175 protein-coding genes and 2 tRNA genes are annotated in these 205,363 nt (G+C 61.4%); 97 read left to right on the forward strand and 80 right to left on the reverse strand.

The window, feature by feature from the left end:
• Positions 1-719: 719 nt before the first annotated feature.
• On the forward strand, positions 720-3,386 hold the full coding sequence (locus ACQ4W7_RS17010; protein WP_436531938.1) for a TonB-dependent receptor domain-containing protein: 2,667 nt from the start codon (positions 720-722) through the stop codon (positions 3,384-3,386).
• A gap of 121 nt (positions 3,387-3,507) precedes the next feature.
• On the opposite strand, the gene ACQ4W7_RS17015 is transcribed toward ACQ4W7_RS17010, so the two are convergent.
• Positions 3,508-4,245 (reverse strand): 16S rRNA (uracil(1498)-N(3))-methyltransferase, encoded by a 738-nt coding sequence (locus ACQ4W7_RS17015; RefSeq protein WP_436531940.1) that lies wholly within the window; start codon positions 4,243-4,245, stop codon positions 3,508-3,510.
• A 187-nt stretch (positions 4,246-4,432) separates the two neighbouring features.
• Between ACQ4W7_RS17015 and tkt the strand changes: the two genes are divergently transcribed.
• Both tkt and gap read left to right on the forward strand, forming a co-directional pair.
• Positions 4,433-6,430, forward strand: coding sequence for a transketolase (gene tkt, locus ACQ4W7_RS17020; protein ID WP_436531942.1), 1,998 nt, complete (start codon positions 4,433-4,435; stop codon positions 6,428-6,430).
• A gap of 76 nt (positions 6,431-6,506) precedes the next feature.
• Complete coding sequence (gap, locus tag ACQ4W7_RS17025; RefSeq protein ID WP_426074300.1) at positions 6,507-7,517, forward strand: type I glyceraldehyde-3-phosphate dehydrogenase; 1,011 nt, start codon at positions 6,507-6,509, stop codon at positions 7,515-7,517.
• Positions 7,518-7,571: 54 nt separating this feature from the next.
• Here gap and ACQ4W7_RS17030 read toward each other — a convergent pair whose 3' ends face one another.
• The 3 genes from ACQ4W7_RS17030 to glnE form a co-directional block, all read right to left on the reverse strand.
• Positions 7,572-8,336 (reverse strand): YoaK family protein, encoded by a 765-nt coding sequence (locus ACQ4W7_RS17030; protein WP_426074301.1) that lies wholly within the window; start codon positions 8,334-8,336, stop codon positions 7,572-7,574.
• Positions 8,337-8,363: 27 nt separating this feature from the next.
• A complete protein-coding gene (locus ACQ4W7_RS17035) occupies positions 8,364-8,840 on the reverse strand; it encodes a cache domain-containing protein (protein ID WP_426074302.1) in 477 nt (158 codons plus the stop codon).
• 99 nt (positions 8,841-8,939) lie between these two features.
• Positions 8,940-11,696, reverse strand: a complete 2,757-nt coding sequence (gene glnE, locus ACQ4W7_RS17040; RefSeq protein WP_436531945.1) for a bifunctional [glutamate--ammonia ligase]-adenylyl-L-tyrosine phosphorylase/[glutamate--ammonia-ligase] adenylyltransferase — start codon at positions 11,694-11,696, stop codon at positions 8,940-8,942.
• A gap of 261 nt (positions 11,697-11,957) precedes the next feature.
• Here glnE and ACQ4W7_RS17045 point away from each other — a divergent pair, with 261 nt between their 5' ends.
• From ACQ4W7_RS17045 to aroG, 4 genes are all read left to right on the forward strand, one after another.
• Complete coding sequence (locus ACQ4W7_RS17045) at positions 11,958-16,127, forward strand: YhdP family protein (RefSeq protein WP_436531947.1); 4,170 nt, start codon at positions 11,958-11,960, stop codon at positions 16,125-16,127.
• A 46-nt stretch (positions 16,128-16,173) separates the two neighbouring features.
• Positions 16,174-16,971 carry a carbon-nitrogen hydrolase family protein gene (locus ACQ4W7_RS17050; protein ID WP_436531949.1) on the forward strand — a complete coding sequence of 266 codons (798 nt, stop codon included), beginning with the start codon at positions 16,174-16,176 and terminating at the stop codon, positions 16,969-16,971.
• 19 nt (positions 16,972-16,990) lie between these two features.
• Complete coding sequence (gene tldD / locus ACQ4W7_RS17055; RefSeq protein ID WP_436531951.1) at positions 16,991-18,451, forward strand: metalloprotease TldD; 1,461 nt, start codon at positions 16,991-16,993, stop codon at positions 18,449-18,451.
• A gap of 360 nt (positions 18,452-18,811) precedes the next feature.
• Positions 18,812-19,876 (forward strand): 3-deoxy-7-phosphoheptulonate synthase AroG, encoded by a 1,065-nt coding sequence (aroG, locus tag ACQ4W7_RS17060; protein WP_436532163.1) that lies wholly within the window; start codon positions 18,812-18,814, stop codon positions 19,874-19,876.
• An 85-nt stretch (positions 19,877-19,961) separates the two neighbouring features.
• On the opposite strand, the gene ACQ4W7_RS17065 is transcribed toward aroG, so the two are convergent.
• The 3 genes from ACQ4W7_RS17065 to ACQ4W7_RS17075 form a co-directional block, all read right to left on the reverse strand.
• Entirely contained in the window at positions 19,962-22,808 is a 2,847-nt protein-coding gene (locus ACQ4W7_RS17065; protein WP_436531953.1) for a TonB-dependent receptor, read from the reverse strand.
• Positions 22,809-23,165: 357 nt separating this feature from the next.
• On the reverse strand, positions 23,166-25,835 hold the full coding sequence (locus ACQ4W7_RS17070; protein ID WP_436531955.1) for a TonB-dependent receptor: 2,670 nt from the start codon (positions 25,833-25,835) through the stop codon (positions 23,166-23,168).
• Positions 25,836-26,194: 359 nt separating this feature from the next.
• Positions 26,195-28,981 carry a TonB-dependent receptor gene (locus ACQ4W7_RS17075; RefSeq protein ID WP_436531957.1) on the reverse strand — a complete coding sequence of 929 codons (2,787 nt, stop codon included), beginning with the start codon at positions 28,979-28,981 and terminating at the stop codon, positions 26,195-26,197.
• 621 nt (positions 28,982-29,602) lie between these two features.
• On the opposite strand from ACQ4W7_RS17075, the gene ACQ4W7_RS17080 reads away from it, so the two are divergent.
• From ACQ4W7_RS17080 to ACQ4W7_RS17180, 21 genes are all read left to right on the forward strand, one after another.
• On the forward strand, positions 29,603-31,444 hold the full coding sequence (locus tag ACQ4W7_RS17080) for an ABC transporter substrate-binding protein (RefSeq protein WP_426074309.1): 1,842 nt from the start codon (positions 29,603-29,605) through the stop codon (positions 31,442-31,444).
• A gap of 39 nt (positions 31,445-31,483) precedes the next feature.
• Positions 31,484-32,422: an ABC transporter permease gene (locus ACQ4W7_RS17085; protein ID WP_034782513.1), complete on the forward strand. Its 939-nt coding sequence runs from the start codon at positions 31,484-31,486 to the stop codon at positions 32,420-32,422.
• Between the two features lie 9 nt (positions 32,423-32,431).
• On the forward strand, positions 32,432-33,547 hold the full coding sequence (locus tag ACQ4W7_RS17090; RefSeq protein WP_436531960.1) for an ABC transporter permease: 1,116 nt from the start codon (positions 32,432-32,434) through the stop codon (positions 33,545-33,547).
• Between the two features lie 9 nt (positions 33,548-33,556).
• Positions 33,557-35,248 carry an ABC transporter ATP-binding protein gene (locus ACQ4W7_RS17095; protein ID WP_436531962.1) on the forward strand — a complete coding sequence of 564 codons (1,692 nt, stop codon included), beginning with the start codon at positions 33,557-33,559 and terminating at the stop codon, positions 35,246-35,248.
• Positions 35,249-35,275: 27 nt separating this feature from the next.
• Entirely contained in the window at positions 35,276-36,238 is a 963-nt protein-coding gene (locus ACQ4W7_RS17100) for a VTT domain-containing protein (protein ID WP_436531964.1), read from the forward strand.
• 390 nt (positions 36,239-36,628) lie between these two features.
• The gene (locus tag ACQ4W7_RS17105; RefSeq protein WP_426074313.1) at positions 36,629-37,648 is read left to right on the forward strand and encodes a glucokinase; all 1,020 of its coding nucleotides are present in this window, start codon (positions 36,629-36,631) and stop codon (positions 37,646-37,648) included.
• A gap of 400 nt (positions 37,649-38,048) precedes the next feature.
• Positions 38,049-38,837, forward strand: coding sequence for an SMC-Scp complex subunit ScpB (gene scpB, locus ACQ4W7_RS17110; protein WP_436531967.1), 789 nt, complete (start codon positions 38,049-38,051; stop codon positions 38,835-38,837).
• Entirely contained in the window at positions 38,830-40,956 is a 2,127-nt protein-coding gene (rluB, locus tag ACQ4W7_RS17115) for a 23S rRNA pseudouridine(2605) synthase RluB (RefSeq protein ID WP_436531969.1), read from the forward strand. The genes scpB and rluB overlap by 8 nt, the downstream gene beginning before the upstream one ends.
• A 341-nt stretch (positions 40,957-41,297) precedes the next feature.
• A complete protein-coding gene (rimP, locus tag ACQ4W7_RS17120; protein ID WP_426074316.1) occupies positions 41,298-41,786 on the forward strand; it encodes a ribosome maturation factor RimP in 489 nt (162 codons plus the stop codon).
• The gene (nusA, locus tag ACQ4W7_RS17125) at positions 41,783-43,348 is read left to right on the forward strand and encodes a transcription termination factor NusA (RefSeq protein WP_086144982.1); all 1,566 of its coding nucleotides are present in this window, start codon (positions 41,783-41,785) and stop codon (positions 43,346-43,348) included. The genes rimP and nusA overlap by 4 nt, the downstream gene beginning before the upstream one ends.
• A gap of 46 nt (positions 43,349-43,394) precedes the next feature.
• Entirely contained in the window at positions 43,395-46,253 is a 2,859-nt protein-coding gene (gene infB / locus ACQ4W7_RS17130; protein ID WP_426074317.1) for a translation initiation factor IF-2, read from the forward strand.
• Positions 46,254-46,369: 116 nt separating this feature from the next.
• On the forward strand, positions 46,370-46,792 hold the full coding sequence (gene rbfA, locus ACQ4W7_RS17135) for a 30S ribosome-binding factor RbfA (protein WP_034782531.1): 423 nt from the start codon (positions 46,370-46,372) through the stop codon (positions 46,790-46,792).
• 2 nt (positions 46,793-46,794) lie between these two features.
• Positions 46,795-47,730, forward strand: a complete 936-nt coding sequence (gene truB, locus ACQ4W7_RS17140) for a tRNA pseudouridine(55) synthase TruB (RefSeq protein WP_436531972.1) — start codon at positions 46,795-46,797, stop codon at positions 47,728-47,730.
• Positions 47,731-47,935: 205 nt separating this feature from the next.
• Positions 47,936-49,768 (forward strand): translational GTPase TypA, encoded by a 1,833-nt coding sequence (gene typA, locus ACQ4W7_RS17145; RefSeq protein ID WP_426074319.1) that lies wholly within the window; start codon positions 47,936-47,938, stop codon positions 49,766-49,768.
• A 167-nt stretch (positions 49,769-49,935) separates the two neighbouring features.
• On the forward strand, positions 49,936-50,886 hold the full coding sequence (gene dusA / locus ACQ4W7_RS17150) for a tRNA dihydrouridine(20/20a) synthase DusA (RefSeq protein WP_436532165.1): 951 nt from the start codon (positions 49,936-49,938) through the stop codon (positions 50,884-50,886).
• The gene (locus tag ACQ4W7_RS17155) at positions 50,886-51,350 is read left to right on the forward strand and encodes a hypothetical protein (RefSeq protein WP_436531974.1); all 465 of its coding nucleotides are present in this window, start codon (positions 50,886-50,888) and stop codon (positions 51,348-51,350) included. Before dusA ends, ACQ4W7_RS17155 begins: the two co-directional genes overlap by 1 nt.
• A gap of 518 nt (positions 51,351-51,868) precedes the next feature.
• Positions 51,869-53,629 carry a methyl-accepting chemotaxis protein gene (locus ACQ4W7_RS17160; protein ID WP_436531976.1) on the forward strand — a complete coding sequence of 587 codons (1,761 nt, stop codon included), beginning with the start codon at positions 51,869-51,871 and terminating at the stop codon, positions 53,627-53,629.
• A complete protein-coding gene (locus ACQ4W7_RS17165; RefSeq protein WP_436531978.1) occupies positions 53,626-53,976 on the forward strand; it encodes an energy transducer TonB in 351 nt (116 codons plus the stop codon). Before ACQ4W7_RS17160 ends, ACQ4W7_RS17165 begins: the two co-directional genes overlap by 4 nt.
• 33 nt (positions 53,977-54,009) lie before the next feature.
• Positions 54,010-54,357, forward strand: coding sequence for an energy transducer TonB (locus ACQ4W7_RS17170; protein ID WP_426074322.1), 348 nt, complete (start codon positions 54,010-54,012; stop codon positions 54,355-54,357).
• A gap of 168 nt (positions 54,358-54,525) precedes the next feature.
• On the forward strand, positions 54,526-55,098 hold the full coding sequence (locus ACQ4W7_RS17175) for a hypothetical protein (RefSeq protein WP_436531980.1): 573 nt from the start codon (positions 54,526-54,528) through the stop codon (positions 55,096-55,098).
• 160 nt (positions 55,099-55,258) lie between these two features.
• Positions 55,259-55,642, forward strand: a complete 384-nt coding sequence (locus ACQ4W7_RS17180) for a hypothetical protein (RefSeq protein ID WP_426074324.1) — start codon at positions 55,259-55,261, stop codon at positions 55,640-55,642.
• 101 nt (positions 55,643-55,743) lie between these two features.
• Here the strand turns inward: ACQ4W7_RS17180 and ACQ4W7_RS17185 are convergent, their stop codons facing one another.
• The 4 genes from ACQ4W7_RS17185 to ACQ4W7_RS17200 all read right to left on the reverse strand — a co-directional run bounded on the left by ACQ4W7_RS17185 (position 55,744) and on the right by ACQ4W7_RS17200 (position 59,825).
• Positions 55,744-55,959 carry a hypothetical protein gene (locus ACQ4W7_RS17185; protein WP_426074325.1) on the reverse strand — a complete coding sequence of 72 codons (216 nt, stop codon included), beginning with the start codon at positions 55,957-55,959 and terminating at the stop codon, positions 55,744-55,746.
• 38 nt (positions 55,960-55,997) lie between these two features.
• Positions 55,998-56,447, reverse strand: coding sequence for a hypothetical protein (locus ACQ4W7_RS17190; protein WP_426074326.1), 450 nt, complete (start codon positions 56,445-56,447; stop codon positions 55,998-56,000).
• A gap of 258 nt (positions 56,448-56,705) precedes the next feature.
• Entirely contained in the window at positions 56,706-57,365 is a 660-nt protein-coding gene (locus ACQ4W7_RS17195) for a DUF642 domain-containing protein (RefSeq protein ID WP_426074327.1), read from the reverse strand.
• A 339-nt stretch (positions 57,366-57,704) separates the two neighbouring features.
• Complete coding sequence (locus ACQ4W7_RS17200) at positions 57,705-59,825, reverse strand: TonB-dependent receptor family protein (RefSeq protein WP_436531983.1); 2,121 nt, start codon at positions 59,823-59,825, stop codon at positions 57,705-57,707.
• A gap of 286 nt (positions 59,826-60,111) precedes the next feature.
• Between ACQ4W7_RS17200 and ACQ4W7_RS17205 the strand changes: the two genes are divergently transcribed.
• Both ACQ4W7_RS17205 and ACQ4W7_RS17210 read left to right on the forward strand, forming a co-directional pair.
• Positions 60,112-60,558, forward strand: a complete 447-nt coding sequence (locus tag ACQ4W7_RS17205) for a response regulator (protein WP_426074329.1) — start codon at positions 60,112-60,114, stop codon at positions 60,556-60,558.
• Positions 60,559-60,936: 378 nt separating this feature from the next.
• Positions 60,937-61,413 carry a hypothetical protein gene (locus ACQ4W7_RS17210; RefSeq protein WP_426074330.1) on the forward strand — a complete coding sequence of 159 codons (477 nt, stop codon included), beginning with the start codon at positions 60,937-60,939 and terminating at the stop codon, positions 61,411-61,413.
• A 144-nt stretch (positions 61,414-61,557) separates the two neighbouring features.
• On the opposite strand, the gene ACQ4W7_RS17215 is transcribed toward ACQ4W7_RS17210, so the two are convergent.
• The 4 genes from ACQ4W7_RS17215 to ACQ4W7_RS17230 all read right to left on the reverse strand — a co-directional run bounded on the left by ACQ4W7_RS17215 (position 61,558) and on the right by ACQ4W7_RS17230 (position 64,938).
• Positions 61,558-61,633, reverse strand: a tRNA-His gene (locus ACQ4W7_RS17215).
• Positions 61,634-61,775: 142 nt separating this feature from the next.
• Positions 61,776-62,621, reverse strand: coding sequence for a glutamate racemase (murI, locus tag ACQ4W7_RS17220; RefSeq protein WP_436531986.1), 846 nt, complete (start codon positions 62,619-62,621; stop codon positions 61,776-61,778).
• A gap of 66 nt (positions 62,622-62,687) precedes the next feature.
• On the reverse strand, positions 62,688-64,229 hold the full coding sequence (locus tag ACQ4W7_RS17225) for a fumarate hydratase (RefSeq protein WP_426075130.1): 1,542 nt from the start codon (positions 64,227-64,229) through the stop codon (positions 62,688-62,690).
• Between the two features lie 97 nt (positions 64,230-64,326).
• Positions 64,327-64,938: a YqhA family protein gene (locus tag ACQ4W7_RS17230; RefSeq protein WP_426075129.1), complete on the reverse strand. Its 612-nt coding sequence runs from the start codon at positions 64,936-64,938 to the stop codon at positions 64,327-64,329.
• Between the two features lie 294 nt (positions 64,939-65,232).
• On the opposite strand from ACQ4W7_RS17230, the gene acs reads away from it, so the two are divergent.
• Both acs and ACQ4W7_RS17240 read left to right on the forward strand, forming a co-directional pair.
• Positions 65,233-67,239: an acetate--CoA ligase gene (gene acs, locus ACQ4W7_RS17235; RefSeq protein WP_436531988.1), complete on the forward strand. Its 2,007-nt coding sequence runs from the start codon at positions 65,233-65,235 to the stop codon at positions 67,237-67,239.
• A gap of 190 nt (positions 67,240-67,429) precedes the next feature.
• Positions 67,430-67,520 (forward strand) — tRNA-Ser (locus tag ACQ4W7_RS17240).
• Between the two features lie 439 nt (positions 67,521-67,959).
• Here the strand turns inward: ACQ4W7_RS17240 and ACQ4W7_RS17245 are convergent.
• Positions 67,960-68,379: an addiction module antidote protein gene (locus ACQ4W7_RS17245; RefSeq protein ID WP_436531990.1), complete on the reverse strand. Its 420-nt coding sequence runs from the start codon at positions 68,377-68,379 to the stop codon at positions 67,960-67,962.
• 31 nt (positions 68,380-68,410) lie between these two features.
• Complete coding sequence (locus tag ACQ4W7_RS17250; RefSeq protein ID WP_436531992.1) at positions 68,411-69,280, reverse strand: type II toxin-antitoxin system RelE/ParE family toxin; 870 nt, start codon at positions 69,278-69,280, stop codon at positions 68,411-68,413.
• Here ACQ4W7_RS17250 and ACQ4W7_RS17255 point away from each other — a divergent pair.
• A complete protein-coding gene (locus tag ACQ4W7_RS17255) occupies positions 69,279-69,713 on the forward strand; it encodes an STY0301 family protein (RefSeq protein WP_436531994.1) in 435 nt (144 codons plus the stop codon). The genes ACQ4W7_RS17250 and ACQ4W7_RS17255 overlap by 2 nt on opposite strands.
• Before the next feature lie 12 nt (positions 69,714-69,725).
• Here the strand turns inward: ACQ4W7_RS17255 and ACQ4W7_RS17260 are convergent, their stop codons facing one another.
• The 4 genes from ACQ4W7_RS17260 to ACQ4W7_RS17275 all read right to left on the reverse strand — a co-directional run bounded on the left by ACQ4W7_RS17260 (position 69,726) and on the right by ACQ4W7_RS17275 (position 73,736).
• The gene (locus ACQ4W7_RS17260; RefSeq protein ID WP_436531996.1) at positions 69,726-70,148 is read right to left on the reverse strand and encodes a type II toxin-antitoxin system HicB family antitoxin; all 423 of its coding nucleotides are present in this window, start codon (positions 70,146-70,148) and stop codon (positions 69,726-69,728) included.
• 52 nt (positions 70,149-70,200) lie between these two features.
• Positions 70,201-70,383: a type II toxin-antitoxin system HicA family toxin gene (locus ACQ4W7_RS17265; RefSeq protein ID WP_436531998.1), complete on the reverse strand. Its 183-nt coding sequence runs from the start codon at positions 70,381-70,383 to the stop codon at positions 70,201-70,203.
• Positions 70,384-70,521: 138 nt separating this feature from the next.
• Positions 70,522-72,102 (reverse strand): isocitrate lyase, encoded by a 1,581-nt coding sequence (locus tag ACQ4W7_RS17270; RefSeq protein ID WP_101484104.1) that lies wholly within the window; start codon positions 72,100-72,102, stop codon positions 70,522-70,524.
• A gap of 329 nt (positions 72,103-72,431) precedes the next feature.
• Complete coding sequence (locus tag ACQ4W7_RS17275) at positions 72,432-73,736, reverse strand: MFS transporter (protein ID WP_436532000.1); 1,305 nt, start codon at positions 73,734-73,736, stop codon at positions 72,432-72,434.
• Positions 73,737-73,899: 163 nt separating this feature from the next.
• Between ACQ4W7_RS17275 and ACQ4W7_RS17280 the strand changes: the two genes are divergently transcribed.
• Entirely contained in the window at positions 73,900-74,616 is a 717-nt protein-coding gene (locus ACQ4W7_RS17280) for an SDR family NAD(P)-dependent oxidoreductase (protein ID WP_436532002.1), read from the forward strand.
• Between the two features lie 14 nt (positions 74,617-74,630).
• On the opposite strand, the gene ACQ4W7_RS17285 is transcribed toward ACQ4W7_RS17280, so the two are convergent.
• The 3 genes from ACQ4W7_RS17285 to ACQ4W7_RS17295 all read right to left on the reverse strand — a co-directional run bounded on the left by ACQ4W7_RS17285 (position 74,631) and on the right by ACQ4W7_RS17295 (position 75,531).
• A complete protein-coding gene (locus tag ACQ4W7_RS17285; protein WP_436532004.1) occupies positions 74,631-74,777 on the reverse strand; it encodes a hypothetical protein in 147 nt (48 codons plus the stop codon).
• Positions 74,778-74,840: 63 nt separating this feature from the next.
• Complete coding sequence (locus ACQ4W7_RS17290; RefSeq protein ID WP_436532006.1) at positions 74,841-74,981, reverse strand: hypothetical protein; 141 nt, start codon at positions 74,979-74,981, stop codon at positions 74,841-74,843.
• Positions 74,982-75,009: 28 nt separating this feature from the next.
• Entirely contained in the window at positions 75,010-75,531 is a 522-nt protein-coding gene (locus tag ACQ4W7_RS17295) for a DUF1993 domain-containing protein (protein ID WP_436532008.1), read from the reverse strand.
• Between the two features lie 273 nt (positions 75,532-75,804).
• On the opposite strand from ACQ4W7_RS17295, the gene ACQ4W7_RS17300 reads away from it, so the two are divergent.
• The 9 genes from ACQ4W7_RS17300 (at position 75,805) to ACQ4W7_RS17340 (ending at position 84,594) form a co-directional block, all read left to right on the forward strand.
• Positions 75,805-76,272, forward strand: a complete 468-nt coding sequence (locus ACQ4W7_RS17300; RefSeq protein WP_436532010.1) for a hypothetical protein — start codon at positions 75,805-75,807, stop codon at positions 76,270-76,272.
• A gap of 35 nt (positions 76,273-76,307) precedes the next feature.
• Entirely contained in the window at positions 76,308-77,264 is a 957-nt protein-coding gene (locus ACQ4W7_RS17305) for a bifunctional helix-turn-helix transcriptional regulator/GNAT family N-acetyltransferase (RefSeq protein ID WP_426072573.1), read from the forward strand.
• A gap of 109 nt (positions 77,265-77,373) precedes the next feature.
• Positions 77,374-78,012: a TetR/AcrR family transcriptional regulator gene (locus ACQ4W7_RS17310; RefSeq protein WP_426072574.1), complete on the forward strand. Its 639-nt coding sequence runs from the start codon at positions 77,374-77,376 to the stop codon at positions 78,010-78,012.
• Positions 78,013-78,138: 126 nt separating this feature from the next.
• Entirely contained in the window at positions 78,139-78,948 is an 810-nt protein-coding gene (locus ACQ4W7_RS17315) for an alpha/beta fold hydrolase (RefSeq protein WP_436532012.1), read from the forward strand.
• 148 nt (positions 78,949-79,096) lie between these two features.
• Positions 79,097-81,301, forward strand: coding sequence for a TonB-dependent receptor (locus tag ACQ4W7_RS17320; RefSeq protein WP_436532014.1), 2,205 nt, complete (start codon positions 79,097-79,099; stop codon positions 81,299-81,301).
• Positions 81,302-81,385: 84 nt separating this feature from the next.
• Positions 81,386-82,381 (forward strand): extracellular catalytic domain type 1 short-chain-length polyhydroxyalkanoate depolymerase, encoded by a 996-nt coding sequence (locus ACQ4W7_RS17325; RefSeq protein ID WP_426072577.1) that lies wholly within the window; start codon positions 81,386-81,388, stop codon positions 82,379-82,381.
• A gap of 76 nt (positions 82,382-82,457) precedes the next feature.
• A complete protein-coding gene (locus tag ACQ4W7_RS17330; protein WP_436532016.1) occupies positions 82,458-83,321 on the forward strand; it encodes a hypothetical protein in 864 nt (287 codons plus the stop codon).
• Positions 83,322-83,455: 134 nt separating this feature from the next.
• On the forward strand, positions 83,456-84,115 hold the full coding sequence (locus ACQ4W7_RS17335; protein ID WP_426072582.1) for a hypothetical protein: 660 nt from the start codon (positions 83,456-83,458) through the stop codon (positions 84,113-84,115).
• 44 nt (positions 84,116-84,159) lie between these two features.
• Positions 84,160-84,594, forward strand: a complete 435-nt coding sequence (locus ACQ4W7_RS17340; protein ID WP_436532018.1) for a DUF695 domain-containing protein — start codon at positions 84,160-84,162, stop codon at positions 84,592-84,594.
• On the opposite strand, the gene bla is transcribed toward ACQ4W7_RS17340, so the two are convergent.
• Together bla and ACQ4W7_RS17350 are read right to left on the reverse strand one after the other, a co-directional pair.
• Entirely contained in the window at positions 84,595-85,488 is an 894-nt protein-coding gene (bla, locus tag ACQ4W7_RS17345) for a class A beta-lactamase (protein WP_436532020.1), read from the reverse strand.
• Positions 85,481-88,174 carry a hybrid sensor histidine kinase/response regulator gene (locus ACQ4W7_RS17350; protein ID WP_436532023.1) on the reverse strand — a complete coding sequence of 898 codons (2,694 nt, stop codon included), beginning with the start codon at positions 88,172-88,174 and terminating at the stop codon, positions 85,481-85,483. The genes bla and ACQ4W7_RS17350 overlap by 8 nt, the downstream gene beginning before the upstream one ends.
• Before the next feature lie 528 nt (positions 88,175-88,702).
• Between ACQ4W7_RS17350 and ACQ4W7_RS17355 the strand changes: the two genes are divergently transcribed.
• Positions 88,703-90,934: a TonB-dependent receptor gene (locus ACQ4W7_RS17355; RefSeq protein ID WP_436532025.1), complete on the forward strand. Its 2,232-nt coding sequence runs from the start codon at positions 88,703-88,705 to the stop codon at positions 90,932-90,934.
• A 76-nt stretch (positions 90,935-91,010) separates the two neighbouring features.
• Here the strand turns inward: ACQ4W7_RS17355 and gluQRS are convergent, their stop codons facing one another.
• The 9 genes from gluQRS to ACQ4W7_RS17400 form a co-directional block, all read right to left on the reverse strand.
• A complete protein-coding gene (gene gluQRS, locus ACQ4W7_RS17360) occupies positions 91,011-91,925 on the reverse strand; it encodes a tRNA glutamyl-Q(34) synthetase GluQRS (protein ID WP_436532027.1) in 915 nt (304 codons plus the stop codon).
• An 83-nt stretch (positions 91,926-92,008) separates the two neighbouring features.
• Positions 92,009-92,326 (reverse strand): hypothetical protein, encoded by a 318-nt coding sequence (locus tag ACQ4W7_RS17365; protein WP_436532029.1) that lies wholly within the window; start codon positions 92,324-92,326, stop codon positions 92,009-92,011.
• A gap of 196 nt (positions 92,327-92,522) precedes the next feature.
• Positions 92,523-92,774, reverse strand: a complete 252-nt coding sequence (locus ACQ4W7_RS17370; protein WP_436532031.1) for a hypothetical protein — start codon at positions 92,772-92,774, stop codon at positions 92,523-92,525.
• Positions 92,756-97,711 carry a glycohydrolase toxin TNT-related protein gene (locus ACQ4W7_RS17375; protein WP_436532033.1) on the reverse strand — a complete coding sequence of 1,652 codons (4,956 nt, stop codon included), beginning with the start codon at positions 97,709-97,711 and terminating at the stop codon, positions 92,756-92,758. The genes ACQ4W7_RS17370 and ACQ4W7_RS17375 overlap by 19 nt, the downstream gene beginning before the upstream one ends.
• Entirely contained in the window at positions 97,701-99,023 is a 1,323-nt protein-coding gene (locus tag ACQ4W7_RS17380; protein ID WP_436532035.1) for a DUF2169 family type VI secretion system accessory protein, read from the reverse strand. The genes ACQ4W7_RS17375 and ACQ4W7_RS17380 overlap by 11 nt, the downstream gene beginning before the upstream one ends.
• Positions 99,024-99,025: 2 nt before the next feature.
• Positions 99,026-101,182 carry a type VI secretion system Vgr family protein gene (locus ACQ4W7_RS17385; RefSeq protein ID WP_436532037.1) on the reverse strand — a complete coding sequence of 719 codons (2,157 nt, stop codon included), beginning with the start codon at positions 101,180-101,182 and terminating at the stop codon, positions 99,026-99,028.
• 77 nt (positions 101,183-101,259) lie between these two features.
• A complete protein-coding gene (gene tssG, locus ACQ4W7_RS17390) occupies positions 101,260-102,312 on the reverse strand; it encodes a type VI secretion system baseplate subunit TssG (protein ID WP_436532039.1) in 1,053 nt (350 codons plus the stop codon).
• On the reverse strand, positions 102,276-104,159 hold the full coding sequence (gene tssF / locus ACQ4W7_RS17395; protein ID WP_436532041.1) for a type VI secretion system baseplate subunit TssF: 1,884 nt from the start codon (positions 104,157-104,159) through the stop codon (positions 102,276-102,278). Before tssF ends, tssG begins: the two co-directional genes overlap by 37 nt.
• A gap of 78 nt (positions 104,160-104,237) precedes the next feature.
• Positions 104,238-105,101: an outer envelope protein gene (locus ACQ4W7_RS17400; RefSeq protein WP_436532043.1), complete on the reverse strand. Its 864-nt coding sequence runs from the start codon at positions 105,099-105,101 to the stop codon at positions 104,238-104,240.
• A gap of 403 nt (positions 105,102-105,504) precedes the next feature.
• Between ACQ4W7_RS17400 and ACQ4W7_RS17405 the strand changes: the two genes are divergently transcribed.
• The 6 genes from ACQ4W7_RS17405 (at position 105,505) to ACQ4W7_RS17430 (ending at position 112,870) form a co-directional block, all read left to right on the forward strand.
• Positions 105,505-107,019: an ABC transporter ATP-binding protein gene (locus ACQ4W7_RS17405; RefSeq protein WP_436532045.1), complete on the forward strand. Its 1,515-nt coding sequence runs from the start codon at positions 105,505-105,507 to the stop codon at positions 107,017-107,019.
• Positions 107,012-108,094 (forward strand): ABC transporter permease, encoded by a 1,083-nt coding sequence (locus ACQ4W7_RS17410; RefSeq protein WP_436532047.1) that lies wholly within the window; start codon positions 107,012-107,014, stop codon positions 108,092-108,094. Before ACQ4W7_RS17405 ends, ACQ4W7_RS17410 begins: the two co-directional genes overlap by 8 nt.
• Complete coding sequence (locus ACQ4W7_RS17415) at positions 108,087-109,016, forward strand: ABC transporter permease (protein ID WP_426072596.1); 930 nt, start codon at positions 108,087-108,089, stop codon at positions 109,014-109,016. The genes ACQ4W7_RS17410 and ACQ4W7_RS17415 overlap by 8 nt, the downstream gene beginning before the upstream one ends.
• A gap of 21 nt (positions 109,017-109,037) precedes the next feature.
• On the forward strand, positions 109,038-110,123 hold the full coding sequence (locus ACQ4W7_RS17420) for a BMP family ABC transporter substrate-binding protein (protein ID WP_436532049.1): 1,086 nt from the start codon (positions 109,038-109,040) through the stop codon (positions 110,121-110,123).
• 121 nt (positions 110,124-110,244) lie between these two features.
• Entirely contained in the window at positions 110,245-111,081 is an 837-nt protein-coding gene (locus tag ACQ4W7_RS17425; protein WP_426072598.1) for an HDOD domain-containing protein, read from the forward strand.
• A 136-nt stretch (positions 111,082-111,217) separates the two neighbouring features.
• Positions 111,218-112,870: a M28 family peptidase gene (locus ACQ4W7_RS17430; RefSeq protein WP_436532051.1), complete on the forward strand. Its 1,653-nt coding sequence runs from the start codon at positions 111,218-111,220 to the stop codon at positions 112,868-112,870.
• A 44-nt stretch (positions 112,871-112,914) separates the two neighbouring features.
• Here the strand turns inward: ACQ4W7_RS17430 and ACQ4W7_RS17435 are convergent, their stop codons facing one another.
• The 3 genes from ACQ4W7_RS17435 to ACQ4W7_RS17445 all read right to left on the reverse strand — a co-directional run bounded on the left by ACQ4W7_RS17435 (position 112,915) and on the right by ACQ4W7_RS17445 (position 115,808).
• Positions 112,915-114,129, reverse strand: a complete 1,215-nt coding sequence (locus ACQ4W7_RS17435; RefSeq protein WP_426072600.1) for an MFS transporter — start codon at positions 114,127-114,129, stop codon at positions 112,915-112,917.
• Positions 114,130-114,315: 186 nt separating this feature from the next.
• Complete coding sequence (locus tag ACQ4W7_RS17440) at positions 114,316-115,314, reverse strand: LLM class flavin-dependent oxidoreductase (protein WP_426072601.1); 999 nt, start codon at positions 115,312-115,314, stop codon at positions 114,316-114,318.
• Positions 115,315-115,511: 197 nt separating this feature from the next.
• Positions 115,512-115,808 carry a hypothetical protein gene (locus tag ACQ4W7_RS17445; protein ID WP_436532054.1) on the reverse strand — a complete coding sequence of 99 codons (297 nt, stop codon included), beginning with the start codon at positions 115,806-115,808 and terminating at the stop codon, positions 115,512-115,514.
• 343 nt (positions 115,809-116,151) lie between these two features.
• On the opposite strand from ACQ4W7_RS17445, the gene ACQ4W7_RS17450 reads away from it, so the two are divergent.
• The 3 genes from ACQ4W7_RS17450 to ACQ4W7_RS17460 all read left to right on the forward strand — a co-directional run bounded on the left by ACQ4W7_RS17450 (position 116,152) and on the right by ACQ4W7_RS17460 (position 118,081).
• A complete protein-coding gene (locus tag ACQ4W7_RS17450) occupies positions 116,152-116,301 on the forward strand; it encodes a hypothetical protein (protein ID WP_426072603.1) in 150 nt (49 codons plus the stop codon).
• 194 nt (positions 116,302-116,495) lie between these two features.
• Positions 116,496-117,623 (forward strand): M24 family metallopeptidase, encoded by a 1,128-nt coding sequence (locus ACQ4W7_RS17455; protein WP_436532056.1) that lies wholly within the window; start codon positions 116,496-116,498, stop codon positions 117,621-117,623.
• A gap of 179 nt (positions 117,624-117,802) precedes the next feature.
• Complete coding sequence (locus tag ACQ4W7_RS17460; protein WP_426072605.1) at positions 117,803-118,081, forward strand: hypothetical protein; 279 nt, start codon at positions 117,803-117,805, stop codon at positions 118,079-118,081.
• 18 nt (positions 118,082-118,099) lie between these two features.
• Here the strand turns inward: ACQ4W7_RS17460 and ACQ4W7_RS17465 are convergent, their stop codons facing one another.
• From ACQ4W7_RS17465 to ACQ4W7_RS17485, 5 genes are all read right to left on the reverse strand, one after another.
• Entirely contained in the window at positions 118,100-118,525 is a 426-nt protein-coding gene (locus ACQ4W7_RS17465; protein WP_436532058.1) for a VanZ family protein, read from the reverse strand.
• 547 nt (positions 118,526-119,072) lie between these two features.
• Positions 119,073-119,837 (reverse strand): SDR family NAD(P)-dependent oxidoreductase, encoded by a 765-nt coding sequence (locus ACQ4W7_RS17470; protein ID WP_426072607.1) that lies wholly within the window; start codon positions 119,835-119,837, stop codon positions 119,073-119,075.
• Between the two features lie 86 nt (positions 119,838-119,923).
• Positions 119,924-120,445 carry a TPM domain-containing protein gene (locus ACQ4W7_RS17475; protein ID WP_436532060.1) on the reverse strand — a complete coding sequence of 174 codons (522 nt, stop codon included), beginning with the start codon at positions 120,443-120,445 and terminating at the stop codon, positions 119,924-119,926.
• The gene (locus tag ACQ4W7_RS17480; RefSeq protein WP_426072609.1) at positions 120,445-121,263 is read right to left on the reverse strand and encodes a TPM domain-containing protein; all 819 of its coding nucleotides are present in this window, start codon (positions 121,261-121,263) and stop codon (positions 120,445-120,447) included. The genes ACQ4W7_RS17475 and ACQ4W7_RS17480 overlap by 1 nt, the downstream gene beginning before the upstream one ends.
• Before the next feature lies 1 nt (position 121,264).
• Positions 121,265-121,879, reverse strand: coding sequence for a LemA family protein (locus ACQ4W7_RS17485; RefSeq protein ID WP_426072610.1), 615 nt, complete (start codon positions 121,877-121,879; stop codon positions 121,265-121,267).
• 167 nt (positions 121,880-122,046) lie between these two features.
• On the opposite strand from ACQ4W7_RS17485, the gene pyrF reads away from it, so the two are divergent.
• Positions 122,047-122,880: an orotidine-5'-phosphate decarboxylase gene (pyrF, locus tag ACQ4W7_RS17490; RefSeq protein WP_436532063.1), complete on the forward strand. Its 834-nt coding sequence runs from the start codon at positions 122,047-122,049 to the stop codon at positions 122,878-122,880.
• Positions 122,881-123,048: 168 nt separating this feature from the next.
• Here the strand turns inward: pyrF and sbcB are convergent, their stop codons facing one another.
• A complete protein-coding gene (sbcB, locus tag ACQ4W7_RS17495; RefSeq protein ID WP_436532065.1) occupies positions 123,049-124,497 on the reverse strand; it encodes an exodeoxyribonuclease I in 1,449 nt (482 codons plus the stop codon).
• 146 nt (positions 124,498-124,643) lie between these two features.
• Here sbcB and ACQ4W7_RS17500 point away from each other — a divergent pair, with 146 nt between their 5' ends.
• Positions 124,644-125,273, forward strand: a complete 630-nt coding sequence (locus tag ACQ4W7_RS17500; RefSeq protein ID WP_436532067.1) for a DUF5610 domain-containing protein — start codon at positions 124,644-124,646, stop codon at positions 125,271-125,273.
• 1 nt (position 125,274) lies between these two features.
• Here ACQ4W7_RS17500 and ACQ4W7_RS17505 read toward each other — a convergent pair whose 3' ends face one another.
• The 5 genes from ACQ4W7_RS17505 to ACQ4W7_RS17525 form a co-directional block, all read right to left on the reverse strand.
• Entirely contained in the window at positions 125,275-126,240 is a 966-nt protein-coding gene (locus ACQ4W7_RS17505; RefSeq protein WP_436532167.1) for a GGDEF domain-containing protein, read from the reverse strand.
• Between the two features lie 262 nt (positions 126,241-126,502).
• Positions 126,503-126,880, reverse strand: coding sequence for an HPF/RaiA family ribosome-associated protein (locus tag ACQ4W7_RS17510; RefSeq protein ID WP_426072614.1), 378 nt, complete (start codon positions 126,878-126,880; stop codon positions 126,503-126,505).
• Between the two features lie 208 nt (positions 126,881-127,088).
• Positions 127,089-127,754: a DUF1345 domain-containing protein gene (locus ACQ4W7_RS17515; protein ID WP_436532069.1), complete on the reverse strand. Its 666-nt coding sequence runs from the start codon at positions 127,752-127,754 to the stop codon at positions 127,089-127,091.
• A 38-nt stretch (positions 127,755-127,792) separates the two neighbouring features.
• Positions 127,793-129,064, reverse strand: coding sequence for an MFS transporter (locus ACQ4W7_RS17520; protein ID WP_436532071.1), 1,272 nt, complete (start codon positions 129,062-129,064; stop codon positions 127,793-127,795).
• Positions 129,065-129,140: 76 nt separating this feature from the next.
• Positions 129,141-130,166 carry a CDP-6-deoxy-delta-3,4-glucoseen reductase gene (locus ACQ4W7_RS17525; protein ID WP_426072617.1) on the reverse strand — a complete coding sequence of 342 codons (1,026 nt, stop codon included), beginning with the start codon at positions 130,164-130,166 and terminating at the stop codon, positions 129,141-129,143.
• Positions 130,167-130,178: 12 nt separating this feature from the next.
• On the opposite strand from ACQ4W7_RS17525, the gene ACQ4W7_RS17530 reads away from it, so the two are divergent.
• The 4 genes from ACQ4W7_RS17530 to ACQ4W7_RS17545 all read left to right on the forward strand — a co-directional run bounded on the left by ACQ4W7_RS17530 (position 130,179) and on the right by ACQ4W7_RS17545 (position 132,397).
• A complete protein-coding gene (locus ACQ4W7_RS17530; protein WP_436532074.1) occupies positions 130,179-131,096 on the forward strand; it encodes an SDR family oxidoreductase in 918 nt (305 codons plus the stop codon).
• Positions 131,097-131,179: 83 nt separating this feature from the next.
• Positions 131,180-131,440: a hypothetical protein gene (locus ACQ4W7_RS17535; RefSeq protein ID WP_426072619.1), complete on the forward strand. Its 261-nt coding sequence runs from the start codon at positions 131,180-131,182 to the stop codon at positions 131,438-131,440.
• A gap of 206 nt (positions 131,441-131,646) precedes the next feature.
• Positions 131,647-131,916 carry a hypothetical protein gene (locus tag ACQ4W7_RS17540; RefSeq protein ID WP_436532076.1) on the forward strand — a complete coding sequence of 90 codons (270 nt, stop codon included), beginning with the start codon at positions 131,647-131,649 and terminating at the stop codon, positions 131,914-131,916.
• 241 nt (positions 131,917-132,157) lie between these two features.
• Positions 132,158-132,397 carry a hypothetical protein gene (locus tag ACQ4W7_RS17545; RefSeq protein ID WP_029496207.1) on the forward strand — a complete coding sequence of 80 codons (240 nt, stop codon included), beginning with the start codon at positions 132,158-132,160 and terminating at the stop codon, positions 132,395-132,397.
• Positions 132,398-132,484: 87 nt separating this feature from the next.
• Here ACQ4W7_RS17545 and ACQ4W7_RS17550 read toward each other — a convergent pair whose 3' ends face one another.
• The 3 genes from ACQ4W7_RS17550 to ACQ4W7_RS17560 all read right to left on the reverse strand — a co-directional run bounded on the left by ACQ4W7_RS17550 (position 132,485) and on the right by ACQ4W7_RS17560 (position 137,288).
• Positions 132,485-133,354: a glycine-rich domain-containing protein gene (locus ACQ4W7_RS17550; RefSeq protein ID WP_436532078.1), complete on the reverse strand. Its 870-nt coding sequence runs from the start codon at positions 133,352-133,354 to the stop codon at positions 132,485-132,487.
• An 87-nt stretch (positions 133,355-133,441) separates the two neighbouring features.
• Positions 133,442-135,304: a CHASE domain-containing protein gene (locus ACQ4W7_RS17555; protein WP_436532080.1), complete on the reverse strand. Its 1,863-nt coding sequence runs from the start codon at positions 135,302-135,304 to the stop codon at positions 133,442-133,444.
• 217 nt (positions 135,305-135,521) lie between these two features.
• Positions 135,522-137,288, reverse strand: coding sequence for a glutamine--tRNA ligase/YqeY domain fusion protein (locus ACQ4W7_RS17560; protein ID WP_426072623.1), 1,767 nt, complete (start codon positions 137,286-137,288; stop codon positions 135,522-135,524).
• A gap of 162 nt (positions 137,289-137,450) precedes the next feature.
• Here ACQ4W7_RS17560 and ACQ4W7_RS17565 point away from each other — a divergent pair, with 162 nt between their 5' ends.
• The 4 genes from ACQ4W7_RS17565 to ACQ4W7_RS17580 all read left to right on the forward strand — a co-directional run bounded on the left by ACQ4W7_RS17565 (position 137,451) and on the right by ACQ4W7_RS17580 (position 140,138).
• A complete protein-coding gene (locus ACQ4W7_RS17565) occupies positions 137,451-137,744 on the forward strand; it encodes a DnaJ domain-containing protein (protein WP_010395442.1) in 294 nt (97 codons plus the stop codon).
• A 208-nt stretch (positions 137,745-137,952) separates the two neighbouring features.
• A complete protein-coding gene (locus ACQ4W7_RS17570; RefSeq protein ID WP_426072624.1) occupies positions 137,953-138,465 on the forward strand; it encodes a hypothetical protein in 513 nt (170 codons plus the stop codon).
• Positions 138,455-139,246 (forward strand): hypothetical protein, encoded by a 792-nt coding sequence (locus tag ACQ4W7_RS17575; RefSeq protein WP_101484148.1) that lies wholly within the window; start codon positions 138,455-138,457, stop codon positions 139,244-139,246. Before ACQ4W7_RS17570 ends, ACQ4W7_RS17575 begins: the two co-directional genes overlap by 11 nt.
• Positions 139,247-139,265: 19 nt before the next feature.
• Entirely contained in the window at positions 139,266-140,138 is an 873-nt protein-coding gene (locus ACQ4W7_RS17580; RefSeq protein WP_436532083.1) for a hypothetical protein, read from the forward strand.
• 31 nt (positions 140,139-140,169) lie between these two features.
• Here the strand turns inward: ACQ4W7_RS17580 and ACQ4W7_RS17585 are convergent, their stop codons facing one another.
• Positions 140,170-141,057, reverse strand: coding sequence for a LysR family transcriptional regulator (locus ACQ4W7_RS17585; RefSeq protein ID WP_436532085.1), 888 nt, complete (start codon positions 141,055-141,057; stop codon positions 140,170-140,172).
• 119 nt (positions 141,058-141,176) lie between these two features.
• Between ACQ4W7_RS17585 and ACQ4W7_RS17590 the strand changes: the two genes are divergently transcribed.
• Complete coding sequence (locus ACQ4W7_RS17590; RefSeq protein ID WP_436532087.1) at positions 141,177-142,457, forward strand: MFS transporter; 1,281 nt, start codon at positions 141,177-141,179, stop codon at positions 142,455-142,457.
• A 4-nt stretch (positions 142,458-142,461) separates the two neighbouring features.
• On the opposite strand, the gene ACQ4W7_RS17595 is transcribed toward ACQ4W7_RS17590, so the two are convergent.
• Entirely contained in the window at positions 142,462-143,109 is a 648-nt protein-coding gene (locus ACQ4W7_RS17595; RefSeq protein WP_436532089.1) for a hypothetical protein, read from the reverse strand.
• A gap of 168 nt (positions 143,110-143,277) precedes the next feature.
• Between ACQ4W7_RS17595 and ACQ4W7_RS17600 the strand changes: the two genes are divergently transcribed.
• Positions 143,278-143,604 carry a hypothetical protein gene (locus ACQ4W7_RS17600; RefSeq protein WP_436532091.1) on the forward strand — a complete coding sequence of 109 codons (327 nt, stop codon included), beginning with the start codon at positions 143,278-143,280 and terminating at the stop codon, positions 143,602-143,604.
• 5 nt (positions 143,605-143,609) lie between these two features.
• Here the strand turns inward: ACQ4W7_RS17600 and ACQ4W7_RS17605 are convergent, their stop codons facing one another.
• On the reverse strand, positions 143,610-144,506 hold the full coding sequence (locus ACQ4W7_RS17605; protein ID WP_436532093.1) for a LytR/AlgR family response regulator transcription factor: 897 nt from the start codon (positions 144,504-144,506) through the stop codon (positions 143,610-143,612).
• Entirely contained in the window at positions 144,503-145,606 is a 1,104-nt protein-coding gene (locus ACQ4W7_RS17610; protein ID WP_436532095.1) for a sensor histidine kinase, read from the reverse strand. Before ACQ4W7_RS17610 ends, ACQ4W7_RS17605 begins: the two co-directional genes overlap by 4 nt.
• A gap of 199 nt (positions 145,607-145,805) precedes the next feature.
• Between ACQ4W7_RS17610 and ugpQ the strand changes: the two genes are divergently transcribed.
• The gene (gene ugpQ, locus ACQ4W7_RS17615) at positions 145,806-146,546 is read left to right on the forward strand and encodes a glycerophosphodiester phosphodiesterase (RefSeq protein ID WP_436532097.1); all 741 of its coding nucleotides are present in this window, start codon (positions 145,806-145,808) and stop codon (positions 146,544-146,546) included.
• Between the two features lie 147 nt (positions 146,547-146,693).
• Here ugpQ and ACQ4W7_RS17620 read toward each other — a convergent pair whose 3' ends face one another.
• Positions 146,694-148,745 (reverse strand): TonB-dependent receptor domain-containing protein, encoded by a 2,052-nt coding sequence (locus ACQ4W7_RS17620; RefSeq protein ID WP_426072633.1) that lies wholly within the window; start codon positions 148,743-148,745, stop codon positions 146,694-146,696.
• 159 nt (positions 148,746-148,904) lie between these two features.
• Here ACQ4W7_RS17620 and ACQ4W7_RS17625 point away from each other — a divergent pair, with 159 nt between their 5' ends.
• The 6 genes from ACQ4W7_RS17625 (at position 148,905) to ACQ4W7_RS17650 (ending at position 156,475) form a co-directional block, all read left to right on the forward strand.
• Positions 148,905-149,366 carry a Fur family transcriptional regulator gene (locus ACQ4W7_RS17625; protein WP_436532099.1) on the forward strand — a complete coding sequence of 154 codons (462 nt, stop codon included), beginning with the start codon at positions 148,905-148,907 and terminating at the stop codon, positions 149,364-149,366.
• Positions 149,367-149,485: 119 nt separating this feature from the next.
• Positions 149,486-152,104 carry an alanine--tRNA ligase gene (gene alaS, locus ACQ4W7_RS17630; protein ID WP_436532101.1) on the forward strand — a complete coding sequence of 873 codons (2,619 nt, stop codon included), beginning with the start codon at positions 149,486-149,488 and terminating at the stop codon, positions 152,102-152,104.
• A gap of 230 nt (positions 152,105-152,334) precedes the next feature.
• Positions 152,335-152,562, forward strand: a complete 228-nt coding sequence (locus ACQ4W7_RS17635) for a sulfurtransferase TusA family protein (protein WP_010395510.1) — start codon at positions 152,335-152,337, stop codon at positions 152,560-152,562.
• A 262-nt stretch (positions 152,563-152,824) separates the two neighbouring features.
• Positions 152,825-153,574: an electron transfer flavoprotein subunit beta/FixA family protein gene (locus tag ACQ4W7_RS17640; protein ID WP_099379460.1), complete on the forward strand. Its 750-nt coding sequence runs from the start codon at positions 152,825-152,827 to the stop codon at positions 153,572-153,574.
• 85 nt (positions 153,575-153,659) lie between these two features.
• Positions 153,660-154,592 carry an electron transfer flavoprotein subunit alpha/FixB family protein gene (locus tag ACQ4W7_RS17645; RefSeq protein WP_436532103.1) on the forward strand — a complete coding sequence of 311 codons (933 nt, stop codon included), beginning with the start codon at positions 153,660-153,662 and terminating at the stop codon, positions 154,590-154,592.
• Positions 154,593-154,684: 92 nt separating this feature from the next.
• On the forward strand, positions 154,685-156,475 hold the full coding sequence (locus ACQ4W7_RS17650; protein WP_436532105.1) for an acyl-CoA dehydrogenase: 1,791 nt from the start codon (positions 154,685-154,687) through the stop codon (positions 156,473-156,475).
• 191 nt (positions 156,476-156,666) lie between these two features.
• Here ACQ4W7_RS17650 and ACQ4W7_RS17655 read toward each other — a convergent pair whose 3' ends face one another.
• Together ACQ4W7_RS17655 and ACQ4W7_RS17660 are read right to left on the reverse strand one after the other, a co-directional pair.
• Positions 156,667-157,293: a glycine zipper 2TM domain-containing protein gene (locus ACQ4W7_RS17655; protein ID WP_436532107.1), complete on the reverse strand. Its 627-nt coding sequence runs from the start codon at positions 157,291-157,293 to the stop codon at positions 156,667-156,669.
• Positions 157,294-157,429: 136 nt separating this feature from the next.
• Positions 157,430-157,864 (reverse strand): NINE protein, encoded by a 435-nt coding sequence (locus ACQ4W7_RS17660; RefSeq protein ID WP_436532109.1) that lies wholly within the window; start codon positions 157,862-157,864, stop codon positions 157,430-157,432.
• A gap of 277 nt (positions 157,865-158,141) precedes the next feature.
• On the opposite strand from ACQ4W7_RS17660, the gene rpsP reads away from it, so the two are divergent.
• From rpsP to ACQ4W7_RS17705, 9 genes are all read left to right on the forward strand, one after another.
• On the forward strand, positions 158,142-158,393 hold the full coding sequence (rpsP, locus tag ACQ4W7_RS17665; RefSeq protein ID WP_010395524.1) for a 30S ribosomal protein S16: 252 nt from the start codon (positions 158,142-158,144) through the stop codon (positions 158,391-158,393).
• A 13-nt stretch (positions 158,394-158,406) separates the two neighbouring features.
• On the forward strand, positions 158,407-158,964 hold the full coding sequence (gene rimM / locus ACQ4W7_RS17670; RefSeq protein WP_426072640.1) for a ribosome maturation factor RimM: 558 nt from the start codon (positions 158,407-158,409) through the stop codon (positions 158,962-158,964).
• Between the two features lie 50 nt (positions 158,965-159,014).
• Positions 159,015-159,761, forward strand: a complete 747-nt coding sequence (trmD, locus tag ACQ4W7_RS17675) for a tRNA (guanosine(37)-N1)-methyltransferase TrmD (protein WP_035825412.1) — start codon at positions 159,015-159,017, stop codon at positions 159,759-159,761.
• A gap of 131 nt (positions 159,762-159,892) precedes the next feature.
• A complete protein-coding gene (gene rplS, locus ACQ4W7_RS17680) occupies positions 159,893-160,276 on the forward strand; it encodes a 50S ribosomal protein L19 (RefSeq protein ID WP_010395528.1) in 384 nt (127 codons plus the stop codon).
• A gap of 79 nt (positions 160,277-160,355) precedes the next feature.
• Positions 160,356-161,015 (forward strand): CoA pyrophosphatase, encoded by a 660-nt coding sequence (locus tag ACQ4W7_RS17685; protein ID WP_426072642.1) that lies wholly within the window; start codon positions 160,356-160,358, stop codon positions 161,013-161,015.
• Positions 161,016-161,112: 97 nt separating this feature from the next.
• On the forward strand, positions 161,113-162,072 hold the full coding sequence (locus ACQ4W7_RS17690; RefSeq protein WP_426072643.1) for a CobD/CbiB family protein: 960 nt from the start codon (positions 161,113-161,115) through the stop codon (positions 162,070-162,072).
• Between the two features lie 225 nt (positions 162,073-162,297).
• Complete coding sequence (locus tag ACQ4W7_RS17695; protein WP_029496213.1) at positions 162,298-162,633, forward strand: DUF3579 domain-containing protein; 336 nt, start codon at positions 162,298-162,300, stop codon at positions 162,631-162,633.
• Positions 162,634-162,820: 187 nt separating this feature from the next.
• A complete protein-coding gene (locus tag ACQ4W7_RS17700) occupies positions 162,821-163,657 on the forward strand; it encodes an AraC family transcriptional regulator (protein ID WP_436532113.1) in 837 nt (278 codons plus the stop codon).
• Positions 163,642-165,108, forward strand: coding sequence for a nitrilase-related carbon-nitrogen hydrolase (locus ACQ4W7_RS17705; protein WP_426072645.1), 1,467 nt, complete (start codon positions 163,642-163,644; stop codon positions 165,106-165,108). The genes ACQ4W7_RS17700 and ACQ4W7_RS17705 overlap by 16 nt, the downstream gene beginning before the upstream one ends.
• A 192-nt stretch (positions 165,109-165,300) precedes the next feature.
• Here ACQ4W7_RS17705 and ACQ4W7_RS17710 read toward each other — a convergent pair whose 3' ends face one another.
• Positions 165,301-166,041: a GntR family transcriptional regulator gene (locus ACQ4W7_RS17710; protein WP_426072646.1), complete on the reverse strand. Its 741-nt coding sequence runs from the start codon at positions 166,039-166,041 to the stop codon at positions 165,301-165,303.
• Between the two features lie 388 nt (positions 166,042-166,429).
• Here ACQ4W7_RS17710 and ACQ4W7_RS17715 point away from each other — a divergent pair, with 388 nt between their 5' ends.
• From ACQ4W7_RS17715 to ACQ4W7_RS17725, 3 genes are all read left to right on the forward strand, one after another.
• Entirely contained in the window at positions 166,430-169,105 is a 2,676-nt protein-coding gene (locus tag ACQ4W7_RS17715) for a TonB-dependent receptor (protein ID WP_426072647.1), read from the forward strand.
• 122 nt (positions 169,106-169,227) lie between these two features.
• A complete protein-coding gene (locus tag ACQ4W7_RS17720) occupies positions 169,228-170,541 on the forward strand; it encodes a glycoside hydrolase family 18 protein (RefSeq protein WP_436532116.1) in 1,314 nt (437 codons plus the stop codon).
• The gene (locus tag ACQ4W7_RS17725) at positions 170,538-171,650 is read left to right on the forward strand and encodes an acyltransferase family protein (RefSeq protein ID WP_426072649.1); all 1,113 of its coding nucleotides are present in this window, start codon (positions 170,538-170,540) and stop codon (positions 171,648-171,650) included. Before ACQ4W7_RS17720 ends, ACQ4W7_RS17725 begins: the two co-directional genes overlap by 4 nt.
• Positions 171,651-171,661: 11 nt before the next feature.
• On the opposite strand, the gene ACQ4W7_RS17730 is transcribed toward ACQ4W7_RS17725, so the two are convergent.
• The 11 genes from ACQ4W7_RS17730 to ACQ4W7_RS17780 all read right to left on the reverse strand — a co-directional run bounded on the left by ACQ4W7_RS17730 (position 171,662) and on the right by ACQ4W7_RS17780 (position 183,808).
• Positions 171,662-172,855, reverse strand: coding sequence for a hypothetical protein (locus ACQ4W7_RS17730; RefSeq protein WP_436532118.1), 1,194 nt, complete (start codon positions 172,853-172,855; stop codon positions 171,662-171,664).
• An 82-nt stretch (positions 172,856-172,937) separates the two neighbouring features.
• The gene (locus ACQ4W7_RS17735; protein ID WP_436532120.1) at positions 172,938-174,245 is read right to left on the reverse strand and encodes a tetratricopeptide repeat protein; all 1,308 of its coding nucleotides are present in this window, start codon (positions 174,243-174,245) and stop codon (positions 172,938-172,940) included.
• A 160-nt stretch (positions 174,246-174,405) separates the two neighbouring features.
• A complete protein-coding gene (locus ACQ4W7_RS17740; protein WP_436532122.1) occupies positions 174,406-175,575 on the reverse strand; it encodes an ABC transporter ATP-binding protein in 1,170 nt (389 codons plus the stop codon).
• Positions 175,576-175,589: 14 nt separating this feature from the next.
• Positions 175,590-176,948, reverse strand: a complete 1,359-nt coding sequence (locus tag ACQ4W7_RS17745) for an MFS transporter (protein WP_436532124.1) — start codon at positions 176,946-176,948, stop codon at positions 175,590-175,592.
• Positions 176,945-177,793 carry a carbohydrate ABC transporter permease gene (locus ACQ4W7_RS17750; protein WP_426072655.1) on the reverse strand — a complete coding sequence of 283 codons (849 nt, stop codon included), beginning with the start codon at positions 177,791-177,793 and terminating at the stop codon, positions 176,945-176,947. The genes ACQ4W7_RS17745 and ACQ4W7_RS17750 overlap by 4 nt, the downstream gene beginning before the upstream one ends.
• A gap of 13 nt (positions 177,794-177,806) precedes the next feature.
• The gene (locus ACQ4W7_RS17755; RefSeq protein ID WP_436532126.1) at positions 177,807-178,676 is read right to left on the reverse strand and encodes a carbohydrate ABC transporter permease; all 870 of its coding nucleotides are present in this window, start codon (positions 178,674-178,676) and stop codon (positions 177,807-177,809) included.
• Between the two features lie 7 nt (positions 178,677-178,683).
• On the reverse strand, positions 178,684-179,943 hold the full coding sequence (locus ACQ4W7_RS17760) for an ABC transporter substrate-binding protein (protein WP_436532128.1): 1,260 nt from the start codon (positions 179,941-179,943) through the stop codon (positions 178,684-178,686).
• Between the two features lie 143 nt (positions 179,944-180,086).
• A complete protein-coding gene (locus ACQ4W7_RS17765; RefSeq protein ID WP_102296295.1) occupies positions 180,087-181,100 on the reverse strand; it encodes an SIS domain-containing protein in 1,014 nt (337 codons plus the stop codon).
• Positions 181,090-182,202 carry an N-acetylglucosamine-6-phosphate deacetylase gene (gene nagA, locus ACQ4W7_RS17770; RefSeq protein WP_426072658.1) on the reverse strand — a complete coding sequence of 371 codons (1,113 nt, stop codon included), beginning with the start codon at positions 182,200-182,202 and terminating at the stop codon, positions 181,090-181,092. The genes ACQ4W7_RS17765 and nagA overlap by 11 nt, the downstream gene beginning before the upstream one ends.
• Entirely contained in the window at positions 182,199-182,933 is a 735-nt protein-coding gene (locus ACQ4W7_RS17775) for a GntR family transcriptional regulator (protein ID WP_426072659.1), read from the reverse strand. Before ACQ4W7_RS17775 ends, nagA begins: the two co-directional genes overlap by 4 nt.
• 2 nt (positions 182,934-182,935) lie before the next feature.
• Positions 182,936-183,808, reverse strand: coding sequence for a glucosamine kinase nucleotide-binding domain-containing protein (locus ACQ4W7_RS17780; RefSeq protein WP_436532131.1), 873 nt, complete (start codon positions 183,806-183,808; stop codon positions 182,936-182,938).
• A 344-nt stretch (positions 183,809-184,152) separates the two neighbouring features.
• Here ACQ4W7_RS17780 and ACQ4W7_RS17785 point away from each other — a divergent pair, with 344 nt between their 5' ends.
• Positions 184,153-184,440 carry a hypothetical protein gene (locus tag ACQ4W7_RS17785; protein ID WP_034759823.1) on the forward strand — a complete coding sequence of 96 codons (288 nt, stop codon included), beginning with the start codon at positions 184,153-184,155 and terminating at the stop codon, positions 184,438-184,440.
• 46 nt (positions 184,441-184,486) lie between these two features.
• Here ACQ4W7_RS17785 and ACQ4W7_RS17790 read toward each other — a convergent pair whose 3' ends face one another.
• The gene (locus ACQ4W7_RS17790; protein WP_436532133.1) at positions 184,487-184,765 is read right to left on the reverse strand and encodes a hypothetical protein; all 279 of its coding nucleotides are present in this window, start codon (positions 184,763-184,765) and stop codon (positions 184,487-184,489) included.
• A 414-nt stretch (positions 184,766-185,179) separates the two neighbouring features.
• On the opposite strand from ACQ4W7_RS17790, the gene ACQ4W7_RS17795 reads away from it, so the two are divergent.
• From ACQ4W7_RS17795 to bufB, 8 genes are all read left to right on the forward strand, one after another.
• Complete coding sequence (locus ACQ4W7_RS17795) at positions 185,180-185,704, forward strand: hypothetical protein (RefSeq protein ID WP_436532135.1); 525 nt, start codon at positions 185,180-185,182, stop codon at positions 185,702-185,704.
• Positions 185,705-185,755: 51 nt separating this feature from the next.
• Positions 185,756-187,405, forward strand: a complete 1,650-nt coding sequence (locus ACQ4W7_RS17800; RefSeq protein WP_436532137.1) for an ExeA family protein — start codon at positions 185,756-185,758, stop codon at positions 187,403-187,405.
• A 1-nt stretch (position 187,406) separates the two neighbouring features.
• Complete coding sequence (locus ACQ4W7_RS17805; RefSeq protein WP_436532139.1) at positions 187,407-188,105, forward strand: general secretion pathway protein GspB; 699 nt, start codon at positions 187,407-187,409, stop codon at positions 188,103-188,105.
• A 100-nt stretch (positions 188,106-188,205) separates the two neighbouring features.
• Positions 188,206-189,681, forward strand: a complete 1,476-nt coding sequence (locus ACQ4W7_RS17810) for an alkaline phosphatase family protein (protein ID WP_436532141.1) — start codon at positions 188,206-188,208, stop codon at positions 189,679-189,681.
• A 131-nt stretch (positions 189,682-189,812) separates the two neighbouring features.
• The gene (mobB, locus tag ACQ4W7_RS17815) at positions 189,813-190,337 is read left to right on the forward strand and encodes a molybdopterin-guanine dinucleotide biosynthesis protein B (protein WP_436532143.1); all 525 of its coding nucleotides are present in this window, start codon (positions 189,813-189,815) and stop codon (positions 190,335-190,337) included.
• Positions 190,338-190,394: 57 nt separating this feature from the next.
• A complete protein-coding gene (locus ACQ4W7_RS17820; RefSeq protein WP_131690122.1) occupies positions 190,395-190,595 on the forward strand; it encodes a YjfB family protein in 201 nt (66 codons plus the stop codon).
• A 256-nt stretch (positions 190,596-190,851) separates the two neighbouring features.
• A complete protein-coding gene (locus tag ACQ4W7_RS17825) occupies positions 190,852-191,154 on the forward strand; it encodes a BufA1 family periplasmic bufferin-type metallophore (protein ID WP_131690123.1) in 303 nt (100 codons plus the stop codon).
• A gap of 17 nt (positions 191,155-191,171) precedes the next feature.
• Positions 191,172-192,845, forward strand: coding sequence for an MNIO family bufferin maturase (bufB, locus tag ACQ4W7_RS17830; protein WP_436532145.1), 1,674 nt, complete (start codon positions 191,172-191,174; stop codon positions 192,843-192,845).
• A 4-nt stretch (positions 192,846-192,849) separates the two neighbouring features.
• Here bufB and ACQ4W7_RS17835 read toward each other — a convergent pair whose 3' ends face one another.
• The 3 genes from ACQ4W7_RS17835 to fumC form a co-directional block, all read right to left on the reverse strand.
• Entirely contained in the window at positions 192,850-193,134 is a 285-nt protein-coding gene (locus ACQ4W7_RS17835) for a hypothetical protein (RefSeq protein WP_426072668.1), read from the reverse strand.
• Positions 193,135-193,259: 125 nt separating this feature from the next.
• Positions 193,260-193,481 carry an RNA-binding S4 domain-containing protein gene (locus ACQ4W7_RS17840; protein ID WP_035825476.1) on the reverse strand — a complete coding sequence of 74 codons (222 nt, stop codon included), beginning with the start codon at positions 193,479-193,481 and terminating at the stop codon, positions 193,260-193,262.
• A 94-nt stretch (positions 193,482-193,575) separates the two neighbouring features.
• Positions 193,576-194,970 (reverse strand): class II fumarate hydratase, encoded by a 1,395-nt coding sequence (gene fumC / locus ACQ4W7_RS17845; RefSeq protein ID WP_426072669.1) that lies wholly within the window; start codon positions 194,968-194,970, stop codon positions 193,576-193,578.
• A 172-nt stretch (positions 194,971-195,142) separates the two neighbouring features.
• Between fumC and ACQ4W7_RS17850 the strand changes: the two genes are divergently transcribed.
• On the forward strand, positions 195,143-196,303 hold the full coding sequence (locus ACQ4W7_RS17850; RefSeq protein WP_436532148.1) for a type IV pilus assembly protein FimV: 1,161 nt from the start codon (positions 195,143-195,145) through the stop codon (positions 196,301-196,303).
• 80 nt (positions 196,304-196,383) lie between these two features.
• Here ACQ4W7_RS17850 and ACQ4W7_RS17855 read toward each other — a convergent pair whose 3' ends face one another.
• Positions 196,384-196,608 carry a hypothetical protein gene (locus ACQ4W7_RS17855; RefSeq protein ID WP_436532150.1) on the reverse strand — a complete coding sequence of 75 codons (225 nt, stop codon included), beginning with the start codon at positions 196,606-196,608 and terminating at the stop codon, positions 196,384-196,386.
• A gap of 114 nt (positions 196,609-196,722) precedes the next feature.
• Positions 196,723-197,019, reverse strand: coding sequence for a flagellar protein FliT (locus tag ACQ4W7_RS17860; RefSeq protein WP_495542745.1), 297 nt, complete (start codon positions 197,017-197,019; stop codon positions 196,723-196,725).
• 243 nt (positions 197,020-197,262) lie between these two features.
• Between ACQ4W7_RS17860 and ACQ4W7_RS17865 the strand changes: the two genes are divergently transcribed.
• The 3 genes from ACQ4W7_RS17865 (at position 197,263) to ACQ4W7_RS17875 (ending at position 200,435) form a co-directional block, all read left to right on the forward strand.
• Complete coding sequence (locus tag ACQ4W7_RS17865; protein WP_436532154.1) at positions 197,263-199,353, forward strand: M13 family metallopeptidase; 2,091 nt, start codon at positions 197,263-197,265, stop codon at positions 199,351-199,353.
• A gap of 69 nt (positions 199,354-199,422) precedes the next feature.
• Positions 199,423-200,067, forward strand: a complete 645-nt coding sequence (locus ACQ4W7_RS17870; protein ID WP_436532156.1) for a class I SAM-dependent methyltransferase — start codon at positions 199,423-199,425, stop codon at positions 200,065-200,067.
• Between the two features lie 182 nt (positions 200,068-200,249).
• Positions 200,250-200,435, forward strand: coding sequence for a CsbD family protein (locus ACQ4W7_RS17875; RefSeq protein ID WP_116743435.1), 186 nt, complete (start codon positions 200,250-200,252; stop codon positions 200,433-200,435).
• Positions 200,436-200,509: 74 nt separating this feature from the next.
• Here the strand turns inward: ACQ4W7_RS17875 and ACQ4W7_RS17880 are convergent, their stop codons facing one another.
• From ACQ4W7_RS17880 to ACQ4W7_RS17890, 3 genes are all read right to left on the reverse strand, one after another.
• Complete coding sequence (locus ACQ4W7_RS17880) at positions 200,510-202,717, reverse strand: S9 family peptidase (protein WP_436532158.1); 2,208 nt, start codon at positions 202,715-202,717, stop codon at positions 200,510-200,512.
• A 192-nt stretch (positions 202,718-202,909) separates the two neighbouring features.
• Positions 202,910-203,749, reverse strand: coding sequence for a PhzF family phenazine biosynthesis protein (locus tag ACQ4W7_RS17885; RefSeq protein ID WP_436532160.1), 840 nt, complete (start codon positions 203,747-203,749; stop codon positions 202,910-202,912).
• A 33-nt stretch (positions 203,750-203,782) separates the two neighbouring features.
• Positions 203,783-205,174 (reverse strand): MATE family efflux transporter, encoded by a 1,392-nt coding sequence (locus tag ACQ4W7_RS17890; protein WP_426072677.1) that lies wholly within the window; start codon positions 205,172-205,174, stop codon positions 203,783-203,785.
• Positions 205,175-205,363: the final 189 nt, after the last annotated feature.

The following is a 205,363-nucleotide window of genomic DNA, read 5'->3' on the forward strand; positions in this document are numbered from 1 at the left end:
CAGCTTTACTGCTTCTTCTCGAAGCTCTGGCGTGTATGTTGTTGAGCGTTTCATATGTTCTCCAGTTGGTGAAGTTTGCCAAACAAGAGTGTCCGAAAAAGTCAGGGTACCTCATTGATATTTGACGGCGAAACGGGTGAGTACAGTATTCCATTTCGATAGTTGCAGTGTTATCCAACAAAAATATTGACTTTATCAATTTGTTTGTCTTTTGTTAGTCTTGGTTGGAAAATTTTGATGCGTAAGGCGTTACCCAGGACAAGCGGTTTTTATGACGTTTTCATGGGAGAGATAGCCGTAGCCGCCATGCTGGAAAACGGTCGGGATGGCGGTGCCGCGCATGCCAGTGTTGCGACCCGGAGCAAGACAAATAGTTGAATAAAATAAAAACATTGCTCAATTTCAATGTAAAAAAACAACAGAAAAAGAGTATTTGACAGTTTTTTCTTCAATCCCTTCAAGATTCGACCATGTTAATTGACAATATTTTTCCTGTTACAGATACTTACTTGTGTCAAAATTTTGATACATAAAAGTGCCACATGAGCCACTGTGATCCAGTTGCTTGGTGTTCATTAAAAATTACAAGTTGAGATTGCTAATACATGATGCTGAGTAAACCAAAATTAAGCCCTATCAGTAAGGCGGTGTTTTTTGCTTTAAGCGCCATTGCTGCCTCCGCCCACGCACAAAACACCGCAGGTACCGCAGAGCCGGTCATGCAACGTGTTGAAGTGACTGGTTCGAACATCAAGCGCATGGATAGCGAAACCGCCTCGCCGGTGACCATAATGCGCCGTGATGAAATCAAGGCGACTGGCGCCAATACCGTGCGCCAGATTCTCGATACGCTGACCTCGTTCGACACGGGGGCGATCAAGGATGACGGCAACTCCACCAGCTTTGCGCGCGGTGCGTCCGGCGCATCGATGCGTGGCCTGGGCACCGGCGCCACCCTGGTGCTGGTCAATGGCCGCCGCGTTTCCAATTATCCGTTCGCCAATGGAGCCAAAGATACCTTTGTCAACCTCGATTCCATTCCGGCCGACGTGATCGACCGCGTCGAGGTACTCAAGGACGGCGCTTCCGCGATCTACGGTTCCGATGCCCTGGCTGGCGTGATCAACATCATCACCCGCAAGAGCTTCCAGGGCGTCAGCACCAGCGCCAACTATCAGCAGGGCATAGACCCGAATATCGGCAAGCAAACGACGGTTGGCCTGTTGGCCGGCTATGGCGATCTGGAAAAAGACAACTACAACGTTTTCTTCAACGTCGAAGGCTATAAGCGTGAAGGCTACAAGCTTAGCAAGGTGCTGCGCGAGTATCCTGAGTGGCACAAAAAATATGTTTCCACCGCCTTCGGCGATCCTAGCCTGACCTCGTTCCCGGGTAACCTTAACGAAAGCGGCCGCAAGGTGCGTCAAGCAGTCAAAGGCTGTGGCACTTTCAATGCTGCCGGCCTGTGCGTCAGCGATTTGAACGGCATTAACCCGGTGTCGGATGGCGCCGAACGCGTCAATCTGTACAGCGCATTGCACTTCAAGCTCAGCGACACCACGCGCGGTTTCGCTGAAGTGTCGTATTCGGAAACCCGCACCAATTACTCGCCACTGCCATTCGGTATGGCTGCCGGTTCGCCATGGACCTGGTTCGACGGTAATGTGAAGAAATCGCAAACCGTGCAGAAACCTAAATTGCCGGCTAATTCCGCCTACAATCCGTATAACTTCCCGGTTGGCCTCGACTATCGTTTCATGGACGCCAACATGGATTGGACTTCCCCAGCAAAAGCGACGCAGTACCGTGTCATGGCTGGCCTGGAAGGCACGATCGGCGCCTATGACTGGGAGGCTACCATCGGGCGTACCGGCGGTGAGGGCACCTTGCGCAACCGTGGCGCCCACCGTGACCGCCTGCCTGCCGCGATTGTCAGCGGCGAGTACAAGTTAGGTGGCGGCAACAGCGATGAGCTGCTGAACCGCATGTTCCCAGTCGCTGGTACCGATTCCCACCTGTCGACCAACTTCATCGACGCCAAGTTGAGCGGCGACCTGATGGCCTTGCCTGGCGGTCCATTGGCGTTTGCTTTTGGCGCTGAGTTGCGTCAAGAAAAGATGTACATCAAGTCGGTCGACGCTGTGATGAATGCCGAGATCATCAATACAGGTTCCCTGTGGATCGATGGTCAGCGCAACCTGAGCGCGGCATACCTGGAGCTGAACGCGCCCGTGTTGAAAGGCCTGGAATTGAACGGCGCGCTGCGTCTGGACAAGGCGCCAGGTTTCTCGGCCCACGTGTCGCCTAAACTTGCTGCGCGCTGGACGGTAACGCCGAAGCTGATGTTGCGCGGCACGATAGCCGGTGGATTCCGCGCTCCGAATATCCCGGAAACACTGGGTAAAGTGGGCGTGACCGGTTTTTACAACAGCATACTTGATCCAAAACGTTGCGATACTGCCACCGCGATGCGCGATATCCTGAAAAGAGGTAATGCCAACGACGTTTCCGATTCGTCTACCGCCTACAACTCGGGATGCCTGACATCGGTTCCGGTCATGATTTCGTCGAGCTCGACCTTGAAACCGGAAACCTCGCGCAGCCTGACGCTGGGCTTCGTGGCAGAACCGATCAAGAACATCAGCGTCGCAGTCGATTACTTCAAGATCGAACGCCGGGACGAGATCGCCACGCGCGACGTACCGTATGTGCTGGCCCGTGAAGATGTTGCTGGCTATGCTGAGAAACTGGCGCGCAATCCGATCAGCGACACCGATCGTCGTCTGGCAGCGCGTGCCAACGAACTGTCGCCAGGCGCGAACCTCGCCTGGGGTGCTGGCAGCATTCAATCGCTGTTCCTGGGCTATGAAAACTTCGGCAAGACCGATACCCAAGGTGTGGATATCGACGTGAACGGCCGCTTCTCCGCTGGCGAGTATGGTAGCGTGACGATGGGCCTGGCGACCACCGTAGCCCTGAAGCTGCGCTACTGGGACATCGATGCCAACCAATACCGTCCAAACACCGTCGGCTTGCGTGGCAACCCGCGTGTCGTGTCGGTATTTAGTACAGCATGGCGCAAAGGCCCTGTCACGGCTGGCGTGCGCGTCAACTACAAGTCGGGAACGACATTGAACAACGACGAGACGGATGAAGGCCGCTGGGGCGATGCTGGTTGCCGTGCTGCGTTGAAGACCGACGAGATGCCATGCCGCGTGGGTAGCGACGTGCGTACCGATCTGAACTTTGCATACACGGGCTTCAAAAACCTGCGTTTGCTGGCAAATATCAACAACGTCTTCGATCAGCAGCGTCCAATCAACGTGCGTGACGGTTATGTGCTGCGTCCACGTACCCTGAAACTGGGTGCCGAATACACGTTCTAATAAGAAAAGAAGGGCAGCGCGAGAATGGGCTGCCTGATGATCTGGTTCCGCCTACCTGGTATGCGGCACCTCTGGCGCAGGGCGGGTAACCGCCCTGCGCTTTTTTGTTGCTTTTTGCGTATTACATCCCGCCCCACAATGCCGCCAGCGTCGCCAGCGCCGTCAATCCCGCCGTTTCCGTGCGCAGAATGCGCGGCCCCATCGACAGCCCGATGGCGCCGGCGGCCAGGGCGGCTTTTTCTTCCGCTTCCGAAAACCCGCCTTCCGGCCCCACCATCACGGTGATCGCTTGCGGCGGCTGGTGGCGGGCCCAGTCGGCCAGCGACTGTTCCGCGCGTGGTGTCAAAATGATGCGCTTATTGTTGTCATTCGGAAAATCTTGCTGGCTGCTCCAGCGATTGAAGTCTTGCAATGGCGCCAGCTGGGCCAGGCGGTTGCGCCCGCATTGTTCCGAGGCGGACACGATGATGCCTTGCCAATGCGCAAGTTTTTTCTCGGCCCGCTCGCTGGACAAGCGCACCACGCAGCGCTGCGCCGCCAGCGGCACGATGCCGGCTGCACCAAGTTCGATGGCTTTTTCGATGATCCAGTCCATTTTGGACGCTTCCGGCAGCGCTTGCGCCAGGGTCACGGCATACGGCAGTTCCGCTTCGCGCGCCACGTGCGCCTGTATTTCAGCCGTCACGCTGCGCTTGGCGACCGCCACCAGGCTGGCCTGCACTTCGCCGCCTTCGCCATTGAATAGGGTGATGACGTCGCCCGGCGCCAGGCGCACGACCTGGATATGGTGGGCGACAGTCTCCGGCAGGGAGATGGTGGCGCCGGCGACGAGCGGCTGGGGGCAGAAAAAACGCGGCATGCAAATCCTCAACGGGGGGTAAGTGGGGTGGAAAGACGTCAAAGTATAGCCATTTGGCGGGCCAGTACGCCGCAATTCTAATTTGCAGCCCCCCAGTCTGGTAAAATAGTTGACTACAGAAAGCAGCCGGCTTCCCTGTCCGCGCTGTTGCAAACGAATCCCAAACTCGCGACTGACCCACACCATCATGACAACTACGCTCCCGACTACCAAAATGGCCAATGCGATCCGCGCACTGGCAATGGACGCTGTACAAAAGGCCAATTCCGGCCATCCAGGCATGCCGATGGGCATGGCCGAGATCGCAGTTGCCCTGTGGAGTGGTCACTATCGCCACAATCCAGCGAATCCAAAATGGCAGAACCGCGATCGTTTCCTGTTGTCGAACGGCCACGGCTCGATGTTGCACTACGCGCTGCTGCACCTGACGGGCTACGACCTGTCGATGGATGACATCAAGGCCTTCCGCCAGATGCATTCGAAAACCCCGGGCCACCCGGAAGTCGATGTCACTCCCGGCGTGGAAACGACCACCGGCCCGCTGGGCCAGGGTATCGCCAACGCCGTCGGCATGGCCCTGTCGGAGCAATTGCTGGCCGCTGAATTCAACAAGCCAGGTTACGACATCGTCGACCACTACACCTATGCTTTCCTGGGCGACGGTTGCTTGATGGAAGGTATTTCGCACGAAGTGTGCGCGCTGGCCGGCACCCTGGGCTTGAATAAACTGATCGCCCTGTACGATGACAATGGCATTTCCATCGACGGTAAAGTCGAAGGCTGGTTCACGGACGACACCCCGGCGCGCTTCGAAGCGTACGGCTGGAACGTCATCCGCGCCGTCGACGGCCATGACGTTGCCGCCGTGGCTGCCGCCATCGCCGCCGCCAAGACCGCATCGAAGCCAACCTTGATCTGCTGCAAGACCATCATCGGCAAGGGTTCGCCTAACCTGCAAGGCGGCGACAAGGTCCACGGCGCCGCGCTGGGCGACAAGGAAATCGCCGCCGTGCGCGAATACATCGGCTGGGATGCGGCACCGTTCGAAATGCCGGCCGACGTGTATGCTGCCTGGGATGCCAAGAAACAGGGCGCTCTGGTGGAAGCGGACTGGAATGAGCGATTTGCCGCCTACAGCCGCGAATTCCCGCAGCAAGCCGCAGAACTGACCCGCCGCATGCAGGGCGAGTTGCCACAGGCATTCGAAGCGGCCCTGAGCGCCGCCATCGCTTCCTGTGTGGAAAAGAAAGAAAACATCGCCACCCGCAAGGCTAGCCAGAACGCCATCCAGGCACTGGCCTCGTCCTTGCCTGAATTCCTCGGTGGCTCGGCCGACCTGACCGGTTCGAACCTGACCAACTGGAAAGAGTGCGTGGCCGTGCGTTCTGGCCAGCCTGGCAACCATATCAACTACGGCGTGCGCGAATTCGGCATGAGCGCCATCATGAACGGGATCACCCTGCACGGCGGCTACATCCCGTTCGGCGCCACGTTCCTCACGTTCTCCGACTACAGCCGCAATGCGCTGCGCATGGCTGCCCTGATGAAGCTGCGTTCGATCTTCGTGTTTACCCACGATTCGATTGGCCTGGGTGAAGACGGCCCGACGCACCAATCGGTCGAGCACGTCTCGTCGATGCGTTTGATCCCGAACCTGGACAACTGGCGTCCATGCGACACCGTCGAGTCGGCCGCTGCCTGGGGCGCCGCCGTGCGCCGCAAGGATGGTCCGTCGACCCTGATCTTCTCGCGCCAGAACTTGCCATATCAGGAACGTAGCGCCGAACAGATCGAGAACATCTACCGTGGCGGCTATGTGCTGAACGACGTGGCCGACGCCAAGGCGATCCTGATCGCCACCGGTTCCGAAGTGGAACTGGCCGTGGCCGCCGCCAGCGCGCTGGCCGCGGAAGGCATTAATGTGCGCGTGGTGTCGATGCCATCGACCGACGTGTATGACCGCCAGGACGCCGCCTACAAGGCCAGCGTGCTGACAAAAGGCGTGCCGCGCGTGGCCATCGAAGCGGGCGTGACCAGCTTTTGGTACAAATACGTGGGCCTGGAAGGCGCCGTGGTCGGTATCGACACGTTCGGCGAATCGGCGCCTGCCGGCGTGCTGTTCAAGCACTTCGGCTTCACGGTCGAGAACGTCGTGGCCAAGGTCAAGGCTGTCATCGCCGGCTAATATTGATTTTTAACAGCCCTGACGATGTGTTCGCCTGGGCTGTGCATGTACCTTCTTTTTTAATCAGGAGCAGAGTATGACGATCAAAGTTGCAATCAATGGCTACGGCCGCATCGGCCGTAATGTGTTGCGCGCTTTCTACGAAGGCGGCAAAAAACAGGATATCCAGATCGTTGCCATCAACGACCTGGGCGATGCCAAATCGAACGCCCACCTGACCCGCTACGACACCGCGCACGGCAAGTTCCCGGGCACGGTGACCGTCGAAGGCGACAACATGATCGTCAATGGCGATCCGATCCGCGTGTTTGCACAGCGCAACCCGGCTGAAATCCCATGGGGCGAGCTGGGCGTGGACGTCGTACTGGAATGCACGGGCTTCTTCACCACCAAAGAGAAAGCTTCGGCTCACTTGAAGGGTGGCGCGAAAAAAGTCATCATCTCGGCACCAGGTGGCAAGGACGTCGATGCGACCGTCGTGTTCGGCGTGAACCACTCGGTATTGAAATCGACCGATACCGTCATCTCGAACGCATCGTGCACCACCAACTGCCTGGCACCGCTGGTCAAGCCACTCAACGACGCCATCGGCATCGAAACGGGCCTGATGACCACCGTGCACGCCTACACCAATGACCAGGTGCTGTCCGACGTGATGCATGAAGACCTGCGCCGCGCCCGTTCGGCCACCATGAGCATGATCCCGACCAAGACGGGCGCTGCTGCCGCCGTTGGCCTGGTCCTGCCTGAGCTGAATGGCAAACTGGACGGCTTCGCCATCCGCGTGCCGACCATCAACGTGTCGCTGGTCGACCTGACCTTCATCGCCAAGCGCGACACCACCGTGGAAGAAGTCAACGCGCTGATGAAAGCCGCATCGGAAGGCGCCCTGGAAGGCATTCTGACGTACCAGACCGAACCGCTGGTGTCGATCGACTTCAACCATAACCCGGCTTCGTCGAACTTCGATTCCACCCTGACCAAGGTATCGGGCCGTTTGGTGAAAGTATCGTCGTGGTACGACAATGAGTGGGGTTTCTCGAACCGCATGCTCGACACTACTGTCGCACTGATGGGTGCCAAGTAATTGTTGACCGCATAAGAAAGAGCGCCCTTCGGGGCGTTTTTTTCGTCCGTATGATTAAAAACGGCGCCGGTAAAAGCGCCACAGCACGCGCAAGTCGCGCAGCACGGGCACGCCGGACAGCAGGGTCAGCACGCCGGCCAGGATGATGGTGGCGGCCGGAAAGCCGATGTGCTTGAAAGCCAGGGCGCCGCTGACGCCGCCGATGAAGAAGCAGCTGATCAGTAGGCTGTGCGTTCTCAGCTTGCCGCGGTTGACCTTGACCATCCGGTCCGGCAGGTGGCGCCGGTTGTAATACGCCATTTTGCCCAGTTCGATGCCGATATCGGTGGACAGGCCCGTCACGTGCGTGGTGCGGATGACGGCGCCCGAGATCTTGGTGATGATGGCGTTCTGCAAGCCCATGACAAAGCACAGCAGCAAGATGGTGACGGGGCCCAGCACGTCGGGCATGGCCGCCAGGTAGTTGCCCGTCAGGCCGAACAGCAATAACAGGGCCGCTTCCAGCAGCAGGCTGGCGGCAAACTGACTGTGCAGCCGGCGCCGCTTGCCCCAGTTCACCATAATGGCGGTCACGGCCGCGCCGCTGACAAAGGCCAGCCACGCGCCCAGCGCGGCCAGGGCCAGCGTGATATTGCCCAGCGCCAAGTCGTCCGCCATGCCCGAAACGATACCCGTCATGTGCGAGGTATAGCCGCCGATGGCGAGAAAACCGCCTGCATTCACGGCGCCTGCCACCAGCGCCAGCACACAGCCCAACTGCAGGTTGGCTTGTGTATCGCGTGCCGATCCGCTCAGGCGGGACAGGTAATGGAGCGGCATGCGGCTGCGGTTTCCTCTTGCCGTGGTTTATTTATAGATGCCGGAACCGACGATCATATTGTCGACCCGTTCGATGTAGCCGGACTTTTGCTCGACCACCTTGGTCAGCGGATTCGGCCACTTGAAGTCTACCCAGCCCCGTCCGGCTGGCGTGCTGGCTGTGGCGATCAGCGACTTGACGATGGCCTTGCCTTCATTGTCCTTCAGGTCTATCAAGTTCTTGCCGACCATCTTGGGATTGTTGCCGTGCGCCAGGGTGACGCCATTCATGTCGTACACATAAATGTACAGGTCGCGGTCATGGAAGCTGGTGTTGGCGGCATCGGCAATGGCGGCAAAGGCCTTTTCCTTGCCATCGGCCTTGATCATGGCCACGGCGCGCTTGGTCATGGCGATGGCTTCGTCTGCGCTGCCTTTGGGGGCGGCCCATGCCGCTGCCGGCATGGCGCAGATGATGAAACTGGCAACAAGGGCATTGATGCCCGTTTTTACACTAGTCTTCATACGCTGTCTCCTGGGATGATAGGCAATCCCGGCGCGGCCTGTTGTACGGCACTACTGGGAAGTGGAATTGCCTGTACGTATCATACGCCGCCGCCGGGCTTATGCAATCGTTGCGGGAAAGATCGTGTGCCACAGGCGCATCACATTCTGCGCATGCACGCGCACCCGTTCCGGTTCCACGCGGGCCAGGTCTTGCCCCTGCAGGCGCAACTGGTGCTGGAGCTTGCGCAGCGCGCGGTAGGCGTCGGCGACCAGGCCGGCCAACTGCGCGTCGATCAGCCCCAGTTCGCCGCACAGGCGCAGCAGGGCGATATTGCCCGAGTTGGCCGTCAGCTGCGGATACTGCGCAGCATGCTGCAGCACCAGGTATTGCACCATGAATTCGATGTCGATCATGCCGCCCGGATCTTGTTTCAAATCAAAGCTGCCGGGGCGGGGCGGATGCGCATCGAGCATCTTCTTGCGCATGGCCACCACTTCGCCCTTGAGCGGACCGTTTTCCGGCCGTTCCTTGCGCAAGATCGTGTCGCGGATGCGCTCAAAATGCTTGCCGATGGCGACGTCGCCGGCACAAAAGCGCGCGCGCGTGAGCGCCTGGTGTTCCCACACCCAGGCCGCGCTGCTCTGGTAGCGCTCGAACGCCTGCACGCTGGAGACCAGCATGCCCGAGGCGCCGTCGGGGCGCAGGGCGATGTCGATATCGAACAGGATGCCGGCCGAAGTGTGCGAGGTCATCCAGGTAATGAAGCGCTGCGCCAGCTTGGCGTACAGGCCGGGAGCGTCCTGGTCGTCGTCATCGAACAGGAAGATGACGTCCAGGTCGGAGACATAACCCAGTTCCTTGCCGCCCAGCTTGCCGTACGCGATGACGGCGAATTTCGGCACTTCGCGGTGGCGCGCCGGCAAGGTTTGCCAGACGGCTTGCACGGTGGCGGCAACGATGATGTCGGCCAGCTGCGACAGGTAATCGGCCAGTTTTTCCACGCTCAGGTCGCCTGCCAGGTCTTGTGCCAGACACTGGAACAGCTGTGCGTGGTGTGTTTCGCGCAGGATATCCATCTGTCGCTCCGTGTCGCCGGGCGCGTCGTCGAGCTGGCGCTGCAGGTCCAGCGCCAGCGCGGCCGGATCGGGCACCGTGTTGCGGATGCGCTCATCCAATAGTTCGTCGAGCAGGATCGGGTGTTGCGTGAGGAAAGTAGCGGCCCAGCCGCTGGCACACACCATGCGCACGACGCGCTCGAGCGTGTGCGGGTATTCCGTCAGCAGCGACAAATAGGCCGAGCGGCGCGCAATCGCTTCCAGGAAATCGAGCAGGCGGCCCAGGGTGGCCAACTGGCTGGCGTTACCGTTGGAAACGGAGCAATCGGTGATCAGGGGCAGGGCGGAATTGACGAGGGCGACGAGGCGCGTGCGGCTCGCCTCGGGCAAGGATTGCAGGCGCGGCGCCTGCCAGGTGGCCAGTAGGCGCCGTGCGCAGGCGGCAGGTTCATGGAAACCCAGGGCGGCAAAGCGCGCCTCGATGGCTTCCTGCTGGTCCGAGGCGGCGCAGTCGTTCGACGTTTGCGGGTCGATGCCCGTGTCGGCCGGTGGCGTGCCGCTGCTCTTGTCGCTGAACATCTCGTCAAATTGTCCTGCGACAAACACACGGTGCGCGTCCAGCTGGACCAGCAGGGTGGGCGTGTCGGGCAAGCCCATCATCTGCGCCACGGTCAGGCGGTCTGCCTCGTTGGCGGGCAGGGTGTGGGTTTGCGCATCGTCCAGGTATTGCAGCCGGTGTTCCAGGTTGCGCAGGAAAGTGTAGGAAGCAAGTAATTGTTCCACGATGGCCGGTTCCAATAACCGCTTGTCTGCCACCGTGCGCAGGGTGGCACGCGTGGAACGCTCGCGCAGCTCGGCGTCGCGCCCGCCGCGTATCAATTGAAACACTTGCGCCAAGAATTCGATTTCGCGGATGCCGCCCCGGCCCAGCTTGACGTTGTTGCTGCGGTCGGGGTGCAGCCGTTCTTGGCGGTTGACCTCGGCGCGGATCTGGCCGTGCATGGTGCGGATGGCATCGATGACGCCGAAATCGAGGTAGCGGCGGAAGACAAACGGGCGCACGATGGCGTCGAGCGAGGCGATGTCTTCCGGCTTGCCCGTCACGGCGCGCGCCTTGACCCAGGCATAACGCTCCCATTCGCGGCCCTGCACGATCAGGTATTGCTCCACCATGCCCAGGCTGGCGGCCAGCGGACCCGAGTTGCCGTTCGGGCGCAAGGCCATGTCCACGCGGAAAGTAAAACCGTCTTGCGTGATCTCGGCCAGGGCGGCGATTAGTTTCTTGCCCATGCGAATGAAAAACTCGTGATTGGACAGGCTGCGCTGGCCCGGCAGGGTGACTTGCGTGTCGCCATCTTCCGGGTAAACAAAGATCAGGTCGATATCCGACGAGACGTTCAGCTCGCCGCCGCCCTGCTTGCCCATCGCCAGCACCATCAAGGCCTGTTCCTGGCCCGACTCCTCGCCGACAGGCATGCCATGCAGTACCACCATCTCGGCCATGATGGCGTCCACATGCGTGCGGATGGCGAAATCGGCAAAGCCCGTCATGGCCGTGACGACTTCGTTCAAGTCGGCCTGGCCGCCAAGATCGCGCTCGATCAGGCCGCAGACGAGCAGGTTGCGCAGGCGGCGCATGGCCCGCTCGGGCGGCAGCGGCGGCGTGGCGGCGTTCGCTTGGTTGGCCAGCGCGGCGGCAAAATCGAGTCCGTCGAGCTGCGCGCGCACCAGTTGCGCTACCTGTACGGTGCGCTCGGGGGCTGCACCCAGCCAGCGCTGGTAGAAACGGGAGGCGGAGATCAAAGGCTGTGTGCTCATGGTGTCGGTAAGGCTCTCGTGGATGCTGCTTGCATGGTTCTTGTTTAACTTGGCTGTGAACGGCGGGGGATGCGGTAAAATTGTGCCGCTGGCGCGAATGCCGTCGGCAGTGTGTGCTCTTCCGGACGATGGTAAGGGAGGCTTTGCTCAGAAGCAAGCGCAAGGATGCAGGCGCGCACCACGAATGCAGACGATTTTTGCCATTATTTGACGCCGGGCCAGTTTATTAGCTTATTGATGCAAAAACCGCCAGAAGCAAGCGTGACAGAACATGTGCCATTGGCCCTGCGCTGGCAGCGGCTGCGTGCCGCCTATCGCATGGCCAACCTGGCCACCCATCACATGTTGGGTTTTACCATCAAACTGGTGCTGCTGGCGTATTTCGCCTTCGCCGTGCTGTTCTTATTTCTGCGCTACGCCATCTTGCCCAATATCGATTACTACAAGGGCGATATCGAGCGGGCGGCCAGCCGCGCGCTGGGCAACCCTGTCAGTATCGCGCGCATTTATGCCTCGTGGCATGGCGTGCGGCCGAATCTCTTCCTGGGCGACGTGAGCCTGCGCGACCAGGCGGGCCGCCAGGCGCTGAGCTTGCCGAGCGTCTCGGCCACCGTGTCGTGGTGGAGCGTGCTCGGTTCCGTGCGCTTCGACACCCTGGAAATCACGCGGCCCGACCTGGACGTGCGGCGCAGCAAGGATGGCAAACTGTATGTGGCCGGCGTGTTGATCGACAGCAGGCAAGGCAGCGATGGCAAGGGTGCCGACTGGCTGCTGTCGCAGCATGAGATCATCATTCGTGATGGCAAGGTGCGCTGGACGGATGAAGCGCGCGGCACACAAGAGCTGGCACTGGAAAAGGTCAACTTGCTGCTGCGCAACCGCTGGCGCAGCCACCGGCTGGGTTTGCAGGCTACGCCGCCCGCCAGCCTGGCCGCGCCCATCGATGTGCGCGCTCACTTCACGCACCCCCCTTTCAGCCAGCGCATCTCGGACGTGTCGATGTGGAAGGGCGAGTTGTACGCGGACTTGAAAAACGCCGACCTGGCCGCCTGGCGGCGCTACCTCGATTATCCGTTCGACTTGAGCCAGGGCAAGGGTGCCCTGCGCGCCTGGTTAAGCCTGGATCATGCACGCCTGGCCGGCTTCACGGCCGATGTGGGCTTGACGGAGGTGCAGGCGCAGCTGGGCGAGCATATCGCCCCGCTCGACTTGCTGTCGGTCAGCGGACGTATTTCTGCAAAGGAAGAGCTGTCGGCGCAGGTGCCGGACGGCAAGCCAACCTTTGGCGCGAATGGACACCAGGTGGAGTTGACGAATTTCGCGGTGGAAACACGCGATGGCCTCAGCCTGCCGCCCACGACCTTGTTCGAACGTTTTGTTGCCGCCACGAAGCGCAAGCCGGCGCGCAGGGAAATCAAGGCCAAGTCCCTCGATTTGCACACCCTGGCCGCGCTGGCCGATAAGTTGCCGCTGGGCGAGCAGCAGCGCCAGCGCCTCGACGCCCTGGCGCCGCGCGGGCGTTTGCAGGATTTTTCAGCGCAATGGGAAGGCGACATGGCCACGCCCGCCAGCTACCGCCTGCGCGGCAAGCTCATCGATCTGGGCCTGAATGCGCAGCCGGCGCGCCTGGCCGTGGCGAAGACGGCGACCAGTGCCGCGCAGGCAGCTGCGCCGGCCATTCCCGGCTTCGACCACCTAACCGGCAGCATCGACGCCAACGACAAGGGCGGCAGCATCGCTATCGATGCGCAAGACCTGGTGCTGCAGTTTCCCACGTACTTGAGCGAACCGGCCTTGCCGTTCGAGCAATTCGCCATGCAGGCGCGCTGGACCTTTGAAGCGGACAATATGCTGCAAGTCGGGTTAGACAAGCTCGACTTCAATCAGCAAGGCTTGCGCGTCGCCTTGCAAGGCACGCACCGCCTGCCGCTCGATGGCAAGAACCTGGGCCAGGTGGATTTGACGGGCACGATCGACAATTTCCAGATCAACACCATCGGCCGCTATCTGCCGCTGCAAACACCCGAGCATCTGCGTCACTGGCTGACGGGCGCGCTGGAAGGCGGCGTGGCGCGCGACGTCAGTCTGCGCCTGCGCGGCGAACTCGAACATTTCCCCTTCAAGGCCGATACGCCCGCCCAGCGCAATCGCGGCGACTTTCGCGTGGCCGGCAAGATCGAGAATGGCAGCCTGAATTACGCGCCCGGCGAATTTGCGGAAAACGGCCCGCTGGCGGGCAAGGCGCCCCGCTGGCCGCTGGCGGAAAAAATCAAGGGCAGTTTTGTCTTCGAGCGGGCGCGCATGGAAATTCGCGGCGACACGGCCACCACGGGCGGCGTGGCATTGACGAATGTCAAAGCCGTGATTCCCGACCTGAGCGTATTCGACACCTTGCTCGACATTGAAGGCAATGCGGCCGGCCCGATGCAGGAATTCCTCAAGTACGTGACGGCCAGCCCCGTGCTGGGCTGGATCGAGCATTTCACGGATGAAACGACGGCGACGGGCAACGCCAAGCTGGCATTGAAGCTGCACCTGCCGATCGAGCGCATGCTGGAGTCGACCGTGCAGGGCAGCTTGCAATTGGCGGGCAATGACGTGGTGCTGTTCCACGACATGCCGCCCGTGCTGGGCACGCAGGGCAAGATCGAGTTCAACGAGAAGGGCGTCAATCTGAATGGCTTGAATGGTAGCCTGCTGGGCGGGCCATTGGCCATCTCGGGCGGCACGCAGGCGGACAATTCCATTCAGGTGAAACTGGCCGGCAACATGACCATCGATGGCTTGCGCAAGACCTATCCGGCGCCCGTGATGCAGCGCCTGGCGAAACATTTGAATGGCGGCGCGCGCTATAGCGGCCTGATCACGGCGCGCGACCACCAGGTGGTGGTCAATGTCGAGTCGCCGCTGACGGGCCTGGGCCTGGATTTCCCCGCCCCCCTGAAAAAGCCGGCCGGCGACAGCTTGCCCGTAAAATTTACCCTGACGGGCAACGCGGCGAACGGCGCCGGCCTGCGCACGGACGATATCCGCATCGCGCTGGGTTCTGGTATCGCTGCCCGCTACCAGCGCCAAAAGCAGGGCAAGGACGCCTGGCGCCTGGTGCGCGGCGGCATCGGCGTGAACGTGCCGGCGCCGGAACCGGACAGCGGCATGATGCTCAACGTGAATATGAAAACGCTGGACGTGGATAGCTGGATCGCCGCCGGCAGCGAGATCGCCGGCAGCGCCACGGCCCCGGCCGATGCGGGCGGCAACGCCGACGATGCACCCGATATCGCGCATTATGTGGTGCCGGACATGATGGCGGCGCGCGCCAGTGAACTGATATTGGGTGAGCGCAAGCTGGAAAACGTGGTGGTGGGCGCCACGCATCAAAAGGATGTGTGGCAAGCCAATATTGACGCGAAACAAGTTTCGGGCTATGTGACGTGGCTGGAAACGCCATCCGGTCTGGGCAAGATGACGGCGCGCCTGTCGTCGCTGATCATTCCGGAGTCGGCCGCCAACGATGTGAAAAATTTGCTGGAAGGCAAAAACGGCGCCCAGTCGATTCCCTCGCTCGATATCATCGCCGAGCAATTTGAGCTGTTCAACAAGAAGATTGGCCGGCTGGAGTTGCAGGCCTATAACACCATGGCGGCGGGCGGGCGCGAGTGGCGCGTGGGCAAGCTGCAACTGTCGAATCCTGATGGCGCGCTGAGCGGCAATGGAAAATGGGTCATCAAGGATGGGCAAAGCACGACCAGCCTGCGTTTTGGCCTCGATATCGTCGATGCGGGAAAGTTGCTCGACCGCTTCGGCTTTGCCGACACGGTGCGTCGTGGCAAGGGGCGTCTGAGCGGCGACATCGCCTGGAATGGTTTGCCGTATTCGCTCGACATTCCCACCCTGTCGGGACAGATCGAGATGAACGTGGAAGCGGGACAGTTCCTCAAGCAGGATCCGGGCGCGGCCAAGCTGTTGGGCGTGCTCAGCCTGCAAGCCTTGCCGCGCTTGCTGAAACTCGATTTCCACGACGTGTTTTCCGAAGGCCTGGCCTTCGACGGCATCACGGCCAACGCCAGCATCAAGCGCGGCGTGGTGACCACCGACAACCTCAAGATGCACGGCGTGGCGGCCACCGTACTGATGGATGGCACGGCCGACATCGCCAATGAGACGACGAATTTGCACGTGGTGGTGATTCCGGAATTTAACCTGGGCACGGGGCCGCTCGTGTATGCGCTGGCCGTCAATCCCGTCATCGGCCTGGGCAGTTTCCTGGCGCAATTGTTCCTGCGTGCTCCCGTGATGAAGGCCCTCACTTACCACATGCAGATCGCCGGCCCATGGAAATCGCCCGTCGTAAGCAAGCTCAATGGTGGTAAATTGGAGCCTGTCGCCGTTCCCGCCGCTGCAGCGGCGGCGCAGGATGCTGTCGCTAAATAAATGCCGCACAGTAAGCTCGCAGTGCGCTTGAAGGGTTAGGTGAAGGATGCATACAGTCGCAGCAATACAAATGATTTCCTCGCCGTCCGTGCTAGACAACCTGGCCACGGCGCGGCGTTTGGTGGCGCAGGCCGCCGCCGGTGGCGCGCAGCTGGTGGTGCTGCCCGAATACTGGGCCATCATGGGCAAGCAGGAAACGGACAAGCTGGCCCATGCGGAACAGCCCGGCAGCGGACCGATCCAGGATGGCATGGCGCAGATGGCGCGCCAGCACGGTATTTGGCTGATCGGCGGCACCTTGCCCCTGATTTCCGGCGAGGAGGGCAAGGTCCTCAATACCACGCTGGTGTACGACCCGCAAGGCGAGCCGGCCGGCCGCTACGACAAGATCCACCTGTTCGGCTTTACGCGCGGCACCGAGTCCTACAACGAATCGCGCACCATCGTGCCCGGTGCGCAAGTGCGCGCGATCGAGACGCCGTTCGGCCGGGTCGGCCTGTCCATCTGCTACGACCTGCGCTTTCCCGAACTGTACCGCGCCATGGGCGATTGCGCGCTGATCGTCGTGCCGGCTGCGTTTACCCATACGACGGGCAGCGCCCACTGGGAAGTGCTGCTACGCGCGCGCGCCATCGAAAACCAGTGCTATGTGCTGGCCTCGGCGCAGGGCGGCTTGCATCCGAACGGCCGGCGTACCTGGGGCCACAGCATGCTGATCGACCCGTGGGGCGAAGTGAAAGCCGTGTTGCCCGAAGGCGAGGGCGTGGTGAGCGGCGAGATCGACCTGGTGTTTTTGGCTGGCGTGCGCGAGTCCTTGCCAGCGCTTGCGCACCGCACCATGTAAATTGAAAGAATAGAGAGCCATGATCCCATTTGAACCCAATCTGTCCAGCCTGGCCGTGGCGCGCGAACTTCTGCTCACGCCCTTCGGCCTGGACGAAGACAAGCTGCTGAAAGCCTTGGGCACGATGTTTACGCACAAGGTCGATTATGCCGACCTGTATTTCCAGTCGACCAAGAGCGAAGGCTGGAGCCTGGAAGAAGGCATCGTCAAGACGGGCAGCTTTTCCATCGACCAGGGCGTGGGCGTGCGCGCCGTGTCCGGTGACAAGACGGCCTTTGCATATTCCGACGAGATTTCCGAACGGTCCCTGCTGGAAGCGGCAGCGGCCACGCGCACCATCGCGCGCGCGGGGACCGGTAAAATCAAGATCGCGGGCCACATGCTGGCGCAGGGTGGACGCTCGCTGTACTTGCCCAACGACCCGCTCGCCTCGCTGGACGCCACGGCCAAGGTGCAACTGCTTGAGCGCGTGGAAAAGATGGCGCGGGCGAAAGATCCTCGCGTGGTGCAAGTGATGGCGGGCCTGGCCGGCGAGTACGACGTGGTGCTGGTGCTGCGCAGCGACGGCGTGCTGGCGGCCGACATCCGCCCGCTGGTGCGCGTCTCGCTCACCGTGATCGCGGAACAGCATGGCCGCCGCGAAACGGGCTCGGCCGGTGGCGGCGGGCGTTTCAGCTATGACTATTTCAGTGATGCCGTGCTGGAACAATACGCGGCAGACGCCGTCAATTCGGCCCTGGTGAACCTGGAAGCGCGCCCGGCGCCCGCCGGTCCCATGACCATCGTGCTGGGACCGGGCTGGCCCGGCATCCTGTTGCACGAGGCCATCGGCCATGGCCTGGAAGGCGATTTCAACCGCAAGGGCTCGTCCGCGTTTTCCGGGCGCATCGGCGAACGGGTGGCTGCCAAGGGCGTCACGGTGGTCGATGACGGCACGCTGGCTGGCCGGCGCGGCTCCCTGAATATCGATGACGAGGGCAACCCGACGCAGTGCACCACCCTGATCGAGGACGGCATCCTGAAGGGGTACATCCAGGACACCATGAATGCGCGCCTGATGAAGATGCCCGTGACGGGCAATGCGCGCCGTGAATCGTTCGCCCACCTGCCCATGCCGCGCATGACGAACACGTATATGCTGGGCGGCGACCGGGACCCGGGCGAAATCCTTGCTTCCGTCAAAAACGGTCTGTACGCCGTCAACTTCGGCGGCGGCCAGGTCGATATTACGAATGGCAAGTTCGTCTTCTCGGCCAGCGAAGCGTACATGATCGAAAACGGCAAGCTCAGCTACCCGGTCAAAGGGGCGACCCTGATCGGCAACGGCCCGGACGTGCTCAACCGCGTTTCCATGATCGGCAACGACATGCGCCTGGACTCGGGCGTGGGCGTGTGCGGCAAGGAGGGGCAAAGCGTGCCCGTGGGCGTAGGGCAGCCAACCTTGCGCCTGGACGGCATCACCGTCGGCGGCACCGCTTAGTTGCCGGCCACGGCGTTGCTAGCCAGCCGATGCGCATCGACAGCGCGCAACTTTTTATGCTTTTTTACGTATTTTGCAGTGCAAAATGGCGGCGACATGCGGCTTTGCCGACAAATAGGCTTGCCAACCCTTGCAATTTAGGTTTATAGTCGTTCATCACTTATGGATGACTCACATGTTCGCTCGCCACTTTTTTACCGCTTATTTTTACTTTAGCAATTCCAACCCAAAGGCGGTGGAGTAGCGGTCGGTTCACGTAGCAGCAAAAAACGAGATCCCAGCAAATTCTAAAAAACCGCCACTGATGGCGGTTTTTTTTTACCCAGATGTTTTACCCTTCCTTAAATTTTGGAGAAAATGATGCCCCGCACCGATGATTTGCGAATTCGCGAAATGAAGGAATTGACCCCGCCGTCCCACCTGATCCGCGAATTCGCCTGCTCGGAGCAAGCCGAACAGACCGCTGCCAGCGCCCGCATCGCCCTGCACCGTATCCTGCACGGCCAGGACGACCGCCTGATGGTGGTGATCGGGCCTTGCTCCATCCACGATACCAAGGCGGCCATGGAATATGCGCGCCTGCTGGTCAAGGAGCGCGCGCGTTTTGCCGGTGAACTGGAAATCGTCATGCGCGTCTACTTCGAGAAGCCGCGCACCACGGTCGGCTGGAAGGGCCTGATCAACGACCCGTACATGGACAACAGCTTCCGCATCAATGACGGCTTGCGCATGGCGCGCGAACTGTTGCGCAATATCAATGAGCTGGGCTTGCCGGCTGGCACCGAATTCCTCGACGTCATCAGCCCGCAATACATCGCCGACCTGATCAGCTGGGGCGCCATCGGCGCGCGTACCACGGAGTCGCAGGTGCACCGCGAACTGGCGTCGGGACTGTCCTGTCCGGTCGGCTTCAAGAATGGCACGGACGGCAATGTGAAAATCGCCGTGGAAGCCATCAAGGCTGCCTCGCAGCCGCACCATTTTCTCTCCGTCACGAAGGGCGGCCACTCGGCCATCGTCTCGACCAACGGCAATGAGGATTGCCATATCATCTTGCGTGGCGGAAAAACCCCGAACTATGATGCGGCCAGCGTGGACGACGCTTGCAAGGCCATCGCCGCGCAAGGCCTGGCGGCGCGCCTGATGATCGACGCTTCGCATGCGAACAGCTCGAAAAAACCGGAAAACCAGATCCCCGTGTGCGCCGACATCGCCAGCCAGGTGGCAGGCGGCGATGGCCGCATCGTTGGCGTGATGGTGGAGTCGCACCTAGTGGCGGGGCGCCAGGATTTGATCCCGGGCAAGGACTTGATCTATGGCCAATCCGTCACGGATGGCTGCATCGACTGGAGCGCCAGCGTGGCCGTGCTGGAAAACCTGGCCGCGGCCGTCAAGCTGCGCCGCCTGCAGGGTGACGCGGAATAAGGTGGCGCGCAGCATGAAAAAAAGCCCGGAAAGCTAAGCTTTCCGGGCTTTTTCAGTTTTTAGCTGGTATCAGTTGCGTATCAGCTTAGAACTTGTAGGAACCGCTCAGGTAGAACTGGCGGCCCAGGGCGCTCGAGTACGATGGGTTGTAGCCCACTTGATGCGAACCCGTGTTACGCAGGGTGAACGGCGGATTGCGGTCGAACAGGTTCAGGATGCCGCCCGTGATTTCCACGTTCTTCATCGGACGGTAAGCCGTCTGGAAGTCGAAGGTGGTGTAGCTTGGCACTTCCAGCTGGATGCCATAGCATTCGCCAGGGCTGCCGGCGACGATCACGGCGCAATCGTCGACCGTCTGTTCCTTGTCCGTGTAGCCATTGCGGTAGCTGGCGCTCAGCGTATGCGTGAACTTGGCCGTCTCATACGAGGTGGTGGCGCGGATGATGTTGCGGAAGCTGACCTTGTCGTTCGAACCGTAGCGATTCAGGCTGGTTTCCCATTGATCATCGGTGCCTGGCGTCGTGTAGCGCGAGCGCAGCAGGTAGGTACCCATCAGGCGGCTCGTCAGGCGGCCGTCCAGCAGCTTCATCTTGTGGGTGAAGTCGTAGTCGATACCGCGGTTTTCCACCTTGCCGATGTTAATCGGCAGCAGTTTGATGGCCAGTACGTCGAGGCCCGTCGAGCTGATGTGCTTGGTGGTGAACAGGTTGGCATACTTGGCCGGATTGTTGAAGATCAAGCCTTCCGAGACCGCCGTCACCTGGTCGCGGATTTCCACGTTCCACAGGTCGAACGACATCGACAGGCTGTCGATTGGCTCGAACACGGTACCGATACTCCATTGCTTCGACGTTTCCGGCTTCAGATCAGGATTACCGCCCTGGAAGGCTTCAAATTGCTGGCGTACAACGCCACTGCAGTAGCCGGCCAGCGGGTGGCCGCCCATGCCGTTCGCTGCCGTCAACGGGCATTGGTAGTTACCACCGGTGACGCCCCAGTCTTCCAGCGGGCCGGCGATTTCCTGCATGCTGGCGGCGCGGAAGCCGGTGCCGGCAGCGGCGCGGAACATCAGGCTCTTGGTCGCGGAATACTTGCCGCTGACCTTCCAGGTAGTGGCGTTTTCCTTCTTGCCTATCGTCTTGCCCGTCAACTTGTCATCGATGGCGCCGATCTGGTCATAACGTAGCGAGCCCGTCATTTCCAGTTTCTTCGAAATCGGCAGCATCAGCTCGGCGTATGCGCCCGCGTTGTCGCGTGCGTATTCGCTGTCGACTTGTTGATTGTCAAACAGGATTTGCGCCTGCTTGGCGACGTCTGCCTGTTGCATCTTGAACGAGGTGTTGCGGTAGTCGGCACCCACGCCCAGCATGGCGGTGCCGCCCGGCAGCGAGAACACAGGGCGCGAAGCGCGGCCGTCGATGCCCTTCATTTCTACCGTTTGCGTGTTGTAGGTGCCGCTGAAGCCCGTGCCCAGCAGTGCCTGGCGCATGGCGTCCGGCATGGCGCCCACAGGGTAGGCGAACGGGTCGATATTGCCGGCGTCGATCTGGGCGTTGAACTTGTCAGCCAGCGGGAAGCCGCTGACGTAGTCCTGCGTTTGCTTGTTTTTCGAATACGTCACGGCCGTGTTGATATCCCAGCCGAATGCATTGCCGTCGACACCAGCAACGATATGCGTGGCCTTGGTACCATAGTCGTAGGTGCGGTTGCCCATTTCGGACAGGCGGTATTTGGCGACACCGCTCACGGCATTGGCCAGTTGCGTCGGGGTCAACTGCGAGGCGAGGTACTTGCTGAACAGTGGCGAATTCGGGGAAATGGAGAAATCGGCCGGGTACGGCGCGATGCTGGCCTTGATGCTCGCCTCGGTGTAGGCGAAGTCATAGAAGCCCTGCCAGCCGGTCTTACCCAGCTTGACGGTGCCCGAGCTGAACAGCGAGTCGCGCTTCGATTCCGGATTGATTTCAATGGTCGACGGCGAGTCGAAATAGCAGTTGCCGTCGCCGTAGAAGTCCATATTGCTAGGCGCGCACTTGCCGCCATGGGCCAGCGCATACGGATTGGCCAGGTTGACGCTGTCGACAAACGGTTTTTTGGTTTCTGGATTGATCACCACATTACCGTTCGCATCGGTACGGTTGTAGTTGACGCTGGCATTGCCCGGTGCCGAGCGCGAGGAACCGTTGATGAATTGCAGCGCTTTGCCGGTCTTCGGATCGTTGAAATTGATGATGCCGCTTTTCGCGAAGCTGCGCTGCGATGCTTTCAGCGATTTTTGTTCGTCATGGCTGGCCGACACGAAGATGCTGTAGCCGTCTTCGTCGATGTCGCCGAAGCCCTTGCTGATCGAAATCGAGTTGCTGGCGCCGCCTTTTTCTTCAGGACGCGAGTACTTGGCATTGATTTCCAGCGGCGATGCGCCTTTTTTCAGGATGAAGTTGACCACGCCGGCGATGGCGTCGGCGCCATACAGTGCCGAGGCGCCGTCCGTCAGGACTTCCACGCGCTCGATGGCCGACAGGGGAATCGAGTTCAGGTCGATGGTGGTGCCGGAATTGGACGGCGCCACGCGGCGGCCGTTGAGCAGCACCAGTGTGTAGGCCGCACCGATATCGTGGATCGAGGCCGTGGTGACGCCGCCGCCGCCGCCGCCAACCGAATCGGCGGCCACGGAGAAGCCCTGCATCGCAGGAATTTGCTGGATGAAATCGGTCACCGTGGTGACGCCCGTTTTCTTGATGTCTTTCTGGTTGAATGACTGCACCGGCAGCGACGCTTCGGAAGCGATGCGCTTGATGCTCGAACCCGTGACTTCCACGCGTTGCATGGTGCCATCTGTTGTTTCTTGTGCATACGCGGCGTGCATGCTCAGGGCCATGCCGCCTGCAAACATCAGGCGCAGCGACCGCGATATTACATTTTCTATCATCATCTGAAATTCCTTGTTATTGTGATAAAGGCGGCAATTATTTTGAAATAACTTGTTGCTTACCAAAAATTTATTTGCCTTTTTGAAAATCCACCAATGAAAATTCTGTAAATTTTCACGGCCCCCATCAAAACATTCACGATTCAGATTGTCAATTTCGTGCGGACTTTTTGGATGAAATGCAACATTTTCCTGTTTTTTTCATAATCCTTCAGTAATAAAGTATCGTGAGCCCTTGTCAGATGTGCTCAGATGCGTAAAATAAAACGGCGCACAGCATCGCTGCTGGCGCCGTCTCTGGTGCTGCTGGCAAACGCTGGTTGACGCTGCCCTGTTCATCTCTGTTTCAGCCAATCTCCCTTAAAACGTATAGCTGCCACGCAAGTAGTAGGCGCGCCCGAGCGGGTCCGTGTAGCGCGGGTCATAGCCTTTCTGGAACAGGGTGCCCTGGTTCGAGAACGGCGGTTCCTTGTCCAGCAGGTTTTTCACGCCGGCCGTTAGCAGCAAGCCTTTCCACGCATAGCTGCCCGACACGCCAAGCAGGCTGTAGGACGGCACATCGTGGCGGTATTGCGGATCGACTTGGTTCTGGTCCGTGTAGCCGGACTTGAACGATTGCGATACGGTGGCGCCCCAGTTGCCCATGCGCCAGTTCAACGCCGCCGTATGTTTCCAGCGGAACACGGGATTGTTGTCCGCATAGCGGCCCACGTTGGCAATGAATTCGCCGCCGCGCTCGTTCTGGTAGTCATACTTGTGGGTCCAGGTGCCGTCCACCGACACGCTGAAATCGCCGTAGGCGCCGCGCCCCAGGCGGGCATTCAGGCTGACGTCGATGCCGTCGGTTTTCACTTCGCCGAGGTTGTCGTTCAGGTCGAGAATGGCGAAAGGCGAGCCGTCGGGATTGCGCAGGAACAAGGCCTTGTATTTTTCGTAGTTGCCGTAGATCGATTGCTCGGGCAGGGACGAAATCTTGTTCTTCAGGTGAATGTTCCAGTAATCGATGGCCACCGTCACTTCCTTGACGGGTTCGAGCACCAGGCCGAAAGCGAAGGTGGTGGATTTTTCTGGTTTCAGCTTTTCATTTCCGCCTTGCAGCTTGAATTGTTGCAAGTCGCAATCGCGCAGGGGGTTGGCGCCCGGCTGCGGCACGCCGCCCGGGCACAGGATGGGGTCGTCGTAGGAATCGTTGGTATCGTTCTTCGATGGCGGCGCATTCTTTTCAAACAGGGTGGGAGCGCGGAAGCCCGTGCTGGCCGAACCGCGCAGTACCAGCGCGCTGCTGGCCTGGTAGCGCAGGGCCAGCTTGGGATTGGTGGTGCTGCCCACGTCGCTGTAATGGTCAAAGCGGGCGGCCAGTTGTACTTCCAGGTCCTTGATCAGCGGCAAGTTGACTTCGCCAAAGACGGCCTGGATGGTGCGTGAGCCGCTCTTCGATAGCGAGCCGGACAAGCCGGAACTGGCAGCCTGGCTGGCGATATCGCGGTTGACGTTGAATTCTGCCTTTTCGCGCCGCAGTTCGCCGCCCAGCGCGATGGCCAGCGGGCCGCCGGCCAGCTGCATCAGTTCGCGGCTGCCCTTGATGTCGAAGCCCGTCGTGGTGACTTTGGCGTTCTGCACTTCGCCGCGCAGGGCGGTGCTGTCGAGGTAAGCCTTGCCGGCCGTGTCCTGCATGCCAAAAGGATTCAGGATACCGTTCAGCACGCCGGCGGCAAACGACGCATCCTGCACATAGCCGCCCGTAAATTTCTCGGATGACTTGCTGATCGCATGGCTCAGGCCCGTCTTGTAGTCCCAGCCCGCCAGCTCGCCTTCGAGTGCCAGCACCAGGCGGTCCGCCTTGCCGTCCGAATCGATCTGCCGCTGGCCCGCTTCCACTGGGCGCCAGTTGACGCTCAGCGGCTGGCCGGACAGACCCGGCTGGGCCGGCACGCCGCCCGCATTGCCTGGATAGTATTTGCTGCTAATGGGCAAGATCAAGCCCGTTTGCGGCGGTGGCGCCGTGCGCGCCTTGACCTTGTTTTCCGAATGCAGGTATTCCATGGTGGCCAGGTGCCCGCCGCCCAGCTTGAAGGCGCCCTTGCCGAAGAAGGCCACCTGCTCCTGCGCCGGCAGGTCGTCGATCTGCCGCGTGTAGTCTTGGCGGCAGGTGCCGTTGGCAGCCGCCACGGACAGGGGCGGATTGCAGCCCGTGGCCGCATACGGATTGCCGGCCAGGCCCTTGCCGCCGTTGGCCGCCGCATCGAAGTAGTTGCCGGGGAAGGTGGTGCCGCTGGTGAGCGACAGGCCCCGCTCGGGAATGATGCCGGTCTTGGAGAAATCGCGGTCTTGCGAGGTCAGCACATTTTGCTTGTGGTAATCGACCACGCCGAAAATATTGTAGCCATCGGTGTCGAGCTTGCCGAAGCCCGTCGACAGGTTGATGCGGTGCTCGCCGCCGCCCTTGTGTTCGGGCATGACGACCTCGGCGGTGATGTTGGTGACATTCACTGAGCGCTTGGTGATGAAGTTGATGACGCCGCCGATGGCGTCCGTGCCATAGATAGCCGAGGCGCCGTCGCGCAGCACTTCGACGCGCTCCAGCGCGGCGATGGGGATGATGTTCAGGTCGACGCTGGCGCCGTCATACGGATGGTTGGCGATGCGCCGGCCATTGAGCAGCACCAGGGTCTTGTCGCCACCCAGGCCGCGCAAGTCGGCGCTGGCCTGGCCGCCCGTGGGCAAGCCGCTGGTATTGCCGCCGACGGCATTGCCGCTGCCCATGCTGGAGGAATTCGAGGGTATCTTGCTCAGCACTTCCTGGGCCGTGGTCAGGCCCTGTTTGGCAAAATCCTCGGCCTTGAAGATGGACAGCGGCGTGGCCGTTTCCGAGACGAGGCGCTTGATGGAGGAACCGGTGACTTCGACGCGTTGCATGCTGCTCGTGCCGCTGACTTCTTGCGCCATCACTTGCTGGCTGAGCAGGCTGGCGGCGAGCCCGCTGGCGCAGATCAAACGGATGGAACTGGACAAGCGTGTTTCTCTGATCATGTTCAAGACTCCTGGAAAAGCGGTTGGCTAAAAGGGCAAGAACGGCCGCGCCGGTTGGCGCACCGAGAACATTAAAAAGTATTTATATCTTTTCAACCGATCCACTGTAATAAGCTGCAAAAGTCCTTGTCAATATGGCACACAGGTTTGTGTGCCTAAACAACGCAGTGCATCAGTGGTACTGATTTAGAACAAAGAAGGTGTATTTTGTGCAGCATTTTTGACAGGGCTGCCATCGCCCTCGGGCGTAAAATAAAAAACGCCCGCTGCAGTGCAACGGGCGTTGGTGTGGCTGGCATGGCGATAGTGACTTGTGCCTGCCGGATGCGCAGGTTGCGCTTGGCAGCCTGCGCTGGGATTTAGAAGAACTTGTAGCTGGCGCCCAGTTTGAAGTAGCGGCCGATGGCGCCGCTGGCATCCATCGGGTTGTAGCTCATGCCGCCGTAGGTCAGCGGGTCGAGCGGGGCGATCTTGTCGGTCACGTTGTTGATCGAGGCAAACAGTTGCAGCTGTTTGTTAACATTCCAACGGCTCGACAGGTCGAGCGTGGTGAACGAGGCCAGCTTGCAACCGTTCGGCGCCGGCGTGCCGTTGGCCAGTTTGGAGGCGCAAGGCTTGCCTTCAAAGAGGATGTTCTTCATGTCCGAACGGTAGTTCAGCACGCCGCTGACGTTCCAGTTGCCCAGGTCCCACGAGCCGGTGAGATTGATCTTGTCCTTCGGCGTGCCGGCGCAGTTGGAGGTATCGCAATTGCCATGCGTGCCAGCGAACTGGTAGCGCACGGTGGCCGACTCGGCCCGCACCCACGAGGCGATGTGGGTCCAGGTCAGGCCGAACGTGGCGCGGCCGTAATCGCCCAGGCGCACGCGCTGCTTGACGTCCAGGTCGATACCCTTGATCTCCGTAAAGCTGGAGTTGCGGTACGGTGCCTTGGTGATCAACAAGGTGCCCGTGTTCGGCGTGACGACGCCGTTGATGGTCAGGTTGTTGTCGGCGCGGATGGCGGTCGGCAGGGCGGCCGCCTCGTTGTACGGCAGCGGGTTGATCTCGTTTTCACGCTTGATCTTCCAGCCATCGAGAGACAGGCTGGTATCGTTGAACGGATCCCATACCAGGCCCAAGGTGTAGCCCTTGGATTTTTCCGGCTTCAGGCTAGGGTCGCCAATCTTGACGGCCGCCACTTGCAGTTCGCAGTCGCTGGCATTGGCGCCCGGCAGGCGGGTGCCGCCCGGGCAGCGCACGGGATCGCTCACGGTCGAGGTGCCCGTCGATTGCGAATTGGCGTTGCTTTCGGCCGGGCCCGGTGCGCGGAAGCCTTCCGAATACGTGCCACGCACGGCGAAGGTTTTCAGTGGCGTCCACTTGGCGCCCAGTTTTGGCGTGGTCGACGAGAAACGGTCGTATTTGTCGTAACGCAAGGCACCCGACAGTTCCACCGTTTTGAAGACAGGTGCCAGCACTTCCATGAATACGGCCGAGACCTTGCTGTCGCCCTTGGCGGCGACATAGCTGGAGTTGATGGAACCGTTTTCCGTGCCCGACAACGATGGGTTGTCGAGCTTGTCGCGGCGGTGTTCTGCCCCCACGGCCAGGCCCATGGCGCCACCAGGCAGCTGCATCAGTTCGCGCGAGGCCTTGAAGTCGATGATGTCGAGCTTGGTTGTGGAGTCGGAGGTGGCGTTGGTCACCATGGCAGCATACAACGAGGCGGGATTCTTGCCCGCCTGCGCACCGATGTAGTAGGGGAAATACTTGCTGCTCGGACTGGAATCGCCCAGGGCAGCCTTGACGACGGCCATGTTCAGCATGTTGCTGTAATCGAGGTGCAGCTTCGATTCCGAATGGGTATAGCCGGCATCGTAGTCCCAACCCATGGCGTTGCCCTTGACACCGAGCACGATGCGGTTGAACTCATTGTTGGCCTGGCGCGTGCTGGCGCCGACGTCGAAAGCCTGGTAGCGCACGCGCACCGGCACGCCGTACGGATTTTGCGGATGGTTGGCGGCCAGCACAATGGTGGTGCCGGCGCCGGAGCCGTAGTTGACGACGCCAGTCGGGCTGGTGGCATTCGGCGGGAAGGCGATGGTCGGCGTGACCGATGGCGGTATCAGGGTGAAGGCCGTATCGCGCTTCGAGTAGCCCGCTTCCGCGTACACCTGAGTGTCAGCATTGACTTGCCAGGTGCCGCGCGTGTACAGGTTGACCGATTCGATCTTCGGCTGCATCGAGCGGAACTGGTCGTGGTGCCACAGGCAGCCACCCTTCGGATCTTGCGGCGAAGACACGGACAAGGTAGAGCAGCCGGGCAGGGAGACATAGTTGTTGGTGACAGGGTCGCGGATCAGGCCTGCTGGCGAGGCATTCGCATCGTTGTTGCCGTTGATGTAGCCACCGGCGAACTGGGTGTTGATCGCATAGCCATACGGACGCAGGTCAGCCTTGCCTATCCATTTGCGGCCGGCCCGCTCATTGTTCATCAGCATGTCTGATTTGCTGTACTCGGCATTGACGACGAAGTTGAATTTATCCGTGTCCAGGTTGCCCTTGCCAAAGGTTAGCGAGGCGCGGTGCTGCTTGGCGTCGCTGTCGCCGGAGATGCCCGTGTCGCCCTTCAGGGTCAGTCCTTCGAAATCCTTGCGCAAGATGATGTTGACGACGCCGGCGATGGCGTCCGCGCCATACGTGGAAGAGGCGCCATCCTTGAGAATTTCGATGCGCTCGACGATCTGCATCGGCACGGTGGAGAGATCGGTAAAGCTCTTCTGGCCGTCATCGGCGCGCGCGAACGGGGCCATACGGCGGCCATTGAGCAAGACCAGGGTCGAGGTGGCGCCCAGGCCGCGCAGTGAGATGGCCGTAGAGCCGGCGGCAAAACCATTGCCGAAGCCCGTCGGCAGCGAGCCGGCGCCATCGGCGGTGAGGGTTTGCAGGTATTCGGCGACGGTGGCCTTGCCCGATTTCATCAAGTCGTCGCGGGTGATGACCTGTACCGGCGATGCGGTCTCGGCCGTGGCCCGTTTGATGCTCGAGCCTGTAATTTCCACACGTTGTACATTGGCATCTTGCGCCATTGCCGGCGCAGCCATCATGCCAAGGCTGAGCGCTGCTACGCTACCCGAAAAGATCAGGCGTACGGAGCGGGACATCACTGTTTCCATCATCATTCTCAAAACTCCGAAAGTAAGTTCGGCTGGCCGGTTTGCGACACAACCTCGCTAGTCTAAAAAAGATTGCTGCGTCGGCAATCGCTGTGGGATGAACGGCATACTGTGCGTTGCCGTGCTTGATAAGACCACTTGCCGAGAAACCTTGTCAACGCGCAAATGTGACATTTCGGGATGGAAACAACAGTGTTTTTGATAATGTTCGAATATTTCAATATTGGCAATTATTTAAATATTGCGGTGCGCTAAGCGTTTTCCGCTCGACAATAAAAAGTGCGCTCATTCACGGATGTAAGGGTTTCTACTAATGCGCTTTTGCGCCGCATTGTCCAGGCGATGTTGCGGTGCGGAAGATTTCTCCCGTGACGCGGCTGGTTGTTGCCGCGCACGCCAGAAGTACCGCAGCTTTTCGCCCGGCATGCAAAATATGCGTTATCGTTACGCGTTTTCCAGCTCGTCAAACCACCGACGCGGCTGGCTGCTAACAAGGCATAGATCTTGCGAGGATGGACTGGTTTTGGCGGTGGAATCCTGTATCCCAGGGGGAAACCAGTACAAGCGCACCAATACGGTGCGACAGATAATCGAGATGAAGGGTATTACATGAAGTCACCATGGATGCGGCGCGTGGCGCTGCTCGCCTGTCTGGCCACCCTGCCGCTGGCGGCCACTGCCGTTGCTGCGGATGCAGCCCCTGCGGCCGCGCCGGTGAAAACCTTGCGCTATATCTTGCCGGCCGCCGAGACGGGTTTCGATCCGGCTACCTCGCGCGACCTGTATTCGAACCACATCACGCAGGCCGTCTTCGACACGCTGTACACCTATGATTACCTGGCGCGCCCCGTCAAGGTGGTGCCCGGAGCTGCGGCCGCCATGCCGGAAGTGTCGGCCGACGGCAAGACCTACACCATCCGCCTGAAAAAAGGCATACTGTTTACGCCCGATGCCGCGTTCGGCGGCAAGCGCCGCGAACTGACGATGGCCGATTACGTCTATTCGTGGAAGCGCTTGTTCGACCCACGCCTGGCTTCGCCGCACAATTGGCTGTTCGAAGGCAAGGTGGTCGGGCTGGACGACCTGGCGAAGGAAGCGGCCAAGTCGAACAAGCTCGATTTCAACAAGAAGGTGGCCGGTCTGGAAATCCTCGACCCGTACACCTTGCGCATCACGTTGACCAAGACCGATTTCAATTTCCCCATGATCCTTGCCTACGTGCCGACGGCCGCCGTGGCGCGCGAAGTGGTGGACAAATACGGCGATGTGAAGGGCGAAGTGGGCTCGAATCCCATCGGCACCGGCTATTACACCTTGGGGGAATGGACGCGCGGCAACCGCATCGTCCTGAATCGCAACCCGCAGCATTTACCGGAAACGTGGAATTTCATGGCCGGCGACGACCCGGACGACCAGCGCATCGTGCGCCAGATGCAGGGTAAACGCATTCCCGCCATCGACCGCATCGAAATTTCCGTGATGATCGAAGATCAGTCGCGCTGGCTGTCTTTCCAGAGCGGCGGCACGGATGTGTTCTGGCTCGACGGCCCACTGGCGCCGAAGGCATTGCTGAACGGCAAGCTGCGTCCCGAGCTGGCGGAGAAGGGCGTGCAACTGTCGCGCCTGCTGGACCCGGAAATCAGCTATTACTACTGGAATATGGAAGATCCCACCCTGGGCGGCTTCAGCAAGGAAAAGATTGCCCTGCGCCGCGCGATTGCCATGGCGCACAATATCGATGAAGAAATCCGCATCATCTGGAATGGCCAGGCCAAGCGCCTCGACTATCCGATACCGCCGGGCGTGGTCGGCTACGACCCGCACTACAAGAGCCTGCTGCAATACGATCCTGTGCTGGCCAATAAACTGCTGGATAAATTCGGCTACAAGAAGGGCGCCGATGGCTGGCGTACCCTGCCTGACGGCAAGCCGCTACTGATCCGCTACGCTTCGCGCAACGAAGCGAACGGCGTGCTGCAAGCGGAAATGTGGCGCAAGACGTACAACTCGCTGGGCATCCGCATGGAAAACGACCGCATGATTTTTTCCGATATTTTAAAAACGGAAAAGCAGTGCAAGATGCAGACGCGCACGGCGCCGTGGCTGGCCGACTATCCGGACGGCGACAACTTCATGCAGCTGTTCTACGGCCCGAACACGCACCAGAACAACAATGGCTGCTACCAGGATCCCGAGTACGATAAATGGTACGCGGCCAGCCAGGCCATGCCGGCCAGCCCCGAGCGCGATGAGCTGTTCCACAAGATGGCGCGCCGCCTGGAAGTCAATGCGGGCGCCCTGATCGGCTATGCGCGCTACCGCAACATGCTGGCGCAAAAGTCGGTGCAAGGCTACAAGAAGCACCCGATCCTGTTCCAGGAATGGGCGTACATGGATATCGACAGCACCGGCACGCCAGTGGCGCCTGCTGCTGACTCGGCTAAGAAATAAGCGCAGCGCTTATAACAACATATACAACAAGGAATCATTATGTTTGCTTATATCCTGCGCCGCTTGTGGCAGATGCTGCCCACCATGCTGGGTGTCGTCCTGTTGGTGTTTATCCTGTTCAACTGGGTGGGCGGCGATCCCGCCTACATCCTGGCCGGCAAGATGTCGAGTGCGGAAAGCATTGCCAACATCCGCCGCCAGCTCGGTGTCGACCAGCCGTACTACGTGCAACTGTGGATCTTCATCAAGCAGATCGTCACCTTTGACTTCGGCCAGAGCTGGGCGACGGGGGAATCCGTGTCGCACATCATCACTTCGCGCCTGGGGCCGTCGATGATGGTGCTGATCCCGCTGACCGTGCTGGAAACGTTTTTTGGCGTAGCGCTGGCGCTGGCCATCGCCTTCGTGCGAGGCTCGCTGACGGACCGCGCCGTCATGATCGCCTGCACGGTGGGCATGTCGATTTCCATCCTCGTCTACATCATCGTCTTCCAGTATGGCTTTGCCTACAAGCTGGGCCTGTTCCCCGTGCAAGGCTGGGGCGACAGCTTCTGGGAAAACCTGCTGCGCTATTCGACCCTGCCGATTTTGATCGGCCTGGCCGTGTCGATCGCACCGACCCTGCGCCTGTTCCGCACCTTCGTGCTGGACGAGGCGAACCAGGATTACGTGCGCACCGCGCGCGCCAAGGGCTTGAAGGAAGGCCGCATCATGTGGGTGCACGTGCTGCGCAACGCCGGCATTCCCATCATTACCTATGTGATGTCGAACTTGCCGGCCCTGCTGATCGGCGCTTTCCTGCTGGAACGCTTTTTCGGCATCCCCGGCATCGGGCGCGAAGTGATTCTGGCCGTCGAGCGCAGCGATTTTCCGGTGATCAAGGCGATCACCGTGTATGTCGCCGCCGCCACCATGCTCTTCAACCTGCTCACCGACCTGTTGTACCAGGCGGTCGATCCTCGCGTTCAACTGAAGTAGAAAGAGACGATGTCGAAACCTCATACATCGCCCGGCCTGTGGGCCCTGGCGTGGCGCCGTTTGCGCGGCGACAAGATTGCAATGGTATCGCTGGCCATAGTCGGCGCGTTTTTCCTGCTGGTGCTGGCGTCCGCCAGCGGCCTGGTGGCCTTGAACTGGGAAGATGAAGTGGCCGTCAGCTATGCGCCGCCCACGTTTGTGGGCGCCGACAAGGACGCGTCCGCGTCCGGTGATGGCGCGATTCCCTTGCCGGACGAGCGCAGCGCGCCCACACATGTCAACGTGCTGGACCCGCTGGCCGACGATATCGCCGAACTGCGCGCCCAGATGGGCAGCAATCCTTCTGCCGGCGTGGAAATGTACGGCGTCACCGACCCGCTGGCCGACGACTTGACGGCCTTGCGCTCCGGCATGGGCAAGGCCAGGAAACTCGTCACGCACAAGGCGGCAACGCTACCGTTCGGCGCCGACAAGTGGGGTCATGACATCGTCCAGAAAACCATCAAGGGCGGCGAAACGTCGATCGTGGTTGGCCTGGTGGCAGCCTTGCTGGCCGTGGTGCTGGGCACGCTGTTTGGCGCCGTGTCCGGCTACTTCGGCGGCATCGTCGATGACTTTTTCAACTGGTTCTACAGTATTTTCACGTCGATTCCATCGATCCTGATGATCTTGACGGTGGCGGCCGTGCTGCAGCAAAAGGGCGTGCTGACCATCGTGCTGATCCTGGGGCTGACTGGCTGGACGGGGCCATACCGCTTGATCCGCGCCGAGTACATCAAGCACAAGGCGCGCGAATACGTGATGGCGGCCGACGCCATCGGCGCCTCGCACTGGCGCAAGATGTTTTCGCACATCTTCCCGAATGTGAGCCACGTGGCTTTGGTGCAAATGTCCATCCTTGTGGTGGGCTTTATCAAGGCCGAAGTGATTTTGAGTTTCCTCGGCTTTGGCGTGCCGGTGGGCACCGTTTCGTGGGGCAGCATGCTCAACGAGGCACAAAATGAACTGATCCTGGGCAAATGGTGGCAGCTGACGGCCGCCGCCACGGCGATGGCCGTGCTGGTGACGGCGTTCTCGCTGTTTACCGATGCCTTGCGCGATGCGCTCGACCCCAAAGTGAAATAGGAGTTGCTCATGGACCAGAATAACCTGTTGGAAGTGCGCGATCTGCGCGTCACCTTCCGCCTGGACAAGAAGACCACGTTCGAAGCCGTCAAGGGCATCTCGTTCAACGTGCCGCGCAACAGCACCGTCGCGCTGGTGGGTGAGTCGGGCAGCGGCAAGTCCGTCAGCTCGCTGGCCGTGATGGGCTTGTTGCCGCCGGATAACACCATCATAGCCCCCGGATCGAGCATCCACTTCGGCGGGCGCGACTTGCTCCAATTGTCGATTGCCGAGCGGCGCACCATCTGCGGCAAGGATATCTCGATGATCTTCCAGGAGCCGATGTCGTCGCTGAACCCCGTGTTTACGGTCGGATTCCAGATCGCCGAAGTGTTGCGCCAGCACATGGGCATGAACCGCAAGCAGGCGCGGGCGCGCACCTTGGCGCTGCTTGAGGAAGTGGGCATTCCCGATCCCGCCACCAAGATCGACGCTTACCCGAGCCAGATGTCGGGCGGCCAGCAGCAGCGCGTGATGATCGCCATGGCGATTGCCTGCGAACCGAAACTGCTGATCGCCGACGAGCCGACGACGGCGCTGGACGTGACGATTCAAAAGCAGATCATGGACTTGATCGCGGCGCTGCAAAAGAAACATCAAATGTCCGTGCTGTTCATTACCCACGACCTGGGCCTGGTGGGTGAAATTGCCGACCAGGTGATCGTCATGCGCCATGGCGAAGTGCGCGAGACGGGGGAAGTGCGCCAGGTGTTTGAAGCGCCGACCGACGCTTATACCAAAGCCCTGCTGCATTGCCGCCCGTCGCTGGACGAGCGCCCGTGGCGCCTGCCCGTCATTGCCGACTATCTGGAAGGCAAGGCCGGCCCCGGCGTGGAAGTGAAACAGCGCACGCGCGGCTACACGCCGGGCGATGAACCCGTGCTGGTGGTGAATAATCTGAGCAAGAGCTTTTATACGCGTGTAGGCCTGTTCGGCAAGCGCGAATTCCAGGCCGTCAAGGATGTGTCATTTACCCTGCCGCGCGGCAAGACCCTGGGCGTGGTGGGCGAATCCGGTTCCGGCAAGACGACGGTGGGCTTGACCCTGCTGCGCCTGCACCAGGCCACGGGCGGCACGGCCATGTTCCACGGCAAGGACCTGATTGCCATGCCGAACAAAGAGTATTTGCCGTATAAGCGCCGCATCCAGATCATCTTCCAGAATCCGTATGCCTCCTTGAATCCCCGCTTTACGGTGGGGCAGATTTTGCTCGAACCGATGCGCATCCACAAGATCGGCGCGAACGACCAGGAACGCATCGCCAAGGCCTACTGGCTGCTCGACAAAGTCGGCTTGCCGGAGCAGGCTTTTCATCGCTACCCGCACGAGTTCTCCGGCGGTCAACGCCAGCGCATTGCGATTGCCCGCTGCCTCACCATGCAGCCGGAAATCCTCGTGTGCGACGAATCCGTGTCGGCGCTCGATGTGTCGGTGCAGGCGCAGGTGCTCAATTTGTTGCAGGACTTGCAGGATGAATTCGGCTTGTCCTACATCTTCATCTCGCACGATTTGTCCGTCGTCAAATACATCGCCGACCAGGTGATGGTGATGCACAAGGGGCAAGTGGTGGAACTGGCCGATTCGGATGAGCTGTACCGCAATCCTGTGCATCCATACACGCGCACCTTGTTGAGCGCTATCCCGAAAGGCGTCCAGGCTTAAATTCGCTTTTACGGTAAGATAGCGCCCATGCCCAACCTCATTTACCTGCTCGAACATTACGGTGTCCTGATTGTCTTTGGCATCGTACTGGTGGAGCAGCTCGGCCTGCCGATTCCCGCCTTCCCCATCCTTGTGGTGGCGGGGGCGCTGGTGGTCGACGGCGACATGAATGGGGGGCTGGTGCTGGCCGCCGCGCTGGGCGCCTGCCTGATCAGCGACTTCACGTGGTTCCGCGCGGGCCGGCATTTCGGCAAGCGCATCCTGCGGCTGCTGTGCCGCATCTCGCTGTCGCCCGATTACTGCGTCAGTCAGACGGAAGATAAATTCAAGCGCTGGGGGCCGAAAGCCCTGATCGTCTCCAAGTTCGTGCCAGGATTTAACACGGTGGCCGCACCGATGTCCGGCGCGCTGGGCACCCCACCGAGCTTGTTCTTCCTATATGCGGGCCTGGGTGCCTTGCTGTGGAGCGGCACCGGCATCGTGGTCGGCGTGATCTTTCACGCCAGCGTGCAGCAGGTGCTCGACTTGCTCAGCACCATGGGCAGCACCGCCTTGCTGATGCTGGCCACCTTGCTGGGCTTGTTCCTGCTGTACAAATTCCTTGAACGCCGGCGTTTCCGCCAGGCCTTGCAGATCGAGCGCATCGGCATCGATGAATTGCTGGACCTGATCGAACAGGGCGAGGAGCCGCTGATGGTCGACGCGCGCAGCGCCACGGCGCAGTCTTTGGAACCGGCCGTGCCGGGCGCCTTGTTCTTCAATGGCAAGGAACCGGTGCCGGCCATGATCGCCATGGACAAGGACCGCCACATCATCGTGTATTGCAGCTGCCCCAACGACGTGACTGCCGCGCAAGTGGCCAAGCTGCTGCACCAGCACGGCTTTCACCGCGCCAAGCCCCTGCATGGCGGCCTCGATGCGTGGAATGCCGCCTACCGCTCCGACCTGCCGGCGCCCGCCAGCCTATTGGGCGAAGGCTTGCCGTCTTGATCACCGTTGCATGCTGCGCGCCAAGCTGGCAGTAAAAGCCCGCAGTAAAAACCGGTAGTAATAATACGAAAACATCATTGCCGGGCTGCCGGGAAGGCAGCGCCACACCTGCGCCGCTGCATACAAAGCGACTTTGCGCAAACTCCGGCATACTCTGTTTTCAAGGTGATTCCTGCTGCTGTGCAGCATGCTTTTCTTGTTACTGATGAGTGCAAGTGCTTACTATAAATCATTGTTTCTATGCAATTTTGATGCTGCCTGTTGCATTTGGAGTGGAACTACCAATAAAGGCTTGTTTTGATGTACTTAAACTACAAACTTTGCTTGCCTCCGGGCGCATTCATCCTTTAAGCTTGGCGTCCCATGCGTCCCACTTCATCATTTAAAATCATGAGCGCTTCGTCTTCTCCCGTACTGCCGACTTCCGCCTTTGCCGATGGACCGCGCCTGCTGGCCGACGTGGGCGGCACCAATGCCCGTTTCGCCCTGGAAGTGGCCGCCGGCCACATCACCCTGGTGGAAGTGCTGCCCTGTGCCGATTACCCGAGCCTGTCCGCCGCCTTGCAAGCCTACCTGGCTCTGCCGCACATCGCTGCCGCTGGCGGGCAAGCCGTGCGCCATGCCATGATTGCCATCGCCAATCCCGTCGACGGCGATTTCCTCAGCATGACGAACCATCACTGGTCGTTCTCGATCCGCGCCATGCGTGAAGAGTGCGGTTTCACGACACTGGATGTGGTCAACGATTTCACGGCCCTGGCGCGCGCCTTGCCGCAGCTGTCCGCTGAGCAAAAGCACCAGGTGGGCGCGGGCACGGCCCGTCCCAACACGGCCATCGGCCTGATCGGCGCCGGCACGGGCCTGGGTGTATCGGGCCTGATTCCGTCGCACGGCGGCTGGATCGCCCTGCAAAGCGAAGGCGGCCACGTCAGCTTTGCCCCGTTCAATGAAGTGGAAGTAAGTATTCTGCAATTTGCCTGGCGCGAATATGAGCACGTCTCGGCCGAACGCCTGATTTCCGGCGATGGCCTGGAACTGATCTACCGCGCCCTGGCCGACCGCGCAGGCGTGCCGGCCGAAGACTTGCCGGCAGCGGAAATCACGCGCCGCGCGCTGGCCGGCGAATCCCAGCTGTGCGACGACGTCATCGAAGCGTTCTGCTGCATGCTCGGCACGGTGGCGGGCAATGTCGCCGTCACCCTGGGCGCGCTCGGCGGTATATATATCGGCGGCGGCATCGTGCCACGTCTGGGGCCGCGCTTCGACCGCTCCGGTTTCCGCGCCCGCTTCGAACGCAAGGGGCGCTTTGCCAATTATGTGTCGCAAGTGCCGACTTTTGTCATCACGGCGCAGTACCCAGCTTTCCTGGGCGCATCGGCCATTCTCTCGGAGAAACTCGCCTCCCTGTGATGCGCGGGGTGCGGGCGATATGTCGCGCCAGGGCCGGGTAAAACGCGTGTTTTGCCCGGTTTTGCGCTTTTCCGCTTTTTATCAGGTACAATTGACATCGTTGGATGAAACAACGACTGTTGCTCTCCTGTCTGGCTGCTTAGTCGCCACGGGAAAAGTAGCTGCTGCAGAGTTCGTTTCATTGCTGGTTATTTAAGGCCAGCGCCATGGATGGCAGGACTTTCACTGCATCCGCTTCAATCCCGCTTTGCGCGCATCGGCCAAGGCGTCGGAAAAACAGCCTCAATTAGTAACCCAGCACGGCGTCATCATCGATGTCTGCCATCTGTTACGTTGAAATGAACGTTTTTGTTTTCTTTCTCTGCATACGAATTGCAACACACATCCGCACAGAATTGCTATGAATACAATTGAGGCTAAAAAAGTCCTCGAAACCGCGTTGCTGTGCGCTCGTGAGTCGTTGACGATCCACAGCCTGAAAAAGCTGTTCGTTGATGCGGACGAGAACGGTCGCGTGCGTGGTGTCGGCGTCGGTGCCGACACGATCAAGCAATTGTTGGAAGAGTTGCGGCAGGATTGGGAAGGGCGTGGCATCGAGATCGTCAGTCTGGCTTCGGGCTGGCGCTTTCAAAGCCGCCCGGAAATGAAGATGTATCTTGATCGCATGACGCCCGAGCGGCCGCCCAAGTATTCGCGGGCGACCCTGGAAACCCTGGCCATCATCGCCTACCGCCAGCCGGTGACGCGCGGCGATATCGAGGAGATTCGCGGCGTTGCTGTCAATTCGCAGACGATCAAGATGCTGGAAGACCGTGGCTGGGTCGATGCCATCGGCTACCGCGACGTGGTGGGACGGCCGGCCTTGCTGGCCACCACCAAGCAGTTTTTGGATGACCTGGGTTTGCATTCGCTGTCCCAGTTGCCGCCTTTGCAGCAAATCAGTGAAATGCAGGGCAATGGGCTCGAAGCCCTGGAAGCGGCCCTGCAGGAAAATTTTGACAAGGCAAGCAATGAGCTTGCCCCCCAGCTTGGTGCAGGTAGCAATACGGCTGTGACAGATGTGACAGCAAGCCTTGATGCCGGCCCCGATGCTTCGCCCATGGACGAAGCCTACACTCACGACCCTGCGCCAGAACTAACGGTTGACGCTGCGCCAGGTCAGCACAGCCACGAAACGAAGAATGAATAATCCGAACACACCCGAGACAGTAACCGCCAGCGACGAAGCCATCGTTGCCAAGCCCAAGCGCCGCACCAAGGCCCAGATCGAAGCCGACGCAGTGGCTGCAACGGCTGCCGCTGCCGGCGACAGCGTCGCTGCCAAGCCGAAGCGCCGCACGAAAGCCGACGTGGCCGCCGACTCAGTTGCTGCATCTTCCGTCGCTGTCGCCGCCGGCGATTCTGCTGCAGAAGCTGCGCCTGTCGTCAAGAAAACCCGCGCCAAGCCAGCCCTGAAGGCCGTGGCCGACGCTGCGGAAGCGGCTGCCGAGGCGGTTGCTGAAGTTGTCAGCACCTCGGCACCGCGTCCGCCGCGTGCCCGCGCCGCCGCCAAGGCCGCTGCCGCCGTCGCTGAAGCGGCGCCGGAAGTCGTCGCTGACAAGCTTGCCGAAGCACGCCCGACCCGCGGTCCGCGCCAGATGCGTGGCGTGCAAGCGGAACGCGCGCTGCGCCAGCCGCCGCGCGCCGAAGCGCCACAGGCTGCTGAAGCAGTTGCAACAGCGCCTGCCGCAGAGCAAGCTGCCGCGCCTGTCGCCGATGTGTTCGATGCCGACGGCAACCTCGTTTCCGGCCCGCGCTTGCCGCGCGGTCCGCGCAACGACGTGCCGGGCGCTGGCAAAAATGCCGGCAAGAGCCGCAAAAAGGGCAAGGGCCGCCAGGCTGCGCCCGGTAAGCTCAGCGATGCTGACGCCGTGTTCTCGTTTGTTACCTCCGACGCGTTCGACAGCGAAGAAGGCGGCACGGGCCGCGTGCAAAAAGTGGCGGTGCGCCGCGACCTGACGTCCGACGACGACGCGCCGAAGCTGCACAAGGTGCTGGCCGAAGCCGGTCTCGGTTCGCGCCGCGACATGGAAGACCTGATCATGTCGGGCCGCGTGTCCGTGAATGGCGAGCCAGCCCACATCGGCCAGCGCATCCTGCCGACCGACCACGTGCGCATCAATGGCAAGTTGATCCAGCGCCGCGTCAGCAAGAAGCCTCCACGCGTGCTGGTGTATCACAAGCCGGCCGGCGAAATCGTCAGCCATAATGACCCTGACGGCCGTCCATCCGTATTTGACCGCTTGCCGACCATGAAGGCAGGCAAGTGGCTGGCCGTTGGCCGTCTCGACTTCAACACCGAAGGCTTGCTGCTGTTTACCACGTCCGGTGATCTGGCCAACCGCCTGATGCACCCACGCTATGGCATTGACCGCGAGTACGCCGTGCGTACCCTGGGCGAGCTGGAAGAGGGCATGCGCCAGAAGCTGCTGGCCGGCGTCGAGCTGGAAGACGGCCTGGCACAGTTCTCGAAGATCGCCGATGGCGGCGGCGAAGGCATCAACAAGTGGTACCGCGTGGTGATCGGCGAAGGCCGCAACCGCGAAGTGCGTCGCATGTTTGAAGCCATCGGCCTGACCGTCTCGCGCCTGATCCGTACCCGCTACGGCGCCATGACCCTGCCGAGCGGCCTGAAACGCGGCCGCTGGGAAGAGATGGATGAAAACACCGTGCGCGACCTGCTGACGGCCTACGGCATCGAAAAGAAAATGCCGGCATCGGGCGACCCCCGTGCCGCTGGTGCCGCCAAGGGCCGCGAAGCGCGCAAGGCCAGCCGCGATGACGAGCCGAACGGTAACCGCATCGATGTGAGCAACCGCAACGCCGATCCGTTCCCCGTCGCGCCGCGTCGTGGTCAGCCGCAGGGCCAGTTTGCCCGTCCGCAAGGCCAGGGTCGTCCAGGCGGCGCCGGTCGTCCAGGCGAAGCGCGTGGTCCGGGTCGTGGTCAGCCGCAAGGTCCGTTCCAGGGTGGTCAGCCACGCTCGTCGGCATCGTTCGAAGGTGCGCCGCAAGGCCAGGGCCGTCCGCCGCGTGCGGCAGGTCAGGGACAGGGGCAGGGGCAGGGGCGTCCGGCCGGTGCTGAAGGCCGCGCGCCGCAGCGTGGTCCGCGCCAGCCCGATCCGCTGCAAACGACCTTCGGCTTCGCCAACACGGGGCCGCGCCGCAATGCGGGCGGTGCCGGTGGGCAAGCGCGTTCCGGTGGCCAGCCGCGTGGCGGCATGGACCGTGGCGGCATGGATGGTATGCCGCGCCGCCGCAGCAAAGGTTAATTCAGGGAATTTCTTCTTGCGCGCCCGATAACCTGCTGCGGGCGCGTGCTCTTGTAACTGTTGTAAGCCGGGCCGCTCCTTGTGTGCGGCATTGCGGCGAAGTTAATAAGAGGTTATAATCTGCAGCCTAATAAAAGTTCTCCGCAGGGTTGTTTGGTGGAGAGTGCTTATCTGGTTGGGGAAATACAAGAAGATGGGCAGATGCCCATTTTTTTTTTGTTGAACCGTTTGTCATGGCTCCGCAAGGGGCCATATATGACTTGAATGCGTGTTTTTGCATGTTGTCGGCGCTCAATGCGGCGCCGTCATGCTGAAAACGGGCCTTATTTCTGGAGAATTTCTTGCAGCAGTTGGGATTAATTGAAAAGACAGTTACAGGTCTGGGCTATGAGCTCGTTGATGTCGAACGTGCCGAGCGCGGACTGCTGCGCGTCTTTATTGATTTCAGCGCCGCCGATGCCGCTGAAAAAGGTCCGATCACCGTCGAAGACTGTGCCGCGGTGAGTCACCAGTTATCGCATGTGTTGACGGTAGAGAACGTTCCTTACGAGCGTCTCGAGATTTCTTCCCCGGGTCTGGATCGTCCGGTGCGCAAGCTGGAAGACTTTGTCCGTTTCGCAGGCCAGGAAATCATCGTCAAGCTGACTGTGGCGATGCCGGGTACGAACAACCGGAAATCGTTCCAGGGGATCTTGCAAGAACCCGTGGGCGATAAATTGTCGTTGGAATTTGAAGGTAAGGATGGTCCGGCGATGTTGGAGTTTACGCTCGCCGATGTGGATAAGGCACGCTTGGTGCCGCAGGTGGTTTTTAAGGGACGCAAAGCATGAGCCGCGAAGTTTTATTATTGGTTGACGCGCTGGCGCGCGAAAAAAACGTCGATAAAGATGTCGTCTTCGGCGCCCTCGAATTCGCGTTGGCGCAAGCCACGAAGAAACGGTATGAGGGTGAGGTAGACATCCGCGTTTCGATCGACCGCGAAACGGGCGAATTCGAATCGTTCCGCCGCTGGCACGTGGTGCCCGATGAAGCGGGCCTGCAATTGCCGGATCAGGAGATCCTGCATTTCGAGGCAAAAGAACAGATTCCCGATATCGAAGTCGATGACCACATCGAAGAGCCGATCGAATCCGTTGAATTCGGCCGCCGTTTCGCCCAGGATACCAAACAGGTTGTCCTGCAGCGCGTGCGTGATGCCGAACGTGAACAGATCCTGGTCGACTTCCTGGAACGCGGCGATTCGCTCGTCACCGGTACTATCAAGCGCATGGAACGTGGCGATGCCATCGTCGAATCGGGCAAGATCGAAGCGCGTCTGCCACGCGACCAGATGATCCCGAAAGAGAATCTGCGTATCGGCGACCGTGTCCGTGCATACATCTTGCGCATCGACCGCAACATGCGCGGCCCGCAAGTGATTCTGTCGCGCACCGCGCCAGAATTCATCATGAAGCTGTTTGAACTGGAAGTGCCGGAAATCGAGCAAGGCATGCTGGAAATCAAATCCGCAGCCCGCGATGCCGGCGTACGCGCCAAGATCGCCGTCTACACGGCCGACAAGCGCATCGATCCGATCGGTACTTGCGTTGGCATGCGCGGTTCGCGCGTGCAGGCTGTCACCGGCGAACTCGGTGGCGAACGCGTCGACATCGTGCTGTGGTCGGAAGATCCGGCGCAGTTCGTCATCGGCGCCCTGGCGCCGGCGAACGTGTCGTCGATCATGGTCGATGAAGAAAAACACGCGATGGATGTCGTCGTGGACGAAGAAAACCTGGCAATCGCAATTGGCCGTTCCGGCCAGAACGTGCGCCTGGCCTCGGACCTGACCGGCTGGAAGATCAACATCATGACGGCCGAAGAATCGGCTGACAAAGCTGCCCAGGAAACGGCTGCCGTGCGCATCCTGTTCATGGAAAAGCTCGATGTCGACCAGGAAGTGGCCGATATTCTGGTGGAAGAAGGTTTCGCCAGTCTGGAAGAAATCGCTTACGTGCCAATTTCCGAAATGCTGGAAATCGAATCGTTTGACGAAGATACCGTCAATGAACTCCGTACCCGTGCGCGTGATGCGCTGGTTACCGAAGCAATTGCTTCGGAAGAGGGTCTGGAAGGCATGGACGAGGCGTTGGTAGGTCTGGAAGGCATGGACCGCATCACCGCCGGCAAGCTGGGTCTGGCTGGTATCAAGACCGTTGAAGCATTTGCAGCACTGGCATACGACGAATTTGGCGCAATCCTGGCCTTGTCTGCGGACCGTGCGCGTGAACTGATTACAAGTGAATTTAAAGATGTGACCGACGATGAGATGAAGTTGGTTGACTCGAAATATGACGATCGTGCCAAGGCGTTGCAAGCCAAGGCATGGAGTCTGGCCGAATCCGCAAAGGCTTAATTTGAGTATCTTTATCATCTCCGCGACACATAGAAAAGAGGACTGAATGGCGAGTAACAACGTAGCCCAATTTGCCACCGAACTGAAGATGCCTGCAGATTTGCTGCTGACGCAGCTGCGTTCTGCCGGCGTCGAGAAAAGTTCGACGTCAGATCCATTGTCGAAAGATGATAAGGACAAGCTTTTGGATCATCTGCGCCGCACACACGGCGCAGCGGCTGACACAGAAAAGAAAAAAATCACCGTGACCCGCAAGGAAACGACTGAGATCAAGCAAGCTGACGCCACCGGCAAATCGCGCACCATCCAGGTGGAAGTGCGCAAGAAACGCACTTTCGTCCAGCGTGACGAAGTTGCGCCGGTCGCAGCAGAACCGGTCGCGCCTGCCGCACCGGTGATCGATCCCGCCGACGTGGCGCGCCGTGAAGAAGATGCCCGTAAACAGGCTGAACTGATCGCCCGCCAGGAAGCCGATCTGCGCGAAAAGCAAGAACGTCTGGCCAAGCTCGACGCGGAAAAAGAAGCCCAGGCGAAAGCCACGCAACAGGCTGAATTGGCTGCGAAGAAAGAAGCTGAAGCGGAAGCGAAGAAGGCGGCTGCCAAGGCTGCTGCCGCGCCTGCCGCCAGTGCCGCTGCGCCTGTCGTTGACGATGCCGCTGCCGAAGCGAAAAAAGCTGCTGCCGCTGAAGAAGCGAAGAAGAAAGCCGCTGCCGCTGCTGTTGCCGCCAAGGAAGCCGCTGACAAAGCGGAAGCTACTGACCGTGCACGCAAGGCTGTGGCCGACGAAGTTGCCCAGATCAAGGCCATGATGAACGCGCCACGCCGCGCCATCAAGGCACCTGAACCCGTACCGGTTCCGGTGAAGCCGAAGGCGCCGGAAGGCACCTTGCACAAGCCTGCTGACAAGAAACCTGGCGACAAGCCGGGCGACAAGAAGCCTGCTGTTGCAGACAAGAAATCCATCAAGTCGGCGAATGTGTCGTCCACCTGGTCCGATGACGCGAAAAAACGCGGCACCACCGGCGGTCCTAAGCCACGCGGTAATAGCGGCCCAGGCGGCCGTGACAGCTGGCGCGGTGGCGCGAAGGGCCGTCGCCCGACGCACCATGACGACCGTGAATCGAACTTCCAGGCTCCTACGGAAGCCGTCGTCAAAGACGTGCACGTACCGGAAACGATCACCGTGGCCGAATTGGCGCACAAAATGTCCGTCAAGGCATCCGAAGTCATCAAGCATTTGATGAAATTGGGCCAGATGTGCACGATCAACCAGGTGCTGGACCAGGAAACCGCCATGATTCTGGTGGAAGAAATGGGCCACAAGGCGTTTGCCGCCGAGCAGGATGATCCGGAAGCGCTGCTGGCCGATGTGGGCGAACACGCGCACTTCGAGTTGAAGCCGCGCGCACCGGTGGTCACCGTCATGGGTCACGTCGACCATGGTAAGACCTCGTTGCTCGATTACATTCGTCGCGCCAAGGTGGCATCCGGCGAAGCGGGCGGCATTACGCAGCATATCGGCGCTTACCACGTCGATACGCCACGCGGCATGATCACCTTCCTCGACACCCCAGGCCACGAAGCGTTTACCGCAATGCGTGCCCGTGGCGCCAAGGCAACCGACATCGTCATTCTGGTGGTTGCCGCCGACGATGGCGTGATGCCGCAAACAAAAGAAGCGATTGCCCACGCGAAAGCAGCCGGCGTACCGCTGGTGGTGGCGATCAACAAGGTCGACAAACCGGGTGGCAACGTGGACCGCGTGACGCAGGAACTGGTCGCCGAGCAAGTCGTGCCGGAAGAATACGGTGGCGAATCGCCATTCGTGCCGGTCTCGGCCAAAACGGGTCAAGGTATCGATGACCTGCTGGAACAAGTGCTGTTGCAAGCCGAAGTGCTGGAACTGACAGCACCGGTCGATGCGCCTGCGCGCGGCCTGGTTGTCGAGGCGCGTCTGGACAAGGGCCGTGGTCCTGTCGCGACGATCCTGGTGCAGTCCGGTACCCTGAAGCGCGGCGACGTGATTCTGGCTGGCTCTTCGTATGGCCGTGTTCGCGCCATGTTGGATGAGAACGGCAAGTCCATCGCTGAAGCGGGTCCTTCGATTCCGGTCGAAATCCAGGGCTTGACGGAAGTGCCGGTTGCCGGTGAAGAAGTCGTCGTCATGGCGGACGAGCGTAAAGCGCGTGAAATCGGGCTGTTCCGTCAAGGTAAGTTCCGCGACGTGAAACTGGCCAAGCAGCAAGCTGCGAAACTGGAAAACATGTTCGACCAGATGGCCGAAGGCGAAGTGAAAAACTTGCCGCTGATCATCAAAACCGACGTGCAAGGTTCGCAAGAAGCGCTGGTTGGTTCGCTGCAGAAACTGTCGACCTCCGAAGTGCGCGTACAAGTTGTTCACGCAGCCGTCGGCGGCATCACGGAATCGGACGTCAACCTGGCAGTCGCCTCGAAAGCGGTCATCATCGGCTTCAACGCCCGTGCTGATGCCCAGGCACGCAAGCTGGCCGAGTCGAATGGCGTGGACATTCGCTACTACAACATCATTTACGATGCGATCGATGAGATCAGATCGGCGTTGTCGGGCATGTTGGCGCCAGAGAAACGCGAAACCGTCATCGGCCAGGTCGAGATCCGCCAGGTTATCCTGGTCTCGAAAGTGGGCGCGATTGCCGGTTGCCTGGTCACCGATGGCGTGGTCAAGCGTGCTTCTTCCGTCCGCCTGTTGCGCAACAACATTGTGGTGTGGAGCGGCGAGATCGACTCCCTGAAACGCTTCAAGGACGATGCGAAAGAAGTTCGCGCCGGTCTGGAGTGCGGCCTGTCGCTGAAGAACTACAACGACATTCAGGTTGGCGACACGCTGGAAGTGTTCGAAGTCCAGGAAATCGCTCGTACCCTGTAATCTCAGCAAGAACAATGGCGCGGACATAGTGTTGTCCGCGCAAACACGTGGGGCGCATTGGTCAACGGGCAACCGTTTGACTCATGCGCCCTGCGGCACTTAGGACAGCATATATCATGGCTAAACATAGCAAAACCATGCCAGCGCGCGGCTTGCGCGTGGCCGACCAGATCCAGCGTGATCTGGCTGAAATCGTCGCCTACGAATTGAAAGACCCGCGCGTGGGCACGATGATCACCATCACCGAAGTGCAGATCACGCCCGATTACGCACATGCCAAGGTGTTTTTCACGATGTTGAAAGACAGCAAGGAAGCCATCAAGAACACCACCGAAGGCCTGATGGCTGCGTCTGGTTTCATCCGTGGCTTGCTGGGCAAGCGCCTGCATATCCACACCCTGCCGATGTTGCATTTCGTGCACGACAGCTCGACTTCGCGCGGCATGGAAATGTCCTTGCTGATCGATAAGGCCAACGCCACGCGCGCGGCGGATGCCGAGCCGGACGAAAAGCCAGCAGACAAAGCGGACGAGCAATAAGCGTGGCAGGTCCGAAGAAACCGCCCGGCATCAAGCGGGTGCGCGACCTGGTCGATGGCGTCTTGCTGTTGGATAAGCCGGTGGGCTGGTCCAGCAACGACGCCCTGATCAAGGCCAAGCGCGTGCTGAATGCGAAAAAAGCGGGCCATACGGGCACGCTGGATCCGTTCGCCACGGGCTTGCTGCCGCTGTGCTTTGGCGAGGCAACCAAGTTCTCGCAGGACTTGCTGGAAGCCGATAAAACCTACGAAACCCTGGTGCACCTGGGGCAGACGACGGATACGGGCGACACGGAAGGCGCAGTGTTGGAAACGCGCGACGTGCATGTGACGCCGGAGCAGATCGAAGCGGTGCTGGCGCAGTTCCGCGGGCCGATTTTGCAGACGCCGCCCATGTACTCGGCCTTGAAACGCGATGGCAAGCCCTTATATGAGTATGCAAGGGCAGGCATCACCCTGGAGCGCGAAGCGCGCCCGGTGACCATCCACAAGCTCGAGTTCCTCGGCTATGAAGCGCCGTTCCTGAAATTGTCCGTGATGTGCAGCAAGGGCACGTACATCCGCGTGCTGGGCGAAGATATCGGCCATGCCTTGGGTTGCGGCGGTCATTTGAACGCCTTGCGCCGCACGCAAGTGGGCAGTCTGACACTCGATGGCGTCGTCACGCTGGACGAGCTGACGGCGCATGCCGCGCCGTTGAGCTTGCTCGCGCCCGTTGATGCCTTGCTGTCGAGTTTCCCGGCAGTCCAGCTGACGCAAGAATTGGCCAAGCGTTTCCTGCATGGCCAGCGTATCGCGCTGGGCAAGGAAGACGTCGCCGTGCCGGTTGAACCGGGCAGGGTGCGCGTGTATCACGACAGCAAGCTGCTGGGTACGGGCCAGTTGCAGGAATACAGCATCCTGGCGCCAGAAAGGCTTATCGCCACGGCGCATCAATAAGTCACAGCAACGTCATCACCCAGCGATACTCTTCAACCAGTGTTGCTTTTTTAAACAAACCGTTCCCGACTGCGGGAGCCGCCAGCATTTTTAGATAGCGTTGCAACGCAACATGCTATACTACGCGGTTCCGGAAATAGATTAGCATTCGGGTATCTCGTACACCTTGTACGCACTCCGCAGTTTTTCAGTAACTACTACGACCATGTCAAATACAAAACGCGCAATTCGTAATATCGCCATTATCGCCCACGTTGACCACGGCAAAACCACGCTGGTGGATCAGCTGCTGCGCCAGTCCGGCACCTTCCGTGAAAACCAAGCGGTCGACACCCGAGTCATGGACTCGAACGACCTGGAAAAGGAGCGCGGCATTACGATTCTGTCGAAGAACTGCGCTGTTGAGTACGAAGGCACCCACATCAACATCGTCGACACCCCAGGCCACGCCGACTTCGGCGGCGAAGTGGAACGCGTCCTGTCGATGGTTGACTCGGTATTGCTGCTGATCGATGCACAAGAAGGCCCGATGCCGCAAACCCGTTTCGTCACGCGCAAAGCGCTGGCACTGGGTCTGAAGCCTATCGTGATCGTCAACAAGATCGACCGTCCAGGCGCACGCCCGGACTGGGCCATCAACCAGACGTTCGAACTGTTCGACAAACTGGGTGCTACCGAAGAACAACTGGACTTCCCTATCATTTACGCTTCGGGCCTGAACGGCTATGCCGGTCTGACCGAAGACGTGCGCAGCGGCGACATGAAGCCGATGTTCGATGCGATCCTGCAACACGTGCCTGTCCGTGATGACAATCCGGAAGGCCCGCTGCAGATGCAAATCACCTCGCTCGACTACTCGTCGTACGTCGGCAAGATCGGCATTGGCCGCGTCAACCGCGGTACCGTCAAGGTCGGCCAGGACGTGCTGGTCATCAACGGTCCAGGCGCCACGCCTGTCAAAGGCCGCATCAACCAGGTGCTGAATTTCAAGGGCCTGGAGCGCGTGCTGGTAGACGAAGCGGTTGCCGGCGACATCTGCCTGATCAACGGTATCGACGAAATCGGCATCGGTTCGACCTTGTGCGCACTGGATACCCCGGAAGCGCTGCCGATGCTGACCGTCGACGAGCCAACCCTGACCATGAACTTCATGGTCAACAACTCGCCACTGGCTGGCCGCGAAGGCAAGTTCGTGACCTCGCGTCAATTGCGTGACCGTCTGGACCGCGAACTGAAAGCCAACGTTGCTCTGCGCGTAGCGCCGACCGACGACGACACGATCTTTGAAGTATCGGGCCGCGGCGAATTGCACCTGACGATTCTGATCGAAAACATGCGTCGCGAAGGTTTCGAGCTGGCCGTATCGCGTCCGCGCGTGGTCTACAAGATGGTCGATGGCGTGCGCCACGAGCCGTTTGAAAACCTGTCGGTTGACGTTGAAGAAGTCAACCAGGGCGGCGTCATGGAAGAGCTGGGCCGTCGTCGTGGCGACCTGCAAAACATGGAATCGGATGGCAAGGGCCGCGTGCGTCTCGAGTATCTGATCCCGGCGCGTGGCCTGATCGGCTTCCAGGGCGAATTCATGACCCTGACCCGCGGCACCGGCTTGATGAGCCACGTATTCAACGAATACGCGCCAGTCGACAACACCCGTGGCGAAATGGCTGGCCGTCGTAACGGCGTGCTGATCTCGCAAGATGACGGCGCCGCTGTTGCCTACGCCCTGTGGAAACTGCAAGATCGCGGCCGCATGTTCGTGGTCCACAACGATCCAGTGTACGAAGGCATGATCATCGGTATTCACTCGCGTGACAACGATCTGGTCGTCAACCCGATCAAGGGCAAGCAGCTGACCAACGTGCGTTCGTCGGGTACCGATGAAGCAGTGCGCCTGGTACCACCAGTGCAAATGTCGCTGGAATACGCGGTGGAATTCATCGCCGACGACGAACTGGTTGAAATCACGCCAAAATCGATCCGTCTGCGCAAGCGCTTCCTGAAAGAAAACGAGCGTAAGCGCGCCGGCCGCGACGCGTAATTGTTGTAGTGGCGTGGCGCTGCGTCGCCGCGCCAACCAGACCCGCTGTGCTTGCATGACCTTGCGGTGATGCGACGCAGCGGGTTTGCCGTTCTGGATTCCCTTTTTGTAGCGAGCGTATTGTGACTGTCCCAACCCTGCCTTCCCGCCGCCTGTCCGTTGCCCCGATGATGGACTGGAGCGACCGCCATTGCCGCAAGTTCCACCGCGAAATCACGCGCCACACCTGGCTCTACACCGAAATGGTGACGACGGGCGCGCTGGTCTACGGCGACGTGGAACGCCATTTGCGTTTTAATGAGGAAGAGCATCCGGTGGCCCTGCAGCTGGGCGGCAGCGACCCGAAGGACCTGGCCACCAGCGCCAAGCTCGGTGAGCAGTGGGGCTATGACGAAATTAACCTCAATTGCGGTTGCCCGTCCGAGCGCGTGCAAAAAGGCGCGTTTGGCGCCTGCCTGATGGCCGAGCCGCAACTCGTGGCCGACTGCGTGAAAGCCATGCGCGACGTAGTCGATATCGACGTCACCGTGAAGCACCGCATCGGCATCGACGACAGCGAGTCGTATGACTTCGTGCGCGATTTCGTGGGCACCGTGGCCGATGCCGGCTGCAAGACATTTATCGTGCATGCGCGCAATGCCATCCTGAAAGGCCTGAGTCCGAAGGAAAACCGTGAAGTGCCGCCCCTCAAGTATGACTATGCCTACCGCTTGAAGCGTGATTTTCCGCAATTCGAGTTCATCATCAACGGCGGCATCAAGACGCTAGCTGAAATCGACCTGCACCTGCAGCACCTGGACGGCGTGATGCTGGGCCGCGAGGCGTATCACAACCCGTACGTGATGGCGCAGTTCGACCAGCGCTATTACGGTGACGACACGCCCGTGAAGACGCGCGAGCAAGTGCTCGAGGCGATGATTCCGTATATTAGTGCGCAGCTGGAGAAGGAAGCGGGGCGGCTGAAGTTGAACAGCGTCACGCGCCACATGCTGGGCCTGATGCAAAACCTTCCCGGCGCGCGCGGCTTCCGCCAAACCCTGTCGGATTCGAAGAAGCTGGCCTCGGGTGACCCGCGTTTGCTGCTGGAAGCGGCGGCGCGATTGTCGCTGCCTGCCTGATGAGCAGCGACTGCCACGGCCTTGCGCACCAGATTGGCGGCTACTTGCTGGCCGTCAGCGCGCTGAAGGATGACGGCAGTCTCTTCATGTGTTCCTATCTGGGCGCGCTGCCGCCGCAGGCGTCCTTTGACGCGCTGTGCCGCGCGCTAAAGATAGCGCCGGACGGCTTGCGCCTGCAGCCGAGCGTGACGGTCGTGTGCAGCGGCGCCTTGTGCACGCCGCGCCAGTGGCTGCTTGAGCGCTTGAACCCGATGAGCGAGGCCGACCGCCAGCCGCTCGACGCGCGTCTGTTCGACGGTTTCGAGCGCGAACTGGCCGAGCTGCTGGGCAGCGAGCCGCACTGGTATCAACTGGTATCGTCGGGCCAGCGCAGCCTGGCCGGTCAATTGGGCGCCATCTGGAGCGTCTTCGTCTTTGGCACAGAGTGCCACGCCTATGTAATGCATTGCAGCTGGGACCGCTGATCCAACTTGTCTATACCGCTGCCCCGGGGCAGTGGTATTGTCCGCACTCCCCCTTCCTCTGAGTACCCCTCCCAAAACGATGTCACTGGCTATGCCATGTGTTGTAAATGCGCTGTTTCGGCGCCCGCCCACACTGTCGTGGGGCATTTCTAAGGGGCAAGAAACGGCGTTGTTGCCATTTCCCCGAAGAAAGTTAATCAGGCATTTATTCAGGTACTTATTGCTTGCTTTGAGGCAAAATTTACACCTATAATTGATTATAGACAAATATTTCTCATATGAATGTTTGATGCTGATCTCACATCAATCGTGTCAGAAATTCAGTGTGTGGGATAAATTTGCATTCGCAGTCACTGGCGTTTTCAGGGCTGTTGTAGACCAGGAAGTACCCCAGGCTGCGTGCGGCCGGATACCGCCAGCATACCAATGGGTAAGGGCGGATACCGGTGTTGCGCGGCCTTCGTCTTGTCGTGCCGGGCAAAAATTCTTATCAATAGTTTCATTTACGAAGAGCCGAAATGAATTTAGCAAAAATGAAGGTTGGTACCCGCCTGGGCCTGGGATTCGCCCTGGTACTGGTTCTGCTGGTGGCCGTGACCGTCCTCGGCATCGCGCGCATGGCGCAAATCCAGGAACGTCTCGATCACGTGATCAATGTCAACAACGTCGTCACCCGCCTGGTGATCGACATGCGTGGCAACGTCAGCGACCGCATTACCTCGCTGCGCATCCTGACCCTGATGACCGACGCGGGCGATATGGAACCGGAAATGGCGCGTATCAAGACGCAGACCAGCACCTATCAGGAAACGCAGAAGAAGCTCGAAGAGAAATTCGCCGTCGAGTCGACTGCTGAAGAAAAAGCCCTGCTGACTTCGATCAAGGAATACGAAGCGGCCGCCATGCCGGCCATCGCCAAGGCATCCGCACTGTGGATGGCCAACGACGCGGAAGGCGCCACACGCGTGATGATCAAGGAAATCCGGCCGGTACAGAAAAAATGGATGGAGGCGCTGGAGCAACTGGCCACCCTGGAAGACAAGCTCAATGAGCAGATGCAATCGGATGCCCGCAAGGCCTTCGACAGCGCGCGCCTGTTCATGATCATCCTCGGCGTACTGGCCGTGGCGATGGGCGTGGCGGCGGCACTGGTGATTACCCGTGGCTTGCTGAAACAGCTGGGCGGCGAGCCTGACTACACTGCATCGATCGCCGGCAGCATCGCCAATGGCGACCTGTCGATCGGCATCCACACCCAGCCTTCCGATACGTCCAGTCTGCTGGCGGAAATGAAGGAAATGCGCGATAGCCTGGTGGGCATCGTCGGCCAGGTACGCGTGGGCACGGAAACCATAGGCACGGCGTCGCGCGAGATCGCCGACGGCAATATCGACTTGTCGTCGCGCACGGAAATGCAAGCCAGCGCGCTGGAAAAAACGGCGTCGGCCATGGAAGAGTTGACCTCGACCGTGAAACAGAATGCGGACAATGCGCGGGAAGCCAACAAGCTGGCCGCCACCGCTTCGGACGTGGCCTTGAAGGGCGGCTCCGTGGTGTCGCAAGTGGTTGACACCATGAGCTCGATCAATGAATCGGCGAAGAAAATTGTCGACATCATCGGCGTCATCGATGGCATCGCTTTCCAGACCAATATCCTGGCGCTGAATGCGGCCGTGGAAGCGGCGCGTGCCGGCGAGCAAGGCCGCGGCTTTGCCGTGGTGGCCTCGGAAGTGCGCAACCTGGCCCAGCGTTCCGCTGGCGCCGCCAAGGAAATCAAGATCCTCATCGACGATTCGGCCGAGAAGACCGAACGCGGTACGCGCCTGGTGGGCCAGGCTGGCGTGACGATGGGCGAAGTGGTCGACAGCGTGCGCCGCGTAACCGACATCATGAGCGAGATCGCCAGTGCCAGCCAGGAGCAAAGCGCCGGCATCGAACAGGTCAACCTGTCGATCATCGAAATGGATGGCATGACGCAACAAAATGCCGCGCTGGTGGAGCAGGCGGCCGCTGCGGCGCAAAGCTTGCAAGACCAGGCGGCCGAACTGGCCCACGTGGTCAGCATCTTCAAATTGGTCGAGGGCGAAGAGAAGCCGGCAGCGTATGTGCCGGCCCCCGTGGCTAGCGCACCCGTCGCCGTGCGCAAGCCGGCGCCGGCATTGCGTCCGGTGAAGTCGCTGACCCGCAAGGCCGAAGCGGCCACTCCCGTGGCTGCTCCTGCTCCTGCGCCACGCAAGGCGGCAGGCGCCGGCAGTAATGACGAGTGGGAAGAGTTTTGAACGTTCTGTATCAATGGCCTGGCGCTTTTCTGGTTGCCGCGCTGCTTTGCAGCGCGAGTGGCGCGGCCCTGGCGGAGGAGGTGCCGCCCGTATTCGATGCAGAACAATGCAAGGTCGCCTATCCGGAGCGTGCCCGGCTGAACAAGGAAGAGGGCGACATTACCTTGTCCGTGCTGGTGACGGCGGAAGGCAAGGTGGCGGATGTGAAGATCGAAAAACGTACCGGCTTCCGCGAGCTGGACAAGGCTGCGGTCATGACCGCTGCTCGCTGTCAATTTGTGCCAGCGAGCAAAGATGGCCGCGTAGTGGAAAGCTGGACCACGGTTCACTATTCCTGGAAATTGTAACTACCGTATTTGATAATAATCATGGGGAAGCACATGTTTGAGAATAAGCGTTTGATGAGTGTTGCAGCAGCCTTGCTGGTGTCCGTTTCTTCCGTCGCCTTCGCGGCCGAGGTACCGGCGTCGTTCGATGCCAAGAACTGCAAGGCCGACTATCCAAAAGCCTCGTTGATGAACGAAGAGCAAGGCACCGTGTCAATGTCCTTCCTGGTGAATGCCGATGGCAGCGTTGCCGATTCGAAAGTCGACAAGAGCAGCGGCTTCAAGAACCTGGACAAGGCCGCCATCAAAGCCTTGTCGGCGTGCAAGTTCAAGCCGGGCACCAAGGATGGCGCCGCGGCGCAAACCTGGACCAAGGTCGATTACGCCTGGAAGCTGGACTGATCCACGCATCGCCGGGAGCGTCGTTCCCGGCATGGCCGTATCCGCTACGGGCGGCGCCTGCAAGGGTGCCGCCCGTTCTGTTATGTGTGCCAGCCAACGGCGTTGTCGCCGCCGATTCTGTTACCCTCGAAACATACCTTCGGGATATCCCACCACAAGAGGCTTACCATGCAGCGCATCCTGACACTCTCCTCCCTGGCCGCCACCGGCTTGCTGCTTTCCGCCTGCGCGTCGCTGGGCACGCCTGCGGGCTTGCAGGCGGGGCAGACCGTGGCCGTCGTGAATAGCCTGAGCTGGGACAATCCCCTGACGGGTAAGCGCGACGGCGTGCGCACCAGCTGGCCTATCAAGGATGGCAAGATTGCCCCTGAATATTTTCCGCTGGCGCAATTGAAGCAATGCGAGGCGGGCGGCAAGTCTTGCGCCTGGGGCGTGATGCGGGCACTGCGCAGCGCACCCACGCTGAGCTTTGTGGACGGCGGCGTGGACCTGGCGTTGAACGTGTTGATCGACGTGGCGCGACGCCAGGATGCGCGCCAGGGCGAGATGCAAACGGCAATGGCGATTCCGCAGGATGTGGCCGCGCTGGCTGGCCGGCAACAGTTGCAGCCCAGCTGGAAATTGAAGTATGGCAAAGTCGAGCAGGTCGAGCTCGATTACGGCGTGCGCTACCAAGTGTGCGTGCAACGCTACGATGCCGCCGGCAAGGTCATCGATACTTGCGCGATTCCATTTATTTGAGGAAACATGCCGCGCGGGCCGCTTGTGGCGGCTTGTGGCGGCTTTGCCACATTTCATGTTGCGGCGTGCGTCGGGGTGTAACAATCGGTAAAAGGGCAGCAAAACACGGCGTAATTTCTTATAGTACTTAATTAAGCTAGTACAGATTAGGAGAATTGCGATGAAAACCCTGTTGGCAGTAATGTCGCTGGCCGCCTTGGGTGGCTGCGCCGTGGCGCCCCCCGGTCCCGCGTATTACGGTTCGCGCGCGCCACAGGGCGCCTACAATCCCTATGAGTGGCACACGGTCTCGTCCGAGCCGGTGCAGTCAGGCCGTGTGATGAGCGCGCCGCGCGTGGAATACACGAATGAACCCGTGTATGTGCAGCGGCAGCCTGTGTACGTGCAGCAGCCCGTGTACATGCCGGCGCCCGTGTACGCGCCGCAACCGTATTATTACAATCCGCCCGTGACGATCGGGCTGGACTTCATGTTTGGCTTTGGGCGCTACGGTGGACACCGCGGCGGCTGGGGCGGCCATGGACGCTACCACGGCCGGCGCTAGACGCTAGCCGCAGACAGCATTGCTAGCAAGTGCGCGTCGTGCTGCGTGAAATGCGCAGCAGGGCGCGCATTGTCATTGGCGGGCGCTGCCGGGAAGCTGAATCAGTGGAAATATACCGAGCTCTGGTGCAGTACGTCCGCCGAGCACAGTATGTACATCGCCGCCGCTGCCAGACCTATTTGCAAGGCGCCAAAGCTGATCGGGATGAGGCGGGACATGTCGTACTCCTGAATGGTGTGAGGTGTTGTCAGGCTTTCATCATAGGATGAGTTGATGCCCTTCGGCATCGGATGAATGTCCGCCACCATGTAGGACAATACCTCGTGCCTGGCGCGCTGCCTTGTTCTCCGGCCGCTTAGCGGTTTTTCCAGCGCACTACAGGCTCTTCCGGCGCCGTGTCAGGCACGTTCGAGATCGCCAGCCAGTGCGTCAGGCGTTCCGGATGCTTGAGATTGATGCCCATGCCATCGATGATGCCGACCTGTTCCAGCATGCGTGCATCGATCTTCGCCTTCGACACCGTGGGCGCTCCCATGACCATGCGGTCATACGCCTTGCGCGCCTTGTGTTCCCACTTGTGCAGATTGCTTTCGTCGAAACGGTTCGCTTCGAAGTACACGGTCAAGGTGCCATCGAGGTTGCCGAAGCCGACAATGCCCGCGCCCTTGCGAATGGTGGTGGTGTTGGCGATGTCAAATTCCGTTGTGGGCACGAAAATGCCGGCGCGGCCATCGATGTCGGGACGTCCCACGGGTGTTTCCTTGCCGTAGGAACTCGTTTCGGTGATGGGTTTTTCTGCTGACATGGTGCGTGTCTGGTGGCCGTGCCGGGAGCACAATCGTGCCCGGCAGCGCCAGTCATCCTGTTCAAAAAATGCGTGCTGATGATCAGGGCGGGGTAGGGGCCCTGGCGGAGCGATGCTTGGCATTGCTTGATACCCCGCTATTGTAGCGTCAATTTAATTCTTCTTGGCAACATTTCCTGAGAATTATGCCCTGGTTTTCCATGAAAAAAGCCGCCCGGCCAGGCGGCGGGGCGGCTGTTGCGCGACGACTGTTCAGATTCAGGCAGCTGTCTTGCGGCGTGCCATGAAACCCAGCAAGCCCAGACCCAGCAGCATCATGGCGTAGCTTTCCGGTTCTGGCACGGCGGCCATCACGGAGACATTGTCCAGGTAGGAGCCGTACGTGGGCGCGGAGACCGGACCGATCGATTCGAAGCGCAGCACGGTCGAGCTACCCAGCGCCGTCAGGTTCTGGTTGTAGCTTTGCCACACACCGCCGGTGTTGCCGACCAGTGCCGTCGGGGTCAGCAGGGTGGAACCCCAGTACACGTTCATCAGGCTGTTAGCGCCGCCAGCCGTATTAGGACGTCCCGAGTAGGCAAACGACAGTGCATACGTGCCGCCGGCGGTGGTGCCGATGGCTTGCGATACGGAGGTCAGCTGGTCGGTATTGAGTTCCAGGTATTGCGTGCCGTTGGCGGCGACGGGATTGAATCCGCCCTGGCCGCCTTGCGTGGCGCCTTTCTGGATTTCAAAGGCCGAGTTGCCGCTGGCCGATGAAGTCCAGCCTGTCACGCTGCTGAGCGGGGCCCAGGCTGAGGCGATGACGTTGTTTTCAAAACTGCCATTGACCACCAGTTCGGTCGCGGCGTTGGCGGCACCAGCGGTGGCCAGGGCGGCCAGTGCGGCGATCTTGAAGAGAGTGGCAGGCGTTTTCATGAGTGATCCGTTTTAGTTGGTTAAAGATTAATTTGATTTTCTAAATGACATTTAAAGAATATCACCAAAACTCACATGAAGAATAGCCGCCAGATAAAAATAAATGCAATTGTGAAATCATTTATATCTACAAGGCAATGAATTTCCATGCTGAATTAATTACAACGTCACTCCAGAGCGAACTGTGCCTTGGTGCTGCTTGCACCACAGTATTTTTGTGACATCAGCGCGTAAAAAAACCTGCATCGTTACAACAACGATGCAGGTTTTTTCATGCCGCAAACGTACGTGGCTGCATATCGTTTCGATAGACACCGCCGCGCGCATGGGATCAAAACGTCAGAACGCCAGGCGTCCTTGCAGGTAGACCATGCGCGGCGCGCCCACCATCTTGCCCAGGTTGCCGTCCGACGTGCGCGTGAAGTAACGCTTGTCGCTCAGGTTGTTGATGCCGGCGACCAGCTCCAGGCCGTTCTGCCCCGGCACTTTCCATTTCACTTGCGTGTTCCAGGTACGGAAGCCGGGAATGGTGCCCAGGTTGCCGGCTGCATTTTCCGCCACGGTGTTGGCTTCGTCGGCGAACTGACGGCTCTGGTGGCTGCTCGACAGGTCGAAACCCCAGGCGCCCAGCTGGTAGTGGGCGCCGACGGTGTCCGTGGTGCGCGAATAGAAGGGCACGTCATTGCCCGCGTTCACGCCATCCTGCAAGGTGGCCTTGGTGTAAGTGTAGGTGGTGTAGGCGTTCAAGCCGGCCAGTGGGCCGGACTTGGCGAAATGGTAGTCGATGGCCGATTCCAGGCCCCGGTGATGTGTGGCGCCCACGTTGTAGAAGACAGCGTTATCGCCGCTGCCGACGGACTGGATCTGGTTATCGAACTTGATGTTGAACAAGGTCGCTTCGGCCGACAGCTGGCCACTCTTCCAGCGCGCGCCCAGCTCGGCCGTCTTGGCCAGTTCCGGCTGCAACGGATTCTTGCTGGACTGTGAGTTCAGCTGCGTATTTTGCACGGCGCCAAACGAGCTGTTGTAGTTGCTGAACAGGGTCACGTTGTTGTTGAGCAAGTAGGCCACGTTCAGCGAGGGCAGGGCCTTGTTGTTGAGCAACTTGATCTTCTGGTCGGTCGGCAAGTGGTTGTAGCGTTCCGTCTTGATGTGTTCGTAGCGCACGCCGGGCGTGATGCGCCAGGCGCCGATGGCGATCTTGTCATCGATATACACGGCCTGTGCATCGGTGGCATTGTCGGCGAAGCGCGTCGGCTTTTGTTGTACGCCGCTGGCGATGACCACGTTGTAGATGGTCTCGTCGGCCCGTTCAACCAGGTAGCGGTAGCCGACGGTGATGTCCTGCGATACCTTGCCCTTGATGAAGCGCTGCGTGTAGCGCGGCTCGATGGCCGTCGTTTCATAGTTGCGCGGCTGGTGGCCCAGGCCCGTGCGTCCGGCATTGATCAGGATGCTTTCGCGCGAACTCTTGTTGTAATAGGCGCGCACTTCCACTTCCTGCGTGCCGGACAGGGCATTCAGGTAGCCGATGTCGAAGGCCTTGCGCTCGCCGTTCCAGTAGTCGGTCGGGCGTGTGTTCTGGAACGGGTCGGCCTTGTACTGGGCGGCGGTCAGGCCGCCCGGCGTGCGCGACGTCACGTTATAGTAGGACAGCTTGCCGTACACCTCGGCCGTCGGGCTCAGGTCGTAGCGGAATTTGAGGGCGAAGTCGTTGACTTTTTCATCGCTGCCCACGCGCCAGTCGCTGCCGCGGATGCCGGAATACAGCACCGCCAGGCCCAGGCCGCTGTCGAGCTGGGTGCCGGCAAAGACGCTGGCTTGCGTGTTGTGGCCCACTTCGCTGTACGCGTTGTAGCGCACGGTGGCGTCGCCCGTGACGCCTGGCGTGGTGGGCACGCGGCGCGTCTTGAAGTTGATGATGCCGCCCACGTTTTGCGGGCCGAAGCGTACGGCGCCGCCGCCGCGCACCACGTCGATCGTCTCGACATTGGCCAAGCTGACGGGCGCGAACGACAGTTGCGGCTGGCCATACGGCGCGACCGACATTGGGATGCCATCGAGCAACACCGTGCTGCGCGGCGAATAGCGACCCGCCAGGCCCCGCACGCCGATATTCAGGGAGATGGCGCTGCCGGCGCTGCCCGAGTTGTCGCTGATCTGCACGCCGGGAATGCGGCGCATCACGTCGCTGAGGCTCGATGCGCCCGAGTTCTCGATGTCATCTTTTTGTACCACCGTGCGGGCGCCGGCGAAATTTTTCGTACTGGCGGCCATGCTAGTGCCCAGCAGGTTGCTGCTGACCTGGATGGATTCGAGGATGGGACCGGTGTTATCGGCTGTATTGGTCGAACTGGCGTCCTGTGCCTGCGCGGCAAGGGATGCGCCCAGGCAGGCAAGGGCAATGGCCAGCGCGCACGGGCGCAGCGAAAAGAGCAGTGGGGAAAGTGTGGCGGCCATGCATGGATCTCCGTAATGACAATGTTTGCGCAGGCAATCAGGCGGCGCGCCAATATTGTGGCGTGGACATCCGGCGCAAGGGGATAAGAATGATAATGATTCTCATTTTATCCGTCAATCGCGCAAACTGCGTAGGGCCGGCTTTCGCCGGGGCATGGAAGGAAATGTTGCTGGCGCGGTACAGCGGGCGGCCAGGATTGCCGCTTGGCACCATTGCTGGGGTGCGGCGGCATTCCACGTGCTCTTGTATACTCCCGCTTTTGCAGCCGTCAGACGTGAAGGTACAATGAGCCAGACAACTGAAACGACACCAGGCAATTCCTCCGTGGAACGCCGCCAGGGCGACCAGCCGGCAAGTGCTGCGCGCAAACTCAATCTGCTGGTGGTCGACGATAACCAGGAAGTGGGCGAAGCGCTGGCCATGCTGCTCGAAGCGCTGGGCCACCATGCGGTGGTGGTGCGCAACTGGCAGATGGCCGTCGAGCAAGTCAAGCTGTGCGTGCCCGACGCCGTCTACCTCGATATCGAGATGCCCGGCATCAGCGGCATCGAAATCGGCCGCCGCCTGCACCACCATCCCGAGACGGCCAATGCCGTGCTGATCGCCGTCACGGGCCACAGCCTGCCCATGTATATGGACGATGCGTTGGCCGTGGGTTTCCGCCACTTCCTCGTCAAACCCGTGCGCCTGGAAGACCTGGCGACGACGGTGCAGTCGGTGCTGGCGGGCTAGGTTTACGCGTCATCAAGCACTGCCTGGCGAGCCTTTGCTTACCTAGTTTGCTTGGGATTAAGCTGCCCCGCTTGCACGAAGAGGCTCCGTCCCGCAGGTGCCGGGATTATCTCCCTATGCCATGCGCAAGCATACGCACGGCTTCCGCACCGGTGTCTCTCTTTGCGTTCGCACAATTCTTGTTCCGAACGTGTTGCTATTGGCTCCAGGGGATTCTGGTGCCGTGAGCAAGCTGGCCAAACTTGGTGTGCGAGTGCCGGGGATCTTAGAAGTTGACATTCATACATATCCAAATGATCATGCGATAGTTTTATTGCTCGCTGGCAGTGTATTCGCACGGCCGGTGCCTTCTCTGATATTGGTCTTTGAAGGGTGGGTATGAAATTTCTGAAGTGGTTGCTTATTGCTGTGGTGGTGCTCGTTATTGGTGTGCCATCGCTAATGGCTGCAGGTTATTATGTGCGTAACAAGATGGCCGGACCCGATGGCTGGGCAAAGGACGATGCCCTCAAGGCATTGAAGGCGAAAATGAAAGATCCCGATTCGACGGTGATCCGCTCCTCGTATCTCGTTCACAAGCGCAAGGATAGCGAAACGATGGAAATCGTCGTGTGCGGTATCGTTGACGGCAAGAATGGCTTCGGGGCATATACCGGCGGCACGCGTTTTGTTTCCGTCAGTGCCGATAATGAAAAGCTCAACACCTTTAACACGTATATTGTCGAGATGGATGAAGCCAGCATGCAGGACAGGGAGGCGTCAAAAAAAGGGATTTCCCTGACCTCGTTCGAGGAAGTGTACTGGAATGGTTATTGTGTCGATGCGCAGCACCCTGCGCTGGCGGCGAAATCGTAAAATCGGGCGACCCTGTGTGGGCTGACGGATAGTCTTGGCTGTCTGTCATTAACCTGTGCGATGATGCTCGCAAGGAATCATCCTGAAAATAAAAAAAGGTTACAAGCCGAAGCATGTAACCCTTTGATTTTCTTACTTATTCTGTGGGGTGGCTGATGGGGCTCGAACCCACGACAACAGGAATCACAATCCTGGACTCTACCAACTGAGCTACAGCCACCACTGTCTTACTTGCCTGTTTAGCTGTTTTGCTGAACAGGTGCCGAATTATACAAAGAACTCGGCGAAGTGGCAAATCTAAATGCAGTCTTTTTTAAAGAATCGAAAGATTGCATGAAAACGGTCGCTATTACTCACACCACTCACACGGACAGGTGTGCGACGGGCGGCTGCAAGTCCAGCAAACCGGCGAAGGCTTGCGCCAAGGCTTCGACACTGGCGGTCGTGTAGCCCTGCAGTCGCGGTGCGTCGTTGTTGGTGCGGCGCAAGCTTGCAGCGTCCAGCAAGCGGGCCAGCTGGCGCGCCACGGCGTCGCCGGTGTCGACCAGGGTGATCTGTTCCTGCGTATGCGCGCGCACCGTGCGTGCTATGGCATCCTGCACGAAGGGGTAGTGCGTGCAACCGAGCACAAGCGTATCGACGCCTTGCGCCAGCAGGGGCGCGATATAGCGTTCCAGCATGGTGCTGGTGGCATCCAGTGGGTCGCTGCCCATAGCTGACTGTTCGATGCGTTCGACCAGGCCAACGCAAGGTTGCAAAAGGAACGTGGCACCGGTCGCGTTGCTGACCTGTTCGCGCAAAGCCAGCAGTTTGTCGCCGCGCAAGGTGCGCTCGGTGGCGAGCACCCCGATCCTGCCGTTGCGGCTGATGGCGGCTGCCGGTTTCAAACCTGGTTCGACGCCGACGATGGGCAGGTCGGGATAGCGCGCGCGCAGCGCCTTGATGGCGACGATGGTGGCCGTGTTGCACGCCACTACCAGCGCTTTGGCGCCTTGCAGCAACAGATAGCTGGCAACGGCCAGTGAGCGGTCGATCACCTGTTGTTCCGTCTTGTCGCCATATGGCGCATGGGCGGAATCGGCAAAGTAAATCAGGTCTTCCTGCGGCAGCTGCGCGCGGATATGGCGCAGCACCGACAGGCCGCCCACGCCGGAGTCAAAAATGCCGATGGGGGCGTCCGGGCGGGCAGTGCTTGCTGTAAAAGTCATAGGGAACCGTTGAGGATAAAAAACGCCGCGCTGATGTTGCCGCGCGGCGTCTATGGTAGTGCTTGTTTAAGCGATCGTCACGGGAATCTTGCTGACGCTATTGAGTTGCTCGATCTTCGCCTGCCATTCTTTCGGCCCCGTGTTGTGCACCGAGGTGCCTTTCGCATCCACGGCCACCGTCACCGGCATGTCGACGACGTCGAATTCGTAGATCGCTTCCATGCCCATGTCGGCAAAGCCCAGCACCTTGGCGTGCTTGATGGCTTTCGACACCAGATAAGCGGCGCCGCCGACAGCCATCAGGTAGGCCGACTGGTGCCGCTGGATCGATTCGATGGCGACAGGGCCGCGCTCGGCCTTGCCGATCATGGCGATCAAGCCCGTTTTTTCCAGCATCATGTCGGTGAACTTGTCCATGCGCGTGGCGGTCGTCGGACCGGCCGGGCCGACGGCTTCGTCGCGCACCGGGTCGACCGGGCCGACGTAGTAGATCACGCGGTTCTTGAAGTCGACTGGCAATTCTTCGCCGCGGGCCAGCATGTCCTGGATGCGCTTGTGCGCGGCGTCGCGGCCCGTCAGCATCTTGCCGTTCAACAGCAAGGTCTGGCCCGGCGTCCACGAAGCGACTTCTTCTTTCGTCAGGGTATTGAGGTCAACGCGCTTGGATTTTTCCGTGTCCGGCGTCCAGTGCACTTCCGGCCATGACGACAGCGATGGCGGCGTCATGTAGGCAGGGCCTGAGCCATCGAGCACGAAGTGGCCGTGGCGCGTGGCGGCGCAGTTCGGGATCATGGCGACAGGTTTCGACGCGGCGTGCGTCGGGTGCATCATGATTTTCACGTCGAGCACGGTCGTCAAGCCGCCCAGGCCTTGCGCGCCGATGCCCAGAGAATTGATCTTGTCGCACAGCTCGATACGCAATTCTTCCAGCTTGTTTTGCGGGCCACGTTGTTTCAGCTCAAACATGTCGATGTCTTCCATCAACACTTCCTTGGCCATCAGCATGGCTTTTTCAGCTGTGCCGCCGATGCCGATGCCCAGCATGCCAGGCGGGCACCAGCCGGCGCCCATGGTCGGCACTGTTTTCATGACCCAGTCCACCAGCGAATCGGACGGGTTCATCATGATCATCTTCGACTTGTTTTCCGAGCCGCCGCCCTTGGCCGCGACTTTCACGTCGACGGTATTGCCTTCGACCAGTTCCATGTGCACCACGGCTGGCGTGTTGTCCTTGGTGTTCTTGCGGTCGAAATGCGGGTCGGCCACGATGGAGGCGCGCAGCTTGTTGTCGTCGAAGTTGTACGCGCGGCGCACGCCTTCGTTGACGGCGTCGGTGACGGTGCCGGAGAAGCCTTCGAAGCGCACGCCCATGCCGATTTTCAGGAAGACATTGACGATACCCGTGTCCTGGCAAATCGGACGCTTGCCTTCCGCGCACATGCGCGAGTTGGTCAGGATTTGCGCGATCGCATCTTTTGCCGCCGGGCTTTGCTCGGCCGCGTAGGCGCGCGCCAGGTGCTCGATGTAATCAGCAGGGTGGTAGTAGCTAATGTACTGCAACGCTGCGGCGACGGATTCGATCAGGTCTTCTTGCTTTATGACAGTCATGGTGTTCTCGCGGTGGATAAGAAGGGTAAGACTTTACTGATTACTGCATCAGATAGACAAAGCCCATGACCGCCGCTGGCAGCCATGGGCTTTTGGTTCAATGGGGGCGTGCCTGGTTTTGCGTGACCGTCATGATGCGGTCCGTGTAGGCAATCGCCATGGCCGACAGGATGAAGACCATATGGATCACGGTTTGCGCGATGATCACTTCGATCTTGTACGAGTTGGCATTGATGAAGGTCTTCAGCAGGTGGATGGACGAGATACCGATGATGGCCATCGCCAATTTCGTCTTCAGCACGGATGCATTGACATGCGACAACCATTCCGGCTGGTCCGGGTGGTCATCGAGGTGCATGCGCGAGACAAACGTTTCGTAGCCGCCGATGATGACCATGATCAACAGATTCGAGATCATGACCACGTCGATCAAGCCCAATACCACCAGCATGATGGTCGCTTCATTGAGCTTGGTCGGCAGGGCGCTGCCTGGTACGGCCACGGCCGTCAGCACGTGTTGCAGGGCCGCGTCATTGCCGAATACGGCGCCGATCAGGTCCGACAGTTCCACCCAGAAGTGAAATACGTACACGCATTGGGCGAGGATCAAGCCCAGGTACAGCGGCAGCTGCAGCCAGCGCGACATGAAGATGAAGGCGGACAGGGGGTGCAGTTTGCTATGTTTGGGTTTTTGTGAATGGTCGATCATCTGGAGTTTCCTGGGAGTAAATACCAATTTTTGGTATGCCCGACATTTTACACTTGCTGCTGATCACTGCGCATGCCCTCGATTTGGATTATTGGCCTTGATGAAACACAAAGTGGCATCAAGTAGTTAGCGTGTTATCAGTTTTTCCGTCCAGAATGCTGGACGGCGCGCCCTTGACGCCCATCGCCTGTGGCGATTATGGTTAGAATGGATCGAGGAAAACGCTGCATGTAAGGCGTCAGTAAGACATCAGGAATATGGTGTTAGCAAACAATTACTACACTGGAGACTAGCATGGCCGCTATAGAGAACCAAGGGCAGGGCACTGAGCAGCAGGGACCGGAAGAGTCACGCGTATTTCAACCGTCGGCAGCGTTTGCCGCACAGGCAACGATTTCCGGCATGGACGCTTACCGCGCCATGGTGGCGGATGCCGAACGCGACTACGAAGGCTTCTGGGCCAAGCTTGCGCGTGAAAACCTGAGCTGGAAAAAGCCGTTCACCCGCACCCTGAACGAAGACAACGCCCCATTCTACAAATGGTTCGAAGACGGCCAGCTGAACGTGTCCTACAACTGCCTGGACCGCAACATTGAAAATGGCCTCGGCGACAAGACGGCCATCATCTTCGAAGCGGACGACGGCAGCGTCACCAAGGCAACGTATACAGAATTGCACGAAAAAGTCTGCAAATTCGCCAACGGCTTGAAAGCCAAAGGTATTACCAAGGGTGACCGCGTCATCATCTATATGTCGATGTCCGTCGAAGGTGTTGCCGCAATGCAAGCCTGCGCACGCATCGGCGCCACGCATTCCGTGGTCTTCGGCGGTTTCTCGGCGAAATCCTTGCAGGAGCGCATCATCGACGCGGGCGCCGTGGCCGTCATCACGGGCGACGAGCAACTGCGCGGCGGCAAGAAGCTGCCATTGAAATCCATCGTCGACGAAGCGCTGGCGCTGGGCGGCTGCGATTGCGTCAAAAACGTCATCGTCTACCAGCGCACGGGCAGCGACTTGCCGATGGTGGCCGGCCGCGACACGTGGCTGCACGAGCTGGTCGAAGGCCAGAGCGCGCAATGCGAACCGGAATGGGTCGATGCCGAGCATCCACTGTTTATTCTCTATACGTCGGGTTCCACCGGCACGCCGAAGGGCGTGCAGCATTCGAGCGGCGGTTACCTGCTGTGGGCCGCGCTGACGATGAAGTGGAGTTTCGACATCAAGCCGGACGACGTGTTCTGGTGCACGGCCGACATCGGCTGGGTGACGGGCCATAGCTACATCGCGTATGGCCCGATGGCCGTGGGCGCCACGCAAGTGGTGTTCGAAGGCATCCCGACCTACCCGAACGCGGGCCGTTTCTGGGAAACCATCAAGAAGCACAACGTCAGCATCTTCTACACGGCACCTACGGCCATCCGTTCGCTGATCAAGGCGGCCGACGTGGACCCGAAAGTCCATCCGAAGAATTACGACCTGACCAGCCTGCGCCTGCTGGGTACGGTTGGCGAGCCGATCAATCCGGAAGCGTGGATGTGGTACTACAAGCACATCGGCGGCGAGAAATGCCCGATCGTCGATACCTTCTGGCAAACGGAAACGGGTGGCCACATGATCACCCCGTTGCCTGGCGCCACGCCGATGGTGCCCGGTTCTTGCACCCTGCCATTGCCGGGTATCATGGCCGCCATCGTTGACGAGGCGGGCCAGGACGTGCCGAACGGCCAAGGCGGCATTCTGGTGGTGAAGCGTCCATGGCCATCGATGATCCGCACGATCTGGAACAACCCCGAGCGTTTCAAGTCCAGCTACTTCCCGGAAGAGCTGGGTGGCAAGATGTACCTGGCAGGCGACGGCGCCATCCGCAACAAGGACACCGGCTACTTTACGATCACGGGCCGCATCGATGACGTGCTGAACGTGTCGGGCCACCGCATGGGCACGATGGAAATCGAATCGGCCCTGGTCGCCAACCCGCTGGTGGCCGAAGCGGCCGTGGTGGGCCGTCCGGACGACACGACAGGCGAATCGATCTGCGCCTTCGTGGTGCTCAAGCAGGCGCGTCCGACCGGCGACGAAGCGAAGAAGCTGGCCCTGGAGCTACGCAACTGGGTAGGCAAGGAAATCGGACCGATTGCCAAACCAAAGGAAATCCGTTTCGGCGACAACCTGCCGAAAACCCGCTCCGGCAAAATCATGCGCCGCCTGCTGCGCGTGCTGGCCAAGGGCGAAACGATCACGCAAGACGTCTCGACCCTGGAAAACCCGGCTATCCTGGATCAGCTGAAAGAAACGTCTTAATTGACAGGTCAGTGCCTCCGGAAGGGCCGTGCGCACCACCGGCGCGCATCTTTCCGGCGGGCCTGGCCAAACTTTTACCCCCGGGTAAATAACTTTGGCAGTCTGTAGAATCTTTGCTATAATCTGCGGCTTCGCGACAAGCGATATGCAGTACACAATGTGAGCAAGCAAGACGCGCGCATTGCCTTCAGGAGAGATGGCTGAGCGGCTGAAGGCGCACGCCTGGAAAGCGTGTATAGGGTAATACTCTATCGGGGGTTCGAATCCCCCTCTCTCCGCCACAGACGAAAAAGAAAAAGCTACCCTTGGGTAGCTTTTTTTTTCGTCTGTACGCGGAGAGAAGCACGCCCCCTGCGGGGCGTGCGCGGGGGATTCGAAGGGTCGGGCCTACTGGCCCGGCCCTCTCCGAATCTACTGACTGCTGCCGCTGCGCGGCAGCTTCGCGCGCCTGCGGCGCGCGTTCGTGGTTCTAATTAGGTTTCGACTGAGCTGGCTTTTACGGCGCCCAATGCATAAGTCCGCGTCCAAATAGCGGACCTGACCCCGGCTCGTGCCGGCTCGTGCCTGACCCCGGCTCGTGCCGGTTGGTCGATTCGAAGAGGGCAGGTAGATCCGACCCTTCGAATCCCCCTGATAGGCTATGAACTCATGCCGACAAGGCCCCAATAGGCTTCTACGGCGCCCAAAGCATCAGTCCGTGTCCGAATGACAGACCTAGCCCTAGGCAGCTGCTGGCTTCGCTACCGCCGGCTTGCCCTGCGAGCGCGGTTTCATAGCCACCTCTTTTTTTGCAACGCCATCCACCGCATCCCCCTTCCCAGGCTCAATAACCTCCGCCACCAGCCGCATCCCAAGCGCACCAAGTACGCGGGTCATGGTTTCCATGCGCGGCTGACTATTCGGGCGCAGTGCCTTGTACAGGCTCTCGCGGCCCAAGCCAGCCGCCATGGCGATTTCGCTCATGCCGCGCGCACGGGCGATATCGCCGATTGCGGCGGCAAATATGGCGGCATCGTTGCTTGCCAGCGCTTGCGTGATGTATGCGGCGGCTGCTTCATCGCTGGTGATGTATTCCGCTGGGTCGAAGTCCTCCAGATCCAGCGCTTCAAGGTCAGACAGCGTGATGTTGTGCTCATTCATGATTCACCTCCTGTATTGCTTCGGTTCGCTATTATTTTGTCGGTCTTGCGGTGGATTCCGCTGCAGCAGATTTCTTCAATTCCTTGACCATCTGCCTGGCCTTCTTGATATCGGCAGCCTGGGTACTCTTCTTGCCTCCCACGAGCAGCACGATCACGTACCCTTCAACTTCAATGAAGTAGACACGCCAACCTGGGCCTACATCAATGCGCAATTCACGGATGCCACCACCAAGCGCCTTCACGTCACCCAGCCCATTTACCAGCCGGACAATGTGCTGAGCGATGATTGCCTTTGTCTTGTCATCCTTGATCTCGGACAACCAGTTACTGAAGTACCTGGTTTTTTTGACCGTCTTCATGAATTCATTGTATTCATTCGAATACAGATGCGCAATCAAATTTGAGTAAGCTTTATTCCCCCGCAAACCTTGTCCCTTCTCAATTTCCCCATAGTTTCTCCCATGTATCGTAAGCCTCTCCCATAAAGCCAGGAGAACCCCATGTCCCACGCCTACACCAAAGTCGCCGACCTGGAAAAAACCATCATGGTCGGCAATCATCAATGCGTTGCGCTGGTCCGTCACTACGCGGGCGCGCCGGCCACGTTGGCCTGGAAGCAGGGGGAGGTAGTGCTGGGAAATCGTTTGCTGCGCAAAGGCACAGCCATTGCCACGTTTATCAACGGGAAGTATGCGAATCATCAACAAGGCAATCACGCGGCCTTGTACATGGGGCAGGCGCTGGACGGGATCATTGTCATGGATCAGTGGACGGGCAAGCGCCCGGGCATCGTGACTTCGCGCACCTTGCGTTCCAAAGGCCAGTAAAAGAATGGCTTGCATATCGACCCCAGCAACAATGCCGATGCTTTTTTCGTCATCGAATAGAGGGGAGTCCATGCAACATAAACGTTTGTTGACCGGCGCCGCCTGCTGTATTTTTCCTGTGTTCGCGCACGCCGCCGTGGCCACATCGCTCGCTTGCCCGACGAGCGTGCCTGCGACCTCCATCAAACTGGATGCCGTACCGGCTGGCTGGACATCGTATATTGACAGTCCGCTCTACCTGAGTGCAGCGGCGCCTATCGATGGCGCGCCGGAGCGCCGGGGGCAGCTCGTGCCCAGCGGCGAACGCAAGAAGAAAGGGCACACGACACTCAGCTATCGTCTGGAAGGCAGCTATCCAGAAGGCAAGTGGTTGCAATGCCGTTACGGCGTGCATGGTGAAGTAACACTGTCAAGAAAGATGGACGACAGTGTCAGCATGTGCGAATTCACCTACAGAAAGGGCCGCAAGGCCGGGCAGAACGAGATCGATATCGACTGCCGTTAAGTCATTTTGGCATCACCGAGCTCCACCGCCCTTGGCTTCGGCCTCGATCAAGCTGAGTGCCGCACGCGACAGCAAGCCGCTGCGCGTCTCGTGTCGCGCCGCCGCATAGCGGTCGATTTTGCTCAACACAAAGCGTGGCAGGCTGATGTTGATGCGTTCGGGCTTGCTATCGAGTTTTTCAAGGTCAAGGTGTACCAATGCCCAGATGCCGCCCACATGCTCAGGATTTGCCTGCAGGGCTTCGATCTTGCTTTGCGTGATATCCACGGGTTCGCCCAACTCCAGCAGTGTCTCGATGTGGCTGGTGATGGCTGCCCGGACGTTGTTGAGCGCGTCTTCCACGCTGTCGCCCCACGAGTGGACGCCTTTGATGTCGGGGACATTTACGCCGTACACACTACCGGCATCTTTAAAAATGACAACGGGGATATCCATTGCTAGTCCCTCACTCACTATTTGTCGAACTCTGCAACACGCAGTAGCTTTCTCACTTCAATCCAGCAGACCTTAATATGCTGTTCCATGTGCCGACAGGCAGGTCTTTTTTCGGATGTGGCACCGTCACCAAGCCAGGCTTTTCAGCATGTTTGAAGTGATGGTGGCTGCCTTTGACGCGTACTTCTTCCCATCCATCTTCTTTCAGCATCCGGATCAAATGACTTGAGTTCATGTGCCGCTCCCAAGTGCCGCTTTGTGTAATCATACACAGAATGTGTATAAGTGTGTATTCCGGGGCTGACGTCACGCAAGGTTCAGACGCAAAAAACCCGCCGAAGCGGGTTTTTCACTCTACAGCCAAACCAAAAACTTAGAACTGGTTCATGGTGTTGTCTTTACCAGCAGCCTTCAGCGCGGCTTCGCCGCTGAAGTAATCCTTGTGATCGTCGCCGATGTCCGAGCCGGACATGTTTTGATGTTTCACGCAGGCGATGCCCTGGCGGATTTCCTTGCGCTGCACGCCGGCCACGTAGCCCAGCATGCCTTGGTCGCCGAAGTATTCCTTGGCCAGGTTGTCGGTCGACAAGGCGGCCGTGTGGTAGGTAGGCAGGGTGATCAGGTGATGGAAGATGCCGGCTTCGCGGGCCGAGTCGGCCTGGAAAGTGCGGATTTTCTCGTCGGCCGTGATCGCCAATTCCGTCTGGTCGTATTCCACGCTCATCAGCTGGGTGCGTTCGTAGGCGGACACGTCCTTGCCGTCGGCCTTCATGATGTCATACACCTGCTGGCGGAAGTTCAGGGTCCAGTTGAACGATGGGCTATTGTTGTACACCAGCTTGGCGTTCGGGATGACCTTGCGGATTTCGCTGACCATGCCGCCGATTTGCGCGATATGCGGTTTTTCCGTTTCGATCCACAGCAGGTCGGCGCCGTTTTGCAGCGAGGTGATGCAGTCCAGCACGCAACGCTCTTCGCCGGAACCGGCGCGGAACTGAAACAGGTTGCTCGGCAGGCGTTTCGGACGCAGCAGCTTGCCTTCGCGCTTGATGATGACGTCGCCATTGCCCAGCGCGTCGGCCGACACTTCTTCGCAGTCGAGGAAGGCATTGTATTGGTCGCCCAGGTCGCCTGGTTCATTGGTGACGGCGATCTGCTTGGTCAGGCCGGCGCCCAGCGAATCGGTGCGGGCGACGATGATGCCGTCGTCCACGCCCAGTTCCAGGAAAGCGTAGCGGATGGCGCGGATCTTGGCCAGGAAGTCTTCGTGCGGTACCGTGACTTTACCGTCCTGGTGGCCGCATTGTTTCTCGTCGGATACCTGGTTTTCGATCTGGATGCAGCAGGCGCCCGCTTCGATGAATTGTTTTGCCAGCAAATAGGTCGCTTCGGCATTGCCGAAACCGGCGTCGATGTCGGCGATGATGGGCACGACGTGGGTCACATGGCCGTCGATCTTGGCCTGGATCGCTTGTTTCTCAGCACCTTGGGCGGCGTCCAGCTGGCGGAACAGGCCGCCCAGTTCGCGGGCATCAGCCTGGCGCAGGAATGTGTACAACTCGCGGATCAAGCTGGTGACGGCGGTTTTTTCATGCATCGACTGGTCTGGCAGCGGGCCAAACTCGGAGCGCAGGGCAGCGACCATCCAGCCGGACAGGTAGAGGTAGCGGCGGTCGGTGCTGTTGAAGTGCTTCTTGATCGAGATCATCTTTTGTTGACCGATGAAACCATGCCAGCAGCCGAGCGACTGTGTGTACTTGGAGGGGTCCGCATCGTAGGCAGCCATGTCGTTGCGCATGATCTTGGCCGTGTAGCGGGCAATGTCCAGGCCGGTCTTGAATTTGTTCTGGGCGCGCATGCGGGCGGCGGACTCGGGATTGATGGCATTCCATGCGCTACCTTGTTGCTCTTTCAAACCGGCAACAGCCTTGATGTCGTCTTGATATTGGGACATGTGTATCTCCTAAAGAAAAACTAAGTTTGAGAAAATCGTCGAGTGCGCCGCTTTGTCGATGCGAACTGCATGACTAAATAGTAGGCCGATTGGCGCCGATGTTCAAGTCTTATATAAGACATATAACTTAAATTTATTCCTTGTTTTTCAACGACTTAATTTGTATTTTTTGCGATGTGGAATGAATTTTCAAAAAGCGAGAGCATTAATGGCTGAGTCCGCTGTTTGAAATCCCGTAATGTGAAACGCCTTTTCAGATTTTGGTGCAGCGCGACAAATCGGGGTGTAAAAAAGCCACCCGAAGGTGGCTTGCGCCGCAGGCGGCTGATCTACCGTCCCACGGTCTGCCGTTGGTCCTTGATGAACAGCGCCGTCAGCATGCCGATCACGCACACGCCGATCACGTAGTAGGCGGGGCCCAGCACGTTGTTCTTCAGCATCAGGGTCACGACCACCGGCGTCAGGCCGCCGAAAATCGCGTATGACAAGTTGTAGGAAAACGAGAGTCCAGAAAAGCGTACCTGAGCTGGAAACGCTTGCACCAGCACGTAAGGCACGGCGCCGACGACGCCGACGCACAGGCCCGTCATGGCGTACAGGGGCAGCAGCAGGTCGGGGCGGCTGCCGATGGTGGTGTAGAAAATATAGGTACTGATGGCCAGCAGCACGGAGCCGACGAAGATCACGCGCTTGCCGCCCAGGCGGTCGGCCAGCATGCCGGCGATGATGCAGCCGAAGGCCAGGCACAGCGTCGCCATGCTATTGGCCACCAGAGTGGTGCGCGGGGCGATGTGGTGGATCTTTTGCAGCAGGGCAGGCGTCATCAAAATGACGACGACGATGCCGGCCGACAACATCCACGTCAGCAGCATCGACACGGCGACAGCGCCGCGGTGGCTGCGCAATACGGCTTTCAATGGCATTTCCGTGGACAGGGCCTTGCGCTGCTGCATTTCCGCGAAGACGGGGGTTTCATGCAGCCAGCGGCGCAAATACATGGCGCCGAAGCCGAAGATGCCGCCCAGCAAGAACGGATAGCGCCAGGCGCCGCCCGTTACTTCTTCCGGTGTGTAGACGGTGTTCAAGCCCGTCGCCACGAGCGAACCGAGCAGGATGCCCACCGTCAGGCCGGCCGTCAGCGTGCCACAGGCAAAGCCCGTGAAACGGCTGGGCACGTGTTCCGAGACAAACACCCAGGCGCCCGGTACTTCGCCGCCCACGGCCGCGCCCTGGAAGATGCGCATCAGCAGCAACAGCAGCGGGGCGGCCAGGCCGATGGTGGCGTACGTCGGCAGCAGGCCGATCAGCAGTGTCGGCACCGCCATCATCAGGATGGACAGGGTGAACATGCGCTTGCGGCCCAGCAAGTCGCCGAAGTGGGCCATGACGATGCCCCCAAGCGGGCGCACCACGTAGCCGGCGGCGAAGATGCCGAAGGTTTGCAGCAAACGCAGCCATTCCGGCATTTCCGGCGGAAAGAACAGCTGGCCGATGGCATTGGCGAAGAAGACGAAGATGATGAAATCGTAGAATTCCAGCGCGCCACCCAGGGCGGCCAGCGACAGGGTTTTATAGTCTTGTTGGGTGAGGGGACGGCTTGCGGCGTCGATTGCGGCGGTGTTGGAAGTAGGCATGTGTCTCGTTCTTGTGTGTTATCGGAGATTGCCGGACCTAGCATACGCATTTCCGCCGCGTGAGTAAACGCGTGGGATGGGCAGTCGCCTCAGCTGTGCTTAATACAAGTGCTTAATACAACGCCGCTATCATCAGCGTGGACTTCATTGGAAAGGACACAGTATGCATATCATGAACGTGGGCACCAGCCGGGGCCTGGGGCGCGCGCTGGTGGATGGCTTGCTCGCTGACGGGCACACCGTCATCGGCGTATCGCGCCAGCAGCCTGCCGACTTGCCCGCAGGGCAGGGCACGCAGCTGCAATGGATCGCGGCGGACCTGGCTGTGCCGACCGATGCCGTCGAACGCATTGCGCGCCAGGCACCTGCCGCGCTGGACGCGGTCATCTACAACCTGGGCGTATGGGAAGAAAAGGCCTTCAGCGACGACTACGCTTTTCTCGATGATGCGGACGAGGCCATCGTCGACATGGTCAATACCAACATCACGGCGACCATTTTGCTGCTCAAGCGCCTGGTACCCCGCTTGCTGGCCAGCAGCAAGCCGCAGCTGATACTCACGGGGTCGACGTCCGGCCTGCGCCAGAGCGGCCGCCCGGAAGTGACGTTCAGCGCCTCGAAATTCGCCCTGAACGGCATCGCCGCCGCCTTGCGTGAAGGTTTCTGCACGCAGGGACTGGCCGTGACGGCGCTGCAACTGGGTTACCTGAATACCTACGATGGCTTGTCGGTGCCGCTGGCGGACGCCGCCGCGCGGGGCGAGGGCGAGCTGATCCCCGTGCATGATGTCGTTGCCGTCGGGCGTATGCTGCTGAGCCTATCGAATGCCTCGTTCGTGCGCGAACTGGTGCTGCCGGCGCTGCGCGACGAGCGTTTCTAGCTTATTTCCAAGCTTTACGCGTCTTTGCCGTAGACCTCGGACCAGCCGAGACGCTCTTCCAGCCAGTCATCCACTTCGGAGGAGTCCATTTGCAGCAGCAGGGCGCCCAGCCGCAGCTTGTCCTTGGCAAGGGCAAGCACGGCGAGCACGGCTTCCAGCATGACGGGGTCGAGTTGACCCTGCAGGTCGCGCGCGGCGATGGCGGGTAGTTGCGCCCAGGCTACCTAGTGGTGCGGCTCTTCCCACAGCTCATGCCACAGGTCTTCGCCCGCCTGCATGGCCTTGAGCGCCTCGGCCACGTCGTAAGGCATGCGGTAGCCGCCTTCCAGGGTGGGCCAGATGGGATCGTCGAGTGATAGCAGCATTGCTTTCCTTCCTTCATCTATACAGTAATTATGGTTGGCGCGCATACGCAAACATATGCTGCACATATTCGGCCTTGCCTAGCGGCACGCCGTTATGGCGCAGGATGTTGTAGGCCGTCACCAGGTGAAAATAGAATTGCGGCGTGGCCCAGTTGAGCGCGTATTCCTGGCCCGTCATGTCGAAGCTCAGGCCGTCGGCCAGGGTGATCGATACTTGCCGCTCTGCGCCAGCGTTGATCACTGCGCGGTCCGCCGAGGCGAGCATCGCCAGGGTATCCTCGATCAACGCCTTGGCTTGCCGCATGTTGGCGGGCGTGGCGAGTTGGGGCAGCGCCTGCTGCGTCAGCCGGCACACGGCTTCCTGCGCCTGGGTGCAGGTGAATTCCACCTGCCGCGCCAGGGTGTGCATGTCGGGCGCCAGCCGTGCGTCGAGCAGATTTTGTACCTCAAACTCTAGTGCCTGGGCGCGTTCCTCGCCTTTAGTCAACAGCGTTGTCAGGGAGCGCAGCATCTGTGCAAAGCAGGCGATGGTGATGGCGTAGACCGACATGGACTTCCTCATGTAGTTGGGGATGAGTTGGGAGCGGAAAGGCGCGCGGCTCTTGCGCAAACGGCGCGAAGCTTGGCATGCGGCCTTGCGCTCAGGCGCCCACATTGAATAGTTCGGCCTTCCAGAGTTCAAGGGCGGTCGGCATGCACACATAGAGGGGCAAGAGCGATGCCAGCATTATGCCCGGGCCAGCCATGTTTCAGCGTGCCGATTGAACATGCTACAGTCCGCCTTTGCCGCCAGCCTGGCGCAGCTTGCCTGGACCAATGACCGATGCCCACCTGGACTTCCCCGCCACAACTCGTCGCCCTTGCCGCCTTCTATGCGCAGGCGCAAGCCCAGCCGGATGCCTTCAGCGACGCGGCCTTCCTCGATGCCGTCAAGACTGCCCACTGGCCCACCAACTGCTGGAGTTATGTGGATGCATCGTTCGCCATCATCGCGCCCGCCTGCCTGCTGCGTCCGCATTTGACCGCCGAGCTGATCGCCTTGCCCATCGCCGCCATGATCGCGGGCGGCCTGGAAGATGCGGGGCAAGTCATCGCGATTGGCCTGGACTGCGCCACGCGCAGCGCGCTGTACGTTGAGCCCAGCGATGAGGGCAAGCGCTGGCTGACGCAGGTGTGGCCGACTCTGGGCACGATGGCCGAGGCGGTATTCCAGGCCGGGTGGCAAGCGGCGATGGTGGAGGATGAAGACGAACTAAGCCTGCGGTTGACCTGGAAGGCAAGTTTGAGTTAGGATATACGTAACTACTTACGCATATCTCCCTAATCATGTCCTCCAACCTGCAAACCTACGGCTCACTGATGCTGGCCAGTCGCCTGCGCCGTCTTTCCGATCAACTGTATGCCGGCGTCGATACCAGTTATGTGGCGGCGGGCGTCGAGCTGACGTCGCGTTGTTTCCCCTTGTTATTGCTGCTGCGCGACAACGGCCCCACGGCGATCACGGCCCTGGCCGCGCAGATCGGGCAGACGCACCCGGTGGTGGTGCAACTGGGGCGCAAGCTGCTCGATGCTGGCGTGGTGGCGGAAATGCCGGACGCCAAGGATGAGCGGCGCCGCCTGCTGGCGCTGACCGACGCCGGGCAAGCCTTGCTGCGCAACATGGCGCCCCTGTGGGACGATGTGCGCGCGGCCGTCGACGCCGTGTTCGAGCAAGGCACACCGCAGCTGATGGCCAGCGTGGACCGGGCGGAAGCGCGCTTGCAGGCGCAAGGCTTTGGCGAGACGATCGCCGCCTGCCGGCGCCAGCGCGAACGGGCCGCCGTGGAAATCATCGACTACGACGCCCACTATGCGGCCGATTTCAAGCGCCTGAATATCGCCTGGCTGGAGCGCTATTTCTATGTCGAGGCGCTCGACGACATGGTGCTGTCCGATCCGCAACGCTCGATCCTCGACGCTGGCGGGCAGATTTTCCTCGCGCGCCTCGATGGAGAAATCGTTGGCACTTGCGCGCTGATCCGTGCCGGCAACGCCAGCATCGAGCTGTCGAAGATGGCTGTCACACCAGAATGCCAGGGTATGGGCATCGCGCGGCGGCTGATCGAACGGGCCTTCCATGCCTTCGAGGCCAGCGGCGCACAACTGCTGTTCCTGGAGTCGAACAGCAAGCTGGCGCCCGCCATCCGCCTGTACGAAAGCAGCGGTTTTACGCACGTGGCGCGTCCAGCCGGCGATGCCCATTACCAGCGTGCCGACGTCTACATGGAGTGGCAGGGCAGGTAGCGCACGTTGGGCTTGCCATGCGGCGCTCCCTATCGGCCGTCTCCCGCGTTACAATACGCGCACCCAATAACGGAACCTAGGTTCCACTATCGAGAGACGCCGACGCCGCATGCCTTCCTTCCCGATGCCCTTCCCGCAGATGATCGTTCCACCTGAGCCCACCCAGGCGCGCAGCAAACAAGCGTTCGAGCGCTTGCTGCTGGTGGGCGAACAGTTGCTGGCGGAAAACCGTTTCGATGAAATCGGCGTGGCCGACCTGGCCAGGCTGGCGGAAACATCGGTCGGCACCTTTTACCGCTTGCTGGGCGACAAGGACACCTTGAGCCGCTTGCTGCTGCAGCGCTTTTTTTCCGACATGGTGGAAAAGGTCGAGACCCTGACGGAACTGCGCCAGTGGGAAACGCGCAGCCTGGAAGACTTCATCCGCGCCATGGTGGCCATGTTCGTGGCCGTGAATGGCGGGCGCAGCGGCGTCTTGCGGGCCTTGATCACGCGCGCGTCGCAGGATGCGCAATTTCGTGACAGGGTGCACCAGATAAATCATTTGATCTCGCAACGCACGGTTGCCGTGCTGGCCAGCAAGTCGGCCAGCATCCGCCACCCGAACCCCACGCAGGCGATGATGGTGGTGCCGCCCGTGCTGCTGGGCATCTTGAACCAGCACACCCTGACGGGTTCGCTGTCCTTTTTATCGGGCGCGGCACTGGAAGATGAACTGGTGCGTGTTGCTTTAAATTACCTGACTTGAGATAACCTAAGATATTTAGCGATTTAACTTGAAATCGGAATTCGGATTCCGTATTATGTTTTCCAACAGCAGGAAAACAGATTCCTGCACCTGAACACAAAGCATGTTCAACAGCAAGGAGACAGAATGCGGCGTCACACGACATCCGATGTTCCATTGCATTACCTCGACCTCGGCAAGGCGCAGGGCGAGCCCGCGCAGTCAGAGCCCGTTTTCTTGTTGCATGGCCTCGGGTCCTGCGGCGAAGACTGGCGCCCGCAAATCGATGCCCTCGGCATTAGTTATCGCCTGATCGTGCCCGATATGCGCGGCCATGGCGCCAGTCCCGCGCCGGGTGGCGACTGGCAGATCGGCGACTTTGCCAACGACCTCTTCAACTTGATGGACCAGCTCGACGTGCCGCGCGCGCACATCGTCGGCTTTTCCCTGGGCGGCATGGTGGGCCTGGAAATGGCTAACCGCGCGCCCGGCCGCGTGGCCAGTTTGTGCCTGATCAATTCCCAGCCGTTTCAGGGCAGCAAGCCGGCATCTTTGCTGTTTGCCTACTGGCTGCGCCGTACGGTGATTGCCACCCTGGGCTTGAAGCCCATGGGCAAGATCATCGGCAAGAAACTGTTTCCCGATCCAGCCCAGCAAGCGCTGGTCGAGCGCTTCGCCACGCAGATGGCAGGCATGGACAAGCGCGCCTACCTGGCCGCGCTGGACGCCATTTTCCACTGGGACATCGACATTCATTTCCAGGCCCTGGCCATGCCCGTCTTCATCATGGCGGCCGACCAGGATTACACGCCCGTCGCCAGCAAGCGGGCCTTTGCCGCACAGTTTCAGCAGTGCGAGATCGAGATTATCGCGAACTCGCGCCACGCCACGCCCCTGGACCAGGCGCAGCGTGTGAATACCTTGTTGCAGTCCTTCCTCGCCACACATTCAAAATAAACAGGCCACTCGCCACACGGGCAGGGAGCCGGGAAACAGTCATCGCAGGGCAGGTGCTCGCTACACGCGCGCCGGTACCGCTACGTCTTGCGAGTCTGGAATCCGGCCGTCTTCCCTGGTGGCAAGCAAGCCTGACATTGGAGACGCTATGAAACTTGCTTTGAAATTAATGCCCGCCGCCCTCGCCGTTGCCGGTGCCTTTGCCACCCAGGCCCAGGCGCAGGAAGCCACTCCCGCTGCTGCCAGCACGGCCCAGGAAGCCAGCGATGCGAAAGAACGCATGGAAACCGTCACCGTTTCCGCCCGCCGCCGCGAAGAGCGGCTGCAGGACGTGCCGCTGGCCGTCACGGCGTTTTCCGCCAAGGCCCTGGAACGGGCGAATATCCAGAACCTGGCCGACTTGCAGGAGCGTGTGCCGAACCTGACCGTGTACGCTTCGCGCGGCACGAACACCACCCTGACGGCTTTCATCCGCGGCGTGGGCCAGGCCGACCCCGTCTGGGGCGTGGACCCGGGCGTGGGCATTTATTTTGACGACGTCTACATGGCTCGTCCGCAAGGCGCCCTGCTCGACGTGTTCGACGTGCAGCGCATCGAAGTGCTGCGCGGCCCGCAAGGCACCCTGTACGGCAAGAACACCATTGGCGGCGCCATCAAGTACATTTCGCGCCCATTGGCGAAGGAAAACGGCGCTTTGGCGGAAGTGGGTATCGGTAATTACAACCAGCGCAACTTCAAGGCCGCCTTCAATCTGGCCAACGAGAACGGCACCTGGCGCGCGCGCCTGGCGGCTGCCAAGCTGGACCGCGACGGCTTCGGCCGCAACACCTTCAATGGCGAACAGGTCAGCGACCAGGACAGCACGGCCGCGCGCCTGTCCGTCGGTTACTTTCCGCAGGGTATCCCTTTGACCGTCGTGCTGAGCCTGGACGCCACGGACGACAAATCGGGCGTGCGCGGCTTCCAGCGCATGGGCGTGAGCGCTTTCGACCCGCTCAAGCGGCCCGCCAGCACGGACGCGTATGACATCCAGAGCGGCATGCCGGGCAACAACTTCACGCACAACCGTGGCGGCTCGCTGGTGGCCAACTACGCGCTGTCGAACGAGTGGTCCGTGAAAGTGATCGGCGCCAAGCGGCGCAGCACATCCGAGCAAACCATCGACTTCGACGGCTTGCCGCAGCCCATCGCCGACGTATTCGGCGACTCGCGCGACGAGCAGAAGAGCCTGGAATTGCAAGCGTCGTACAGCGGCGACTACGGCGCCGGCGTGATCGGCCTGTACCGCTTCGAAGGCACGGCCGGCGGCGGCATCTACAACAACTTCCTGGGACGCCAGTTCACGGCCGCCGTCAGCACGGTAGAGACGGACAGCACGGCGCTGTACACGGACTGGACCTGGCCGCTGGGCAAGGTGTGGAGCATCAATGCGGGCTTGCGCCACACGCGCGAGGAAAAGCGCGCCATCGTGCTCAACCGCGCTTTTGCCGACGTGGGCTTTACGCGGCCCATCCAGACGGCGGCCGACTTCGACAAGTCCTTGTCGGTCAGCAATACCTCGCCGAAAATCTCCGTGCGCTACGAAGCGTCGAAGACGACGAATTTCTACAGCAACCTGTCGCGCGGTTTCAAATCGGGCGGCTACAACGTGCGCGCCAACAACCTGGTGGTGCCCGATTCCGCGCGGCCCTACAAGGATGAAAAACTCGACGCGCTGGAAGTGGGCATGAAGTACGCGGCGCCGGACGATACGTTTGACGCCAACGTGGCCCTGTTCTACAACCGCTACAAGGATATCCAGTTGTCCGTCTTCACCAGCTATGTGCAGCCGGGCGGCGTACCGGGCTTCTATGGCGACTTTACGAATGCGGGCAAGGCCACCGTGAAAGGGGCCGAGTTCGAATTTTCGTGGCGGCCAAACCGCCAGTGGGAGGTCAACGGTTTCCTCGCCCTGCTGAACGCCGGCTATGACGAGTTCATGAGCGGCGGCAAGAACATTGCGGATACGCAAAAGTTCAGCAACACGCCGCGTCGGCAAGTGGGCTTGAATCTGACGCGCACGGACCGCGATGTGTTTGGCGGGGCCTTGCGCAGCATGGTCGGCTATGGCTACCGCAGCAAGGTGTATCCGACCACGGACTTGAGCGAGACCCTGGCGCAAGGCGGCTACAGCATCTGGACGGCGGGTGTCGTCTGGGAAGCGCCAAAGAACTGGACCTTCAGTCTGCATGGCAGCAACCTGGGCAATAAACGCTACCGCACGGATGGCTACAACATTCCCGCCGTGTTCATCCTCGACGGTTTCTACGCTCCACCGCGCCAAATCATCGCCAAGGCAGGCTATAAATTTTAAGAGGTTGTAGAAGTGCCGGCTTGATGTGTATCAAGCCGGTTTGTTGTCGCTGTTTTCGTCGTTAATAATAATCAGGAGACTGGCATGGCACATCTGAATCAGCAACTGCGTCACTTGTTATCTGCAATCATCGCCGCCTGCGGCTTGCTGGCCGCGCTGCCGGCCTCTGCTGGGCAGTGGGACTTCGGCCTGTATGCGAGCCTGTGGGGGGCACGTGAATACCAGGTCTGGTTACCGAGCAATTACAATCCGAACACGCCGCTGCCCGTGGTGTTGATGCTGCACGGCTGTGGTTCCGAGCCCAACAGCATGGCCGCCGTCAGCCGCTACAACCAGCTGGCTGATAGCGAAAACTTTATCGTCGTCTATCCGCGCCAGAACGCCACGGCCAATCCCATGCGCTGCTGGAATTTCATGCTGCCGCTGAACCAGGAGCGTGGCACGGGCGAGCCGGCCGTGCTAATGGGCATCTTGAACAAGGTCAAGAACAAGTATGCGGTGCAAGACAGCCGCGTGTATGTCACGGGCATTTCGGCGGGCGGCGCCATGGCCTCCATCATGGCTGCCTGCTACTCCGATGTGTTCGCCGCCGTGATGGTGCACTCGGGCGGCATGTACAAGGGGGCCATCGGCATGCTCACGGCCGCCGACTCCCTCTTCAACGGCAGTTCCTTCGACCCGAAAATACGCGGCAAGGATGCCTGGCGCTGCTCCGGTTCGCCGCGCCGGCTAATGCCGACGATGGTGTTCCACGGCACCTCCGACATCGTCGTCAACCCCCTCAACGGCGAGCAAACCATCGAGCAATTCTTGCAGACCAGCGATGTCGGCGACGATGGCCTCGACAATGACAGCGTGCGCTACCGTGCCGACAGCATCGTGCGCCAGACGGTGCCGTACGGCCGCAGTTACTCCATCGATACGTATCTGCACAACGGCGCCGTCATCGCACAAAAGTACACGGTGGAAGGCATGAATCACGCGTGGAGCGGCGGTCCGCCAGGCTGGCCATTCAGCGATGAGCTGGGACCGGACGCCACTGTAATCAGCTGGAATTTCTTCAAGAATGTCCAGCGCTAATGCTGTGAGGAAATGTGCAGCTTGTACAATGGGGCGCAGCGATAGCGCCCCATTGTTTATGCCTGTGAACCATCCCATGCCTGTTTGCCGCCTGCTGTCCTGTCTTGCCCTTGTATTGCTGTCCGCTTGCGCCAGCGTCGCCCCGTCCGCACCATCGGCGGCCTACGCGCAAGCATTCGAGCGTGCCGCCCAGCAAGACAGCATGCGCAGCGAATGCGACTGGAGCGTGCGCTATGCGCCCGTCGCACCCAAGGACGCCAGCGTGGCGCAACTGCAGGCCATCGCCACGGCGCGTCTGGCGGCCCTGCAACTGGCGCCCGCCTGGACCTTGGCCATGCCCGGCAGCGAGGCGCACGTCTTTAGCGACTCGGAGCAAGACCGCGCCGGGCTGCAATTGTTGCTGAGCATCGTCTTGCCCGCCATGGAGCGCTACCCGGCAGGCGTCTTCGCGCGCACGGGCTTGCGCCACGTCGTGCTGGTGAAAGACTTGAGCGTGGACGGCCAGCGCCGCCTGGCCATGCCTGCGCCGGAAATCGACAGTGTCGTCTATGCCGACAACCTGCTGGCCGCGCTGTGTCCGTCCGGCATGGAGCTGCGCGTGCACCACGAGTATTACCACTTCATCGAATACCGCCTGTTCAACGATTTCTATTACCGCGACCCCGCCTGGCTGGCCCTGAACCCGCCCGGCACGGCCTACGGCAAGGGCGGCGCCACGGCCTACGGCAAGGGTTTTCAAAACCTCGGTCACCCGCAACCGGGCCTCATCAGCCTGTACGCAGCCTACGGCCCCGAGGAAGATAAGGCGGAGGTGTTCGGCTGGATGATGACGCCTGCGTACGCGCTGCGGCTGGAGCAGTGGAGCTTGACGGATGCAGCGCTGGCGGCCAAGCGGCACGTCTTGCGGCAAGTACTGGACAGCAAGACAACTTCTGACTAAAGATAAAGCCGGTTTCTCCAGCTGGCGCACGTCCTGACGCCCGCTGCTCCCTGTATTTCGTGGTAACTATATAATCTGCGCTTGGGCGATACCCGCCCCTGAACTCCGATTGAAGGAATGCCATGCCAGGATCCATGCCAAGATATATTGTGCGCCCCTTGGCGCTGTGTGTAGTGTCGGCCGTGTGCCTCTCTGCCAGTGCCGCCGAGGCGGTGGTGGATGCGCAGCAGCGCGCGTCCTTGCTGGAATTTTATGCGCAGCAGTATCCGGACGAGCCCGCTGCACGCACCGTGTTCGAGAGCGTGCCGGTGGTAGGTGGCCGCGGCAGCGAAGTGGTGGGCAGCGTGGAAACGCCGCCATATCGCGGCCATGGCGCGCTGTGCCGTACGCAGCGTACCAAGTTCGTGTTGCACGGCGAGGGCAAGCAGGCGCGCTGGCAGGAGGCGGGCATGGAGTATTTCGCCTGGCTCGACCTTGGCACCTGCCGCGCGGTGGCCGAACCCGTGCGCATGCTGCAGCGCATTCCCGATGTGGAACTGGAAGGCGTGTTGCTGTACCAGAAGCCGCTGCTGGAGCGGGCACGATTATTAATGGCCGGCAATACGGCCTGTGCCCCATTGCGGGCGCTGAAGTTTACGCTGGCGGCCGTCGACGTGGGCTCCGCTGCGCCGCGTGCCGAGGAGCGTTATGCGCTGGTGTTCAAGAGCGACCGCGACAGCTACGCCCGCGTCTGGCTGCGCAAGAGCGGTGCCCAGTATGAAGCCTGGAATGTGACTTGCCCGCCAGTGCTGTAGACTGCTCGCCCTTTGCTCGATTCTTCTTTTTGACTGTTGCAACCATGAACCAACATTCCACTTCCGCCCGCAGTTGGGGCACTATCGTCACGCACAGCGACGAGATGGCTATCATCTACCGCTATGTCGACGCCTTCCATGACGACTGGGACCTGTCGTCGCAGCCTGACCGCATCATCATTGCCTGGCGTTATGAGGACGAAACGGGCATGCCCGCGCCGAACGAGCGCGAGCATATGGAAGAGCTGGAAGCGGCGCTGGAACCGGTCGTGGAAGCGGATGGTTTCGCCACCCTGGCGCTGGTTTCGACGGGCGAAAACTTGCGCGAATGGATTTATTACACGCAGTCGGGCGAAGAGTTTTTCAATCGCCTCAACACGGCGTTGGCGTCGCGCCCGAAATTCCCGATCGATATCCGCAGCGCGGCCGACCCCGCCTGGTCCACGTATGCGGGCTTCATGGCTGCCCTGCCGAAGTAATTACGCCAGCGCGGCCGTCACGATGCGCGTGGCGGCCGTGATGATGTCCTGATTCGTGTCCGCTTTTTTCTGTTCGCGCGTGTAGTACACGGCGATCAGCAGCGGCGCGCCGCTGGCCGGGTAGGCAACGCCGATATCGTTGACGCTGCCGTAGGCGCCCGAGCCCGTCTTGTCGGCCACCTGCCAGCCGGCCGGCATGCCGGCGCGGATGCGTTTGTCGCCCGTGGTGTTGCCGCGCATCCAGGCGTCCAGTTGCTGGCGCTGCGGCGCTGGCATGCTATTTCCCAATAACAATTGTTGCAAACTGTGTGCCATCGATGCAGGGCTGGCTGTGTCGCGCACTTCGCCTGGGATGGCGCTATTGAGTTCCGTTTCCCAGCGTTCCAGTTGGAACACCGTGTTGCCGATGCTGCGTGCAAACGCCGTCACGGCTTGCGGCCCGCCTAATACTGTCATCAAAAAATTGGCCGCGCTATTGTCGCTGTACTGCAAGGTGGCGGCGCACAGGTCCGCCACGCTCATGCCGTCGGCCAGATGCTTTTCCGTTATTGGCGAATACGTGACCAGGTCTTTTTTCTCGTAACGCACGTGCTGATCCAGCAAGCCCTGCTGGCTGACGCTGCGGGCCAGCACGGCGGCCGCCAGCATGGCCTTGAAGGTGCTGCACAGGGGAAAGCGTTCGTCGGCGCGGTAGGCGACGCGCAGGTCGCTGCCCTGGCGCCAGGCGGCAACGCCGAGGCGTCCGCCTGCGGCCTGTTCCAGCGCGGCCAGTTGCGTCTGGGCGGCGGCGATGCGGGGGGCGGGCGCGGCAAACAGCAGCGGTGTCGGGCACAGCAGGGCGGCGGCGCCGGCCAGCAAGAGGTGGCGGCGGACTTGGTTTGTGGAGTCAGTCATGGTCTGCAGGTGTTTTTGGCGTGGAAAGGGTGGCCAGCAATTCGCCGATGGCGAGCAGGCTGGCCGGTTTGGTCAGATGGTGGTCGAAGCCGGCCGCGCTCGATTGGCTGCGGTCGTTTTCGGCACCCCAGCCCGTCAATGCGACGAGCACGACGTTGGCGCCGGCCGGTATCCGGCGCAGCGCGCGTGCCACGTCGTAGCCGCTCATGCCGGGCAAGCCGATGTCGAGGAAGATAACGTTTGGCAAAAATTGCGGCGCCACGGCCAGGGCTTGCTCGCCGTCGTGGGCCACTTGCGTGGCATGGCCCATCATGTCGAGCACTGCGGCGAGGGTATTGGCCGCATCGGCGTTGTCGTCGACCACCAGCACGCGGAAGCGTGGGCCGCTGGCGGCGCCGGCCGGCGAGGCCAGTGCGGCGGGAACGGCCACTACGGCAGGTACGGCTGGGTCCGCCGCCAGCAGGGGCAGGCGCACACTGAAGGTGCTGCCCAGGCCGGCGCCGGGACTGGCCGCCGTGGCGCTGCCGCCATGCAACTCGGCCAGGCGCCGCACCAGCGACAGGCCGATGCCCAAGCCGCCCTGAGCCCTGCCCATGTTTTGCCCCACCTGCGTAAACATGTCAAACACGGTCGTGATCGATTCTGCGGGAATGCCCACGCCGCTGTCCTGCACTTCGATCAGCACCTCGTTGCCGTCGTGCAAGGCGCGCAAGCTGATGTGCCCGCCCGCTGGCGTGTACTTGGCGGCATTGTTGAGCAAGTTGCCCAGCACTTGCGCCAGCCGCGTGGGGTCGGCCTCGAGCCGCAGCGGTTCTTCAGCGAGTTGCACCTGCAACTGGTGGCGGCCCGCTTCGATCAGCGGCATGCTCGTTTCCACGGCGCTGGCGATGATGGTTTTCAAGTCTGCCCGTTCCAGCTTGAGTTCGATCTGGCCTCGCGTGATGCGGGCCACGTCCAGCAAATCATTGACCAGATGCACCATCTGATTGACTTGCCGTTCCATCACGTCGCGCACGCGCGCCACTGTGGCGGGCTTGTCGGCGGCCAGGTGCATGATTTGCAAGCCGTTGCGGATGGGCGCCAGCGGGTTGCGCAGTTCGTGCGCCAGGGTGGCCAGAAATTCCGTCTTGCGCCGGTCCATCTCGGACAGGTTGTCTGCCAGTTGGCGCAATTGCTGCTCCGAGCGCTTGCGTTCGCTGATGTCGCTGAACAGCACCGTCAGCAGGCGGCTGCCGGGACCGCCCAGGCGCGCGGCGAAGACTTCGAACCAGCGCTCCATGGCCACGGCTTCGTTTTCGTAGTGCACGGGCTCGCCGGTTTTGACGACCTGGTCGTACAGGTCGAACCAGTGCTGGTCGTGCTCGGGCACGAAGCTGCGGATGGTCTTGCCGATGGCGTTGTCCAGCCCCGACTGCTTGACGAAGGCGGGGTTGCCTTCCAGGTAACGGAAATCGATGGGGCGGCCCTGCTCGTCGTACAGCATTTCAATGACGCAAAAGGCCTGATCCATCAGGTCGATCAGGGTGCGGTAGCGTTCCTCGCTGCGGCGCAGCGCATCTTCCACTTGTTTCTGGCGCGTGATGTCGAGCAGCACGCCTGGAAATTGCAAGGGCGTGCCATCGGGGGCGTATTCCGCGCGGCCCCGCGCGATGACCGAGCGGTACTGACCATCGCCGGCACCGATGCGGTAGCTGGCCTCGAAGGGCGCGTGCTCGTGCAGCGCCTGGGTAATCTGCGCGCTGACTTGCTCGCGGTCATCGGGATGGATGATGTCCAGATAGCGCGCCAGCGGTGCCGCCGTGGCCGCACCAGCATTCACGGGGAATAAGCGCGCCATATTGCCGTCGGCCGTGACCCGGTCGGCCGCGATGTCCCAGTTCCAGGTGGCCACTTCGCCGGCCGCCAGGGTCAGGCGCAGGGTTTCCTCGTTCTGCTTGCTGGCCGTCAGGTCGAGCGAAATGCCGGACAGGGCAATCACATTGCCGGCACCGTCGCTGGTGCAGGTGCCGCGCATATGCGCCCAGTGCAGCGCGCCATCGGGCCAGCGCACGCGGATGTCGATCTCGAAATCGCTGGCGCCGGCGATGGCCGCATGCACCACCGTCTGCCACTGCTGCAGGTCGCCCTCGAGCATGGCGCCCGTCAACTGTGCGTAATCGATGTGGCTGGCAAGCGGCAGGCCCAGATTGGTCTTGAACGCATCGGAGCAGGCCATGCTGCCGCTGCCCAGGTCGATCTCCCACGTGCCCATGCGACCGCCCTGCATGGCCAGGCGCAGCCGCTGTTCCGTCTGCCGTTGCTGCGTCACGTCGCAATGCGAGCCCAGCCATTCAACGATGCTGCCGTCCGGCCCGCACACGGGCAGCATGCGCACAATCATATTGCGGTAGGTGCCGCTGACGTGGCGCAGCCGGTATTCCGCTTCGAACACAGTCGTCAGATGCGACGGCATGACGTAAGGCAAGTTGCGGTCGTCCGGATGCAGGGCATTGAGCCAGCCGCGGCCCAGCAGTTCGGCTTCGGTCTGGCCCGTGAAGGCGCGCCAGGAAGGCTGGTCGGCATCGAACTGGCCGAAGCTTTTCGTGCTCCAGACGATGTCGCAATGGGCACCCAGCAGTAAATGTGCGGCCTGGGCGGCGGCGATGGAGGACGGTACGGCGTTGCTGGGCTGGCTCGGTTCGGACATGGAGGCGATCGACGATGGTGCAAGGGGATGCAGGGGCCGCCACCGCACTGAAATGGGGCAGCCGTGCAACTCAATTCTGGCGATATTACAACTATTTTTACCCTCAGGGCTGTCTTGCAGGATGCCAGTTCTGCTTTCGGCTGACCAGGAAAAAAAGGTGTGGCCTGCGGCAAATCAACTGGTGAAACTACAAGGCGAGGGCGCTATTGTGGCTGAATAACCACTAGTCTGCCCTTTATGTTGATGAATGAATATTTTACATAACAATATTCTTGCAGCGCATAAGGCGCTTGAATTAAATTGGCGCCTTACTCAAAAGTTGGTGTTCATCAGACATTCCAGAGATGCGGCCGGAACCGCTGTCAGCTTGGAGGACAGCCAGGGCAGAGCCAGTGACGCCAGGAGCGGAGAAACATCCGCTCGCGCTGCTGCACCATGACGGTGCGGAGAACGCCCGCGCCGTACATAAGCCGGAGACAGGTTGGAAGACAGATTTCGCAATTCTTTTTTAAACTTCTGGGAAACAACATGATCAAGATGTCCAAGATGCACAAGCGGTTGTGCGCCAAAAGCGCCGCCATGCTGGCACTGTCCGCCGCCCTGCCTATCGGTTCGGCGTATGCAGATGAAGTCGCTGCTGATACGGCGCCTGCCGCCAGCCAGCTGGAAACCGTGACCGTGACGGCGCAGCGCCGCAAGGAAAATATCCGCGACGTGCCCGTCTCCGTGTCGCTGTTGCGCGACGAGAAGCTCGACGTGCTGGTGTCCGGCGGTCAAGATATCCGCGTGCTGGCCGGCAAAGTACCGAGCCTGAACGTGGAATCGTCGAATGGCCGTACTTTCCCCCGTTTCTACATCCGCGGCTACGGCAATACGGACTTCAATACGTTTGCATCGCAACCTGTTTCCCTGATCTACGACGATGTCGTGCAAGAAAATCCCATTTTGAAGGGTTTCCCGATTTTTGACGTGGCCGGCGTGGAAGTGTTGCGCGGCCCGCAAGGTACCCTGTTCGGCCGCAACACGCCGGCCGGCGTGGTGAAATTCGAATCGGCCAAGCCCAAGCTGGAGAAGGTCGAAGGTTATTACAACGTCTCGACTGCAACGCATAACACCAGCAACTTCGATGGCGCCGTCAACGTCCCCTTGAGCAATGAATGGGCCTTGCGTTTTTCGACCCTGCGCCAGCACCGCGACAATTATGTCGACAACACGTTTACGGGCAAGAAAGATGCGCTGGACGGCTACAACGAACACGCCGAGCGCGTGCAATTGCTGTACGCGCCGAACGGCACGTTCAACGCCCTGTTCAATGTGCATCAGCGCACCACGACCGGCAGCGCGCGCCTGTTCTTCGCCAATGCAATCAAGAAGGGCACGAATGACCTGGTCGATGGTTTCGACCCGCAAAAATCGTACACCAATGGCCAGAACTTCCAGCGCCTGCGCACCAGCGGCGCCAGCGCCCGCCTGAGCTGGGACCTGGACAGCGTCAAGCTGTTCTCGATCACCGGCTATGAAAAGGTCAACAATTACCTGAGCCATGGCGACATCGACGGCGGCGTGCCTGGCGCCCCCAATAATTTGCCATTTCAGGTTGAAACGGCTGGCGGCATCAGCGGCGTCACCCAGTACAGCCAGGAATTCCGCGTCGAATCGAAAAACGCCGGTCCTTTGAACTGGCAGTCGGGCCTGTATTTCTTCGATGAAGATGCCAACGGTTTCACCGACAACTTCAATAGCGACACGGGCGCGCTGACCTCCCACGTGGCCAGCCATCAGAAAAACAAGGCCTGGGCCGCCTTCGGGTCCGTCAACTATGCTGTCAACGAAGATTTCATGTTGCGCGGCGGCTTGCGCTATACCAAGGACAAGAAGGATTTCAACACGATCGAAGCGGACCGCGTGAAGCAAATTTCCCCCACCAGCGCCGATGTCAGCAAGGCCAAGGTCAACTGGGACTTGAGCGGCACTTACAAGTACAACAAGGACGTGAACTTCTACGCTCGCATCGCCACCGGCTTTCGCGCGCCGAGTATCGCGCCAGCTGGCGACAAGGTGCCTGTCACCATTGCTGATGCGGAAACCATCTTGTCCTACGAGGCCGGCATTAAGGCTGACTTGTTCAACCGCCGCGCCCGCGTCGCCTTCAGCATTTACGACTACGAGATCAAGAACCAGCAACTGACCGTGGTCGGCGGCAGCTCGAACGTCAACCGCCTGATCAATGCTGCCAAGACCAGCGGCCGTGGCGTTGAGCTGGACCTGGAAGGCTTCGTGACGCCTAGCCTGAAAATGTCCCTAGGTGGCAGCTACAACTTCACCCAGATTAATGACCCTGGCCTGGCCGTCAGCAAATGCGGTTTTGCTTCCTGCACCATTCTTGATCCGATCAATGCCGCCGGCAACGTCGTCATCAACGGCAATCCGCTGCCACAGGCGCCAAAATGGATCGTCACGGCCACGGGCCGCTACTCGATCCCGATGGAAAACGGCGAATTCTTCGTCTTCACGGACTGGGCTTATCGCAGCAAGATCAATTTCTTCCTGTATGAGGCAACCGAGTTCACCGGCAAGCCGATGGTCGAAGGCGGCTTGCGCGTGGGTTATACCTGGGATGCCGGCAAGTATGAAGTGGCCGCTTTTGGCCGCAACATCACGGACACCCAACGCATCACGGGCGCCATCGACTTCAACAACCGCACGGGCTTCATCAATGAGCCACGTCAATTTGGTGTGCAATTTAAAGGCAACTTCTAATTGCCTGATACCAGGCGCCGGCCATGTGCTGGCGCCTGCATTGCTACCCGCCCGGCTCGCGCCGTGGCGGGTTTTTTTATGTGTGTTCGGGAAGTTGCGCCCGCCGCTGTCCCCAGGCGGGAATGGCTTGCCGCCAGAAATCTTCCAGGTTGTCGGCGCGTACGTCGAGACCGAGGAAGCGGGCAGCGGGCAGCAGTGCCGACGCCAGCAGTTCGGCGGCATGCGTGCCCGTATCAAAGGCGAGGGCACCCGTCTGCTTTGACAGTTTCTCGCCGCTGGCATTATTGACGACAGGTACGTGCAAAAAGCCGGGATGGGGCAAGCCCAGCACATCCTGCAGATATAGCTGGCGTGGCGTGGAGTCGAGCAAGTCCGCGCCGCGCACCACCTGCGTGATGCCCTGCGCGCCATCGTCTACCACTACGGCCAGCTGGTACGCCCAGTATCCATCGCCGCGTAGCACGATGAAGTCGCCCACTTCGGTGGCCAGATCCTGCCGCTGCGCACCATGCCAGCGGTCGGCAAAGCCATACACGGCTTGTGGCCCCTCTGGCACGCGTAGCCGCAAAGCCCGTGCCGCTTTGCCCGGCGCCAAGCCATGGCGGCAGGTACCCGGATACACGGCGGCTTTATTCTTGTGCGTATCCGCCTGTACCACCGAATCGTGGATTTCCTTGCGCGAACAGCCGCACGCATACACGAGGCCATCATCCTGCAATTGCTTGAGCGCCGCCTCGTACAGCGGCAGCCTGCGGCTCTGCCACGTTGCCTCGCCATCCCACGCCATACCGCAGCGCTGCAGAGTGGCCAGGATCGCCATATCGGCGTCTTCGACATTGCGGTCATAGTCCAGGTCCTCGATGCGCAGCAGCCACGTGCCCTGATGCACCTTCGCATCGAGATAACTGGCCATGGCGGCAACGAGCGAGCCCATGTGCAGGGGACCGGAGGGGGAGGGGGCGAAGCGGCCGATGTAGGGGGCGGTGGGCATGCGGTGGATATCTTATTGGAATCTGATGTATTGATGCTGTGTTGCTGAATGGCTAGTCCTAAGTAGTAGAGGCGAAGTATGGTTCACGTTGAAAACCAAGTCAAATAGTTGGATATTTTTCCCATGTTACCTATGATAATTGGATTTGATAATTTTTTTGAAATGGTATAGGTGATGGATCTTCCTAAAGATGTTTTGCCACCTAGTATTTTTTCACCCGGCGAAAAATTTGGCGCGAAGGTTATTTCAACATCTTTGATGTTGTTTTTGATGTATATTTCGAAATCGGAAATATTTTTTTGATCTTTTTTGAATTCATGAAATGCTACGAGCAATATTTCAAAATTTTTTCCAGAAATTTTTTCTTCTGAATCATCAGTATTGGCTGTGTGTTTTTCCATGTCTCTACTGGAGTCGAAAAAAGTCTATTGGATGTCTTGCTAGTTAATTTTATAGGTGATTTTAGTGTTTGAATCATACTCTTTGATGACACTACTTGGTGTGCTTTAAAAGAAAATATCTTGGATGTTGGCGGGTTATACTTCGCACATCCACTACCATAGTCTATTTTTTATAGATATTATTTCTGATTGTTTTTCAGAACCATTCATTTAATTTTTTCATGAAGTATTCACAGGCTTTGTCTTCATTTTTAAATATGTGAATTGAAGTCTTTATGCCACGTTCATAATAGAAAATTTCAAAAAAATTGTCATTTTTTTGCATGCACAAACTTTCGTCCTGTAATTTTTTATTTATTGAATATGCATCGTCCGGGATATTGTTGATTTTTATGAGATTTAGCATTTCTGGAATTTTCATAGCGTCTTTCAAGGTATTGGTCCGCATGGTAAAACTTCTATCAATGATCCATTTTTAATTAAATCGTCGACAGGGAGAGGTAGCTCATATTGCATTCCCATGCCAACCTGGTTGAACCATGGAGCTGCTAACCCAGCGTCCACTTGGATTGGTTTTAAGACTTGATATACATGATAAGGTTTTCCATTCTGGTATGATTGGGGTAGTGCTCTATGTGAAAATTTTACTCCTTGAGGGGATACAAAAGTTCCACCTGGATATCCGAATCGATCTATGTTTGTCATTGGCAATAGTGAAAATTTATTAGGTATATCATTGAAGCCACGGTTTGCCGGCCAGCCTGGATCAGCGGCAAACCTACCATACTGATCTCTAAATCTAGCATTACGATCTTTGTCAACTTTTGAGGGATTTGCTTTACCACATACTAGACCTAATGGATCGGTCGTCATGGTAGGACTTGGTGAATAGAGGTAACTGTTGATGCCGCCTAATAGACCTATTGGATCTTGCGTCAGGTAACGTCCTGGCTCTGGGTCATAATACCTATAGCGATTGTAAAACAGCCCCGTTTCCCCATCCTCATACTGCCCTTGAAACCGCAACGGCTGTTCGATTTCTCCCTCTACATGCAGCAAACGCCCCCAGGCCTTGTAGCGCCCGCTCCAGACCAGGTTCCCTCGCATATCCGTCAACTCGCGTGCCGTGCCCAGGTGATCACAGTGGTAGTGGGTGATGCGGTCGTGTGCCGCCGCGTCATCGGCTACTGCTTGGGTACGTTGCCATGTTGATACATGATGCGCTTCGGTGTACGCTTGTTCTTGCGCAATCGCCGCTTGCAATTCGGCGTCGTGCCGGATGGCAGGTAAATCCCATTGCGCGATACGCGGCAAGTGGACCGTGCTTGCCCGGCGACAGGCTGGCGAACTGATCCTGGCCAGCGGCACGAAGCTGTCCGGCTCGTACAGATAGGTGACCGTCTCTTCTTGCCCAAGTTCCTGTGCCAGCGTGTCGCCATCCCAGACGAAGAAGGTGGTGCTGCTAGCGCAGTTGGCGGGCTGGTCCTTGGTGATGTCTTGCTGCTTGCTCCAGCGTGCTTCTTCTACCCGCTTGGCGATGCGGCGGCTGAAGGCGTCATAAAAGTAGTGGGCGCGGTGGCGTGACTGGCGTTCTGTCCTGGTGGCGTGGCTGAGGCGGTTTTCGGCGTCGTATTGCAGCGTCAAATCGCTCCAGGTCGATTCCCTGCCTGGTGGATGGAAGCGCTTGCCGGTGGCGTTGCCTTGCTCGTCGTAGTCGTATTCGGTATCGCCGTAGCGTTTCAGTACGTTGCCGGAGGCGGGGGCCGTATCGACCAGATTGCCTGCCGGGTCGAAGGTGTAGTGTTCGGCCAGGCCAGGTTGCACGGCGGCCAGCAGTTGGCCGACGGGGTCATAGGCGTAACTGAGTTTGCCGAGCGGGCCGGCAGCGGTGGCGCCCGTCTGTAAGATGGTGGTCAGGTTGCCTTGCGCATCGTATTCGAAGCGGCGTTCGCGCATGGGGACGGGCGCGTCGGCGCCGCGTGCCAGGGTCAGTTGCGTGAGCCGCGATTGCGGGTCGTACTGGCGCGTGGCGAGCAAGCCGCTGCTGCCCAGTTGCCGCTGCTTTTCGCGGTGCAGCTTGTCGCGTTCCACGTCGACCACGGTCTTGCCTTGCCATAGCACGCCATGCCAGTGGCCGGAGCCGTAGCGCAGGGTATCGATGCGGCGTCCATTCGGCAAGACCGTCTGGATGAGGTTGCCCAGTTCATCATACGCGTGCGTCATGACAAAGCTGGCGTCTGGCGCGCGCGGAGCATTTGGCAATCTTGCCGCTTCTGGCAGCGTTTGCAAAAAGCAGGCGCTGCGCTCTTCGATCAGCTGGCCCAGCGCATCGTGGACAAAGCGCTGTTCGGCTTGCGGTGCGGATACGGCCGTCAAGCGGCCCAGTGTATCGTAGGCGTAGCGCACCACGCCGTCCGCCGTGGTCTTGACGGATAACAAACCGAGCGTGTCGCGCAGCAGCTGCGTGCGCCGGCTGCCGCACTCGGTGGCGGTCAGGTTGCCGGCCTGGTCATAGCTGTATTGCGTACGCTTGCCGTCGAAGCCCGTTTCCGACGCCAGCCAGCCTTCCGCGTGATACGCGAGCTGGTAGCTTTCGCCCTTGGCATTGATCAATTCCGTCAGTTGCAGCGCGGCATCGTAGCGATACTGCAAGGCTTGGCCGATGGCGTCCGTGCGCTCCACGGGCAAGCCCTGGCCGTTGTAGCGGTAGCGCGTCTGCTGGCCGGCAGCATCCACGTGCAAGACCAGATTGCCGTCTGCATCGTAGGCGTAGTGTTCCCGTGTTTTGTCTGGTGTGATGAGCCCGGTCAGGCGGCCGAGGCCGTCGTACTCGTAGCTGCTGACGTGGCCCATGGCATCGCGCGCAGCCGTCAATCTTCCCTGCTTGTCGTAGCTGTATTCGCTGCTGTGGCCAGAACAATCCGTGTAGCTGGTAAGCATGCCCTGGCGGTTGTACTGGAAATGCTTGCTGCCGCCCCTGGCGTCGATCAGTTCCAGCAGTTGGCCGCGCTGGTCGTAGCGGTAGCGCGTGACATGGCCCAAAGCATCGGTGATGCTGACGGGGCGGCCTGCCGCATCGTATTCGCGCAAGGTGGTGTTGCCCAGTGCATCGGTGAAGGCGACGGGCTGGTTCTGGTCATCGTATTCGATGGTGCTGCTGTGTCCCTTGGCATCGGTGCTGCGGGCCAGGTTGCCGGCTGCATCGTAGGCGTAGCGGGTGGCGGCGCCGTTGGCGTCGATATCGGCCAGCAGCATGCCATCGCGGTCCCACTCGCGCCGGCCCAGCGAGGCGGCCTTGCCATCGATGACGCGGCGCACTTCGGTGACCAGCCAGTTGGCATCGAATGTGTATTCGAGAACGCCGCCGCTTTCCGTGACGCGGCTGGTGTCGTTGTCCACGTAATCGATGCGCGTGTACTCGCTGCCATCCCGGGCGCGCGTGGCGATGGCGCGCGCCTGGTAGCTGTTGGCCACGGTGACGGGATAGCGCAGCGCCAGTTCCTGCTCGCTTAACGGTGATCCGCTCCAGCGGGCACCTAGCGCATCCAGACTGATCCATTCGAGTTCGTAGGTAAAACCCGTGTAGCTGCTGCACGACGTCAGCAGGTGGTGACGATAGGTGTAGCGGCGCGTGTCGCCGAGCGCATTCGACTGGCTGATCAGGTTGTGACGTGGCGCGAAGGGCGGCTGACCATCGTTCGTCTCGCTGGCATACGCGTAGCGGACGTGGCAGATGCGGCTGCCGTCAGGCAATACCTCATCGATCTTCCCGATGTGGATGGCCTTGTCCTCATCCCCGCGCATGGCTTCGAACACGCTGCCATCGTCGCTGCGCAGGCGCAGCATCACTTCGCCCGGCCTGGCATCCATGCAACGGTCGATGCTGATGCCGCGCCCATCGCGCCCTTCGCTACGCACGAGTGCAAAGCGCTGCGTGGCGACGGGAGCGGACGGAACCAGCATGGCGTTGACGCCGTCGTAGCCGTGCGGCAGCCAGGCGCCTTCAGCGCGCGCGTAGCGGTCGACGCTGCCGTCGCGCCACAACATGGCAAAGGTGTCGGCGCTGTCGCGCGTGAGCGTGAAACCTTCCTTGCGGCTGTCGTGCTGCTGGCCCGGTTCCAGGTAAGGCAGGCGCAGGGCGCGGCCGCTGTCGTCGTGAACCACGATGCCGGCGGCGCATAGCGACAGGCTGGCGGTGTAGGGCGTGGACCAGCGTGCGCCCAGCAAGCCCCAGTCTTCGCATTCGGCGCCGGAGCGGTAGCAGCGCCTCCAGGCGATGGGGATGCTGCGTTCGAGCGCGAAATCCGTCTGGTACAGGATTTCCTGCCCCGTGCCGAAATGTACGGGCTTGCGGCCCTTGACGGGTTTTTTCGCGGGGCCGCTATCTTTCGGGCAGCAATCGGACGGTGGCTCCGATTTCGGCTCCTTCTTGCCGCGGCTCTTGCCGTCGTCGCCGCCGTTTTTTGGCGGTGGTTTGTCGAGTTTTGGGGGCGGCTTGTCCGGTTTTTTGCCGACCAGCTTGTCCTTGACCTTATTGATGGTCGGCGCCGCTTTTTTGCCGAGAAACTTGCTCAGTATTTTCCCACCTGGGACCTTGCTGAACACCGCAGTTTGCAGTACTGTGCCTGCCGCATTCGTGACGATGTCTGAGGCGGTACTCAGTAAATCAGGTGTCTTGCCTGTCAATAGGTAGTCGGCCGCCTGGTCGAGCACTGTGGCCGATGCTTCCATGGCCGTGCCTGTCGCAACGGTAGCCGTGCCGGCCACAGCGCCCGCTGCCGCCCCGGCTTCCATCGCGGCGGCAACGGGGGCGCCGACTCCCGTTGCCGCGACACCCACTCCGGCGACTCCCAGCACGGCGCTGCCTGTCAGGACGGCGCTGCCCGCGTCCACCATGTCTTCGGCGGCGCCATGCATTTTCTTCGATCCATGATCCTTGTAATCTTGAGCCGCTTCCCGTATCGCCGCCTTCACTTCCTTGAGCACGGGCTTGGCCGCCTCCGCGCCCCGCTCATAAATCTTGCCCACGGTATTGCGCGAATTCATCCATACTTCGCGCCCCATCTGCACCAGCTTGGCGCCGTTGGCGCGGTGAATGGGGCTGGCGACCTTGGTGTCGACTTGCTTGCCGACGGTGCCGCTCTTGACGCCGCCCGCCTTGCCGGCCGCGTCGCCCTTGACGGTGGGAATAATGCTGCGCTGATGCAGGATGACGGGCTCGCTGTGCGACTTGACGTTGGGCGAAGCGTTCTGTGCTTCCGAGAACTCGCCGATGATGCTGTAGGGAATAGGGGGCGTGCTGGAGCCGACGGGCGTCTTGCACATGTCGGGGCTGAGGCTGACGCAATAGAAGCGCCCCGACTTGGTGACGGTTTCATTCGTCATGGTTTTTTTTGCCCTGCTCGACGGCTACGCCTAGCGCTTCCTGCGCCTGTTCCAGCAGTTCGATGCGCGCGATTTGCGCCGGCTCCATCAGGTGCAGCAGGCGCGACGCGACCTGGCCCGCATCGGCCGGCACGATGGCGCGCCAGACCAGTTCCACAGTGGCCGCCTCGGGATCGACCAGCACCGTATCGATGGCCAGGCGCCAGACGAGCAACTGGTCGTTTTTGTCCGCCAGCAACAGGCACAGTACTTGTTGGGGCAGGGCGAAGCGCAGCACCGTGTTGCCGCGCGGGTCAATGCGGGCCGAGGGATGGTCGTGGCGGCACAGATTGGTCAAGGTGAATTGTTCCCGTCCCGTCAGGTACGGGCATTGCTGCTCAGGCGGCGTGCTGTTCCAGTAGGCAAAGTCGAAGTCTTCCGGCAGGACGGGGATTTCGTCGGCATCCCATTTATCCTTGACCACGATGCTGCCGGCCAGCGTGCGGCGCGGCAGCCAGCCACGGCCGATAGCGGCCAGTCCCGCCGGCGCGGGCAACTCCTTGCCGCCCGCGCCTTGCCAGAACTGGGCGGCTGTGCATGGCTGCGAAGGATGTGTGATCGATGGATACGTGATGCGAGGCGCGGGCACCTCATCGATGTGTTTCGCATCCAGGTACCAGTGCCGTGCAAAGCCCCGTCCCAGCGGGTTGGCCTGGCAGGAATCGTGCGCCGCCGCGTTGTAATCATCGGCCTCGATGCGGCATTGCCCGCCATACGCGTAGGCATAATGCAGCGGTAATTGCAGGAACGCTTCTGGTGCGGATAGCTGCCATGGATTGGGCCGCAGCAAGCCTACCGTGGCAATGCGGGCGCAGCCTTGCGCCAGGCGCGTGAGGACGGTTTTCTTGCGGAAGGCACGCTCGCCGCACACTTGCAAGGTCTTGTCGATCAGGGTCTTCTTTTCTGACCGCACCTTCAGGTTGACGAGAAATTGCGGCATCGCCTGCCCGCGCGGCGCATGCGCCACGCCATTGATGATCACGTCGCAGCGCGGCTTGTACGGCGCGAAGTCGCTCTCCTGCACGGTGCCCGCCTGCGTGTCGTCGCCCAGATGCCGGTCTTCCGTGGCCAGCGGCGATGGTTGTGCCATGGTCAGCAGGCTGGCCAGGCCATCGGCGCCGCACGGCCCCAGGGTGTAGCCCATGCGCGCCACCACCACGTGGAAGGCCTCGCCGAATTGATCGACCATGTCGAACTGGCTTGCCGCGTGCGGCGTGCGGTTGTCGAACAGCACGTTGGGGATGTTGAAATGGGCGGTACCGGCATCGTTCATCGTCAGCCCGGATTGTTGTCGATGTCGTCGCCATGGATCTGTACCTTGGACCTGCCGCGGATGATGATTTCATCGGCAACCAGTTCGATGCGTCCCGGCGTGATGGTGATGCTGGAAGTGCCCACCTTCATCGTGTGCGAATCGGTGGCCGTGAGCGTACTGTCGGCGCCGACGGTGACGCTTTTCGTCAGGCCGATCTGCTCCGCCTGCGCCAGCACCACCGTGGTATTCATGGCGCCGATGACCGTGGTCTGGTAGGCGGCGCCGATGGTCAGCACCTTGGCCAGGCCGATGCTTTCTTCCTTGGCCAGGGTTACCCGTTCCGAGCGGTGGCCGTCGATCTGCACCTGCTCGTTGCCGCCCACATGTTCGCGGCGGTTGTCGCCAATGTCGATGTGTTCGTCATGGTCGACGCGCTCACGACGGTTGTTGTGCACGGTGATGTCTTCATCGTGGCCCACCGTCTCCGTGCGGTCGCGCTTGACGTGCACGGTTTCATCACGGTCGACAGTTTTCCTGCGGTCGTTGCCGACCCAGTGCGACTCGTCATGCTCGACTTCGATGCGCTGGTCTTTTTCCGCGTGCAGCCACAGTTCTTCCGCATCCTTGCGGTCCTCGAAACGCAGGGCGTTGGCGTGCGCACTGGAACCTTTCTTTGAGGAACGGCTCAGCATGCCGCTTTGCGTTTTGTTCGCTGGCAAGTCCCATGGCGGCATGTTGCGCGCGTTGTAGACGCAGCCGATGATGAGGGGCATGGACACGTTGCCGTCGAGGAATTGCACGGCTACCTCCATGCCCACCCTGGGCAGGCTGATGTGGCCGAAGTTCGGACCGGCCCAGTTCGATATCACCCTTATCCACGGCGAACTTTTATCGTCGAAGCTGCCCAGGCGGTCCCAATGGAATTGCACTTTGACTCTTCCGTAACCGTCCGTATGGATTTCTTCGCCGGGCGGCCCGACGACGGTGGCCGTCTGCACGCCGTAGATCTTCGGTTCGCGGCTATGGAAGTTTCGGCCGGGGCGCCAGGGGATGGCGCGGTGGATGCAGGTAAATGTGTTGCTGTAGTGCGAGATGGCGCCATGCCCTTGCTGGTAGTTGTTGCTGGCGTAGTGCTGCACGGACAGGATCATGTATTCGCCAGCGTCCTTGCCCGACGCTACGCTGTCGAAATGCCCATCCAGGGTGAACCAGCGCCCCGGCTGCGCCGTGCGGTCATTGCCTTGCGCCTCGAAGAGCTGGCCCTGCGCGTCGCGTTCTTCCATGCGGCGCTGGGCCAGCCGTTCGCCATCGTCGATGTTTTTAAAACCGTAGCTGCCCGTGTTTTCATACACTTCCAGGGACGGCACGGCGCCTTGCCGGTTCAGCGAGTCGCGGCTGGCGCGGGCGCTGCGCGGATTCTTGAAATTGAAGCTGGCCATCGTCATCTGCGCCGGGGCCATGCGCCGCACCGTGCTCCATTGATGCACGCCATCGTCTTCCAGGGAGCCGGCCTGGTGCTGGAAGGGCATGGCGCTCGATACGCCATCGATGGGCTTGCCAATGGTGCTGTCGTCTCCCAGCCACAAGGTGTGGCCATCAAGGCGGTGTTCGTAGCGGTAGTGCCAGCCCAGCTGCTCCCAGTGGCGGTGCAGCAGGTTGTGGTCGCTTTCGTTATGTTGGCAGGTATAGGTGATGGCGGGATCCAGGCCGCCGGCGGCCAGCTTGTAGTCGCGCATCAGGTAGTCATCGAAGACCTTGTCCGTCAGCGCCGCCACCGTCAAGCCGTGGAAGGCGACATTGTTTTGCCGCAAGTGCAGATGCGCCAGCCACGGTTCCAGCACCATTTCATAAAACGCGAAGCCGCCATCCGTGCGCAGGAAGCGGAACTCGAACACATAGCCATTGAAGTAGCGCAAGCTGCCGTCTTCGCGCACCAGTTCGACGGTCACCATCTTGCCCATCACTTTGTCGAGCGCGATGCTGGCATCATCGGACAGCACTTCCACCACATAGGAAAAGTCGCGCGACAGGCTTTCGCTGGCGGCCAGGCTGTTGGCCAGGAACTGGATGTGGGCGGGGCCGTCGCCATGCGGAAAGTGCAGGCGCAGCAGGCGCTGGCCCTGCATGTCGCCCACTAATGCCATCCATGCTGCCGTCGTATCCGGGAACTGGCTCATCGCGCATCGCTTCACGGTTGGGATCGTTGGCCGACTGTAGCAATAGCGAACACAAGCGTTTTGCGCGGCCGCAAGGTTCAATTGTTGAGTGAGGGCATCAATTGCATTTCGTAATGCATGTCATCGCGGTGGCGCGGTGTTGCCGCATCGCCCAGGAAACTGTCGCAGCCGAGGCTACCTTGCTCGGTGGCCGTCAACGCCGTCCCACGCACATCGCTGGCGCGCAGCACCAGCACGATCTCGTAGCGCACCAGTGGCTGGTCGAACAGCATCAGCATGTGCCGCAGTGCCTCGCTGGCAGGGGCGCGCGGCAAAAAGCTGGCGTGCTGCTGCGCCGTGAGCGGACCGAGGTGCAGGCGCACGGCCAGGTCGGGGCGGCGGCAGCGCTCGCCGACGGTGGCGCGCTGGCCCAGTTGGGCATTGGCCATGCCCAGCGCCGTTTGTTCGTGCTGCGCCAGCACGTCCATAGCGCCTGTCGCTTCGTCGATGTGGCAGGGCACGCCGAAGTGGTCGCTGAGGATGCGCGCCATGACGATGGATGAGATGTTGCGCTGCTGGAGCAAGCCGCTGTACAGGCCGATCGCCGCCTCGTCCTGGCCCTGGCCCTGGCCCGGCTGGCACGCGGCCAGCGCCAGCAGGCGCGACAGGAAGTCCCCGCCGTGGCCTGCTTGCTCGATGCGGTATTTTTGCCACGCCTGATAAAACAGGGCGACGGCGCGGCTGGAAAACAGGTCGAGAAAGGCGCGCGGGCTGGTGTCGTGTTCGCTGTACTGGTGCGCGGCAATGCGCTCCGAATAGTGGCTGGGCAAGCTTCCCTGGCAGCCCAGCAGGCCCATGAACGCAGGCGTGAGGTGGATAGGCTGGCTGTGACCGGACAGCAGCGCTTGCAGCAGGGCATCGGCATCGGCGATGCCGTTTGTCGCCAGCGCCTCGACCTGACTGGCAGGAAAGCGCGGCGAGACGCTATTGTCGAAGCGTATGAGTTTTGCCAGCGCCGTGTGTTCATCGATACCGTGTTCGGCCAGCCACGCCAGCAGCAGGCGCAGCGCCTGGAAGCACTCGAAGCGCTGCGGCGCGTCGAGCAATTGCTGGATTACGCTGGCGTGGCGTCGGCGCTGCGTTCTGGGCATCGTAGGAGTTCCTCGCCGCTGCGCTGGGACAGCAGCGTCAGTTGGCTAAAGCAGTTGAGCTGGCTGTTCAGGGCGAAGTAGCGCTGCAGCACTTGGGCAAAAATATAGATGCTGCTGCCGACGAAGGCTTGCTCGTCGATGCCCAGGCGAATGGCGATGCCGGGCATCAGGGTGGGAAACGGCACGGTCGGCATCCACGCGCGCGTGCTGCCGTGTTCGAGCGTGACGATGCCCTGGATCAGGCGCTGCGTGGTGGGCGAGCGGGGCAGGTCGTACAGGCTGAGCATTTTCTGGAATTCGCTCAGGCCGGCATGTGTCAGGCTGGCGTAATTGAGCGACAGGTGCGCAATCAGCCGCCAGTGCGCGCCATTGTCTGCCAGGAAACGCATGCTGGGCGTGGGCTTGCGCAGGAAGCGCGCGGGGATGCCGTCGGGCACGTCTTCGGCCAGCAGGTCGCCGCCGGGCAAGCCGTAATGCAATTGCGTGGGCAAGTCTCGGTTGCTGCACAGCAGTTGCGTCGAGACGGTGGCGCAGGCCGCGCTGCCCGGTGAAAACTGCGGGTCGATCAGGCTGAGCCGCATTTCATGGCCGGGGCTGATGGCCGCCACGGTTTCGTCGCGGCGCGCCAGCCAATATTGGCCCTGCTCTTGGCCCAGCTCTTGGCCATACTCCTGGCCCTGCTCGGCCTGGTCGCCTTGCAGCGAGGCATACAGCGGCAAGAAGGTGCTCAGGCGCTCGCCGGCCTCGTCCTTGCGCACCAAGGTGACGGCTTCGATACTGTGGATGTCGTAGGCAAACGCATGCGTGGCATCGGCCACCAGGGCGTAGTCGGGCTCGGTATGCGTGAGGCGGATCGGCACGCCGGACTTGGCGAACAGGTTGACGACGGGCGTGCAGCCGAGCAAGAGATTGCCGGGGCTGACGCCGGACAAGAGCCGCGCCTCGTGGCTGTCGCTGCGCACACCCTTGAGCGGCAGGTGCAAGGTGAACTGGCGGCACTGTTTGGGCAGCAGGGTCGCCAGCCTGGACCAGGCGATATCGATGAAATGAAACTTTTCTGGAAAGGCGAAATATTCGGTCAGCAGGCGCAGCGCCGGGTGGGAACGGGCGGAAATGGGGATCAGCGCGTCGTCTTCCGTATAGCCGGCTGGTGTCAACAGCGTGCCATCGACTGCCTGCCATGGGCTGTGTTCGTCCAGCGCCACATACGCGCCCGCGCCGCGCAGGAACAGGGCGTCGAGCAGGGCCGCGCGCACGGACGGTTCGCCATCGGCAAACAGGCGCAGGCTGGCAAAACCCGTTTGATCCAGATGGTACTGAGCGCTGCTGCTGGTGAATTGAATGCTGAGCAGGGCGCTGGCGCCGGCGGGCAGGCGCAGGCCGGGCGGCGCGTCGATGAGAGGTGAAAAATGCAGGCGAGAAATGGCCAGCGGCGCCAGGATCACATCATATGCGCTGGTAAATTTGCAGGCCACGCCTTGCACCGGTTGCGAACGCAGCACCGTGCCGCGCGCAACATGCGCCACCTGGGCTAGCTGGCCGCCACCGGGCGCTTCGTCGGCGGCGATACGCACGATGGAGCATGAGGGAAAGGGCCGCAGATAGTGCGGGTACAGGGTGTCGAGCAGGGAATGGGTGAATTGCGGATAGGCGTCGTCGAGGCGTTTGGCGACGCGTGCCGTGAGCAGGGCGACGGACTGGATCAGGCGCTCGACATGCGGGTCTTCGCACGTTTCGCCGGCGATCAGCAGGCGCCCGGCCGCTTTCGGATAGCGGCTGGAAAACTCGCGCGTGTACTGGCGGAACAAGCCCAGTTCACGCTCGTAATACGGCAATAGTTGTTCCACGGTCGCGCTCTCCGCCAGCAGGAAAGCTTCATGCTGGCATCAGGCGCGAGCGTGGGTGTTGATGCATAACAATGAATTTTAGAAATGGTACTCCGCGCGTATCATCGGCGTCTTCGCCGTCTGGCCCACATTGCCCGTGGTCGCGGGCGAGTTGCCGAACTTGTTCTTCCAGTACTGGTACTCCAGGCCCACGCGGAAGGTGTTCTTGGCGCTGCCCAGGGCCGCGCCCACGTCGAGCATCACTTGCATGTCGATATTCGTTTCGACCGCCGTGTCGCGCCCCACTTCATCCTTGCCTTTGGAATCGATGAGGTTAAAGAAGCCTTCGAACGAGAACAGCGGCGACAGGGGGATGGCCCAGGCGCCCGTCAGCATGGCGTGCGTTTTATACGTGTAGCGGCCCGTCACTTGCGAGATGGGCGGGAAGGCACCGCTGGGGGCGTTGCTTTCACGTAGCAACAGCAGGCTGGTGTTGAAGAAGCCGGGCACGTCCCACATCAGGGTGGGGCCGGCCACCAGCATGCGCTTGCGCGAGTTGTAGCCGACGTCATTTTTCGTGTTGACATCGAAACCCAGGGTGACGCCGACGCCGCGCACGGGGCCGAACTTGATGTCGCTGCCGCGCACCTTGCCGATGTCGATGGTGTTGCGGTACACCAGGTACGCCTCTTGTGCGCCGGAAGTCTTGCCCAGCGCGCCAGGGTCCTTGCTGCCGGACAGGAGGAAATCGAGGTTGACGAAGTTGCTGCCGTATTTGTAGCCGCTGGCGTGCGTGATGGCAACGATGTTTTTCTTGATGTCGTCCGGATTGAACGGCTCGCGGTAATCATTGCCGGCGCGCCAGCTCAGCGCGGTATCGCTCCATTCGGCAGCCTGGGCGGTTGCGCCCACGCCGAGGGTGGTAGTGAGGCAGAGCAACAGACACGGTATGGTTTTTGGCACTTTCGGCTCCTGATGGCTGTGTTGAAAAACGGGAACTTGAGATGGCCGGGCGCAGGGGGGAGCCCACTAGCGCGCATGAAGCGCTGCGATGGGGCATATTGCGCGCCGTTCAATCCATGATGCGAGCATCGCTGCATCGGACGATATGTATTTTCTGCATACTTACTATCATTTCTTGCATATAATCATCGCACCTTCTCGCCCTTGCGGGGCAAGGCGGCTGCTGTAAAGCTGATAATTTTTTTCAAAATTGTATACAGGTGTTGTTTTTTTGCGGAAATAAAAATGCGCGCCGCCACGCCCGCCCCCAAGCGCCGCGGATGCCGATACGATAGAGACATCAATTTGATTTTCCGCACCGGCGCCTATGCCGGCGACCCTGCAGCGAGGCACGAAAAAAACAATGACGGCACGCCTGGAATTACACTACATCAGCAAGCGCTATCCGTCAGTGGTAGCCAATGACGGCATCCACCTCAGCGTGGCGCCCGGACAGATCCACGCCGTGCTCGGTGAAAACGGTGCCGGCAAATCGACCTTGATGAAAATCATCTACGGCGCCGTGCAGCCCGATGGCGGCCGCATCCTGTGGAATGGCCGCGAAGTCGAGATCGCCAACCCGTCGGCCGCGCGCGCGCTGGGCATCGCCATGGTGTTTCAGCACTTTTCCCTGTTCGATACGCTCACCGTGACGGAAAATATCGCCCTCGGTTTGCCCGCCGGCACCAACATGACGGAACTGGCGCAGCGCATCGAGGCGACGGCGCGCCAGTACGGCCTGGACCTGGAGCCGCAGCGCCACGTGCACACCTTGTCGGTGGGCGAATGCCAGCGCGTGGAAATCGTGCGCGCCTTGCTGGCCAAGCCGCAACTATTGATCCTCGATGAACCGACGTCCGTGCTAACGCCGGGCGCCGTGGAAAAACTGTTTGCCACCTTGCGCCAACTGGCGGCCGAAGGCTGCAGCATCCTGTACATCAGCCATAAGCTCGACGAAATCCGCGCCCTGTGCCATACGTGCACGGTGGTGCGCGCCGGCAAGAATGCGGGCGTGTGCGACCCGAGCGAGGAATCGGCGGCCAGCCTGTCGCGCATGATGATAGGCGCCGAGCCGCCCGCCGTCACGCGCGTGGCGCGCACGCCCGGCGCGACCATGTTGAGCGTCAAGAATTTGCGGTTGCCGAAGAGCCATCCGTTCGCCACGCAATTGACGGACATCAATTTCGACGTGCGCGCGGGCGAGATCGTCGGCATCGCGGGCGTGTCCGGCAATGGCCAGCAGGAATTGCTCGCTGCGCTGTCGGGCGAGGACATGCGTGCTGCCCCCGCCAGCATCGTCCTGAACGGCACCCAGGCGGGACGCTTGCCACCGGGGCGCCGGCGTGCCCTGGGCTTCGGCTTCGTGCCGGAGGAAAGGCTGGGGCGGGGCGCCGTGCCCGACATGGCGCTAGCCGACAACGTTTTGCTCAGCTTGCAAACACCAGCCACCATCCGCCACGGCTTCGTGCGCCATCACGTCATCGCGCAGCGGGCGGCCGCCATCATCGCGCGCTTCCAGGTGAAGGCGGGCGGACCGCAGGCGCTGGCGCGCAGCCTGTCGGGCGGCAACTTGCAGAAATACATAGTCGGACGCGAAGTCATGCGCGAGCCCACCGTGCTGGTGGTGGCGCAGCCGACCTGGGGCGTGGACGTGGGCGCGGCTGCGCAAATCCGCGCTGAATTACTGGCGCTGCGCGACGCGGGCTGCGCGCTGCTGGTGGTATCGGAGGAACTCGATGAATTGTTCGAGATCAGCGACCGCCTGCTGGTGATGGCAAAAGGAAAAATTTCACCTTCGCTGGACGTGGGCGAGGCCAGCGTGACGCTCGTGGGGCAATGGATGAGCGGGCTGTGGCCGCAGGAGGCTGTCCATGGCTAAGTTTGCCTTGCGCCTGGAAGCCCGTGCTTCTCCGTCGCGCCTGATGTCGTGGCTGTCGCCCGTGCTGGCCGTGATGCTGACCGTGTTGTGCGGCGCGCTGTTGTTTATTGCGCTGGGACACGATCCGCTGGCGGGACTGGCCGTCTTCTTTGTGGAGCCCTTGCGCGATGCGCACGGCTGGTCCGAGCTGGGCCTCAAGGTGGCGCCTTTGCTGTTGATCGCCGTGGGCCTGGCCATCTGCTTTCGCGCGAATATTTACACCATCGGCGCGGAAGGGCAACTGACCCTGGGCGCTATCTGCGGCGGCGCGGCCGCCCTGTATCTGGACACGGGCGATGGCGCGGGCGGCACGGCCATCATCGGCGTTTCCCTGCTGGCCGGCATGGCGGGCGGCATGGCCTGGGCGGGATTGGTGGCCTGGCTGCGCGACCGCTACAACGCCAGCGAAATCCTCGTCTCGCTGATGCTGGTGTATATCGCCCAATTGCTGCTCAGCTATCTCGTCTACGGCGTGCTGCGCGACCCGGAAGGCTTCAACTTCCCTCAATCGAAACTGCTGTCCGACGGCTTGCTGTTGCCGATGATTGTGACGGGCACGCGCTTGCATGTGGGCATCATCTTCGCCTTGCTGGCCTCGCTGGGCGGCTGGCTGTACTTATCCAGAAGCATTGCCGGCTTCCGCCTGCGCGTGGGTGGCATGGCGCCGGCCGCCGCCCGTTATGCTGGCTTTTCCTCGCGCAAGACCTTGTGGTCATCGTTGCTGATTTGCGGCGCCCTGTCCGGGCTGGCGGGCGCCTGCGAAGTGCTGGGGCCGATGGGGCAGCTCACGCCCACGGTCTCGCCCGGTTACGGCTTTGCCGCCATCATCGTCGCCTTCGTGGGGCGCTTGCATCCGCTGGGCGTGATTTTTTCCAGTTTCGTCATGGCCCTGTTTTATATTGGCGGCGAACTGGCGCAGTCGCGCCTGGGCTTGCCCAGCGCCATCACGGGGGTGTTCCAGGGCATCTTGCTGTTCGCCTTGCTCGCCTGCGACGTGCTAATCCAATACAAACTGCGCTGGAGGAAACATGGATAACCTGGCCCTGACGATAGCGCCATTGATTGCCGCCAGCATCAATGCGGGCACGCCGCTGATGCTGGCCGCGCTGGGGTTGCTGGTCAATGAAAAGGCGGGCGTGGTCAACCTGGGCGCGGAAGGCATGATGCTGGTGTCGGCCATCACGGGCTTTGCCGTGGCCGTCAACACTGGCAGCCCCACCCTGGGTTTTCTGGCGGGGGCAGGGGCCAGCATGGTCTTGTCCGGCTTCTTTGCCTGGCTGACCGTGTGGCTGGGCACGAACCAGTACGCCACGGGCCTGGCCTTGTCGCTGTTCGGCGCGGGCGCATCCACGTATATCGGCCTGAAGTATGTGGGCAACAGCTTGCACAACGGCAGGTTTGGTATCCCTTTCCTGGAAGACATTCCTGTGCTGGGACCGGCCCTGTTCCGCCAGCATGCTATGGTGTATCTGTCGCTATTGCTGTGCGTGGCTATCGCCTGGTTTTTGTACCGCACGCGGGCGGGACTGGTGCTGCGCGCCGTGGGCGAGTCGCCAGCGTCCGCGCATGCGCTCGGCTACCCTGTGCGCCGCATCCGCCTGGCGGCCGTGCTGTTCGGCGGCGCCTGCTGCGGCCTGGCTGGCGCGTTTCTATCGCTGGTCTACACGCCGTTGTGGGTCGAAGGCATGGTGGCGGGCCGTGGCTGGATCGCGCTGGCGCTGACCACGTTTGCCACCTGGCGCCCCGCGCGCGTGGTGGGCGGCGCCTACCTGTTTGGCGGCATCACGATTCTGACCTTCCACGCGCAGGCGCTGGGCGTGCCCATCGCCTCGCAACTGCTGTCGATGCTGCCGTATGTGGCGGCCATCGTCGTGCTGGTGTTGATCTCCAGCAATGCCAATTACATCAAGCTCAACATGCCCGCTTCGCTGGGGAAAAATTTCAATCCCGGAAATTAATCACTCACCACAAGGAAAACCATGTCCAAGAAATTATTCTGCGCCGCTGTTTGCAGTGCCGCGCTGATGCCCGCCATGCCCGTCATGGCCGCCGCCCCCGCCGTTGCCCCATTGAATGTCGGTTTTGTTTACATCAGCCCCATCGGCGACGCGGGCTGGACCACACAGCACGACCTGGCGCGCAAGGAAATGGAAAAGGCGCTGGGCAACAAGATCACCACCAAGTATGTGGAAAACGTGCCGGAAAGCGCCGATGCGGAGCGCGTGATCCGCGACCTGGCGCAAACGGGCAGCAAGCTGGTCATCACAACCTCGTTCGGCTACATGAATCCCACCTTGAAAGTGGCGAAGCAATTTCCTAATGTGAAGTTCATCCATTTGACGGGCTACAAGACGGCCGTCAACGTGGCCAATACCAACGCGCGTTTCTACGAAGGCCGCTACCTGGCGGGCGTATTGGCCGGCAAGATGAGCAAGACCCATGTGGCCGGTTATGTGGCGGCCTTCCCCATCCCTGAAGTGTTGCAGGGAGTTAACGCCTTCACGCGCGGCATGCGCAGTGTCGATCCCAAGGCGGAAGTGAAAGTGGTGTGGGTGAATAGCTGGTTCGATCCGGGCAAGGAACGCGACGCGGCCATCACCCTGATCGGCCAGGGTGCCGACGTGGTCACCCACCATACGGATTCGACCGCCGTGGTGCAGGCGGCGGAAGAGAAGGGCAAGTATGCGATCGCCTATCACTCGGACATGAAAAAGTACGGGCCGAAGGCGCAGCTGGCCGCCGTCACCCACCATTGGGGCGAGTACTACACGAAGCAGGCGCAAGCCGTGCTGGACGGTACGTGGAAGTCCAGCAGCACCTGGGGCGGCATCAAGGATGGGATGGTCAAGCTGGAAGGCATCAACGCCGCCGTGCCCGCCGATGTGAAACAGTTTGTATTGGCGCGCGAGAAAGACTTGGTTGCTGGCAAGCTCAATCCTTTCAGCGCACCGATCAAGGATAACGATGGCAAGGTGCGCCTGGAGAAAGGCGTGTTGGACGATGCGGCGCTGACGAAGATGGATTATTTTGTCGAAGGCGTGGCAGGGAAAGTTTCCGGAAAGTAATAGGAGTGGCTGTAAACATGCTGTAATATTGCCGGAAACGGGAGCCGGGCCGGGACGCAGTGCGCATTCCCGGCCCACCCACACAGCAGAGCCTGAATAAGCCCGTACCGGAGATTGACCCATGGACAGACTGGAAGTATTCAAGATTATCGCGCTGCAAGCGAGCAAGGGCGAGTTGACGTTCCCCGCCAACGTCAAGGCCACCCTGAAGCTGCAGGAAGCGCTGGACGACCCCGATTGCCATATCGAAGCGGCCGCGCGCATGGTCATGGCCGAGCCGCTGCTGTCGGCGCGAGTGGTGGCGCTGGCCAATTCGGCCGCCTACAACCGTTCCGGCAATGAAATCGCCAATGTGCGCGCGGCCGTCTCGCGCCTGGGCTTTGCCACCTTGAAATCGATGGTGGCGTCCGTCATCGTGCGCCAGCTGGGCAGCCAGATCACGGACCCGCAATTGCGCGCCAAGTCCGCCAAGCTGTGGGAGCACACGGCCCACGTGGCTGCGCTGAGCCAGCTCATCGCCAAGAAAGTCACGCATGTGGACGTGGAAACGGCCATGTTTGCCGCCATCGTGCACGAAGTGGGCGGCTTTTATCTGCTGTCGCGCGCCGAGGAATATCCAGGTTTGCTCGACGACAATACGGAAGACTGGATCGAATACGGCGAAAAACTGATCGGCCGCGGTGTGCTGCGCCAACTGCAAGTGCCCGACATGGTCTTGCAAGCCGTGGAAGGCATGTGGCATGGCGGCAGCCCGTTCCCGCCCCGTACCCTGGGCGCGACCCTGGTGCTGGCCAACGATCTGTCCCCCGTCGGCTCGCCCCTGCATCCGCCGGAAAGCGCCGCGCGGCGCCAGGCGGCGGCGAAGATCGACTTCGGCATCGGCGGCAGCACCTTGCACACCATCCTCGAGGAATCGGCCGAAGAGATCGAATCCCTGGCGGCGGCTTTGCTGGTGTAAATTTCTCAGCCATGACATCCCCGCCCTTGTTGCGGGGATTTTTTTCGTCCGCATTTTGATGTGCCTGCCCCATGGCATACAATCGCCGGCCCGGCTATCCGCCGGACCGTTTTCCTCCTCTTATCCAAAGGATCTTATGCAGAAGCTGTTTTCTTCCCTGGCCGCCACTGCCTTCGCTTCCAGCCTGGCGCTGGCGCTTTCCGCGCACGCCGCCGCGCCTGCCGCGCACGGCTTGCCCATCGTGCAGGAAGCGCCGCTGCGCGCCCACCTGGCTTTCCTGTCGAACGACTTGCTGGAAGGCCGTGGCACGGGACAGCGCGGCGCCGACCTGACGGTGGCCTACCTGGAAACCCAGGCACAGATGGCCGGTTTGCGCCCCGTGCGCGGCAACAGCTACCGCCAGAGCGTGCAAATCGCTGGCGTGAAGTCGCTGCCTGCCGAAAGCAGCCTGCAAGCCGTGGCGGGCGGCAAGGCCGTGCCGCTGGCGTTCGGCCCGGACTGGGTGTGGGCCACGGGCGACTCCGTTGCCGCGCATACCTTTGATGCGCCGCTGGTGTTCGTCGGCTACGGCATCGCCGCGCCGGAAGAGGGTTGGAACGATTTCAAGGGCGCTGATGTCAAAGACAAGATCGTCGTCATGATGGTCAACGACCCGCAACCCACTAGTGCCGAGCCGAACCGCTTCGCCGGCAAGGCGCTGACGTATTACGGCCGCTGGACCTACAAATTCGAGGAAGCCAAGCGCCAGGGCGCCGCTGGCGTATTGCTGATCCACACGAAACCGTCGGCATCGTACGACTGGAGCGTGGTGCAGAACAGCTGGAGCGGCAGCGAACGTTTCCAATTGGCGGACCGCACTGCCGGCACGCCGCTGCAGGGCTGGATCGCGGAAGATGCGGCGCGCCGCTTATTTGCGGCCGGCGGCCAGGACCTGGATGCCTTGCGCGCGCAAGCGGAAAGCAAGGGCTTCAAAGCCGTTGCGCTGGACGCCAAGTTGAGCGGTGAAATGAAGTCCGCCGTACGCAAGGTGGAGCAGTTCAATATCGCCGGCATGGTGCCGGGCACCGATCCGGTATTAAAAGATGAAGCCGTCATCTACAGCGGCCACTGGGACCATCTGGGCCAGCAAGGCGAGGGTGACGAAAAAGCGGCAGATACGATTTACAACGGCGCCGTCGACAACGCCTCGGGCACGGCCGGCTTGCTGGCCATGGCGCAGGAAGCCGTCAAGAAACCGGCCAGGCGCACGCAGATATTCCTGTGGGTAGCGGCCGAGGAACAAGGCTTGCTGGGCAGCGCCGCCTACGCGGCCGACCCGCTGTGGCCCCTGGACAAGACGGCGGCCGCGCTGAACCTGGATAGCCTGAACTTTGTCGGCGCCACGCATGACATCGGTGCGCAAGGCAGCGAGCGCACGGAACTGGGCGCCATGGCGGCCACGGTGGCGAAAGCCATGGGCATGCACATTGCGCAAGCGCGTCCCGACCTGGCCGGCGGTTATTTCCGCAGCGACCATTTCAGCTTTGCCAAGGCGGGCGTGCCCGCGTTTTCCATCAATGGCGGACGCGAGTACATCAAGGATGTGGCAGCGTCGAAAGCCAAGGCGGCCGCCTACGGCCCCCGCTACCATCAAGTCACTGATGAGTACGACGCCAGCTGGGATTTGTCCGGCATGACGCAGCAGGCGCAATTCACCCTGAACCTGGGGCAAGCCGTGGCGAATGCGACCAAGATGCCGGCCTGGAAGGCGGGCGATGCGTTTGGCAAGGCGCGTGGGCCAGCGAAGTAAAGACGTAAAAAAACCGCTCAATCTTGAGCGGTTTTTTTTGCGTCTCAGCTCGCCCGTTCCAGTCTGCGCTGCGTGTGGCGGTACTTGCTCCACACCAGCAACAGCAACAGCGGCATGGCGCCACCCACCATGCACAGGGCCGGCCAGCCGCCGGCGGCAAAGCTGGCGCTGGCCAGCGCCGAGCCTGCCGAGGCGCCGATGAAGCCGCCCGCGATGAACACGGTGGTCACGCGCGCCCGCGCATGCGGCGCCAGCTTGTAGATGATGGACTGGTGCGTCACTTGCAAGCCCATCACGCCCATGTCCAGCAGCACGATGCCGATCAGCAATAGTACCAGCGAATGGGCGCCAAAGCCGATCAAGGCCCAGCCCGCGATCGAGGCGACGGCCAGCAGCCACGTGGCCTGGCGCGCGTAGCCGCGGTCGGCCATGCGACCCGCCGTGTTGGCGGCAAAGGCGCCGGTGGCGCCCGCCAAGCCAAACAAGCCGATCTGCATTTCCGAATAGTGGTAGGGCGCGCCGCTGAGCAAAAAGGTCAGGCCCGTCCAGAACACGCTGAAGGTGCCCAGGCCCAGGCCCGAGAACAGGGCGCGCTGGCGCAGCAAGGGTTCCTGGCGGATGATGTCGGCCAGCGACGCCATCAGCTTGCCGTACTGTAGTTGGCCACGCGGCGCCTCATTCGGCAGGATGCGGCGCAGCATGACGAGCAGGGCGGCTACGACGATGGCCGCCAGCACGTAGACGGTGCGCCAGCCGCCACTGATTTGCGATACCGTGCCGGACACGGTACGCGCCAGCAGAATGCCCAACAACAAGCCGGTCATGACGGTGCCCACCATGCGGCCCCGGCTGTGATCCGGCGCATACGAAGCCACCATGGCCGTAACCACCATCAATGCGCTGGCCGTGATCCCCATCAAGACGCTGGCGATGGCGAAGACGATAATATTCTGGCTGGTGGCGGCCAGCAGCAGGGCGCCTATCTTGGCGATCAGCATCCACGTCAGCAACTGGCGGCGGTTCAGCACGTCGCTGAGGGGTACTAAAAACACGATGCCCAGCACATAGCCGATCTGTGTGGCCGTGACCAGGTAACCCGCTTGCGGCACGCTCACGCCAAACGAGGCGGCCAGCATGGACGTGAGCGGCTGCACGTAATACAGGCTGGCGACGAGCACGCCGGCCGACAGGGCAAATAGCAGGATGCGGGTGGCGCTCAGCAGGGTGCTGGCATCGACGGAAGATGGTGCAGATTTCATGCGGTACGACTTTCTTGGAATGACGCTTTTGGATCAGCATGATAGCGGGGCTGCGCATTTCTTGCCGGGCGCGGCCGATTTTGCGGCCGTAGCCAGGCAACAACGCCAGGCAAAAAAATCCCGGCGATCGGTGCCGACGGCCGGGAAAAGGGTATATGCGGATATACCGAGGGAGGAAACGTTCAGTTACTCTTGCTGCGCCAGCTCCGCATGCACTTGCGCCGTGATTTCATACGAGCGCAGCCGGTGCTGGTGCTCGAAGATCTGCGAGGTGATCATCAGTTCGTCGGCACCTGTTTCGGCAATAAAGGCGGCCATCTTCGCCTTCACCGTGTCCGGCGCGCCGATGGCCGTGCAGGACAGGACGGCATCGAGCATGGCGCGTTCCTGCGGGCCCAGCTGTTCCAGATAGCCGGGCACGGGCGGCTGCAAGCGCGACGGGTGGCCCGTGCGCAGGTTGACGAAGGCTTGCTGCATCGAGGTGGCGCGCAGGTGCGCCTCTGCATCCGTATCGGCGGCAAACACGTTAAAGCCCAGCATCACATACGGTTTCGCCAATTGCTTCGATGGCTTGAAATGTTCGCGGTAGTAGGCCACGGCTTGCAGCATCATTTGCGGCGCGAAGTGCGAGGCGAAGGCGTACGGCAAGCCCAGGTGAGCGGCCAGCTGGGCGCCGAACAGGCTCGAACCGAGTATCCATACGGGCACTTTCGCGCCCTTGCCGGGCACGGCCAGCACGCGCTGGCGCGGCTCGTCGGACATGTAGTCGATCAGTTCCAGCACGTCCTGCGGGAATTGCTCGGCGTCGGACTGCAAGTCGCGGCGCAGCGCACGCGCCGTCGTCTGGTCGGAGCCGGGCGCGCGGCCCAGGCCCAGGTCGATGCGGCCCGGGTGCAGCGCTTCCAGTGTGCCGAACTGTTCCGCGATGACCAGCGGCGAGTGGTTCGGCAGCATGACGCCGCCCGCGCCCACGCGGATGGTCTTCGTGCCGGCCGCCACATGGGCGATGACGACGGCCGTGGCGGCGCTGGCGATGCCGGGCATGCCGTGGTGTTCGGCCAGCCAGTAGCGGTGGTAGCCCCAGCGTTCGCCGTGCTGCGCCAGGTCGAGCGTATTTTTGAACGACTGGCTGGCGTTGCTGCCTTCGGCGATGGGCGCGAGGTCGAGTATGGAAAATGGAATCATGGTAGCGATATCGGGACGTGGTGGAAAATCACAATGGACGATTTGTCTATCCCCTGACGCTGGCAGGGTCACCCAAGACAGCGTGGCGGAGAAGACAGGCTGCGCACATGATAATGCGAATCGGGAATTTGCGTACTGATCGGTAAAAAACGCCTGTTGATTGGAAATCGCTGCGGGTGATGCTAGAGTGGACCTCTCTACTTTATGCGCCTCGCCGTGTTCAAGACACCCCTCCGGCTGACCCTGATCGGCCTGCTGCTTCCCGTTTTTCCGTTCATGCCGCGCCCGTCAGCCTGCAGGCGCAGGACACGGCTCGCTACGCGCTGGCCACCTATGCCGAACCGCTGATCGCCAGCCAGGCAAAGATGGTCAGTTTCAACACGGTGGCCGACCCGGCCGTGCTGTTTACCGACAATCCCCAGCACACGGGTTTCAAGCGCTACCTGGCGCAAGAGGCGCAGCGCCTGGGTTTCGATTTCCACGATCATGGCCATGTGCCGATCATCGGCATGGGGAAAGGCCGCGAACGCGTGGGCGTGATCACGCACGGCGCCGTGCAGCCCGTGAACCCCGCCAAATGGGGTCGTTCGCCGTTCGAGCTGGACCGCAGCAGTGAGCCTGGAAAACTGCTGGGATGGGGCACGGAAGACGACAAGGGGCCCATCGCCACGGCCCTGTATGCGATGAAAGCCACCAGGTGCCGGCAGCGCTGCAGGTGCAGATCGGCGAGCAGTGGTTGCAGACGGACGCGCCGCAGATTCCCACTTTATTGTTCGTCTTCGAGCACTACACGGGCATGGCGAATCCGCAACCTGTGGCCACCGGCGCGGCGCCAATTTGCGCCTGTTGCCGAATGCCGTCAGCTTCGGCCCGGCCATGCCGCACACGGTGTACACGGGACATGCCGAACACGAGTTCATGACGGAAAAACAGTTGCTGCTGGATCTGCAAATGTCCACGGCTGTCTGGATAGAGCTGGCGAAATAGCCGCTTGCAAAAATAGAAGGAAGTCATAGACTGCAAGCCTGAGACGAATCCGGGCGCTGAACTTTGTATGCGCATGCGGGTCTGACGTTTCCATGTAGGAAGGGAGCAGCTATGCATGAGCAACAGGAGGTCCGGCTGGCGCCAGCCAGGGCAGGCGGGGTGGTACCGCGCCTGAATCCGGACGAGGATTGGCCATGAACTGGCCGCTGGAACGGGAAGTGGCGCACAAGCTGGCGCAGATGCGGGGCTGGCTGGAGCAGGAACGTGCCAGTGCCGTGCGCCTGCGCGGCGTGGACTGGTTTGCGTGGGCCACGGCGGGCGCGTCGAATAGCCATAGCCATACGGCCGAGTGCGGCTGCGCGGAAGTGCTGGTGACGCGTGACGCTGCCTACATCCTGACGGACGAAGCCGAAGCCATGCGCATGCGCGAGGAAGAAGTGCGCGGGCCATGGACGTGGCAAGTGTCGCCCTGGATGCAGCCGCAGCTGTATGAGTTGCGCGAGCATTTCGTGCAGCATGCGGCCGGTGGCGCGCCTGTCTTGTGCGACCGGCCAGGCTTGCACGAACGCAGCCTGCCCGTGGCTCTGCGCGAAGAGCGGCTGGTGCTGCTGGAATCGGAGCAGCAGCGCTATCGCCAGGTAGGACAGCTGGCTGCCGGCGCGGCCGCGGATGCGCTGCGCCAGGCCCGTCCCGACTGGAGCGAGCAGGAACTGGCTGCTGCGTGCGTGCGCGCGCTGTGGCTGCGGGGCTTGCAGGCCGTGCATGTGCTGGTCAGCGGAGAGGAGCGCCAACAACGGTATCGGCGCGCGCCGCCGGCCCAGGTGGTGCTGGGCACGCAAGCCGTATTGGCCTTGTGCGCGCGGCGTTTCGGCCTGTGCGCCAGCCTGAGCCGTCAACGGCGCTTCAGCCCGGCGCAGCGTCGCGCCGATGGCGCGGCGGTGGCCATGGACGATGCCGATGCCGCCATGCTGGCGCTGGAAGCGGTGGCGCTCGACGCTTGCGAAACGGGCCATGCGCTGAGCATGGTGTATCACGCGCTCGACAGCGCCTACGCGTATGCCGGCCAGCCCGACACGGTGCGCACCAGCCGGCAGGGCGGCATTCATGGCTACCTGGCGCCCGAAGTGGCCGCCGGCGCGCACACGGAAATCATCCTCAAGCGTGGCATGGCGCTGGCCTTCCATCCCAGCCTGCCCGGCAGCACGGTGGAAGACACCTTTCTGCTCGACGGCAGCCAATTGCACAACCTGACGCACGACCCGGCCTGGCCCTCGGCCGTGGTGCAGGGGCGCAGCCGGCCGCTGACCCTGGCGCTGGATTGAGCCTAGCCGTCTGCTAGCGCGAGCCGTCGTACCGCCTGCGGCTTTGTCGGTATGTTCGGCAGCCGTCATTGCTGATTGCGCTAGATCAAGCGGCTAATTACCGTGCTTGGTATAAACGATGCTGGCAATCAGCATTTTGTGCACCCGCACGTTTCCTCACTGTTGAATAGGGAGAAAAAATGTCATCTGGTCCTACCGCAAAACTGATCGATGAGTTGGTGCTGGCCGTAGTCGGCACTGCGCGCGATGCCCGTACGCGCCATGTACTGACCCAGGCCTTGCTTGGCCTGGTGCGGCTGGCGCGCTCGGAACAGTTGCTGGACATGCAGCGCGATGCGGCACGCGCCGTGGGCGCCGGCGGCCGGCGCGAGACGCGTGCCCTGATGCGGCGCCTGGGTGCGCGCAGCCAGGGGCAGTTGCGGCTGGCATTGCAGGATAGCCAAGCGGACCGCGCCTGACTGGTGGTCGGGCCCCGTTCAGGTTTTGGGCAGCGGCGCGTCCTTGCCAAGGGCAGCGGCGACCATTTTCGGCCAGAGGAAATACAGCGGCAGGCAGACCGCCGCTGCGGCCGTGATATCGACCACCCAGTCGCTGACGGCGCCACGGCGGTAAGGCAGGAAACTCTGGATGAATTCGTCCAGCGCGCCCATGGCCGCCACCATCAGCACCGACAGCAGCGCCCGGCGCGCCATGCCGCCGCCCGTGCCGCTGAACAGGATCAGCGCCAGCACGCCATAGCCGAAGGAATGCAGCACGCCGCCCGAGGCATATTGGCCCACATCCGCACGCACGCCGGGTATGTCGCCGACCAAGATCACCAGGATATACAACAGCAGTGCGGTACGGTAGCGCAGGCGTTCGTAGCGGTCGGCAAAACAGAGTTCGAGCAAGGGTGCAGGCATGATGCGTCAGGACAGAGGGAAATGCCGTCACAATATCATGCGCATGGCGGGCCGCCGTGTTTTTGCGCAAGAGCCTGCCGTACAGGCAAAAAAAGGCCCGCGGGGACGCGGGCCAAAAACCCAAATGAAATGGGTCAAGAGTTGAGAGTTGCTCGGTACTTGCCATGTCGCCCGCCTTGCCTGCGCGCGCCATGGTCATGAAAGGGGAGTGGTGTGCCATCGCAGCACACCTGTCTGTAGTCAGGCATATCGGTTGCCTGTACAGCAGATGAAGCAAGTATAGGGGGCGAACATGACGGGCTGATGACACGCCGCAACATTTTTTTGCGGCAGACAAAATGACTGGGAAGATTGTGCATCATGGCAAGAATGACCATGTTTCAGCAGTGACAGCAAAAAAAAGCCCGCTGGTAAAAGCGGGCTTAAAACTATTTTCTTGGAGGAGAATAGTGGAGACAGGTGCATTATGCTGCGTCGCACGATATGTGTCTAATGATCTTTTTAAATATGCATTATTCTTTTTTTATATAACTCTTCTGTTTCACTCTCATTCCTTCACGGCCACCGTGTAGTTGAGCGCCATGCGTCCGCCATCGACATAGATGGTCTGGCCCGTCATGTAGGTGGCATCGTCGCTGGCCAGGAAGGCGGCGATACCGGCCACTTCCTCCGGCTCGCCGCAGCGGCCCAGCGGCGTGCGCGACAGGATCGTGTGGCGCGCCTGCGGGCTGGACAATACCGCTTGCTTGGCCAGTTCCGTCAGGATGGTGCCAGGCCCGATGCCGTTCACGCGCACGCCATGCGGTGCCAGGTTCAAGGCCATGACCTTGGTTAACTGGTTGATGGCGCCTTTCGACACCACATACGGCACCTGGTTCGGAATCGCCAGTTCCGCATTCACGCTGGACATATTGATGATGCAGCCGCTATTGCGCTTGACCATTTCGCGCGCCACGGCCTGGCCGCACAGGAACATCGATTTCAGGTTGATGCGCATGACGCGGTCGAAATCGTCTTCGCAGACATCGAGGAAATCGGCCGCGTGCGTGACGCCCGCATTGTTGACGAGGATATCGATGTGGCCGAACAACGCCAGCGTTTCCTTCAGCATGGCATCCACGTCCGCCTTCTGGCTGACGTCGGCGCAAAAGAAGCGCGCTTGCGGGCCGAGGGCAGCAGCCGCCTGCGCGCCTTCTTCCTTGATGTCGACCAGCATCACTTGCGCCCCTTCGGCGATCAGGCGGGTGGCGCAGGCCAGGCCGATGCCTTGCGTGGCGCCCGTGACGATGGCGGTTTTATTGATCAGCTTCATGTGTTCTCCTCGGCGGTAATGGGGGCCGCGCTGCCCAGGCCACCGGCTTGCGCGGCAATGGGCAGATTTTAATCCCTGGGCAGGAATCAGAGGAGGATGGGTTCGTTCGGCAACTGGTTGCCGCGCGTACCGTCGGCGGGGAAGTGGCTTTGCAACAAGGTATTGAGCTGCTGCAAGGCATCGAGCGTGCTGTCGTGATAATTGCTGTCCTTGAACCCTTTTGTCATGGTGCGACACACGCCTTGCCACTGTTCCGGCGTGACGCGCCGGCCCACGTTGCGGTCGGCGACGATATCGACCTGGTGCTCTGCCAAGTTGATATAGATCAGTACGCCAACGTTATCTTCGGTATCCCATACACCATACTGGGCAAACAGTTCGCGCGCCCGCTCGCGGTTGCTCAAGCCCTGGTAGGCCATGCCGGGTGTCAGGGCCGCCTCGACGATCAGGCGCACTTCCGCCTGGTGCATCGCCTCGCCATCGGCAATGGTCGTCTCGATGGCTTTCAGGGTGCGTTCGGGAAATGCCTGGCGCGCCGTCGCGGGCGTGCCGCGCAAATGCTTCAAGGCGCGTCCGCAGCGTTGTCCAAATGTCAGCTGTTTCGTCATTACCAATCTCCCGAGGCGCCGCCGCCGTCAAAACCGCCGCCGCCGCCACCGAAACCACCGCCTCCACCGCCACCGCCAAAACCACCGCCGCCGCCGCGGTTGTTCAGCGCCTGGCTCAAAATGCTGCCCAGCACGACACCCGTGGCGCCGCTGGACCAGTTGCTGCCGCGCTGCAGCCGGGTAGGTCCGCCGCGCGAGCGGAACACGGTCAGCAGGACCAGGAAGCCGAAGAACAGCAGCGGCAGCCAAAAGGTCAGGCCGCCCGCGTCCACCGTGGCCGGCGCCTTTTGCTGGGCGGGAGCGGGGAATTGCTCCTGGTTCAGCAGGGTGGCAATCGCGCCCACGCCAGCGACCAGACCGCCATAGAAATCGTTCTGCTTGAAATGCGGTGCGATCACATCTTGCAGGATGCGTTTCGATTGCGCATCCGTCAGCACGCCCTGCACGCCGCGACCTGCTTCGATGCGCAGGCGGCGCAAGGATGACGGATTGTCTTTCGCCACCATCAGCAGCACGCCGTCATCGACGCCCTTGCGGCCCAGCTTCCAGGCATCCGTCACGCGGATGCTGTATTGCTCGATGGCTTCCGGTTCCGTGCTCTTGACCAGCAGCACGGCGATCTGGCTGCCCGTCTTGGCTTCGTAATCGGCCAGCACGCCTTCCAGCGCCGCTTTTTGCTTGGCGTCGAGCATGCCGGCGTTGTCCGTCACGCGCGCTGCCAGCGGCGGCACGGCTTGCAAACCCTGTGCGCTGGCGGGCAGGCTGGTGCACAGCAGCAGCGCCGTCGCCAGCGCCGCCAGATAAGACCAGGCTTTCATCTTACTTGCCGAAGTTGACAGTTGGCGCGGTCGAGATGGCTTTTTCATTTTCCACCGTGAACGATGGCTTGACCTTGTAGCCGAAGACCATGGCCGTCAGGTTGTTCGGGAAGCTGCGCGCATGCACGTTGTAATCTTGCACTGCGGTAATGTAACGCTGGCGCGCCACGGTGATGCGGTTCTCCGTGCCTTCCAGCTGCGACTGCAAGTCGCGGAAGCTGGTGTCGGCTTTCAGGTCCGGGTATTTCTCGGACACTACCATCAAACGCGACAGGGCGGACGACAGCTGCCCCTGCACTTGCTGGAATTTCTCGAAGGCGGCCGGGTCGTTCAGCACTTCGGGCGTAATCTGGAAACTGGTGGCGGCGGCGCGCGCCTTGGTCACCGCTTCCAGCGTTTCGCGCTCATGCGTGGCATAGCCCTTGACGGTGTTGACCAGGTTGGGGATCAGGTCGGCGCGGCGCTGGTACTGGTTGACCACTTCGCCCCAGGCGGCCTTGGTGGCTTCGTCCTTGCTCTGGAAGTCGTTGTAGCCGCAGCCCGTCAGGATGCCGGCCAGGACGGTGACGCTCAGCGCCAGGCGCAGCCATTTGGTGAATTGATTGGTGATTTGCATGATGGGTTCCGTGCAGAATAAGGGAGGTGAAGCAAATATACCTGAAACGGCCCGGGATGTCGGTTTAATAAGCGCTGGCAGCCGTCCCTGGCGACCTTGCCGCGCCGTGGCAACCCTGCGCCGCGTTACAATACGGGGTTTGCAACTGAATATAGAGAAGGTGTGCCGTGAATTTCATCAATAAATTATCCGCCGCGTGGACGGCCAATAATTCCCTGCTGTGCGTGGGACTGGACCCCGACCTGGCGAAACTGCCGGCCGAATTGCGCGACTTGCCCGATGGAATCACCACCTTTTGCACGCGCATCATCGATGCCACGGCCGACCTGGCCTGCGCCTTCAAGCCGCAGATCGCGTATTTCGGCGCGCTGGGCGCGGAAAAGCAGCTGGAAGACATCTGCCGCTACGTGCGCGAACACTATCCGCACATCCCCCTGATCCTCGACGCGAAACGGGGCGACATCGGCGCCACGGCCACGCAATATGCGCGCGAAGCGTTCGAGCGCTACGGCGCCGACGCCGTCACCGTGAACCCGTACATGGGCGAGGATTCGCTCGATCCTTACCTGGCGTGGCAAGACCGCGGCGTGATCATCCTGTGCCGCACCTCGAATCCGGGCGGCTCCGACTTGCAATTTCTCGACACGGATGGCGTGCCCCTGTACCAGCGCGTGGCGCGCCTGGTGGCCGAGAAATGGAACAAGAACGGCCAGTGTGCGCTTGTCGTCGGCGCAACTTTCCCTGAAGAACTGGCGCAAGTGCGCGCCATCGTCGGCGACATGCCGCTGCTGGTGCCCGGTATCGGCGCCCAGGGCGGCGACATCGCCGCCACCGTCGGCGCGGGCCAGACGGCCAACGGCATGGGCATGATGATCAGCTCTTCGCGCGCCATCATCTACGCCACGCCGCAAGCTGGCGAAGATTTCGCCGATGCGGCGCGTCGCGTGGCGATCGAGACGCGCGATGCGATCAATCAACACCGCGCGTCTGATGGTGTCTGACATAAGCTACTGCGCGTCGCGATTTGCGGCCGGCGATGCTCACTGTGCTATAGCACAGTTGCGCTTCTCGGCCGCAACTCTCATCCGCTCGCTACGCTTCTGTCAGGCACCGTGATGACTGTTGTTTGTCATCCATGCAAAATGCCGGGCTAGCCCGGCATTTTGCATTTAGTCTCTCTGTGGTGCGACGATCTCCGCGTAATCGTAGAGTTCGCCCAATATCTCTTCCCCCCGCTCATCGACTGATTCCGACAGCACGTCGATTTCCGTAAACAGCATTTCGATGGTGCGGGCGCCGCCGTCGCCGTCGAACAGGCGGGCGGCGCGGTGCTGTTCCCAGCGCAGGTTTTCCGCTTCGCTCAGGGTTTGCGGGAAATTGCGGGCACGGTAGCGGAACAGCAATTCTTGCAAGCGTTCGTCGGCAAACGAGGGGCGCGCCGTGGCCAGCTTGACCGGTGTATCGCGGCGCAAGGATTCGAGCAGGCGGCGGTCGTCGTTGCTGACGAAACCGTTGTACAAATCCTCATCCACATCCAACGCGACATGCGCGCCCGGGCGCTGGAACACTTCGGCCCAGATCGTATCCATGTTCGGCGCCGTGGCAGCCAGCTGGGCGTTGAGCTTCGCGGCGTCCAGATCGATGCCCCATTGCGCGGCCATGGCGGGCGACAGGGTTTTCAGATTGCCGACCAGCATGGGCGACTTGTTCAGGTGCACGCTTTTCACGGGCAGGCGGGTCATGCCTTCCGGCATGGCATCCTTGCGCGTGAACAAACGCGTGCGGATGGTGTCGGCGTCCAGAGTGAACAGTTCACGTGGGTCGTACTGACAATCCCAGACGAGGATTTCATTTTTGTTGCTCGGGTGCGTGGCCAGTGGCCAGACGATGCCCAGGCAGCCCCGTTCGGCGGGGAACATGCCGGACACGTGCAGGAAGGGCTGGCGCTCGCTGGCGGCCAGGTGCATGCCCATTTCGCTGGCGACCCTGTCCTTCTTGTGCAGCGCCAGGCAAAACTCGAACAGTTTCGGCTGCTTTTCCTTGATCAGGCGGGCCAGGGCGATGGTGGCGCGCACGTCAGACAGTGCATCGTGCGCCGCTTCGTGGACCAGGCCATTGGCCTTGCTCAGGTGTTCCAGTTTGAAGCTGGTCTGGCCATCGTCGCGCTTCGGCCATTGAATGCCTTCCGGGCGCAGCGCGTGCATCATGCGCACCACGTCGAGGATATCCCAGCGGCCGCAATGGTTTTTCCATTCGCGCGCATACGGGTCGATCAGGTTGCGCCAGAACAGGAAACGCGTGACTTCATCGTCGAAACGGATGGTGTTGTAGCCCACGCCGATGGTGCCCGGTTCCGAAAAGGCCGCTTCAATGGTGGCGGCGAACTGGTGTTCTGGCACGCCCAGCTGCAGACACTGCTGCGGCGTGATGCCCGTGATCAGGCACGATTGCGGGTCGGGCAGGAAATCATTGGCAGGCTGGCAATACAGCATGATCGGCTCGCCGATCTCGTTGAGTTCGGCATCCGTGCGGATGGCGGCGAACTGGGCCGGGCGGTCGCGGCGCGGCTGAGCGCCAAAGGTTTCGTAGTCGTGCCAAAGGAAAGTCTGGGTAGTCATTGATGGTCGTTGCTTAATTGGTTGTCTGGGCCGCTCAAAGAGTCGCTGCTACAGTTTTCTGAAAACCTGCCGATACTACACGAGAGGATGGTCATCATTGCGTTTCCCGCATGGTGGCATATATTGCCCGTTCAAGGAGGTCTATCGTGTCAATTCCCATCGCCGCAAGCGGCAATTCCACCCCTTCCGTGACTTCCGTCAGTACGGGCGTTGCCGGCAAGGACGATAAAGTCCAGCAAAAGGACGGCGTCAACACTGAAATGAGCGTGAACGACCGCAGCAAGCTGCAATTGAACGCCTCCATCATGCAGGCGTCGCTGAACGTGTCGATCGGATCGGAAAACGAGCCGCTGGCGCTGCTGTACAAGACGGCCATCACGAATATCAATGAAGCGCTGAAGGGCCAGTACGGCGAGGACGCGATCCAGAACGCCGCGTCGCAGGATAATAGTGTCGAAGCGACGGCGAGCCGCATTGTATCGCTGTCGACGGGTTTTTTTGACGCCTACAAGAAACAGAATCCCGGCATGGACGACGATACGGCGCTGACCAAGTTCATGGACACCATCAGCGGCGGCATGGAAAAAGGCTTCAAGGAAGCGCGCGATTTCCTGGAAGGCTTAAAAGTGTTGCAAGGCGATATCGCCGGCAATATCGACAAGACCTATACATTGGTGCAGAAGGGCTATGCGGATTTCATCGCCGCGCACAGCAGCAAGAAGGATGAGGCCGCCAAGCCGGATGCCGGCAAGCCGGCCGACAGCAAGGCTGCCTGAGTTACAGCGCGACTCTGTTGCGGCCCGATGCTTTTGCCCGGTAAAGGGCCGCATCGGCCGCGGCGATCAGCGCTTCGTCGTCCTGTTCGGCCGCCAGGCTGGCCACGCCGAAGGAACCCGTGATGTGCGGCAGCGCGCTGCGCATGTCGGTGAAAATGACGGCTTGCTGCATGCGCTCGCACAAGCGCTCGGCGACCCGCAGAGCCACGTTTTCGCTGGTATCGGGCAAGATCACCATCATTTCCTCGCCACCATAGCGCACGGCAAAATCCGTGGGCCGCAGGGCCGCGCCCAGCACTTGCGCGGCGATGCGCAGTGCCTGGTCGCCCGCCTGGTGGCCGTGGGTGTCGTTGAAACGCTTGAAATGGTCGAGGTCTATCATCACCAGCGATAGCGGTGAGTTGCTGGCGTGGGCGGTGACGATCATGTTCGGCAGTAAATCGGTCAGCCAGGCGCGGTTATACAAGCCCGTCAGGCTGTCGACCATCGATAGCTGGCGGTAGAACTCGCCCAGTTTCTGGCGCCGGCGCAGCAGGGCATTGGCGGCGCGGATGCGGAAGGACAGCAAGCGCAGCAGGTTGCGTGCCAGGCCGTTCGATTGCTCGATCAATTCCCAGACGACGGCCGCGTCGATCACCAGCAAGTCAGTTTCTTCCAGGGCGGAAATGGCGGCCAGGTTGCTCGCTTCATCGAGCACCGATTGTTCGCCCACGCTCTCGCCGGGCAAGACCTTGCTGACAGTGCCGTCATCCATGCCCGTGTGGGTGTCGGCCGCCACGGCCAGCGAGCCGCGCAGGACGATGTACAGGCTGGTGCCCTGACTGTCGGCAATGGCTTCGCCTGCTTCGAGGCGCATCACGGGACAGGGCGCCAGCATGGCGGCCGTCTGGCTGTCCGCAGCATCGCTAAATAGCTGTAAATCGCCGATGTTGCAGCCTGAAGCACCGAAGTTGCCGATCTGTTCCACAATCATACTTTCATAAAGCCGGCGCGCGCGAGCAGAGAGCCGGTAGCTTCATGATAGCGTAATGCAGCCTTGGCTGTAACGGCAAAAGCTTGCTTGATGTCACTTACTGTGGGAAATACGACAATTATTTCATTCTCGCGTACATGCGCTGGAATGCTGATTCTTTTGGCATTGTGGTTGCCGCGCGCGAAAAGCGGGCCGGATGTGCAAAGGCAGCCTTGAACGGCTGCCTTGGTCTCTGAAGAATGCTGCGGTAGGGGAGTTACTCGGCGGTTTCTTCCGCTTCGGCCGTATCGATCACGGCATTCTTACCGGTGGCGTGGCGCTTGCTGTCTTGCAGACGGCCCAGGGCACTATCGATGGCGCGTTTCAGTTTGTCGGTAGCGCCGGCAACGGATTGATGCACGGTAGCGTTCTGTTCGGTTACGGCAATTGCTTGATAGCCAGCAACGCGTGCTTCCATGACGCAGCGAATATCGTCGGCGCCGCCTTTCGGGCCATTCGTGTCGCTGATGTGGACTTCGATGCGGGTCAGGTTGTCGCGGAAGCGGTTCAGTGCGCTTTCAAGTACGGATTGCACATGTTCGTTCAGTCCAGCGGTGTTGTCGATGGTGCTGTCGGTATGAATATTGATTTGCATATGCTTACTCCTGTCAATTCAAAAAAAACCCATCTCAGGCGTGTTGCGGCCTGGTTGCTGCCTCATGCAAATGACCTCTGTGCATGGAACTTATCTTACTCCTCTTTCCAGTATTTCAAGAGGGTGCGCACAATTAAGATGAGCTTAACCCTTTAGCCAGGTCAAGTTTCCCTGCGGAATTTTTTTGCCCCCGCTGCTCACCCATTGATCACCCATTGATCAGGCCGGCGGCGATATTGATCGACAGGCCCAGCACGACCAGGTTGAAGAAAAAGCTCAGCACGGATTGCCCCAGCACGATCTGCCGCATCAGCCGCGTCTGCACGCACACGTCCGACGTTTGCACGGCCACGGCGATGGTGAAGGCGAAATACAAAAAATCCCAGTAATCGGGGTTTTGCTCGTCGTCGGGAAATTTCAAGGGGCGCAGTGCGGGGTCGGCCTGGTAATACAGGTGGGCATAGTGGAAGCAGAACAGGGTGCCGACGAGGAACCAGGAACCGACCAGGGTGAGGATCGTCAGGCCGTAATGCAGCGCGCGCTCGTCCGGCGCCATGTCTTTCATCGAGGACAGCTGCGAGACGATGGCCACCAGGCTCATCACGGATGCGACGGACAGGGCCGACAGGACCGTGGTAGCCCGTTCATCCTGGCGCTGCGCCATCACCTTTACCTTGTGATGGTTGGCGCGCATCATCATCCAGGCCATCGTCGCCAGGTAGAACCAGACGGCCACATTCCACGCCGTCAGCAAACGCGTCATCGGTTGCCAGGATGCGGGCAGCAGCAGGCCGGCCACCACGCCGATGGCCGTGGCCATGCTCAGGTGGGGGCGGCTGCGGATGAAGCTGTGCAAGGGAAACGTGATTTTCATGGTGCGAAGTGGGCTATGGCAATAGCGCATCTTAGCCCTTAGTTTGCGCTCGCGGTGGCCGTCCTGGCGGCCGCTTCCTTCTCGTGGTGGGGGAAGCGGTCCATGCGCGACAGCACGGGGAACAGCACGGCCCAGATGCCCGTCACGGCCAGGGTGGCGGCGCCGCCGAAGAGCACGGCGCGCACCAGGCCGAACCAGCCGGCCGTCAAGCCCGATTCGAATTCGCCCAGCTCGTTCGAGGCGCCGATGAAGACGGCGTTCACGGCGCTGACCCGGCCGCGGATCTCGTCGGGCGTCTCGAACTGCACCAGTAGGTGGCGGATGTAGACGCTGACCATGTCGCCGGCACCCATCAGTAACAGCGCCGCCAGCGCCAGCGGGAAATAGCTGGTGCTGCCCAGCACCAGGGTACCCAGGCCGAAGACGGCGACGCCGCCGAACATCCAGGCGCCCACCCGGCGCGTGATGGGAAAGATGGCTAGCGCGATCGAGCACAGGGCGGCGCCGGCGCCGGGTGCCGTGCGCAGCAGGCCCAGGCCGCTGGGGCCGATATGCAGCACGTCATGCGCGAGCGCCGGTAACAGGGCCGTCGCGCCGCCGAACAGCACGGCAAACAGGTCGAGCGAAATGGCGCCCAGCACGATAGGTTTCGACCAGACGAAGCGCAAGCCTTCGAGCAGGGTGTGCCAGCTGACGGGTTCGCGTTTCACCACGTGCGGCGCCGGCGTGGTGGCGCGCATCAGCAAGACGGACAGCAGCAGCAGCGCGGACGAGATCAAATACACCACCTTGGGGCCGAAGTAATACAGCAAGCCGCCCAGGGTAGGCCCCAGGATGATGGCCACATGCGAGCTCGATGCACTGAGCGCGACGGCGCGGCTGAAGTGTTGCGTGGGCACCATGTTCACCAGCACGGCTTGCGTGGCCGGCATCATGAAGGCGCGCGCGCTGCCGAACAGCACCAGCACGGCAAACACGGGCCAGACGATGGAGAGTCCGCTCAGGGTAAACGCCAGCAGGGCCAGCGCGCAAGCCAGCTGCGCCGCCAGGCACCAGGCGATGATGTTGCGGCGGTTGTAGCGGTCGGCCACATGGCCCGCCGGCAAGATCAGCACGAGGAAGGGCGCGAACTGCGCCAGGCCGATCAAGCCCAGGTCGAACAGGCTGCCCGTGATCTGGTACACCTGCCAGCCGATGGCCACGCTTTGCATTTGCACGGCCACCGTGCCCAGCACACGGGCGGACAGGTAAAAGGCAAAGTTGCGGTGACGCAGGATAGTGAAGTCGTTGCCGGCGGACGCGAGGGCCATGAGATTTCCAGAGAGCAGCGGGGAGGAGCGGGGACGGCAGCGGATGCCGCCTCAGCAGTACCCGCTGTCTGAATGCTTACTTGGCCAGGTCGGCTTCGGTGGTGAAGGCGTCCGCGTAGAACTCATCGGCTGGAAGTTGACACAATTGCACGAAATCGCGGTTGGCCGATTCGACGACGATGGGTGCGCCGCAGGCATACACTTGATAAGCGGACATATCCGGCAAGTCGGCCATGACGGCCTGGTGCACGAAGCCCGTGCGGCCGCTCCAGGCGTCTTCCGGCAAGGCTTCCGACACGACAGGCACATACGTAAATTGCGGCAGGTCGGCGGCCCACTGGCGGCACAGCGCATCCATGTACAGGTCGTGCGGACGGCGTGCGCCCCAGTACAGGCTGATCGGGCGCTGTGATTTTTCGTTGATCATGTGCTCGACGATGGCTTTCAGGGGGGCAAAACCCGTGCCCGAGGCCAGCAGCACGACGGGCTTGTCGGAATCCTCGCGCAGGAAGAAGGTGCCCATCGGGCCTTCGAAGCGCAGGATGTCGCGCTCCTTCATGCTGCCAAACACCTGGTCGGTGAACAGGCCGCCCGGCATGTGGCGGATGTGCAGGCTCACCGGGCCACCCTCGACGGGGGCGCTGGCCATGCTGTAGCTGCGGCGTTTGTTGTCGCGCAGCATGATTTCGATATACTGTCCGGCGCGGTAGTGCAGGCGCTCGCTGGCCGGCAATTGCAGGGTCAGCACGACGACGTCGGGTGCGACTTTGTCGATGCTGGTCACGCGCGACGGCATTTTCTTGATCGGGTAGTCGCTGCTGCCCGCCACTTCGCGCGCCTGCACCACCAGGTCGCCCTGGGGCACGGCGCAGCACAGCAGCGAGTAGCCGGCGGCCGCTTCATCTTCCGTCAGGGAGCGGGCCTGGTATGGCTTATGCTGTACGCTGCCGGACACGATCTTGCCCTTGCACGAGCTGCAGGCGCCGCTCTTGCAGCTATACGGCAAGCCCACGCCGGCGCGGATCGCCGCCGACAGGACGGTTTCGTCCGCTTCGCAGCTGAATTGGTGGCCGCTGGGCTGAACAGTAATTTGAAAAGTCATACAATCCTTGAGATGAAAAATATGTTAATGCACTCTTTGCGCAAACCGGTGGGCTTGCCGCGCCTGCTGATCCTGGGCTGCGGCGACGTTGGCATGCGCCTGCTGCCGCTGCTGCGCGCGCGCTTTCGCGTCTTTGCCGTCACCAGCCAGCCGGCGCGTTGCGCGCAGCTGCGGGCCGCCGGCGCCGTGCCCATCGTGGCCAACCTCGACGACCGCGCCAGCCTGAAACGGCTGGCGGGACTGGCGCCGCTGATCGTGCACTTGGCGCCGCCCATGTCGTCTGGCTTGCTGGACCTGCGCACGCGCAATCTGGTCGCCATTTTACCCGAGCATGCACGCATGGTGTATGTGAGTACCAGCGGCGTGTATGGCGATTGCGCCGGCGCCTGGGTCGATGAGACGCGACCGCCCGCGCCGGCGAATGCGCGGGCGAAGCGGCGCGTGGATGCCGAACAGGTTTTGCGGGGCTGGGGCGCGCGCCGCGGCGCCAGCGTGGCCATCCTGCGCGTGCCCGGCATTTATGCGCACGACCGCCTGCCCCTGAAGCGCCTGCGCGACGGCACGCCGGCCCTGGTCGCGAGCGACGATGTGTACACCAACCATATTCATGCCGATGACCTGGCGCGCATCATCGAACGGGCCTTGTGGCGTGGCAAGCCTGGACGCGTGTATCACGCCAGCGATGACAGCGAACTCAAAATGGCCGAATATTTCGATGCCGTGGCCGACACCTTCGGTCTGCCGCGTCCGCCGCGCCTGCCGCGTGCCGAACTGCAGCAAGTGGTCACGCCGATGCTGCTGTCATTCATGTCCGAATCGCGCCGCCTGCACAATGTGCGCCTCAAGCGCGAGCTGGGCGTGCGCCTGCGCTACGCGCGCGTGGCCGATGCCTTGCAGTCGCTGTCCGCCGATGTGGCCAGCATCGGGTAAAATGGTCGGTTATCTGCGCACTTTGCTGGGCCGGCGCGTAGCGCGCCGTTGCGGCGGTGCGCCATTCACTTAAGGACTACAGCATGACCACCCTCACTTACGAAGCATACCTGGACGAGGTCACCACCGTCCTGACGGAACTGTATGACCTCGACGACGACGCTGCCATCAAGCTGGTCGTGGCGGCGCAGGATGCCGAATTTTTTGTCCCGCACGATGCGCATGAGGAAATGCGTACCGCCGAGCAAGCCAAGAAAGATGCGGTCACCCTGTTCGAGCGCAAGCAGAATCGCCAGCAAACGCAGGAAAAACAGCAACAGCGCGTGCGCCAGCAAAAGAAATAAAGACGCGGTGCTGGGCCACCGGCCGCCAGGCCGTGGGGCAGTGCGGGCTTCGGCGCAACACCGGGGTCTTGCCATTTGATGCAACGCAAAAGCGTCATGGCGCGCTGGCGATATGGTGAGCAATGTCGTCACGCGTGCTGGCTATTTATGGCGGGCTCTACATCTACAATTAGCGCGACGCTGTTTCCCGTCAGCAGGAGCGAGTCATGCGAGCTACGAGTTACCCCAGCAAGGAACAGGTGCGCGCTTATATGCGCCGCCGTGAACATGCGCTGCAGCCGCCGCCACCACCCGATGAAATTCGCCGACAACTGGCCTGGTGCCGCGTGGACGCCTTCGCTAGCACCTGCCTGACGGCCACTTCGGCCGGCGTGGCCGCGCAAGGCTGGCATTTATCAGCGGACATGGCCCGCCTGAGCACGCTCATGGCGATTGCCTGGCTGATGCACAGCGGTGTTTCTCATTGTAAAAATTGATGACTTGCAGCAAATTTTTCCAATTTGAGTTATCCTCTAGCACATTCCAAGTGCGTAAATTCTCTTCAATTATCACAATTTTGCTTTAAGTTACGCAAAAATCAACAATAGCGTGTATTATATTGTTTGTGGTGTAAAAGCCGCATAAGTGATGGCGCTTTTTAGTGTGTTTACCCTGAATTATTGCAGAAGAGACATTCGGTTTCTTTGTGCTCTAATACAACAAGTACGGATTTTGATCATGTCTCTCAAACAAATTACCTCTTTGCCTACCTACAACCCGAATCGCGTCCTCGATGCGATCATCGACAAGCTGCAACTGAAAAACGATGCCGCCTTGTCGCGCGCGCTGGAAGTGGCGCCACCTGTTATCAGCAAGATTCGTCACAACACCTTGCCGATCGGCGCCACGATCCTCATCCGCATGCATGAAATCAGCGATTTCAGCATTCGTGAACTGCGCGAGTTGATGGCTGCCTAAGAGCGCCTGACAGACGGCAAACTGAGAGGTGCCGTCTGGGTACGTCAGGCTTGCCGCGTGCGGCAGCCACATCTGTTTTTTGCTTTTCTATTGCGGGTCGCGGTTCAGCACCGGACGATCGATGTAGAAACGCCCCATTTCCAGGCCGGTCGTGGACGACTTGACCACCGCGGCGGCCAGTGTGGCGGGCGCGCTGGAAAATGCGGTATTGGCAGCCCCGGTCGCGCGGCCCGAATACGCTGTCGCCTGCACCGCTGCGCTGGAAAACGCCGTTTGTACGGCCCGGCCCGAGTATGCCGTCGCCTGTACCGCCGCACTGGAAAACGCAGTTTGTACAGCCCGGCCCGAGTACGCTGTCGCCTGTACTGCGGCACTGGAAAACGCTGTTTGTACCGTCCGTCCTGAATACGCAGCCTGCACGGCGCGTCCCGAATACGCCGCCTGTACGGCGCGCCCCGAATACGCCGTTTCTGCGCGGATATAATCTTCCCCGAACGTTTGCTCATACAGCTGCTTCATGCGCTCGCCCACGCGCAGGTGTGCCGCTTCGTCGTCTTCGCCGCGCAGGCCGATGTAGGGGAAGTGATGCAGGAAGTAGCCGAAGACCTGTTCGCAGTCCGCCGCATATTTCAGAGTGTCGAGAATGTGGTAATGCCAGAATGTATCGACGTCCATCAGTGGCGCCGTTTCTTCTTCCGGAAACTGTTTCATCAGGATCAGAAAGCGCCGGTACTCGAACTCCACCGCATTGGCCTTCTCCAGACTCCATCCTTCGCCTGACTCCTGGTGCATCAGCTTGACTTTGATCGCGTCCAAATTCAAATCGGCAATTGCCTTGAAACTGTCGTTCGTATCCATGAATGTCCTTTGATAAAGAGCGTTGTGGGAAATACAGTGCAACAAGGGAGAGTGGTGGCGGTGTACTCCTGGCAAGTAGTCGAGGAATGCCTGGTCCATGGCGGGCAGGCGCTGAGTTGTCCTACATCAATATTGCATCTAATAACAAAATATGCAAGCTGAGCTTGCTTCAATGCGGCCTGCCTATCAGGTGTTGCTCCGGCTGTCTTCCTGGTAGGGGAACGCGGTGGCGTCCGCACCCAGCGGTACGCTGACATGCACGCTCATGCCCGCGCCGGGGCTGCTTTCGATGTAGAAAGTGCCACCCAGTAACTTAATGCGTTCCTCGATCCCTACCAGGCCAAATGAGCCCAGCTTGTTGCGTCCGTCGATGGCCGCACCCACGCCGTTGTCGCTGACGCTCATCGACACGGTGTCGTGGCACTTTTCCAGCTTGACTTGCACGCTGCTGGCATTGGCATGCTGGGAAATGTTGCTGAGCGACTCTTGCAGGATGCGGAACAGGGCCGTGGCACACTGGTCGCTCAGACAGATGTCGTCATGGCTTTCGCTCACTTCGCAGGCGATACCCGTGCGCAGGCGAAATTGCGCTACCTGCCATTCGACGGCCGCATTCACACCCAGGTCCAGCACGGTAGGGCGCAAGTCGTTGATGATTTGCCGCACGCTCTTGATGGTGGCGTCGATCTGCTCCAGGGTCGAGCGGGCGCGGGCGTTCAGGCGCGGGTGGCGGCGCTGCGTGCGCGAGGCCAGCATGTCGGCATCGATGCGCAAGACCAGCAGGTTCTGTCCCAGATCGTCGTGGATTTCGCGCGCGATGCGCTTGCGCTCTTCTTCCTTGATCCGGTCGGCGTGGGCTGCCAGGCGGCGCAGTTTCTGGTGCGACAGCTGCAGGCGGATCTGGCTGGCGCGTAATTCCGCCGTCATACCCGTCGCCATCTGGATGGCGCGCCGGCGCGACGACGCCAGGGCATGAAACAGCATGTACAGCAGCATGGTGCTGGCAAAACCGGTCAGCAGGGCCAGCCACGGCAGGAAGACGTCGAAGCGCGTATACAGGTCGCTCTTGCGCACGCTGAACAGCGCTTGCCACGCGCGGCCATTGTGCTCGATGAGCATTGTGCTGCTCAGATACCGCCCCGAGTTGCCGGGCAGCCACCATGGCGCATGCATGCCCGCCGTCGTGCTGTCAAAGATGGGGTGCATGTCGTGCGGCAAGTTCAGCGGCAAGTCCGGCTGTTCAAGCGGCACCTGCGGGCCGATATCGAACAGGGTCAGGCGGACATTGCGTACCGGCATGTCGGCCAGCGCGCTGCGCATCATCGTCACCAGGTCGTAGCCGATGCCGATGGAACCCTGGTAGGCCGCGCGCCTTTGATCCACCGTGCCGGTCGGCATACCGAAGCGGTACATGGGCAGGCGCATGGCCATGCCCGTCAGCTGTGGCCGGCCTTCCATCGGCACGGGGACGCCGGAATTGCTGATCTGGCCCGAATCGCGCGACTGCGCCAGCGCTTCGGCGATCAGGGGGCGCGAAGCGATGTCATAGCCATATTTTTCCGGCGCGCTGGCAATCGGCTCGATGTACACCAGCACGGAATAATGGGGGCGCGGGCCGGGCGGATGGATGGCAAACGCCGGATAACCGTCGCGTCCGGGCGGATAGTCGCGCTGCATGGCCGCTTCGAAGGCGGCGCGCTGCGACTCGTCGATTTCCTGGCTGTAATTGAGATTCATCACGCCCGGATAGTTCTGTTGCAAGCCGATATTGGCCACGTAGCGGTGGAATTGCTCGCGGCTCACGTGTTCGTTGGCGTGGAACAGGCTGGCCGTGCCGCGCAGCAGGTTGGCATACGACTTGAGGCGCGATGTGATGTTTTTCTGGTTATTGCGCGCCAGATTGTTGAACAGCTCGCTGGCATCGTTTTCGATCGACAGCGAAGCGGCCATGTAGAACAGCAGGCTCACCATCAGCGACGTCACGAAACCGAGCTGCCAAAGGGGTTTTTTTTCAGCAGATAAGGGGTGTTTGCCGGCAGTAGAAGACATCGCCATCCGCATCAGGAAGAGGAATCGGGTGCCGCCTGTGTGCTGGAGGCTGTACTGAATTGCACAAGCACTATCGGCATTGCAAATTGCTCAATAGCTGCCTAATATACAAAATTATCGTGAATATAGTCAACAGGCAATATTCCTCTGTTGACGTATATTGCTAAAACGAAAAAAAACCGCCGCAGCGGTTTTTTTTCGTGGAGCGTGCGGCGCCTTACTTGGCGGGCTGCCAGCTATCTTTCAGGGTGACAATGCGGTTGAAGACGGGCTTGCCGGGCTGGCTGTCGACCCGGTCGGCCGCGAAGTAGCCGTGGCGCTCGAACTGGAAGCGCTGTTCCGCTTGGGCCAGTTCCGCGCCCGGTTCCAGCCACGCTTGCACCACATCCTTGGCCAGCGGGTTCAGGGCCAGCTTGAAGTCCTTGCCGCCCGCGTCCGGCTGCGGGTCGGTAAACAGGCGGTCGTACAGGCGCACTTCGGCGGGAATGGCCGTCGGCGCGCTGACCCAGTGCATATTCCCCTTGACCTTGTAGGTGGCGCTGCCTTCCGTGCCCGACTTGCTGTCCGGGAAATAGGTGCAATGCACGGCGATGACCTTGCCGTCCGCATCCGTGTCAAAGCCAGTGCATTCGATCACGTAGCCGTAGCGCAGGCGAACCTTGCTGCCCGGCTTGTCGTCGATCGGCGGATATAAACGGAAATAGCCCTTGTTCGGCACTTCCATGAAGTCGTCTTCCTCGATCCACAGCTCGCGCGAGATGGGGAAGGTGCGCAAGCCACGCTCCGGGAAGTGCGGATGCACGGGCGCCGTGCATGCCACGCTTTCGCCTTCGGGGAAATTGTCGATGATCAATTTCAACGGACGCAGCACGGCCACCGTGCGCGGCGCCTTCGGGTCCAGGTCTTCGCGCAGGCAGCCTTCGAGCACGCTGTAGTCGATCCAGCCGTCGGATTTGGTCACGCCCGTGCGTTCGCACATCAGTTGAATCGCTTCCGGCGTGTAGCCGCGGCGGCGCATGCCCACCAGGGTCGGCATGCGGGGGTCGTCCCAGCCGTCGACGATTTTTTCTTCCACCAGTTGGCGCAGCTTGCGCTTGCTGGTGACGATGTAGGTCAGGTTCAGGCGCGAGAATTCGAACTGGCGCGGCACGGGCTGCTGGAAGAAGCCGCCGGCCGACAGGGTTTCCAGCAGCCAGTCGTAGAAGGGGCGGTGGTCCTGGAATTCCAGCGTGCAGATCGAATGCGTGATGTTTTCCAGCGCGTCCGAGATCGGATGCGTGTAGTCGTACATCGGATAGATGCACCAAGCATCGCCCGTGCGGTGATGGTGCGCATGGCGGATGCGGTAGATGGCCGGATCGCGCAAGTTCATGTTCGGCGAACGCATGGCATCTTCGCTCATCTTCGCGCGCAGGATGTGCGCGCCATCTTTGTATTCGCCCGCCTTCATGGCGCGGAACAGGGTCAGCGATTCGTCGCGCGGACGGTCGCGGAATGGCGAATTCTTGCCGGCCTGGCCGAAATTACCCCGGTTGGCGGCCATGTCTTCGGCGCTCTGGCTATCCACATAGGCAAAGCCGGCCGTGATCAGGTACTCGGCCATCGCGTACAGCTGGTCGAAATAGTCGCTCGCGTAGTGCAGGTGGCTCTGGCCATCGCCATTCTTCGGTTCCCAGTCAAAGCCCAGCCATTTCACGCTGTCCATGATGGTGTCGACGTATTCCTGTTCTTCCTTCGCCGGATTGGTGTCGTCGAAGCGCAGGTTGCACTGGCCGGCGTAATCGCGCGCCAGGCCGAAGTTGACGCAGATCGACTTGGCGTGGCCCACGTGCAGGTAGCCGTTCGGCTCCGGCGGGAAACGCGTGATCACCTGGGGCAGGCCGGGACGCACGTGGGCGCCGGCAGCCAGGTCGGCTTCGATGATGTTACGCAAGAAATTGGGCGCCAGCGCTGGCGCGGCGGTATTCGGTTTATCGTTGCTCATTGATCAATGCGGAAGAGTGACAGTAAAAAGCATTTTACCGTACCGCAAGCGCTTTATAAGCACGTATTTGCCCCCATATCCCAGCATGCAAGCGACGCGGGCGCCGTTCTATAGGATAATCTGCCTTTAATTAGCAAACAAATCGTGACCCCGGAGCCATTTATGGAAAATTTATATAACGTCCTCGGTGTCGCGCCCAATGCCAGCGACGATGAAATCAAGAAGGTTTACCGTTCGCTGGCCATGCGCTTCCACCCCGACCGCAACCAGGCCCCCGGCGCCGAGGCGCGCTTCAAGAGCGTCACCAAGGCGTATGAAATCCTGGCCGACCCGGCCAAGCGCGCCGAATACGACCAGAGCGTGAACCACCGCATTATCATCGATCCGGAAGCGGAAGCGTATGCCCTGTGGTGCGGCGTGTTCCGCCTCCACGGCACGGTATTACCAGCCGATTGAGGGCGTCTCACATAAGCTACTGCGCGTCGTGACTTGCGGCCTGCGATGCTCACCGTACTAAAGTACGGTTGCGCTTCTTAGCCACAATTCACTGCCGCTCGCTACGGTTCTGTGAGACGCGGTATAGCCCGAATGATTTGAAAAACAACAAACAATGGTGCTTTTGCTTTTAAGTAAAAGTGCCGCGCATCACATTGGAAAGCACAGCATGAGAAGAGTACACCCTGAATTCGCGTACCAGTCGCGCGAGCTGGAAGGCCAGATCGATGGCATCCTCGGCGACCCGCCGAACCGCAAAAACTATAAAAGCATGGTCGACACGCTGGTGAGCGAGTACGCCAGCGGCGGCGGCATCGAAGACGTGAACATGCTGGCTTTTGCGCTGGTCGACCACATCACGTTCAGCGACCCGAAGGGCTTGCTGGCCGAAAGCGAAGACTATGAGTTCGGCGACCCGGCCCGCGTGTTTTCCATGGCCACATGCGCCGCGCCGGAAGCGGCCAAGATGTACGCCGCCATCGAAGAGAGCTTCCCCGACCTGGCGCGCCAGGCCATCATCACGGCCTTTTTGCACAAGAATCCGCGCCTGTGGGACGACGACGACCAGTCGCTCGACCAGCTGGCCGCCAATGACGACGGCGACGACGAGCATGACGAAGACGACGCCACCGACGATTTCGCCCAGATGTTTGACCAGGATGGAGATGACCATGGCCGATAATAAGGATGAACAAAAGAGCAATCTTCCCGCGCTGACGAAACAGGTCACGGAATTGGTGCTGTCCGGTTCGCTGGGCCACGCCGAGCAGGCGTTCGCCGACGCGGCTGACCAGTACGGCGATCTGGCCGTGGTGGAAGTGCTGAGCGCCATTCCGCCGCAAGTGACGGCCCTGCACCTGGCCGGCTTTGACGGCGGCAAGATGTCGCTGGCAACCTTGCTGGTACCGCCGAAGGCCTGGGCCGACAGCCTGGCCTTCATCGCCGCCACCTGGAGCGACGACCAGATCGAGGATGATCCGGAGCGCATCGCCGAGTCGCTGTTCGCGCACATCCACGGCGTGGTGTTTTCCACCGACGATGCCGAACGCCGCCGCGAGCTGCTGCTGGAAGCGTCCGCCACCGACTGGGGCGCCACGGCGTTCGCCATTTTGTTCTCGATGGCGCCAAAGGAAATCCTCGAAGTGGCGGGCGAAATTGTCATCAAGGGACCGTACGTGACGGGCGTGACTTCGTCCGACAACGACGTTGTGCCGCTGGCCATTGAGCTGGCGCAAGCCAATGAAGACGGCTGGGACCGTTCGCTGTTCGAATTGTTCCCCGATTTCCGCCATAGCGCCGACCTGGCCGATGCCGAATACTCGGACGACCCGGACGAAGAGCCGACCATGTTGCAGCGCAGTACCAAGGAATTGCTGTACCGCCTGCGCAAGCAAGTGCCGAGCACGCGCAGCGCACCGCGCTCCAGCACGCGCCGCAGCCTGGGCACCGGTATTTTCTCGTGATGAAAGCAGGGAACGTCTAATGCTGCCAGCAATTGTTGTAGAGAATCTTCCGCGCTTGGTGCGTGCCATCAAGCTGTTGCCGAACGATCCGCGCGAAGACGCGGCGCTGGACCTGGCCGACGAATTGACGGGCATCACGGCCATGGTGGCCGAGAAGTTCACGAATGAACGTACGGCCGACGGCATCCAGAAAGCGCTGTTCCTGACGGTGGGCGGCGTGTCGCTGGGCCTGGAGCAGGCCCTCGCGCATGAAGGCGACCAGGCCGCGCTCGATTTCCTCGTCGAGCACGGCGCCGAGCACGCATTCCAGGTGGGCTTTCGCCTGATCAAGGAATTGTCGCAGCTGCCGGAAGACGCCCTCGTCGGTGAATACGACCAGGACCCCGTTTACCTGCAGCGCCGCTTGCGCGAGCTGTTCATCGATATTTGCCAGGCCGACCCGAACCAGAACTGGGCCGGCTATGAAAAGTATGCGGTGCAGTTGCAACAGCGCAAGGAAGTGCAAGCCGTGGTGCGCCTGGCCAGCTGGCTGCGGCGCCACCATGATAACGGCCCCGTCAGCGACAGCGACTTGAATGCCGAAGGTGTGATTGCCGTGGCCATCATCTTCGCCATCGAGGGCGGCGGACGCATCATGGCGCGCACGGGTCAAAAGGAGTTTGAACGATTTGTGCGTTCCGTGCGCAAGAACAAGCCCGACTTCGAGGAAGGCTGGGCCGCCTTGGTGGCAAAGGTGCCCGTGCAGCATCACCCGGTGCTGCTTGAGCGTATCGAATCCTACCGCCGTAGCTGCACCGTCGTGCATAAAATCCTCACGCGGGCCAGCATGAAGAGCCTGTTCGAGGACCTGGAGAACTACGCGGGTTCCGAGCTGGACGCGGATTACTCCTGACGTACGTCAACGTAGGCCGGCACTTGCCGGCCTATTCTTTTTCTTCCAGCGCCGCTTCCTCGGCCAGTTTCACGAACGCCGCCACCAGCGGCGACGTCTCTTCTTCCCTTTGTGCCAATAACAGGCTGGTGGTCGCCTGCGGGTCGGCGATGGGGCGGTAGCACACGCCATCCATGCGGATGCGGTCGAACGAGGCGGGCAGCACGGAAATGCCGCAGCCGGCCGCCACTAGGCCGATGATGGTCGATGCTTCGCCCGCTTCCTGCGCCACCTGAGGCACGAAGCCGGCCGCCTTGCACAGGCGGAAAATCTGCGGATAAATCCCCGTGCCCGCATCCTTGGGGTACATCACAAAGCCTTCGCCCGCCATGTCGGCAATGGCAATGGCCTCCTTGGCCGCCAGCGCATGGGCGACGGGCAGTACGAGGAACAGCGGGTCTTGCCGCAGTTGCGTCAGCTTGATATCGGATGGGTACGTGGTTTCCGGCGGGCGCACGAAACCCAGGTCCATCGTCCTGCCCGAGATCGCTTCCAGCTGATGCAATGTCGCCATCTCGTGCAAGGTCAAGGTGACGTGCGGAAACAGCTGGCGGTAGCGGTTGATGACGGTGGCGAAATACGGCGTAAACGGCGTGGAAAAGGTGAAGCCGATGCGCAACTCGCCCGCTTCGCCCCGCTGGGCCCGGCGCGCCGTGACGGCTGCCTGTTCCGACAGGGCCAGGATGCGCCGCGCATCGTCGAGGAACAAGCGGCCTGCTTCCGTCAGGCGCACGGAGCGTTTGTTGCGCTCGAACAATTGCGCACCCAATTCCCTTTCCAGTGCCTGGATTTGCTGGCTCAGCGGCGGCTGGCCGATGTGCAGGCGCTCGGCCGCGCGCGTGAAGTGCAGCTCTTCAGCGACGGCGACGAAGTAACGCAAGTGGCGCAATTCCATAGTCAGTAATATATATTAAGTATGAGTTGGGCCTTAAATATATATTGGACGATATGAGTTGGCAATCCTAACATGGAGACTCGCTTCCTTTCTGAAACACGGCCATGTCTGATTCATCGCTCGCTTTTGCCCCCGCTGCACCTTCCGCCATCCCGGTTTCCCCTGCCGCTCCCGCTCCCCGTTCAGCCATCGCCAAGGGAACGGCTGAATTCAAGCGTAGCAACCGTGCCCTGTTCTTCGGCGGTTTTTCCACCTTCAGCTTGCTGTACTGTATCCAGCCCCTGTTTCCCCTGCTGTCGCAGCAGTTTCACCTGACGCCGGCGCAAAGCAGCTGGTCCTTGTCCGTGTCGAGCGGCTTGCTGGCCATCTCGCTGGTGCTGCTCAGCGCCATCTCGGACCGCATCGGCCGCAAGCCGCTGATGGTGGCGGCTATGTTTTCGGCCGCGATGTTGACCATTTTGTCCGCCTTCGCCCAGGATTATGCGCAACTGCTGACGATTCGCGCGGCGCTGGGCGTGGCCCTGGGCGGCATGCCGGCCGTGGCCATGGCTTACCTGGGCGAGGAAATCGAGGGGCCGTCGCTGGGCCTGTCGATGGGCTTGTACATCGCCGGCAGCGCGTTCGGCGGCATGTCGGGGCGGTTAGTGGCCTCCATGCTCAGCGATTTCCTCTCGTGGCGCTGGGCCCTGGGCGTGTTGGGCGTGGCCGGCGTGCTGGCGGCAGCCGAATTCTGGCGCAGCCTGCCCGCCTCGAAAAACTTCGTGCCCAGTACCCGTGGCTGGAATGCGCTGCCGCATGCCATCCGCCAGCATTTTTCCGACCAGGGCTTGCCGTGGTTGTTCTGCCTGGCGTTCGTGCTGATGGGCTGTTTTGTCAGCCTGTACAACTACATCGGCTACCGCCTGCTGGCTGCGCCATTTGGATTGCGCCAAAGCACGGTCGGCTTGCTGGCTTTTTTGTACCTGATCGGCATCTTCAGCTCCGTCTGGGCGGGCCGCCTGGTGGACCGTCTGGGACGCCGGGGCGTGTTGTGGATCATGCTGTCGGTGATGTTGTCAGGCATTTTACTGACCCTGTTCGATTCCTTGCCGCTGATTGTCATCGGCATGGCGCTGGCCACCTTCGGCTTCTTTGCCTCGCATTCGATCGCCAGCAGCTGGGTCAGCCGCCGCGCCCGCGCGCCGCAGGCGCTGGCCTCGGCCTTCTACCTGCTGTTCTATTACCTGGGATCGAGCCTGATCGGTTCCGCCTCGGGCATGATGTGGGGCTTCGACGGCTGGACGGGCGTCATCATCATGCTGGGCCTGTGCCTGGGTGGTGGCGTGCTGATCGCCCTGCGCCTGCGTCATCTGCAGCCGCTGGGCGCACGCGAAGCGGTGGGCTGAGCGGCTATTTGGGGCAGTTGCCGATCATCGTTTCCCCATTCTTGCCCGCGCCTGTGGTCACGCACAAGGTGCCCAGCGCGTTGGTGATCTTGTAGGTGCGGCTGCCCTTGGCTGCATTCGCGCCCACTTCCTCGATTTTTGACGCTTCATACCATTTCGGCGGCACGGCCGCGTAGGCCTCGGCAAAGCCTTGCTGCATGCGCTTGAACGCGGTGTCATCGAGTTTTTGTTCTCCGCGCTGCGGAAATTCCTTGCGTAAATCCCTGTCGATCTTGCCCACGTCGCGTTTGGCTTGTGCCAGGATCTCGGCCGCGCTGGGCGTTGACGGCGCTGTGATTGCATCTGGCGGTGCCGGCGCTGGTGCTTGTTCGACGGCGGGAGGGGCCAGGGGGCGGCTGATGGACGCCGGGAGCGGTAGGCGCGGCAGGCGCGCGGCTGCTGCTTGTGCGCTGGGCAACGCGACTGGCTTGGACGGCGCCGGGAGCGTGTGGCGCAGCCAGGTGATGGCCGGACCCTGCGGCAGGTTCTCGTCAGTGGCAAGGCGGGGTCGTGACTGCAGGATGACATATGCCAGCCCCGCGTGCAGCAAGACAATCAGCAGCAGACCGGGAGCGCGGCGGAGCGGGATAGGCAACGAGGTCATGGATGGCATGGTGGTTCAGGTACGCCAAATGTATCTGAGGTAGTTGATCATTATCTAAAATGTCACAAGCGCTTACAAAAAAGTGCCACATGGAAATTTCGACGCCATGGCCGCTGGCGGGGAACCCTGTGCCAGTCCGATGATCCAACCCGGATACCACGCGAACAGGAGATCATCATGATGCAGGTAAAGGAAGTGGCAAGGCGCTTTGGCGCCATCGAACACGCGATCGGCCAGGCGGCCCAGCTGTGCGGCAAGCAGCAGGGCATGCCCATGGACTTGAAGGATTGCATCAACCAGCTGGACCAGCAAAAGAGCGCCGTGCGGCAAGCCATCGACACGCACGACGATGCGCGCATCCGGCAAGCCGTCGACCAGATGGAGTCCTTGGGCGACCGCGCCAAGCGGGCCTGCGGCGCGGCGTCCAGCGTGACGCCGGAAATGAAGAGCGCCGTGCTCAAGGTCCACGATGAATTATCGGACCTGAAGCACCAGCTGCATTGACCGTGTTACATCTGGCGGAACAGATGGGCATATAAAGGACTGACGCGCAGCTGCGCCGGATGCTGGCGCAGGGTCAGTGACAGCTTGCCCGCGTCGTCGCGCACGGCCGTGGCGATGGCGCTGGCATTGACGATGGTGCCCCGGTGGATTTGCCAGAACTGTTGCGGGTCCAACTGGGGCAAGAGTTCCTTCAGGCTCGTGCGTATCAGCGCTTCGCTGTCTTGGCAGACAACGTTGATGTATTTGTCCAGCGCTTCGAAATACACGACGTCGGCCAGGGCGATCATGCGCACGCTGTTGCCGACGGCCGCCCGTATCATGTGCAGGCGCGGGGCGAGGGGCAGCATGGCTTGCAGCTGGCTCAGCAAGCGGGCCAGGTTGTCGTCGCTGGCGGACGCTGTTTCCATCGCCGCCAGCGGTGCCAGCGTGGCAGCCGCCGCTGGCGTTGCCGTTGCCGTTACTGTAGCGCTTGTACCGCTTGTACCGTTGCCGCCCGCGCTGTCCTGCAAACGCTGCTGCAGGCGCTCCACCGTCTTGCCCAGGCGGGCATCGTTGACGGGTTTCAAAACGTAGTCGGCGGCCGCATGTTCGAAGGCGGCCAGCGCGTATTCGTCATAGGCCGTGACAAACACGATGTGGGGGAAGGGCACGCCGTCGGGCCACTGTTCTGCCAGTTCCTCGGCCGCTTCCAGGCCCGTCTTGCCTGGCATCTTGATGTCGAGAAATAGTATGTCGGGCTGCAGTGACAGGCCTTGCTGCAAAGCTTCCACGCCGTTGGGACAGGTGGCGACGATATCGAGTTCCGGCCACAGCCGCTGCAAGGCGTGTGCGAGGGCGGCGGCGAGGATGGGTTCGTCTTCGGCGATCAGGGCGCGTGGCGCGCGCAGGGTGTGTTGGCTCATGCGAGGGGACTCGTGATGGTGGGTGGAAGGGGGAGTGTCAGGCGGGCGGTCGCGCCTGCCGGATGGTTGGCGACCAGCGACAGGCTGGCGGCATCGGCATGCATGCCGTGCAGGCGTTCGCGGATATTTGCCACGCCCAGGTGCGTGCCCTTGCTCTGACCCGGATGCCCGAGGCCCAGGCCATCGTCGCTGACGCTGAGGATGAGGACGCCAGCGTTCGTGGACGCTTGCACGTGGATATGGCCGCCTTCGATCTTCGGTTCCAGGCCGTGCTGGATGGCGTTTTCCACCAGCGGCTGCAGCAGCATGGGCGGCACCTTGATCTGGCGCAAGGCCTCAGGCAAGTCCAGCGTAAAGCTCAGGCGCGCGCCCATGCGGATGGACATCAGGCCCAGGTAGGCTTGCATCAGGGAAAACTCCTGCTCCAGGGTGGTGGATTCGGCGCGCGAAGAGGAAAGGGTAGCGCGCAAATACTGGATCAATTGATCGAGCAGCAACTGGGCACGGTCGGGATCGAAGCTGATCAGGCCCTGCAGGTTGGCCAGGGTATTGAACAGCATGTGCGGTTCGATCTGCGCCTGCAGCAGTTGTAGTTGCGCTTGCATAGCCTGGCGCGCTACGGATTCGGCGCGGGCCTTTTCCTGGGCTGCTTCCAATTGCAGGCGTGCAATCTTTTCGCGGCTGCTAAAGAACAGGATGGCCGCACTCGCCACCGCCAGTGTGAACACTGTCATGCTGACATTACGGGGCGACATGGCAATGGGCGCGGGAACGTCGATATTGGCCAGCCAGCCGAATAGCATGGTGCCGCCTACTTGCGCCACGGCGGCACTGACGATGATGAGGACAATGAAAGGCAGCTTTTGGGGGCGGCGTCCTTCTCCCCACCATGCCAGGCGGATGCCGTCGATCAGCAGGAAGGCGATGCTGCCTATGCACATGGACGCAAGCAGGTTGAGCCAGAAGCTTTGTCCGCCGCTCAGCACGAAGGTGATGAAGAGGGCGCACAAGACGTTGAGCAGCAGCGCATAGCGGGCATCGCCCAGCAGGCGCCGGTAGGGAAAGCCCGTCTTGCGTGGGGCTGCGTCGGTAGTGTGCATGCGCGACTGCTTTCAGGTGGGCACTCGGGTTGGTAATGCGTCAATTATGGGCGGCTCTGCATGCGGGCGCAACGCCGCTGCGACGAAACAGGGCAGGCGTGGTGCCAATCGCCTGATCGCGTCCTTTACACGGTGGCGCTTGCACGCGATGATGGCAAGACGATCTTGATCGACAACCTCATCACGATAAAGGAACACCATGTGGCCCTATCCACGCACCCTGGCGCACCGCGGCGGCGGCACCCTGGCGCCTGAAAATACCTTGGCCGCCCTGCGCTGCGGCCTGTCCTACGGCTACCGCGCCGTGGAATTCGACGTCATGCTGGCGGCCGACGGCGTGCCCGTCGTCGTGCACGACCCCGAGCTGGGGCGCACGGTGGCTGGCAGCGGCCATATCAATGAGTACACGGCCGCGCAGCTGGGGGCCATGGAAGCGGGCACCTGGTTCGGCCCCGCGTTTGCGGGCGAAGGCGTGCCCACCTTTGACGCCGTGGTGGCGTATTGCAAGGCGCAGCGCATCTGGATGAATATCGAAATCAAACCAGCGCCCGGCTTTGACGCGGCCACGGGCGAGGCGGTGGCGCGCGCCACGCGTGCGCACTTTTCACAGGAAATTGCTGCAGGAAAATTATTGCCGCTGCTATCGTCGTTCAGCATTGCCGCGTTGGAAGCGGCGCGCCAGGCGGCGCCGGAACTGGCGCGCGCTTGGCTGGTCGAAGCAATACCGGATGACTGGGCGCTGCAGGCGCGCGAGCTGGGTGTGGTGGCGATCCATTGTGACCACCAGCAGCTGACGCGCGCGCTGGCGCTGGCAGTCAAAGGGGAGGGATTTGGACTGTTTTGCTACACCGTCAACACCCCGGAACGGGCCAGCGAGTTGCTGGCCTGGGGCGTGGACGGCTTTTGCACGGACCGGATAGATTTAATCAAGGCAAGCTGACAACATCCAGCTTAACAGCACCTGGCAGTAGCGTAGCGAGCGGAAGTGAGCGGAAGTGAGATACGGCCGAGAAGCGCAGCTGTGCTATAGCACAGTGAGCATCGCAGGCCGTATATCACGACGCGCAGTAGCTTATGTCAGGTGCTACTAAAACGTCACGCGCATGCCTACGGTCACATTACGCCCCATCAACGGTGCCGCATTCTTGATGAATGAAGTATGGCTGTAGGCCAGTTCATTCGTCAGGTTGTTCGCCTTGATGTAGAACTGGGCCGGCGTCGTGCCGAGGCGCGTGTCGTAGTTGGCGCTAAGGTTCAGCATGTTGTAGCCCGGGGTTGCCGTCTCGAAAGCGGCGACCTTGTCCTGCTTGCCCACGCGGTAGAACTCGGCCACGCCGCTCCACGCCTGCCAGTTGGCATCAAACTTCACGCCGACGCGCTGGGCCGGGATGCGCGGCAGATTGCCGCCGCCGTCGGCCAGCTTGGCCCGCACATAGTCGCCGAACACGCTGGCGCCGAACATGGGATTCAGCTGCTGGCGGATTTGCCCTTCCACGCCCGTAAACGTGGCGTCGCGCTGGGCGTACTGGATCAGCTGGAAGCCTTCGTGGCTGTCCAGCGTGCTGCCGAAGATGTAGTTGTCCACTTTGTTGCGGTAGGCGCTGGCCGAGAAGGTCGTGGCGCCCGCATATTTGCGCAAGGTCAAGTCGATATTATTCGACGTTTCCTTGCCCAGGTTTTCATTGCCCAGTTCATACGTGGCCGTGGCCATGTGCACGCCGTGCGCATACAGTTCCTCGGCGCTGGGCAAACGGTGCGTGCGCGAGATGGTCGCGCCCAGCGAATACTGGGGCGCGAATTTCCACACGGTGCCCAGCGAGATCGAGGTGCCCTTGGCGCTGCGGTCTTGCAAGGTGGCGCTGTCGACCGTGATGTCTTGCCATTCGTGGCGCAAGCCCGCCTCGAAGCGCCATTGGTCCAGCTTGTATTCCTCGACCAGGAAAGCCGCGTGTTTCTTCGTTAGCGTGGGCGCCACGTACGCTTCCTCGCCCAGCGCCGAGAAATCGCGCTTCGACGTTTGCAGGCCGACCACGCCGCGCCAGCCGAAGACGGGATGATGCTCCATTTCCAGGCGCGCATCGTGGCCCTTGTTCTTGAACGTGGTGGCGATTTCCGTACCTTCGATTTCATCGTGCTTGTAATCGGTGAACGCGGCGCGCAGACGCAGCTTGGCGAAGCCTGGCACGGGATCGCGTAATTCACCGCGCACGTCCCAGCGCTCACTCTTCAGTTTCACGTAAGGCACGCTTTCATGCTCGTGCTCATGTTCTTCTTCATCCCCATGGTCGTGGCCTTCGTGGCCGCCGCAATGCAAGTGCGTGCCGTGTGGGTGGCAGCTCTCGAATTCGTGGTTGTGGCCAGGCAAGCCATATTCCGCGTGCTGGCTGGTGAAGGCCAGGCCCAGAAAGCCGCGTGACCCCACCCACGACACGCCCACGCTGCCCGTGTCCGTCTTGTTGTAGCTGCCGGCCACTTTGGAACCGCCTTCCCAGCCGCTGCCGACCTTGTATTCCTTGGCGTCGCGCTTGACGCCTTCCGCGTGGAAGGCGATGTTGCCGGAGCCACCAGTCACTTCAAAGGCGCCCGCCTTTTCGCGCGCGGCCGAGTTGGCGCGTACTTCTGCGCTGCCTTCAAAGCCTTTCGCCGGCACGTGCGTGGGGATTTTCTTGTCGATCACATTGACGACGCCGCCGACGGCGCCGCCGCCGTAGGCCAGCGCAGACGGGCCGCGCAGCACTTCAATCTGTTCCGACAGCATCGGTTCGGCCGCGACGGCATGGTCGGGGCTGATGGTCGAGGCGTCTTGCACTTCGGCGCCGTCGGACAGCACCTTGACGCGCGGGCCATCCATGCCGCGAATGATGGGACGGCTGGCGCCGGCGCCGAAATGGCTGGAGGTGATGCCTGGCTGGCCAGCCAGGGTTTCACCGAGGGTTGCTGCCCTTGCCAGCACCAGTGCCTCGCCTTCCAGTACGGTGACGGGCGTGCTCATGTCGTCGCTGCCCAGGGCCAGGGCGCTGGCCGAGACGGTGACGGCAGGCAAGGTGGCTGCCTGCTGCGCCAGTGCGCTGGCCGGGGCGGCAAAGGCCAGCATGATGGCCAGCGCGAGGGGAGTGGGTTGTTGAGGACGGACGGACATGGGCAAGAGTTCCTTTATCGGCTAGCGGTGTTGGCGGGGTTTGGGCAGGCTGTTGCCGGATGGGGTGACTGCCAAAAGATGATAATGATAACCCATTATCATTACTGTGTGACAGTTTTTCGGGCGGTGGAACAAGGCGGATGGTGTATTCTGTCGGCTATGGAACGCACAACACGACAAAAAACCGCTATTCAAGCCGCCATCGAGTCGGCCCAGCGCCCCTTGTCGGCGCAGGAAATCCTCGAACAGGCCAGCTTGCAGGTGACGCAGTTAGGCATAGCCACCGTTTACCGCAATCTGAAATCGCTGGTGCTGGAAGAAAAAGTGCACGTGGTGACCTTGCCGGGTGAAAACCCGCGCTATGAATCGAACACGGCCGCCAATCACCACCACCACCATTTCCAGTGCACCACGTGCCAGCGCGTGTTCGACGTGCATGATTGCCCGGGCGACTTGAAGCGCATGGCGCCGCAAGGCTTTGTCGTCGAGCGCCACGAGCTGACCCTGTACGGCCGCTGCGCCGACTGCAATGTCGGCGCCGGCCCTGCCGTTGCGGCGGGCGCCACTGTGGCAGTTGCCACCACTGTGCACGCCTGCGCCAGCGGCCACGACCCGGCCTGAGCGGTCCAGCCCTCCGTGTTGGCACGGGCGCAACAATGCCCATGCCCACCGCAATTGCTACACCCCATATCACGTATAATCTTTCCTTTAAAGCTGCCGCCACTCTTTGCCAAAAAAACATGAAATCATCTGAAATCCGCGACAAGTTCCTCAAATTTTTCGAGTCCAAGGGCCATTCCATCGTCCGTTCCAGCTCCCTGGTGCCGGGCAACGATCCGACCTTGCTGTTGACGAACAGCGGCATGGTGCAATTCAAGGATGTGTTTACGGGCACGGACAGCCGTCCGTACACGCGTGCCACCTCGGTGCAGCGCTGCGTGCGCGCCGGCGGCAAGCACAACGACCTGGAAAACGTCGGCTACACGGCGCGCCACCATACTTTCTTTGAAATGCTGGGCAACTTCAGCTTCGGCGACTATTTCAAACGCGACGCGATCCAGTACGCGTGGGAACTGCTGACCAAGGTGTATGGCTTGCCGGCCGACAAGTTGACGGTCACCGTGTATATCGAAGATGACGAAGCGTATGACATCTGGGCGAAAGAAATCGGCGTGCCAACCGAGCGCATCATCCGCATCGGCGACAACAAGGGCGCGCGCTACGCGTCCGACAATTTCTGGCAGATGGCTGACACGGGCCCATGCGGTCCGTGCACGGAAATCTTCTACGACCACGGCGCCGATATTCCTGGCGGCCCGCCGGGCTCGCCGGACGAAGATGGCGACCGTTTCATTGAAATCTGGAACCTGGTGTTCATGCAGTTCAACCGCGACGAAGCGGGCGTCATGCACAAGCTGCCCAAGCCGTGCGTGGACACGGGCATGGGCATGGAGCGCCTGGCCGCCGTGTTGCAGCACGTGCATTCAAACTATGAAATCGACCTGTTCCAGCATTTGATCAAGGCTGCCGCGCGCGAAACGGGCGCCACGGACCTGGAAAACAAGTCGCTGCGCGTGATCGCCGACCATATCCGCGCCGCCGCCTTCATGATCGTCGACGGCATCATTCCAGGCAGCGAAGGCCGCGCGTATGTCTTGCGCCGCATCATCCGCCGCGCCTTGCGCCATGGTCACAAGCTGGGCCAGACAAAGCCGTTCTTTTACAAGCTGGTGGCCGACCTGGCCGTCGAGATGGGCGGCGCCTATCCGGAGCTGGAAGAAGCCAAGGACAACGTGGCCAACATGCTGAAAGCCGAGGAAGAGCGTTTCGGCGAAACCCTGGAAACGGGCATGAAAGTGCTGGAAGCGCAGCTGGCCAAGGATGCCACGGGCATCGACGGCGCCACCGCCTTCACCCTGTACGAAACCTACGGCTTCCCGCCGGACCTGACGGCCGACATCTGCCGCGAACGCAATATCACGTTCGACCAGGTGGGCTACGACGCGGCCCTGAAGGAAAGCCAGGAACTGTCGCGCAAGGGCGGCAAGACGCACAAGGACAGCAAGGTCGAGTACACGGGCGAGAAAAACAAATTTGTCGGCTACGATCAATTGACGTTCAGCAGCAAGGTCGTGGCGCTGTACGCGGCCGGCACGCCGGTAACGGAACTGAAGGCGGGCCAGGATGGCATCGTGGTGCTCGACACCACGCCGTTCTACGCCGAATCGGGCGGCCAGGTGGGCGACCAGGGCGTGATCGCTTCGGGCACAGGCAGCTTTGCCGTCAGCGACACGCTGAAAATCCAGGCTGACGTGTTTGGCCACCACGGCGTGCTCGCATCGGGCGTGTTGAAGGTGGGCGACGCCGTCTCGGCCGAAGTCGATACGGCCAAGCGCGCGCGCACCATCCGCAACCACTCGGCCACGCACTTGATGCACAAGGCTTTGCGCGAAGTGCTGGGCAGCCACGTGGCGCAAAAGGGTTCGCTGGTCGACCCCGATAAAACCCGTTTCGACTTCAGTCACAATGCGCCGATGACGGCGGAGCAAATTGCAGCCGTGGAAACCATCGTCAACAAAGAGATCCTGGAAAACCGCGCCACGCAAGCCCACCTGATGTCGTTTGACGATGCCGTCAAGCATGGCGCGATGGCCCTGTTTGGCGAGAAATACGGCGACGAAGTGCGCGTGCTCGACATCGGCAGCTCGAAAGAACTGTGCGGCGGCGTGCACGTGCAGCGCACGGGCGATATCGGCTTGTTCAAGATCATCGGCGAAAGCGGTGTTGCCGCCGGTATCCGCCGCGTGGAAGCGGTCACGGGCGAGGGCGCGCTGGCGCTGGTGCAAACCATCAACCGCCGCCTGGTCGAAGCGGCCAACGCCTTGAAGGCGCAGCCGGAAGAACTGACGGCCCGCATCGTCCAGGTGCAAGATCATGTGAAGGCCTTGGAGAAGGAACTGGCCGCGCTGAAATCGAAATTGGCGTCCGGCCAGGGCGATGAGCTGGTCACGCAAGCCGTCGATGTCAACGGCATCAAGGTGCTGGCCGCCGTGCTGGAGGGCGCCGACGTGGCCCGTTTGCGCGAAACCATGGACAAGCTGAAGGACAAGCTGAAGACGGCCGCCATCGTGCTGGCCAGCGTGACTGACGGCAAGGTCAGCCTGATCGCCGGCGTGACGGCAGACGCGACTTCCAAGGTCAAAGCGGGCGAGTTGGTGAACTTCGTTGCACAGCAAGTGGGCGGAAAAGGCGGCGGACGCCCCGATATGGCGCAAGCAGGCGGCACCGATGCTAGCGGCCTGGCGAATGCCCTGGCCGGCGTGCCGGCCTGGGTCGGCGAACGCGCAACACAGGCGTAAGCTAGAGGATATGCGGGGTTTTCGCCCCACAGCCCCTTGAAAACGGCCCGCTGACACTGTTTGCGGGCCGTTTTGCCGTGTGGAATCTCGTTGTGACCCCACAACAGCCGATGAACTATTTTGGTGCAGCGCGTCAATGCCCCTGATTTAGAGTAGTATGTCGAAAATCAGTACAACAAAACAATGGTGGGATATTGATGATGAGCGACACACTACTTGATACCGAGATTATGGAATTTCACAAAGAACTCGACGCGCGCGGCTTGAATTGCCCGTTGCCGATTCTGAAGGCGAAAAAGGCTTTGTCAGAGCTGCAGAGCGGGGAAGTGCTGCGCATCATGGCAACCGATCCTGGTTCCGTGCGCGACTTCCAGGCTTTCGCCAAGCAAACGGGCAATGCCCTGCTGTCGCATGTGCAGACGGGCACCGAATTCGTCTTCCTGATGCAACGCAAATAATTCTGCCAGCCGGGCGGCCGTGGCGCTGCCTGCTTGAGCGCTTGCCGTGCCGTTTTGGCGTCACTATCAGGCCCTTTTGCTGCCCTGCAGCGTAGCGGTAGACTCCCTTGAAATCCTCGAAGCTGGACAGTTTAGATGAATTGCTCTAACAAAAAATCGCACGATCGTGCTTAAATTCGGTTCAGGATTCAAATTTCTCTTATAATCGAACGCACAATCAGCACTTGATCCGTCATTTTTATAATTTCCCAAAGGCATAGCTATGAAAGTCTTGGTACCCGTCAAACGCGTGGTCGACTATAACGTCAAAGTCCGCGTCAAGAGTGACGGCACTGGCGTCGATACCGCCAACGTCAAAATGTCGATGAACCCTTTCGATGAGATCGCGCTGGAAGAAGCGATGCGCCTGAAAGAAGCCGGCAAGGTCACTGAAGTGGTCGCCATCTCCTGCGGCGTGACGCAGTGCCAGGAAACCTTGCGCACCGCCATGGCCATCGGCGCCGACCGCGGCATCCTGGTGGAAACGACGACCGAACTGGAACCGCTGGCCGTGGCCAAGCTGGTGAAAGCCCTGGCCGAGAAAGAGCAGCCGCAACTGATCATCCTGGGCAAGCAAGCGATCGATGACGACAGCAACCAGACGGGCCAGATGCTGGCAGCCCTGCTGGGTTGGCCACAAGCCACGTTCGCCTCGAAAGTCGTGCTGGAAGACGGCAAAGTTACCGTCACGCGCGAAGTCGACGGCGGCCTGGAAACCCTGGCATTGACCTTGCCCGCGATCATCACCACCGACCTGCGTTTGAACGAGCCACGCTATGTGACCTTGCCGAACATCATGAAGGCCAAGAAAAAGCCGCTCGAGACCGTCAAGCCGGAAGATCTGGGCGTCGACGTTGCGCCACGTCTGAAGACCCTGAAGGTCGTCGAGCCAGCCAAGCGCTCGGCCGGCATCAAGGTGCCGGACGTCGCTACTCTGGTCGCCAAGCTGCGTACCGAAGCCAAAGTCATTTAAGCGCGGCCCCGCCGTTCAAATCTATACCCGGGGTCAGTTCCTTTAGGCCTGACCCCGGCACTTGCATATACTGTTAGGAATAATCATGGTCGCATTAGTTATTGCTGAACACGACAACGCTACCTTAAAGGGTAGCACCCACCACACCGTGACCGCGGCTGCCCAGTGCGGCGGCGACGTGCACGTGCTCGTCGCTGGCTCGAACGCATTGGCCGCTGCCGCTGCCGCCGCGCAAATCGCCGGCGTGACGAAAGTCATCGTGGCCGACGCGCCATACTTTGCCGACGGCCTGGCCGAAAACGTGGCCGAGCAAGTGCTGGCCATCGCCGGCAACTACAGCCACATCCTGGCTCCCGCTACCGCCTACGGCAAGAACATCCTGCCGCGCGTGGCCGCCAAGCTGGACGTGGCGCAAATCTCGGAAATCACCAAGGTCGACTCGCCTGACACTTTCGAGCGCCCGATCTACGCCGGTAACGCGATTGCCACCGTGCAATCTGGCGACAAGGTCAAGGTCATCACCGTGCGCACAACCGGTTTCGATGCGGCGGCCGCCACCGGCGGTTCGGCTGCCACCGAAACCGTCGCCGCCGTTGCCGACGCCGGCAAATCGGCCTTCGTGGGCCGCGAACTGGCCAAGTCCGACCGTCCTGAACTGACCGCCGCGAAAATCATCGTGTCGGGTGGCCGTGGCATGGGTTCGGCCGAGAACTTCCACATCCTGGAGCCGCTGGCCGACAAGCTGGGCGCCGCCATGGGTGCCTCGCGCGCCGCCGTCGACGCCGGCTTCGTGCCGAACGACTGGCAAGTGGGCCAGACGGGCAAGATCGTTGCGCCATCGCTGTATATCGCCGTCGGTATCTCGGGCGCGATCCAGCATCTGGCCGGCATGAAAGACTCGAAAACCATCGTTGCCATCAACAAGGATCCGGAAGCGCCGATCTTTGCCGTGGCCGACTACGGCATCGTGGGCGATCTGTTCGAGATCGTGCCGCAACTGGTCAAGGAACTGGGTTAATTTCAACCCGTCCCGGTTTTGTTACTGACAAAGCCACGCCGGCCCGCCCCACACGGCGAGCCGCGCGTGGCTTTTTTCTTGGAGAAAAGAAGATGAGCTATCAAGCCCCGCTGAAAGACATGTTGTTCGTCATGAACGAACTGGCCGGCCTGGCCGAAATCCACACTTTACCGGGCTGTGAAGACGCCACGCCCGATACGGCCGAGGCCGTGCTGGAAGAGAACGCCAAATTCTGCGGTGGCGTGGTGGCCCCCCTGAACTGGCCCAGCGACAAGGAGCCCAGCTTTTGGCACGACGGCCAGGTCACTACCTCGAAAGGCTTCAAGGAAGCCTTCAAGGCGTATGGCGAAGCGGGCTGGCAGGGCGTGCAGCATCCGACGGAGTTCGGCGGCCAGGGCTTGCCCAAGCTCTTGGCCACGCCGTGCATCGAAATGCTCAATTCGGCCAGCATCTCGTTCGCCCTGGTGGCCCTGCTGTCGGACGGCGCCATCGAAGCGCTGTTGACTGCCGGCAGCGATGAACAAAAGGCGGTTTACCTGGAAAACCTGGTGTCGGGCAAGTGGACGGGCACCATGAATCTGACGGAGCCGCAAGCGGGGTCGGACCTGGCCGCCGTGCGCACGCGCGCCGTGCCGCAGGGCGATGGCACCTATACAGTCTTCGGCACGAAGATTTTCATCACGTATGGCGAGCACGACATGGCGGAAAACATTGTCCACCTGGTGCTGGCCCGCACGCCGGACGCGCCCGCTGGCGTGAAAGGCATCTCGCTGTTCATCGTGCCGAAATTCCTCGTCAATGCGGACGGCAGCCTGGGCGCGCGCAATGACGCGCACTGCGTTTCCATCGAGCACAAGCTGGGCATCAAGGCGAGCCCGACGGCCGTGCTGCAATTCGGCGACCACGGCGGCGCCATCGGCACCCTGGTGGGCGAGGAAAACCGCGGTCTCGAATACATGTTCATCATGATGAACGCGGCCCGTTTCGGCGTCGGCTTGCAAGGCATCGGCCTGGCCGAGCGCGCCTACCAGCAGGCCGTGGCGTTCGCCAAGGACCGCGTACAGTCGCGCGACCTGGCGGGGTCCAGCGGCCCGGTCTCCATCATTCACCACCCGGACGTGCGCCGCATGCTGATGTCGATGCGCTCGCAAACGGAGGCGGCGCGCGCGCTGGCCTATGTGGGCGCGGCTATCAGCGACGTGGCGCACCACCATCCGGAGGCGGACGTGCGCGCGGAAAGCCTGGCGACGTATGAATACCTGGTGCCGGTCATCAAGGGTTGGGCCACGGAAATGTCTCAGGACGTCACGCGCGACGGCGTTCAAGTGCATGGCGGCATGGGTTTCATCGAAGAGACGGGCGCCGCCCAGCATTACCGCGACGCCAAGATTCTTACCATCTACGAAGGCACGACCGCCATCCAGGCCAACGATCTGGTAGGGCGCAAGACGGTGCGCGACGGTGGCGCCGTGGCGAAAGCCATCATCGCCCAGGTGCGCGCCACGGAAGCTCAGTTGGGCGAGCTCTCCGGTGCCGACTTCCAGGCCATGCAGCGCCACTTGGCCGAAGGCAGCGCCGCGCTGGAAGCGGTGGTGGAATACGTAGTGGCAAACATGAAGACGGACATCAAGGCCGTGTTTGCGGGCAGCGTGCCGTACCTGAAACTGGCCGGCATCGTGCTGGGCGGCTGGCAAATGGCGCGCGCGGCCGTGGTGGCGCAGCAAAAGCTGGGAGAGGGCAGCGGCGACTCTTCGTTCTACAAGGCAAAAATCGCCACGGCGCGCTTCTTTGCCGACCACATACTGTCACAAGCGCCAGGCTTGCGCGCCACCATCATCGATGGCAGCGCCGGCGTGATGGCTTTGTCGGAAGAGCAGTTTTAAGTTGAAATTTTGCCGGTGCATGCCGGCAAAATGCAAAAAAGCGCTGGAGAGTGATCTCCAGCGCTTTTTTTATTTCTATCAAGAATGCTTGGGAAAGCGTTCAGGGCAAGGCGCGTTGTCGCAGTCCGCTGCCAGTACGACAACCTCAGCAAAATGCGGGCAACGCCGCCATGGACGCTTTGCCTGCGTTCTTATCGGCGGGCGATGCCGTTGCCCGAATTGCGTACCAGATCGCCAGCGGCCAATCCAGGATCCTGGTCAAACGCGAAGTCAGCCTTGGCGCCCGTCTCGTATTGCACGGTGACGGTCCACACCTTGCTGTTTTTCATGTGGCCTTCGACTTGCTTGCCCGCAAAAGCGCCGCCAGCGGCGCCGGCCAGGGTGGCCAGGTCCTTGCCGCGTCCGCCGCCGACCTGGCGACCCAGCAGGGCGCCGGCCACGCCGCCGCCGATCATGCCCAGCGCGCCGCCTTCACCCGCTTTTTCGGCGACGTTGACTGCCAGCACCTTGCCGCAATCGGCGCAGATTTGCTGCTGGGTTGGCTTGCTGTTCTGGCCTGCATACGAGTTGCCAGCCTTTTGCGCGGCCTTGGCGTTGATGATGGCCTGGTTATATTCGCTCTTGGCGTCGCGCTGGCATTGCATGCGGGCTTTCGAGCTGGTTTCTTCTGCGCACAATTTCTTGTCGTCCGCATAGCGCGTGCTGGCTTGCTTTGTGTCGTAGGCGTATTGCGCCTTCGGCGAGAGGTTTTGCGCGAAGGCAGATGTGCTGAACAGGGCCGTGATGGCGACTGCGAGGATGAAAGGGCGACGAATCATGATCTTCTCCAGTTGGGTGTTGAATGTGCCAGTAATGTCGACATTGTGAATGCAGTATAGAGCAAAATCATGATTGCTTACCAACACTTACATGTGCGTGCGGCGTGCGCTATTTGATGTCATGCCCGCGGGGAAACTAACCGTAGGCGCCGCCGGTGTAAAGCAAGTCGAACAGGCGGGCCATGGTGGCGATCAGCACGCCTGCTCCTAGCATCAAGGTGGCGACCAGCACCACGGCCAGGGGCCAGCCCGTGTCTGACCGGTGGCCGGAGGCGGCGTTGTAGCACGCATCCCACTTGTCGTCCGGCATCAAGCCCAGCACTAGCGCTTCCAGGAAGCCGCCCAGGGCGGACAAGGTCAGTGGCAGTATCTGGTAAAACCAGTCGGCCTCGGGAAACAGCTGGTGCAGCAGAAAAGTGGCGGGCAGGGCGGCCAGGTGCACCCAGCCCCAGCGGTCCTTGGCGCCGTGCAGATAGAAGCGGTGCGCGCCCAGCATGCCCAGCAGGAAGGCCAGTAGTGTCGTGAAGGCCTTGTTCTTGTGCGACTGTTGCAAAATGGTAGCGGTGATCATGGGACTCCAGAGTTGCTCATCGGTAAAGATTGCCAGTATCGGTCATCGTCTCGCACAACGATAGCACTTTCCTGTGGCGTTTATGTAATGATTTCGCCTCATTCCAAGCCATTGCCGGCACGATAGACGCACACGCCTATTGCGTCTTCGGCCATGACTAGTCATAATGTTTGATTAGCCCAAATTACACGCCCGTCATCATAACGCTTGCTGCCTGGCGGTAAAGCGCGCTATAATTTGCGGCTTTTTCCGCCTCAGCACACTTTTTGGAAATATTATGGTCGTTATTCGTTTAGCTCGTGGAGGCGCCAAGAAGCGCCCGTTCTTCAACATCGTCGCTACTGATTCGCGCAATCGCCGCGATGGTCGCTTCATTGAGCGTATCGGTTTTTACAACCCGATGGCGCAAGGTGGCGAAGTTCCACTGCGTATCACCGCAGACCGTCTGGCCTACTGGCAAGGCGTTGGCGCACAATTGTCGCCAACCGTTGCTCGCCTGGTAGCCAGCAACAACAAAGCAGCAGCTTAATTAGATCACTGGTTTGACGGTCAAGACTGCATCCGGGGTGAAAGTCCCCGATGACCTGGTACAGGTAGGCTATGTCTCCGGTGCTTATGGCATTGCTGGCGGAATCAGGATCACTCCTTTCTCCGACGACGCGGATGCATTATTAAGCGTCAAAACCTGGTGGTTTGATAAACCGACCTTGCATGATGTTCAAGTCAGGCAAGCAAAGTTACACGGCGGCGACGTCGTGGCCCAGCTGGTGGGTGTGGTCGGGCGGGATGCCGCAGAAGCGCTGAAAGGCGTTTCTGTGCAAATTCCGCGTAGCCATTTCCCGACGCTGACGGCCGATGAATTTTATTGGTCCGATCTGATCGGACTGACAGTTGAGAATTTGCAAGGCGAGTGCCTCGGCACAGTGCACGACATGATGAGCAATGGTCCGCAATCGATCTTGCGCGTTACGCCCGTCGCCACTGCCGATGAGACCGTTGAAAAGGCGCCTGAGCGCCTGATCCCATTTGTTGGCCAGTTTGTCATTAATGTTGACAAGACCGCCAACAAGATCACGGTCGACTGGGGCCTCGATTATTAAACCGCCTGCGCTTAACTTTGCGCCAGGCAAACTTTGCAGGATGGTGAGCGATGCAATTTGATGTCGTGACCCTGTTTCCTGAAATGTTTGCTGCGCTGACGCAGTCGGGTGTGACCCGGCGCGCCTTCGAGCAGGGGAAATGTGGCTTGTCGCTGTGGAATCCCCGTGATTTCACGACCGACAATCACCGTACTGTGGATGACCGCCCGTATGGCGGCGGTCCCGGCATGGTGATGATGGCCCGTCCCCTCGAAGCGACAATAAATGCCGCGAAGCAACGCCAGACCGAACTGGGACTGGCGGCGCCTCGCGTGGTGTTCATGTCGCCGCAAGGCCGTCCGCTGACGCACGAGCGCGTCACGCAGCTGAAAGCCGAACCTGGTTTGGTGATCCTGTGTGGCCGCTATGAAGCCGTGGACCAGCGTTTGCTGGACCGTTGCGTCGACGAGGAAATCAGCGTGGGCGACTTTGTCCTGTCGGGCGGGGAATTGCCTGCCATGGCGTTGATGGATGCGGTGATCCGCCTGTTGCCGGGTGTCTTGAACACGGAGGCATCGGCCATCGAGGATAGCTTCGTCAACGGTTTGCTCGATTCGCCGCACTACACGCGGCCGGAAACATATGAAGGCATGGCCGTGCCGCCCGTCTTGATGGGTGGCAATCATGCCGAGATAGTCAAGTGGCGCCGCCAGCGCATGCTGGAAGCGACCGCGACAAAGCGGCCTGACCTGCTGGTCAGTGCACGTGCCGCCGGCTTGCTCAGCAAGACCGACGAAAAATTCCTGGCCAGCCTGTAAAACGTTTTCGGACGGTAAACAGGGTGGCCTGTAGTACCGGGCATGTTGCCCATATTGTGTTACCCATCCTCTACCGGGCGGATACTTGCTATCCACAGTGCGCCGGCATGATGGTTTTCGGAGTTATAAAAATGGACTTGATTCAACAATTAGAGCAGGAAGAAATTGCTCGTCTGGGTAAAACCATTCCTGAATTCGCACCAGGCGATACCGTTATCGTCAGCGTCAACGTAGTCGAAGGCACGCGCAAGCGCGCCCAGGCTTACGAAGGCGTCGTTATCTCGCGTCGTAACCGTGGCCTGAACTCGAACTTCATCGTTCGTAAGATCTCGTCCGGCGAAGGCGTTGAGCGTACGTTCCAACTGTACTCGCCGCTGATCGCTTCGATCGAAGTGAAACGCCGTGGTGATGTTCGCCGCGCCAAGCTGTACTATCTGCGTGAGCGTTCGGGTAAATCGGCGCGTATCAAAGAAAAATTGCCAAATCGCCGCGTTGTGGCGAAAGCAAGCGCGTAATATCAGCGTCTGCGTTGGGAAAAGGGGTGCCGTATTGGTGCCCCTTTTTTTATTCTGAATTGCCAATGGGACAAGCTGCATGGCCACCATCGCATTTGATCCACAACAACTTGCCATCGATTCTATCGCCGGCGAGGCGGCGCTGGACGCCGTGCGTTTGACGCCCGACTGGCTGCGCCAGCGCCTGGCCGAACAGCCTGACTGGCAGCCCGAGATTACCCAGGATTTCCTTTCCGCCCGCGCCGTGCCCGTGCGCGCCGCAGTGCTCATTCCGCTGGTGCAGCGTCCGCAAGGCTTGACCATCTTGCTGACGATGCGTACGGACCATTTGAGCAGCCATGCGGGCCAGGTCAGCTTTCCCGGCGGGCGTAGCGAACCGTTCGATGGCTCACCCGTGGCCACGGCCCTGCGCGAAACGCAAGAAGAGGTAGGCCTGGCGCCCGAGCACATTGAAGTGCTGGGCTGCCTGCCCGACTACCTGACGGGCACCGGCTATCAGGTCACGCCCGTGGTGGGCCTGGTGACGCCACCGTTCGAACTGCGCGCCGACCCCTCCGAAGTGGCGGAAATCTTCGAAGTGCCGCTGGCTTTCCTGATGGATGGTCTCAACCATCAGCGCCTGTCTGTGGAATTGCCCGGCGGGCGGCGCTCGTTCTATGCCATGCCCTACGAGCGCTTCTACATTTGGGGCGCCACTGCCGGCATGCTGCGCAATCTGTTTCACCTCTTGCGCGCGTAAAATGGTGGCCCGCACGTAATAAGTTTGATTCCAGCACTGCACTGCGCTATCGTAGCGGGCATTGCGGTATTGCTGAAAAAGACAAAAAGGACGTTTGATGACATTTCTCTCCATACTTTGCGCATTGCTGATCGAGCAGCTCAAACCTTTGCGCGCGGACAATCCGATCTACGCCGAAATCAAGAGCCTGGCAATGCGCATGGAGACCTGGTTCAATGCCGGCCACGCCAACCACGGCCGCATGGGTTGGTTCCTCATGATCGGCGTGCTGATGGTGCCGACGGCAGGTGTGTACTGGCTCTTGCAGCATTATCAGCTGACCTTGCTGGCCTTTGCCTGGAACGTGCTTATCGTCTACCTGACCCTGGGCTTCCGCCATTACAGCCACTACTTCACCTCCATCCAGCTGGCCTTGAGCGCTGGCGACGACGCGACCGCGCGTACCTTGCTGGCCGACTGGACCAAGCTCGACACCGTGGGTATGGAAGCGAGTGAAATCGCCCGCATCGCCGTGGAAAAAGCCCTCATCACCACGCATCGCAATGTCTTTGGCGTCTTCTTCTGGTTCCTCATGCCGCTGGGCCCTGCCTGCGCCGTGATGTACCGCGTGGCCGAATACCTGGCGCGCGCCTGGAATGAGCCCGAGCACATGCGCAATGAAGCCTTCGGCCAGTTCGCCGCGCGCGCCTTTTACTGGATCGACTGGATCCCCGTGCGCCTGACGGCCGTGGCGTTTGCCGTGGTCGGCAATTTCGAGGATGCCATCTACGCCTGGCGCAATTTTGCCCAGCGCTGGCAGGATGAGGCCATCGGCATCATCCTGACGGCAGGCGGCGGCGCCATGGGCGTACGCCTGGGTACGCCAGCGGAAACGGCGGCACGCGTGTTGACGACGCCCGATCTGGCCGTCGATGACAGCGACAGCGAAAGCGATATCCTGCCCGGCGAAGAGCCGGGTTCGCGCGCCTTGCAGAGCACGGTGGGCCTGGTGTGGCGCGCCTTGCTGCTGTGGATGCTGTTGCTGCTGTTGATGTCGGGCGCCGTTTTTCTCGGCTGACGCGGGCGCACACGCGCTGTCCATGCGCCTTGCGCGTGGAACAAGGTTAAAATGGGGGCTGGCGCACAAGGCGTGCCGGCCCCTGTTTGCATCGGCAGGGCAGATCGAGGTAGAACCCAAGTCTTCTATAAGATATAATACTGGCTTACCGCAGCAAACGTAGTTGAATTACCAGCCCGGCTTACCCGCCGGGGCCATTCACGCAATCCAGTCCCGACAAGCCACATGGCCGAGTTATCTCAAAAAACAGGGGAACTCTCAGACGAGTTCTTCATCCTTGGTCTCACCAGCAATGGCAAGCAATTCCGACCCAGCGATTGGGCAGAGCGCCTTTGCGGAGTGATGTCCTGTTTCAATCCCGAAGGTGGCGGGCGCAATGCGCACCTCCAGTATTCGCCCTACGTGCGCCCAACCGTCGTCAATGGTGTCAAGTCGGTGGTGGTCAACACCAAGCTGCGCGAGATCGAGCCCATGGCGTTTCACTTCGTGCGCGAGTTCGCCAAGGATAACGACCTGCAGATCGTCGAAGCCTGCTTCCTGCCGCCCCCCGAAGAAAAGTAAGACCCGTTTCATTTGATCTGGCGCAAAGCCCGCTACGGCGTAGCGGCGCTGCTGATTGGCTCGGGTCAATAGCGGCCAGCTGGTGTGCGAAAAGCGCACGCGCAAATAAACCCGCATTGCGCAATTTCAGTCAAATCCTCGTCACCCGAAAATGCTACAGTCGCTGCTCGTTCAACGGGAAGCGTTCATGAGCTATCTGGCCAAGGCACTCTGGTATATCGAATCGCATTACGCCGACAATCTCTCGCTCGGCGATATCGCCTACGTGGGCGGCGCCTCGCCCTGCCACCTGACGCGCGCGTTTGGCCTGGCCACGGGCCACTCCGTGATGCGCTATGTGCGGGCGCGCCGGCTCAGCGAGGCCGCCCTGATGCTGGCCCAGGGCGCGCAAGACATCCTCGCCGTCGCCCTGGAAGCCGGTTACAGTTCCCATGAAGCATTTACACGGGCTTTCCGCGACCAGTTTCAGATCACGCCGGAAAGAGTGCGGGCCCAGCGCCACGTCGGCAACCTCGCGCTGGTAGGGGCCATCAAAATGGATGTGGCGCAGGGCGTGGCCTTGGAAGCGCCGCGTTTCGAGCAAGGTCCCGCCTTGCTGCTGGCGGGCCTGGTCGAACGTTATCGTGCAGAAACTTCTGCCGCCATCCCCGCCCTGTGGCAGCGCTTCCTGCCCCATGTGGCACCCGGCCAGCTGGTGTATGGCGTGTGCTGTAACAATGATGATGCAGGCAATTTCGATTACCTGTGTGCCATGCCGGTGAGCGACTTTTCCCAGGCTCCCGACGGCTGGACGCGGCTGCGCATCGCCCCGCAGCGCTATGCCGTGTTTCACCACCGCGGGCATATTTCCACCATCCGCGCCACCTGGCAGATGCTGTGGAACGAGTGGCTGCCCCAGTCCGGGCTGGAAGTGGCCGACGCGCCCGATTTTGAACGCTACGACCAGCAGTTCGATCCCGCCAACGGCATCGGCGGCGTGGAAATCTGGCTCCCCTTGAAAGCCTGGGCATGTTCCCAACCCTGACTACGCCGGCTGCCGGCGGCACCGCACTGCGCCAGCGCCTGCTGCAAATCGCCGCCGCGCTGGCGGCGGGCGTTCCCCTGTACTGGGTGCTGGGGCCGCAGCCGCAGGGCTGGCTGGCCTGGTGCGCGCCGCTGCCCGTGCTGTGGCTGGCCCTGCGCTCGTCGCGCCGCGATGCTGCCTGGATGACGTTCCTGGCCGCCGTGCTGGGCCTGTCATCCAACGTTGCTTATTTCCGCTTGCTCATGCCCTTGCCCGCCGTGCTGGCCGTGATCGTCGTCAAGGCACTGCTGTGGCTGCTGGTGGTGCTGGCCACGCGGCGCCTCGTGCTGCGCTACCGCTCCGGCTGGACGGTGCTGGCGTATCCCGTGCTGTGGGTCGCCACCGATACGCTGATGGCGGCCTTGCTGCCGGATGGTAACTGGGGCAGCCTCGCGTATTCGCAAGCGGACAATGTTGCCGTGCTGCAGGTGGCGGCCATGGCGGGCGTGCCTGGCTTGCTGTTTTTGCTGTGCCTGGCGCCATCCGCGCTGGCCTTGCTGCTGGCGGGCGGCCGCGCGTATGCGCCAGCGGCGGGCGCGACCGTGCTATTGCTGCTGGCCGTGTGGGCAGGGGGCGCCTGGCGCGTGCAGGGTGCGTTGGCCTCAAGCGGGCAGGCGCCAGGCGGGCCGCTGGCGGGGCTGGTGGGCATCGATGACTTTATCGGCCCGGCCACGCCGCCGGCGCGCGCGCAAGCCATCTGGGACCAGTACGCGCGCCACGTCGAAGAGCTGGCCGGGCAGGGTGCCAGGCTGGTGCTGTTGCCGGAAAAGATCGCCGTGCTGGCGCCAGCGCAGGCGGATGCCGTGCAGCAGCGTTTTCAGGCGCTGGCGCGCAGCACGGATGTGTGGATTACCGTGGGCATCGGCGTGCAAGACGTTGCCGGTCGGCGCAACCTGGCCTGGCTGTTCGCGCCCGATGGCGCCGCGCCCATCAGCTATCAGAAACATTATCTGGCGCCGCCCGAGCGCGATTTTCTCGCTGGCAGCGTATATGCCGTGCAGCCGGTGGCGGGTCTGGCCATGGGTCTGGCCATCTGCAAGGACATGCATTTCGCCACCCTGGGGCAAGCGTATGGTGTGGCCGGGGTGCAGGCGATGCTGGTGCCGGCCTGGGATTTCCAGCTGGACGCCTGGATGGGCGCGCGCATGACCGTGCTGCGCGGTGTGGAAAACGGCTATGCGGTGCTGCGCGCGGCGCGCGAGGGCGTGCTGACGGTCAGCGATGCGTATGGACGGGTGCTGGCGGAACGTGCCAGCAGTGCCATGCCGGGCAGCACCTTGCTGGCGCCGTTGCCGGCGCACCCGGCCGTCGCCACCTGGGCCGGATGGCTGGGGCCACTGTTCGGCTGGCTGTGCGTGGCGCTGGGCCTGGTCTTGCTGTGCCTGGGGCGCCGCGCCGCGCCCGCTCCCTGACAGGTAACGCCATGTTTTGTTGCAATGCGCAAAACCGCATTGTGCAGCCTTTTTTATATTCTCCGCAGGCTGACCATATAATCGCCGCCGATTATTTCACCATTGCGGTGCCTATATCGGCGCCACGCCGACATATATATTGCACTGCAATAAGTGGTGTTATCTGGTATTAAAAAATTGGAACGGCTGGTATTAATTGGTACTTAATTCGGCCACGAAGTCATACATATCGCCGCGGAAGTAGGAACGGCAAAATTCCACGGCGCGGCCATCGCGCAAAAAGCCCAGTCTTTCCACCGACAAGCCCGCGTCGCCTTCCTGCGCCTGCAGCAGGCTGGCCTGCTCCCCCGTCAGTAAAAGCGCGCTGAGGCGCTGCAAGGCGCGCACGGGCCGGTTGCCCGCCTGTTCCAGCGCGTCATACATGGAGATATCGACAGCGTCGAGGTCTGGCAGGCAACTGGCGACGATGGTGGCGTACTCCAGGCACATCGGCACCTCGTCCGCATAGCGGATGCGGTGGAAGCGGTACACGGGTGCGCCCGGCGACAGCCGCAGGCGCAAGGCCTCTTCCGGCGTGACGGTTCCCTCTGCGCGCTTGAGCCAGACACTGCGGGGCGTGCGTCCGCGCGCCCGCATATCCTCGGAAAACGAGGTCAGCTTGGCGAAATTCTTTTCGATGCGCGTATTGATGAAATTGCCCGAGCCGGGGCGCCGCACCAGCAAGCCCTCGTTGACCAGGCCATCGATGGCCTTGCGCACGGTGATGCGCGAGACGCACAGGTCGCTGGCCAGCTGGCGCTCGGCCGGCAATGCTTCCTCGGGGCCGAGGATGCGCTTGTCAATCGCTTCGCGCAGCGCGCGCTGCAGTTGCTGGTACAGGGGCAGGCTACTCGTCTGCCCCAGGCCTTGCATGATGTGAGCCAGGGTTGTCATACGCTGAAGGTCTCCGTTACGGCGCGTTGCAGACGCGCTCTGTATCTGTTTTGTGTCGCTGGATAATACCAAAAAAGACCGTTATAAAACCAATTTGAATTATCAGGCCGGCAATTTATGCCCGGCCTCGCTGGTATTTACCCCGCTCATACGGGCTACAGATTGATTCAGCTGAAGTGGTCTGTGTGATTCAAACAACGTTATAAAAAAAAAGTTGCAACTGGTAGTGTTCTGGTATTGGATAGTAGTATATTGGCGTTGAATTGGTTTTGTAAGTGGTTGTGCCGAAGGGTCTGCAGCATGCCGGCGAAAGTGGGCGGGCTGGAAAGAAGACCTACGTTAAAAATGAAAAGGCTCCAATCCTGGAGCCTAAATCAAGGGGGAGTACATGAAACGCAATTTGACAGCTAGCGGTGTAACGCGCCTGACGCCTATCGCGGCAGCCGTGGGGTTGATGGTACTGGGTGCGAGTTTTGCCGCCCAGGCGCAGGAAGCAGTGCAGCCGGATTCAAGTGTTGTGGTGGTAACCGGCGTGCGCGCCGCAATGGCCCAGTCGCTCAATCAAAAGCGTAATTCCGACTCCCTGGTCGAAGTCGTCACGGCTGAAGACGTGGGCAAGATGCCGGACAAGAGCGTTGCCGATTCGCTGCAGCGTATCCCTGGCGTGTCCGTCGCCACGGCGGGCGGCACCGAAGGTGGCTTTGGCGACAATGACCGCGTCAGCCTGAAAGGCACGCCATCGAACCTGACCTTGACCACCCTCAACGGCCACACCGTGTCGAGCGGCGACTGGTATATCTCGAATATCACGGGCGGTGGCCGCAGCGTCAGCTACTCCATGTTCCCGTCCGAGCTGATCGGCCGCGTGACTGTCCACAAGAGCTCGCAAGCCGACCTGATTGAAGGCGGCGCAGCCGGCAATGTCAATATCGAAACCCGCAAGCCCTTGAGTTTCAAGAAGAATCTGACACTGATGGGTTCGATTGAAGGCGCTTACACGGAATCGGCCAAGAAAACCGATGTGCAAGTCAGCGGCTTGATCAACTGGAAAAATGAAGCCAACGACCTGGGCATCTTGCTGCAGGTGTTTGATGAGAAACGCACCTTGCGCCGCCAGGGCCAGGAATTCCTGTGGTGGGAAAAGCTTGACAACTCGAATGCAAAAGCCTGGATTGCCGCCAATCCTGGCATCGAGGGCAAGTATCTGTCCTTCCTCACGGGTTCCTCGCTGTTTGAGCAGAAGCGCCAGCGCAAGGGCGGCTCGCTGGATATCGAATACAAGGTGTCGAACGACCTGAGCTTCAACGTCAACGGCTTCTACACCCGCCTTGATGCGGACAACGTCAATACCAACTTCATGCATGCGCCGTACCAAGTCCTGTCGAATAACTGGACCAACGTGGGCGGTGCCATCCCGTCGTCGTACACGCTCAAGGGCAACACGATTACCTCGATCGCCTTCCCGTCGAAGTGCCCGGTCGCCGATTGCTCGGCCATGGGTGCATCGGTACAAGATATCATTGCTCGTCCAGGTTCCTACAGCGATTCGAAATTTGTCGACTTTAACTTCAAGTACCGCGCCAATGCTAACCTGAAGTTTACTGGTCAGGTCGGTACCACGCGCGGCACGGGCCATGCCCGCGACTACGCGTATGAAGGCTGGTTGGCATATTCGGGCAGCAGTCTAACCATGCATGGTATCGATGCGCCAGCCAATGTCGTCATCGACAATGCCGCGACGTTAAATCCGCGCACCGGTGCCCCGTTCTTCTCCGGTTGGGCAACGGACGTCACCACGCGTGACAAGGAAAACTATGGCCAGGTCGATGGCACCTACAGCACCGTATGGGATGCCGTGCCGAGCATCCGTTTTGGCCTGCGCACCGCCAAGCACGACCGTTCCCTGACCTGGCTCGAAGGCAGCTATCCAGCCGCCGCCGGCCTGCTGGAGAATGCGCCGAAAGGGTTGACGCGTTATCCAACCAGTCCCTTGTCCAACGTGCTGCAGAATCCCTGGACCTTCAGCGGTTCCTCGATGAAGGAGTGGGGCGAAAAGTACGCGACGTACAACAAGCATGCTTACCAAAGCGAATTCCAGATGACGGAAAAGGCAAATGCCGCCTACGTCATGGGTGACCTGAACTTTGCCAACGTGCAAGGTAACTTCGGTGTGCGTTATGTCAAGACCCAGATCGACGTGGCCAATGCATCGCCGAACGACGTGTGGAAACCGACCCTCAGCTCGAATACCTACAATAACTTCCTGCCGAGCGTGAATTTGCGCACGGACCTGGCGAAGGATGTCGTGTTGCGCGGCGCGGCCAGCCGCACCATGGCGCGTCCTGACTTTGGCGCCCTGGGTGCCTTGAGCCTGAACGACTTGACGATGTCCGGTTCCGGCGGTAATCCGAACCTGAAGCCGATCATGTCGAACAACGTCGATGCGGGCGTGGAATGGTATTTCATGCCGAAGTCGCTGATCGCGGTGAACCTGTATCAGATGAAACTGGCTTCGTATGTCACCTACGGTTCGTCGGTGGCGCAGTTCTACAACGCGACTCTCGGCCGCGTAACGGACTACAACATGAGCGCCGCCATCAATACCAAGGCGCGTGTGCGTGGCGTGGAACTGCAGTACACCCAGGACTTGAGCAATGGTTTCGGCTTCAGCGCCAACTACACCTATGCTGACGGCAAAGAAACGCAAGCGGCGCCAAAATCGGCTTGCGCCGATGAAGGCAACTGCGATATGGTCGGCACGTCGAAGAACTCGTACAACCTGTCTGGCTTCTTTGAAAATGCAAAATGGAGCGCGCGTCTGAATTACAGCTTCCGTTCCGCCTTCCTGAACGGCCTGGATCGCAAGAGCGCCATTTACCAGGATGACGTCGCCACCGTTTCGGCTTCCGTCAACTACAACATCAACGAGTTCCTGACCCTGTCGCTGGAAGGCAAGGACTTGAACAATCCGCTGTTGAAGTCGTATGCGTCGACCAAAGACCAGCCGCGCGCGTTCTACAAGAATGGTCGCCAGGTATTCTTTGGCCTGCGTGGCAAGATGTAAGACGTTTTACTTGGTTGATACCTCCCGGCGGACACCCGGGGTGGCATGACAATGGCGGAGCGCAGCTGGCTCCGCCATTTTTTTATTGCAAGATGGATTTTTTATATGGTGAGATACCTCCGATGACATTACACGCAATGCTGGCTTGCTTCGCCTGCGCGCTGCCACTGGCCGCCTCCGCCGCTCCCGCCACGCAGGTTTTCGCGCCGGAAGTGGTGGCTTATTATCCCGGCTGGAAATCGGCTGATTTTCCCGTTAACGGGCACAATATTCGCGCCGGCAATGTCAGCCTGATCCAGTACGCGTTCGCCGACATTTGCTGGGATGGCGAACATGGCAATCCCGCTCCCGATGGCGGCGGCGTGAGCGCCTGCCTGGATGCGCAAGGCCAGCCGTTCCGGCCGGCCAATGGCAGCATCGTGCTGCCGGCGCCGCAAGCCGATGCCGACAACTTGCGCAAGCTCAATGCGCTCAAGCAAAGTAATCCGCGGCTGCGCGTCCTGCTGTCGGTGGGGGGCTGGATCTGGTCGAACCGCTTTTCGGACATGGCCGCCACGCCGGCTGCGCGCCAGGCGTTCATCGCTTCCGCACTGGAGCTGGTGCGCCGGCATGGCCTCGACGGTATTGATATCGACTGGGAACATCCGGCCACGGGGGGAATTCCCTGTATCGAAGGCAAGGTCTGCCACCGCAGCGACGACAAGGAAAGTTATGTGCACCTGGCTAGCGAGCTGCGCAGCGCCTTCGACCAGGCTGGCAAGCAGGCGGCCGGCCGCCATTACCTGATCACCATTGCCGCCGGTGCGCATGCCAGCCTGAGCGACGACAGCGACGCCGCTCCCGGCTGGATGGCCCGCCTGACGGCGCAGCTGGACTGGATCAACCTGATGACGTATGACTACCGTGGCGTGTGGGATGCCGAGAGTGGCCAGCTGGCACCCCTGTATGCCGATCCCGCCGACCCGCAGCGCGAAAAGCAGTTGCATGCGGACGCCACCGTGATGCGCTTTCTGCGCGCCGGCGTGCCTGTGGCCAAGCTGGTGCTGGGCGTGCCCTTTTATGGTTATGGCTGGAAGCAGTGCGCAGCCGGTCCCCGCGGCGACGGCCTGTACCAGCCTTGCCAGGGCGCGGCCAGCGGCAATGACGGTACGCCGACCTTCACTTACCGGCATCTGCTCGAGCAGGGCTACCTGGTTGATGGCAAGGGCGCACGCGGCTTCCAGCGCTATTGGAATGCCGCCTCCCAAGTGCCGTATCTGTATCACCGCGACAGTGGCGTCTTCATCAGCTATGAAGATGCGCAGTCGGTGGTCCAGAAAGTGCGCTATATCCGCGACAAGGGCTTGCGCGGTGGCATGTTCTGGGAATTGAGCGGCGATGCGCAGCAAGTGCTAGGCACGGCCCTTGCGCCTATCCTGACGGGGGTGCAGCCATGAACCAGCGCTACCTCGCCCTCGACGTCCTGCGCGGCCTGACCGTGGCCCTGATGATCGTCGTCAATACTCCCGGTGACTGGGGCAGCGTGTATGCGCCGTTCCTGCATGCCGAATGGCATGGTTTTACTATGACGGACCTGGTGTTTCCCAGCTTTTTGTTTGTCGTCGGCAATGCACTGGCCTTTGCGCTGGGGAAATATGAAAACCTGGGTCATGGCGCCGTGCTGGCCAAGCTGTGCAAGCGCAGCGCGCTGATCTTTTTACTGGGTTTCCTGCTGTACTGGTTCCCCTTTTTCAAGCTCGACGACGCGGGTCAGTTCGCCTGGTCGCCCCTGTCGCACACGCGCATCCCCGGCGTACTGCAGCGCATCGCCGTGTGCTACCTGGCCGCCGCCCTGATCCTGCACTACTGGAAGACACGGGGCGCGCTGGTCTTCAGCGCCTGCGCCTTGCTCGGCTATTGGGCCATCCTGGCGACCTGGGGCGACTACAGCTTGCACGGCAATGCGCCGGCCAAGCTGGATCTGATCCTGCTGGGTGACAGCCACCTGTACCACGGCGAAGGCATCGCCTTCGATCCGGAAGGTATCCTCGGCACCTTGCCGGCTATCGTCAATGTCATCGCCGGCTACCTGGCGGGCAGTTTCCTGCGCCAGACGGCGCCGGCGCAGCTGCGCTCCAGCTTGGCTCAGTTGGCCGTGGCTGGCGTCCTCTGCGTGGCGGTGGCCCTGTGCTGGAATGAAGTGTTTCCGATCAACAAGAAACTGTGGACCAGTTCTTACGTGATGCTGGGTATCGGCCTGGACTTGCTGCTGCTGGCGTTGCTGATGTTCGTCATCGACGTACGCAAGATCACGGGCTGGACGTATTTTTTTGAAGTCTTCGGCAAGAACACCCTGTTCATTTACCTGGTGTCGGAAGTACTGGTGATCATCGCGTTTACCGTGCGCATCGGCGGCGGCAACCTATACCAGTGGTTGTACCAGCATGGCTTTACAGGCTGGGCGCCAGCGCGGGTGGGTTCGCTGCTGTTTGCTGTCAGCTTCATGCTGCTGTGCTGGCTTATCGCCTACGGCATGGACAAGCGCAAGTTGTATATCAAGGTCTAAAATATCAAGGTCTAAAACTTCAACTTCAGGCCGTAACGTGTGGCCAGCGCGGTGAAGAGCAGCATCAGGGCGGTGACGGCGGCGGCGTTCCACAGGCCGGCCGCGCCGCCCGTCTCCAAGTAGGGCCACCAGAAGCGCGGCAGGTGCAGTACTGCCGCCAGTTGCTGCCACAGGTCGGGCACGATGTAGGCGAACAGGGCATTGGTGCCGGCGGGTAACAGTACCACTGCCCAGGCGCGCCAGCGCCACACGTCGATGACGACATAAAACACCAGGAACAGGGCCAGGATGATGGCGCTGCAGACCAGGGTGTACGATTCCGTCGCGGCGATCTTGTTGATGTGGTGATACGGCCGCAGCAGCAGGCCGGCCGCCAGCAGGCCCAGCGCGAACCACGCCATGAAACGTATCCTCTGGGTATGGTTCAGGGCAGCGCCGCGCAGGAACAGCTGTCCCACCAGAGTGCCGGCCAACACATTGGCCGCCGTCGAGCCGAGCACCTGCGGCACGTTGACAATCCCGTTGATACCAGCCGGCAGGAAATCCAGGCTGCCCGCCGTGCCGCCCATGTACAGCGCGATCAGCAGGGAAAACACGCCCATCAGCGCCGTGCCGCTACCCTGGCACGCCAGGTACAGCAGGCTGCACAGCAGGTAGGACCAGCCGATCATGCCGAGGATGCCCCACCACGACGGTTGTAGCCAGGTGCTGGAAAATTCCGCATTCAATTCACCGCGGAAGGTCGCCAGCAGGAACAGCATCAGGGCGCCGCCTGCAGCCAGCTCAAGCTTGCCCGCGCCCTGGCGCCACAGCAGGATCATGGCCAAATAAAACAGAAGGAAGAACACGGCCTGCGGCAGCAGCGCCGCCTGCGCATCATAGCGGTAGGCATTCGCCAGCACCACGCCGGCCAGCATCAGGCTGGCGGAGCGCCACAGCAGGCGTCCCAGCAAGGCTGGTGTGACGTGGCCGCAATGGCGCTGCAAGGCCAGTGGAATGGCCATGCCGACCATGAACAGAAAGCCGGGAAAGACCAGGTCGGGCACGGTGATGCCGTCGGCGCGCGCTCCCGCATGTTCGAGCCAATAGGCAATGCCGGGCATGCCGGCCAGGTAGTTGACCCAGATCATGGTGACGATCACGCAGCCGCGAAAGGCGTCCAGGCTGGTCAATCGTTCGGCGGCGGGGGAGGTGGCTGGAGGCATGGAAGGACGAAAGAAGGTCGAAAAAAAAAGCAGCCCCGGCCTGAGCCGGGAACTGCCTTGCGTCTGCTTGAGGGAGCAGGACTTACTGTGCCGCTGCTGCCGGCGCCGTCGCTGCCGTGGCAGGACGGTTCAGCCACAGGATCCAGTAGCGGGCCAGGTCGCCCACGCCGTCGCCGCCCTTGACCGTTTCCAGTACCTTGATGGCGTCGTCTTTCTTGCCCGCCATGGCGTAGGAATAGCCGAGGCGCAGCTTGGCGTCTTCAGCACGCTTCAAGCCGCCCTTGGCGATGCCTTTCTGAATCAGGTCGATACCTTTGTCGAACTGGTCCATCGTCACGAAGGCGTAGCCCAGGTTGATCAAGCCCGTGCCATCCTTGCTCTTCATGGCCGAGGCTTCGCCGCTGGCGATGCTTTTCGCATCGTCGGCAGCCGCCTTGTTGGCTTGGTCGCGCAGTTTCTTGTGTTTGGCGGCATTTGCGCCCGTGCCCAGCACGCCTTTGGCAAAGCCCGCGTCGAGGACTTTTTTCGCTTCCGTCGGGAAGGCGTTCTGCAAGGCGATTTCAGCCATATCGCTGTAATCTTGCGGCGACATCGTGCCGACGGCCTGGAATTGCAGGCGCAGCACGTCCAGCGCGAAGCGGTCGGAATAACCGGCCTTGCCTTGCAAACGGCCCAGCAGGTCGCTCCAGTAGTCGTCCGACGGGTAGTAGCGCACCAGGTTTTCCATGGCGACCAGGTAGGTGGCCGGATCCTTGCTCTTCGAGCCCGTGTTGGCCAGCAATTGCAGTTCTTCGATGCTCGGCGTCTTGCCCGCTTGCTGCTTGGCCGTCAGGTCGGCCATCAGTTCCTGCTTGGCGCGCGCGAAATCGTTGCTGAAGTAATAGGCGCGGATGATGTAGGGACGCACGGTGGCGACGTCGCCTGTTTCCGTCTGGTAACGGGTGAACCACTTGATGGCGTTCGGGTAATCCTTGGCGTTGTAGTGGTAGTTCGCCAGTGCCTGGATGAAGTCGCCCTGGGCTTTCTTGTCCAGCTTGCCCGATTCGATCACCGCTTCCAGTGCCGTCATGGCCATCGGCGCATTGTTGGTGGTCGAGGCCAGCGCTACGCGCAGGCGGTTCAGCACGAATAATTCATACGGCGTCAGGGCTGGAATGGCGGCAGCCTGGTCGATGCGGCTTTGCACGTCGGCGTAGTTTTTGGCATCCATCGATGCCTTCACGGCGGTCGGATCGAGCAGCTTGAACACTTCAGGGCGCACCGAATCGGCCGGAGCGGCAGCGGCAGCGGCGGCTGGCTTGGCATCCTGCGCGTGCGACAGGGCTGGCAGGACATTCAGGCCGATGGCGGCCAGGAGCAGGCTAAGACGGGCAAGACGGAATTGGGACATGGGTTATCCTTCAATCAATAACAAAAATACGCACCGGCACTGGCAGCCGCAACATCGTGCGGTGGCATTGCCAGAGGGGCAAGGAAGCTCGAAAAAACACATTTCTGCCAGTCTGCCTGTATGAGTCAAACAGAAGCGGCATGATACAGAGCGGCTATTGTTACATAAACTGCTGGGCTGGTGCGGCAAACGTGCGCGTCAGGGCTTGCCCTTTGGCATCGAACAGCAGGCAGCGCTGCGGCGGTAGATGCAGACGCATGGCATCGCCCGCCTGGCGCAAGCCATCCTCTGCCGGCAACTTGACGGCCAGCATCTCGGTCAGCATCCCGGCTACACCTGGCATACTGGCGTAGACGATGGCCACGTCGCCCAGGTATTCGACATGGCTGACGGCCGCGTCGACGACGTTGTTTCCCGCATTGCCGCCCGCATTGCCGCCCGTATTGTCACCATCTTGCAGGCTGACATGCTCGGCGCGCACGCCCAGGGTCAGCTGCTCGCCCGGCGCCACGCCGTCACCGTGCGCCTCGACCTCGATCACGGCGCCGCCGGGCAGGCGCACGGCCACCGTGCCGGGGCTTGCCGCGACGGCCTCGCAGGCGACGAAGTTCATCTTCGGCGCGCCCAGGAAACCGGCCACGAACAGGTTGCCGGGATGGTTGTATAACTCATGCGGACTGCCCACCTGCTCGATGCGCCCGCCGTTGAACACCACGATGCGCTCGCCCAGGGTCATCGCCTCGACCTGGTCATGCGTGACGTAGATCATGGTGGTTTTCAGTTCCTGGTGCAGGCGCGAAATTTCCACCCGCATCTGCACGCGCAGCGAGGCGTCGAGGTTCGACAGCGGTTCGTCGAACAGGAACACCTTGGGCTTGCGCACGATGGCGCGGCCGATGGCCACGCGCTGGCGCTGGCCGCCCGACAGGTCCTTCGGTTTGCGCTTGAGCAAAGGCGTGATCTGCAGGATCTCGGCCGCGCGCTCGACGGCGGCGCGCACGTCCGCCTTCTTGTGTCCAGCCAGGCTTAGGGCGAAGGCCATGTTCTCGTACACCGTCATGTGCGGATACAGGGCATAGCTCTGGAAGACCATGGCCAGGCCCCGCTCGGCCGGCGCGATATCGTTGGCCAGCTTGCCGCCGATATGCAGCTCGCCGCCCGTGATGTCTTCCAGCCCGGCGATCATGCGCAGCAGGGTCGATTTGCCGCAGCCGGACGGCCCCACGAAGACGATGAATTCGCCGTCGCGGATATCGAGGTCGATGCCGTGGATGACCGGGTGCTTGTCGTCATACAGCTTGACGATGTTCTTTAAAGCGATATGTGCCATGGGCTGTGCGATTCCTAGCTTGCGCTGGCCGGCGTGGACGTGGCGCCGGCGTCAGATTGGTCGGAAACGTCCTTCGGGCCGATGCGCATGAAGCGCGACAGGATCAGTACGGGCACGGCCGACACCAGCACCCACAGGAAAAAGGTCTTGTAGCCGAGTGCCGTCTGGATGTCGCCGCTGATCATCTTGAACAGCACGAAACCCAGCTGCATCACGCCGGTGGCGAAGGCATAGTGGGCCGTCTGGTACTTGCCGACTGAAACCACCTGCATCATGAACAGGATCAGGCCGACGAAACCGAAGCCATAGCCGAACATTTCCACGCTGAGCGCGGCCGTGATCAGGGTCAGATCGGTGGGCATGCTGTGGCTCAGGTAATAGAACACCAGGTTCGGCAAGTTCATGGCCAGGATCAGGAAGAACATGGCGCGTTTCAGGCCCAGCCAGGATGTGAAATAGCCGCCGCCTATGCTGCCCAGCAGGAAAGCGACGGTACCGGCCGTGCCGTACACGGCGCCCACTTCCGTTGTCGACAGGCCCAGGCCGCCCAGCTCGCGCGCTTCGCGCAGGAACAGCGGGCCGATGGTCTGCACTTGCGCCTCGCCGGCGCGGAACAGGATGATGAAGGCGATCATGCCCCAGATGCCGGGCTTTTTCAGGAAGTCCACCAGCACGTCCCACAAGGTGCGGCTGATGCCTGCCACGCTCTTGTCAGCCACCGCTGCGTTGCGCACCTGCGGCAGCGCCCATAGGTGGTAGGCGGCCAGTGACAGCATCATGGCGCCGATGATCAGGAAGATCACCGACCATGCCGGCTTGATGCCGATTTTTTTCTCCAGGTAGCCGGCCAGGATCACCAGACCGCCCAGCGAAATGAATTTGCCAGCATTGAAGAAGGCGCCTTGCCAGCCCGCGTAGGCGGCCTGCTGCTTGTCCGACAGGCTGGCGATATACAGGCCGTCGCAGACGATGTCGTGCGTCGACGAGGCCAGCGCGGCGACGAACAGCACGGCGATGCTGGCGGCGAACCACAGCGGCGTTTGCAGGGCCAGCGCGATCAGGCCCAGGCTCAGGCCACCGAGGAACTGGAAGAGCACCACCATGGTCTTCTTGCTCGACGCCAGTTCCAGAAAGGGGCTCCACAGCGACTTGAAGACCCAGGCAAAGCCGATCAGGCCCGTCCAGCGGGCGATCTGGTCGTTCGGTACGCCCATGCTCTTGAACATCAGGCCGGCTACCAGGGCCACGGCGTAGAACGGCAGGCCCTGGGCGAAGTACAAGGTGGGCACCCAGGAAATCGGGCTGCGTGCTTTCTTGCTGATGCTGATGCGCTGGTCGTGCATGGAGGCTTCCTTATCGAGAGACGTTTTCATTTGACTGCGCCGTCCATGCCGCGCATGAAGAAGCGTTGGGTAAACAGGAAGGCGAGCAGGGTCGGCACGATGGTGATCAGGGTGCCGGCCGCGATCACGCGCGTGCTGCTGCCGAAGGTGCCGCGCAAGTACAGCACGCCGACAGAGAGCGGAAATTCATCGGGTTTGCTCATGACGATGGAGGGCCAGATGTACTCATTCCACGATTCGACTGCCGTCAGGATGCCGACGGTGGCCAGCCATGGCGTAATCAGGGGCAGCATGATGCGGCTGAAGATCACCCATTCGCTGGCGCCATCGACGCGCGCGGCGTCGATCAGGTCTTGCGGCACTTCCTCGAACGCCTGCTTGAGCAGCAAGATGGCCACGGCTGTCACCACGTTGGGCAGGATCACGCCTGTATAGGTGTCGACCAGGCTCATTTGCGTGATGGTGATGAAGTTGACGAGAAAGTTCACTTCCGACGGCAGCACCAGGGTGGCCAGGATCAGGCCGAACACCAGCTTGCGGCCGCGAAATTTCAGGCGCGCCAGCGGATACGCGGCCAAAGAGCACAGCAGCAGTTTCCAGAAGACGGTAAACACGGCGATCAGCACCGAGTTTTTGAAGAACGACCAGATGGGGATGGCGTTGAACACTTCGATGAAGTTCTCAAAGGACGGGGCCTTGGGCCAGAAGGTGGGTGGGAAGGCGAAGATGTTGCCTTCCGTGGAAATGGCCGTCACCAGGGTCCACCAGAAAGGGAAGACGCAGACGACGGCGATCGCGCACAGCACGGCATAGTGGCCGGCATATTGGCCTATGCTTTGCAAACGCGTTTTCAGTGGGCGGGAGCGGGTTGTCATGGTCATTCCCCTGTCAGCGGTGCTTGGGTTTGAGGTAGCGCAGGCACAGCAGGGCGATGGCTATGCAAAACAGGGACACGACGAAACTGGCGGCCAGCGCGCGCGGCAGTTTCAAGTGTTTGAGGCCCTGATCGTAGGCGTAGTACAGCGCCGTGAAGGTCGAGTTCATCGGGCCGCCCTGGGTCAGCACGTCGACTTCCTGGTACGCCTTCAGAGCTGCCAGCACGGACAGGATGGAACACAGCATGATGGTCGGGCGCAGCATCGGCACGGTGATCTTCCAGAAGCGCTGCCAGCGGTTGGCGCCATCGAGCATGGCCGCTTCCTGCATGTCCGACGGTATCGACTGCAGCGCCGCCAGATACATCACCATGTACCAGCCCAGGCCGCGCCACAGGGTGACGAACATGACGGCAAACAGGGCCAGGCTGTCGTTCGTCAGCCAGCCCACGGGCGCGTTCACGAGTTTCAGGGTCAGCATCACGTAATTGAGGGCGCCCTGTTCGTGGAACATGAAGCCCCACATGATGCCGACCACGGACACGGTGGTCACCACGGGCACGTAGAAGGCGGCGCGGAACAAACGGATGCCGGGCAGGCGGTTGTTCACCAGCACGGCCAGCACGATGGCGCCCACCTGCACGAAGGGCACCATCAGCAAAAACATCAGCGAATTTTTCAAGCCCGAGACGAACATCTCGTTATTGAAAATGTAGCGGAAGTTATCCAGGCCGACGAAGCGCGTCTCGCGTATCAGGCTGTAGTCGGTAAACGCCAGCACGGAGCCGTATCCGACGGGCCAGAAGGAAAAGGCGGCCAGCAGCAGCAGGGCCGGGGTCAGGAACAGCCAGGCTTGCACGGTATGGCGGTGGGCGAGTTTCATGGTGTCCTCAGTGGCGCGGCAGGGTGGCCAGCTTGCGGTTCCAGATGGCGACGGCCTGGTCCAGCGCCTGCTTGACATCCTGCTTGCCCGTCACGCCCGCTTCGACGGCCTTCACCAGCGAACGGCGCAATTCGTCGTAGTCGTCGATGCCGGCCACGTACAGGGTGCGCGAGTGGCCCATCGACAGGGCGCCGGCAGCCACCGCCTTTTCGGCCGCGCCCGCGTTCTGCGGCGTGGATAGAAAGAACGGGTCGGCCGCCGCCTTGATCGTGGTGGGAAAGACGCTGGCCTGCCTGGCGAAGGCCAGCTGGTTGGCGTCGTTCGTCAGGAAGCGCGCGAACTTGCCCACGGACGGCAGCAGGCGCGCCGGCACGCCTTTCGGAATGGCGAAGTGCACCAGCCAGCCGCCGTCGGCGATGCCTGTGGGGCCCAGCGGCGCGGGCGCCACGTCGGTGATGGCGTAGATGTCTTTCGCATCGCTGCGGATGCGCTGCATGGCCGTGGGCGGCGCCAGCAGCATGCCCAGGCGGCCGCCCTTGTAGGCGTCGATCACGGCCGGGAAATTATCTTCGGCGAACAGGCTTTCTTTCAACAGGCCGCCCACCTTGTAGGTGTCGGCCAGCTTTTGCACCAGCGCCACGTGCTGCGATGAATTGAAGACGGCGCGGTTGTCGGTAATCACAGACAGGCCCTGCTGCATGAACAGGCCGTCGATTTTCGACAGGGCCGGGGCGATGCCTGCCTTGCCCGTGCGTTGCGCGATCTGGCGTGCGAACGCCAGCTGTTCATCGAGGCTGGCGGGGCCGCGCGTGAGGCCCGCCTGCTTGAAAATGGCGGTATTGAAGGCGATCACCGCGACATTGCTGTACATGGGGAAACCGTAGGTGCGGCCCTTGAAACGCAAGTCGTCCAGGGCGCTGGGAATGTAGCTGGCGCGCGCCTCCGCAATCAAGCCATCGACGGGCGTGAGCAAGCCGTCGCGGGCAAATTCGTCGGCCCAGGGCACGTTCAGGCTGACCAGTGCGGGCGGCGTGCCGGCCACGATGCGCGTGACCAGCTTGGTCTGGATGACGTCCCAGGGAAAGTCTATCCATTCGATCTTGACGTCGGGATTCTGCGCCTCGTAGCGCGCCACCACCGCATTGAAATACGGCGTGAACTTGGGCTTCATGCTGAAGGTCCAGAATTCGATTTTCTCGGCAGCCCATGCCTGTGGCGCGAGCAGGCTCGCGCAGGCAACAACCGCCAATAGTCTCTTGATCGTCATGTTTATCCTGGAGCGCAAAGCTCCAATGTCTATGAGTCTGCGGCGCGGGTACATGCCCTTGCCGTCGCTTATATTCGGGTGCTTCTGCCGGCAGCTGCGCCCCGTGCCGGGGGCGCAGCTGCCGAATATTGCTTGAATACTGCTTAATTTGTCTTCGTGACCTTGCTCAAATGGCGCGGCGCATCCGGATCCATGCCGCGCGCGGCCGACAGTTTGGCCGCCATCACATAGAAAGACTGGATGGCAACGATCGGGTCGAGGTCCGGCGTGGCCGCCACGGGCAGGGTCAGGTCGCGCTCGGCCACGTCGGCGGGGGCCGCCAGCAAGACCTTGGCGCCGCGGCCGCGCATTTCCGTCGCCAACTGCAGCAGGCCGGCCTGGGTCGGGCCGCGCGTGGCAAAAATGAGCAGCGGGTAGCCGTCTTCGATCAGGGCCATCGGACCATGCTTGATTTCGGCGCCGCTGAAGGCTTCCGCCTGCAGGGCCGAGGTTTCCTTGAATTTCAAGGCCGATTCCAGCGCCACGGGGAAGCTGATGCCGCGGCCCACGACCATAATGTTGCGCGCCGGGGCCAGCACGTCGATCGCCGGCGACCAGTCGACGCGGGTCGCTTCGAGCAGCGCCTCAGGCAGCGCTTCCAGGCCCGCCTGCAGCTCGGGATCGTTCTGCCACTGGGCTACCATGCGTGCGCCGGCGACCAGGCTGGTAATGAAGCTCTTGGTGGCGGCGACGCTTTGTTCCTTGCCGGCGCGCAGGGGCATGGCCCACTCGGCGGCGTGCGCTAGCGGCGAATCGATGTCGTTGACCAGGGCCACGGTGGTGGCGCCGCCGTCGCGGAAGTAGCGGATCGGCTCGACCACGTCCGGGCTCTGGCCCGATTGCGAAATCGAGATGGCCAGCGTATCGCGCGTCACCAGCGGCGATTTGTTCAGGGTCACCAGCGACATCGGCAGGGACGCGACGACACGGCCCAGGCGCGCCATGATCAGGTAAGCGACGTAGTTGCAGGCGTGATCCGAGCTGCCGCGCGCGATGGTCAGCGCGGTCGAGAACGAGGTGCTCCTCAATTTGCGGCCCAGTTCCGCGTACCGTTCCGTATCGCTGGCCAGTTGCAGGGCGACGCATTCGGCGGCGGAAATGGCTTCTTTAAGCATCATTGAGGTCACAGATTTCTCCTTCTATATACACAGCTTTGAGTTTGAGATCGCGATCGAGTACCACCAGATCGGCGTAAGTGCCGGGGGCCAGCCGGCCACGTTCTTCCAGGCCCAGGTAATCGGCGGCGTTGGTCGACACGCGCTTGGACGCGTCGGCCAGGTCCAGTCCCAGTCCTACCAGGTTGCGCAGCGCCTGGTCCAGGGTCAGGGTGCTGCCCGCCAGGGTGCCGTCGGGCAGGCGCACGCCGCCCATGCATTTCTGCACGGCGTGGCGGCCCAGCATGTATTCGCCGTCCGGCATGCCGGTGGCGGCGGTCGAATCGGTGACGCAGTACAGGCGCGGGATGGCGCGCAGGGCCACCTTGATGGCGCCCGGATGCACGTGCAGCAGGTCGGGTATCAGTTCGGCGTATTCGGCGTGCGCCAGGGCGGCGCCGACCATGCCTGGCTCGCGGTGATGCAGGCCGCTCATGGCGTTGAACAGGTGCGTAAAGCCCATGGCGCCATGCTCCAGCGCGGCCACGCCGTCTTCATAGGAACCGAGCGTGTGGCCGATCTGCACGCGCACGCCGGCGTCGGCCAGCGTGCGCACCAGTTCCAGGTGGCCGGCGATTTCCGGCGCCACGGTGATGACGCGCAGCTTTGCCAGGGTTTGCAGGCGTTCGATTTCGGCCAGCGTGGCGGCGCGCGCGTAGTTGGGCTGCGCCCCGAGCTTGCCGGAATTGATGTACGGGCCTTCCAGGTGGGCGCCCAGCACGCGCGCCGTGTTCGGACGGCGGTGGTTGGCGGCGATGCCGATGGCCGTCAGGGCCATGTCGATATCTTCCGGCGGCGCCGTCATGGTGGTGGCCAGCAGGCTGGTGGTGCCGTGGCGCGCATGGATGGCCGCGATGGTGTAGACGGCGTCGCCGCCTTCCATGATGTCCTTGCCGGCGCCGCCATGCACGTGCAGGTCGATAAAACCGGGCAAAATATAATCGTCGCCATTGGTCGACGGGTGGAGGGAATTGCCCGTGATGCTGTCGACCCGCTCGCCGAAGGCGATGGCGCCGTGGATCCAGCCGCCGGGGGTAAGGATATTGCCTTTGATAGTGCTGCTCATCTGCGCGACTCCGCTACGAATTCATAATAATCACTGCGGCAATACGAGTGGGTCAGTTCCACCGCTGCGCCGTTGTCGAGATAACTGACACGGGTGATGTGCAGCATGGCTTCACCCGTCTTGATATTGGCCAGCTTGGCCTGTTCCGCCGTGGCGTTGACGGCGCGGATATGCTGCAGCGCGCGCATCGGGATGGTGCCGCGCGACTCCAGATAGCCGTACAGCGAATCGGTCACCTGCTGCGGGTCCGGCATATACAGCGCGGGGATGGTGGTGGTCTCAATCGCCATCACCACGTCGTCGGCCGTGCGCAAACGGCGCAGGCGCGCCACCGGCATGTGCGGCGACAGGCCCAGCGACAGCAGTTCCAGCGGCGCGGCCGCGCCGATATCGCGCTGCAGCCAGCGCGAGCCGGCCGTGAAGCCCCGCTGGCGCAATTCTTCCGAAAAGCTCGTCAGGCGCGACAGCGGCTGCTCCAGCTTGGGCGTGATGTAGGTACCCGAGCCGCGCCTGCGCGTCAGCATGCCCCGGTCGCACAGCATGTCGATGGCTTTGCGCGCCGTGACGCGCGAGATTTCCAGGATATCTGACAGCACGCGCTCGGAAGGCAAGGCCTGGTTGGCGCGCCAGTCGCCGCTGGCGATGCCGTCCGACAGCATGTTCGCCAGTTGCATGTAGAGCGGCGTGTCGCTGGCCGGATTGGGTTTGAAGGCAGACAGTTTGGCCAGCATGGTCATTGCTCCTGCAAGTGCTTGCGTATCAGGCGCAGGCCGCCTGCGGCCGAGTCGCCCTGTGCCGGCACGACCAGTTGCAATAGTGTCGCCGGCAGGTAGGCCGACAACGGCGCCGCCAGGCCGCCGCACAGGGCCACGGGCAAGGTGCCGACCGGGTCGAGGGCCTTGGCGATGAGGGCGATCTGCTGGCCCGCATCGACCAGGATGGTGCGCGCCACTACATTGGTGGCCGCGTGTTCGAGCACCAGCCGCGCCAGTTGCGCGAAAGTGGTCTGGCTGGCGGCCGCCAGCCATACTTGCATGGCGTTGCGCTGGCCGCCGCAGGCGTCGATGACGGCCGTGGCGAAGGCACTGCCGGGCACGCGCCCGTCGACCACCTGCTGCGCGTGGTTGATGGCGCGCATGCCGATCCAGGCGCCGCCCGCTTCGTCGCCGGAAGGGAAGCCCCAGCCGCCCACTTCGTGACGGCTGCCGTCCGCGTGCAGCACTTCGCCCACGCTGCCGGTACCGATGGCGACGATGACGCCCGGCTGGCCGGCATGCGCGCCCAGCAGGGTGGTCAGGGCATCCGATTCGAGTGCGACGGCAGCATAGCCGGGATTGTGTTCGACGAAGCTGGCGGCCCACTGCTTGTTGTGCACGCCGGCCAGGCCCAGGCCGATGGCCATGCGCTGCAGCGATGGCTGTTCCAGGCCGGCGGCGCGAAAGGCCAGGGTGACGGCATGGGCCACGGAGGTCCAGGCCCGTTCGATGCCCAGTCCCAGGCCGGAAGGGCCGCTTTGTCCCTGCGCCAGTTCTTGGCCATCGAGGCGCGCCAGGCGCACGCGGGTGCCGCTTCCCCCGCCGTCGACGCCGATTATGTATTCGATCATGTTGTGCAGTCCCGCATATGGTTGATTGCGCCTGTCTCGTATTTTTTGTCGGGCGACGAAAAAGCTGAAGGCACTATATTGTCGCCTCGATGGCTTGTCAACAGGTATTTAAGTGGTATTATGAAATGCCTTGCGTGATGCAGCGTCATGCCCGAAGGAGTGACTGCAAGTATTTGTTAATAAAGGTTTTTTTCTGTATGCTGAATGGTATTGAAATTGGCCTTATTTAATGCCAATTTTTCACGAGTGGTCTGTGCCGCGCACTGTTGTATTGCTTGTATGCATGCTTGGCAAGGGACGCCATGAAGAGTAAAGTCCGCCTTTTACACCTGAGTTGGAAGAGCATGATGAACGACAAGGCAGCAAAGAGCGAGTACTGGGACGACTGGCAGCAAGAGGCGCTGGCCGCCGGCGTGTCGGCACCGCTGGCCGCGCTGGGCATGGAAATGATGCGCACGCACCGCAAGAACCGCTGGCCGAAGGATTTCCTGGGCCGCGAAAGCGATGGCCCGGTCATGATTGAAATGTGCCTGGAAGATGAAGCGGAAACGGAATTGTTCTTTATCGAGAACCTGTATCCCTACGATGCAGCGCTGATCGAAAAGACGCGCCGCCGCCTGTGCCTGCACTAGGCAGACACGCACGCGTGAGGGGAACGGCCGCCTTGTGCGGCCGTTTTTACGTCATTGGCTGGAATTTTTCGTTGCGCGCGCGCGCGTGCATGCGCAGGCTCAGCAGACCGACGGCGATCAGCAGCAGCGAATGCGTGCTTGGTTCATATGGCGTGGGTATGCGCAGGGCCGCCGGCGGAGGCGGGAAAATGGCCAGGCGTACGGCCAGTGTGGCCGGTATCGCCTGGTAGGCGGCGTAGCGGCCAGGCGGCGTGTCTGCCGCCTGCGTGTTGCCGGCGGCCCATAGCGACAGGGCCGCGCCCAGCAAGATCATCTTTTTCATCATGTTGTGAATTTCTGCCGAGGGCTGAGCGTTGATACCCATGGGCGCGCAGCGTGCCGGCCCATGTCCTGTCCCCAGTGTGTATGCTTGCCTCCAGTGCTGGTGATACCGCACCGAATGATATATTTTTATAAATTAAGTGTATTAAAGCATAATAAAATCAAAATGCCTACGTCTTTTTGCAAATAAGCGCATGCGCTGCGTGCGCTAGGTGGCCGGACACTATTGCAGGTGGGAAATGACGTGGCATTTTCATGGGGGAGTGTCATAATAGCCCAGGCATTTTCGCCCAGGTATGGAGTAAATGATGAGCAAGGCACAGGACAGCAAGAAGGAAGCCAAGAAGGAACCGGCCAAGAGCATGAAGGAAAAGAAGGAAGCCAAGAAGGTCAAGAAAGAAGAACGCAAGCGCTGATCATGCGCTTGCGCCGTTCATTGACGCGCCTGTGGCGTGCGCCGGCCCTGCTGGCGGCGTTCGCCCTGTTGGCCTTTGGTGTACCCGTGTCCGGCGTGCTGGCGCAGCAAAAGGCAGCGCCGTCCACGTTCGGGCAAGTGGTGGGCAATGCCGTGCTGTGCATCGACCAGATCGACAACAAGGCCTTCTATGCCTATTTGCTGACGGCCTTCGGCCCCGCCTACAAGCATGAAGGGGGCGCATACTGGTTCCGCACGGACGCTAGCCTGTGGGGCGCGCCGATTACCGACGTGATCGTCAGCGACGATACCAGTCCCCTCGTCTTCATGGGCGTGGTGGCGGACGCGACCCCGGAAAAGCTGGAACCGGCCATCCGCAGCGCCTCCGGCCTGCGTTTCAATAAGCTCGACAATTCCGCCTTTCCTGTCCGTGGTTCCGTACCTGGCAGTAAAATCGTCTACTTCCGTAGCAAGGCGAAAGTGTATTGCGCCAAATACAAGCCGTTGCCGCCCGCCCGCACCCGATGAGGGTACCGGCTTGCCGCCGCGCATTTTGATCGTTTCATCCGCAGGGTCTCCATGTACACGCATTATTTCCAGCTCAAGCAATCGCCGTTCTCGATCGCCCCCGATCCGCGCTACCTGTTCATGAGCGAACGCCACCGCGAAGCGCTGGCGCACTTGCTGTATGGCGTGGGCAGCGGCGGCGGCTTCGTGCTGTTGACGGGAGAAATCGGCGCCGGCAAGACCACCGTGTGCCGCTGCTTCATGGAGCAGATTCCGGAAAACTGCCAACTGGCGTATATCTTCAATCCGAAACTGTCCGTCGAGGAATTGCTGCTGTCGATTTGCGAGGAATTCCGCATCGCCTTGGCGCCCGGCGTGGCCAGCGTGAAAGGCTATGTCGACGCCATCAATGCACACCTGCTGGCCAGCCATGCACAGGGCAAGAACAATGTGCTGATCATTGATGAAGCGCAAAACCTGTCCGCCGCCGTGCTGGAACAGCTGCGCTTGCTGACCAACCTGGAGACGAGCGAGCGCAAGCTGCTGCAGATCATCCTGATCGGCCAGCCGGAATTGCGCGCCATGCTGGCCCGGCCCGAGCTGGAGCAACTGGCGCAGCGCGTGATTGCTCGCTATCACCTGGGCTCGCTGACGGCCGAGGAAACAGCCAGCTATATCCGCCACCGCCTGGCCGTGGCAGGCAGCACGGCGCAGACGCCGTTCGCGCCCCGGCTGATGGCGCAGATCCATGCCTTGAGCCACGGCGTGCCGCGCCGCATCAACCTGCTATGCGACCGCGCGCTGCTGGGCGCCTATGTGGAAAACCAGCCGCAGGTGACGCGCCAGATACTGCGCCGTGCCGCAGAGGAAGTGTTTGCGGAAGAGGGGAAGCCGATTGCCGGACGGGGCCTGCGCTGGCCGCACGTCGCGGCCGGCGTGCTGGCCGGCGCCGTGGTCACGGCCGCGCTGGCCTGGCATTTCTTACCGCACGCCAGCGTGCTTGTACCGGCGCTCACTGCACCGGCACCGGCCTTGGCCGCGTCCGTACCGGCGGCGTCTGCAGCGGTGGCCTCGTCCGCGCCCGCGCCCGCGCCCGCCAGCGTGCCGGACCGCAACGCCGTGCTGCACCAGCTGGCTGCCCTGTGGGGCGAACAGTTGCCGCCCGGCGATGCTTGCCAGGCGGGTGCGCGCGCCGGCCTGCGCTGCCTGCACAGCCGGGGTGGCATTGCCGAACTGCGCGTGCTGGACCGTCCCGCCATGCTGGCCTTGCGCGATGTGCAAGGGGCGGAACAGCAGGCGCTGCTGACGCGGCTGCAGGGCGAGACTGCCACGCTGATAATGGACGGTAAACCTCAAAGCCTGCCGCTGGCCCAGCTGGCGCAGCGCAGCGATGGCAGTTTTACTACCTTTTGGCGCGCCCCGCGCGCTTGGCGCGACGAGGTGCCGCTGGGTGCCCGCGGCGCCGACGTGGACTGGCTGGCGCAGCGCCTGGCGCAACAGCGGGGGATGCCGGCCCCGGCCGCTAATTTGCCGCTCGATGCCGAGATGCAAGCCCAGCTGCGCGCTTTCCAGCAGAGCCAGAACTTGCGCGCCGATGGCCTGGCGGGACCGAAAACCTACATACGCCTGATGCAACTGGGTGACAACGCGGAGCCGCGCCTGAGCAGTGCAGCTCCTGCCGTGGCAGCGCCCGCTGCGACGGCGATGGTGGCGGGGAAATAAGATGTCCTACATACTTGAAGCACTGAAAAAATCGCAGGCCGAGCGCCAACTGGGCGAGTTGCCTTCGATCCACGCACCGCAAGTGCAACTGCACGATGGCGCAGCGTCCTCTGCTGCACGGCGCGCACCCGTCTGGCTGGCGCTGGGCGGCGTGAGCGTGGCCGTGGTTGTTGCGCTGCTGCTGTGGCAGCCTTGGCAGGCGACCGCTCCTGCTGCCGCTCCTGTCGTCCCTGTTGTACTGGCCCAGGCCGTGCCCGCACCGGTGCCCGTGGCTGCCCCGCCAGCAGTACCCGCGCCGGCGCCTGTGCCGCTGGCTGCCCCGTCCGTGCCGCCAGCGGCCACCGCCGCGCCCGCGCACCATGCCAGGCCCGTGGCGGAACCGAAGCAGGAGACGCCCGGCCAGGCTGCGCCGCCACCCGTTGTGGCCCCGATGCCTGCAGCACCGCCCACGCCCACGCCTGGCGCCGAGGAAAGCGTGCCCGGCATGCGCGACTTGCCCGAGCCGATACAGCGGCAAATCCCGCCGGTCGCCATCGGCGGCTATATTTATTCGAAGAATCCGGCCGAGCGCCTGTTGCTGATCGACAAGGTCTTGCGCCATGAAGGCGAGGAGCTGGCGCCCGGCCTGGTGCTGGAAAAGTTGCAGCCGAAGGCGGCCATCTTCAGCTTCAAGGGCTACCGCTACCGCGTGCCGTATTGAGTTGTTGCGCATCAAGGCCGGGCCGCCATCGCTGAACCATACTGGCCTGGCCTGGTCGAACCAGGGTCGCTGCGCCCGTGTGCGCGGCCGGGGAGTTCCCATGATTGCTGCCGCAACTGCTGGTGAGGGTGCGCTTGATACGGATGCGCCGGAAAATCTGGCGCGCATCGACCATATCGTCGTGCTGATGATGGAAAACCGCTCGTTCGACCACATGCTCGGCTACCTGAGCCTGGAAGGCGGGCGCGCCGACATCGACGGCTTGCAGGCCAGCCATGCCAACGTGCACGCGGGCGTGACCTACCCCGTGCACCATTTGCGGCGCACGGTCTTCGGCCCGCAGCAAGACCCGTCGCATACGGGCCTGTCGGTGGCGCAGCAATTGCAAAACAATAACGGCGGCTTCATCGACGACTATGCGCAAACGCATCCGGGCGACCCCGACATCGATCTGGTGATGGGTTACTACAACGGCGCCGACTTGCCCATGTATGATTTCCTGGCGCAGCAGTTTTGCGTCTGCGACCGCTGCTACAGCTCCGTGCCTGGCGCCACCTGGCCCAACCGCCTGTATGCGATCAGCGGCAAGGCGGCCGGCAGCAAGGACAGCAAGCGCGTGCCCCAGTATGCAAACAAGTCCTTCGTGCGCCACCTCGAGCATGCCATGGTCAGCTGGAAATTTTATTCCGCCTGGAAACCCTGGAGCTTGGCGCTGACGGACGACCATTACCGCTCGTCCGAGTTTTACGAGCCTTTCGGCTCCAGCGCACGCCGCTATGGCTTCATCGGCGATGCGCTGGCGGGCACCTTGCCCTCGGTCAGCTGGATCGATCCGCATTTCTTTGACAACGACGACCATCCGCCGGCTGATATCCGCGCCGGCCAGGCACTGGTGGCGCAGGTCTACCAGGCGCTGTCGCGCGGACCGGCCTGGGCGCGCACCTTGTTGATCCTCAGTTATGACGAACACGGCGGCTTTTTCGACCATGTGCCGCCGCCCGCCGCTGTGGATGACGAGCCCGCGTTTCGCCAGTACGGCGTGCGCGTGCCCATGTTGCTGGTGTCGCCGCTGATCGCGCCGGGCAGCGTCAGCCACCAAGTGCTCGACCACACGTCCATCATCAAGACCATCTTGCAGCGTTTTTGCCGCGCCGCCGATGGCGCCTTGCCCCAGATGGGCGCGCGCGTGGCAGCCGCCAGCGACCTGGGCACCGTGCTGACGCTGGCGCAGCCCCGCGCGGCGCCCGCCGTGCCCGCCGTGGTCCTGGCGCAGCGCGCCGCATGGGAAGCGGATATGCGGATGCAAGACTTCGCCCCGTTGGCGTCTGCCTGCCAGCCTGATGGCGCGCTGGCCGCCGCTGCCGCCGTACCCTTCCAGTCCGATGCAGAGGCGGGCGCGATCGCCGCCCATCGGCAATTGGCGCGCACGGCCAGGAATGCGCAGGCGGTAAATAGTCGAACGGCGAGTAAAACGGCGGGCACGACAGCGCCGAAGCCGGCGGGCCGTCGCCGACGGCAGGGTGGCAAGCCGGCGCCCTTTGGCGACCGGACTGGCGGAAAATCCGCAGGCGCTTGATCTGGGCGATGAGGTGGACAATGAGGTGGGCCATGAGATGGGCAATGCGCTGGGCAATGCGCGTCGCCGGCGCCAGGCGCTGGTGCCGGCGGGGCTGCGTATAATCACTCCTTCTCAATCAAGGAGTGACCATGCACGATGCGATGCCCGCCCACCCGGTACTGGGTGTGATCGGCCGTTCCGGTAGCGGCAAGACGACCCTGCTGGAATTTGTGGTGAAGGAATTGGCGGCGCGCGGCTTGCGCGTCAACTTGGTCAAGCACAGCCACCATGACCTGGCGCTGGAGCCGCCGCAAAAGGACAGCGCCCGCCTGCGTCTGGCGGGGGCGGCGGAAGTGTTGGTGGCGTCGCCGTATCGTTTTGCCATCGTGCATGAGCTGCGCGGCGCGCCCGAGCCGAGCCTGGCGCAGCAATTGTCCCGTATGGGGCCGGCAGACCTGACCTTGGTGGAGGGCTTCAAGACGGACCCCATCCCCAAGCTGGAAGTGTTCCGCCCGGAAGTGGGGCAGGCGCCCCTATATCCGCATGACCCGCAGGTGATCGCCGTCGCCTCGGACAGCCCGGCGCCGGCCGACTTGCGCGAGGGCGTGCAATGGCTGGACTTGAATGCGCGCGAGCAAGTGCTGGCCTGGCTGCTGCACAGACTGGAAAAATAAGCTAAAGGTTTGCCGCGGCCATCCGTTAATACTGGTAGAACCTCATTGGAGAAACGTATGGACGTCGGAAGCATTGCTCAACTGTCAACTACGATGGCGGAGACAGGCACGCGGCAAGCCGTCGGTTTGGCTGTCCTTAAAAAAGCCCAGGATATTCAGAGTTCGACTGCCACTGCCTTGCTGGCAGCCCTGCCGCCAGTACAGTCGGCGCCGAGTCTGCCGGCTCACCTCGGTAATCGCATCAACACGACAGCCTGAGCGCAGTCCCGCGGCGCCAGTCTGGCGCTCGCCATCGCCATACCCACACCACCGTCATCGACGGTGGAGAGTGGGTGTTTTGTCTGTTTTCCTGCCTTCCTTTCCTTCCCCTGATAAGTTGATTAACTGACCATGGTTCGCCATGGCACGGCCGATTCAGTAAAATGACGTCCATCACCTCGCGTTGCCCATGGTGCAGCCCGGGGCGTGCCGTCAGGACTTACCGATTACTTTGACCCATGCAAGAGGATTTACCATGAACAAACGTCAAGCGCTCATCGCCGCCGCCCTCGCGGGCATCTGTGCCGGCACCACTGTCAACGCGGCCGCGCACGATGGTCCCGCCCCCGGCGACAAGGAAAAATGCTACGGCGTCGCCAAGGCCGGGCAGAACGATTGCGCTTCGTCCGATGGCGCGCATTCCTGCGCGGGCCAGGCCGAGGCGGACAATCTGCCCACGGAATGGACCTATGTTGCCAAGGGCACGTGCGAACAGGCAGGCGGCTCCGTCAAGCCCATCAAGGCCGGCAAGGCCGCCAAACCGGCCACGCAGCCGTAAGCGTCCGCAGCCTGTTCATGCCGCCGCCAGTCCCAGTGCTTGCCGGTGCCGGCGTCGGCTTGCGCGCCGCGCACTACCGCGACTTCCTGGCGCGCCGGCCCAAGGTGGGCTGGCTGGAAGTGCATACCGAAAATTATCTGCAGCCGTCGGGCTGGGATAGTCATGTGTTGCAGACCTTGCGCCAGGATTACCCGCTCAGCTTGCATGGCGTAGGCCTGGGCCTGGGTTCTGCGCGCGGCTTTTCCGAGGCCCATTTGCAGCGCGTGCGCGCCGTGGTCGAGCGCACCGAGCCGGCCCTCGTGTCGGAACACCTGTGCTGGGGCGCCGTGGCGCAACGGCAACTCAATGATCTGTTGCCGCTGGCCTTGAATGGCGCCGCCCTGGATGTGCTGTGCGCCAGAGTGGGGCGGGTGCAGGAGGTGCTGAAAAGGCCGATCTTGCTGGAGAATGTCTCCACTTACCTGCGCTTTGCCGACGATGCCATGAGCGAGGCGCAATTCCTGGCGGAGCTGGCGCGCCGCAGCGGCTGCGGGCTGCTGCTCGATATCAATAACCTGTATGTGAACCAGTGCAACCACGGTGAAGATGCTCTGCTTGCCCTGCACAGTATCGCGCCGGGCAGCGTGGGCGAGTTGCACCTGGGCGGCCATTTGCGGACGCCGCACGCCGTGATCGACCACCATGGCGCCGCCGTCGCTGATCCTGTCTGGGACTTGTATGCGGCCGCCTTGCTGCGCTTCGGCGCCATTCCCACCCTCGTTGAATGGGATACGCATTTACCGCCGCTGAATATCCTGTTGGGCGAGGCGGACAAGGCGCAGGCCATGCTGGCGCGCCATGCGCCGCAGGTACCATGGCAGGGAGCGCTACTGGCGCCGCCGCCGGCTGCTCCTGCCACTCCTGCCACTCCTGCCGCTTCCGCCGCTTCCGCCGATACGCTGGCGGCCGGACAGCAAGCGTTTGCCACGGCCTTGTTTGATACTGTAGCAGCCCTGCCATCGTTTGCAGGAGAGGCGGTGCCGCAGCGTTTTTCACTGTACCGCGGCAACTTGAGCGCCACCTGGCGCCGCGTCTTGGGCCAGGCCTATCCCGTCGTGCTGGCGCTGGTGGGCGAGGATTTCTTTGGCGGCCTGGCGCGTGCGTACGGCCGCCGGCATCCGTCAGATAGCGCCGATTTGAACCGGTTTGGCGCCCGTTTCGCCGATTTTCTCGCTGCGTTCCCTCCCGTGAACGAGTTACCCTACCTGCCGGACATGGCGCGCCTGGAATGGGACGTGCACCTGGCCCATTACGCGGCCGATGCGCGGGGCCTGGCGCCCGAGTCGCTGGCAGCCTTGCATCTCGATCAACTGGAAGTGCGCCGTCTTGCCTTGCATCCCGCTTGCGCCTTGCTGGCATCGAACTGGCAAGTGGCAGCCTTGTGGCAGGCGCATCAAGAGGGGGATGGGCAGAGTGAAGGGCAGGCGATGTTTCCGCACGATATGCAGGTGGCGAGCTGGGCGCTGGTATGCCGGCCGTGCTGGAAGGCGCAGGTGCTGCTAGTGGATGCGGCGGCGCATGCGGCCTTGCTGGTCTTGCAGCAGGGCCAGACGTTTGGCGCCGCGCTCGATGCGGCGTTCGAGCTGGACCCGGCATTCGACCTGGCCGCACACTTGCGCCAGTGGCTGGCGCATGCGGTGCTGGCGGCGTGACGCTTTATTCGAAGGCCCGCAGCAGGCGCGCTTCGCCCGTCTGATCGCGGTACAGGGCATTCGCGGCCAGGGTGGCGTCCATCATGCGCGTGACTTGCTCCTCTTCGAAGCGGGCGAGTTCGACAGTGGCCGCGACCAGGGCCAGTTCCAGCCTGGCGCGCGCGCTCTGGTACAGGCTGCTGGTGTATTTGTCCGTGTTACGCAGCAATTCTTCCGCGTTTTCTATCACCTGGCGCAAGTCGCCGATCAGGCGTTCCTGGCTGCGCGTACCTTGTTCGGGATGGTCCATGGCGCTTCCCTTCTGCAATCGATATTTATCTGACAATAACGACGTGTTTGCAGCTTGATCCAGGCAGCCGGATGGCAGGAGTGCTGGCTGGGCGCATGGGGCTGCTTTCGCGCCCCATGCCGGGGTCAGACCGGGGCGACGACCGTGATACGGATATCGCCCACGCTGACGACCTGGCCGGCGCGGATCTTGGCGGTCTTGCGCAATTCCTTCTTGCCATCGACCTTCACCACGCCGCTATCGACCATGACCTTGCCTGCGCCACCGCTGTCGCACAGGCCGACCAGCTTCAATAGCTGGTTCAGCTCGACGAACTCGGATGTTAAATCAAAGCTTACTTTTTGCATTGTATCCCTTATTGCAACGATGTGTTTTAAACACTTTATGACGACCTCAACTAATCATAGTTTACCTGAAGCCGCCAGCGATGCAGGGTGGAAGTCAGCTTTTGTTGGGCCGCGTCATCTCCAATGGCACGATCCAGGCACTGAATTGCTCTTCCGTCACAAAGCCCAGGGTCAGCGCCGCTTCCTTCAAGGTCGTGCCTTCGTGCTGCGCCTGCTTGGCGATTTGCGCCGCCTTGTCATAGCCGATATGCGGCGCCAGCGCCGTGACCAGCATCAGCGAGCGTTCCATCAGTTCGGCGATGCGACCACGGTTCGGCGCGATGCCGTGCGCGCAATGCGCGTCGAAGCTGCGCATGCCGTCGCCCAGCAGGCGCGCGCTTTGCAGGAAGTTGTGCGCGATCAGGGGCTTGAAGACGTTCAGCTCGAAATTGCCCGAAGCGCCACCCACCGTGATGGCGACGTCGTTGCCGAACACCTGACAGCACAGCATGGTCAGCGCTTCGCACTGGGTCGGATTGACCTTGCCCGGCATGATGGAGCTGCCCGGCTCGTTTTCGGGGATAGTGATTTCACCGAGGCCGGAACGGGGGCCGGACGCCATCCAGCGCACGTCGTTGGCGATCTTCATCAGGGCCGTGGCCAGGGTTTTCAGCGCGCCATGGGCGGCCACCAGCGCATCGTGGGCGGCCAGGGCGGCAAACTTGTTGCTGGCCGTCTCGAACGGTTGGCCCGTCAGGCGCGCCAGTTCAAAGGCGATGCGGCCGGCAAATTCCACGTGGGCATTCAAGCCTGTGCCCACGGCCGTGCCACCGGCGGCCAGTTGCAGCAGCGGCGGCAACGATGCCGTGATGATGTGCTCGGCAAAGTCCAGCTGCGCCACATAGCCGGAAAATTCCTGCCCCAGGGTCAAGGGCGTGGCGTCCTGCAAATGCGTGCGACCGATCTTGACGATGTCGGCAAATTCCGTGGCCTTGGCGTCGAGCGTGGCGCGCAGCTGGCGCAGCGGCGGCAAGACTGTATTGGCGACGGCCAGAGCGGCCGCCACATGGATGGCGGTAGGAAAGATGTCGTTCGAGGACTGGCCCAGGTTGACGTCGTCGTTCGGGTGCAGCAGGCGCTCGGCGCCGCGCAAGCCGCCGATCAGCTCGGAACCACGGTTGGCCAGCACTTCATTCATGTTCATATTGCTTTGCGTGCCAGAGCCCGTCTGCCAGACGGCCAGCGGGAATTCTGCGTCATGCTTGCCGGCCAACACTTCGTCGGCCGCTTGCGTGATGGCGATGGCTTTCTTGCCATCTAATAGACCCAGGTCCAGGTTGACGTGGGCGGCCGCGCGCTTGACAGTGGCCAGGGCGGCGATCAGTTCGGGCGGCATCTTTTCCGTGGAGATATGGAAGTGCTCAAGCGAGCGCTGCGTTTGCGCTCCCCACAGCCGGTCGGCGGGTACGTCGATCGGGCCGAAACTGTCGCGTTCGATTCTGCTACTCATGGCATCCCTTTCATCGATGGAGGTGGAACGAGTGTACTCCAGGCGTTAAAAAGGCACAGGATGATGCTGTATTGCATCATTTTTGCCATGGCCCATCTATATTTTTGCGATTTCCTGCCGTTAAAGACAGGCGAGTTCCCCTTATTTATATTGTTATCAAAGCGATTAGTCCATGCAAAGCAGCATTGTTCCCCGTTGGTCCCTGAGCGCGTGCGCCGTCGCCAGTCTGGCCTTGTCGCCCGTCATGGCGGCAGAACTGGGCGAGATGGCGGTGCTGTCGCACGTGGGCCAGCCCTTGCTGGCCGAGATCGAACTGACGGCCCTGGCGCCCGAGGAAGCCAGCGGCGTGGCCGTGCGCCTGGCCTCGCCCGACGTGTACCGCGGCGGCGGCATCGGCATGGATCCGGCCCTGCAAACCTTGACGATCACCCCGCTGGAACGGGGTGGGCGGCACTATGTGCGCGTGACCACCCGGCAAGCGATCCAGGCAGGTCATGTGCATTTGTATTTGTTGTTGGGCAATGGCAGTGGCGCCATCGTGCGCCTCGGTACGCTGTGGCTGACGCCGGCACCGCCCGCCGCCGTCGCCGCCGTCGCCGCCGTCGCCGCCAGTGCGCCAGTCAGGCAAGCTATACCGGCGACTGTGCCTGTGCCGCTGGTGCAGCCACTGCCGCAGCCGCGCGCTGCGCCCGGCGCAACGCCGCCCGATGCCGCCGCGCTGGCGGCCCGCGCGCGCGCCGAGGGCCTGGTGCGTCCGGCGCGCGTGTTTGTGCCGCCGCCCGCCGCGCCCATGCCGGCTCCTCCTGCGTTGCGTCCGCCGCCGTTGCGCCGCGCCGCGGCGCCCGTGGCCGCTTGCGCGCCGCAGGCGGATGCTGGGCAGGCGGAAGCGTGCGTGGCGCTGGACCAAAAAAACGCGGCCCTGAATGAAAAACTCGGTGAATTGGAGGGCAAGATCGGCGCCTTGCAAAAGGCGCTGACGCTGCCCGCCGCTGCGACTGCTGCCGTTCCGCTTGCCGCAGCGCCTGCCGTGGCGGAGGCGCCCCATACCAAGCCCAAGCCCCTGCATGGGGTGCCAGCGGCTGACAAGGAAAAGAAAGCGGGTGGCAACGGCTTACTGTGGCTGGGTGTTGGCACCTTGACCTTCCTGCTGCTGACGGCGCTTATCGTGTATATCGTGCGCAAGCGCAAGCAAGCTGCGGGGTCGGGCGCGCCGTCGAAATACTGGGTCTTGCTGCGCAAGCCGTTCGGCCGCAAGAAGAAGGATGTGCCGGTGCTAACGAAAGCGCTGGAGGAGGAAGCGGCCGAGCCGGAACCGGAGCCGTTCTCGCGTTAGCGCTGCGGCAAGGCCGCGCTCAAATTTGATATAAAAAAAGATATTCAAAAAATACAGAAGGTGATTGTCTAGCGTATTGCCTATTTTTCAAAGATGGTGATATGATTACTCAGTGGACTTGCTCTACGACAAAACAGTCCCAGCCTGTCGCAGTCACCAACGATAGTGTGGCGCGGCAAACAGGTGTAGCGTTGCATAAACGCCTGGGTCTGGAAGCGGTTTGCGACGCCGACGATGTGCTCGTGAACGCCGGATGCAACCGGCAGCGAGGCGGCGCCAGGAGATACCTGGGGTTCGCCTTCCAAATTCCCCCTCCTTGCTTCTTGAGCGCCGCAGATGCCGCGCTCCCTGACACGGCGGCAGATGTAAAAAAAGCACCCTCGGGTGCTGTTTCTGGCGCTGCAAGCTTGCTTATTGAGTTACATGCGGGCGTGCGAACCTGGCATGGCATTCGACAGCTGCGTCATCCACGGTTCTGTAATCGCGCGGATTTCGCGGTCATTGGCCAGGATTTGCTTGAGCAAATCGATCTTGCGCAGGCGCGAGGCGCCAGCCAGGGCAGGTACGCTGCCCGTCATGGTCGTGCTGGCGACGCTGGCGCACTGGTTTTCCAGAGTATCCAAGCCATCCCAGTCGCTCGAACGTGCGGCCACAACCATTTTATTGGTCATTCCTGCAATATTTTCATACATCGAGAGAACGTCGTTGGAGGTCATGAGCACACCCGTAACTAGTGAATGGATTACTGCTTGTCTAGATTAACGGCGTGCTGATCGGGAACTTGAGGGTGTTTTTGAAAAAAAGTGAAAATAATTTAGATGATTGCTTGTATGCCGCCAGAATCGCCTGCCAAGCCGCATGCCCGCTGGCGTCGCGGTGACAGGGGAGCGTGTTGCGGCGCCTCAAAACGCGTTATGATTTTGCACACTACTGTCGTCACTTTGCCTGAAAGGATCACCATGCGCGTTGTCACTGCTGCCGCTTCCTCTTTCCCTGCTCCCTGGCGCAAGCGCGCCATGGCGCTGGCCCTGTCCGGCATCGCGCTGGCCAGCGGCGCCGTCCACGCGCATGACCAGGAGGCGGTCGCCAGTCCTGCTGCCGTGATGGCGGCGCCCAAGGCTGCCTCTGCCTTACCCGGCGACGACTTCTATGACTACGTGAATGGCGACTGGCTGCGCAGCACGGACATCCCCGCCGACCGCAGCAGCTGGGGCTCGTTCGCCATGCTTGCCAACGCGACCAACGAGCGCATCATCAGCCTCGTCGAAGGCTTGGCGGTGGCGCCACAGGCGGATGCATCGGCACGCCAGGTCAGCGATTTTTACCGATCCTGGATGGATGAAGCGGCTATCGAAGCGAAAGGCTGGGCGCCGCTCAAGCCCTTGTTGAGCAAGATCAATGGCATCCGCGACCAGGCGGGATTGGCCCGCGCGCTGGGCGAGAGCTTGCGCGCCGATGTCGACCCGCTCAATGCCACCAATTTTTATACGGAAAACCTGTTCGGCCTGTGGGTGGCGCAAGACTTGAACGACACCACGCGCAATGTGGCTTATCTGTTGCAGGGCGGCCTGGGCTTGCCCGACCGCGCCTTTTACCAGGGCGACAGCGCGCGCATGCAGGGCTTGCGCACGGGCTACCAGACGCATATCGCCGCCATGCTCAAGCAGGCCGGCTACAGCGATGCGCCGGCCCGCGCCGCGCGCGTATTTGCGCTGGAGCAGCAGATTGCCGCCAGTCACGCCAGCCGCGAGGATTCGGCCGACGTCGCCAAGGGCAACAACGCGTGGCGCGCCGCCGACTTTGCCAGCAAGGCGCCAGGCCTGGACTGGAAAGCCTTCTTCCAGGCGGCAGGGCTGGGCCAGCAGACGGATTTCATCGTCTGGCATCCGACGGCCATGACGGGTAGCGCCGCGCTGGTGGCGAGCGTGCCGCTGGCGACGTGGAAAGATTTCCTGGCCTTCCACGCGATCAACCATTTCAGCACCACCTTGCCGAAGGCGGCCGCCGACCAGCGCTTTGCCTTCTATGGCAGCGCCCTGAGCGGCACGCCGCAGCAGTCGCTGCGCAGCAAGCGCGCGCTGGCTGCGACGAATGCGGCCCTGAGCGACGCCGTCGGCAAGCTGTACGTGGAGCGCTATTTCCCGCCGGAATCGAAAGCCCGCGTGCAGGACATGGTAACGAATATCGTTGCCGCCTTCTCGCGCCGCATCGACAAGCTGGACTGGATGGCGCCGGCCACCAAGGCGCAGGCGCAGGAAAAACTCAAGACCTTGTACGTGGGCGTGGGCTATCCGGAACGCTGGGCCAGCTATGCGGGCTTGCGCGTGGTGCGCGGCGACGCGCTGGGCAATGTGCAGCGGGCGGAGCAGTTTCATTACCGGCAGGAACTGGCCAAGCTGAGCCAATCCCCTGACCGCAAGGCCTGGGCCATGCCGGCGCAGCTGGTCAACGCCGTCAACCTGCCGCTGCAAAATTCGCTGAACTTCCCCGCCGCCATCTTGCAGCCGCCGTTTTTCGATCCGCAAGTATCCGATGCGGCCAATTATGGCGGCATCGGCGCCACCATCGGCCATGAGATCAGCCATAGCTTCGATGACCAGGGCGCGCAGTTCGATGCCCAGGGCAAGCTGCGCGACTGGTGGACGCCGGCCGACCTGGCGCACTTTCAGACGGCATCAAAACAATTGGTGGCGCAGTTCGCGGCTTATAAACCGTTCCCCGACCTGGCCGTGAATGGCCAGCTGACCCTCAGCGAAAACTTGGCCGACCTGGCCGGCGTGGCGGCCGCGCATGACGCATTCACCCTGTCGCAGCAGGGCAAGCCGGCCCAGCCAGTCGCGGACCGCGATTTCTTCAGGGGCTACGGCGTCAGCTGGCGCAGCAAGGCGCGCGAAGCGGCGGCGCGCCAGCAAATCCTCACGGATGGCCATGCGCCGGCGCAATACCGTGCCGCCACCGTGCGCAACCTCGACGCCTGGTACCCGGCCTTCGACGTCCAGCCGGGGCAGCAGCTGTACCTGGCGCCGGAACAGCGCGTACGCGTCTGGTAAGCGTGCTGACGTTGCCGGCCGGGGAGCCGGTCGGCAGCGTAAAATGCGCCCATCGATGACAGGAGCGCCATGAAGCCGACCCCACCGCAAGATCCGCAAGACCCCATCCACGCGATCACCGGGCGCACCCTGGCCCATTACGACGCCAGCGCCGAGCAGTTTTTCGAGGGCACGCGCGATCACGACGTCAGCCAGAATATCTCCGCGCTGCTGCAGGCCATCGGCAAGCCGGCGCCGTTGGCGATCCTCGACCTGGGTTGTGGCCCGGGCCGCGATCTGAAAGCGTTCACGGCCATGGGGCACCACGCCACGGGCGTCGATGGCTGCCCCCGTTTCGTCGAGATGGCGCGCGCCTACAGCGGTTGCACCGTGTGGCAGCAGGATTTTGTCGACCTCGATCTGCCCACCGCGCATTTCGATGGCGTGTTCGCCAATGCTGTGCTGTTCCATGTGCCCAGCGCCGTCTTGCCCGGCGTGTTGCGTGCATTGCACGCGTGCCTGAAGGAGGGCGGCGTGCTGTTCAGCTCGAACCCGCGCGGCCATAACCAGGAGGGCTGGAATGGCGCGCGCTATGGCAGCTACCACGACGAAGAGACGTGGGCAGCGTATGTGCAGGCGGCCGGTTTTACCCTGGTCGAGCAGTACTACCGTCCGCCTGGTTTGCCGCGCGAACAGCAGCCGTGGCTGGCGACCGTCTGGCGTAAAGCTGCATGACCATGGAGTTGACGGACATTGGGTATGTGTTAGCAAGCGTACAGAGTTTTTGTTAGCTCAAGCGTAGTATGAACCTATCGACACGCAGCAAGCACAGCAAGAAGCTTGTGGCAGTGTGTGAGCCGCAGTACCGGCCTTTCATGGCCGGACTACAGAGGTACCAACTACGTGAGGATATCATCATGAACAAAGATCAAGTCGAAGGTAAACTGAAGGAAGTCGGCGGTAAAATCCAGGAAGCCGCTGGCAAAGTCGTCGGCAGCGAAGAACAGCAAGCCAAGGGCCTGGCAAACCAGGTCGAAGGCAAAGTGCAAAAGAAAGTTGGCGATGTGAAAGATGCAGTCGAGACCATTACGCGCAAGCCATAATTTTTGCTGCAGCATAAAAAAACCGCCGCCTGTCGCAAGACAGGCGGCGGTTTTTATTGTGGGCACGCTTTACTTTACTTCGCTACGCCCAGGTTTTGCTTGAAGAACATTTCAATTTTCTTATATACGTGGCGCTGGCCCGCGCGCGACGAGATGCCGTGCTTGGCGCCCGGATACGTCATCAGGTCGAATTGCACGCCGCGGTTCACCAGCGCGTCGATCAAGCGCGTGCTGTTGCTGAACAAGACGTTGTCGTCGGCCATGCCATGCACCAGCAGCAGCGGCGACTTCAAGCCGTCGAGGTGGGCGAACACGGTGCTGGCCTTATAACCATCCACGTTTTCCTTCGGCATGCCGAGGAATTGCTCCGTGTAATGGGTGTCGTACAGCGACCAGTCGGTGACGGGTGCCACCGAGACGCCCATGGCGATCTTGTCGGAGGCAGCCGACAGCAAACGCAGGGTCATGAAGCCGCCATAGCTCCAGCCGAACACGCCGATGCGCTTCGCGTCGACGAAGCTTTGCTTGCCCAGCCAGTCGATGCCGACCAGTTGATCGGCCACTTCGGCTGCGCCCAGCTTGTGATAGATGGCGTCCGTGAAGGCGCGCTCGCGGCGCGACGAGCCGCGGTTATCCAGGCGGAAGACGACAAAGCCTTGCTGCGCCATGTACTGATCGAAGTTGTTGCCCCAGCGGCGAGCCACGTGCTGCGAGTGCGGGCCGCCATACGTCGACAGGTAGACGGGATAGCGTTTGCTCGCGTCGAAGTTCGACGGTTTGACGATGGAATAATGCAGCGTCTGGCCATCGTCGGCTTTCAGGGTGCCGTATTGCGTCGGCAGGTGATCGGCCTTGTATTTCGCGTACGGGTGGCTGGCGTTCAGTGCGTTTTCTTCCAGCCAGCCCACCATCGAACCGTCCGGACGGCGGATGCTGACTTGTGGCGGCGTGGCGGGATCGGAATACGTGTCGACAAACACTTCGCCATTGCGCGAGAACGTCGTGTCGTGCCAGCCATCGGCCTTGGTGACGCGCTGCGGCTTATCGGCCGTGCTGCCATCGAGCGCCAGTGCATAGGTCTGCTTGTCGATGACCGCGTCGCGGTTCGACGAGACGAAGACCTTGCCGGTTTTCTGGTTCACGGCCAGCACGCTGTCGATGCCCCATTCACCGGCAGTGACGGGGTGTAGCAGCTTGCCGCTCATGTTGTACAGGTACAAATGATTGCGCCCCGTGCGCTCGGACGACCAGAGGAAGGTGCCGTTCGACAGGAAGCGCAGGTCGTCATGGATGCTGACCCAGCTTGTCGACGTTTCCGTCAGCAGGGTGCGTTGCGCCAGGGTGGCTGCATCGACGGCGACCAGGTCGAGGGTCTTCTGGTCGCGCGACTGGCGCTGGTACACCAGCGACTTGCCATCAAAGCTCCAGTCGGCGCGCACCAGATAGATGTCCGGGTTCGTGCCCAGGTCCACCTGGCGCTGTGCGCCCGTTTCCGGCGAGACGATCAGCAGCTGCACCAGCACGTTCGGGTCGCCGGCGGCCGGGTAACGCTGTTCCACAACGTCGGTGCGGTCGGCGAAGATTTCGAAGCGTCGCACCACGGGTACGGGCGCTTCGTCGTAGCGTTTATACGCGATGGCGCTGTCGTCGGGTGCCCAGTAGTAGCCGGTGCGCTGGCCCATTTCTTCCTGCGCCACGAATTCGGCTTCGCCGTTGCGGATGGTGCCCTTGCCGTCGGTGGTCAACTGGCGTTCCTTGTTCGTCTTGAGGTCGATCACATAGATGTTTTGATCGCGCACAAACGACACGTAGCGGCCTTTCGGCGAGATTTTCGGGTCCAGCACATTGCCCTTGGCGACCAGGCGCGCCTGGTCCGGGTGGGCTGCGTCGACCAGGTACAGATTGCCGGCCAGCGGTACCAGTAGCTGCTTGCCATCGGGCGACCAGCTGTAGCTGAGAATGCCGTTCAGGCTGGCCGTGCGCTCGCGTTCGCGGCGCGCCTGCTCTTCGGGCGAGATGGTTTCATTCGGCACCAGCGCCTTCGAGTCGACCAGACGGTGCGTGCTCTTGTCCTTCAGCTTGAATTCCCACAGGTCGAGCTGGAACTGGTTGTCGGCGCGGCCGCGCAGGAACGTGACGCGCTCGCCGTCGGGCGAAACCTTCAGGTTGCGCACGCCGGGGCCGGCCAGTGCCGGATCGGCGTGGATGCGTTCCAGGGTCAGCTTGTCAGCCGATGCGGGAACGCTGGCCATCGCGGCCAGAAAACAAAGTATAAAACGCATGGATGTCTCGGTAGTTGGAAGAATGAATGGCACTGCATGCAAAAGGCGAACTTGAGCGTTGCCTAAGCGTAAGACGATACCAGAGCGTGCCTCTTTATGCGATAGCCCCAGCCACGGAAAATGGACGTGCTGGCCGTATTTCCTTCGTTGGAAATGTCCGATAGCCACCTATTTAATGGCGTTTTTCCGGGTTCAGGCCAATATCGTACCTGCGATCACGGTCAGGCAGGCGCCGCCTATCCAGGCTTGGCCATCGCGGAAATTGACGGACACGCGGCCGTCGCGTTGCAGACAGGTGCCTTGGCGGACAGTGTAGTCGCCGCCCGCCTGCAGCTGTGCGATGCAGGCGTTGGCGCTGCCCGTGACGGGGTCTTCCACCAGCGCGCCATGTTCGCTGAGCAGCGCGCGCACTTCGTAATCGGCTGGCCCGTCCGCGCCGTGCGGGCCATACAGTGCCAGGCCGTCGGCCCGACACGCGGCCAGCAATGCTGTCAGCGCCGCGATGTCGGCATGCACGGCCAAGCAGGCGGCGGCGCTCGCCAGTGGCACGCACAGCCAGCGGATGCCCATCTCGACGACGTTGCCAGCAGCGGCCGGCGTACCGCCCAGCGCTGCTTGTAGCTGCGGCAGCAGGGCTGGATCGAGCGGGCGCGCGGTGCAGGGCGGCGCCTGGAACGCCAGCACGCCGCCGGCGCGCCGTTCAATCTGCACCAGGCCGACGCCGCATTCCTGCACGATGCGCGCGCCTTTCGGCTGCATGCCCGCGTCGAGCAGGGCGTGCGCCGTGCCCAGGGTCGGGTGGCCGGCGAACGGGAATTCCGTCTCGGGCGAAAAAATCCGCACGCGGTAGTCGGCGGCGGGATCGCGCGGCGCCAACACGAAGGTGGTTTCCGACAGGCCCGTCCAGCGCGCGATGGCTTGCATCTGCGCGTCATCGAGGCCATTGGCGTCGAGTACCACCGCCAGCGGATTGCCGAGGAAGGGCACGCTGCTGAAGACATCGACCTGCTTGAAGGGGCGCGGCTGTGGCATGGCGGGTTCCTGGTCGGATTCCTTGTGGAAGTGTCAGGCGTCGCGCAGGCGCTGCAGCGACAGGCGGTTCAGATACCAGGTCAGCAGCACGGCGGCCACTGTCAAGCCCGTGACCAGGCCGATCCAGAAACCGGCGGCGGCCATCGGCTCGGCCGGCGACCAGATGAAGCCTTGCGGTGCGAGGCCCAGCACGTAGCCGATGGGCAGCGAGAAGCCCCAGAAGGCCAGCAGCTGGATCAGCATCGGCTGGCGCGTCACCTTGTAGCCGCGGATCGCGCAGGAGGTGGCCACCTGCGTGGCGTCGGACAGCTGGAACAGGGCGGCAAACAGCAGCAGCTGTGCGCACAGCGCCTGCACCTGCGGATCGGACGTGTAGGCTTGCGCGATCTGGTGGCGGAAGACGGTGATGACGGTGGCCGAGACGATGGCCGCCGTCAGCGACATGGCCACGCCCACCCACGAAATGAAGCGTGCGCGGCGCAGATTGGCTTCGCCCACGGCATGGCCCACGCGCGTGACCAGCGCGATGCCGAAGGTGAGCGGCACCATGAAGACGACGGACGAGAAATTCAGGGCAATCTGGTGCGCCGATACCTGGATCACGCCGAAGCGCGCCACCAGCAGGCTGATGACGCCAAAGGCGCTTACTTCGGCAAAGTAGGTCACGCCGATGGGCAGGCCCAGGCGCAACATGGGGCCGATGGACGACGGCTGCGGCCATTCCCAGTGCGTGAACGGGTACGTGGCGCGGTAGGCGGGCGCGATCCTGATCCAGGCCAGCATGGCCAGCAGCATCATCCACACGCAGCAGGTAGTGGCCACGGCGCAGCCTACGCCGCCCATCTTCGGCATGCCCCAGTGGCCGTAGATCAGCAGGTAGTTGACGAGGATATTCAGGCCCAGCGCGGCCAGCGCGATGACCATCACGGGCTTGGTCTGGTTGATGCTGGTGCTGTAGCCGTACAGCGCGCGGTAGGCGGCGAACGGCGGCAGCGCGCAGCTGATGATGTGCACGAACAGCTTGGCCTTGGCTGCCACGGCAGGTTCCAGCATCAGGTGGTCGAACACCAGCGCCGCCATGTTCGTCAGCAGGCAAGCCACCAGGCCGACCAGCAGCGCCTTCCACAACGACTGGCGCACAATGTGCGGCACCCGGTCGTGGCGCGCGGCGCCGATTTCATGCGCCACCAGCGTATTGATCGCCATCATGATGCCGCTCACGGTGACCAGCACGATGGACCAGATAGCCGCGCCCAGCGATACGGCCGCCAGTTCCTCGGGATTCGTATGCCCTGTCATCGCCACGTCGGCCGCGCCCATGCCGACGGTGGCCAACTGGCCGATCAGGATGGGCCAGGCCAGCTTCCACAGCGAAGAAATTTCAGTACGGACGGCGGGCAGGGTGAACGAGGTAGTGTGTGGCATGGGCGGCAAGCTTAACTAAACACAAGATTCTACCGGCATTCGCCATGCTTGTCCGCCGTGGCGCCCGGGTGCGCAGGGCGATTGCATGAAGCATCAAGTCGGTAAGCCCAAGACCTTGGCAAGATAGTCGGCACTCCAGCCAGCTTTTAAGCGTTTGGTAGCGATGCCGACCTTGGTCGACTTTTCATT

It is taken from the genome of Janthinobacterium algoris, assembly GCF_051380935.1.
In the GTDB taxonomy this organism is placed as follows: domain Bacteria; phylum Pseudomonadota; class Gammaproteobacteria; order Burkholderiales; family Burkholderiaceae_D; genus Janthinobacterium.

Bases quoted from the DNA above. Each gene is read 5' to 3' on its own strand.
- ACQ4W7_RS17180 (WP_426074324.1), top strand. From the start codon at position 55,259: ATGAAAACCCTGTTGGCAGTAATGTCGCTGGCCGCCTTGGGTGGCTGC.
- ACQ4W7_RS17515 (WP_436532069.1), bottom strand. From the start codon at position 127,754: ATGAAAATCACGTTTCCCTTGCACAGCTTCATCCGCAGCCGCCCCCAC.
- ACQ4W7_RS17380 (WP_436532035.1), bottom strand. From the start codon at position 99,023: ATGAACGATGCCGGTACCGCCCATTTCAACATCCCCAACGTGCTGTTC.
- ACQ4W7_RS17160 (WP_436531976.1), top strand. From the start codon at position 51,869: ATGAATTTAGCAAAAATGAAGGTTGGTACCCGCCTGGGCCTGGGATTC.
- ACQ4W7_RS17800 (WP_436532137.1), top strand. From the start codon at position 185,756: ATGTACACGCATTATTTCCAGCTCAAGCAATCGCCGTTCTCGATCGCC.
- scpB (WP_436531967.1), top strand. From the start codon at position 38,049: ATGAATACAATTGAGGCTAAAAAAGTCCTCGAAACCGCGTTGCTGTGC.
- ACQ4W7_RS17600 (WP_436532091.1), top strand. From the start codon at position 143,278: ATGATGCAGGTAAAGGAAGTGGCAAGGCGCTTTGGCGCCATCGAACAC.
- mobB (WP_436532143.1), top strand. From the start codon at position 189,813: ATGCACGATGCGATGCCCGCCCACCCGGTACTGGGTGTGATCGGCCGT.
- ACQ4W7_RS17440 (WP_426072601.1), bottom strand. From the start codon at position 115,314: ATGATTCCATTTTCCATACTCGACCTCGCGCCCATCGCCGAAGGCAGC.
- ACQ4W7_RS17415 (WP_426072596.1), top strand. From the start codon at position 108,087: ATGGATAACCTGGCCCTGACGATAGCGCCATTGATTGCCGCCAGCATC.
- ACQ4W7_RS17750 (WP_426072655.1), bottom strand. From the start codon at position 177,793: ATGACAACCCGCTCCCGCCCACTGAAAACGCGTTTGCAAAGCATAGGC.
- glnE (WP_436531945.1), bottom strand. From the start codon at position 11,696: ATGAGCACACAGCCTTTGATCTCCGCCTCCCGTTTCTACCAGCGCTGG.
- typA (WP_426074319.1), top strand. From the start codon at position 47,936: ATGTCAAATACAAAACGCGCAATTCGTAATATCGCCATTATCGCCCAC.
- ACQ4W7_RS17100 (WP_436531964.1), top strand. From the start codon at position 35,276: ATGCCCAACCTCATTTACCTGCTCGAACATTACGGTGTCCTGATTGTC.
- ACQ4W7_RS17880 (WP_436532158.1), bottom strand. From the start codon at position 202,717: ATGCGTTTTATACTTTGTTTTCTGGCCGCGATGGCCAGCGTTCCCGCA.
- ACQ4W7_RS17405 (WP_436532045.1), top strand. From the start codon at position 105,505: ATGACGGCACGCCTGGAATTACACTACATCAGCAAGCGCTATCCGTCA.
- ACQ4W7_RS17280 (WP_436532002.1), top strand. From the start codon at position 73,900: ATGCATATCATGAACGTGGGCACCAGCCGGGGCCTGGGGCGCGCGCTG.
- ACQ4W7_RS17270 (WP_101484104.1), bottom strand. From the start codon at position 72,102: ATGTCCCAATATCAAGACGACATCAAGGCTGTTGCCGGTTTGAAAGAG.
- ACQ4W7_RS17565 (WP_010395442.1), top strand. From the start codon at position 137,451: ATGGAAAATTTATATAACGTCCTCGGTGTCGCGCCCAATGCCAGCGAC.
- ACQ4W7_RS17695 (WP_029496213.1), top strand. From the start codon at position 162,298: ATGGCCGAGTTATCTCAAAAAACAGGGGAACTCTCAGACGAGTTCTTC.
- ACQ4W7_RS17085 (WP_034782513.1), top strand. From the start codon at position 31,484: ATGTTTGCTTATATCCTGCGCCGCTTGTGGCAGATGCTGCCCACCATG.
- ACQ4W7_RS17095 (WP_436531962.1), top strand. From the start codon at position 33,557: ATGGACCAGAATAACCTGTTGGAAGTGCGCGATCTGCGCGTCACCTTC.
- ugpQ (WP_436532097.1), top strand. From the start codon at position 145,806: ATGTGGCCCTATCCACGCACCCTGGCGCACCGCGGCGGCGGCACCCTG.
- rplS (WP_010395528.1), top strand. From the start codon at position 159,893: ATGGACTTGATTCAACAATTAGAGCAGGAAGAAATTGCTCGTCTGGGT.
- ACQ4W7_RS17175 (WP_436531980.1), top strand. From the start codon at position 54,526: ATGCAGCGCATCCTGACACTCTCCTCCCTGGCCGCCACCGGCTTGCTG.
- ACQ4W7_RS17340 (WP_436532018.1), top strand. From the start codon at position 84,160: ATGAACCAACATTCCACTTCCGCCCGCAGTTGGGGCACTATCGTCACG.
- ACQ4W7_RS17605 (WP_436532093.1), bottom strand. From the start codon at position 144,506: ATGAGCCAACACACCCTGCGCGCGCCACGCGCCCTGATCGCCGAAGAC.
- ACQ4W7_RS17780 (WP_436532131.1), bottom strand. From the start codon at position 183,808: ATGATCGAATACATAATCGGCGTCGACGGCGGGGGAAGCGGCACCCGC.
- ACQ4W7_RS17470 (WP_426072607.1), bottom strand. From the start codon at position 119,837: ATGAAGCTGATCAATAAAACCGCCATCGTCACGGGCGCCACGCAAGGC.
- ACQ4W7_RS17310 (WP_426072574.1), top strand. From the start codon at position 77,374: ATGCCTTCCTTCCCGATGCCCTTCCCGCAGATGATCGTTCCACCTGAG.
- ACQ4W7_RS17465 (WP_436532058.1), bottom strand. From the start codon at position 118,525: ATGCCTGCACCCTTGCTCGAACTCTGTTTTGCCGACCGCTACGAACGC.
- ACQ4W7_RS17455 (WP_436532056.1), top strand. From the start codon at position 116,496: ATGAACTGGCCGCTGGAACGGGAAGTGGCGCACAAGCTGGCGCAGATG.
- aroG (WP_436532163.1), top strand. From the start codon at position 18,812: ATGCCCCGCACCGATGATTTGCGAATTCGCGAAATGAAGGAATTGACC.
- ACQ4W7_RS17250 (WP_436531992.1), bottom strand. From the start codon at position 69,280: ATGGACTCCCCTCTATTCGATGACGAAAAAAGCATCGGCATTGTTGCT.
- nusA (WP_086144982.1), top strand. From the start codon at position 41,783: ATGAGCCGCGAAGTTTTATTATTGGTTGACGCGCTGGCGCGCGAAAAA.
- ACQ4W7_RS17740 (WP_436532122.1), bottom strand. From the start codon at position 175,575: ATGGCACATATCGCTTTAAAGAACATCGTCAAGCTGTATGACGACAAG.
- gap (WP_426074300.1), top strand. From the start codon at position 6,507: ATGACGATCAAAGTTGCAATCAATGGCTACGGCCGCATCGGCCGTAAT.
- sbcB (WP_436532065.1), bottom strand. From the start codon at position 124,497: ATGACTACCCAGACTTTCCTTTGGCACGACTACGAAACCTTTGGCGCT.
- ACQ4W7_RS17700 (WP_436532113.1), top strand. From the start codon at position 162,821: ATGAGCTATCTGGCCAAGGCACTCTGGTATATCGAATCGCATTACGCC.
- ACQ4W7_RS17510 (WP_426072614.1), bottom strand. From the start codon at position 126,880: ATGCAAATCAATATTCATACCGACAGCACCATCGACAACACCGCTGGA.
- trmD (WP_035825412.1), top strand. From the start codon at position 159,015: ATGCAATTTGATGTCGTGACCCTGTTTCCTGAAATGTTTGCTGCGCTG.
- ACQ4W7_RS17155 (WP_436531974.1), top strand. From the start codon at position 50,886: ATGAGCAGCGACTGCCACGGCCTTGCGCACCAGATTGGCGGCTACTTG.
- ACQ4W7_RS17410 (WP_436532047.1), top strand. From the start codon at position 107,012: ATGGCTAAGTTTGCCTTGCGCCTGGAAGCCCGTGCTTCTCCGTCGCGC.
- ACQ4W7_RS17860 (WP_495542745.1), bottom strand. From the start codon at position 197,019: ATGACCTCCAACGACGTTCTCTCGATGTATGAAAATATTGCAGGAATG.
- ACQ4W7_RS17875 (WP_116743435.1), top strand. From the start codon at position 200,250: ATGAACAAAGATCAAGTCGAAGGTAAACTGAAGGAAGTCGGCGGTAAA.
- acs (WP_436531988.1), top strand. From the start codon at position 65,233: ATGGCCGCTATAGAGAACCAAGGGCAGGGCACTGAGCAGCAGGGACCG.
- gluQRS (WP_436532027.1), bottom strand. From the start codon at position 91,925: ATGCCCACCGCCCCCTACATCGGCCGCTTCGCCCCCTCCCCCTCCGGT.
- ACQ4W7_RS17730 (WP_436532118.1), bottom strand. From the start codon at position 172,855: ATGCCTCCAGCCACCTCCCCCGCCGCCGAACGATTGACCAGCCTGGAC.
- ACQ4W7_RS17305 (WP_426072573.1), top strand. From the start codon at position 76,308: ATGTCCTCCAACCTGCAAACCTACGGCTCACTGATGCTGGCCAGTCGC.
- ACQ4W7_RS17810 (WP_436532141.1), top strand. From the start codon at position 188,206: ATGATTGCTGCCGCAACTGCTGGTGAGGGTGCGCTTGATACGGATGCG.
- ACQ4W7_RS17555 (WP_436532080.1), bottom strand. From the start codon at position 135,304: ATGTCTTCTACTGCCGGCAAACACCCCTTATCTGCTGAAAAAAAACCC.
- ACQ4W7_RS17090 (WP_436531960.1), top strand. From the start codon at position 32,432: ATGTCGAAACCTCATACATCGCCCGGCCTGTGGGCCCTGGCGTGGCGC.
- ACQ4W7_RS17015 (WP_436531940.1), bottom strand. From the start codon at position 4,245: ATGCCGCGTTTTTTCTGCCCCCAGCCGCTCGTCGCCGGCGCCACCATC.
- dusA (WP_436532165.1), top strand. From the start codon at position 49,936: ATGATGGACTGGAGCGACCGCCATTGCCGCAAGTTCCACCGCGAAATC.
- fumC (WP_426072669.1), bottom strand. From the start codon at position 194,970: ATGAGTAGCAGAATCGAACGCGACAGTTTCGGCCCGATCGACGTACCC.
- ACQ4W7_RS17275 (WP_436532000.1), bottom strand. From the start codon at position 73,736: ATGCCTACTTCCAACACCGCCGCAATCGACGCCGCAAGCCGTCCCCTC.
- ACQ4W7_RS17755 (WP_436532126.1), bottom strand. From the start codon at position 178,676: ATGAAACTCGCCCACCGCCATACCGTGCAAGCCTGGCTGTTCCTGACC.
- ACQ4W7_RS17575 (WP_101484148.1), top strand. From the start codon at position 138,455: ATGGCCGATAATAAGGATGAACAAAAGAGCAATCTTCCCGCGCTGACG.
- rpsP (WP_010395524.1), top strand. From the start codon at position 158,142: ATGGTCGTTATTCGTTTAGCTCGTGGAGGCGCCAAGAAGCGCCCGTTC.
- ACQ4W7_RS17760 (WP_436532128.1), bottom strand. From the start codon at position 179,943: ATGACGATCAAGAGACTATTGGCGGTTGTTGCCTGCGCGAGCCTGCTC.
- ACQ4W7_RS17685 (WP_426072642.1), top strand. From the start codon at position 160,356: ATGGCCACCATCGCATTTGATCCACAACAACTTGCCATCGATTCTATC.
- ACQ4W7_RS17720 (WP_436532116.1), top strand. From the start codon at position 169,228: ATGACATTACACGCAATGCTGGCTTGCTTCGCCTGCGCGCTGCCACTG.
- ACQ4W7_RS17520 (WP_436532071.1), bottom strand. From the start codon at position 129,064: ATGGCCCTCGCGTCCGCCGGCAACGACTTCACTATCCTGCGTCACCGC.
- ACQ4W7_RS17230 (WP_426075129.1), bottom strand. From the start codon at position 64,938: ATGATCGACCATTCACAAAAACCCAAACATAGCAAACTGCACCCCCTG.
- ACQ4W7_RS17885 (WP_436532160.1), bottom strand. From the start codon at position 203,749: ATGCCACAGCCGCGCCCCTTCAAGCAGGTCGATGTCTTCAGCAGCGTG.
- bufB (WP_436532145.1), top strand. From the start codon at position 191,172: ATGCCGCCGCCAGTCCCAGTGCTTGCCGGTGCCGGCGTCGGCTTGCGC.
- ACQ4W7_RS17330 (WP_436532016.1), top strand. From the start codon at position 82,458: ATGCCTGTTTGCCGCCTGCTGTCCTGTCTTGCCCTTGTATTGCTGTCC.
- ACQ4W7_RS17710 (WP_426072646.1), bottom strand. From the start codon at position 166,041: ATGACAACCCTGGCTCACATCATGCAAGGCCTGGGGCAGACGAGTAGC.
- ACQ4W7_RS17690 (WP_426072643.1), top strand. From the start codon at position 161,113: ATGACATTTCTCTCCATACTTTGCGCATTGCTGATCGAGCAGCTCAAA.
- ACQ4W7_RS17645 (WP_436532103.1), top strand. From the start codon at position 153,660: ATGGTCGCATTAGTTATTGCTGAACACGACAACGCTACCTTAAAGGGT.
- ACQ4W7_RS17580 (WP_436532083.1), top strand. From the start codon at position 139,266: ATGCTGCCAGCAATTGTTGTAGAGAATCTTCCGCGCTTGGTGCGTGCC.
- ACQ4W7_RS17190 (WP_426074326.1), bottom strand. From the start codon at position 56,447: ATGTCAGCAGAAAAACCCATCACCGAAACGAGTTCCTACGGCAAGGAA.
- ACQ4W7_RS17420 (WP_436532049.1), top strand. From the start codon at position 109,038: ATGTCCAAGAAATTATTCTGCGCCGCTGTTTGCAGTGCCGCGCTGATG.
- nagA (WP_426072658.1), bottom strand. From the start codon at position 182,202: ATGAGCAGCACTATCAAAGGCAATATCCTTACCCCCGGCGGCTGGATC.
- ACQ4W7_RS17805 (WP_436532139.1), top strand. From the start codon at position 187,407: ATGTCCTACATACTTGAAGCACTGAAAAAATCGCAGGCCGAGCGCCAA.
- ACQ4W7_RS17625 (WP_436532099.1), top strand. From the start codon at position 148,905: ATGGAACGCACAACACGACAAAAAACCGCTATTCAAGCCGCCATCGAG.
- ACQ4W7_RS17890 (WP_426072677.1), bottom strand. From the start codon at position 205,174: ATGCCACACACTACCTCGTTCACCCTGCCCGCCGTCCGTACTGAAATT.
- ACQ4W7_RS17285 (WP_436532004.1), bottom strand. From the start codon at position 74,777: ATGCTGGAAGCCGTGCTCGCCGTGCTTGCCCTTGCCAAGGACAAGCTG.
- ACQ4W7_RS17870 (WP_436532156.1), top strand. From the start codon at position 199,423: ATGAAGCCGACCCCACCGCAAGATCCGCAAGACCCCATCCACGCGATC.
- ACQ4W7_RS17355 (WP_436532025.1), top strand. From the start codon at position 88,703: ATGATCAAGATGTCCAAGATGCACAAGCGGTTGTGCGCCAAAAGCGCC.
- tkt (WP_436531942.1), top strand. From the start codon at position 4,433: ATGACAACTACGCTCCCGACTACCAAAATGGCCAATGCGATCCGCGCA.
- ACQ4W7_RS17010 (WP_436531938.1), top strand. From the start codon at position 720: ATGCAACGTGTTGAAGTGACTGGTTCGAACATCAAGCGCATGGATAGC.
- ACQ4W7_RS17705 (WP_426072645.1), top strand. From the start codon at position 163,642: ATGTTCCCAACCCTGACTACGCCGGCTGCCGGCGGCACCGCACTGCGC.
- ACQ4W7_RS17260 (WP_436531996.1), bottom strand. From the start codon at position 70,148: ATGGATATCCCCGTTGTCATTTTTAAAGATGCCGGTAGTGTGTACGGC.
- ACQ4W7_RS17435 (WP_426072600.1), bottom strand. From the start codon at position 114,129: ATGAAATCTGCACCATCTTCCGTCGATGCCAGCACCCTGCTGAGCGCC.
- ACQ4W7_RS17460 (WP_426072605.1), top strand. From the start codon at position 117,803: ATGTCATCTGGTCCTACCGCAAAACTGATCGATGAGTTGGTGCTGGCC.
- ACQ4W7_RS17200 (WP_436531983.1), bottom strand. From the start codon at position 59,825: ATGGCCGCCACACTTTCCCCACTGCTCTTTTCGCTGCGCCCGTGCGCG.
- ACQ4W7_RS17375 (WP_436532033.1), bottom strand. From the start codon at position 97,711: ATGACGAATGAAACCGTCACCAAGTCGGGGCGCTTCTATTGCGTCAGC.
- ACQ4W7_RS17595 (WP_436532089.1), bottom strand. From the start codon at position 143,109: ATGCCATCCATGACCTCGTTGCCTATCCCGCTCCGCCGCGCTCCCGGT.
- ACQ4W7_RS17385 (WP_436532037.1), bottom strand. From the start codon at position 101,182: ATGAGCCAGTTCCCGGATACGACGGCAGCATGGATGGCATTAGTGGGC.
- ACQ4W7_RS17795 (WP_436532135.1), top strand. From the start codon at position 185,180: ATGCGCTTGCGCCGTTCATTGACGCGCCTGTGGCGTGCGCCGGCCCTG.
- ACQ4W7_RS17865 (WP_436532154.1), top strand. From the start codon at position 197,263: ATGCGCGTTGTCACTGCTGCCGCTTCCTCTTTCCCTGCTCCCTGGCGC.
- ACQ4W7_RS17170 (WP_426074322.1), top strand. From the start codon at position 54,010: ATGTTTGAGAATAAGCGTTTGATGAGTGTTGCAGCAGCCTTGCTGGTG.
- ACQ4W7_RS17635 (WP_010395510.1), top strand. From the start codon at position 152,335: ATGGAATTTCACAAAGAACTCGACGCGCGCGGCTTGAATTGCCCGTTG.
- ACQ4W7_RS17550 (WP_436532078.1), bottom strand. From the start codon at position 133,354: ATGGACCAGGCATTCCTCGACTACTTGCCAGGAGTACACCGCCACCAC.
- ACQ4W7_RS17070 (WP_436531955.1), bottom strand. From the start codon at position 25,835: ATGATCAGAGAAACACGCTTGTCCAGTTCCATCCGTTTGATCTGCGCC.
- tssG (WP_436532039.1), bottom strand. From the start codon at position 102,312: ATGCCCAGAACGCAGCGCCGACGCCACGCCAGCGTAATCCAGCAATTG.
- ACQ4W7_RS17610 (WP_436532095.1), bottom strand. From the start codon at position 145,606: ATGCACACTACCGACGCAGCCCCACGCAAGACGGGCTTTCCCTACCGG.
- ACQ4W7_RS17825 (WP_131690123.1), top strand. From the start codon at position 190,852: ATGAACAAACGTCAAGCGCTCATCGCCGCCGCCCTCGCGGGCATCTGT.
- ACQ4W7_RS17035 (WP_426074302.1), bottom strand. From the start codon at position 8,840: ATGAAGACTAGTGTAAAAACGGGCATCAATGCCCTTGTTGCCAGTTTC.
- ACQ4W7_RS17445 (WP_436532054.1), bottom strand. From the start codon at position 115,808: ATGGCCATGATCGTGGAAATCGAAACCCAGGCGCTGCGCCTCTTGCGC.
- ACQ4W7_RS17065 (WP_436531953.1), bottom strand. From the start codon at position 22,808: ATGATGATAGAAAATGTAATATCGCGGTCGCTGCGCCTGATGTTTGCA.
- tldD (WP_436531951.1), top strand. From the start codon at position 16,991: ATGATCCCATTTGAACCCAATCTGTCCAGCCTGGCCGTGGCGCGCGAA.
- ACQ4W7_RS17105 (WP_426074313.1), top strand. From the start codon at position 36,629: ATGAGCGCTTCGTCTTCTCCCGTACTGCCGACTTCCGCCTTTGCCGAT.
- ACQ4W7_RS17300 (WP_436532010.1), top strand. From the start codon at position 75,805: ATGCCCACCTGGACTTCCCCGCCACAACTCGTCGCCCTTGCCGCCTTC.
- ACQ4W7_RS17850 (WP_436532148.1), top strand. From the start codon at position 195,143: ATGCAAAGCAGCATTGTTCCCCGTTGGTCCCTGAGCGCGTGCGCCGTC.
- ACQ4W7_RS17790 (WP_436532133.1), bottom strand. From the start codon at position 184,765: ATGATGAAAAAGATGATCTTGCTGGGCGCGGCCCTGTCGCTATGGGCC.
- ACQ4W7_RS17255 (WP_436531994.1), top strand. From the start codon at position 69,279: ATGCAACATAAACGTTTGTTGACCGGCGCCGCCTGCTGTATTTTTCCT.
- ACQ4W7_RS17820 (WP_131690122.1), top strand. From the start codon at position 190,395: ATGGACGTCGGAAGCATTGCTCAACTGTCAACTACGATGGCGGAGACA.
- ACQ4W7_RS17525 (WP_426072617.1), bottom strand. From the start codon at position 130,166: ATGACTTTTCAAATTACTGTTCAGCCCAGCGGCCACCAATTCAGCTGC.
- rbfA (WP_034782531.1), top strand. From the start codon at position 46,370: ATGGCTAAACATAGCAAAACCATGCCAGCGCGCGGCTTGCGCGTGGCC.
- ACQ4W7_RS17620 (WP_426072633.1), bottom strand. From the start codon at position 148,745: ATGTCCGTCCGTCCTCAACAACCCACTCCCCTCGCGCTGGCCATCATG.
- ACQ4W7_RS17765 (WP_102296295.1), bottom strand. From the start codon at position 181,100: ATGATGCTTAAAGAAGCCATTTCCGCCGCCGAATGCGTCGCCCTGCAA.
- ACQ4W7_RS17320 (WP_436532014.1), top strand. From the start codon at position 79,097: ATGAAACTTGCTTTGAAATTAATGCCCGCCGCCCTCGCCGTTGCCGGT.
- infB (WP_426074317.1), top strand. From the start codon at position 43,395: ATGGCGAGTAACAACGTAGCCCAATTTGCCACCGAACTGAAGATGCCT.
- ACQ4W7_RS17775 (WP_426072659.1), bottom strand. From the start codon at position 182,933: ATGCTGGCCAAACTGTCTGCCTTCAAACCCAATCCGGCCAGCGACACG.
- rluB (WP_436531969.1), top strand. From the start codon at position 38,830: ATGAATAATCCGAACACACCCGAGACAGTAACCGCCAGCGACGAAGCC.
- ACQ4W7_RS17205 (WP_426074329.1), top strand. From the start codon at position 60,112: ATGAGCCAGACAACTGAAACGACACCAGGCAATTCCTCCGTGGAACGC.
- ACQ4W7_RS17425 (WP_426072598.1), top strand. From the start codon at position 110,245: ATGGACAGACTGGAAGTATTCAAGATTATCGCGCTGCAAGCGAGCAAG.
- ACQ4W7_RS17350 (WP_436532023.1), bottom strand. From the start codon at position 88,174: ATGTCCGAACCGAGCCAGCCCAGCAACGCCGTACCGTCCTCCATCGCC.
- murI (WP_436531986.1), bottom strand. From the start codon at position 62,621: ATGACTTTTACAGCAAGCACTGCCCGCCCGGACGCCCCCATCGGCATT.
- ACQ4W7_RS17530 (WP_436532074.1), top strand. From the start codon at position 130,179: ATGAAAAATATGTTAATGCACTCTTTGCGCAAACCGGTGGGCTTGCCG.
- ACQ4W7_RS17325 (WP_426072577.1), top strand. From the start codon at position 81,386: ATGGCACATCTGAATCAGCAACTGCGTCACTTGTTATCTGCAATCATC.
- ACQ4W7_RS17735 (WP_436532120.1), bottom strand. From the start codon at position 174,245: ATGTCCCAATTCCGTCTTGCCCGTCTTAGCCTGCTCCTGGCCGCCATC.
- ACQ4W7_RS17430 (WP_436532051.1), top strand. From the start codon at position 111,218: ATGCAGAAGCTGTTTTCTTCCCTGGCCGCCACTGCCTTCGCTTCCAGC.
- ACQ4W7_RS17245 (WP_436531990.1), bottom strand. From the start codon at position 68,379: ATGAATGAGCACAACATCACGCTGTCTGACCTTGAAGCGCTGGATCTG.
- ACQ4W7_RS17050 (WP_436531949.1), top strand. From the start codon at position 16,174: ATGCATACAGTCGCAGCAATACAAATGATTTCCTCGCCGTCCGTGCTA.
- ACQ4W7_RS17290 (WP_436532006.1), bottom strand. From the start codon at position 74,981: ATGCTGCTATCACTCGACGATCCCATCTGGCCCACCCTGGAAGGCGGC.
- ACQ4W7_RS17725 (WP_426072649.1), top strand. From the start codon at position 170,538: ATGAACCAGCGCTACCTCGCCCTCGACGTCCTGCGCGGCCTGACCGTG.
- ACQ4W7_RS17650 (WP_436532105.1), top strand. From the start codon at position 154,685: ATGAGCTATCAAGCCCCGCTGAAAGACATGTTGTTCGTCATGAACGAA.
- ACQ4W7_RS17335 (WP_426072582.1), top strand. From the start codon at position 83,456: ATGCCAAGATATATTGTGCGCCCCTTGGCGCTGTGTGTAGTGTCGGCC.
- ACQ4W7_RS17535 (WP_426072619.1), top strand. From the start codon at position 131,180: ATGACCACCCTCACTTACGAAGCATACCTGGACGAGGTCACCACCGTC.
- ACQ4W7_RS17030 (WP_426074301.1), bottom strand. From the start codon at position 8,336: ATGCCGCTCCATTACCTGTCCCGCCTGAGCGGATCGGCACGCGATACA.
- ACQ4W7_RS17835 (WP_426072668.1), bottom strand. From the start codon at position 193,134: ATGGACCATCCCGAACAAGGTACGCGCAGCCAGGAACGCCTGATCGGC.
- ACQ4W7_RS17840 (WP_035825476.1), bottom strand. From the start codon at position 193,481: ATGCAAAAAGTAAGCTTTGATTTAACATCCGAGTTCGTCGAGCTGAAC.
- ACQ4W7_RS17540 (WP_436532076.1), top strand. From the start codon at position 131,647: ATGCGAGCTACGAGTTACCCCAGCAAGGAACAGGTGCGCGCTTATATG.
- ACQ4W7_RS17225 (WP_426075130.1), bottom strand. From the start codon at position 64,229: ATGACTGTCATAAAGCAAGAAGACCTGATCGAATCCGTCGCCGCAGCG.
- ACQ4W7_RS17265 (WP_436531998.1), bottom strand. From the start codon at position 70,383: ATGAACTCAAGTCATTTGATCCGGATGCTGAAAGAAGATGGATGGGAA.
- ACQ4W7_RS17545 (WP_029496207.1), top strand. From the start codon at position 132,158: ATGTCTCTCAAACAAATTACCTCTTTGCCTACCTACAACCCGAATCGC.
- ACQ4W7_RS17640 (WP_099379460.1), top strand. From the start codon at position 152,825: ATGAAAGTCTTGGTACCCGTCAAACGCGTGGTCGACTATAACGTCAAA.
- ACQ4W7_RS17365 (WP_436532029.1), bottom strand. From the start codon at position 92,326: ATGGAAAAACACACAGCCAATACTGATGATTCAGAAGAAAAAATTTCT.
- ACQ4W7_RS17715 (WP_426072647.1), top strand. From the start codon at position 166,430: ATGAAACGCAATTTGACAGCTAGCGGTGTAACGCGCCTGACGCCTATC.
- bla (WP_436532020.1), bottom strand. From the start codon at position 85,488: ATGACTGACTCCACAAACCAAGTCCGCCGCCACCTCTTGCTGGCCGGC.
- ACQ4W7_RS17660 (WP_436532109.1), bottom strand. From the start codon at position 157,864: ATGATCACCGCTACCATTTTGCAACAGTCGCACAAGAACAAGGCCTTC.
- ACQ4W7_RS17080 (WP_426074309.1), top strand. From the start codon at position 29,603: ATGAAGTCACCATGGATGCGGCGCGTGGCGCTGCTCGCCTGTCTGGCC.
- ACQ4W7_RS17370 (WP_436532031.1), bottom strand. From the start codon at position 92,774: ATGCGGACCAATACCTTGAAAGACGCTATGAAAATTCCAGAAATGCTA.
- ACQ4W7_RS17075 (WP_436531957.1), bottom strand. From the start codon at position 28,981: ATGTCCCGCTCCGTACGCCTGATCTTTTCGGGTAGCGTAGCAGCGCTC.
- ACQ4W7_RS17570 (WP_426072624.1), top strand. From the start codon at position 137,953: ATGAGAAGAGTACACCCTGAATTCGCGTACCAGTCGCGCGAGCTGGAA.
- ACQ4W7_RS17480 (WP_426072609.1), bottom strand. From the start codon at position 121,263: ATGAAAGCCTGGTCTTATCTGGCGGCGCTGGCGACGGCGCTGCTGCTG.
- ACQ4W7_RS17560 (WP_426072623.1), bottom strand. From the start codon at position 137,288: ATGAGCAACGATAAACCGAATACCGCCGCGCCAGCGCTGGCGCCCAAT.
- alaS (WP_436532101.1), top strand. From the start codon at position 149,486: ATGAAATCATCTGAAATCCGCGACAAGTTCCTCAAATTTTTCGAGTCC.
- ACQ4W7_RS17655 (WP_436532107.1), bottom strand. From the start codon at position 157,293: ATGATTCGTCGCCCTTTCATCCTCGCAGTCGCCATCACGGCCCTGTTC.
- ACQ4W7_RS17210 (WP_426074330.1), top strand. From the start codon at position 60,937: ATGAAATTTCTGAAGTGGTTGCTTATTGCTGTGGTGGTGCTCGTTATT.
- ACQ4W7_RS17485 (WP_426072610.1), bottom strand. From the start codon at position 121,879: ATGCAAATCACCAATCAATTCACCAAATGGCTGCGCCTGGCGCTGAGC.
- ACQ4W7_RS17785 (WP_034759823.1), top strand. From the start codon at position 184,153: ATGATGAACGACAAGGCAGCAAAGAGCGAGTACTGGGACGACTGGCAG.
- ACQ4W7_RS17745 (WP_436532124.1), bottom strand. From the start codon at position 176,948: ATGAAAACGTCTCTCGATAAGGAAGCCTCCATGCACGACCAGCGCATC.
- ACQ4W7_RS17590 (WP_436532087.1), top strand. From the start codon at position 141,177: ATGTCTGATTCATCGCTCGCTTTTGCCCCCGCTGCACCTTCCGCCATC.
- ACQ4W7_RS17475 (WP_436532060.1), bottom strand. From the start codon at position 120,445: ATGACGAAACAGCTGACATTTGGACAACGCTGCGGACGCGCCTTGAAG.
- ACQ4W7_RS17295 (WP_436532008.1), bottom strand. From the start codon at position 75,531: ATGTCGGTCTACGCCATCACCATCGCCTGCTTTGCACAGATGCTGCGC.
- ACQ4W7_RS17315 (WP_436532012.1), top strand. From the start codon at position 78,139: ATGCGGCGTCACACGACATCCGATGTTCCATTGCATTACCTCGACCTC.
- ACQ4W7_RS17195 (WP_426074327.1), bottom strand. From the start codon at position 57,365: ATGAAAACGCCTGCCACTCTCTTCAAGATCGCCGCACTGGCCGCCCTG.